Annotated in this window: 207 protein-coding genes and 1 pseudogene (2 of these 208 cut by a window edge); 99 read left to right on the top strand and 109 right to left on the bottom strand. The window is 65.3% G+C overall.

Annotated features, from left to right (window positions below; genetic code table 11):
• From C380_RS12505 to C380_RS12490, 4 genes are all read left to right on the top strand, one after another.
• Positions 1-500 carry the 3' portion of a LysR family transcriptional regulator gene (locus tag C380_RS12505; RefSeq protein WP_015014221.1) on the top strand. It extends 403 nt beyond the left edge of the window, so only the last 500 of its 903 coding nucleotides appear in the window; its start codon lies beyond the left edge, outside the window; its stop codon occupies positions 498-500.
• Positions 501-651: 151 nt separating this feature from the next.
• On the top strand, positions 652-1113 hold the full coding sequence (locus C380_RS12500; RefSeq protein ID WP_015014220.1) for an NUDIX hydrolase: 462 nt from the start codon (positions 652-654) through the stop codon (positions 1111-1113).
• Positions 1114-1220: 107 nt separating this feature from the next.
• The gene (locus C380_RS12495; RefSeq protein ID WP_015014219.1) at positions 1221-1673 is read left to right on the top strand and encodes a YiiD C-terminal domain-containing protein; all 453 of its coding nucleotides are present in this window, start codon (positions 1221-1223) and stop codon (positions 1671-1673) included.
• A gap of 176 nt (positions 1674-1849) precedes the next feature.
• Positions 1850-2422, top strand: coding sequence for an EF-hand domain-containing protein (locus tag C380_RS12490; protein ID WP_043566512.1), 573 nt, complete (start codon positions 1850-1852; stop codon positions 2420-2422).
• A 56-nt stretch (positions 2423-2478) separates the two neighbouring features.
• On the opposite strand, the gene C380_RS24035 is transcribed toward C380_RS12490, so the two are convergent.
• From C380_RS24035 to C380_RS12465, 6 genes are all read right to left on the bottom strand, one after another.
• The gene (locus C380_RS24035; protein WP_015014217.1) at positions 2479-4158 is read right to left on the bottom strand and encodes a PAS domain-containing sensor histidine kinase; all 1680 of its coding nucleotides are present in this window, start codon (positions 4156-4158) and stop codon (positions 2479-2481) included.
• Between the two features lie 257 nt (positions 4159-4415).
• Positions 4416-4574: a DUF3309 family protein gene (locus C380_RS24485; protein ID WP_015014216.1), complete on the bottom strand. Its 159-nt coding sequence runs from the start codon at positions 4572-4574 to the stop codon at positions 4416-4418.
• A gap of 261 nt (positions 4575-4835) precedes the next feature.
• Positions 4836-6479, bottom strand: coding sequence for a DHA2 family efflux MFS transporter permease subunit (locus C380_RS12480; protein ID WP_015014215.1), 1644 nt, complete (start codon positions 6477-6479; stop codon positions 4836-4838).
• 16 nt (positions 6480-6495) lie between these two features.
• The gene (locus C380_RS12475; RefSeq protein ID WP_015014214.1) at positions 6496-7839 is read right to left on the bottom strand and encodes an HlyD family efflux transporter periplasmic adaptor subunit; all 1344 of its coding nucleotides are present in this window, start codon (positions 7837-7839) and stop codon (positions 6496-6498) included.
• A gap of 67 nt (positions 7840-7906) precedes the next feature.
• Positions 7907-9385, bottom strand: a complete 1479-nt coding sequence (locus tag C380_RS12470) for an efflux transporter outer membrane subunit (RefSeq protein ID WP_015014213.1) — start codon at positions 9383-9385, stop codon at positions 7907-7909.
• Positions 9386-9419: 34 nt separating this feature from the next.
• Complete coding sequence (locus tag C380_RS12465) at positions 9420-9953, bottom strand: MarR family winged helix-turn-helix transcriptional regulator (protein ID WP_015014212.1); 534 nt, start codon at positions 9951-9953, stop codon at positions 9420-9422.
• A gap of 330 nt (positions 9954-10283) precedes the next feature.
• Between C380_RS12465 and C380_RS12460 the strand changes: the two genes are divergently transcribed.
• Positions 10284-11249, top strand: a complete 966-nt coding sequence (locus C380_RS12460; RefSeq protein WP_015014211.1) for a ketopantoate reductase family protein — start codon at positions 10284-10286, stop codon at positions 11247-11249.
• A gap of 13 nt (positions 11250-11262) precedes the next feature.
• Here C380_RS12460 and metE read toward each other — a convergent pair whose 3' ends face one another.
• A complete protein-coding gene (metE, locus tag C380_RS12455) occupies positions 11263-13656 on the bottom strand; it encodes a 5-methyltetrahydropteroyltriglutamate--homocysteine S-methyltransferase (RefSeq protein ID WP_015014210.1) in 2394 nt (797 codons plus the stop codon).
• Positions 13657-13764: 108 nt separating this feature from the next.
• Between metE and C380_RS12450 the strand changes: the two genes are divergently transcribed.
• Positions 13765-14703, top strand: coding sequence for a LysR family transcriptional regulator (locus tag C380_RS12450; RefSeq protein ID WP_015014209.1), 939 nt, complete (start codon positions 13765-13767; stop codon positions 14701-14703).
• A 1-nt stretch (position 14704) separates the two neighbouring features.
• Here C380_RS12450 and C380_RS12445 read toward each other — a convergent pair whose 3' ends face one another.
• Positions 14705-15112 carry a nuclear transport factor 2 family protein gene (locus tag C380_RS12445; RefSeq protein ID WP_015014208.1) on the bottom strand — a complete coding sequence of 136 codons (408 nt, stop codon included), beginning with the start codon at positions 15110-15112 and terminating at the stop codon, positions 14705-14707.
• A gap of 97 nt (positions 15113-15209) precedes the next feature.
• On the opposite strand from C380_RS12445, the gene C380_RS12440 reads away from it, so the two are divergent.
• Together C380_RS12440 and C380_RS12435 are read left to right on the top strand one after the other, a co-directional pair.
• Positions 15210-16076: a LysR family transcriptional regulator gene (locus tag C380_RS12440; RefSeq protein ID WP_015014207.1), complete on the top strand. Its 867-nt coding sequence runs from the start codon at positions 15210-15212 to the stop codon at positions 16074-16076.
• A gap of 111 nt (positions 16077-16187) precedes the next feature.
• On the top strand, positions 16188-17489 hold the full coding sequence (locus tag C380_RS12435) for a M20/M25/M40 family metallo-hydrolase (protein ID WP_043565382.1): 1302 nt from the start codon (positions 16188-16190) through the stop codon (positions 17487-17489).
• A 65-nt stretch (positions 17490-17554) separates the two neighbouring features.
• Here C380_RS12435 and C380_RS12430 read toward each other — a convergent pair whose 3' ends face one another.
• The 4 genes from C380_RS12430 to C380_RS12415 all read right to left on the bottom strand — a co-directional run bounded on the left by C380_RS12430 (position 17555) and on the right by C380_RS12415 (position 21144).
• Positions 17555-18523 carry a 2-hydroxyacid dehydrogenase gene (locus C380_RS12430; RefSeq protein WP_015014205.1) on the bottom strand — a complete coding sequence of 323 codons (969 nt, stop codon included), beginning with the start codon at positions 18521-18523 and terminating at the stop codon, positions 17555-17557.
• Between the two features lie 65 nt (positions 18524-18588).
• Positions 18589-19053, bottom strand: coding sequence for a nuclear transport factor 2 family protein (locus C380_RS12425; RefSeq protein ID WP_015014204.1), 465 nt, complete (start codon positions 19051-19053; stop codon positions 18589-18591).
• A gap of 158 nt (positions 19054-19211) precedes the next feature.
• Positions 19212-20123 (bottom strand): 5-dehydro-4-deoxyglucarate dehydratase, encoded by a 912-nt coding sequence (gene kdgD / locus C380_RS12420; protein WP_015014203.1) that lies wholly within the window; start codon positions 20121-20123, stop codon positions 19212-19214.
• Between the two features lie 49 nt (positions 20124-20172).
• On the bottom strand, positions 20173-21144 hold the full coding sequence (locus tag C380_RS12415) for a tripartite tricarboxylate transporter substrate binding protein (RefSeq protein WP_015014202.1): 972 nt from the start codon (positions 21142-21144) through the stop codon (positions 20173-20175).
• 375 nt (positions 21145-21519) lie between these two features.
• On the opposite strand from C380_RS12415, the gene C380_RS12410 reads away from it, so the two are divergent.
• Both C380_RS12410 and C380_RS12405 read left to right on the top strand, forming a co-directional pair.
• The gene (locus tag C380_RS12410; protein WP_015014201.1) at positions 21520-22617 is read left to right on the top strand and encodes a beta-propeller fold lactonase family protein; all 1098 of its coding nucleotides are present in this window, start codon (positions 21520-21522) and stop codon (positions 22615-22617) included.
• Between the two features lie 38 nt (positions 22618-22655).
• Positions 22656-23648 (top strand): tripartite tricarboxylate transporter substrate binding protein, encoded by a 993-nt coding sequence (locus tag C380_RS12405; RefSeq protein ID WP_015014200.1) that lies wholly within the window; start codon positions 22656-22658, stop codon positions 23646-23648.
• Between the two features lie 68 nt (positions 23649-23716).
• On the opposite strand, the gene C380_RS12400 is transcribed toward C380_RS12405, so the two are convergent.
• Positions 23717-24016, bottom strand: a complete 300-nt coding sequence (locus C380_RS12400; RefSeq protein ID WP_238544016.1) for a helix-turn-helix transcriptional regulator — start codon at positions 24014-24016, stop codon at positions 23717-23719.
• A 252-nt stretch (positions 24017-24268) separates the two neighbouring features.
• Here C380_RS12400 and C380_RS12395 point away from each other — a divergent pair, with 252 nt between their 5' ends.
• On the top strand, positions 24269-26323 hold the full coding sequence (locus tag C380_RS12395) for a tetratricopeptide repeat protein (protein WP_015014198.1): 2055 nt from the start codon (positions 24269-24271) through the stop codon (positions 26321-26323).
• 33 nt (positions 26324-26356) lie between these two features.
• On the opposite strand, the gene C380_RS12390 is transcribed toward C380_RS12395, so the two are convergent.
• The 10 genes from C380_RS12390 to C380_RS12345 form a co-directional block, all read right to left on the bottom strand.
• A complete protein-coding gene (locus C380_RS12390) occupies positions 26357-26683 on the bottom strand; it encodes an EthD family reductase (protein ID WP_015014197.1) in 327 nt (108 codons plus the stop codon).
• 119 nt (positions 26684-26802) lie between these two features.
• The gene (locus C380_RS12385) at positions 26803-28650 is read right to left on the bottom strand and encodes an ABC transporter ATP-binding protein (RefSeq protein WP_015014196.1); all 1848 of its coding nucleotides are present in this window, start codon (positions 28648-28650) and stop codon (positions 26803-26805) included.
• Positions 28651-28750: 100 nt separating this feature from the next.
• Positions 28751-29218 carry a CopD family protein gene (locus tag C380_RS12380; RefSeq protein ID WP_015014195.1) on the bottom strand — a complete coding sequence of 156 codons (468 nt, stop codon included), beginning with the start codon at positions 29216-29218 and terminating at the stop codon, positions 28751-28753.
• Between the two features lie 226 nt (positions 29219-29444).
• Entirely contained in the window at positions 29445-29774 is a 330-nt protein-coding gene (locus C380_RS12375) for a hypothetical protein (protein WP_015014194.1), read from the bottom strand.
• 35 nt (positions 29775-29809) lie between these two features.
• A complete protein-coding gene (locus tag C380_RS12370) occupies positions 29810-31159 on the bottom strand; it encodes a bifunctional diguanylate cyclase/phosphodiesterase (RefSeq protein WP_015014193.1) in 1350 nt (449 codons plus the stop codon).
• A gap of 132 nt (positions 31160-31291) precedes the next feature.
• The gene (locus C380_RS12365; RefSeq protein ID WP_015014192.1) at positions 31292-32164 is read right to left on the bottom strand and encodes an oxaloacetate decarboxylase; all 873 of its coding nucleotides are present in this window, start codon (positions 32162-32164) and stop codon (positions 31292-31294) included.
• A 64-nt stretch (positions 32165-32228) separates the two neighbouring features.
• Positions 32229-33431, bottom strand: a complete 1203-nt coding sequence (gene prpF, locus C380_RS12360) for a 2-methylaconitate cis-trans isomerase PrpF (protein WP_043566500.1) — start codon at positions 33429-33431, stop codon at positions 32229-32231.
• A 41-nt stretch (positions 33432-33472) separates the two neighbouring features.
• Entirely contained in the window at positions 33473-36109 is a 2637-nt protein-coding gene (gene acnD, locus C380_RS12355) for a Fe/S-dependent 2-methylisocitrate dehydratase AcnD (protein WP_015014190.1), read from the bottom strand.
• Between the two features lie 24 nt (positions 36110-36133).
• Positions 36134-37297 carry a 2-methylcitrate synthase gene (gene prpC, locus C380_RS12350; protein WP_015014189.1) on the bottom strand — a complete coding sequence of 388 codons (1164 nt, stop codon included), beginning with the start codon at positions 37295-37297 and terminating at the stop codon, positions 36134-36136.
• Positions 37294-37692 carry an acyl-CoA thioesterase gene (locus C380_RS12345; RefSeq protein WP_015014188.1) on the bottom strand — a complete coding sequence of 133 codons (399 nt, stop codon included), beginning with the start codon at positions 37690-37692 and terminating at the stop codon, positions 37294-37296. Before C380_RS12345 ends, prpC begins: the two co-directional genes overlap by 4 nt.
• A gap of 124 nt (positions 37693-37816) precedes the next feature.
• Between C380_RS12345 and C380_RS12340 the strand changes: the two genes are divergently transcribed.
• The 7 genes from C380_RS12340 to C380_RS12310 all read left to right on the top strand — a co-directional run bounded on the left by C380_RS12340 (position 37817) and on the right by C380_RS12310 (position 53282).
• Positions 37817-39268: a short-chain fatty acyl-CoA regulator family protein gene (locus C380_RS12340; RefSeq protein ID WP_015014187.1), complete on the top strand. Its 1452-nt coding sequence runs from the start codon at positions 37817-37819 to the stop codon at positions 39266-39268.
• 271 nt (positions 39269-39539) lie between these two features.
• Positions 39540-42644, top strand: a complete 3105-nt coding sequence (locus C380_RS12335; protein ID WP_238544120.1) for an EAL domain-containing protein — start codon at positions 39540-39542, stop codon at positions 42642-42644.
• A 131-nt stretch (positions 42645-42775) separates the two neighbouring features.
• The gene (locus C380_RS12330; protein ID WP_015014185.1) at positions 42776-43849 is read left to right on the top strand and encodes a diguanylate cyclase; all 1074 of its coding nucleotides are present in this window, start codon (positions 42776-42778) and stop codon (positions 43847-43849) included.
• 261 nt (positions 43850-44110) lie between these two features.
• Positions 44111-47635, top strand: a complete 3525-nt coding sequence (smc, locus tag C380_RS12325) for a chromosome segregation protein SMC (protein ID WP_015014184.1) — start codon at positions 44111-44113, stop codon at positions 47633-47635.
• A gap of 16 nt (positions 47636-47651) precedes the next feature.
• The gene (locus tag C380_RS12320) at positions 47652-48767 is read left to right on the top strand and encodes a cell division protein FtsZ (protein WP_015014183.1); all 1116 of its coding nucleotides are present in this window, start codon (positions 47652-47654) and stop codon (positions 48765-48767) included.
• A gap of 14 nt (positions 48768-48781) precedes the next feature.
• Positions 48782-50869: an NAD-dependent DNA ligase LigA gene (gene ligA / locus C380_RS12315; protein ID WP_015014182.1), complete on the top strand. Its 2088-nt coding sequence runs from the start codon at positions 48782-48784 to the stop codon at positions 50867-50869.
• Between the two features lie 118 nt (positions 50870-50987).
• The gene (locus C380_RS12310; protein ID WP_015014181.1) at positions 50988-53282 is read left to right on the top strand and encodes a penicillin-binding protein 1A; all 2295 of its coding nucleotides are present in this window, start codon (positions 50988-50990) and stop codon (positions 53280-53282) included.
• Positions 53283-53339: 57 nt separating this feature from the next.
• Here the strand turns inward: C380_RS12310 and C380_RS12305 are convergent, their stop codons facing one another.
• From C380_RS12305 to C380_RS12295, 3 genes are all read right to left on the bottom strand, one after another.
• Entirely contained in the window at positions 53340-53573 is a 234-nt protein-coding gene (locus C380_RS12305) for a DUF1737 domain-containing protein (protein ID WP_015014180.1), read from the bottom strand.
• 8 nt (positions 53574-53581) lie between these two features.
• Entirely contained in the window at positions 53582-54133 is a 552-nt protein-coding gene (locus C380_RS12300; RefSeq protein ID WP_015014179.1) for an NUDIX hydrolase, read from the bottom strand.
• Between the two features lie 113 nt (positions 54134-54246).
• Positions 54247-54942: a fumarylacetoacetate hydrolase family protein gene (locus C380_RS12295; protein ID WP_015014178.1), complete on the bottom strand. Its 696-nt coding sequence runs from the start codon at positions 54940-54942 to the stop codon at positions 54247-54249.
• A gap of 121 nt (positions 54943-55063) precedes the next feature.
• Between C380_RS12295 and C380_RS12290 the strand changes: the two genes are divergently transcribed.
• From C380_RS12290 to C380_RS12280, 3 genes are all read left to right on the top strand, one after another.
• Positions 55064-55519, top strand: coding sequence for a MarR family winged helix-turn-helix transcriptional regulator (locus C380_RS12290; protein WP_043566498.1), 456 nt, complete (start codon positions 55064-55066; stop codon positions 55517-55519).
• 103 nt (positions 55520-55622) lie between these two features.
• The gene (gene maiA / locus C380_RS12285) at positions 55623-56291 is read left to right on the top strand and encodes a maleylacetoacetate isomerase (RefSeq protein WP_015014176.1); all 669 of its coding nucleotides are present in this window, start codon (positions 55623-55625) and stop codon (positions 56289-56291) included.
• The gene (locus C380_RS12280; protein ID WP_238544015.1) at positions 56270-57193 is read left to right on the top strand and encodes a polyphenol oxidase family protein; all 924 of its coding nucleotides are present in this window, start codon (positions 56270-56272) and stop codon (positions 57191-57193) included. Before maiA ends, C380_RS12280 begins: the two co-directional genes overlap by 22 nt.
• Here C380_RS12280 and C380_RS12275 read toward each other — a convergent pair.
• A complete protein-coding gene (locus C380_RS12275; protein ID WP_015014174.1) occupies positions 57113-57454 on the bottom strand; it encodes a hypothetical protein in 342 nt (113 codons plus the stop codon). The genes C380_RS12280 and C380_RS12275 overlap by 81 nt on opposite strands.
• A 122-nt stretch (positions 57455-57576) precedes the next feature.
• On the opposite strand from C380_RS12275, the gene C380_RS12270 reads away from it, so the two are divergent.
• From C380_RS12270 to phbB, 5 genes are all read left to right on the top strand, one after another.
• Positions 57577-59277, top strand: a complete 1701-nt coding sequence (locus tag C380_RS12270) for an alpha/beta hydrolase (RefSeq protein WP_015014173.1) — start codon at positions 57577-57579, stop codon at positions 59275-59277.
• 70 nt (positions 59278-59347) lie between these two features.
• Positions 59348-60526, top strand: a complete 1179-nt coding sequence (locus tag C380_RS12265; protein ID WP_015014172.1) for an acetyl-CoA C-acetyltransferase — start codon at positions 59348-59350, stop codon at positions 60524-60526.
• 164 nt (positions 60527-60690) lie between these two features.
• A protein-coding gene (locus C380_RS12255; protein ID WP_369750442.1) for an IS3 family transposase occupies positions 60691-61919 on the top strand; the annotation gives its coding sequence in 2 pieces (ribosomal slippage) (positions 60691-61036 and positions 61036-61919; 1230 coding nt in all).
• A 215-nt stretch (positions 61920-62134) separates the two neighbouring features.
• Positions 62135-62917: an EAL domain-containing protein gene (locus tag C380_RS12250; protein ID WP_015014171.1), complete on the top strand. Its 783-nt coding sequence runs from the start codon at positions 62135-62137 to the stop codon at positions 62915-62917.
• Positions 62918-63164: 247 nt separating this feature from the next.
• Entirely contained in the window at positions 63165-63902 is a 738-nt protein-coding gene (gene phbB / locus C380_RS12245) for an acetoacetyl-CoA reductase (protein WP_015014170.1), read from the top strand.
• 491 nt (positions 63903-64393) lie between these two features.
• Here phbB and C380_RS12240 read toward each other — a convergent pair whose 3' ends face one another.
• The 6 genes from C380_RS12240 to dapC all read right to left on the bottom strand — a co-directional run bounded on the left by C380_RS12240 (position 64394) and on the right by dapC (position 72119).
• The gene (locus C380_RS12240; RefSeq protein WP_015014169.1) at positions 64394-66433 is read right to left on the bottom strand and encodes an ABC-F family ATP-binding cassette domain-containing protein; all 2040 of its coding nucleotides are present in this window, start codon (positions 66431-66433) and stop codon (positions 64394-64396) included.
• Positions 66434-66547: 114 nt separating this feature from the next.
• Complete coding sequence (gene prmB, locus C380_RS12235) at positions 66548-67477, bottom strand: 50S ribosomal protein L3 N(5)-glutamine methyltransferase (RefSeq protein ID WP_015014168.1); 930 nt, start codon at positions 67475-67477, stop codon at positions 66548-66550.
• Positions 67474-68667 (bottom strand): succinyl-diaminopimelate desuccinylase, encoded by a 1194-nt coding sequence (gene dapE / locus C380_RS12230; protein ID WP_015014167.1) that lies wholly within the window; start codon positions 68665-68667, stop codon positions 67474-67476. Before dapE ends, prmB begins: the two co-directional genes overlap by 4 nt.
• A gap of 164 nt (positions 68668-68831) precedes the next feature.
• Positions 68832-69995, bottom strand: a complete 1164-nt coding sequence (locus C380_RS12225; protein ID WP_015014166.1) for a PilT/PilU family type 4a pilus ATPase — start codon at positions 69993-69995, stop codon at positions 68832-68834.
• 68 nt (positions 69996-70063) lie between these two features.
• A complete protein-coding gene (dapD, locus tag C380_RS12220; protein ID WP_015014165.1) occupies positions 70064-70897 on the bottom strand; it encodes a 2,3,4,5-tetrahydropyridine-2,6-dicarboxylate N-succinyltransferase in 834 nt (277 codons plus the stop codon).
• Positions 70898-70913: 16 nt separating this feature from the next.
• The gene (gene dapC, locus C380_RS12215) at positions 70914-72119 is read right to left on the bottom strand and encodes a succinyldiaminopimelate transaminase (RefSeq protein ID WP_015014164.1); all 1206 of its coding nucleotides are present in this window, start codon (positions 72117-72119) and stop codon (positions 70914-70916) included.
• 180 nt (positions 72120-72299) lie between these two features.
• Here dapC and C380_RS12210 point away from each other — a divergent pair, with 180 nt between their 5' ends.
• Positions 72300-73787 (top strand): methyl-accepting chemotaxis protein, encoded by a 1488-nt coding sequence (locus tag C380_RS12210; RefSeq protein WP_015014163.1) that lies wholly within the window; start codon positions 72300-72302, stop codon positions 73785-73787.
• A 58-nt stretch (positions 73788-73845) separates the two neighbouring features.
• Here C380_RS12210 and rsxB read toward each other — a convergent pair whose 3' ends face one another.
• The 3 genes from rsxB to C380_RS12195 all read right to left on the bottom strand — a co-directional run bounded on the left by rsxB (position 73846) and on the right by C380_RS12195 (position 77425).
• Positions 73846-74553 carry an electron transport complex subunit RsxB gene (gene rsxB, locus C380_RS12205; RefSeq protein WP_015014162.1) on the bottom strand — a complete coding sequence of 236 codons (708 nt, stop codon included), beginning with the start codon at positions 74551-74553 and terminating at the stop codon, positions 73846-73848.
• Entirely contained in the window at positions 74550-76121 is a 1572-nt protein-coding gene (locus C380_RS12200) for a polyhydroxyalkanoate depolymerase (RefSeq protein WP_015014161.1), read from the bottom strand. Before C380_RS12200 ends, rsxB begins: the two co-directional genes overlap by 4 nt.
• A gap of 215 nt (positions 76122-76336) precedes the next feature.
• Positions 76337-77425, bottom strand: a complete 1089-nt coding sequence (locus C380_RS12195; RefSeq protein WP_015014160.1) for a GTP pyrophosphokinase family protein — start codon at positions 77423-77425, stop codon at positions 76337-76339.
• A 223-nt stretch (positions 77426-77648) separates the two neighbouring features.
• On the opposite strand from C380_RS12195, the gene C380_RS25735 reads away from it, so the two are divergent.
• Positions 77649-80492, top strand: a complete 2844-nt coding sequence (locus C380_RS25735) for an EAL domain-containing protein (protein ID WP_015014159.1) — start codon at positions 77649-77651, stop codon at positions 80490-80492.
• A 51-nt stretch (positions 80493-80543) separates the two neighbouring features.
• Here the strand turns inward: C380_RS25735 and C380_RS12185 are convergent, their stop codons facing one another.
• Positions 80544-81083, bottom strand: a complete 540-nt coding sequence (locus C380_RS12185; RefSeq protein ID WP_148279956.1) for a GNAT family N-acetyltransferase — start codon at positions 81081-81083, stop codon at positions 80544-80546.
• 40 nt (positions 81084-81123) lie between these two features.
• The gene (gene dusA, locus C380_RS12180; protein WP_043565373.1) at positions 81124-82125 is read right to left on the bottom strand and encodes a tRNA dihydrouridine(20/20a) synthase DusA; all 1002 of its coding nucleotides are present in this window, start codon (positions 82123-82125) and stop codon (positions 81124-81126) included.
• Between the two features lie 155 nt (positions 82126-82280).
• Between dusA and C380_RS12175 the strand changes: the two genes are divergently transcribed.
• From C380_RS12175 to C380_RS12110, 15 genes are all read left to right on the top strand, one after another.
• Positions 82281-83360: a site-specific integrase gene (locus tag C380_RS12175; protein ID WP_043565371.1), complete on the top strand. Its 1080-nt coding sequence runs from the start codon at positions 82281-82283 to the stop codon at positions 83358-83360.
• Positions 83361-83403: 43 nt separating this feature from the next.
• Entirely contained in the window at positions 83404-83682 is a 279-nt protein-coding gene (locus tag C380_RS12170) for a hypothetical protein (protein WP_015014155.1), read from the top strand.
• Positions 83683-83766: 84 nt separating this feature from the next.
• A complete protein-coding gene (locus C380_RS25420) occupies positions 83767-84333 on the top strand; it encodes a hypothetical protein (protein WP_202950187.1) in 567 nt (188 codons plus the stop codon).
• Positions 84334-84460: 127 nt separating this feature from the next.
• Positions 84461-84715: a hypothetical protein gene (locus C380_RS12165; RefSeq protein ID WP_015014154.1), complete on the top strand. Its 255-nt coding sequence runs from the start codon at positions 84461-84463 to the stop codon at positions 84713-84715.
• Complete coding sequence (locus C380_RS12160; RefSeq protein ID WP_015014153.1) at positions 84715-85176, top strand: CHC2 zinc finger domain-containing protein; 462 nt, start codon at positions 84715-84717, stop codon at positions 85174-85176. The genes C380_RS12165 and C380_RS12160 overlap by 1 nt, the downstream gene beginning before the upstream one ends.
• Complete coding sequence (locus tag C380_RS12155) at positions 85173-86405, top strand: AAA family ATPase (RefSeq protein WP_015014152.1); 1233 nt, start codon at positions 85173-85175, stop codon at positions 86403-86405. The genes C380_RS12160 and C380_RS12155 overlap by 4 nt, the downstream gene beginning before the upstream one ends.
• The gene (locus C380_RS12150; protein ID WP_015014151.1) at positions 86402-86722 is read left to right on the top strand and encodes a hypothetical protein; all 321 of its coding nucleotides are present in this window, start codon (positions 86402-86404) and stop codon (positions 86720-86722) included. Before C380_RS12155 ends, C380_RS12150 begins: the two co-directional genes overlap by 4 nt.
• Positions 86723-86857: 135 nt before the next feature.
• The gene (locus C380_RS12145) at positions 86858-88084 is read left to right on the top strand and encodes a phage major capsid protein (RefSeq protein ID WP_015014150.1); all 1227 of its coding nucleotides are present in this window, start codon (positions 86858-86860) and stop codon (positions 88082-88084) included.
• A 10-nt stretch (positions 88085-88094) separates the two neighbouring features.
• Positions 88095-88631: an HK97 family phage prohead protease gene (locus C380_RS12140; protein WP_043565369.1), complete on the top strand. Its 537-nt coding sequence runs from the start codon at positions 88095-88097 to the stop codon at positions 88629-88631.
• Positions 88628-89860, top strand: a complete 1233-nt coding sequence (locus tag C380_RS12135) for a phage portal protein (protein ID WP_015014148.1) — start codon at positions 88628-88630, stop codon at positions 89858-89860. Before C380_RS12140 ends, C380_RS12135 begins: the two co-directional genes overlap by 4 nt.
• Positions 89857-90387 carry an HNH endonuclease signature motif containing protein gene (locus C380_RS24480; protein WP_015014147.1) on the top strand — a complete coding sequence of 177 codons (531 nt, stop codon included), beginning with the start codon at positions 89857-89859 and terminating at the stop codon, positions 90385-90387. The genes C380_RS12135 and C380_RS24480 overlap by 4 nt, the downstream gene beginning before the upstream one ends.
• Complete coding sequence (locus C380_RS12125; RefSeq protein ID WP_015014146.1) at positions 90384-90797, top strand: hypothetical protein; 414 nt, start codon at positions 90384-90386, stop codon at positions 90795-90797. The genes C380_RS24480 and C380_RS12125 overlap by 4 nt, the downstream gene beginning before the upstream one ends.
• A 19-nt stretch (positions 90798-90816) precedes the next feature.
• Complete coding sequence (locus C380_RS12120) at positions 90817-92319, top strand: terminase large subunit (RefSeq protein WP_015014145.1); 1503 nt, start codon at positions 90817-90819, stop codon at positions 92317-92319.
• A 192-nt stretch (positions 92320-92511) separates the two neighbouring features.
• On the top strand, positions 92512-92796 hold the full coding sequence (locus C380_RS12115; RefSeq protein WP_015014144.1) for a head-tail connector protein: 285 nt from the start codon (positions 92512-92514) through the stop codon (positions 92794-92796).
• Positions 92793-93110 carry a phage head closure protein gene (locus tag C380_RS12110; RefSeq protein ID WP_015014143.1) on the top strand — a complete coding sequence of 106 codons (318 nt, stop codon included), beginning with the start codon at positions 92793-92795 and terminating at the stop codon, positions 93108-93110. The genes C380_RS12115 and C380_RS12110 overlap by 4 nt, the downstream gene beginning before the upstream one ends.
• Here C380_RS12110 and C380_RS12105 read toward each other — a convergent pair whose 3' ends face one another.
• Both C380_RS12105 and C380_RS12100 read right to left on the bottom strand, forming a co-directional pair.
• Positions 93111-93290, bottom strand: coding sequence for a hypothetical protein (locus C380_RS12105; protein WP_043565368.1), 180 nt, complete (start codon positions 93288-93290; stop codon positions 93111-93113). It abuts the gene before it with no gap.
• Between the two features lie 446 nt (positions 93291-93736).
• Complete coding sequence (locus tag C380_RS12100) at positions 93737-94906, bottom strand: alkane 1-monooxygenase (RefSeq protein ID WP_015014142.1); 1170 nt, start codon at positions 94904-94906, stop codon at positions 93737-93739.
• Positions 94907-95228: 322 nt separating this feature from the next.
• On the opposite strand from C380_RS12100, the gene C380_RS12095 reads away from it, so the two are divergent.
• Positions 95229-95816, top strand: coding sequence for a lysophospholipid acyltransferase family protein (locus tag C380_RS12095; protein WP_015014141.1), 588 nt, complete (start codon positions 95229-95231; stop codon positions 95814-95816).
• A 93-nt stretch (positions 95817-95909) separates the two neighbouring features.
• On the opposite strand, the gene C380_RS12090 is transcribed toward C380_RS12095, so the two are convergent.
• On the bottom strand, positions 95910-96362 hold the full coding sequence (locus C380_RS12090) for an Lrp/AsnC family transcriptional regulator (protein ID WP_015014140.1): 453 nt from the start codon (positions 96360-96362) through the stop codon (positions 95910-95912).
• Between the two features lie 169 nt (positions 96363-96531).
• Between C380_RS12090 and C380_RS12085 the strand changes: the two genes are divergently transcribed.
• Positions 96532-97653, top strand: a complete 1122-nt coding sequence (locus C380_RS12085) for a saccharopine dehydrogenase family protein (protein ID WP_015014139.1) — start codon at positions 96532-96534, stop codon at positions 97651-97653.
• 16 nt (positions 97654-97669) lie between these two features.
• Here C380_RS12085 and C380_RS12080 read toward each other — a convergent pair whose 3' ends face one another.
• Both C380_RS12080 and C380_RS12075 read right to left on the bottom strand, forming a co-directional pair.
• On the bottom strand, positions 97670-99526 hold the full coding sequence (locus C380_RS12080; RefSeq protein WP_015014138.1) for a long-chain fatty acid--CoA ligase: 1857 nt from the start codon (positions 99524-99526) through the stop codon (positions 97670-97672).
• 184 nt (positions 99527-99710) lie between these two features.
• Positions 99711-100346 carry a GntR family transcriptional regulator gene (locus tag C380_RS12075; protein WP_015014137.1) on the bottom strand — a complete coding sequence of 212 codons (636 nt, stop codon included), beginning with the start codon at positions 100344-100346 and terminating at the stop codon, positions 99711-99713.
• A gap of 143 nt (positions 100347-100489) precedes the next feature.
• Between C380_RS12075 and scpA the strand changes: the two genes are divergently transcribed.
• The 8 genes from scpA to bioB all read left to right on the top strand — a co-directional run bounded on the left by scpA (position 100490) and on the right by bioB (position 110179).
• Positions 100490-102658 (top strand): methylmalonyl-CoA mutase, encoded by a 2169-nt coding sequence (gene scpA / locus C380_RS12070; protein ID WP_015014136.1) that lies wholly within the window; start codon positions 100490-100492, stop codon positions 102656-102658.
• The gene (gene meaB, locus C380_RS12065) at positions 102655-103683 is read left to right on the top strand and encodes a methylmalonyl Co-A mutase-associated GTPase MeaB (RefSeq protein WP_015014135.1); all 1029 of its coding nucleotides are present in this window, start codon (positions 102655-102657) and stop codon (positions 103681-103683) included. Before scpA ends, meaB begins: the two co-directional genes overlap by 4 nt.
• Before the next feature lie 35 nt (positions 103684-103718).
• On the top strand, positions 103719-105251 hold the full coding sequence (locus C380_RS12060; protein ID WP_015014134.1) for an acyl-CoA carboxylase subunit beta: 1533 nt from the start codon (positions 103719-103721) through the stop codon (positions 105249-105251).
• Positions 105252-105272: 21 nt separating this feature from the next.
• Positions 105273-107321 (top strand): acetyl/propionyl/methylcrotonyl-CoA carboxylase subunit alpha, encoded by a 2049-nt coding sequence (locus tag C380_RS12055; RefSeq protein ID WP_015014133.1) that lies wholly within the window; start codon positions 105273-105275, stop codon positions 107319-107321.
• Positions 107322-107431: 110 nt separating this feature from the next.
• Positions 107432-107902 (top strand): VOC family protein, encoded by a 471-nt coding sequence (locus C380_RS12050; protein WP_015014132.1) that lies wholly within the window; start codon positions 107432-107434, stop codon positions 107900-107902.
• A 21-nt stretch (positions 107903-107923) separates the two neighbouring features.
• On the top strand, positions 107924-108301 hold the full coding sequence (locus C380_RS12045; RefSeq protein ID WP_015014131.1) for a hypothetical protein: 378 nt from the start codon (positions 107924-107926) through the stop codon (positions 108299-108301).
• Between the two features lie 90 nt (positions 108302-108391).
• Entirely contained in the window at positions 108392-108781 is a 390-nt protein-coding gene (locus C380_RS12040) for a hypothetical protein (RefSeq protein WP_015014130.1), read from the top strand.
• Between the two features lie 354 nt (positions 108782-109135).
• Positions 109136-110179, top strand: a complete 1044-nt coding sequence (gene bioB, locus C380_RS12035) for a biotin synthase BioB (RefSeq protein ID WP_015014129.1) — start codon at positions 109136-109138, stop codon at positions 110177-110179.
• A 102-nt stretch (positions 110180-110281) separates the two neighbouring features.
• Here the strand turns inward: bioB and C380_RS12030 are convergent, their stop codons facing one another.
• From C380_RS12030 to C380_RS12000, 7 genes are all read right to left on the bottom strand, one after another.
• Positions 110282-111472, bottom strand: coding sequence for a two-component system response regulator (locus tag C380_RS12030; RefSeq protein ID WP_015014128.1), 1191 nt, complete (start codon positions 111470-111472; stop codon positions 110282-110284).
• A complete protein-coding gene (locus C380_RS12025) occupies positions 111465-114551 on the bottom strand; it encodes a hybrid sensor histidine kinase/response regulator (protein WP_015014127.1) in 3087 nt (1028 codons plus the stop codon). The genes C380_RS12030 and C380_RS12025 overlap by 8 nt, the downstream gene beginning before the upstream one ends.
• A gap of 27 nt (positions 114552-114578) precedes the next feature.
• Complete coding sequence (locus C380_RS12020) at positions 114579-115115, bottom strand: molybdopterin-dependent oxidoreductase (RefSeq protein WP_015014126.1); 537 nt, start codon at positions 115113-115115, stop codon at positions 114579-114581.
• Positions 115116-115254: 139 nt separating this feature from the next.
• Positions 115255-115620, bottom strand: a complete 366-nt coding sequence (locus tag C380_RS12015) for a carboxymuconolactone decarboxylase family protein (RefSeq protein ID WP_015014125.1) — start codon at positions 115618-115620, stop codon at positions 115255-115257.
• Positions 115621-115685: 65 nt separating this feature from the next.
• Positions 115686-115877, bottom strand: a complete 192-nt coding sequence (locus C380_RS12010) for a DUF2892 domain-containing protein (protein ID WP_015014124.1) — start codon at positions 115875-115877, stop codon at positions 115686-115688.
• An 85-nt stretch (positions 115878-115962) separates the two neighbouring features.
• Positions 115963-116343: a rhodanese-like domain-containing protein gene (locus tag C380_RS12005; RefSeq protein ID WP_015014123.1), complete on the bottom strand. Its 381-nt coding sequence runs from the start codon at positions 116341-116343 to the stop codon at positions 115963-115965.
• 46 nt (positions 116344-116389) lie between these two features.
• The gene (locus C380_RS12000) at positions 116390-117250 is read right to left on the bottom strand and encodes an MBL fold metallo-hydrolase (RefSeq protein WP_015014122.1); all 861 of its coding nucleotides are present in this window, start codon (positions 117248-117250) and stop codon (positions 116390-116392) included.
• 100 nt (positions 117251-117350) lie between these two features.
• Here C380_RS12000 and C380_RS11995 point away from each other — a divergent pair, with 100 nt between their 5' ends.
• From C380_RS11995 to C380_RS11970, 6 genes are all read left to right on the top strand, one after another.
• Entirely contained in the window at positions 117351-117686 is a 336-nt protein-coding gene (locus C380_RS11995; protein ID WP_015014121.1) for a helix-turn-helix transcriptional regulator, read from the top strand.
• Positions 117680-118111 (top strand): YeeE/YedE family protein, encoded by a 432-nt coding sequence (locus tag C380_RS11990; protein WP_015014120.1) that lies wholly within the window; start codon positions 117680-117682, stop codon positions 118109-118111. The genes C380_RS11995 and C380_RS11990 overlap by 7 nt, the downstream gene beginning before the upstream one ends.
• 32 nt (positions 118112-118143) lie before the next feature.
• Positions 118144-118593 (top strand): YeeE/YedE family protein, encoded by a 450-nt coding sequence (locus C380_RS11985; RefSeq protein WP_015014119.1) that lies wholly within the window; start codon positions 118144-118146, stop codon positions 118591-118593.
• Between the two features lies 1 nt (position 118594).
• Positions 118595-118951 carry a TIGR01244 family sulfur transferase gene (locus C380_RS11980; RefSeq protein ID WP_015014118.1) on the top strand — a complete coding sequence of 119 codons (357 nt, stop codon included), beginning with the start codon at positions 118595-118597 and terminating at the stop codon, positions 118949-118951.
• A 16-nt stretch (positions 118952-118967) separates the two neighbouring features.
• Positions 118968-120707: a SulP family inorganic anion transporter gene (locus C380_RS11975; protein WP_015014117.1), complete on the top strand. Its 1740-nt coding sequence runs from the start codon at positions 118968-118970 to the stop codon at positions 120705-120707.
• Between the two features lie 177 nt (positions 120708-120884).
• Positions 120885-121682 (top strand): SDR family NAD(P)-dependent oxidoreductase, encoded by a 798-nt coding sequence (locus C380_RS11970; protein ID WP_015014116.1) that lies wholly within the window; start codon positions 120885-120887, stop codon positions 121680-121682.
• A gap of 75 nt (positions 121683-121757) precedes the next feature.
• Here the strand turns inward: C380_RS11970 and C380_RS11965 are convergent, their stop codons facing one another.
• From C380_RS11965 to C380_RS11950, 4 genes are read right to left on the bottom strand one after another with little or no spacing between them, the layout of a single operon-like run.
• Complete coding sequence (locus C380_RS11965) at positions 121758-123134, bottom strand: MATE family efflux transporter (RefSeq protein WP_051022698.1); 1377 nt, start codon at positions 123132-123134, stop codon at positions 121758-121760.
• 31 nt (positions 123135-123165) lie between these two features.
• Entirely contained in the window at positions 123166-123669 is a 504-nt protein-coding gene (locus tag C380_RS11960; protein ID WP_015014114.1) for a MaoC family dehydratase, read from the bottom strand.
• 36 nt (positions 123670-123705) lie between these two features.
• Entirely contained in the window at positions 123706-124965 is a 1260-nt protein-coding gene (locus tag C380_RS11955; protein WP_015014113.1) for an MFS transporter, read from the bottom strand.
• On the bottom strand, positions 124955-125434 hold the full coding sequence (locus tag C380_RS11950; protein ID WP_015014112.1) for a MarR family winged helix-turn-helix transcriptional regulator: 480 nt from the start codon (positions 125432-125434) through the stop codon (positions 124955-124957). Before C380_RS11950 ends, C380_RS11955 begins: the two co-directional genes overlap by 11 nt.
• A gap of 73 nt (positions 125435-125507) precedes the next feature.
• Here C380_RS11950 and C380_RS11945 point away from each other — a divergent pair, with 73 nt between their 5' ends.
• Together C380_RS11945 and gloA are read left to right on the top strand one after the other, a co-directional pair.
• The gene (locus C380_RS11945) at positions 125508-126059 is read left to right on the top strand and encodes a PaaI family thioesterase (RefSeq protein ID WP_015014111.1); all 552 of its coding nucleotides are present in this window, start codon (positions 125508-125510) and stop codon (positions 126057-126059) included.
• A complete protein-coding gene (gloA, locus tag C380_RS11940) occupies positions 126056-126469 on the top strand; it encodes a lactoylglutathione lyase (protein WP_015014110.1) in 414 nt (137 codons plus the stop codon). The genes C380_RS11945 and gloA overlap by 4 nt, the downstream gene beginning before the upstream one ends.
• A gap of 112 nt (positions 126470-126581) precedes the next feature.
• Here the strand turns inward: gloA and C380_RS11935 are convergent, their stop codons facing one another.
• The gene (locus C380_RS11935) at positions 126582-127103 is read right to left on the bottom strand and encodes an OmpA family protein (RefSeq protein WP_015014109.1); all 522 of its coding nucleotides are present in this window, start codon (positions 127101-127103) and stop codon (positions 126582-126584) included.
• Positions 127104-127209: 106 nt separating this feature from the next.
• On the opposite strand from C380_RS11935, the gene C380_RS11930 reads away from it, so the two are divergent.
• Positions 127210-127803, top strand: coding sequence for a gamma-glutamylcyclotransferase (locus tag C380_RS11930; RefSeq protein WP_015014108.1), 594 nt, complete (start codon positions 127210-127212; stop codon positions 127801-127803).
• 99 nt (positions 127804-127902) lie between these two features.
• Positions 127903-128427: a superoxide dismutase family protein gene (locus C380_RS11925; protein WP_015014107.1), complete on the top strand. Its 525-nt coding sequence runs from the start codon at positions 127903-127905 to the stop codon at positions 128425-128427.
• Between the two features lie 28 nt (positions 128428-128455).
• On the opposite strand, the gene C380_RS11920 is transcribed toward C380_RS11925, so the two are convergent.
• The gene (locus tag C380_RS11920; RefSeq protein WP_043566485.1) at positions 128456-129019 is read right to left on the bottom strand and encodes an NTP transferase domain-containing protein; all 564 of its coding nucleotides are present in this window, start codon (positions 129017-129019) and stop codon (positions 128456-128458) included.
• Positions 129020-129106: 87 nt separating this feature from the next.
• Positions 129107-130006, bottom strand: a complete 900-nt coding sequence (locus C380_RS11915; RefSeq protein ID WP_015014105.1) for a LysR family transcriptional regulator — start codon at positions 130004-130006, stop codon at positions 129107-129109.
• Positions 130007-130125: 119 nt separating this feature from the next.
• Here C380_RS11915 and C380_RS11910 point away from each other — a divergent pair, with 119 nt between their 5' ends.
• The 5 genes from C380_RS11910 (at position 130126) to C380_RS24990 (ending at position 134657) form a co-directional block, all read left to right on the top strand.
• Entirely contained in the window at positions 130126-131361 is a 1236-nt protein-coding gene (locus C380_RS11910; RefSeq protein ID WP_015014104.1) for an alpha-hydroxy acid oxidase, read from the top strand.
• A 451-nt stretch (positions 131362-131812) separates the two neighbouring features.
• The gene (locus C380_RS11905; RefSeq protein WP_015014103.1) at positions 131813-132232 is read left to right on the top strand and encodes a hypothetical protein; all 420 of its coding nucleotides are present in this window, start codon (positions 131813-131815) and stop codon (positions 132230-132232) included.
• Positions 132233-132258: 26 nt separating this feature from the next.
• The gene (locus C380_RS24475) at positions 132259-132468 is read left to right on the top strand and encodes a hypothetical protein (protein ID WP_083871610.1); all 210 of its coding nucleotides are present in this window, start codon (positions 132259-132261) and stop codon (positions 132466-132468) included.
• 555 nt (positions 132469-133023) lie between these two features.
• A complete protein-coding gene (locus tag C380_RS24470) occupies positions 133024-134166 on the top strand; it encodes an ATP/GTP-binding protein (protein WP_015014102.1) in 1143 nt (380 codons plus the stop codon).
• Positions 134157-134657: a hypothetical protein gene (locus C380_RS24990; protein WP_148279955.1), complete on the top strand. Its 501-nt coding sequence runs from the start codon at positions 134157-134159 to the stop codon at positions 134655-134657. Before C380_RS24470 ends, C380_RS24990 begins: the two co-directional genes overlap by 10 nt.
• A 167-nt stretch (positions 134658-134824) precedes the next feature.
• Here the strand turns inward: C380_RS24990 and C380_RS11900 are convergent, their stop codons facing one another.
• The 3 genes from C380_RS11900 to C380_RS11890 all read right to left on the bottom strand — a co-directional run bounded on the left by C380_RS11900 (position 134825) and on the right by C380_RS11890 (position 138303).
• Entirely contained in the window at positions 134825-137107 is a 2283-nt protein-coding gene (locus tag C380_RS11900) for a xanthine dehydrogenase family protein molybdopterin-binding subunit (RefSeq protein WP_015014101.1), read from the bottom strand.
• Positions 137108-137122: 15 nt separating this feature from the next.
• Complete coding sequence (locus C380_RS11895; protein WP_015014100.1) at positions 137123-137584, bottom strand: (2Fe-2S)-binding protein; 462 nt, start codon at positions 137582-137584, stop codon at positions 137123-137125.
• Between the two features lie 146 nt (positions 137585-137730).
• A complete protein-coding gene (locus tag C380_RS11890; protein ID WP_015014099.1) occupies positions 137731-138303 on the bottom strand; it encodes a TetR/AcrR family transcriptional regulator in 573 nt (190 codons plus the stop codon).
• 116 nt (positions 138304-138419) lie between these two features.
• On the opposite strand from C380_RS11890, the gene pdxH reads away from it, so the two are divergent.
• Positions 138420-139061, top strand: coding sequence for a pyridoxamine 5'-phosphate oxidase (gene pdxH / locus C380_RS11885; protein WP_043565363.1), 642 nt, complete (start codon positions 138420-138422; stop codon positions 139059-139061).
• 44 nt (positions 139062-139105) lie between these two features.
• A complete protein-coding gene (locus C380_RS11880) occupies positions 139106-139531 on the top strand; it encodes a hypothetical protein (RefSeq protein WP_148279954.1) in 426 nt (141 codons plus the stop codon).
• A gap of 48 nt (positions 139532-139579) precedes the next feature.
• Here C380_RS11880 and C380_RS11875 read toward each other — a convergent pair whose 3' ends face one another.
• From C380_RS11875 to C380_RS11855, 5 genes are all read right to left on the bottom strand, one after another.
• Entirely contained in the window at positions 139580-140536 is a 957-nt protein-coding gene (locus C380_RS11875) for an AEC family transporter (RefSeq protein WP_015014096.1), read from the bottom strand.
• Positions 140537-140689: 153 nt separating this feature from the next.
• Entirely contained in the window at positions 140690-141394 is a 705-nt protein-coding gene (locus C380_RS11870; protein ID WP_015014095.1) for an HAD family hydrolase, read from the bottom strand.
• Positions 141395-141466: 72 nt separating this feature from the next.
• Positions 141467-142567: an ABC transporter ATP-binding protein gene (locus C380_RS11865; protein ID WP_015014094.1), complete on the bottom strand. Its 1101-nt coding sequence runs from the start codon at positions 142565-142567 to the stop codon at positions 141467-141469.
• Between the two features lies 1 nt (position 142568).
• Positions 142569-143966, bottom strand: coding sequence for an ATP-binding protein (locus C380_RS11860; protein WP_015014093.1), 1398 nt, complete (start codon positions 143964-143966; stop codon positions 142569-142571).
• Complete coding sequence (locus tag C380_RS11855) at positions 143963-144697, bottom strand: response regulator transcription factor (protein WP_015014092.1); 735 nt, start codon at positions 144695-144697, stop codon at positions 143963-143965. The genes C380_RS11860 and C380_RS11855 overlap by 4 nt, the downstream gene beginning before the upstream one ends.
• 199 nt (positions 144698-144896) lie before the next feature.
• On the opposite strand from C380_RS11855, the gene C380_RS11850 reads away from it, so the two are divergent.
• Entirely contained in the window at positions 144897-145232 is a 336-nt protein-coding gene (locus C380_RS11850) for a DUF2845 domain-containing protein (RefSeq protein WP_238544098.1), read from the top strand.
• Between the two features lie 52 nt (positions 145233-145284).
• On the opposite strand, the gene C380_RS11845 is transcribed toward C380_RS11850, so the two are convergent.
• On the bottom strand, positions 145285-146037 hold the full coding sequence (locus C380_RS11845) for a TOBE domain-containing protein (RefSeq protein ID WP_015014090.1): 753 nt from the start codon (positions 146035-146037) through the stop codon (positions 145285-145287).
• A 95-nt stretch (positions 146038-146132) separates the two neighbouring features.
• Between C380_RS11845 and modA the strand changes: the two genes are divergently transcribed.
• Genes modA through modC form a run of 3 tightly spaced genes read left to right on the top strand, consistent with a single transcriptional unit; the run spans position 146133 to position 148707 of the window.
• Entirely contained in the window at positions 146133-146900 is a 768-nt protein-coding gene (gene modA, locus C380_RS11840; RefSeq protein ID WP_043565361.1) for a molybdate ABC transporter substrate-binding protein, read from the top strand.
• A gap of 38 nt (positions 146901-146938) precedes the next feature.
• The gene (gene modB, locus C380_RS11835; protein WP_015014088.1) at positions 146939-147622 is read left to right on the top strand and encodes a molybdate ABC transporter permease subunit; all 684 of its coding nucleotides are present in this window, start codon (positions 146939-146941) and stop codon (positions 147620-147622) included.
• Positions 147619-148707: a molybdenum ABC transporter ATP-binding protein gene (gene modC, locus C380_RS11830; protein WP_015014087.1), complete on the top strand. Its 1089-nt coding sequence runs from the start codon at positions 147619-147621 to the stop codon at positions 148705-148707. The genes modB and modC overlap by 4 nt, the downstream gene beginning before the upstream one ends.
• Positions 148708-148752: 45 nt before the next feature.
• Here the strand turns inward: modC and C380_RS11825 are convergent, their stop codons facing one another.
• The 23 genes from C380_RS11825 to C380_RS11715 form a co-directional block, all read right to left on the bottom strand.
• The gene (locus C380_RS11825) at positions 148753-150375 is read right to left on the bottom strand and encodes a sensor domain-containing diguanylate cyclase (RefSeq protein ID WP_015014086.1); all 1623 of its coding nucleotides are present in this window, start codon (positions 150373-150375) and stop codon (positions 148753-148755) included.
• A gap of 298 nt (positions 150376-150673) precedes the next feature.
• Positions 150674-152791, bottom strand: a complete 2118-nt coding sequence (locus C380_RS11820) for a TonB-dependent receptor domain-containing protein (RefSeq protein ID WP_015014085.1) — start codon at positions 152789-152791, stop codon at positions 150674-150676.
• A gap of 476 nt (positions 152792-153267) precedes the next feature.
• Positions 153268-153729, bottom strand: a complete 462-nt coding sequence (locus C380_RS11815; protein WP_015014084.1) for a hypothetical protein — start codon at positions 153727-153729, stop codon at positions 153268-153270.
• 65 nt (positions 153730-153794) lie between these two features.
• Entirely contained in the window at positions 153795-154424 is a 630-nt protein-coding gene (locus tag C380_RS11810) for a DUF3299 domain-containing protein (RefSeq protein ID WP_015014083.1), read from the bottom strand.
• Between the two features lie 42 nt (positions 154425-154466).
• Positions 154467-154718, bottom strand: a complete 252-nt coding sequence (locus C380_RS11805; protein ID WP_015014082.1) for a hypothetical protein — start codon at positions 154716-154718, stop codon at positions 154467-154469.
• Positions 154719-154783: 65 nt separating this feature from the next.
• Entirely contained in the window at positions 154784-156022 is a 1239-nt protein-coding gene (locus C380_RS11800; protein WP_015014081.1) for an FtsX-like permease family protein, read from the bottom strand.
• A complete protein-coding gene (locus C380_RS11795; protein ID WP_015014080.1) occupies positions 156019-156702 on the bottom strand; it encodes an ATP-binding cassette domain-containing protein in 684 nt (227 codons plus the stop codon). Before C380_RS11795 ends, C380_RS11800 begins: the two co-directional genes overlap by 4 nt.
• Positions 156699-157124: a transcriptional repressor gene (locus C380_RS11790; RefSeq protein WP_015014079.1), complete on the bottom strand. Its 426-nt coding sequence runs from the start codon at positions 157122-157124 to the stop codon at positions 156699-156701. The genes C380_RS11795 and C380_RS11790 overlap by 4 nt, the downstream gene beginning before the upstream one ends.
• 200 nt (positions 157125-157324) lie before the next feature.
• Entirely contained in the window at positions 157325-157867 is a 543-nt protein-coding gene (msrA, locus tag C380_RS11785; RefSeq protein WP_015014078.1) for a peptide-methionine (S)-S-oxide reductase MsrA, read from the bottom strand.
• 318 nt (positions 157868-158185) lie between these two features.
• Complete coding sequence (locus C380_RS11780; protein ID WP_015014077.1) at positions 158186-159049, bottom strand: oxaloacetate decarboxylase; 864 nt, start codon at positions 159047-159049, stop codon at positions 158186-158188.
• 4 nt (positions 159050-159053) lie between these two features.
• Positions 159054-160481, bottom strand: coding sequence for an FAD-dependent oxidoreductase (locus C380_RS11775; protein ID WP_015014076.1), 1428 nt, complete (start codon positions 160479-160481; stop codon positions 159054-159056).
• Between the two features lie 8 nt (positions 160482-160489).
• Positions 160490-161137 carry a cysteine hydrolase family protein gene (locus C380_RS11770; RefSeq protein ID WP_015014075.1) on the bottom strand — a complete coding sequence of 216 codons (648 nt, stop codon included), beginning with the start codon at positions 161135-161137 and terminating at the stop codon, positions 160490-160492.
• On the bottom strand, positions 161134-163218 hold the full coding sequence (locus C380_RS11765; RefSeq protein WP_015014074.1) for a hydantoinase/oxoprolinase family protein: 2085 nt from the start codon (positions 163216-163218) through the stop codon (positions 161134-161136). The genes C380_RS11770 and C380_RS11765 overlap by 4 nt, the downstream gene beginning before the upstream one ends.
• Positions 163215-164915 (bottom strand): hydantoinase B/oxoprolinase family protein, encoded by a 1701-nt coding sequence (locus C380_RS11760; protein ID WP_015014073.1) that lies wholly within the window; start codon positions 164913-164915, stop codon positions 163215-163217. The genes C380_RS11765 and C380_RS11760 overlap by 4 nt, the downstream gene beginning before the upstream one ends.
• Positions 164908-165408: a 3-isopropylmalate dehydratase small subunit gene (locus C380_RS11755; protein WP_015014072.1), complete on the bottom strand. Its 501-nt coding sequence runs from the start codon at positions 165406-165408 to the stop codon at positions 164908-164910. Before C380_RS11755 ends, C380_RS11760 begins: the two co-directional genes overlap by 8 nt.
• Positions 165405-166691 (bottom strand): 3-isopropylmalate dehydratase large subunit, encoded by a 1287-nt coding sequence (locus tag C380_RS11750; protein WP_015014071.1) that lies wholly within the window; start codon positions 166689-166691, stop codon positions 165405-165407. Before C380_RS11750 ends, C380_RS11755 begins: the two co-directional genes overlap by 4 nt.
• The gene (locus C380_RS11745) at positions 166688-167653 is read right to left on the bottom strand and encodes a tripartite tricarboxylate transporter substrate binding protein (protein WP_015014070.1); all 966 of its coding nucleotides are present in this window, start codon (positions 167651-167653) and stop codon (positions 166688-166690) included. Before C380_RS11745 ends, C380_RS11750 begins: the two co-directional genes overlap by 4 nt.
• Before the next feature lie 52 nt (positions 167654-167705).
• A complete protein-coding gene (locus C380_RS11740; RefSeq protein ID WP_015014069.1) occupies positions 167706-168422 on the bottom strand; it encodes an ABC transporter ATP-binding protein in 717 nt (238 codons plus the stop codon).
• On the bottom strand, positions 168419-169180 hold the full coding sequence (locus tag C380_RS11735; RefSeq protein WP_015014068.1) for an ABC transporter ATP-binding protein: 762 nt from the start codon (positions 169178-169180) through the stop codon (positions 168419-168421). The genes C380_RS11740 and C380_RS11735 overlap by 4 nt, the downstream gene beginning before the upstream one ends.
• Positions 169170-170141: a branched-chain amino acid ABC transporter permease gene (locus C380_RS11730; RefSeq protein WP_015014067.1), complete on the bottom strand. Its 972-nt coding sequence runs from the start codon at positions 170139-170141 to the stop codon at positions 169170-169172. Before C380_RS11730 ends, C380_RS11735 begins: the two co-directional genes overlap by 11 nt.
• On the bottom strand, positions 170138-171010 hold the full coding sequence (locus tag C380_RS11725) for a branched-chain amino acid ABC transporter permease (protein ID WP_015014066.1): 873 nt from the start codon (positions 171008-171010) through the stop codon (positions 170138-170140). Before C380_RS11725 ends, C380_RS11730 begins: the two co-directional genes overlap by 4 nt.
• Before the next feature lie 96 nt (positions 171011-171106).
• Positions 171107-172309: an ABC transporter substrate-binding protein gene (locus C380_RS11720; protein WP_015014065.1), complete on the bottom strand. Its 1203-nt coding sequence runs from the start codon at positions 172307-172309 to the stop codon at positions 171107-171109.
• A 46-nt stretch (positions 172310-172355) separates the two neighbouring features.
• Complete coding sequence (locus tag C380_RS11715; protein WP_015014064.1) at positions 172356-173168, bottom strand: GntR family transcriptional regulator; 813 nt, start codon at positions 173166-173168, stop codon at positions 172356-172358.
• 232 nt (positions 173169-173400) lie between these two features.
• Between C380_RS11715 and C380_RS11710 the strand changes: the two genes are divergently transcribed.
• The 3 genes and pseudogenes from C380_RS11710 to C380_RS11700 all read left to right on the top strand — a co-directional run.
• Entirely contained in the window at positions 173401-174159 is a 759-nt protein-coding gene (locus C380_RS11710; protein ID WP_015014063.1) for a TetR/AcrR family transcriptional regulator, read from the top strand.
• Positions 174160-174161: 2 nt separating this feature from the next.
• Complete coding sequence (locus C380_RS11705; RefSeq protein WP_015014062.1) at positions 174162-175355, top strand: efflux RND transporter periplasmic adaptor subunit; 1194 nt, start codon at positions 174162-174164, stop codon at positions 175353-175355.
• Between the two features lie 15 nt (positions 175356-175370).
• Positions 175371-178031 (top strand): annotated as a pseudogene (locus C380_RS11700) (efflux RND transporter permease subunit); the annotation flags it as partial.
• A gap of 8 nt (positions 178032-178039) precedes the next feature.
• On the opposite strand, the gene C380_RS24985 reads toward C380_RS11700, so the two are convergent.
• A protein-coding gene (locus C380_RS24985) for an IS5 family transposase (protein ID WP_128654794.1) occupies positions 178040-178803 on the bottom strand; the annotation gives its coding sequence in 2 pieces (ribosomal slippage) (positions 178040-178488 and positions 178488-178803; 765 coding nt in all).
• 39 nt (positions 178804-178842) lie between these two features.
• Between C380_RS24985 and C380_RS11685 the strand changes: the two genes are divergently transcribed.
• The 4 genes from C380_RS11685 (at position 178843) to C380_RS11670 (ending at position 181946) form a co-directional block, all read left to right on the top strand.
• Positions 178843-179379 carry an efflux RND transporter permease subunit gene (locus C380_RS11685; RefSeq protein ID WP_015014058.1) on the top strand — a complete coding sequence of 179 codons (537 nt, stop codon included), beginning with the start codon at positions 178843-178845 and terminating at the stop codon, positions 179377-179379.
• A 41-nt stretch (positions 179380-179420) separates the two neighbouring features.
• A complete protein-coding gene (locus tag C380_RS11680; protein ID WP_015014057.1) occupies positions 179421-180134 on the top strand; it encodes a protein-L-isoaspartate O-methyltransferase in 714 nt (237 codons plus the stop codon).
• Positions 180135-180167: 33 nt separating this feature from the next.
• Positions 180168-180509: a rhodanese-like domain-containing protein gene (locus tag C380_RS11675; protein WP_015014056.1), complete on the top strand. Its 342-nt coding sequence runs from the start codon at positions 180168-180170 to the stop codon at positions 180507-180509.
• A gap of 102 nt (positions 180510-180611) precedes the next feature.
• Positions 180612-181946, top strand: a complete 1335-nt coding sequence (locus tag C380_RS11670) for a TolC family outer membrane protein (RefSeq protein ID WP_015014055.1) — start codon at positions 180612-180614, stop codon at positions 181944-181946.
• 55 nt (positions 181947-182001) lie between these two features.
• Here the strand turns inward: C380_RS11670 and C380_RS11665 are convergent, their stop codons facing one another.
• The 3 genes from C380_RS11665 to C380_RS11655 are packed head-to-tail and all read right to left on the bottom strand — an operon-like array spanning position 182002 to position 185566.
• Positions 182002-183375 (bottom strand): 3-deoxy-D-manno-octulosonic acid transferase, encoded by a 1374-nt coding sequence (locus C380_RS11665; RefSeq protein ID WP_015014054.1) that lies wholly within the window; start codon positions 183373-183375, stop codon positions 182002-182004.
• Positions 183372-184157, bottom strand: a complete 786-nt coding sequence (locus C380_RS11660) for a carbon-nitrogen hydrolase family protein (RefSeq protein ID WP_015014053.1) — start codon at positions 184155-184157, stop codon at positions 183372-183374. Before C380_RS11660 ends, C380_RS11665 begins: the two co-directional genes overlap by 4 nt.
• Positions 184158-184177: 20 nt before the next feature.
• Positions 184178-185566 carry a phosphomannomutase/phosphoglucomutase gene (locus C380_RS11655; RefSeq protein ID WP_015014052.1) on the bottom strand — a complete coding sequence of 463 codons (1389 nt, stop codon included), beginning with the start codon at positions 185564-185566 and terminating at the stop codon, positions 184178-184180.
• 163 nt (positions 185567-185729) lie between these two features.
• Between C380_RS11655 and C380_RS11650 the strand changes: the two genes are divergently transcribed.
• From C380_RS11650 to C380_RS11630, 5 genes are all read left to right on the top strand, one after another.
• The gene (locus C380_RS11650) at positions 185730-187337 is read left to right on the top strand and encodes a DNA-3-methyladenine glycosylase 2 family protein (protein ID WP_015014051.1); all 1608 of its coding nucleotides are present in this window, start codon (positions 185730-185732) and stop codon (positions 187335-187337) included.
• Between the two features lie 80 nt (positions 187338-187417).
• Entirely contained in the window at positions 187418-187969 is a 552-nt protein-coding gene (locus C380_RS11645) for a methylated-DNA--[protein]-cysteine S-methyltransferase (RefSeq protein WP_015014050.1), read from the top strand.
• A complete protein-coding gene (locus C380_RS11640; protein WP_015014049.1) occupies positions 187966-188892 on the top strand; it encodes a DMT family transporter in 927 nt (308 codons plus the stop codon). Before C380_RS11645 ends, C380_RS11640 begins: the two co-directional genes overlap by 4 nt.
• Positions 188893-189061: 169 nt before the next feature.
• The gene (locus tag C380_RS11635) at positions 189062-192880 is read left to right on the top strand and encodes an EAL domain-containing protein (RefSeq protein WP_015014048.1); all 3819 of its coding nucleotides are present in this window, start codon (positions 189062-189064) and stop codon (positions 192878-192880) included.
• Between the two features lie 97 nt (positions 192881-192977).
• Positions 192978-193424, top strand: a complete 447-nt coding sequence (locus C380_RS11630; RefSeq protein ID WP_015014047.1) for a GNAT family N-acetyltransferase — start codon at positions 192978-192980, stop codon at positions 193422-193424.
• A gap of 51 nt (positions 193425-193475) precedes the next feature.
• Here C380_RS11630 and C380_RS11625 read toward each other — a convergent pair whose 3' ends face one another.
• A complete protein-coding gene (locus C380_RS11625; protein ID WP_015014046.1) occupies positions 193476-195377 on the bottom strand; it encodes a propionate--CoA ligase in 1902 nt (633 codons plus the stop codon).
• 186 nt (positions 195378-195563) lie between these two features.
• Between C380_RS11625 and chrA the strand changes: the two genes are divergently transcribed.
• A complete protein-coding gene (chrA, locus tag C380_RS11620) occupies positions 195564-196916 on the top strand; it encodes a chromate efflux transporter (protein WP_015014045.1) in 1353 nt (450 codons plus the stop codon).
• An 85-nt stretch (positions 196917-197001) separates the two neighbouring features.
• Here chrA and C380_RS11615 read toward each other — a convergent pair whose 3' ends face one another.
• The 4 genes from C380_RS11615 to C380_RS11600 form a co-directional block, all read right to left on the bottom strand.
• Positions 197002-197604: an isochorismatase family protein gene (locus C380_RS11615; protein WP_015014044.1), complete on the bottom strand. Its 603-nt coding sequence runs from the start codon at positions 197602-197604 to the stop codon at positions 197002-197004.
• Positions 197605-198076: 472 nt separating this feature from the next.
• Positions 198077-199003 carry a glutaminase gene (locus C380_RS11610; protein WP_015014042.1) on the bottom strand — a complete coding sequence of 309 codons (927 nt, stop codon included), beginning with the start codon at positions 199001-199003 and terminating at the stop codon, positions 198077-198079.
• Between the two features lie 3 nt (positions 199004-199006).
• On the bottom strand, positions 199007-200194 hold the full coding sequence (locus tag C380_RS11605; protein WP_015014041.1) for a M20 aminoacylase family protein: 1188 nt from the start codon (positions 200192-200194) through the stop codon (positions 199007-199009).
• 37 nt (positions 200195-200231) lie between these two features.
• Complete coding sequence (locus C380_RS11600; protein ID WP_042423661.1) at positions 200232-201572, bottom strand: MFS transporter; 1341 nt, start codon at positions 201570-201572, stop codon at positions 200232-200234.
• A gap of 126 nt (positions 201573-201698) precedes the next feature.
• On the opposite strand from C380_RS11600, the gene C380_RS11595 reads away from it, so the two are divergent.
• Entirely contained in the window at positions 201699-202601 is a 903-nt protein-coding gene (locus tag C380_RS11595; RefSeq protein ID WP_015014039.1) for a LysR family transcriptional regulator, read from the top strand.
• 283 nt (positions 202602-202884) lie between these two features.
• Here the strand turns inward: C380_RS11595 and C380_RS11590 are convergent, their stop codons facing one another.
• From C380_RS11590 to C380_RS11580, 3 genes are all read right to left on the bottom strand, one after another.
• Positions 202885-203820 carry a ribose-phosphate diphosphokinase gene (locus tag C380_RS11590; RefSeq protein ID WP_015014038.1) on the bottom strand — a complete coding sequence of 312 codons (936 nt, stop codon included), beginning with the start codon at positions 203818-203820 and terminating at the stop codon, positions 202885-202887.
• Positions 203821-203822: 2 nt separating this feature from the next.
• The gene (locus C380_RS11585) at positions 203823-205394 is read right to left on the bottom strand and encodes a thymidine phosphorylase family protein (RefSeq protein WP_015014037.1); all 1572 of its coding nucleotides are present in this window, start codon (positions 205392-205394) and stop codon (positions 203823-203825) included.
• 149 nt (positions 205395-205543) lie between these two features.
• The gene (locus C380_RS11580) at positions 205544-206707 is read right to left on the bottom strand and encodes a PQQ-dependent sugar dehydrogenase (RefSeq protein ID WP_148279953.1); all 1164 of its coding nucleotides are present in this window, start codon (positions 206705-206707) and stop codon (positions 205544-205546) included.
• A gap of 196 nt (positions 206708-206903) precedes the next feature.
• Between C380_RS11580 and C380_RS11575 the strand changes: the two genes are divergently transcribed.
• Complete coding sequence (locus C380_RS11575; RefSeq protein ID WP_015014035.1) at positions 206904-207491, top strand: C40 family peptidase; 588 nt, start codon at positions 206904-206906, stop codon at positions 207489-207491.
• 61 nt (positions 207492-207552) lie between these two features.
• On the opposite strand, the gene C380_RS11570 is transcribed toward C380_RS11575, so the two are convergent.
• Positions 207553-208002, bottom strand: a complete 450-nt coding sequence (locus C380_RS11570; RefSeq protein ID WP_238544097.1) for a hypothetical protein — start codon at positions 208000-208002, stop codon at positions 207553-207555.
• A gap of 159 nt (positions 208003-208161) precedes the next feature.
• Here C380_RS11570 and C380_RS11565 point away from each other — a divergent pair, with 159 nt between their 5' ends.
• From C380_RS11565 to C380_RS11555, 3 genes are all read left to right on the top strand, one after another.
• A complete protein-coding gene (locus C380_RS11565) occupies positions 208162-208869 on the top strand; it encodes an adenylate/guanylate cyclase domain-containing protein (protein WP_015014033.1) in 708 nt (235 codons plus the stop codon).
• A gap of 83 nt (positions 208870-208952) precedes the next feature.
• The gene (locus tag C380_RS11560) at positions 208953-209204 is read left to right on the top strand and encodes a GlsB/YeaQ/YmgE family stress response membrane protein (protein WP_015014032.1); all 252 of its coding nucleotides are present in this window, start codon (positions 208953-208955) and stop codon (positions 209202-209204) included.
• Positions 209205-209300: 96 nt separating this feature from the next.
• Entirely contained in the window at positions 209301-209816 is a 516-nt protein-coding gene (locus tag C380_RS11555; RefSeq protein ID WP_015014031.1) for a hypothetical protein, read from the top strand.
• A 78-nt stretch (positions 209817-209894) separates the two neighbouring features.
• Here C380_RS11555 and C380_RS11550 read toward each other — a convergent pair whose 3' ends face one another.
• From C380_RS11550 to C380_RS11540, 3 genes are all read right to left on the bottom strand, one after another.
• On the bottom strand, positions 209895-211574 hold the full coding sequence (locus tag C380_RS11550; RefSeq protein WP_015014030.1) for a DUF6351 family protein: 1680 nt from the start codon (positions 211572-211574) through the stop codon (positions 209895-209897).
• A 168-nt stretch (positions 211575-211742) separates the two neighbouring features.
• Positions 211743-212780 (bottom strand): tripartite tricarboxylate transporter substrate binding protein, encoded by a 1038-nt coding sequence (locus C380_RS11545; RefSeq protein ID WP_015014029.1) that lies wholly within the window; start codon positions 212778-212780, stop codon positions 211743-211745.
• Positions 212781-212850: 70 nt separating this feature from the next.
• Positions 212851-213327 carry a DUF3237 domain-containing protein gene (locus C380_RS11540; RefSeq protein ID WP_015014028.1) on the bottom strand — a complete coding sequence of 159 codons (477 nt, stop codon included), beginning with the start codon at positions 213325-213327 and terminating at the stop codon, positions 212851-212853.
• Between the two features lie 166 nt (positions 213328-213493).
• On the opposite strand from C380_RS11540, the gene C380_RS11535 reads away from it, so the two are divergent.
• The 5 genes from C380_RS11535 (at position 213494) to alkB (ending at position 220055) form a co-directional block, all read left to right on the top strand.
• On the top strand, positions 213494-214366 hold the full coding sequence (locus C380_RS11535) for a LuxR family transcriptional regulator (RefSeq protein WP_015014027.1): 873 nt from the start codon (positions 213494-213496) through the stop codon (positions 214364-214366).
• Between the two features lie 38 nt (positions 214367-214404).
• Positions 214405-217215, top strand: a complete 2811-nt coding sequence (locus C380_RS11530) for a DEAD/DEAH box helicase (RefSeq protein WP_015014026.1) — start codon at positions 214405-214407, stop codon at positions 217213-217215.
• A 188-nt stretch (positions 217216-217403) separates the two neighbouring features.
• Entirely contained in the window at positions 217404-218576 is a 1173-nt protein-coding gene (gene ada / locus C380_RS11525; RefSeq protein ID WP_015014025.1) for a bifunctional DNA-binding transcriptional regulator/O6-methylguanine-DNA methyltransferase Ada, read from the top strand.
• Positions 218573-219337, top strand: a complete 765-nt coding sequence (locus C380_RS11520; RefSeq protein WP_015014024.1) for a 2OG-Fe(II) oxygenase — start codon at positions 218573-218575, stop codon at positions 219335-219337. Before ada ends, C380_RS11520 begins: the two co-directional genes overlap by 4 nt.
• A gap of 64 nt (positions 219338-219401) precedes the next feature.
• The gene (alkB, locus tag C380_RS11515) at positions 219402-220055 is read left to right on the top strand and encodes a DNA oxidative demethylase AlkB (protein ID WP_015014023.1); all 654 of its coding nucleotides are present in this window, start codon (positions 219402-219404) and stop codon (positions 220053-220055) included.
• A 25-nt stretch (positions 220056-220080) separates the two neighbouring features.
• Here alkB and C380_RS11510 read toward each other — a convergent pair whose 3' ends face one another.
• Positions 220081-221193, bottom strand: a complete 1113-nt coding sequence (locus C380_RS11510; RefSeq protein WP_015014022.1) for a DUF3592 domain-containing protein — start codon at positions 221191-221193, stop codon at positions 220081-220083.
• 313 nt (positions 221194-221506) lie between these two features.
• Here C380_RS11510 and C380_RS11505 point away from each other — a divergent pair, with 313 nt between their 5' ends.
• Entirely contained in the window at positions 221507-222022 is a 516-nt protein-coding gene (locus tag C380_RS11505) for an EVE domain-containing protein (protein ID WP_015014021.1), read from the top strand.
• Positions 222023-222053: 31 nt separating this feature from the next.
• Here C380_RS11505 and C380_RS11500 read toward each other — a convergent pair whose 3' ends face one another.
• Entirely contained in the window at positions 222054-224858 is a 2805-nt protein-coding gene (locus C380_RS11500; protein ID WP_015014020.1) for a PAS domain S-box protein, read from the bottom strand.
• Positions 224859-224980: 122 nt separating this feature from the next.
• Between C380_RS11500 and C380_RS11495 the strand changes: the two genes are divergently transcribed.
• Entirely contained in the window at positions 224981-225484 is a 504-nt protein-coding gene (locus C380_RS11495) for a flavodoxin family protein (protein ID WP_043566440.1), read from the top strand.
• Positions 225485-225595: 111 nt separating this feature from the next.
• On the opposite strand, the gene C380_RS11490 is transcribed toward C380_RS11495, so the two are convergent.
• Both C380_RS11490 and C380_RS11485 read right to left on the bottom strand, forming a co-directional pair.
• Complete coding sequence (locus tag C380_RS11490; RefSeq protein ID WP_015014018.1) at positions 225596-226561, bottom strand: class I SAM-dependent methyltransferase; 966 nt, start codon at positions 226559-226561, stop codon at positions 225596-225598.
• A 158-nt stretch (positions 226562-226719) separates the two neighbouring features.
• A protein-coding gene (locus tag C380_RS11485) for a GlxA family transcriptional regulator (protein WP_148279952.1) crosses the window boundary here: on the bottom strand, positions 226720-227073 show its 3' portion. 744 nt of this gene lie beyond the right edge of the window; only the last 354 of its 1098 coding nucleotides appear in the window; its start codon lies off the right edge, out of view; its stop codon occupies positions 226720-226722.

The following is a 227073-nucleotide window of genomic DNA, read 5'->3' as shown; positions in this document are numbered from 1 at the left end:
GCCGCGAGGCGGACATCGTCATCTCGCTGGAACGCCCGGCGCGCGGTGCGGTGGTGGTCGTGAAGCTCACCGACTACGTGCTGCAACTGTATGGAGCGCGCAGCTACCTGCAGCGCCATGCCCCCATCCACACGCCAGACGACCTGCGGGGCCACACCTTCATCAGCTACGTGGACGATCTGCTGTTCAGCAAGGAACTGCAGATTCTGGACGAGCTGCACCGCCCCGCGCACTTCGCGCTGCGCAGCACCAGCATCCTCGCCCAGTACGAAGCCGCCCGCGTGGGGGCGGGGCTGGCAGTGCTGCCCGCCTTTGTGGCGGCGCAAGACCCGTCGCTGGTGCCCGTATTGCCAGGGGTGGCACGCTTTCAGCGCACCTTCTGGATGTCCATGCCGGGCGACAACAAACATGTGGCCCGCATGCAGGCTACCTGGGCGTTTTTGCGCGAAGCGGTGGCGGCGCAGCAAGGGTTGCTATTGCCGCCTGCGGATGGACAGTGAATTGCTTTTGCTACTGTATTAATAGCTGTTTGCGCTTTTGAGGTAAGCGCTAGAGGCCATTTTGGCTTGATATCGGAGGGCAAAGGATGGAAGTGAAGAATCAATCAGGATCTGAGTCTTGAACCCCTTGCCACATCCCAGACCGTTTCGAGTGCGCCAACGCGCAGCGGCGCTGATCCAGAGCGAAGGCCGCGTGCTGCTGCACCGGGTGGTGGGCGACGCTTTCTGGGCGTTGCCCGGCGGTGGCATCGATGCGGGGGAGACGGCGGCACAAGCCCTGGTCCGTGAACTGCAGGAAGAACTGGGCCAGCCCGTGGAGCCCGGCGCGCTGGCCTGTGTGGTGGAAAACTTCTTCACGTACGCAGGCACCGCGTACCACGAGATCGGGCTGTATCTGCACGCTACGCCGCTGCCCGGAAGCCTGTTGTTGTCGCGCCCGGGGCCCTATGCGGGCGTCGAAGGCTCGCGCGCGCTGGAGTTCGCGTGGTTCGGGCCGGACGAGCTGGAGGGCATTGATGTGCGGCCTGCATTTCTGGCGGCGCACCTGCGGCACTGGCTGGTGCACGGAAGGGCTGAGGTCGCGCACATCGTTCACCGTGACCCGGGCTTTTGAAACCGACCCGTTGCGGCGGTGGTAGCCAAGTGCTGCGCTGCACCACGTTGGACGCTGTGCGGCGTTTTGATAGGGTCAGCGCTTGGCACTTTTTAGTGGGAAATCCTGTGACTCCTTCAGAACTGCAAACCTACCTGCACCAACACATCCCCCTGTCCCAGGCCATGCAGATCACCGTGGTGGAGGCATCGTTGCAGCAAGTAGTGCTGACGGCGCCCCTGGCGCCCAACATCAACCACCGCGAGACGGTATTTGGGGGCAGCGCCTCGGCTGTGGCCATTCTGGCGGCGTGGTCGATGCTGCACCTGGGGCTCACCGCTGAGGGGCTGGGCAGCCGTCTGGTGATCCAGCGCAACACCATGGACTACCTCATGCCCATTGACGGCAGCTTCACGGCTGTAGCCCTGGCGCCATCGCGGCCGGCCTGGGAGTCGTTTACCCGCATGATCCGCCGCAAGGGGCTGGGCCGGATCACACAGGCCGCAGCGCTGCACTACCAGGGGCAGGTGGCGGGGGCGCTCGCTGGCGAGTTTGTGGCCTTTGGCCCAGGCTATGCGTGAAGCGTGAGCGGTGGGGCGCTCTTGCTCTTGCATGAGGGGCCAAACTCGCCCCTTTAGCCCCCGCTGATCCCGCCATTGCCTGGGCGGCAGGCGCGTAACCTTGTAGCCCTGGGCGATGCGGCGGACTCCGGATGGATGGGGTCGCCAAGGCGGTCGCCACACAGGAGTTCATGGCGATGTCCCCTCTCATTTCCGGCCTCGCATCGGTGGCGTCGATGATTTTCAATGCGGCCTCCAGCGGCGCGGGCAAGGCGTCTGCGCGGCGTGGGGGGGAGGCGGCGCCGCCCGAGCCCTCGGCCGTGGTCACGCTCAGCCCTGAGGCGCAGACGCTGGCGGGCATGGCGGGGCAGGGCGTGTTGGCTACTCAAGGGACATCTGCGGGCACGGTGAACGCCGTGGGTCGTTCATCGGGCCAGACCACCGCGGCACTGCCCGGTGGCCGTGCAGCAGGTGCCGTGTCCAAGGACGATTTCCAGGCGCTGCTTACGCGGTTTGGCGCTACCGAAGACCAGAAGCAGCAGATCACCGCAGGCTTTGACGCCGACAAGGACGGCGTCATCACCCACGATGAATTCCTCAAGGGACTGGCGCGCACCAAGGGCCAACAGGCAGCTACCGACCCTTTTGCACAAGCCGTGCTGCAGGTGATGGACCGTGCAGGCAACGCCGATGGCACCGTGGGCAAGGACGAGTTTGCTACCCTGTCGTCAGCGTTTGGCCTGGCCGAGCGGCGCACGCACACGGTTTGACCACCCCGTACTTGACACCCCTGTAGGGGCGCTGTGGACTGAAGGTTTCGGGTCACTCAGGTCACTTTGGGCAGCGGCAGCAACACCCAGAAGCTGCTGCCCTTGCCCGGCTCGCTCTCCACACCCAGGCGGCCGCCCATGCCCTCGACCAGGCGTTTGCACAGCGCCAACCCCAACCCGGCGCCCTCGAAGCTGCGGGTGGTCGATCCGTCCACCTGCTCGAACAGGGTGAAGATGCGATGCTGATCGCCCGCCGCAATCCCGATGCCCTCGTCGGTGATGCGCAGACGCCATACGGTGGACTCTGGCGTGTCTTGCTCGGTGTGCAGGGCCAGGCGGATAGCGCCTGAGGGGCTGAACTTCACGGCGTTGTCCAGCAGGCTGACCAGCACTTGCTGAATGCGCTCGGCATCGCCCACATGGCGGGCCGTGCTGCCCTCGCCGTCGATGGTCATGAACATTTGCAGCCCCTTTTGGCGCGCCTGCGGCTCCAGCAGCTGCAGGGCATCGGCTGCCAGCTCGGGCATCGACAGGGGGGCGAACTGAAACGCCACCTGGCGTGTTTCCAGCGCGGCCAGGTCGATGAGGTCGTTGAGCATGCGCGTGAGGCCCGTGGCCGCGTCCATCACGTTGTTCAGGATGGGCTTGAGGCGTTCGTCCTGCGTGCGGTTGCGCACCAGCTCGGTCATGCCCAGGATCAGGGTCATGGGCGTGCGCAACTCGTGCCCGATGTTCGCCAGAAAGATCCGCTTGGTATTGAGCGCGGCCTCGGCCGCCTCCTTGGCGACGGACAGCGCTGCCGTTCGCTCCTTGACCCGGGCCTCCAGGTGCTCGCGCTCGGCCTGCAATGCCTGCTCCAGCTCCCGCCGGGCGGTCACGTCGCGCCCGATGCTGTGGTAACCGGCGGGCTGGCCCGAGGCGTCGCGGTACAGGCGGCTGGACATCTCGAACCAGCGCACACTGCCATTGGCACAGCGCATGGGCAGTGTCAGCAGTTGCTGCCGCTCGCGCACAGCCTGTCTCAGTGCTTCGGCACCCTCGGGCGTCAGGGCTTTGAAGATGGACTTTCCGATGACGTCGCGGGCAGGCACGCCGCGCGCCCGTTCGTCGGCGGGGCTTACATACGCCACCGTCATGTCGGGGTTGATCCGCCAGATGACTTCTGCGGCGCCTTCGGTCAGCAAGGTGTACTGCTGGTCCCGCTCGGACAGGTGCTGGTACAGGCGCAGCGCCTCACTGACGAACAGGTAAAAACACAGGCTGCTCAGCGACAGGGCTAGCGTGAAGATGATGAGCGCGTGCAGCGAATACGGCGCGCTTTGCATGCCGTTGCTGCCCAGCACGATGGCCAAGGTCGCGGCGGTGTAGCCCACACCCGCCGCGCGCCCCAGCAGCAGGTAGGCCGCACCCACCCCGATCAGGAACCACACGGCGCGCAGCTCGTGCCCCAGGGGCTGCCACAGGGCGTAGGTAAAAAGTGCCATCCCGATCAGGGTCTGGATGAGTGCCACTGGAACATAGACCTGGGGCCAGCGGCGCAGGGCCCACCACAGCGCTGCCATGAATGCGGTACCAGCGCCCAGGGTGAGGCTCCACGACCCGGGTGTGGCGACCAGCCCGGCCGCACCCGCTGCCAGCAACAGCAGCTCAAAAGCCACATTGGCCAGCAGGATGCCCCGCAGCAGGCGGATCTGAAACTGCCGCATGTCGCCAATGGCGGAGGGGGAAAAGGGCATGGTGGGGGGGGTACGGCGATTCTTTGAATTTATCGTTTATATCAATTAAATGATTGAAATGCCAATATTGTCAATTTGATTGTATTTTTGCTGCAAATTGATCATTTAGGCGTTTCTGGCCGAGGCTGGGTAGCCCCAAGACCTCGCGCTCCCTACAAAGCGCCCAAAACAAAGGGCCCTCGAAAGGGCCCTGTGTGCATTTGAAAACTTCCCCTGGGCAGACGCTGTGTGGCCTGCACCGGGAGTTCAACTACCGGTCATATCCGTCCCATCAGCAGCAGGATCACCAGGATCAGCACCACCAGACCAATCCCGCCGCTGGGCCCGTAGCCCCACGAGCGGCTGTGGCCCCAAGTGGGCAGCGCGCCGATCAGGATGAGGATCAGAACGATCAGGAGAATCAGCGAGAGTGACATGGCAGTTCCTTGTTGGAGTGGTTTGCGGTGAGTGCATTGTTGGGTGCACCCCGCGAACTGCCCGCAGGTGCCGCGCCCGCCGCGCGGTCAGGGATTTCCGACATCGGCTGTGGGAGGCGCGGACTGCAGCGGGGCGGGGCCCCGCTGGCTCACTGCGCCGCCATGTCAAAAATGATAGCTACAAGCGCATGATCCACTAGCGCTTGCGGCCGTTTTGGCCTGAAGTGTCCGCCGCGAGGCCCTGCCACGCGGCGGACGGGCTCAGTGGGCGCCCGCAGCGTCTGCCGCGCCCGCGCCGCCGGTGCGTGCCGGGCGTTTGGTCAGCCAGATCAGCCCGATGAGAAGCAAGAACAAGCCTGCCGAGCCCAGGAAGATGTCGTTGGCCGCGCGGGTGAAGGCCTGCTGGTCGATCAGCCGGTTGATCTGGGCCAGTGCCTGCATTTGCGTGAGGCCAGAGGCCATCAAGCCATCCAGCGTCTGCGCAAACACGCCCTGGCCTTGCACCAGCCCCTCAGTCAGGTGCGCGTGGTGCATGGCGGCGCGGCTCTCCCACAGCGTGGTGGCAATCGACGTGCCCATGGCACCGGCGGTGATGCGCACGAAGTTCGACAACCCCGCCGCCGCCGGGATGCGGTCTGGCGACACACCGGCCAGCGTCAGCGTGGTCAGGGGGATGAAGAAGAACGCCATGGCCGCACCCTGCAGCAGCGTGGGGATCAGGATGTGGATGAAGTCCGTCTGCACCGTGAACTGCGAACGCATCCACAGCACCGTGCTGAACACGATGAACGCCCCCGTGGCCATGCGGCGCGGGTCCCACTGGCCGACCTTGCGGCCCACCAGCGGCGTGAGCAGGATGGCGAACACGCCCACCGGCGCCAGCGCCATGCCGGCCGAGGTGGCCGTGTAGCCCATCCACTGCTGCAGCCACAGCGGCAGCAGCACCACGTTGCCGAAGAACAGCGCGTAGGCTACCGACAGCGCCAGCGCACCAAAGGTGAAGTTGCGGCCCTTGAAGAGTTTCAGATCCACCACCGGATGCTTCTCGGTCAGCTCCCACACCAGGAATACGGCGAACGCCACCACGGCCACCACACACAGGGTGATGATTTCGCCCGAGGCAAACCAGTCCAGTTCCTTGCCCTTGTCGAGCATGAGCTGCAGCGCGCCCACCCACAGCACCAGCAGGCTCAGGCCCACGGTGTCAATCGGCAGCTTGCGGATGGGGGTCTCGCGCTTGCGGTAGATGCCCCAGGTCAGCACGCCGGCCAGCAGGCCCACGGGCACGTTGATGTAGAAGATCCACGGCCACGAGATGTTGTCGGTGATCCACCCGCCCAAGAGTGGCCCCACCACGGGCGCCACCAGCGTGGTCACGCCCCACAGCGCCAGCGCCGTGCCTGCCAAGGCGCGCGGGTAGCTGGCCAGCAGCAGGGTTTGCGACAGCGGAATCATCGGCCCGGCCACCAGGCCTTGCAGCACGCGGAAGAAGACCAGCATCTCCAGCGACGACGCAAAGCCGCACAGCCAGGAGGTCAGCACGAAAAGCAGAACGCTCATGGTGAACAGGCGCACTGCGCCAAAGCGCTGCGTGAGCCAGCCAGTGAGCGGCACCGAGATCGCGTTGGCCACGCCAAAGCTGGTGATGACCCAGGTGCCCTGGCCGGGGCTCACGCCCAGGTCCCCGGCAATGGCGGGGATGGAGACGTTGGCGATGGACGAGTCCAGCACGTTCATGAACGTGGCCAGCGACAACGACAGCGTGCCCAGCAGCAAGGCGGTGCCCTGCAGCGGCGGATAGGCAGCGGGCGGGCCGGGTGGCGCCGCAGGGGGCGACACCGCAGCAGGCGCCGCCGGAGCGGGGGCCTGGCCTGCGGCGTCAGCAGTGGGGTTGGCGGCAGTCATGCTCGGTCAACCCCGCTCACTGCACCACGGGGGCTTGCACTGCAGGTTGCACGGGGGCTGATGCGTGCTTCTGAGCTTGCACGGCCTGCACAGCCTGCACAGCCTGCTGGCTACCCACCTTGGGCGATGCCACCGCCACGGCGGACTTGCCACTGCGGCCCAGGTTGGCGGCAATGATGTGCGCCACTTCGTCGTCGGCGGCCTTGAACTGCTCGTCAAACACGGCGGTGGCGGCCACGGGGGTGGTGCGCTGGGTGTCGGCCAGGGTCTTGCCGCTCTGGTCGGCAGTGTCCACCTTCACTTCCATCGACAGGCCCACGCGCAGCGGGTGCTCGGCCACTTCCTTGGGGTCCAGCGCAATGCGCACCGGCACGCGTTGCACCACCTTGATCCAGTTGCCGGTGGCGTTCTGTGCGGGCAGCAGTGCAAAGGCCGCGCCGGTGCCGGCGCCCAGGCCGGTCACGGTGCCGTGGTAGACCACCTTGGTGCCGTACACATCGGCTTCCAGCTCGGCGGGCTGGCCGATGCGCAAGGTCTTGAGCTGGCTTTCCTTGAAGTTCGCGTCCACCCACAGGTCGTTCAGGGGCACCAGCGTCATCAGCGGGGCGCCCGCCTGCACGCGCTGGCCCACCTGCACGCCGCGCTTGGCCACATGGCCGTCCAGAGGGGCCACCAGTTGCGCGCGCTGCACGGCCAGGTAGGCCTCGCGCACGCGGGCCGAAGCACGCTGCACATTGGGGTGTTGTTCGATGGAGGTGCCTTCGGTCTGCGTCTGGCTGGCGGCCAGTTGTTCTTGTGCGGCCAGCACAGCCGACTGGGCAGCGGCCACGGTGCTCTTGGCGGCGGCCAGCTGCGCGGTGGCGTGTTGAAACTCTTCCTTGCCCACGGCGCCGCTGGCCATAAGCGGGGTGCGGCGGTTCACATCGTCTTGCGCGCGGGCAGCATCGGCCTGGGCGCGGGCCAGGTCAGCGCTGCGCAGGCTGACCTGCGCCTTCAGCGTGGAGTTGTTGGCGTACAGGGTGCGCACTTCGCGCACCGTCTGCGCCAGCTGGGCCTCGGCCTGTTCCAGCGCCACGCGGGCGTCAGCAGGGTCCAGCTTGACGAGCAACTGGCCGGCCTTCACAAAGTCGGTGTCGTCCGCGCCGATGGACACCACGGTGCCACCGATTTGCGGCGTGATCTGCACCACGTTCCCCGCCACGTAGGCGTTGTCGGTGGTCTCGACATGGCGGCCATTGGCCCAGTGCCAGCCGCCCCAGCCAATGGCCACCAGCGCGACGGCGGCAGCAATCAGGGTGAGGCCCCGGCGGCGGGCGGTGTTGGACTCGTTGGCGGTGAGGGGTTCGCTCTTAGCGGTCATGGCAATGGTCTTTCAGGAATGTGTTGTTATGTGTTTTTTAAGAGGGCGGTGTGGCGTTCTGGGCTGGTCAGTGCGCGGCGGCGGTGTGCAGCACGGCCGTGTCGTCGGTCCAGCCGCCACCCAGCGCCTTCATCAGCACCAGGCGGGTGTCGAGCTGGCGGGCGCGCAGGTCCACGGCCAGGCGGCGCTGGGCCAGCACCTGGCTTTCGGTGGACAGCACCACCAGGTAGTTGCCCAGGCCCGCGCGGTAGCGCTCCTGCGCAAAGCGGTAGGCCTTTTCAGCACTGGCCACAGCCTCGTCCTGCAAGGCCTGCTGCCGGGTGAGCGACTGGATGGAGGCGACGGCGTCGCCCGCTTCCTTCACGGCGTCGAGCACGGCGCCGTTGTACTGGGCGATGGCGGCATCCAGCTCGGCCGCGCGGCCGCCCAGCTGGGCGCGCAGGCGGCCGCCGTCAAAGATCGGCAGGCGCAACGCGGGCGTCACGCCCATCTGGCGTGAGCTGCCGTTGAACAGCCGGTCCAGACCCAGCGAGTTCAGGCCGATGAACGCGCCGATGTTGATGTTGGGATAGAACTCGCTGCGCGCGCTGTTCACGCCTTGCGTTGCCGCCTCCACGCGCCAGCGGGCGGCCACCACATCGGGGCGGCGGCCCAGCAGGTCGGCGCCCAGCACCTCGGGCACGGCGGTGGGCTGCAGGGCTGCAAGGCGGGGCGTGAGCTGGGGCAGGGCATCGGGCGCCTGGCCGGTCAGCACGGCCAGCTGGCGGCGGCCCAGGGTGATCTGTTCGTCCAGCGCTTCGATTTGTGTGCGGGCGTCGGGTACGGCGGCCTGGGCCTGGGTCAGCTCGACCTGGCTGTCCAGGCCTGCGGCGGTGCGTTCTTGCGTGAGCTTGCGTTGCTCTTCACGCTGTTCCAGCGCACGTTGGGCCACGTCGCGCTGGGCCACCAGCCGGGCCAGGGCCACATAGCTGCGGCCCACCTGGGCGGCCAGGGTGTTGGCGGCGGCGGCTGCATCGGCCTGGGCGGCGCGGGCCTGGCCCAGGGCGGCCTGCAGCTCGGCGGCGTGCTGGCCGAAGAAGTCGGGCGACCAGCTCAGTGTGGCTTGCACGGTGCCGCTGTTGTAGGTGTTGCCGGCGATGGGGGCGGGCACCAGCCCGTTGGCGGTGTAGCGCTGGCGGGTGGCGTCCACGCCCAGCGTGGCTTGCGGGCCGTTGGCAGCCTCACGCACCTGGCTCAGGGCCACGGCTTGTTCCAGGCGGGCGCGGCTCACGGCCAGGCTGGGGTTGCCTTGCAGGGCGGTGTCGATCAGGGTGTTGAGCTGCTCGTCACCCAGGGCTTTCCACCACTGGCTGGTGGCCACAACGTCGGTGGTGGCGGCGGTCAGACCAGCGGCGGCCGGGGTGGTTTGCGCGAGTGGCGTGTGGGCGGGGCCTGGGTTGGCGCAGCCCACCAGCAGCAGTGCGGCGGCCAGGGCCACGGCCGACACCGCCAGGTGGGCGGCGAGGGCAGAGCGGGTGGACAGGGGGGTTGGGGCAGTGGCGGTCACGGAAATCTCCAGGGGGCAGGGCAACAGGGCGGGATCAACCGGCTGCGGGTTCGGTGGGTGAGGGGGTCTGCTGGCGCAGCGCTTCGCCGTTGGCCAGCATGCGGCGCAGCATGGACAGCAGCAGCTGCCACTCGTCATGGCTGAAGTCGCTGAGGTGGCCGTTGAGCACGTCGGCCAGCACGGGGGGCACCAGGGCGGCAATGCGCTGGCCTTCGGCCGTGAGCTTGAGCTGCACGACGCGGCGGTCCACGGTGGAGCGCTCCCGCACCACCAGGCCCTTGGCTTCCATGCGGTCAAGCGACCGGGTCATGGAGGCGGGGTCGGTCTCCAGGTCCCGCGCCAGGGTGGCCACCGTGGCGGTCTCGCACAGCGACAACTTGAACAGCGGCAGCCACTGGGCGTAGGTCAGGTCGTGCAACGACAGCTGGGCATCGGCCTGCGTGCGGATGGACGACATCACCTTGCGCATCAGGTAGCCGACGCTGTTTTCGGGCACCAGCTTGCTGGGGTCGTAGTGCTCGGCGTTGTAGAACGCGGGGGCTTGGCTGGGTTTGGGGGGAGCTGACATGGGTGAGGAATTTAATTGACTAGACAATTATTGTCTTTGCATTGATTCAATTCCTGACACTGAAAAGGGGCCTTTGGTCTGGGGCGGGGCCCACGGACGGGGTGTAACGGATGGCGGTTTGCGGTGCCGGAATTCGCGCATGCGACCGAAGCGCGCCCCTGCGATCAATCTCACGCACAGTCAGTTTGCTACGTATTTGATAGCTTTCGAGGCATGTTCGACTAGCGCATCAATCCAAAAAGCCTTGATATTTGGAGCTCAGGCCGTCACCGATATAGTGGGGCGCCTCGCTGTTCGACCCTTCCGTACCTTGCCCACCGGGACACCGCCATGACCGCTGCTGCTGATTCCTCTACCTCCCAGCCCACCGCCTCGGACGTTTCCCCGCCCCTGCGTTTCGCCGTGATGGGCGCGGGTGCCGTGGGCTGCTACTTTGGCGCGTTACTTGCCCGGGCGGGCCATGCCGTCACGCTCATCGGGCGGCCCGCTCATGTGCTGGCCGTGCGAGACAACGGGCTGCGGCTGCAGACCGCAGCGATGGATGTGCAGGTGCCCCTGGCGGCCAGCACCGAGCCCAGTGCGGTGCACGGCGCAGACGTGGTGCTGTTCTGCGTGAAGTCGTCCGACTCGGAAGACGCTGCGCGGCAGATTCGCCCCCACCTCGCGCCCGGCGCGCTGGTGCTGACCTTGCAGAACGGCGTGGACAACGACGAGCGCGTGCGCGCGGTGCTGGACGCGAGCACCCCCGTGGCCGCTGCCGTGGTGTATGTCGCCACCGCCATGGGTGGCCCAGGGCATGTGGTGCATCATGGCCGGGGCGAGCTGGTGATTGCACCTTCGCCACGCAGCGACGAGGTGGCCCGCCAGCTCACGGCAGCGGGCATCCCGACCCACGTGTCAGACAACGTGCGCGGCGCGCTCTGGGCCAAGCTGGTGCTCAACAGCGCCTACAACGCGCTGTCGGCCCTGTCGCAGCAGCCCTACGGCCCGCTGGTGCAGGTGCCCGGCGTGACGCAGGTGATTGCCGACATCGTGGCTGAATGCCTGGCCGTGGCGGCTGCTGACGGTGTGACGATTCCGGGCGATGTGCAGGCGGCGGTGCGTGGCATTGCCAGCACCATGCCCAGCCAGTATTCGTCCACCGCGCAGGACCTGGCGCGGGGCAAACCCACCGAGATCGACCACCTGAACGGTTATGTGGTCAAGCGCGGCGCCGCATTGGGGGTGCCGACGCCGCTGAACCACGCGCTGCAGGTGCTGGTCAAGTTGGCCGAGATGAAGCGCGCTGCAGGCTGATTTTCGGACGCGGTCAGGCCAGAGCCGATTCTTCCAGCAACCGCTCACGCACGGCCTGCGCGGCCTGCACCATGTGGCGCAGGGCGGCTTCCGTCTCGGGCCAGCCCCGGGTCTTGAGGCCGCAGTCGGGGTTCACCCACAGGTGCTCCACGGGCACGACCTCGGCGGCTTTCTCTAGCAGCGCGGCCATCTCCTGCACGCCGGGCACGCGGGGCGAGTGGATGTCGTACACGCCGGGGCCGATCTCGTTGGGGTAGCGGAAATCACCAAACCCCTGCAGCAGCTCCATGTCCGAGCGGCTCGTTTCAATCGTGATCACATCGGCATCCATGGCCGCGATGGCGGGCAGGATGTCGTTGAACTCGCTGTAGCACATGTGGGTGTGGATCTGCGTGTCGTTGCGCACGCCGCTGGCACTGATGCGGAAGGCGCGGGTGGCGCGGTCGAGGTAGCTCTTCCACCCCGCGCGGCGCAGCGGCAGCCCCTCGCGGATGGCGGGCTCGTCGATCTGGATGATGGCGATGCCTGCGGCCTCCAGGTCGCACACCTCGTCGCGGATGGCCCAGGCGATCTGGTCGGCCGTGGTGGCGCGAGGCTGGTCGTCGCGCACAAAGCTCCATTGCAGGATGGTGATGGGGCCGGTGAGCATGCCCTTCATGGGCTTGGTGGTCAGGCTCTGCGCGTATTGCGTCCAGGCCACCGTCATGGGCGTGGGGCGGGCCACATCGCCGTAGATGATGGGCGGTTTCACGCAGCGCGAGCCATAGCTTTGCACCCAGCCGTTGGCGGTGAAGGCAAAGCCGTCAAGCTGCTCGCCAAAGTACTCGACCATGTCATTGCGCTCGGCCTCGCCGTGCACCAGGACGTCAATGCCCAGCGCTTCCTGCTTGCGCACGGCCAATTCGATTTCGGCTTCCATCTTTTGTTGGTAGTGGGCTGCATCGAGCGCACCGCGCTTGAAGGCGGCGCGCGCGGCGCGGATCTCTGCCGTCTGCGGAAACGAGCCGATGGTCGTGGTGGGCAGCAGCGGTAGCTTGAGCCGCGCGCGCTGGGCCTTTTGCCGCGCAGGGAAGGCGCTGGCACGCTGGTCGGCGCCCGGTGCGGCAGCGGCAATGCGTGCGGCCACGGTGGCGCGGTGCACGCGCGGGCTGGCGCGGCGGGCGGCCAGGGCGGTGCGGGCGGCTTGCAGTTCGTCGTCCACGGCCGCCTCGCCTTGCGACAAGGCGATGGACAGCACGCGCAGTTCATCCAGCTTTTCCACCGCAAACGCCAGCCAGGACTTCACCTCGGCATCGAGTTGCTTTTCGGCCTGTAGACTGAACGGCACATGCAGCAGCGAGCACGATGGCGCGAGCCACAGCTCGCCCTGGTGTTTGTCAGCCAAGGGGCGCAGCTTTTTCAGCGCCGCATCCAGGTCGGTGCGCCAGATGTTGCGGCCGTCCACAATGCCCACCGACAGCACCTTGTGCGAGGGCAGCCAGTCGGCCACGCCCACCAGCTCGTCGGGCGCACGCACGGCATCCACATGCAGGCCGGCCACGGGCAGCTGGCAGGCCAGGCGCAGGTTTTCGGCCAGGGGCGAGAAGTAGGTGGCCAGCAGCAGCTTGGGCGCGCTGCGGGCCGGTTGCCAGTAGCTGGGCTCAAACGCATGGCGCCAGGCGTCGGGCAGGTCCAGGCCCAGGATGGGTTCGTCGATCTGCACCCATTCCACGCCCTGGGCCTTCAGGCGCACCAGCACGGCTTCGTACACGGGCAGCAGTTGCTCCAGCAGGCTGAACCGGTCAAAACCTGCCGCCTTGGATTTGCCCAGCCACAAAAAGCTCAGCGGCCCCAGCAGCACGGCCTTGACGCGGTGGCCCAGCGCCTGGGCCTCGGCCACCTCGGCAAACAGGCGCTCACTGGCCAGGTGGAACTGGGTGTGGGCGCTGAACTCGGGTACGAGGTAGTGGTAGTTGGTGTCGAACCACTTGGTCATCTCCAGTGCGGGCTGGCCTGCGGTGTGGTGCGTAGCCTGGCAACCGGCGCTGCAACCCTGGTGGTCGTCGGCGGCCTTGGCCGATATGCCCCGCGCCATTGCAAAGTAGCGGGCCAGCTCGGGCGTGTGGGCATCAAAGCCAAAGCGCGCAGGCTCGCAGCCCAGCAGCTGAATGTGGTTGGCCACATGGTCGTACAGCGCAAAGTCGCCCACGTTCACAAATCCCAGGCCCGCATCGGCCTGCGCCTGCCAGTGTTGCTGGCGCAGTTGGGCGGCGGTGGCCTGCAGCTCGGCCTCGGTGCTGTCGCCGCGCCAGAAGGATTCGAGCGCGAATTTCAGCGCGCGCTGCGCCCCCATGCGCGGAAAGCCCAGGGTGTGCGTGAGAACGGGGCGGCGGGTGGCGGCGGTTACCGAAACTGCTGCGAGCGACATGGTGATTTCCTTCTTCTGAATGGAGCAATGCAATGAAGGCACCGATGGTCGCGCGGGCTCGTTTATTATTCAAACGAAAGTTTTAGTCGATCAACTTGAAAATTAATAATGAATCAGTCGATTCTGGAAGTGCGCCACCTGCGCACGCTGGTCGCCCTGCGCGACAGCGGCAGCCTGGTGCGGGCCGCGCAGTTGCTCAACCTCACGCAGTCGGCGCTGTCGCACCAGATCAAGCTGCTGGAAGAGCGCTACGGCCAGCCGCTGTTTGAGCGCAAATCGGTGCCACCGCAGTTCACCGCCGTGGGCGAACGCCTGCTGGCGCTGGCCGACGCCGTGCTGCCGCAGGTGGAAGGGGCCGAGCGCGACATCGCCCGCCTGGTGCTGGGGCAGGGCGGGCAGATGCGCATTGCGGTGGAATGCCACACCTGCTTTGACTGGCTGATGCCCGCCATGGACGCCTTCCGCACCCGCTGGCCCGAGGTGGAGTTGGACATCGTGAGCGGCTTCCATGCCGACCCCGTGGGCCTGCTGCACCAGGGCCGGGCCGATGTGGCCATCGTGTCAGAGGTGGATGCCGACGAGGCGGGCGTGGACTACCACGCGCTGTTTGGCTTCGAGATCCGCGCGCTGCTGGCCAACACGCACCCGCTGGCGGCCAAACCACACCTGGTGGCGCAGGACTTCGCCGACCAGACCATCATCACCTACCCCGTGCCCGACGAAATGCTGGACCTTATCCGCCAGGTGCTGGAGCCCGCCGGTGTACGCCCCCCGCGCCGCACCACCGAGCTGACAGTGGCCATGCTGCAGCTGGTGGCCAGCGGGCGCGGCGTGGCGGCGCTGCCGCTGTGGGCGGTGCAGAGTTACCTGGACCGGGGGTATGTGACGGCGCGGCCCATCGCGGCAGGGCTTGGTGACAAAGGTCTGCGCGGCGAGCTGCACGCCGCCTGCCTGCCCAGCCTGTCGGCCAAGCCGTACCTGCAGGACTTTGTGCAGGTGACGCGGGAGACGAGTTTTGTGACGCTCAAGGGCGTAGAACTTTTGTAGCCTAGTCCCGTGCGTACTTGTCGCCCACCTCTTCGCGCAGCGGGTGGGTGTCGTAGACGATGTTCATGTCGCGGATGCGGGTGCTGCCCGCGTCGAACGTGAACACATCCACGCAGGTGAAGGTTACCTCGCGGCCATCGTTCAAGGTCCAGTCGTAGCGGAAGTAGGCCGCCACGCGCACCGACCCGTTCTGGCTCGGTTGTGCAGAGGCAAACAAATCCAGCACCGTGATCACGCTGCCGCTGGAGGCCTGGGCGAGCTTTTGGAAAAAGTCGCTCGCACGCATGGTGCCCAGAAAGGGCGAATGCACCACGCCATCGTCTTCAAAGCAGGCGATCAGCCCCTCGGTATGGCTGGCGTGCAGGTGGGCGAGGTAGGTGCGGACGGTGTTGATGGGGGTAGGGCTCATACGCGGCGTTGCAAAGGTCGTGGAGTGGAGTGCGTAGCTTCGCCAAGTCCGCGCCGTGCGACAAGAGACAATGGAGGCTTATACATAAAAGGTGTTTATGTATCTGCGCTATCTGCAATACCTCCATGCGATCGTCGAAAAAGGCTCGTTTGCCTTGGCGGCAAATGCCTGCGGCGTGTCGCAGCCCGCGATCAGCCATGGCATGAAAGCACTGCAAGCCCACTTTACACAGCCCTTGCTGGTGCGTGAAGGGCGCCGCTATGTGGCCACCGACCTCGCCCGTGCCGTGGCCGCGCAGGCACTGCCGCTGGCACAGGGGGTGGAGGCGCTGCCCCGCGCTTCGGTGGCTACGCCAGACCGGCATAAGCTGCGGGTGGGGCTCACGTCTTCAGCAGCGCTGGTCTGCGGCCCGCTGCTGTATGCCAGCTGGTGTTTGCCCAACGCCCGGCGCTCCCTGGAGATGGCGACGGCCGATGAGGGCAGCCTGCTGGAAGGCCTGCTGCAGCGGCGCTTTGATGCGGTCATCGCCCCCAAGCCGCGCAAGTTTGCGCACCCCGACGTGGTGGAGCGGCCCCTGTACGAGCTGCATCCCCAGGTCTATGCGCGCAAAGGCCACCCTCTGGCCCGGGCCCAGTCGCTGGTGCAACTGCAGGGTGCTGCGTGGGCCTGTGTGGGGTCCAGCGTCAGCGGGCCGGTGGATGTGTTGACGGAAGCGCACCGCGTGCGCCGCATGCCCGCCCCCAAGATGTCCGTGCGCTGCCCCGACTTTGCCAGCCTGCTGCACCTGGTGGCGCAGTCCGATCTGCTGGCTGTTGTGCCGCACCCCGCGCTGCTGGGCGGCGCGTCTGCGCTCGTGGCTCCGCTGCGGCTGGCGGAATCGCTGCCGCTGTATGGCATGTGGCTGTTTGAACCCAGGGGCCGCAAGTCACGGCTGTGCCCCGAGGTGTTTGCGCCAGTGGGCTGAGGCTGACACTGCAAGCGCTGACTGGAATATTGCAAGAAAGCGGTGTGTTTGAAATCAGTGTTGCAAGACTCCATAATGACCTTCCTCATCCCTTCACCGAGCCTTTGCACCATGCACCACTCGCTGTGCCGTCCGCAATCAGTCCCTTCTTTTGTCCGCCCATTGATAGCCTCGCTGGCGCTGGCGTTTGCCGCCGCAGTGGCCCAGGCTGCGCCCGTGGCCGAAGTCCATGCGCTGGCCCAGAAGGAGCAGCAACCCCTGCTCGACACCCTGCGTGACCTGGTGCACATCGAGTCAGGCAGCAAGGACATCGAGGGCCTGAACCAGATCGCGGAGCGCATTGCTGGCCAGCTCAAGCAACTGGGCGGCACGGTGGACGTGCTCCAGACCAGCGATATCTATCGCCTGGACGACACCCCGGAGAAGGTGGGCCCCGCTGTACAGGCCGTGTTCAAAGGCACGGGCAGCAAGAGGATCATGCTCATCGCGCACATGGACACCGTGTACCTGAAGGGCATGCTCAAAGGCCAGCCGTTTCGCATCGATGGCGACAAGGCCTATGGCCTGGGCATCTCGGACGACAAGCAGGGCATCGCGCTCATCATCCACACCGTGGCCCTGCTGCAAAAGCTCAATTTCAAGGACTACGGCACGCTCACCGTGCTGATCAATGGCGACGAGGAAATCAGCTCGCCCGGCTGGCGCAGCACCATCACCCGCGTGGCGGCTGAGCAGGACGTAGTGCTCTCCTTCGAAGGTGGCGGCACCGACGGCACGCTGCGTCTGGCCACCAGCGGCATTGGAGCGGCCTACCTCACGGTGCAGGGAAAAGCGTCGCACGCCGGGGCCAAACCCGAAGACGGCGTGAATGCACTCTACGAACTGTCGCACCAGCTGCTGCAGATGAAGGACTTGTCCAAGACCGACGAAGGCCTCAAGCTGAACTGGACGGTGTCGAAGGCGGGCACCAACCGCAACGTGATCCCGGCCGAGGCCACCGCCCAGGCCGATGCGCGTGCGCTTCGTGTGGCGGACTTTGACGGGCTGGAGAAGAGCCTGCAAGAGAAGGTCAAGAGCAAACTGCTGCCTGCCTCCAAGGTGGATGTGAAGTTTGAAGTGCGCCGCCCGCCGCTGGAGGCCAGCGACGCATCCCGCCGCGTGGCGGGCTACGGCAAGGTCATCTACCAGGAGCTGGGCATGTCGCTCAACGTGGTGGAGAAAGCCACGGGCGGCGGCACCGATGCAGCGTTTGCCGCGCTCAAGACCAAGGGCGCGGTGGTGGAGGGCATGGGCCTGTCGGGCTACGGCGCGCACTCCAACGATGCGGAGTACGTGCAGATCAACACCATCGTGCCGCGCCTGTACCTGGCCACGCGCATGATCATGGACATCTCGCGCGACCGCGTGAAGTGACGCGCTGAGCCGCTCCACACCCTCCCTGTGAGGGCAGCTGCGTCACGCAGGGCGCCGTGGCGGGCTCAAGCGCCCGGCGTGCCCGGCACCGGCGTCCGCACGGCGCCCGTCGCAAAGAAGGATGCCAGGTTCTCCAGCACCAGGTCTCCCATGGCGCGGCGGGTTTCGTGGGTGGCGCTGGCGGTGTGCGGGGTCAGCACCACGTTGTCCAGCGCCATCAGCGCGGCGGGCACGCTGGGTTCGTTCTCAAACACGTCCAGCCCGGCGCCGGCAATGCGGCGCTCGGTCAGCGCATCGATCAGTGCCGCCTCGTCCACCACACTGCCACGCGCCACATTGATGAGAAATCCGTTGGGGCCCAACGCCTCCAGCACATCGCTGTTGACGAGGTGGCGCGTTGCAGTGCCGCCTGCAACGGTGAGGACGAGGTAGTCGGCCCATTGCGCCAGCGCGTTCACCGACTCGAAGTAGGGCAGTGCGCAACCCTGCGCCGGACGGCGGTTGTGGTAGCCCAGCTCCATGCGAAAGCCCGCCGCGCGTTCGGCCACCGCTTGGCCGATGCGGCCCATGCCCACAATGCCCAGGCGCTTGCCCGACACGCGGGTACCCAGCGCATACCGGGCCTTCGGCCATTCCCCGCGGCGCACAAAACGGTCGCTGGCGGCCACGTGGCGTGACACATCCAGCATCAGCGCAAACGCCATGTCGGCCACGCAGTCGTTGAGCACGCCGGGTGTGTAGCCCACCTGCACGCCGCGCGCCGTGGCTGCATCGATGTCCAGCGCATCAAAACCCACGCCAAAACTGCTGATGACCCGAAGGTGGGGCAGGGCTGCGATGACTTCGCCCTTGAGGCCAATGGCTGCGGTGGTCACCACCCCCGTGAACTCCGCACCGCGCGCCGCCAGAAAAGCCGCTGGATCGGGCTGGTCTGCCAGGCAGGTGACGTCGTACCGGGCCGCCATTTCGGCCTCCAGTGCGGGAAGGGGCATGCGGCCGATTTGCAGGATGCGGTGGCGGGTGGCTGTGGTCATGGTTTTGTGGGGCGGCGGTGTCAGAAATACGAAGGGCGGCACACGGCCGCCCCAATGTGTTTACATCAAGCCGCGACGCGCACGGCCTGGCGGGCCAGCAGCTTCCACTGGCCGCCTTGCAGTTGCCACACGCCCAGGATCTTGATCTGCACCTTGCCGGGCTTGCCCGAGTCGTTGGTGTCGGCCGTGAGGGTGTGGCGCACGATGGCGGTGTTGCCCACGACCTTGATGGTCTGGTCGGTGATGGCAATGGTCACGAAGTCGGACTTGCCGGCGATCAGGTCGCCGATGAAGCTGTCCTTGGTGTCCACGCGGCCGCCGGAGTGGCCGTAGCTCAGGTCGTCGGCCACCAAGGCCGTCAGCGCCGCAGGCGTGGGGTCGATCATGGCCACGCGCAGCTTTTCTGCGGCGGCTGCCACGGCTTGTTCGGCCGACGCCGAGGAGCCGGTGGCTGCCGCACCGGTGGCGCAACCTGCGAGCGAGGCAAGGGTGACGGCGGCGGCTGCGGCCAGAATGATTTGCTTGAACATCTTGTCTGTCTCCGTTGTTGTGTTGATAGTTGTGGAATGGGCGTGCCAGGACTGCCCCCGGACCTGTGCACGGCCGGGCCTGGGGTGTTGGTTTTCACTGGGGAAAAAACGAGGGCCTGGAAAACCAGGCCCTGAACAGGCCCCGAAGCAGCCGGTTCTTACTGCGGCCCGAGCTTGTCAATCAGCGCCTTGAGCTCTTCCATCTCGCTGGGCTTGAGGTCCACCAGCGGTGCCCGCACCGGTCCACCGTCATGGCCTACGATGCGCGCCCCCGCCTTGATGATCGACACCCCATAACCCTCCACCCGGTTGCGGATGGCCAGGTACGGCATGAAGAACGACTTGAGCAGCCGGTGCTGCGTGGCCGTGTCGTCCGTCGCCACCGCCTGGTAGAACTCCATCGCCGTCTTGGGGATGAAGTTGAACACCGCCGACGAATACACCGGCGTGCCCAGCGCCTTGTAGGCCGCCGCATACACCTCGGCCGTGGGCAGGCCGCCCAGGTACGAGAAGCGGTCCCCCAGCTTCATGTAGATGGAAGACATGGTCTCGATATTGCCCACACCATCCTTGAACCCCACCAGGTTCGGACAACGCTCGGCCAGGATGGCCAGGGACTCGGCCGTGAGCTTGGTGCGGTCACGGTTGTAGACGATCACACCGAACTTCACGCTCTTGCAGACCTGCTCCACATGGGCGATCAGACCTTCCTGCCCGGCTTCGGTCAGGTAATGCGGCAGCAGCAGGATGCCGTGGGCACCCAGACGCTCGGCCTCCTGCGCGTGGGCAATGGCCGTGCGGGTGGGGCCACCGGCGCCGGCAATGATCGGCACCTTGCCCCGGCAGGTCTCCACCGCCGTCTTGATCACCTCGCTGTACTCGGGGCCCGAGAGAGAGAAGTATTCACCCGTGCCACCGGCGGCAAACAGAGCGCTGGCACCGTAAGGGGCGAGCCACTCCAGGCGCTCGATGTAGGTCTTGGGGCGGAAGTTGCCTTGCTCGTCGAAGTCGGTGATGGGGAACGAGAGCAGGCCGGAGCCCATGATGGTTTTGAGTTCTTGCGGGGTCATGATCAGTGCAGCGGGAGAGAAATGTGAATGAAACGGGTGTGCTTGGCGCTCAGTCGAGTTTGATGTTGGCGGCCTTCACCACGCTGGCCCAGCGCGCGCGTTCCTTGGCGAAGAACTGGTCCTGTTCGGTAGAGGTCATGGTCACCACTTCGGCGCCTTGGCCGGCCAGGCGCGAGCGGATCTCGGGCGCGCGGATGGCGGTGATGAGTGCCTTGTTGAGCTTTTGCACCACGGCATCGGGAGTGCCGCGTGGCAGCAGGACGCCTTGCCAGGTGCCCGACTCGTAGCCGGCCACACCTTGCTCGGCAATCGTGGGCACGTCACCGATCAGCGGCATGCGGGTGGACTTGGAAACGCCCAGCACCTTGAGCTTGCCGTTCTGCACCTGGGGCAGGGTGGCCAGCATGCCGTTCATTAGCACCTGGGTCTGGCCTGCCACGGTGTCCTGGATGGCGGTGACGCCGCCCTTGTAGGGGATGTACTGCCAACGTGCACCGCTGGCGCGCTCCAGCGCAACGCCGGCCAGGTGCGGGGCGCTACCTGTGGCCGTCACGGCAAAGTTCAGCTCGTTCTTCTTGGAGTAGGCGATCAACTCCTTGAGGTTGTTCACCGGCACCGAAGGGTGCACCACCAGCAGGTGGGGCGAGTAGGCCAGCATGGTCACACCGCGCAGGCCTTTGGACGGGTCGAACGACAGCTTGGTGTAGACCGAGGGGCTGATGGCCAGTGCACCCACATCGCACAGCAGCATGGTGTAGCCATCGGGCTCGGCCTTGGCCACAAAGTCGGCGCCCAGATTGCCATTGGCGCCGGGTTTGTTCTCGACGATCACGCTTTGCTTGAGTGACTCGGACAGCGCCTGGCTGATGGAGCGCGCAATGATGTCCGAGCTGCCGCCTGGTGGGTAGGGCACCACGATGCGCAAGGTCTTGGTGGGCCAGTCAGCGGTTTGGGCCGTGGCGGATGCCGCAGCCAGAGCGGCGGTGCAGGCCAGAAGAATTGCGCGACGTTGCAGGCTCATGGAAGGTCTCCGTGTGTTTGTGTTGTTAGTCATCGTACAACTGGGCTCGAAAAAACACAATCCCTTGCTCGTGGGTTGTGGGCATATTCAACGGAATTTCAGGGTTTGTACTGAGATTTTTGGGCTGTAAATCTTCGGGAAAGGCCAATGGACGGGCGTTTTAGTTCATGCATCACTTCGGGTAATCCCTTTCTCCATCCCTGTCTGTCCTGGGTCAGAATGCCAACCTTGTTGTATGACGACATATCACAAATGAGCAATCCCCAGCGGTTTCGCCACGCTCCAAGTGGCCTCCAGCAAGGCAGCGAAACCCCAGCAACCACGATGGCCAGCGCGCTTGACAGCCGTTGTGCGGCCACTCTCAAAGGACATTGCATGACCCTCCCATTCCGCATCCATCGCCGGGCCGCGCCCGTGGCGCTGGCCGTCGCTGCCGTGTTGGGCGCCCAGGCGGCGCAGGCCGCCACGTGGGTGTACGTGGCCAACGCAGACAGCCAGGATGTCTCGGTGCTGGAGCTGGACCGCGCCGCCGGAACGCTCAAGCCCGTAGACACCACGGCAGTGGGGGGCACCGCCATGCCCATGGCTGTCAGCCCGGACAAACGCGTGCTCTATGTGGCGCTGCGCTCGCAGCCGTTTCGGGTGGTCAGCCTGGCCATTGACCCGGCCAGCGGCAAGCTGCGCAAGCTGGGCGAGGCGCCGTTGGCCGACAGCATGGCCAATATCGACACCGACGCCACCGGGCGCTGGCTGTTCGCAGCCTCCTACCCCGGACACAAGATCACGGTCAACAGCATTGGCAAGGACGGTGTCGTGGGAGCGGTGCAGCAGCTCATCCCCACCGCCCCCAACGCGCATGCCATCCACGCGGACGCCGCCAACCGCTATGTCTTGGCGACCAGCCTGGGTGGCGACCATCTGTCGGCCTGGAAGTTCGATGCCGAGACGGGCAAGCTCACCGCCCACGAGCCCGCGCTGACCTCCGTGGCGCCCGAAAAATCCGGCCCCCGCCACTTTGTCTGGAGCCGCGACCAGCGCCACCTGTACCTGCTGGACGAGCTGGATGCTGCCCTGCATGTGATGGCCTACGACAAAGAGCGCGGCACCCTGCGCCAGCTGCAGCGCACTACCACATTGCCAGCAGGTTTTACCGGCAAGCCCTGGGCCGCCGATATTCACCTGTCGCCCGACGGCCGCACGCTGTATGCGTCGGAGCGCACCTCCAGCACGCTGAGCGCATTTCGCGTCGATGCCGCCACGGGGCAGCTGCAACCGCTGGGGCAGGAGCCCACCGAAAAGACGCCGCGCGGTTTTGCGGTGGACGCATCGGGTCGCTTCCTGATTGCCGCGGGGCAGGATTCACACCACGTCGCCCTGCACCCGATCGACGCAGCCACGGGTCTGCCCGGCGCACCCACCCGCGTTCCAGTGGGCAAGAACCCCAACTGGATCGAGATCGTCGACATGCCCTGAGATCACCCCTTTTTTCATTACCCCAAGGAGACAAACACATGCAACGCAGAACCCTGGTCCAATCCGCCGCCCTGGCAGCCGCAGGCGCGCTGATGGCGCTGCCCGCCATGGCCCAGACCACCTGGCCCACCGGCAAACCCATCAGCTACGTGGTGCCCTTTGCCGCCGGTGGCACCACCGACACCCTGGCCCGCCTGATCGGCCAGCAACTGGGCACAGCCCTGGGCACCACGGTGGTGGTGGAGAACAAGGGTGGCGCCGCAGGCAGCATCGGTTCGGAGGCGGCCGCGCGCTCGGCCCCGGACGGTTACACACTGCTGGGCGGCACCGTCAGCTCGCATGCCATCAACATCAGCCTGTACCCCAAGCTGGGCTACGACCCCATCAAGTCGTTCAGCCCCGTCACGCTGATCGGCACCAACCCGGTGGTGCTGGTGGTGTCCGCCGCCAGTCCCTACAAAACCCTGAAGGACGTGCTGACGGCCGCCAAGGGCAAGCAGGGCGGCCTGTCGTCCGCGTCGGCCGGCACGGGCAGCTCACAGCATCTGGCGGTGGAACTGCTGGCCTACAAGTCGGGCGTGAAGTTCACGCACATTCCCTACAAGGGCAGCGGCCCCGCCATCCAGGACGTGATCAGCGGCCAGGTGGACATGATGTTTGACACCACGGTGGTGGCTGCACCGCACATTCAAAGCGGCAAGCTGCGCGCCATCGCCGTCACGTCGCCCAAGCGCCTGGCCTCCATGCCCGATGTGCCCACAGTGGCAGAGTCGGGTGTGGCCGAGCTCAAGGACTTCGAGGTGCAGTCCTGGCAGGCGATTTTTGTGCCGGCGGGTACGCCCACCCCGGTGGTGAGCCGCCTGCACGACGAGATTCGCAAAATCCTCGCCCAGCCCGACATGCAGACCCGACTCAAGGGGTTTGGCATGGAGCCCGCCGACATGAGCGTGGCCCAGATCGCCACGTTCCAGAAGGCCGAAGTGGACAAGTGGGCGCAGGTCATCAAGGCGGCCAACATCAAGGTGGACTGATCGCCCGCTGACCCCTTTTGCTCCCTGTAAAGACTTGGCGGAACAGCCTTCGGGCCGTTCCGCCCTTTTTATTGCGGGCCGGGCGCAGGTGCGTTTGCAGGGGCGTCCGCCGACGGAGAGCGTGGCGCGAGTATGAGATCGGGATGCTGTCCGGTGAGCAACAAAAACATCGCAAACACCGGCCCTTGCATGTTGCGCTCGTCGGTCATGCTCTCCAGCGCCTGCCAGGTGCGCGACTGCACGCCGCCCCGGCTGCCAGTCTGCAGCGGGTAGCCCATGAGTTCGGCGGCTTGCGCCTGGCTGAGCCCGGCCGCAACGCGCGCGGCCTTGAGCTGCTCGCCATTGGGCACAGGCATGTCAAGGGCCATGGCAGAAAGGGGTGGTGTGGACATGGTTTGCTATAAAAAGAAGAGCTAATTGGGCATGAAATACCAGCGCTACAGCCCATTTTTACCCAAAAACGGGAGCGTTATCCGGGTGTGGTGCTGGCACATCACTGGACAAAACAGAGAAGTGCCTGCGATGCAGGCGAGCGGGGTGCGCTTCTAGAATTCGCTCGCAATTGACGAACGTCAACACCCACAACAAGCCGCATCCGAGCGGCATCCGAGGAGGGATTCGTGAGCTACACCATCCAGATCTGGGAAAAGCCCGCCGATTGGCCGTGGCCCACGACCAAGGCCGAGGCGGACGCGCAGTACGAGCGCGTGGAGGCAGGCCCCCAGGTGCCGATGAACCCCAAGTACGCAGCGTGGGCCCAGGCCGTCGAGCCGCGCTTTCCCGGGTTCTGGGACATCTACTTGGGCGGCCCTGACATCACCGATCCGACCTTTGGCGTGGGCATCAACACTCGCTTTCCTGACTGGGGGCCACCGTTTGACGATGGCTGGGAGCAGGCGGCCCGCCTGGGCCTGAACCTGTATGACCCGCAAAGTGGCGTGCACTACCTGGCCAACGGCGATGCCCCGGAAGAGCCCGATCTGCAGGTGCGCCACGCGGCACGGGCGCGGCAGGCAGGCGATGACGCCAGGGCCTGGGCCGAGTACCGGCGCTGGGCCGCGCGGGGCAACCCGCATGCGCTGTATGCGTTGGGCCGGGCCTTGCGATTTGGCACCATGGGACAGCGCAGGCATTTCGATCTGGCTGCTGCGCTACAGCTCATGGGCGCGCATGATGCGGAGACCCGCAAGGACGCCCAAGCCTTCTACGAGCGCTTTCCGGACAAGGCCAAGGCCCGCATCCAGGCCCTGATGGCGCGGCTGAAGACCGCCCCGGGCGAGCCACTGCTGCAGATCGTGGACGAAGAGCGCAAGGCGGTGGATGACGCCGTGGCCCGCAGCGAGCAACTGGCCTTGTACTCGCGCAAGCGCATCGAAGCGGCAGACGCACTGGAGCCCGCAGCGGCCCAGGGCCACGAGGTGGCCGCGTTTCTGCAGGCGCTGGAGACCGTGATCGGCTGGGAGCAACCGAACTTTGAGAACGCACGCTCCTGGTGCCAGCGCGCGGCGGACTGGGACCATGAACCTGCCAAACGCCTTTTGGCCGTGATGTTCGAGCGCGGCTGGGGTGGACCGGCGGATGCGCAGCAAGCCGCCAAGTGGAACGCCGCTGCGCAAGAGCAGCGGCAGCGGGTGCAGCAAAAGAAACAGGCCCAGGAGGCCTCTGAATCGCCCGGCGGCCTCAGCCTGGCGCCCATGGCTGCGGCTTCTGCGGCTGCGTCCACGTCAGGTGCCGCAGCACCCCTGGTGTGGACTGGCAACCCCCTGCGCGACCTGCCTGCTTGGTACGCCCGCGAAGGGGACCCGCACGCGGCTTTTCACCTGGGCACCAGCGACGAGCACGGCCGCTATGGCGGCCCCGTGAATCTGGCCCAGGCCCGCGCCTGGTATGCCCAGGCGGCCGAGGCGGGCCACGCCGACGCCACCTACAACCTGGGCACCTTTATCGAAAGCGGTAAGGGCGGCCCCAAGGACGCGCTGGTGGCCAAGGCGCTGTTCATGCTGGCCAACACACGGGGCACCACCATGCAGGTGGCCGACCTGCGCATCAAGCCACAGGAGCAAGGTCCCGTGCGGGCGCTGGTGATGGCGCTGCGCGAGCCGGGGCGGCTGCGCGCTGTGCTGCAAGAGCGTGGACTCGCCCCGAGTCTTCAGTCTCCTGGTGGGGCCGCCGCGCGGGTGGTGGGCGCAGCGGCAGCGGCGGGTCTGTCCGCAGGCGAGTGGGGGCGGGGCGATGGCGCCCCGCCGTCCCCAGGTACAGCCAGGCCGCCAGAGCCACAAACTCCGCGTTCGCCGGTGCCCAGCCCATCGCGCAGCCGCACAGGCCCGAGGCATCGCAGCGAAGAGGACGACGAGGGCGACGAGGGCGATGCCCATGACGATGCCCGCTATGGGCGCTCCACCTCCACGTTTGCATGGCACCTGGGCCATGCGGCACTGTGCATTGGTGTGGCCAACGGGGCATTGCTGATGGCTTTCTTCAAACCCGGAGCCAGCTTCCGCATGGGCATGCTGGTGCTGGGCCTGATCGCCGCGCTGGGCGCGTGGCGCACGGCGCGCGACTTTGACTGGTCGCCCCTGGCGCGTGCCGTGGTGGCGGTGCTGGCGGCCATCCCCTTGCTGGGCATGGGCGTGTGCCTGGGCCTGCTGTTCAAGGCCTTGCGTGAACGTGGGTAGGGGTGGGCCGCCCACCGCAAACCCACGAGTTGGTCAGGCGGTGACAGGGTGCTCCAGCACCTGCGCAAAGTACGAATCGGGCTGGATGTTGGTGTAGTTGGGAATGTCTGCCGACAGTTCGGCCATCGTCGCTTTGGCGGCCGCCTGGGCCTGCGTGAGATCGCCGAAGAACGCGTTGGTCAACGCCACGATCTGGCCCGGGCGCGGTTCGCCGGGGTAGAGAACTCGGTCGCTTTCCAGCCGCACAAGGCCCAGTGGCTGCAGCGCCGCGCGGGCGATGCGCATGTGCTCGGAGTGGTAGTAGTCGTGGTTGAAGGTGGCACCTTCACGCCAGCGGTAGACGGCGGTGACTTTGATCATCGGTGCGATTCCATCCGGTGGTTGAAACCCGCCACCGTAGGGACAACACACCCGCGGCACAGCCGCGTGCGCGACAGCGTGTCGCCCATGCGGCTGGGCGCCTGTCTGTCTCTGCGGGCTCAATCCTCTTCGGATTCGCCCAGGAACCCACCGCTCTGGTGCCCCCACAGGCGGGCATACACGCCGCCTTGGCCCAGCAGCTGGGCGTGTGTGCCTTCTTCCACAATGCGGCCCCCGTCCATCACGATGAGGCGGTCCATGGCGGCGATGGTGGACAGGCGGTGGGCGATGGCGATCACGGTCTTGCCTTTCATCAGGCCGTCCAGGCTTTGCTGGATCGCCGCTTCCACTTCAGAGTCGAGCGCGCTGGTGGCTTCGTCCAGCAGCAGGATGGGCGCGTCTTTCAGCATCACGCGTGCAATGGCCACACGCTGGCGCTGGCCGCCCGAGAGCTTCACGCCGCGCTCGCCCACATGGGCGTCATAGCCGGTGCGGCCCTGCAAGTCAGTGAGGGTGGCGATGAAGTCGGCGGCTTCGGCACGCTCGGCCGCCTGGTGCAGGTCGGCCTCGCTGGCATCGGGGCGGCCGTACAGAATGTTGTCGCGCATGGACCGGTGCAGCAGCGAGGTGTCTTGCGTGACCATGCCGATGTAGCGGCGCAGGCTGTCCTGGGTGACCTGCGCAATGTCCTGCCCGTCAATGAGGATGCGGCCGGACTGCACATCATGAAAGCGCAGCAGCAGGTTGACCAGCGTGGACTTGCCTGCGCCCGAGCGGCCAATGAGGCCAATCTTTTCGCCGGGGCGGATCGTGAGGTTGAGGCGGTCGATGACCGGGCGCGCATCTGGGCCGCTGCCGTAGGCAAAGCTCATGTCCTCAAAGCGCACCTCGCCCCGGGTCACGACCAGGGGTTTGGCATCGGGGGCATCCACCACGGTGCGTGGTCGGGTCAGCGTGTTGATGCCGTCCTGGATGGTGCCCACGCTTTCAAACAGGGTGGTCATCTCCCACATCACCCAGTGCGCGTGGCCTGATACGCGCAGCGTCATCGCGGTGACGGCCGCCACGGCACCCGCACCCACCTCGCCGGCCGACCATAGCCACAGGGCCGTGCCGCACGCGCCGAGAATCATGGCCACCACCAGCAGCTGGTTGACGATCTCGAACAGGCTCACCAGGCGCATCTGCGCATAGCCGGTCAGCTTGAACGCGTCCATGGCGGCACGCGCGAATTCGGATTCGCGCCGCGTGTGCGAGAACAGCTTGACGGTGGCAATGTTGGTGTACGCGTCGGTGATCCGCCCGGTCATCACCGAGCGCGCGTCGGCCTGCGCCTTGCCCACCTGGCCCAGGCGCGGCACAAAGTACCAGCAGGCCAGGCCATAGGCCACCATCCACGCGGCAAACGGCAGCAGCAGCCGCGCGTCAAAACCGGCCAGCAGCACGAGGATGGTGACCAGGTAGATGCCCATGCCGATCACCACGTCGGTGGTCGTAAAGATCATGTCGCGCACGGCCAGCGCGGTCTGCATGATCTTGGTGGTGATGCGGCCCGCAAACTCGTCGGCATAGAACGCCATGCTCTGTCCCAGCATCAGGCGGTGGAAGTTCCAGCGCAGGCGCAGCGGAAAGTTGATGGCCAGCACCTGGTGCTTGATGCTGGTCTGCCAGGCGACCAGCACCACCGACGCCAGCAGCAGCGTGGTGATGCCGATCAGCGCCGCTTTGCGTTCGGCCCACAGCGTGCCCGGAGACGCGGAGGTGGAGATCCAGTCCACCACCACGCCCAGCACTGCAAACAACAAGGCTTCGTATATGGCAATGGCTGCAGACAGGCCTGCCATGGCGGCCACGTAGCCCCGCAGGCCCCGGGTGCAGTCCCACACAAAGGCCAAGAAGGCCTTGGGCGGCAAGTGCGGCTCGGCAGCCGGGTAGGGGGGAAGGCGGCTTTCGAAAAAACGGAACAACGTCAAAACTCCTGGGGCCACGCGGTATGCACTACCGCGCGGGGCGGCAGCCTGCGTGCCCATCCAATCAATACGAAATGCGAGCGAGGGCCAGGTGGGGCTAGACCAGCAGGGTGACCACAACGATCACCACACCCAGCGCCAGGTTCACGCCCACCCAGCTGCGGATGCTGCCCAGGGCCTTGGCGCCGCTGGGCCAGTCTGAGGCCGCTACGGCACGCTGCAGGCGCCGGAACAGTGCAAAGCGGATATGGCCAAAGATGGCGATCATCACCACGCCCAGCGTGGCCATGATGGTCCAGTCCAGCGGCATGGAGAACACGCCGCCCGTCTGTACGGCCTGCTTGGCCGCGCGGCCGATCATCCACAGGCCGCTGCCCAGCACCAGCACCACAGCGGCAGTGACGGCCGCAAAAAAGCGCTGCAGCACGTCATGCATCAGCCGCACGCGCTGCGGCGGCTCCAGCGACTGCGCGGCGGGGCGAAAAAAGAAATGGGCGAACACCATGCCCCCCACCCACACGATGATGGACAAGACATGGACAAGCTTCAGGGCGTTGTAGAGCATGGGTGTGCGGCGCTGCGCGCCGGGTGGGATGAAGGGGCCGGGAGAGGGGCCGGAGCATCCGGCCGAAGGGGCTGCGGATGCAAGGCCGCATTGTGCGACGATCCGCTGGGGGCGACCGGCCTGCGCCCAAGAACCCCTAAGGAGCTGGTGATTAAGTCTCTGCGTTCCAGGGATGCACAGAGACAGGGGCTGATTGGGTGTTGCCCTCAGCGCCTGCACATGGCGCTCAGTGCGGGGTGTTCGCGGGGCCTTCAACTCCACGCCAAAGTGCCAGCACCAGTCTCCACAGCGGAGGCAGAAGCAGGGCTGCAGCCATAGGCACCCAGACTGCCAAATAGCACCAACCGGCGGGCCCGCTGTGGCCCACGCTTTCGATGCCCGTGGTGCGCTCCAGCCATGACCACACCGGATAGAGCAGCAGCGTCACCGCGAGCGCCACTGGCACGGCCACGGCAGTCAGGCCCAAGCGCACGGCGAGCTGCAGCATGACGGCTTTGACACCTTGGGGCTGCCCGTTGAAAGAGGCGCTGCTCGCGGGCGTGGACGGCGGCTGCACGGTTCGGTCCCTGTGCGTCGGGAGCTTCAGGCGTATCAGGAGTACAGGGGCGCCAGCGCCACCCGCACCTGGTTGCCGCCGTTGCGCTTGGACAGGTACATGGCCTCGTCGGCATGGCCCAGCAGGCGGTGTTCTTCGCCGCCATGCTCGGGGTAGATGGCCACCCCGATGCTGGGCTGGATGTACAGGCGCTGGCCTTCCAGGTCAAAGTCCTGCCCAAAGGCCGCGAGGATCTTGTGGGCCGCTGCACTCGCATGCTCGCGGGCCTGGCCGCCTTCGAGCAGCACCACAAATTCATCGCCCCCCAACCGCGCCACGGTGTCTGACGCGCGCACGCATTCGAGCAGCCGCTGTGCCACCCGCTGCAGCAGCAGGTCGCCCATGGCGTGGCCCAGCGTGTCGTTCACTTCCTTGAAGCGGTCCAAGTCAATGAACAGCAGCGACAGCAGCGTCTGCTCGCGCCGCGCGCGCGCCAGGGCGGTCTTGAGCCGGTCCAGAAACAGCTGGCGGTTGGGCAGGTGCGTGAGCTGGTCGTACTGCGCCATGTGCTCCAGGCGCTCATACATCTGTTTGCGTTCAATGGCGGCCGCCACCTGGGTGGAGACGAACTGCAGCAGCTCTTTGTCCTTGTCGGTGTAGCGGCCTTGCTCGGTATAGCTTTGCAGCACCAGCGCGCCCAGCGGCCCGCGCTGCGTCTGCAGGGGTACGCCCAGCCAGTACAAGGGCTGGTGCTCGCCACCAAGGGCGTGTGCCATGGGCGCATCCGGCGTCAGCAGCAGGGTGGCACCGCCGCGGATCACCTCGGCATAGCGGGCGTCGTCGGCCAGGGCCATCGTCGCAGGTGCTGGCAAGTACTCGTTGACGTGGTACGGAAAGCTGAGCCGGTCGCTCAGCGCGTCATACAGAGCCACCGCAAAATTGGTGGCTGGCAACAGCCCGCCCACGATCTGATGAATGTGCTGGAACAGCGCCTGCAGGTTGTGCGTGGTGTGCGCGGCTTCGGAGATGGCGTAGATCACCGCCTGCATCGACTCTGCAGCCTTGCGCTCCGTGATGTCATGGGCCACGGCCAGCCGGACTTGCCTGTCGGGCAACCAGCGTGCTGTCCAGCGGATGTGGGCAATGGAGCCGTCCTTGCGCACATAGCGGTTTTCAAACTGCAGCTGCAGCTCGCCCTGGGTCACGCTCTGGGCCTGGCGTTGCGTGGCGGGCAGGTCGTCGGGGTGCACCATGTCCAGCATGCGCTTGCCAATGACTTCCTCGGGCTTGTATCCAAAGATGCGTTCGAACGCGGCACTGACAAACACGATCGTGCTGTCTGTTTGAACGACGCAGACGGCGTCCAGCAACAAGTTCGCCAGGTTCAGTGAAGAAATGCTTTGCATCAGGCGGCGTGCACGGTGTGGCGGATTCACCCATTGTGCTCCGCGCCAACCGCTTGTGCTGTCTCGAATGCAAAAACGAGACAGGTGTTTGCTTGGTTCAATCCGTCCAAGCCATTCGCACCGTTTGCGACGCTATGGCCTCCCGCTGGCGTACTTGGCCTCCAGCGAATCCCAGTCGGCCTTGCGCACCAACCGCTGGCGTTCGGCAAAAGGTGCCACGAGGGCGGGGTCTTCGTCGATGCGCTGGTGGTCGCGCAGCGCCGTCAGCGCCTTTTGCATGCCTGCCACCGCGCCCTGCAGCGCCGCGTTGGCGTACAGCACCAGGCCATAGCCCAGGGTGGCCAGTTCTTCGGCACTGGTGATGGGGGTCTTGCCGCCAATCACCATGTTCATCAGCTGCGGCGCGGCCAGCCGCTGGGGCAGGGCGCGGATCTCGTCGAGGGTGGTGACAGCTTCGACAAACAGGATGTCGGCGCCAGCCTCCTCAAACCGCCGGGCGCGCTCCACGGCGGCCTCGAAGCCCTGGGTGGCGCAGGCGTCGGTGCGAGCCAGGATGAGGGTGCCTGCGTCGCGGCGCGCGTCCACGGCGGCCTTGATCTTGCCCAGCATCTCGTCGGTGGCAATCACCTCCTTGCCGTTGAAATGCCCACAGCGCTTGGGGCTGACCTGGTCTTCGAGCTGGATGCAGTCGGCCCCCGCGCGCTCCAGCACCCTCACAGCGTGGTAGGTGTTGAGCGCGTTGCCAAAGCCGGTGTCGGCATCGACGATGAGCGGCAGCTCTACCGCGTCCCGGATGCGCGCCGTGTGGTCGGCAATGTCGGTGAGGCCCATGAAGGCCTGGTCGGGCAGGCCGAACCACATGTTGGTCACGCCTGCGCCGGTCACGTAAAGGGCTTCAAAGCCCAGGTCGGCCACCACGCGGGCCGAGAGGGCGTTGAAGGCGCCGGGCACGATGACGCCCCGGCGGGCCTGGGCCAGCGTCTTGAGTTGTTGTTTGGTATTCATGTTGTGGTTGGTGAATTGAGTAGCTATATATTTGATAGCTGCTGGCGCATGATTCGCTAGCGCTTCAGGCCATTTTTGCTTTAAAAGTGTCCGCAGGCACACGCACCCAGCCTTCCATCAGGATGCGGGCGCTGCGGCTCATGAGGGCCTTGGTCACGTTCCACTGGCCGTTGATTTGTGCTGCCTCGGCCCCCACGCGCAGGGTGCCCGAGGGGTGGCCAAACCGCACGCTGCTGCGCACGCCACCGCCCGCCGCCAGGTTGACCAGCGTGCCGGGGATGGCTGCTGCCGTGCCAATGGCCACAGCCGCCGTGCCCATCATGGCGTGGTGCAGTTGGCCCATGGAGAGCGCGCGCACCAGCAGGTCGATGTCTTTGGCATCGATGGGTTTGCCGCTGGCGGCGGTGTAGCTCGCAGGCGGCGCGACGAACGCGATCTTGGGCGTGTGCTGGCGGGTGGCGGCCGCGCTCAGTTGCTGGATCAGCCCCATGCGCAAGGCGCCATTGGCGCGGATGGCCTCGAAGCGTGCGAGTGCTACCGCATCGCCATTGATTGCGCCTTGCAGCTCGGTGCCGGTGTAGCCCAGCTCCTGGGCGTTGAGAAAAATGGTAGGGATGCCCGCGTTGATCAGCGTGGCGGCAAAGCTGCCGACGCCCGGCACTTCCAAGGTGTCCACCACATTGCCGGTGGGGAACATGGCGCCGCCTTCTTCCCCATCGTCCGCCGGGTCCATGAACTCCAGCGCCACCTCGGCCGCTGCAAAGGTCACGCCGTCCAGTTCAAAGTCGCCCGTCTCCTGCACCTGTCCGTGGGCCATGGGCACATGCGCCACGATGGTCTTGCCGATGTTGGCCTGCCAGATGCGAACCGGAAAGGTGCCGTCTTGCGGAAGGCGCGCCGCATCGATCAGCCCCATGTGGATGGCGCAGGGTCCCACCGCCGCCGAGAGGTTGCCGCAGTTGCCGCTCCAGTCCACGAAGGGCTGGTCGATGGACACCTGGCCAAACAGATAGTCCACGTCATGCCCCGGCCGCGTGCTGCGCGACAGGATCACTGCCTTGCTGGTGCTTGACGAGGCATTACCCATGCCGTCGATCTGCTTGCCATACGGGTCGGGGCTGCCCAGCACGCGCAGCAGCAGCGCGTCGCGCGCCGGGCCAGGTTGCTGGGCGGGGGCGGGCAGGTCGTCCAGGCAGAAGAACACGCCCTTGCTGGTGCCGCCGCGCAGGTAGATGGCGGGGATGCGGATCTGTGGTGCGGGGGAGATGCTCATGGAGAAATATCAAATTTGATAGCGTATGGCGCTTACTAGGCGTGCGCCAGAGCCTGTTTTTGTTCTGTATTCTTGGCAAGAAAGTCTTGCGCAAAGCGCTGCAGCACGCCGCCCGCCTGGTAGATAGAGACCTCTTCGGCCGTGTCGAGGCGGCATGTCATGGGCACCCGGGTGACCTCGCCATTTTTGCGGCGGATGACCAGGCTGAGTTCGGTGCGGGGTTGCATGCCTCCCTCCACGTCATACACCTCCGTCCCATCCAGCCCCAGCGTGGTGCGGTTGACCCCCGCCCCAAACTCCAGCGGCAGCACCCCCATGCCAATCAGGTTGGTGCGGTGGATGCGCTCAAAGCCCTCGGCCACCACCACCTCCACCCCCGCCAGCCGCACACCCTTGGCGGCCCAGTCGCGACTCGACCCCTGACCGTAGTCGGCGCCCGCAATGATGATGAGCGGCTGGCGGCGGTGCAGGTAGGTTTCGATGGCCTCCCACATGCGCATCACCTGGCCCTCGGGCTCCACGCGGGCCAGCGAGCCTTTTTGGACTTTGCCATCGATCACGGCCATCTCATTGACCAGTTGTGGGTTGGCAAAGGTGGCGCGCAGGGCGGTGAGGTGGTCGCCCCGGTGCGTGGCGTAAGAGTTGAAGTCCTCCTCGGGTACGCCCATGCGGGCCAGGTACTCGCCCGCCGCGCTGCCGGGCAGGATGGCGTTGGACGGTGAGAGGTGGTCGGTGGTGATGTTGTCGGGAAGGATGGCCAGCGGGCGCATGCCCTGCAGGGTGCGCGGGTGGGCGGCCAGTGCGCCAACGCCTTTGGTGTCCCAGTACGGCGGGCGGCGGATGTAGGTGGACTGCGGCCGCCAGTCGTATTGCGGCGACACGCGCGGGCCATCGTCGTGCCGGATGGCAAACATGGGCTCGTACACGGCGCGGTAGTGTGCGGGTTTCACGGCGGCCTTCACCACGGCGTCGATTTCTTCATCGCTGGGCCACAGGTCCTTGAGCCGGATAGGCTGGCCATCCACCACCGCCAGCACATCCTTTTCGATGTCAAACCGCACCGTGCCCGCAATCGCATAGGCCACGACCAGGGGCGGAGAGGCCAGGAACGCCTGCTTGGCATACGGGTGGATGCGCCCGTCGAAGTTGCGGTTGCCCGAGAGCACTGCCGTGGCGTACAGGTCGCGGTCGATGATCTCCTGCTGAATCGCAGGGTCCAGCGCACCGCTCATGCCGTTGCAGGTGGTGCAGGCAAAGGCGACGATGCCAAAGCCCAGCGCCTCCAGATCGGCCAGCAGACTGGCTTCTTTCAGGTAAAGCTCCACCGCCCGGGAGCCCGGCGCAAGCGAGGTCTTGACCCAGGGCTTGCGTGTGAGGCCCAGCCGGTGGGCGTTGCGCGCCAGCAGGGCGGCGGCGATCACGTTGCGCGGGTTGCTGGTGTTGGTGCAGCTGGTGATGGCAGCGATGACCACGGCGCCATCGGGCATCGTGCCTTCGCCCGGCGACGGCAGGGCCCAGGGGCCCGCAATGCCCCGGGCGGCCAGGTCAGACGTGGCCACGCGCGCATGCGGGTTGGAGGGGCCAGCCAGGCTGCGCACCACTGTAGACAGGTCAAAGCGCAGGGTGCGGTCGTACACAGCGCCCGCGAGCGCATCGGCCCACAAGCCAGCGGTTTTGGCATAGGTCTCGACCAGCTTGACTTGGCTGGCCTCGCGGCCGGTCAGCCGCAGGTAGTCCAGCGTCTGTTCGTCGATGCTGAACAGCGCCGCCGTTGCGCCATATTCCGGCGCCATGTTGGAGATGGTGGCGCGGTCGCCAATGGTCAGCTTGGCGGCGCCTTCGCCAAAGAACTCCAGGTAGGCACCGACCACCTTGGCCTTGCGCAAAAACTCGGTCAGCGCCAGCACCACGTCGGTGGCGGTGATTCCGTCCTGGCGCTGGCCGGTCAGCTCCACGCCCACCATCTCGGGCAGCCGCATCATCGATGCGCGGCCCAGCATCACGTTCTCGGCCTCCAGGCCGCCCACGCCGATGGCGATCACGCCCAGCGCATCCACATGCGGGGTGTGGCTGTCGGTGCCTACGCAGGTGTCGGGGTAGGCCACGCCCCGGTCGGCATGGACCCCGGGCGACATTTTTTCCAGATTGATCTGGTGCATGATCCCGTTCCCCGCCGGGATCACATCCACGTTGGCAAAGGCTTTTTTCGTCCACTCGATGAAGTGAAAGCGGTCTTCGTTGCGGCGGTCTTCGATGGCGCGGTTCTTGGCAAATGCATCGGGGTCGAAACCGCCACATTCCACGGCGAGCGAATGGTCCACGATGAGCTGCACTGGCACCACGGGGTTCACCTGGGCCGGGTCGCCGCCCTCCTTGGCAATCGCATCGCGCAGGCCCGCCAAATCCACCAGCGCCGTCTGGCCCAGGATGTCGTGGCACACCACGCGCGCCGGGTACCAGGGGAAGTCGCGGTCGCGCTTGCGCTCGATGAGCTGGCGTAGGCAGTCGTTGACGGTGGCCGGGTCGGCGCGGCGCACGATGTTTTCAGCGTGCACTCGGGCGGTGTAGGGCAGGGTGGCCCAGGCGCCGGGCTGCAGGGCTTCGACAGCGGCGCGGGCGTCGAAGTAGTCCAGCTGCGTGCCGGGCAGCGGCTTGCGATACAGGGTGTTCATGGGCGTGGGGCTGGGGGCGTTGTTTTACTTGCGGTCTTGGATCGGCACAAACGCCAGGTCTTCGGGCCCGGTGTAGTTAGCGCTCGGCCGGATGATCTTGTTGTCGATGCGCTGCTCAATGATGTGCGCTGCCCAGCCGCTGGTGCGTGCAATGACGAACAGCGGCGTGAACATGGCGGTGGGCACACCCATCATGTGGTAGCTCACGGCGCTGAACCAGTCGAGGTTGGGAAACATCTTTTTCACCTCCCACATCACCGATTCCAGCCGCTCGGCAATGTCGAACATCTTGGTGCTGCCCGCCTCGTGCGACAGGCTGCGAGCCACGCCCTTGATGACGACGTTGCGCGGGTCGCTCACGGTGTAGACCGGGTGGCCGAAGCCGATCACGACCTCCTTGGCCTCCACACGGCGGCGGATATCGGCCTCGGCCTCGTCGGGGCTGTCGTAGCGCTTCTGGATCTCGAAGGCCACCTCGTTCGCGCCGCCATGCTTGGGGCCGCGCAGCGCACCAATGGCGCCGGTGATGGCCGAATACATGTCGCTGCCCGTGCCTGCCACCACGCGGGCGGTGAAGGTGCTGGCATTGAACTCATGCTCGGCATACAGGTTCAGCGAGGTGTGCATGGCACGCTCCCAGGCCGCACTGGGTGCTGTGCCGTGCAGCAGGTGCAAAAAGTGCGCACCGATGGAGTCGTCATCCGTTTCCACCTCGATGCGGCGGCCCGAGCTGGCCCAGTGGTACCAGTAGAGCAGCATGGAACCCAGCGATGCCATCAACCGGTCTGCAATGTCGCGCGCGCCGGGCAGGTTGTGGTCGTCCTTTTCTGGCAGCGCACAGCCCAAGGCCGAGACCCCCGTGCGCATCACGTCCATGGGGTGGCTGGCGGCGGGCAGTTGTTCCAGCGCTTGCTTGACCGACAGCGGCAGGCCGCGCAGGGCCTTGAGCTTGGCCTTGTAGGCGCGCAGTTCGGCACGCGTGGGCAGCTTGCCGTGCACCAGCAGGTGGGCGATTTCTTCAAACTCGCAGACCTCGGCGATGTCCAGGATGTCGTAGCCCCGGTAGTGCAGGTCGTTGCCCGTGCGGCCCACGGTGCACAGGGCGGTGTTGCCCGCCGTCACGCCCGACAGGGCCACGGATTTCTTGGGCTTGAAGCCCAGGGTTTCAACGGTGGTGGGGGTGTTCATGGGGTCTCCTCCGGGTTCAGATAGGCGCTGGCGATGGGCGTGGGTCGGCCTTTGGCGTCCACGGCCACCATGTCGAAAACCCCTTGCAGCACGGCCTCCGGTGGCGAGCCCAGCGTGGCGGCCAGGCCGTGCACGCACACGGTGAGCGAGCTGCGGCCCATGCGGCTGACCCAGGCGCGCAGCGTGAGCACATGGCCCACGGGCACCGGTGCCAGAAAACGCACATCGGTCACGCCCGCCATCACCACGTCGCGCGCTGCGGCACCGCGTGCCGCCAGAAACGCCGCCTTGGCCATCAGCTGCAAGGCGTTGCCGCCAAACAGCGTGCCGTAGTGGTTGGCTTCGGCAGGGAAGACGATTTCCGTCAGCTCGACGGTGCCTTGAGGGGTTGTCATGCTTCGCAATTTACGCACAATGGCATCCCTCTGTAAGGGCTGAATTGGCGAATGATTGCGAAAGCAGCGTTTGCAATTTGCAAATTTTGCAAATGAATGACGCCACTCCACAGCGAAAGAAACGATGAAAAAAACCTTCATGGGCGTGCGCCTGCGCCGCCTGCGCGAAGAACGCGGCATGACCCAGGTGGCGCTGGCGCGTGCGCTGGACCTGTCGGCCAGCTACCTGAACCAGCTGGAGCAGAACCAGCGTCCGCTCACGGTGCCCGTGCTGCTCAAGATCAACGCCGTGTTTGGCGTGGATGTGCAGCGGTTCTCCGATGACGATGAGGCGCGCCTCATCACCGGCCTGCGCGAGGTGCTGGCCGACCTGCCCGCAGGTGTGGGCGGGGAGGGCGCGGGCGATGCTGTGTCGCTCGCCGAAATCCGCGAGCTGGCCGCCGGCATGCCCGCGGTGGCGCGCACGCTGCTCGCGCTGCACCGGCGGCACCGCCAGGCGCTCGAACGCCTGGCCGCCCTGGGCAACGACCGGGGCGGCGAGGGCGTCATGGCCCACCACCCGCCCATGGCCTATGAAGAAGTGCGCGACTTCTTCTTTGCGCGCCAGAACCACATCGCCGAGCTGGACGACGCCGCGGAGCGGTGCGCTGCCGACTGGGGCCTGCAGCCCGGCCGTGCGGACGAGGCGCTGGCCCAGCGCCTGCTGGCCGCCCACGGCGTGCGGGTGGTGGATGTGGCCGACCTGCCGGGGCAGGCGCAGCGGGTGTTCCAGTCCGAAACCGGCGTGCTGCAGCTCGCGGCCGGGCTGGAGCGGGGGCAGCGCGCGTTTCAGATGGCGACGCAGCTGGCGTTTCTGGAGCAGGGCGCCGAGCTGCAACGCCTGGCCGCTGGTGCGGGTTTATCGAGCGACCAGGCCCGGGCGCTGGCGCGCATTGGCCTGGCCAACTACTTTGCGGGGGCGCTGGTATTGCCCTACACCGCCTTTTCGCGGGCGGCCGAGGGGCACCACTACGACATCGACCGCCTGGGACAGCAGTTTGGCGTGGGCTTCGAGACCGTGTGCCACCGCCTGTCCACCCTGCAGCGGCCCAGTGCGCGGGGGGTGCCCTTCTTCTTCATCCGCGTGGACCGCGCGGGCAACATCAGCAAGCGGCAGTCAGCCACCCACTTTCACTTCAGCAAGATCGGCGGCACCTGCCCGCTGTGGAACGTGTACGAGGCCTTTGCACAGCCCGGGCGCATCGTGCCGCAGGTGGCGCGCATGCCGGATGGGCGGGCTTACCTGTGGGTGGCGCGCACCGTGTCGCGCAGCGGGGGCGGGTGGGGCGTGCCGGGCAAGGAGTTCTCGGTGGCGCTGGGCTGCGACATTCGCCACGCGCCGCAGCTGGTGTACTCGCGCGGGCTGGACTTGGCACGCCCCGAGGCCGCCGTACCGATCGGCATGGGCTGCAAGGTGTGCGAGCGCGACGCCTGCCCTCAGCGCGCGTTTCCGCCCATCGGGCGGGCGCTGGATGTGAACGAAAACCACAGCCGGTTTGCGCCGTACCCGGTGGCCACGGGCGCAGCCATCGGGTAAACCCGTGGGTGCGTGGACTATGAAATATGCTCATCAATTCATAGCTTGTCAGGCATGCCACTGTGGCGCTGGAGGCACTTTTTTCTTAAATTTTTCGCCGTAACCAAATGTTGGCTCTACGGGGGCTGGATTGCCGCTATCCTGCGCAACTTGCATGGCCTCCGGCCCCATTGGGGGCTGGTAACGCAAAGGTGCGTCTCTGACTTCTTTCCATCCCTCCCCGCTGGCTGCGCAGTCGCCCCAAAGCCGTTATCGGCATTGGGTGGCGGGCATTGGGGTGGCTGCCTTGGGCCTGGTGCTGAGCCTGTGGCTGGCGCAGCATCAGGCAGCGTCGATGGCCCAGATTGAGGAGGCCCGCTTCATACAGGAGACCAGGGCGTTCTCCGACGCACTGAGCCAGCGCATCGCAGGCCATACCGAGGTGGTCAATGGGCTGCGGGGCCTTTTCACCGCCAACCCGCGCCTGTCGCGCCTGGACTTTGAACGGGCTGCCAGCGAGATGGAGGTGGGCCAGCGGTACCCCGGCGTGCGCAACCTATCCTTCACGCGTTGGGTGCCCGGGCCCGAGCGCGAGGCCTACGAGGCCCGGGTGCGGGCCGACACCTCGCTGTCCCCCGAAGGCTTGCCCCAGTTCAAGATCCACCCGCCCGGTGACCGGCCCGAATACTTTGTGGCCGAGTACCTCTGGCCGATGTTTGGCAACGAGGGTGTGCTGGGGCTGGACATCAGCGCACAGCCCGCCAACTTGGCGGCCATGCGCTACAGCCGCGACAGCGGGCAGACCGTGGTGTCCGCCCCGTTCGACCTGCTGCAGGAATCCTCGCACCGCGCGGGCATCGTCATCCGCGTGCCGGTGTTCGACCCCACGGCTGGCACGGCCGAGCAGCGTTTTGTGGGTGCGGTGGCCTCCACGCTGCGGGTCTATGACCTGGTGCAGGGGCTGGGCAGCCAAGGGTATTTGAACGGGATCGCCGTTGCCATGGACGACCTGGGGCCCGTGCGCCCCAACTCGGGTGACAACGTCGTGCGGCCCTTGCTGGAGCAGACCGCCCCTGGCCTGCCCGGGGCCCGGCCCCTGGTGCGTGTGCTGGCGGTGCACGACCGGCGTTGGCAGCTCACCTTCTACCCCACCCGGTCGTTCCTCACCCCGTCTGAAACCCGCCTGCCATGGCTGGCGGGGCTGGCCGCAGCGCTGGTGTCGCTGTTGCTGGCGTCCACCGTGGCCTTGCTGGTGCGCCAGCGCACGCTGGCGCTGGTGCGTGCCCAACTGTCCGACGAGGCGCGGCGCGAGAGCGAGGAACGGTTTCGGGCACTGTTCAACCAGGCCACCGTGGGTGTGGCCCAAGTGGACTCGGCCACCGGCCAGTTCGTGCGCGTCAACCAGCGCTACGCCGACATCCTGGGTTACAGCCCGCAGGAACTGGTGGGCATGACCTTTCAGAGCCTCACCCACCCCGACGACCTGGCGGCGGACCTGGCCCATGTCCGGCGTTTACAGAGCGGCGATGTGCCCGAATACCGGCTGGAAAAACGCTACATCCACAAGGACGGGCACGAGGTCTGGGGCGACCTCACCGTGTCGTCGATGTGGGCCTCGGGCTCGGCGCCGGGCTACCACATTGCCGTGGTGCAGGACATCACAGCCCGCAAGCGCATGGAAGAAAACCTGCGCGCCAACGAACAACGCCTGCGCAGCATCCTGGAGCGCCTGCCCATGGGCCTGTGTTTGGTGCAGGACGACGGTCTCATCAGCTTTCGCAACGCGCGCTATGTGCAGATTTGTGGCTACACGCAGGAGGAAGTGCCCGACACCAACACCTGGTGGCAGCGCGCCTACCCCGACGCCACCGAGCGGGAGGCCATCCGCCAGCGGCTGCTGGATACCTCTCACCAGGGCATCATCCCGCTGGCCGAATACACGATCCGCTGCGCTGACGGCAAATACAAGCCGGTGGAGATCTCCGGCATCTTTGTCGAAGGCGGGCGCCTGATCACCATGCAGGACCTGAGCGAGCGCAAGGCTGCCGAGGAAGAGATCAACCAGCTGGCCTACTACGACCCGCTCACCCGCCTGCCCAACCGCCGCCTGCTGATGGACCGGCTGCAGCAGGCGCTGGCCACCAGCGCGCGCCACCACCGCAGCGGCGCCTTGCTGATGCTGGACCTGGACAACTTCAAGACGGTGAACGAAACCCGGGGCCACGACCGGGGCGATGCCTTGCTGCTGCAGGTGGCGCACCGCCTGCGCAGTTGTGTGCACGAGGACGACACCGTGGCCCGCCAGGGCGGCGACGAATTTGTGGTGGTGCTGGAAGACCTGGGCGACAGCCCCGAAGAGGCCGCCGCCCGCGCCGAAGACGTGGGCCAGCGCATCTTGGGCGTGCTGCGCGAGCCGTACCAGATCGACGGCGACGCGCACCACAGCTCGCTGAGTATGGGCGTCACCATCTACAGCGGCACACGCGAGACGGTGGATGAACTCCTCAAGCGCGCCGACCTGGCGCTGTATCAGGCCAAGAATGCGGGGCGCGACACCCTGCGCTTTTATGACCCCCAGATGCAGGCAGTGGTCAGCGCCCGCGCTACGCTAGAGCTGGACATGCGCGTGGGCCTGGCCCAGGGCCAGTTCGAGCTGTACTACCAGCCCCAGATCGACCACGGCCGCATCATCGGCGCCGAGGCCCTGCTGCGCTGGCGGCACCCGCGCGACGGCTTCATCTCGCCCGCGCATTTCATCCCGCTGGCCGAAGAAACCGGCCTGATCCTGCCGCTGGGCGAATGGGTGCTGCAGGCGGCCTGCCGCCGCCTGGCCGCGTGGGCCCAGCAGCCCGACCTGGCCACGCTAAGCCTGGCGGTCAACGTGAGTCCCCGGCAGTTCCACCAGACGGGCTTTGTGGCCCAGGTGCTCGCCGCACTCGCGGGGGCAGGGGTCGACGGCCACCAGCTCAAGCTGGAGATGACCGAAGGCCTGCTGCTGCAGGACGTGGAAGACACCATCGACAAGATGGGCCAGTTGCGAGGCTACGGTGTCGGCTTTTCGCTGGACGACTTTGGCACTGGTTATTCATCGCTCAGCTATCTCAAGCGCCTGCCGCTGGATCAGCTCAAGATCGACCAGAGCTTTGTGCGCGACGTGCTCACCGACCCCAACGACGCCGCCATTGCGCGCACGGTGGTGGCCCTGGGTACCAGCCTGGGCCTGCGCGTGATCGCGGAGGGCGTGGAAACCGAGGCGCAGCGCGAGTTTCTGGAGCGCCATCACTGCCACGCATGGCAGGGCTTTTTGCTCAGCCCGCCCGTGGCCGTGGCCGAGTTCGAGGCACTGGTTCGCCGCACGAACGGTGCACTGGATGGCACCCTGGATGGAGGCCATTGATGGCATCGGCCCTGCGCCGGGCGTGCGGGGCCAGGGAAGGGGTGCGGCCAGCAACGCGACGCCGTAGACCCTTTGCACCCGCAGGCTGGCCGCGCCACCTATGATGCGGGCGCTTGACCGCTGTCGTTTCCATGTTTTTCAAGAAGTCTCCGCCGTCCGCTTCTACACCACAGAGCCCTGCAGTCTCAGGGTTTGACGCGCAACGCGAGCGCTCGGTGATTGCCGAGATGTTGCTCAAGCGCTCTGCCAAGCTGATCCTGGGGCGCAGTGAACTGGAGATCATCCGCGGGGTGTGCCAGGCCATTGTGGATGTCACCAGTCACATCCGCCTGGCGTGGACCTGGTTCGGCCCCACCGACACGCAGACCATCCGCCCGCAGGTGTACGCAGGCCCGGCGGTCGCTTATGCCGAGTCGCTGACCATCGAGCGCAACCTGCTCACCCGCATCGGCCCCGCGTTCACCACGCTGGAGGGCAAGTCTGCGGGCCCTTTCACGGTGTCCCAGCTTTCCCCGTTTGGCCCCTGGCGCGAGGCGGCACGCCACCACGGCATCCACCATGTGCTGGCCTTGCCCATTGCCTCCACCTTCAATGGCTACAGCGGCATCTTTGTGCTGTATGCCGACCGTGATGGCTACTTTGACGAGGTCGGCGAGAGCCTGTTTGCGGGGCTGGCTGAACTGTTCGGCTCACTCATGACCGTGGCCGCCGAGCGCCAGGAGCTGCAGCGCGCCGCGTACCACGATGCGCTGACCGGGCTGCTCAACCGGCACGCGGTGGACCTGATCGACCGGCGTGTGTACCGGGCCTCCCTGTTCGAGCCCGCTTCGTCGATTCTGCTGATGGACCTGGACCGTTTCAAGAGCATCAACGACCGCTTTGGCCACGATGCGGGCGACAAGGCCCTGCAGGCAGTGGCCAGGGTGCTGACCGATGCCCTGCGGCGCGGCGACGAGATCATTCGCTGGGGCGGCGAGGAGTTTCTGGTCTGCCTGCCCCAGACCGCACTGCCCGACGCGCTGAAGGTGGCCGAAAAGCTGCGCCGCGCGGTGGAGGGCATCACCGAGCCCGAGCAGCTCACCGTGTCCATTGGCGCGTGCGAGATCTCCGCGCTGCAGCACCTGCCCCAGGCAGTGGCCCGCGCGGACGAAGCTCTGTTCAAGGCCAAGTCGGGCGGGCGTAACCAAGTGTGTGTGCTGCCTTGATGGTCGTCGCCTTTGGCTATCAAAATCGATAGCAATAAAACCATATTGCACTAGCGCATCAGGCCGATTTGGCTGGATTTTTGGTGCCAGCCGGCCTGCGGGCACCCCTGGCGGCCCTTGCGCCCCGGGGCCGGGCAGGCGGCGCGGTATCATTCCGGCCTTGCCCATACCCGGCCCTGCCGGTGTGTTGTACGCCGGGACTGCGCACCGGCGCCCTGGTTGACCGCCGCGTCTCTTCTGCATCTACCCGCCATCTGATCCGTGCGTCTTACCTCGATCAAGCTCTCCGGCTTCAAGTCGTTCGCTGAACCCACCAATTTCATGCTGCCCGGGCAACTGGTCGGCGTGGTGGGGCCTAACGGCTGCGGCAAGTCCAACATCATGGACGCGGTGCGCTGGGTGCTGGGCGAGAGCAAGGCCAGCGAGCTGCGCGGCGAGAGCATGCAGGACGTGATCTTCAGCGGCACCACCACCCGCAAGCAGGCCAGCCGCGCCAGTGTGGAGCTGGTGTTTGACAACTCCGACCACCGCGCAGGCGGCCAGTGGGGCCAGTTTGGCGAAATCGCGGTGCGCCGCGTGCTCACCCGCGATGGCACCAGCAGCTACTTTCTGAACAACCAGCCCGTGCGCCGCCGCGATGTGCAGGACGTGTTTCTGGGCACCGGCCTCGGCCCCCGCGCCTACGCCATCATCGGCCAGGGCACCATCAGCCGCATCATCGAATCGCGCCCCGAGGAACTGCGGCTGTTCCTGGAGGAAGCGGCGGGCGTCTCCAAATACAAAGAGCGCCGTCGCGAGACCGAAAACCGCCTGTCGGATACGCGCGAGAACCTCACGCGGGTCGAAGACATCTTGCGCGAGCTGAACGCCAACCTCGAAAAGCTCGAAAAGCAGGCCGAGGTGGCCGCCAAGTACAACACCCTGCATGCAGACGCGACGCTCAAGCAGCATCAGCTGTGGTTTTTGAAGCGGGCCGAGGCCGAAGAGCAGCAGAACAAGGTGCGCCTCGATGGCCTGCAGGCCGTGAACGACCTCGAATCGCGCATGGCCGACCTGCGCGCGGTCGAGTCCGACCTCGAAACCATCCGCCAGGCCCACTACGCTGCAGGCGACCAGGTCAACCAGGCCCAGGGCAAGCTCTACGAAGCCACGGCCGAGGTCGGCAAGCTCGAAGCCGAGATCCGCTACGTGGTTGAAGGCCGCCAGCGCGTGGAACAGCGCCTGGTGCAACTGGCCGAGCAGATCGCCCAGTGGCAGGCCCGCAAGGAAGACGCCGATGTGGAGCTGGAAAACCTGGCCGGTGCCGGTGTGGACGCCGAAGAGCGCGCCGAACTGCTCGCCGCCCAGGTCGAAGAGCAGGCCATGCAGCTGCCCGACCTGGAAGAAGCCTTGCGCCAGGCCCAGGCCCGCACGGCCGAGCAGCGCAGCAGCGTCGTGCAGGTACAGCAGCAGATTGGCGTGCTGGCCGCCGAGCAGCGCAGCTTTGACGAACAAAGCCGCCAGCTGGACGCCCGCTTTGAACGCCTGCGTACCGACCGCAACGCGCTGGCCGCGCCCGATGAAGCCCGCCTGAACAACCTGCGCGAGCAGCTCGAAGAAGCGCAGGAGATTGCCGAAACCACCGAGGCACGGTTGTACGAGCTGCAGGAGTCCGTGCCCCAGCTGGACGAAGACCGCCGCGCCCGCCAGCAGGCGGTGAACGCCGAAAGTGCGCGCCAGGCCGAGCTGTCGGCCCGCATGGAGGCCCTGAAGGCCCTGCAGGAAAAGGTCAAGACCGACGGCAAGCTGCGCCCCTGGCTCGCCAAGCACGGCCTCGATGGCCTGCAAGGTCTGTGGAGCCGCATCCACATCGAAAAGGGCTGGGAAAACGCCCTTGAAGCCGCGCTGCGCGAGCGTCTGGCGGCGCTGGAAGTGGGCCGCCTGGACATGGTGCGCGGTTTTCTGGGCTCCGGCGGCAACGATGCGCCCCCGGCGCGCCTGGCCTTTTACAGCGCGCCTGCAGCCGGCCAGCCCGAGGCGCCGTCCCAGCACCAGCGCCTGTCCGATCTGCTGCGCCTCAATGACGCGGGCCTGCGCGCCGTGCTCACCGACTGGCTACAGGGCTGCTATACGGCCCCCACGCTCGACGAAGCCCTGGCCCGCCGCAGCCAGCTGCAACCTGGGGAGACGGTGTTTGTGCCCACGGGCCATGCCGTCAGCGCCCACAGCGTGAGCTTTTATGCGCAGGACTCCGAGCAGTCCGGCATGTTGGCCCGCGCGCAAGAGATCGAACACCTTGAAAAGGAACTGCGCGCGCAGGCCCTGATCGCCGAAGAATCGCGCACCGCCCTGGTCCGCGCCGAGGCCGCCTATGCCGATGCCTCGCAGCGCCTGGTGTCCGCCCGCCGCGAAGCGACCGAGGCCCAGAGCCGTGCGCACGAGCTGCAGGTGGAGACCCTGCGCCTGACGCAACTGGCCGAGCAGACCCGCGCCCGCAGCGCACAGATCGACGGCGACCTGGCTGAGGTCGAGGCCCAGCTGGCCGACCTGCAGGAGCGCCGTGTGGCCGCGGAGGCGCGCTTTGAAGAGCTGGACATGCAACTGGCCGACAGCCAGGAGCGCGAGGCCCAGCTGGGCGACAAGGTGATCGAGGCGGAGCGCAAGCTGGCCGCCTGCCGTGAACAGCAGCGCACGCTGGAGCGCCAGGCGCAAGAGGCCACGTTCTCGCAGCGCAGCCTGGAGGCGCGCCGCGCCGAATTGAATCGCTCTATAGAAACCGCCACCCAGCAAGCCAAGGCCCTGGCCGACGAAGAGCAGCGTGCGCGCGATGAGCTTGCCCGCCTGTCGGATGCCGCAGCGCAAGGCGGCCTGCAGGCCGCGTTGGAACTCAAAATGGAGCGCGAGAAGGCTTTGGCCGCCCAGCGCAGCGAATACGACGACCTGACCACCAAGCTGCGCGCCAGCGACGAGCGCCGCATGCAGCTGGAGCGCGCCCTCGACCCGCTGCGCCAGCGCATCACCGAGTTCCAGCTCAAGGAACAGGCCGCGCGCCTGGGCCTGGAGCAGTACACCACCTTGCTGCAAGACGCCCAGGCCGACCTGGAGGCCGTGGCCCGCTCCATCGAGGAAGGCAATGTGCGCATCGGCGGCCTGCAGGGCGAAATCGACCGCCTGCACCGCGAGATCACGGCCCTGGGTGCCGTCAATCTGGCCGCGCTGGATGAGCTCAAGCTGGCCAGCGAGCGCAAGGTGTTCCTGGATGCGCAAACCGCCGACCTCACCGAGGCCATGAACACGCTGGAAGACGCGATCCGCAAGATCGACGGCGAAACGCGCCAGCTGCTCTCGGGCACCTTCGACACCGTCAACGCGCACTTTGGCCGCATGTTCCCGGAGTTGTTCGGCGGCGGCCAGGCCAAGCTCATCATCACCGGCGACGAAATTCTCGACTCCGGCGTGCAGGTGATGGCACAGCCGCCCGGCAAGAAGAACCAGACCATCCACCTGCTGTCAGGCGGTGAAAAGGCCCTCACGGCCATCGCGCTGGTGTTTGCCATCTTCCAGCTCAACCCAGCTCCGTTCTGCCTGCTGGACGAGGTGGACGCGCCGCTGGACGACGCCAACACCGAACGTTATGCCAAGCTGGTGTCCAGCATGAGCAAGGGCACACAGTTTCTGTTCATCAGCCACAACAAGATCGCGATGGAAATGGCCGAGCAACTGATCGGCGTGACCATGCAGGAGCAGGGCGTGTCGCGCATCGTGGCAGTGGACATGGAGTCGGCCCTATCGATGGTGGACGCTTGAACCCATTCATTCAAACATGAGCACATTGCAACTGAGTCTGGCCATCATCGGTGGCCTGGTGCTGGCCCTGATCGTGGCCTACAACGCCTGGACCTCGCGCCGCAACGCGCCCAAGCGCGCCTTGCCCACAGAGCACGACCCGGCGGCGGAGCCCGCGCAGCGCCTGGAACCCGGCTTTGACACTGGCGCGACCGGTGCCATGCCACCCAGCGAGTTCCACGGCCTGGACCGGGGGCCGGAGCCGTCTGAACACAATGTTGACGCAGGCGATGCCTTGCAATTGCCCGTACCACCGTTTTCGCCCGAGCGCCGCCCGGGGCTGGACCCGCTCATCGATGTGATCGCCTCGCTACAGCCCGAGCATGTGGTGTCCGGCGACGCGGCCCTGGCCGCGCTGCCGCCCACCCGCCGCGCAGGCAGCAAGCCCTTTGCCATCGAAGGCCTGAACGAAGCCACCCAGCAGTGGGAAACCCCGGCCCCCGGCCAACGCTACCAGTCCTTCCAGGCGGGCGTGCAACTGGCCAACCGCATGGGCGCGCTCAACGAGATCGAGTTTTCCGAGTTCGTGGTCAAGGCCCAGGCCTTTGCCGACGCCATTAACGCTGCCCCCGACTTCCCCGACATGCTGCAGGAAGTGGCCCGTGCTCGCGAGCTGGACCAGTTCGCCAGCGACCACGATGCCCAGCTGATGTTCATGCTGCGCGCCCGCCAGGCTGCCTGGAGCCCGGGCTACGTGCAGCAAAACGCTGCCCGCCTGGGCTTTGTGCCCGGCGCCATGCCCGGCCGCCTGGTGCTGCCTGCCAGCACCCAGGGCCTACCGCCCTTGCTCACGCTGGGCTACGACACCCAGGCTGCCCTGGCTGACGACCCGGACCAGTCCGCCATTCGCGACATCACTTTAAGTCTCGATGTCGCCCAGGTCCACCGCACCGAGCAACCCTTCGCCCGCCTGCGCGACGTGGCCGCCGCCCTGTGCCAGGCCATGGACGGTGTGCTCTGCGACCAGAACGGCACACCGCTGCCTGCGATGGCCATGGACCCGATCGCCGCCGACCTGGAGCTGCTGTACGACCAGCTCGATGGGCGGGACCTGTCGGCGGGGTCGGTGCTGGCGCGGCGCCTGTTCAGCTGAGCGCTGGTGCGGCCATGACCGAGAGTTTGGATCTTTTTTCGGCCCCAGCGCCCGTGGATCAAGCGCAGCCAGCTATCAAGATCAAAGCGCTGCGCGACCAGCTCAACCAGTGGGCACACCAGTACTACGTGCTGGACGAGCCCACCGTGCCCGACGCCGAATACGACCGCGTGTTCCGCGAGCTGCAGGCGCTGGAAGCCGCGCACCCTGATCTGGTCTCCCCCGATTCGCCCACGCAGCGCGTGATTGGTGCGGTGATGGAGGGCCTGGCCCCCGTGCGCCACACGGTGCCCATGCTCAGCATCCACACCGAAACCGACACCGAGGCCACAGGCGCCCAGGCGTTTGATGCCCGCGTGCGGCGCGAGCTGGGCTTGACCGATGCCGACCCTGCCATCGAATACGTGGCCGAGCCCAAGTTTGACGGCCTGGCCATGAGCCTGCGCTACGAAAACGGCCGCCTGGCGCAGGCTGCCACGCGCGGTGACGGTGAGGTGGGCGAGGAGGTGACGCACAACATCCGCACCATCCGCCAGATTCCGCTGACCTTGCCCGACGGCGTGCCTTCTGTGCTCGAAGTGCGTGGCGAGGTCTACATGCGCCGTGCCGACTTCGACGCACTCAACGAGCGTCAGCGGGAGCAGGGCGGCAAGACCTTTGTGAACCCGCGCAATGCTGCCGCTGGCGCAGTGCGCCAGCTGGACTCCAACATCACCGCCCAGCGGCCCTTGAGTTTTTTTGCCTACGGCCTGGGCGCGATCACGCCGCCTGCCGAGGGCGGGCCGGTGTTCCGCACGCACTACGAGATGCTGCAGACGCTGAAATCCTGGGGATTTCCGGTCGCAGCGCAGGTACAGATTGCGGTGGGTGCTACTGAATTAGTAGCGTTTCACCGGCAGGTGGGTGCCAGCCGCGATGCGCTGCCGTACGACATCGACGGCGTCGTCTACAAGGTCAACTCGTTGCAGCTGCAGCGTGACTTGGGCTTCAAGACCCGCGAACCGCGCTGGGCCGTGGCGCACAAGTACCCGGCGCAGGAGATGGCCACCAAGATCGAAGGCATCGACGTGCAGGTGGGGCGCACTGGCAAGATCACGCCTGTGGCGCGCCTGGCACCGGTGTTTGTGGGCGGGGTCACCGTGACCAATGCCACGCTGCACAACCTGTTCGAGATCCGCAAGAAGGGCGTGCGCGTGGGTGACACCGTCATCGTGCGCCGTGCGGGCGATGTGATCCCCGAGGTGGTGGGTGTGATGCCCGGGCAAAGGTTGGGCTATGTGCCCAACTTCCGCATGCCCACAGCCTGCCCTGTGTGCGGCAGCGCCGTGGTGCGCGAAAAGGGCGAGGCCAACCACCGCTGCACCGGCGGCCTGTTCTGCGCCGCGCAGCGCAAGGAGGCGATCCTGCACTTTGCCGCACGCCGCGCCATGGACATCGAGGGCCTGGGCGACAAGCTGGTGGACCAGCTGGTGGATGCCAACGTGATCCGCACACTGCCCGACCTGTACCGACTGGGCCTGACCTCGCTGATTGCGCTGGAGCGCATGGCCGAGAAATCGGCCCAGAACGTGCTGGCGGCGCTCGAAAAATCCAAGCAGACCACGCTGCCGCGCTTCTTGTTTGCCCTGGGCATCCGCCATGTGGGCGAGGCCACGGCCAAGGACCTGGCGCGGCATTTTGGAGTGCTCGACGCCATCATGGATGCGACGGAAGAGCAGCTGCTGGCCGTCAACGACGTGGGCCCCATCGTGGCCAAGGCCATCCGCACCTTCTTTGAACAGCCGCACAACCGCGAAGTGGTCGAGCAACTGCGCGCCTGCGGCGTGACCTGGCCCGAGGGGCCGGTGGCCGAGCGCGCTCCGCAGATCCTGGCGGGCAAGACGGTGGTGCTGACCGGTACCTTGCCCACCCTGAGCCGAGACGCCGCCAAAGACCTGCTGGAGGCGGCTGGCGCCAAGGTGGCGGGCTCCGTCAGCAAAAAGACCAGCTACGTGGTGGCGGGCGAAGAAGCAGGCAGCAAGCTGGCCAAGGCCCAGGAACTGGGTGTGCCCGTGCTCGACGAAGCCGGCATGCTGGAACTGTTGTCAGGCCAGGGTGTCTGACGGAGCACGGTGCACCATGCCCGACTCTCTTTTCGCGTTCTCATTCCCCTTTCTCCTTGCTGACCGGCCCCTGGTGGGGCGGTCCTGAAGCGCCCCCTTATTTCCCGGCGATTCATTGATGCACAACTGGCTGCTTTCTTTCCGGGCCCGCATGGCGGGCCTGTTGGCCTGGGTCCCCCGGCCCGTGCGGCGCCTGCTGCTGTGGACGGTGGTGGCGGTGCCCGCTGCGCTGCTGGTGTTCACGCTGGCGCTGGTGCCTTTTACTCCCGGCATCAGTGACATCCGCAAGGCCAAGAGCGAGCTGCCGGCGCAGCTCATGTCGGCCGACGGCAAGCTGCTGGCCGAATACCGCTGGGCCAACCGCGAATGGGTGGAGCTGAACCAGATTTCGCCCAACGTGGTGGACGCGCTGATAGCAACCGAGGACCACCGCTTCTACAAGCACTTCGGGCTGGACTGGCGGCGCACGGCGTCGTCGGTGGTGCTGACGCTGCGCGGGGACCCGCAGGGCGGCTCCACCATCACCCAGCAGCTGGCGCGCAACCTGTTCCCGGAGGAAATCGGGCGCTCGCGCACGCTCACGCGCAAGCTCAAGGAGGCGATCACCGCGCTCAAGATCGAGGCGTCGTATTCCAAGGACGAGATCCTGGAAACCTACCTCAACACCGTGCCGTTTCTGTACAACGCCTATGGCATCGAGATGGCCGCGCGCACCTATTTCGACAAGTCGGCCGACAAGCTCAATGTGCTGGAAAGCGCCACGCTGATTGGCATGCTCAAGGGCACGGCCTACTACAACCCGGTGCTCAACCCCGAGCGCGCGCAGGCCCGCCGCAACACGGTGCTGTCGCAGATGGTTAAGCGGGGCAAGCTCGATGCCAAGCAGTTCGAGACCCTGCAAAAACGCCCGCTGCGCATCAACTTCGAACGCCAGACGGAGGTGATGGGCCCGGCGCCGCACTTTGCGATCCAGCTGCGCAAGCAGCTCATCGACTGGGCCGACAGCAAGGGCTACAGCCTGTATTCGGACGGTCTGGTGATTCGCACCACCATCGATTCGCGCCTGCAGGCCTATGCCAACCAGGCCGTGGCGCGGCAGGGTCGGCAATTGCAAGGTGTGGCCGACACCGCCTGGTCGCAGCGCAATGGCTGGGGCCCCAAAAACGAGCTGGTGCAGACGCTGGTGCGCGAGAGCGCCGAGTACCGCGCGGCCGTGGACAAGGGCGACACTCCCGACGACGCGCTGAAGGCACTGCTGGACGACGCCGCCTTCATGGCCAAGCTGCGTGCCGAAAAGACGCGCGTTCAAGCGGGCTTTCTGGCGCAAGACCCGGTCACCGGCCATGTACTGGCCTGGGTGGGCAGTCGCGACTTTGCGCAAGACCCGTTTGACCACGTGCAGGCAGCGCGCCGCCAGCCGGGCTCTACCTTCAAGCCGTTTGTGTATGGCGCTGCGTTTGCCAACGGTGCCACGCCCGAAGACACGCTGATGGACACCGCCGTCGAAATCCCGCTGGGCGGCGGCCGCGTCTGGCGCCCCACCGATGGCGGCCCGCCCAGCGACCAGCCCATGACGCTGGCCGACGGCCTGGCGTTCTCCAAGAACACCATCACCGCCCAGGTGATGCAGCAGGTAGGACCGGCCCGCGTGGCCGAAGTGGCGCGCGCCCTGGGCGTGCGGCAGTCCAAGCTGGAAGAGGTGCCCTCCTTGGCGCTGGGCACGAGCCCGGTCACGCTCAAGGAAATGATTTCGGCCTACAGCAGCATCGTGAACCTGGGCCGTTATGTGGAGCCCGTGCTCATCACCAGCATCGAAGACCGCAATGGCAAGGTGCTGGAGACCTTTGCCAAGCCCGTGCCCGAAGAGGTCTTCCAGCCCCGGGCAGCGCAGACCCTGCGCAACACCATGCGCGGCGCCGTGGACCGGGGCACGGCCACGGCCATCCGCACGCGCTATGGCATCCAGGCCGACGTGGCGGGCAAGACCGGCACCACGCAAGACAACACCGATGGCTGGTTCATCCTGATGCACACCCGCGTGGTGGCGGGGGCTTGGGCTGGCTTCAACGACGGGCGCATCACGCTGCGCAGCGACTACTGGGGGCAGGGCGCGCGCAGTGCATTGCCCATGGTGGGCGAGTTCATGCAGCAGGCCATTCGCAACAAGGTGATTGACGGCAATGACCGGTTTGTGGACGAGTTCGACACCAGCCCACCGCCGCCGCCCGACAGCTCGCTGAGCACCATGCGTGACTGGATTCGTGGCCTGTTCCGCACCGACCCGCAGCAGGCGCCGGTGCCCGGCATGCCGCCCCGGCCTGCGGGTGCGGGCGGTTTGCCGCCGGTCACGACCGACCCACCGGGTTCGGTGTCGCCACCGGTGCCCGCAGAGGAGCGGGTGGGGGGCGAATGAGTGGGCGCGGCGCGGGGTTTGCGAGCCGCCGGATGATGCTCGGCGACGAGGATCGTGTCAGTCCACCACGCCCGGCCACACGATGGCCTGGGCGACGATCACTGTCTGCCCGTTGAAGGTGGCCGCCGGAGAGCCGTACAGCCGATAGCCCAGCGCCAGCGCGTCGCTCACGCGGCGGCAGAAGCTGGCGTCGTCGGGACCGGTGAGCAGGCGGTAGGCGGGCAGGCCATCCGGCGGCGCACTGGCCTGCGTGGTGTTTGCGGGTGATGCTGTGGAGGTGGCAACCGTCATGGCCGCGCCTATTCGATGTCGATGAAGTGCATGCCCATGGTGCCCGCCTTGCGGTCGGCAAAGTAGCACTCCAGCGTTTCCTTGACGGTGCGGAACGCCAGCTCGTCCCAGGGCACCTCGTCTTCGGCAAACAGCCGCGCCTCGATGGTTTCGTAACCCGGGTTGAACTGGTCGCTCAGCAGCGTGGCGCGGTAGAACAGGTGCACCTGGCCCACGCGGCGCACGTTCAGCAGGCTGAACAGGGGGCCGATCTCGATCTGCGCGCCAGCCTCTTCGTCGGTCTCACGCGCCGCCCCCTGGGCCGTGGTTTCGTCCAGCTCCATAAAGCCTGCAGGCAGCGTCCATTTGCCCCACCGGGGTTCGATGTTGCGTTTGCACAGCAGGATCCGGCCATCGGGCAACGCGGGCACCGTGCCCACCACATTGAGCGGGTTCTCGTAGTGCACCGTGTTGCACGCGGGGCAGACGGCACGCTGTTTGGTGTCGCCGTCGTCCGGCAGGCGGTACACCACGGCGGTGCCACAGGCGCGGCAATGTTTGATGGGGCTGCGGTAGGTCATGCAGGGGTTTGAGGGTCAAATGGGCTAGTAGCGCTAGTGCAATATGCGCTACCAGCTATGAAAATCGTAGCATTGCGTTCACCTGGCCGGGCGGCAGGGCCGCCCGGTGGCGCTCAGACCACGGTCAGGCGCAAAGGCGTGAGGCCGCCCACGCCGCCTTCGAGCGTATCGCCACGCACCACAGCGCCCACACCTTCGGGGGTGCCGGTGTAGATCAGGTCGCCGGGCTGCAGCTCCCACGCGGCCGACAGGTGCTCGATGGTCTCGGCAATATTCCAGATCAGCTGGGTCACAGTACTGCGCTGGCGGTCGGCGCCGTTGACCTGCAGCCAGATGGGCGCGTTGGCCACATCGCCTGCCTGCGCTGCCGGGCTGATGGGACCGATGGGCGCGCTGGCGTCAAAGCCCTTGCCGATGCACCAGGGGCGGCCCTGTTTCTTCATGTCGTTCTGCAGGTCGCGGCGGGTCATGTCGAGGCCCACGGCGTAGCCATAAATGTGGCTGAAAGCGTCGGCAGCCTGGATGTTCTTGCCGCCTTTGCCAATGGCCACCACCAGTTCGATCTCGTGGTGCAGGTTGGCCGTGAGGCTGGGGTAGGGCAGCTGCCCGGTTTCGCCTGGGTTGACGACCACGATGGCATCCGCAGGCTTGAGGAAGAAGAAGGGTGGCTCGCGGCCGGTGAAGCCCATCTCCTTGGCGTGTTCTTCGTAGTTGCGGCCCACGCAGTAAATGCGGTGTACCGGAAACCGTTCGCCGCTGCCCACCACGGGCACGCTGACCACGGGGGCTGGAGGAAACACGTAGCTCATGTCTGCCTTTCAATGGTTCTGGGAATGCTGTCAGAAAACCGGGCGCAGTACCGTGCGCGCCGCAGTGTGGCAGTGTGCCATGGGCGCAGGCCCTCTGCTGGGGGGCGCTACACTCGCGCCCATGGCAAAGAGCTTCGATTTCCACAACACGCCGGGCCACCTGGTGCGCCGCGCCCACCAGCGGACCGTGGCACTTTTTATGGAAGAGACGGCCGGATTTGACGTGACGCCGGTGCAGTTCGCCATCCTGCACGAACTGCTGGCCCAGCCGGGCGAAGACCAGGTGACCCTGGCGGCCCGCGTGGCGTTCGATGCAGCCACGTCCGGCTCGGTGATCGGGCGGCTGGAAAAGCGCGGCTGGATCCGCCGCGAGCCCGACACCCGCGACCGCCGCCGCAAGCTGCTGTGGATCACCCCCGAGGGCGAAGTGGCCGCCCTGCAGATGCGCGACGCCGCCCAACGCGTGCAGGAACGCCTCACGGCACCGCTCACCGCCCAGGAAAGCGCCGACCTCATGGTGCTGCTCTCCAAAGTCGTCTACAACCACCAGGACCCGGCGGGCACATCGGGCGCCTGACGGATATGCCCTTGGTCGCCGGGCGCACTCTTTCTCTGGCCTGTCGGCGCCATGCCGCACAGGCTTCATTCCTTGTTTGATCGACCCCAGGCACCGCTCCGCCATGCAGCTCTACAACTACTTCCGCTCCTCCGCCTCGTTCCGCGTGCGCATCGCGCTGCAGCTCAAGGGCCTGCCCTACGACTACATGCCTGTGCATCTGGTCAAGGGCGAGCACAAGGCGCCCGATTACGCGGGCCGTATTGGCGACGCGCTGGTGCCCACCCTGGTGACCGATGGCGGCACGGCGCTGTCGCAGTCCATGGCCATCATAGAGTACCTGGACGAAACCCATCCCACGCCTGCCTTGCTGCCCGCCACCCCGTTGGCACGGGCCCGGGTGCGCGCACTGGCCCAGATGGTGGCGTGCGAAATCCACCCCATCAACAACCTGCGTGTGCTCAAGTACCTGGTGCATGAACTGAAGGTGGACGAGGATGCCAAGAACGCCTGGTACCACCACTGGGTGCGCAGTGGGCTGGAGGCGTTCGAGCGGCAACTCGACCTGCTGGCGCAAGAACGCGCTGCGCAGGGCATGGCGCCCTCGGTGCTGTGCTGGGGCGACACGCCCACGTTGGCCGACTGCTGCCTGGTTCCGCAGATCTTCAATGCCCAGCGCTTCAAGGTCAGCCTGGATGGCCTGCCGCGCACCATGGGCGCGTTTGAGGCCTGCATGGCACTGCCCGCGTTCCAGCAGGCGCAGCCCTCGGCGTGCCCGGACAACGAAGCGTGACGGCTGCGTCTTCGTCGGTACAGGGCCAGCACGCAGACTGGCTGGTGCCCGACTGGCCTGCACCGCCCGGTGTGCATGCGCTGTGCACCACGCGAGCGGGTGGGGTGAGCCACGCACCGTACGACCACTTGAACCTGGGCGCCCATGTGGGCGACGATCCGCAGGCGGTGGCCGCCAACCGGCAGATCGTGCAGTCCGCCTTGCAATCCACCACCCCGGGCGCGCGTGCAGTGTTCTTGAACCAGGTGCATGGCGATGGCGTGGCGCTGCTCGATGCGGGCACGCCCGACGGGACAGAGGCCGACGCCTGCGTGGCCAGCGCACCCGGAGCCGTCTGCACCATCATGGTGGCCGACTGCTTGCCCGTGTTGCTGGCGCACCGCTCAGGCCTGGTGGTGGCTGCGGCCCACGCCGGCTGGCGCGGACTGGCCGGGCACGCGGGGCAGGGCGTGCTGGAATCGGTTTTCAAGCATTTTTATCATGAAGCGCTAGTGCGTCATGCCTCGGTAGCTATCAAAAACGGAGCGTCGGCGCCAGCCTCTCTGGTCACTTCAGAGCTTGCTGCCCACACGCTGGCCTGGTTGGGCCCCTGCATCGGCCCCACAGCTTTCGAGGTCGGGGCGGAGGTGCGTGCCGCGTTCTGCGACGCCCCGGGTGCCCTGGGCCCTGCGGCTGCTCGGTGCTTTGTAGCCCGGCCCGATGCTCCGGGCAAGTACCTGTGCGATCTGGCAGGGCTGGCCCGGTTGCGTCTGCAAGCCATGGGCATCACCGCCATCTACGGCAATGACAGCACCGCGCCGTGGTGTACCGTCACGCAGGTCTCACGGTTCTTTTCGCACCGCCGCGACAGCGCTGCCCTCGGCGGCAGCGGGCGTTTTGCCGCCTGCATCTGGCGCGGCTGACGTTGCGGGTTCGGCACCCGCATCGGCCATGAGGGCTGCGGCCTGTTCCGCGTCATACGCGGCCTGTTCGGCCGCCTCTCGCGCCTTGATCTTGCGCTTGCGCGACGGCGTGCCCAGGATGTAGACCAGAATGCCCATGGGCAGCAGGCCATACAACGCAAACGTGATGATGGCGCCCAGCACAGTGCCCTGTGGGCTGGTGGCCTCGGCCACCGCCATCATGAGCGTGACGTAGGTCCAGGCGATGACGATGAGGTACATTGATTTGTGTGTACTGAAAGCGTTGAATTCGTTGCCATGCCCCATGGGGTGGGCAACAATGAACCCGCGAAACAAAAATCAGGCCCCAGCCGCTACGAGCGACCAACCATTGAGGAATGAGCATGACTTCTGAATCACCCTGGGCCGAGAGCGCCCAGCAGTTCCAGCAGATTTTCGGGCAAAGCTGGTCGCAGGCGCTGCAATCGTTTCAGAAACTGGACCTCGGGGCGCAGGTACCTGCCGCAGCGCCCCTGAAGCTGTCGCAGACCAAACTGCAGGCGTTGCAGCAGCAATACCTCAAGGAAGCGCAGGAGCTGTGGGCCCAGGGCCTGCAGGGCACCCCGGAGGTCAAAGACAAGCGTTTTGCCGGCGAAGGCTGGGCCAGCAACCCCGTGGCGGCGTTTTCTGCGGCTGCCTACCTGCTCAACGCCCGCACGCTGATGGGCCTGGCCGAGGCGGTGGAGGCCGATGAAAAAACCAAGGCCCGCATTCGCTTTGGCGTGGAGCAGTGGATGGCCGCCATGGCGCCCAGCAACTTTCTGGCCTTCAATGCCGAAGCTCAGAAGAAGGCCATCGAGACCAAGGGCGAGAGCATTGCCAAGGGCATGCAGAACCTGCTGCACGACATCACGCAGGGCCATGTATCGATGACCGACGAAAGCCTGTTCGAAGTGGGCCGCAATGTGGCCACCACCGAAGGCGCGGTGGTGTACGAGAACGAACTGTTCCAGTTGCTCGAATACAAGCCTCTTACCGCCAAGGTGTACGAGCGGCCGTTTTTGCTGGTGCCGCCCTGCATCAACAAGTTCTACATCCTCGACCTGCAGCCCGAGAACTCGCTGATCCGCTACGCCGTCGAACAAGGCCACCGCACCTTTGTGGTGAGCTGGCGCAACCCTGATGACAGCCTGGCCCACAAGACTTGGGACGACTATGTGGAAGACGGCGCCATGGCCGCCATTGACGTGGTACAGAACATCACCGGTGCCGAGCAGATCAACGCGCTGGGTTTTTGCGTGGGGGGCACCATCCTCAGCAACGCGCTGGCGGTGCTGGCTGCGCGTGGCGACGAGCCCGTGGCCAGTGCCACCTTTCTTACCACGCTGATCGACTTCAGCGACACCGGCATCCTCGACGTGTTCATCGACGAGGCTTTCGTCAAGTTCCGCGAGATGCAGATGGGCCATGGCGGGCTGATGAAGGGACAGGACCTGGCGTCCACCTTCAGCTTCTTGCGCCCCAACGATCTGGTCTGGAACTACGTGGTGGGCAACTACCTCAAGGGCGAAACGCCGCCGCCGTTTGACCTGCTGTACTGGAACAGCGACAGCACCAACCTGCCCGGCCCGTTCTACGCCTGGTACCTGCGCAATTTTTACCTGGAGAACAACTTAGTCAAACCAGGCAAGCTCACGGTGTGCGGCGAAAAGCTGGACCTGGGCAATCTCGATTTGCCGGTCTACATCTATGGCTCGCGCGAAGACCACATCGTTCCCGCCACGGCCGCTTACGCATCCACCCAGGTGCTGCCAGGCAAGAAGCGTTTTGTGATGGGCGCGTCAGGCCACATCGCGGGCGTGATCAACCCACCCGCCAAGGGCAAGCGCAGCCACTGGATTCGCGCCGACGGCAAGTTCCCCGGCATGCTCGACCAATGGCTGGACGGTGCCACCGAGCACCCCGGCAGCTGGTGGACCGATTGGTCAGGCTGGCTCAAGAGCCATGCTGGCAAACAGATTGCAGCGCCCAAGGCCTATGGCAAAGGCACCAAATTCAAGGCCATCGAGCCCGCGCCCGGCCGCTACGTCAAGCAGAAAGCCTGATACGCAAAAGTCCTGACTTTTGTCGCTGCGAGAATCACTGAACCACCACTCACCACTACAAGGACATTCCATGGAAGACATCGTCATCGTTTCGGCCACCCGCACTGCTGTGGGCAAGTTTGGTGGCTCGCTGGCCAAGACGCCCGCGGCCGAACTCGGCGCCATCGTGATCCGCGAAGCCATCGCCCGCGCAGGCCTCTCGTCCGACCAGATCGGCGAAGTCATCATGGGCCAGGTGCTGGCAGCTGGCGTGGGTCAGAACCCGGCGCGCCAGGCTTCGATGAAAGCAGGCGTGGCCAAGGAAACCCCCGCACTCACCATCAACGCGGTGTGCGGCTCTGGCCTCAAGGCCGTGATGCTGGCTGCCCAGGCCGTGGCCTGGGGTGACAGCGAGATCGTGGTGGCCGGCGGCCAGGAGAGCATGAGCCTGGCACCGCACGTACTGCCCAACTCGCGCGACGGCCAGCGCATGGGCGACTGGAAGCTGGTGGACACCATGATCGTGGACGGCCTGTGGGACGTGTACAACCAGTACCACATGGGCATCACGGCTGAAAACGTGGCCAAGCAATACGGCATCACCCGCGACATGCAGGATGCCCTGGCCCTGGCCAGCCAGCAAAAGGCCGCTGCAGCGCAGGATGCCGGCAAGTTTGTCGATGAAATCGTCGGCGTGAGCCTGGCGCAAAAGAAGGGCGACCCCATCCTCTTCAACACCGATGAATACCTCAACCGCAAGACCAATGCCGAAGCCCTGGCCGGCCTGCGCCCCGCTTTCGACAAGGCGGGCAGCGTGACGGCGGGCAATGCCTCGGGCCTGAACGATGGCGCCGCCGCCGTGGTGGTGATGAGCGCCAAGAAGGCTGCGGCCCTGGGCCTCAAGCCTCTGGCCCGCATCGCCGCGTTTGGGACGAGCGGCTTGGACCCCGCCACCATGGGCATGGGCCCCGTGCCGGCCTCGCGCAAGGCCTTGCAGCGCGCAGGCTGGAATGCGGCCGATGTGGACCTGTTCGAGCTGAACGAGGCCTTCGCAGCCCAGGCCTGCGCGGTGAACAAGGAGCTGGCTATTGACCCTGCCAAGGTCAATGTGAACGGTGGCGCCATTGCCATCGGCCACCCCATTGGCGCGTCGGGTTGCCGCATTCTGGTCACGCTGCTGCACGAAATGCAGCGCCGTGACGCCAAGAAGGGCTTGGCGGCACTGTGTATTGGTGGCGGCATGGGCGTGTCGCTGGCAGTGGAGCGTTAAGCGTCAGCTTCAGCGTGGGATAGCTGAGTAGTTCCGACGATGCATTGATCGAAGGTGCTATCTACTCCCGCCTCAAAAGGCCGCATGGAGATGCGGCTTTTTTGTTGGTTGTGACCCGTCCTGCCTGGCGTTGACACGAGGACCTTTCAAAAAGGGTATGTGTCATGGAATCAAGTGTCAAACGCACGCAGCGCGACTACACACTGGCCTTTAAGTTGGCGGTGGTGGAGCAGGTGGAAAAAGGCGAGCTCACGTACAAACAGGCGCAGCAGCACTACGGCATCCAGGGTCGCTCGACGGTTCTGGTCTGGCTGCGCAAGCACGGTCGCCTGGGCTGGAGTCCTGCGGCATCATCTGCAGCCATGCCGATAGACAAGAAGAACACTGTTGCTCTCACGCCCGAGCAGCAGATCAAGGCGCTGCAGGTGCAGCTCGCACAGGCGCAGGAGAAGGCCAGGCTATTCGAAGCCGTCATCGACGTGCTGCGCAAGGACTATGGGGTGCGCATCGTAAAAAAGCCTTTGGGCAAGTCCTCGCGCAAAACCTCATCGCAGGGTTGAGCGTGAAGAGGGCTTGCCAGCATATGGGCCACAGCCGTCAGGCGTATTACCAGGGTAGGCGCCGCGAGGCCGATCGCTTGGCGAATGCGCAGACGGTGGTGGAGTTGGTGCGCGAGCAGCGCATGCGCCAACCACGCATAGGCACGCGCAAGCTGCACCACTTATTGCAGGAGCCGCTACAGCGCCGAGGCATCGACTTGGGCCGCGATGCAATGTTCGACGTCCTGCGCAATGCCAGGCTGCTGGTGGCACCCCGGCGGGCGTATCACAAGACAACAGACAGTCACCACCGCTTCAGGCACCATCCGAACCTTCTCAAGGTAGGGCCGCAACAGATCCACGCCAGCGGCAGCGAGCAGGTCTGGGTGGCTGACATCACCTACTTGCCCACACACGGCAAGTTCGTCTATCTGAGCCTGGTCACGGATGCGTATTCCAGGAAGATCGTCGGCTGGCACGTGCATGAGAGCCTGCAGACCGAAGAGGTGGCGCAGGCCATGAAGATGGCGCTCTCGGGGCGACAGAGCAGCCGACAGTTGGTGCACCACTCCGACAGGGGTATCCAGTACTGCGCGACGTACTACCAGGCCCTGCACAAGCGCCACGGCGTGATCTGCTCGATGACGGACGGCTACGACTGCTACCAGAACGCGCTGGCCGAGCGGGTCAATGGCATCTTGAAGAGTGAGTTCTTGCTGCAGCGCCCCGCCGATCTGGGGCAGGCCAGACGCATGGTCGAGCAGTCAGTCGACATCTATAACTGCGAGCGACCGCATCTGTCGCTGAAAATGCAAACGCCCGATGCAGTGCATCGGGCGTCATTGGCCGGATAGTCCGGCTGGAGTTTTTAACCGTCCTGGGTGTCAACGCTATTCAGGACGGGTCATTGTCTCTAGCAGCCAAGTACAGAGGGTGTTGTATCGCGTCTGAGAGAACCTTCTCTGAATCACACTCTCCGATCCAGATCGGCGCGCGCCTCGAGAAACGCTGTCCCGGCACCTGCACCATAAGACCGCAAGTTTGTAATGATGCGCTACCATCTTTGCCCATGACAGTGACCATTTTTGCCCAACCTTTCGAACCCGTGGGCTGCCAATCCTGTCGTGACAAGACGCAGCTTCCGTTCGACTTCACGATGGCGTTCCAGCCCATCATGGATCTGGAGTTGGATCGTCCGTTCGCCTACGAAGCACTGGTACGCGGTGTGGATGGCGAGTCGGCCGGGACGGTGCTGTCGTGGGTGGATGACACCAACCGCTACCGGTTTGACCAGGCCTGCCGCGTCAAGGCGATTGAACTCGCGTCGCGCCTCGGACTGGCCAGCTTGCCGGACTGCCGGCTCAGCATCAATTTTCTGCCCAACGCGGTGTACCGGGCGGAGACTTGTATCCGCGCCACCATGGAAGCGGCAGAGGAATTCGATTTTCCGCACAACCGCATCATGTTCGAGGTGACCGAGGGTGAACAGGTCACCAGCGGCGCCCACCTCAAGTCCATTTTCAATGAATACCGGCGTCAGGGCCTCATCACGGCCATCGACGACTTTGGTGCGGGCTATGCGGGACTCAACATGCTGGTTCAATTCCAGCCCCATGTGCTCAAGATCGACATGGAGCTGATTCGCAGCATCGACCAGGACCCGGTGCGTCAGGCGATTGTGTGCGGCATCGTGCTGGTATGCCAGCGTTTATCCATCGACATCGTGGCCGAGGGCATTGAGACCCCAGCAGAGTCTGCCTACCTGAGATCGCTGGGCGTCCGCTACCAGCAGGGCTATCTGTTCGCCAAACCGGGGTGGGAATCCTTGCCGCTGGCGCCACGGCACGCGTAGTTCCTAGCGGCCCCTCTAAGGGCCGTCTTTCTCCTGCACAACATTCAATATGCGCTCGGTGGCTGCCTGGTTTTGGTGCATCTGAAGGCACCATTCCTGTGACCCATCGCAAAGCTTGTCGTGCGTCAACGGTGTGACGCATGTGGATATATCAAAAAGGAAAGGGCTTCAGTGTTTTCCTTCACGGCAGCGTCCAATTTCTTCGGTAGAGTGGGTCCTGAGCCAATCACTAACAAGGAGAAATCACATGAGCCAGAAAGTCGCGTATGTCACCGGTGGCATGGGAGGTATCGGTACCGCCATTTGCCAGCGCCTGCACAAGGAAGGTTTCAAGGTCATCGCTGGTTGTGGCCCCACACGGAACCACGCCAAGTGGCTGGCCGAGCAAAAGGCCCTGGGCTACACGTTTTATGCGTCGGTCGGTAACGTGGGTGATTGGGATTCCACGGTGGAAGCTTTCGGCAAGACCAAGGCAGAGCACGGCACCATCGACGTGCTGGTGAACAACGCCGGCATCACGCGTGACCGCATGTTCCTCAAGATGTCCCGCGAAGACTGGGACGCCGTGATCGAAACCAATCTCAACAGCATGTTCAACGTCACCAAACAAGTGGTGTCGGACATGGTGGAAAAAGGCTGGGGTCGCATCATCAACATCAGTTCGGTCAACGGCGAAAAAGGCCAGGCAGGTCAAACCAACTATTCCGCAGCCAAGGCGGGCATGCACGGGTTCTCGATGGCCCTGGCGCAAGAGCTGGCCACCAAGGGTGTCACCGTCAACACCGTCAGCCCCGGCTACATCGGCACAGACATGGTCAAGGCGATCCGCCCGGATGTGCTGGAGAAGATCGTTGCCACCGTCCCGGTCAAGCGCCTGGGCGAACCGAGCGAAATTGCCTCGATCATCGCCTGGCTGGCCTCGGAAGAGGGCGGGTACGCCACGGGTGCAGACTTCTCGGTCAATGGTGGCCTGCACATGGGCTGAGAGTGGCACATCTCTGTTGAGCCAACAAAAAACCCCGCGAAAGCGGGGTTTTTTGTTGGGCTTTGCAAGGCCTGCAGATCGATGGATCTGGCCTTGCTAGGGCCGTCTGAAAAATGCGGGGTCTATGTAGGCACCTGCATTTTTCCTGTTCTGGTACGGTTTATGCCTATTGTGTGCTGCGCGGCGGCATCGTTATGCACAACAGAGGCTGGGCTGCAGCGCCTTCAGAAGCGGGCCGGAGCGCGCTTGCGGTCGCGTTCGTCTTCGGGCCAAGCGGACAAGATTGCGGTGGTATTCATGGTGGAAAACTCCTGTGATGTACCAACAACGCGGCCCGTCCATGGTTCGTTGACAGCCTTTCGCAAAAAAATGCAACCGCAATAGCCTGTAGACTGATCCAAAAAATAGCTACATTTTTTGTAGCTGCGAATTCATATCCAGCTTTGTGAAATTCTGAAAACTCCAGCGGAAATTTACAGGACTTTACATCTTCAGCCTACCGAAGTCGCTGAAATTTCTTCGAGCTCAGAAGAAATTTCGAGCCAGCGCTCCTCCAGTTTTTCCGTTTCGTCGTTTCCGGCTTTCAGGCGCCGGCCGCATTCGGCGATCTCTGCGGGAGGCAGGGTTTCCGTCAGTTTTTGCTCCAATGCGGTGCGTTCTGCACTCAAGGCCGCCAGGCGCTTGTCGATCTGCTCCAGCTCTTTTTTGAGCGGGCGGGTCTTTTCGGCCAGTTGTTGACGGGTCTGGGCATCCAGCTTGCGTTGCTCTCGTCCGTCGCGTGCGGGGGGGGAAGAGGGCGCAGGTGGGGGCACAGCCGCGGAAGGTGCCAACGTTGGCTGTGCGACGGCTGGGGCTACAGCAGGAGCCTGTGAGGCCTGTTGTTGTGCCTGCTCGGCAAGCCGCGCTTCTTCGCGCAGGCGCTTGGATTCTTCGAGCAGGTACCGCTGGTAGTCGTCGAGGTCTCCGTCGAACGGGCCGACCACGCCCCGGCCCACCATCCAGAAGTCCTCGCACACCGAGCGCAGCAGTGCACGGTCGTGGCTGACCAGCATGACGGTGCCGTCGAAGTCGTTGAGCGCCATGGCCAACGCCTCGCGGGTGGCCAAGTCCAGGTGGTTGGTGGGCTCGTCGAGCAGCAGCAGGTTGGGGCGTTGCCAGACAATCATGGCCAGGACCAGGCGCGCCTTTTCACCACCGCTCATGGTGCCCACGGCCTGTTTGACCATATCGCCGGTGAAGTTGAAGCTGCCCAGGTAGCTGCGCAGATCCTGCTCACGGCTCGGTTGCTTGGCATCCGGCCCTAGTTCCTTGGCCAGACGGATCATGTGCTCCAACGGGTTTTCACTGGGGCGCAGCACATCGAGCTCTTGCTGCGCAAAGTACCCGATGTTCAGCCCCTTGCCCTCCGTGATGCTGCCCGCGAGCGGCTTCATGGTGCGCGCAATGGTCTTGACCAGCGTGGACTTGCCCTGTCCGTTGGCGCCCAGGATACCGATGCGCTGCCCAGCCAGCACGGATCGGTTGACGCCCGTGAGAATGGTGGTGGGCGTACCTTCTTCGTCCACATAGCCAAACGACGCGTCGCTGATGGCAAGCATCGGATTGGGCAGGTTGGCTGGCTCCTTGAACTCGAAAGTGAATTCGGCCTCGGCCAGCACCGGTCCGATTTTCTCCATGCGTTCAAGTTGCTTGACCCGGCTTTGCGCCTGCTTGGCCTTGCTGGCCTTGGCCTTGAAGCGGTCGATGAACTTTTGCAGGTGCGCCATCTTCTCCTGCTGTTTGGCAAAGCTGGCTTGCTGCAGCTCCAGTTGCTGGGCGCGCAGTTCTTCAAACTTGCTGTAGTTACCGCCGTAGCGGTTCAATTCGCCCTGCTGGATTTGCAGGGTGACATTGGTGATCGCGTCCAAAAACTCGCGGTCGTGGCTGATCACGATCATGGTGCCTGCATAGCGCTTGAGCCAGGCTTCGAGCCAGACGAGTGCATCCAGATCCAAGTGGTTGGTGGGCTCGTCCAGCAGCAGCAAATCGCTGGGGCACATCAGCGCACGCGCCAATTGCAGGCGCATGCGCCAGCCGCCCGAAAAGCTGTTGACGGGCTGGTCGAGTTCGCTCACCCGAAAACCCAGCCCAAGGATAAGCGCCTGGGCGCGGGCCACGGCATCGTGGGCGCCAGCATCGTGCAGGTCGGAATACGCATGGGCAATGGCCATGCCATCGTCGCTGGCTTCGGCTTCGGCCAGCTGGCGCTGCACTTCGGCCAAGCGCGTGTCGCCTTCCAGCACAAAATCGGTGGCGGATTGATCGGTCTCGGGCATGTTCTGCGCGACCTCGGCCATGCGCCAGCTCGAGGGGATGTGAAAGTCTCCGCCGTCTTCATGCAGCTTGCCGCTGAGCAGTGCAAACAGGCTGGATTTGCCTGCGCCATTGCGCCCCACAAGCCCGACGTTTTCGCCGGGGTTGATGGTGGTGGACACGCTGTCAAGCACGACTTTCGTGCCTCGGCGCAGGGTAACGTTCTTGAGGGTGATCATCCGGGAATCAGAAAAAAGCACACCCGCGCGAGGCGGGTGGCATACAAAACTCTGGGGGCCAGCGCAGTTGTGAACGGCAGAGCCGTTGCAGCTGCCCAAGGTGGCGCAGGGGCTCTATTGTGCCGTGAGCTGGGTTTGGGCGGCCAGGGCCCGCCGGGTGACCAGCAAAACCTGGTCTTCTCCCGCACTGGTTTCCAGCCAAAAAACCGGCAGTTGCGGAAACGCCGCCTCGAAGTGCGCCCGCTCGTTGCCGATCTCCAGAATGATGACGGCGTCCTCAGTCATGCAGGCGGGAGCCGCGGCAAACAGCTGGCGCACAAAGTCCATGCCGTCAGCGCCACCGGCCAGGGCCAGTTCAGGCTCGGCACGGTACTCGCTGGGCAGCGCGGCCATGCTGTCGGCGTTGACGTAGGGCGGGTTGCAGAGGATCAAGTCCCAGGGGCCGGGCAGGGCGGCCAGGCCATCGGAGAGCTGCAGCCTGATGCGGTCCTGCAGGCCGTGTTTGTCCACGTTGATGTGGGCCACGGCCAGGGCGTCGGCCGAGATGTCAGCGCCGGTCACTTCGACTTCGGGCCAGGCCATGGCGGCCAGCACGGCCAGGCTGCCGTTGCCGGTGCACAGGTCCAGCATCTGGCGGGTGTTTTCGCTCAGAAATCCGTCTACGCTGCCATCGGCCAGCAGTTCTGCGATGAAGCTGCGCGGCACGATGGCGCGTTCGTCAATGTAGAAGGGCACGCCCTGCAGCCAGGCCTCTCGCGTGAGGTAGGCGGCGGGCTTGCGTGTGCGGATGCGTTCTTCAAAAAGTGTAGCTACCAGGGCAAGCTGATCGGGCGCTACGGCCTGATTCTTGATGGAATCTGGCGCGTCTGAGAGATCACTGTCCAGCGGCAGGCCCAGGCGCCACAGCACCAGCCAGGCGGCTTCGTCATGGGCGTTGGTGGTGCCGTGGCCAAAGAACACCCCGGCCGATGCCAGCCATTGGGCGCCAGATTCGACCAGCGCACCGACGGTGTTGCCGGTCAGGGGATGCGTAGAGCTGCTCATGCGGTCACCGCCTGGGCTGCCAGGGCCTGAGCGTGCAGGTTTTCCAGCGTGCGGCGGTAAATGTTCTTGAGCGGCTCGATGTCGGCCACCACCACATGCTCGTCGATCTTGTGGATCGTGGCGTTGGGGGGGCCCAGTTCGATCACCTGGGGGCAGATCTGCGCAATGAAACGGCCGTCGCTGGTGCCTCCGGTGGTGGACAGTTCGGTGGTGATACCTGTCTCGGACGCGATGGCCTGCTGCACGGCGCCCACCAGTTCACCGGGCGTCGTAAGGAAGGGCTGGCCGCCGAGCGTCCAGCGCAGGTCGTATTCCAGGCCATGTCGGTCGAGCACGGCGTGCACTCGCTGCTGCAAGCCCTCTGCCGTCGATTCGGTCGAAAAGCGGAAATTGAAGTCGATCACCACTTCCCCGGGGATCACGTTGGTTGCGCCCGTGCCGCCATGCATGTTGCTGATTTGCCAGCTGGTGGGCGGAAAGAAGGCATTGCCGTTGTCCCACACGGTGGAGGCTAGTTCTGCCAGCGCGGGCAGGGCCTGGTGGATGGGGTTGCGGGCCAGCTGCGGATAGGCAATGTGGCCTTGGATACCACGCACGCTGAGCTTGCCGCTCAGGGTGCCGCGCCGTCCGTTCTTGATCATGTCTCCGGTTTTCTCGACGGAGGTGGGTTCGCCCACGATGCAGTAATCGAGTTTTTCGCCGCGCGCCTTGAGCTGTTCAACCACGACCTTGGTGCCATCGACGGAGGGACCTTCCTCGTCGCTGGTCAGCAGAAATGCCAGCTCGATCAGCGGGGCCGGCGTGGCGGCCAGGAACTCCTCCACTGCAACCACGAAGGCGGCAATAGACGTCTTCATGTCGCTGGCACCCCGGCCATAGAGCTTGCCGTCCTTGTGGGTGGGCACGAACGGGTCGCTGCTCCATTGGGCCAATGGACCGGTGGGGACGACATCGGTGTGCCCCGCGAATACTACGGTTTTGATAGCTGCTGAGGCATGATTCACATGCGCTACTGGCCGCTTTGCCCACAAATTGCTGACGCGGAAGTCGGCGGGGCCACTGTCCAGGCGTTCGCACACAAACCCGAGCGGGGCGAGTCGCTCGGCCAGCAGGTCCAGGCAACCGGCGTCCTCCGGTGTGATGGAAGGCAGAGAGATGAGCTGTTCGGCCAGGTGCAGGGTTCGGGACATGGGATGAGAATCAGGAAATGGAGACACGCAGCCACGCTGCGATCATGGAGACGGGGAGCGACACGACGCAGCCCGGGCAAGGGCCGCCGTGCGAGAGACGCTCGGCACCGAGCACGGCGTCCCCTTGAGGAAGGGCTCCGCAGGCCGCTTCGTGCGGCGTCACATCATGCCGCCGGCTTAACGTCCAGCACGATCTCGGTGAACGACGGCGTATCGTCGGGGGCATCGCGTGCTTCTTTCTGGGCCTTGGCGGCATTGGCGGCCAGGGAAAAGTCGTTTTGCAGGCGCCACATCAGGTTGGTAGGCGAATCGGCATAAGCCATGCCTTCCTTGCGGTCGATCTGCGCGTCCATGATCAGGCGGGCCAGCGCTTCTTCGAAGGTCTGCGATCCTTCGGCCATGGATTTCTCCATGGCTTCGCGCACGCCCGAGAAGTCGCCTTTTTCGATGAGATCGGACACCAGCTTGGTGTTGAGCATGACCTCGACCGCAGGCACCCGGCCGCCGTCGGTCTTGCGCACCAGGCGCTGCGACACCACGGCCTTGAGGGCCGAGGCCAGGTCGCCCAGCATCGTAGGCCGTACTTCGACCGGGTAGAAGCTCAGGATGCGGTTGAGCGCGTGGTAGCTGTTGTTGCCGTGCAGCGTGGCCAGGCACAGGTGGCCCGACTGCGCATAGGCAATGGCGGCCGACATGGTTTCGCGATCGCGGATTTCGCCGATCAGGATCACGTCGGGCGCCTGGCGCAGCGCGTTCTTCAGGGCGGTTTGCAGGGACTGGGTGTCGCTGCCGATTTCGCGCTGGTTGACGATGGACTTCTTGTTCTTGAACTGGTACTCGACCGGGTCCTCGATGGTGAGGATGTGGCCTGTCAGCGCCTCGTTGCGGGTATCGATCATCGACGCCAGCGAAGTGCTCTTGCCCGAGCCCGTGGCGCCCACCATCAGGATGAGACCGCGCTTTTCCATGATGAGCTCGCGCATTACCGGGGGCAGGCCCAGAGTGTCGAATTCGGGGATCTGCTGCGTGATGAAGCGAATCACCACCGCATAGCTGCCACGCTGGCGCATGGCGCTGACACGGAAGCGGCCCACGCCGCTGAGCGGCACACCCATGTTGAGTTCGCCGGTTTCCTCCAGCTCTTCGATGCGGTCCGGGGGGACCACTTCAGACAGCAGGTTGCGCGGTGCGTCGGGCGGCAGGATCTGGTTGTTGATGGGCACGCACTCGCCGTTGATCTTGATCAGCGCGGGGGCGTTGGCCGACAGATAGACGTCGGAGGCCTTTTTCTCTGCCATCAGGCGAAGAATTCGTTCCATCGTGCTCATGGTGTTTCCCTCTTGTTGTCAGTCTCTGTCGGCAAGGCGGCCCATCAGGCCGCGCTCATGCAGCGCAATCAGTCGCGCAGCAGGTCGTTGATGCTGGTCTTGGAGCGGGTTTGCGCGTCCACCTGCTTGACGATGATGGCAGCGTACATGCTGTAAGGTGCGCCGTTGGCGGCGGTCTTGGGCAGGTTGCCGCTCACCACCACCGAGCCCGAAGGCACGCGGCCATAGCTGATTTCGCCGGTGGCACGGTTGAAGATCGGGGTGCTCTGGCCCAGGTACACGCCCATGCCCAGCACGGAGTTCTCTTCGACCACCACGCCTTCGACGACCTCGGAGCGGGCGCCGATGAAGCAGTTGTCTTCAATGATGGTGGGGCCGGCCTGCAGAGGCTCCAGCACGCCGCCAATGCCCACGCCGCCGGACAGGTGCACGCCCGCGCCGATCTGTGCGCACGAGCCCACGGTGGCCCAGGTGTCGACCATGGTGCCTTCGCCCACGTAGGCGCCGATGTTCACGTACGAGGGCATCAGGATCGCACCCTTGGCGATGAAGCTGCCACGGCGGGCCACAGCAGGTGGCACCACGCGCACGCCGGTGGCCTTCATTTCTTCTTCGGACAGGTGGGCAAACTTGGTCTGCACCTTGTCGTAAAAGCCCAGGTCACCAGCCTTGACGACTTCGTTGTCCTTCAGGCGGAAGGACAGCAGCACGGCCTTCTTGATCCACTGGTGCACGGTCCACTGGCCCACGCCTTCGCGGGTGGCCACACGCAGCTTGCCGTTGTTCAGCTCGGCAATCACGTGCTCGACGGCGTCCTGGATCTCCTTGGGGGCGGCGGCGGACGAGAGGCTGGCGCGTTTTTCCCAGGCGTTGTCGATGAGGGTTTGGAGTTGTTGGGTCATGTTGTTGTCGATCAGATCAGGCAGTACGGGATTGGATGAATTGCACGATGCGCAGCGCGGCTTCCACGCATTCTTCGGCTTCGGCCACCAGGGCCATGCGCACGCGCTGGGCGCCGGGGTTGCTCCCCTGGGCCTCGCGGGCCAGGTAGCTGCCGGGCAGCACCGTCACATTGTATTGAGCCAGCAGGGCGCGCGCGAACTCGGCATCGTCCATGCCAAGGGCTTCCGGCACCTTGGCCCACAGGTAGAAACCGGCGTCGGGCAGGGCGACTTCCATCACGCCAGCCAGCAGCGGCGTGACCTGGGCAAACTTTTTGCGGTACAGCGCCCGGTTTTCCACCACATGCTTTTCATCGCTCCAGGCGGCGATGCTGGCAGCCTGCACGATGGGGCTCATGGCGCTGCCGTGGTAGGTGCGGTAGAGCAAAAAGGACTTGATCAGCGCGGCGTCGCCAGCCACAAAGCCGCTGCGCATACCGGGCACGTTGCTGCGCTTGGAGAGGCTGGTGAAAGAGATCAGGTTCTTGAAGTGGCCACGCCCCAGTTGCGCTGCAGCCTGCAGGCCACCCAGCGGCGGTTCGTCGCGGAAATAGATCTCGCTGTAGCACTCGTCCGAGGCAATCACGAAGCCGTATCGGTCGCTCAGCTCAAACAGTTTCTTCCATTCGCTGAGCGGCATCACGGCGCCCGTGGGGTTGCCGGGCGAGCAGACGAAGAGCAACTGTGTGCGTTGCCACACAGCCTCGGGCACGGCGTCCCAGTTCACCGCAAAGTTGCGGCTGGGGTCGCTGGCCGCGTAGTACGGCTGGGCGCCCGCCAGCAGGGCGGCGCCTTCGTAGATTTGATAGAACGGATTGGGGCATACGACCAGCGGCTGGCCTTGCGAGGGGTCGATGATGGTCTGCGCGAACGCAAACAGTGCCTCGCGCGAGCCGTTGACCGGCAGCACCTGAGTGCCCGGGTCCAGGGTCAGCGCATAGCGCTGTTGTATCCATTGTGTGAAGGCCTCGCGCAGCTTGGGTTCGCCTGCGGTGGCTGGGTAACTGGCCAGTCCGCCCAGGTTGTTACTGAGTGCATCTTTGATGAACTGCGGTGTAGGATGGCGTGGCTCACCCATGCCCAGGCTGATAGGGCTGTAGGCCGCCGGGGGGGTGACTCCCGCGAAGAGTTGCCGCAGCCGCTCGAAGGGGTAGGGCTGGAGATGGGAGAGCAGGGGATTCATGGAGCGACATTATGGGCGAAGGGCGTGCGCCCAAGGCGTGGTGCCAGGTGTCGTCCACGCCATGGCAATGGGCAGGGCAACGCGCTGAGGCGGGCCCCCACGCGCCGGATGGGGTTGTCAATCCGACGTAAGAGCGGACACCTAGCATGGCTCCCTTTCAAAAACGATAACGGAGACAAGATGTCTGGATTCCTACCGCTGCGCCCCGGACTCTGGTGGATGCGCAGGTGGCACCTGCCGGGCAAACTGATCACGCTGGGTGTGTTGATGGCGGGCGCCCTGGCGATGGCCGCCATGGATGCCCCGTGGTGGGCTGTGGCGCTGGCCGGTGCCGTGGTGCTCTATCCCCTGTGTGCCTTGTATATGGGGCTGGCCTCCGACCTGCAGAGCGTGGCGCATGCGATGGAGCAGACCACGCGGGGCGACTTGTCGGCCCGTGCGGGTGTCAACGGACGGGACGAGGTCGGGTCCATGGCCCAGTCGCTCGACCGGATGGTGCTCACGCTCTCATCCATGGTGGCGGATATTCGCAGCAACGCGGCACTGGTGGCCCATGCGGGGCAAAGCCTGGCGCAAGGCAACCGCTCCCTGGCTGAACGCACTGAACAACAAGCCGCCAATCTGGAGCAGACGGCTGCCAGCGTGGAGCAGCTTTCGTCGGCCGTGCAGAACAACGCACAGACCGCGCGCAGCGCCGATGCCCGTGCCGCCGAGGTGCGCAAGGCTGCCGACAGCGGGGCCGAGGCCATGGCGCGAGCCGTGCAGTCGGTGGAGGCCATCCAGCAAAGCGCACGCCGCATGACCGAAATCATCGGTGTCATCGACAGCATTGCGTTTCAGACCAACATCCTGGCCCTGAACGCGGCGGTGGAGGCCGCCCGCGCCGGTGAGCAGGGCCGAGGCTTTGCCGTGGTGGCGGGTGAGGTGCGTACGCTGGCCAAGCGCTCGGGCGACGCGGCGCGCGAGATTCGTGAACTGATCGGCGCCTCGGTCAACCAGGTGGAGGCCAGCGCGGGGCTGATCCGGTCGGCTGGCGAGGGCATTGCCAACATGGCCAGCGGCATTCGCAGCGTGGCGGCCAGCATGACCGAGATCTCCGGCTCCAGCGCTGAGCAAAGCACGGGCTTGAGCGAGGTCAGTTCTTCCGTGCAGCATCTCGACCAGATCACGCAGCACAACGCCCAGATGGTGGGCCACGCCGTTTCGCAGGCTGAGGCGCTGGAGCACCGCGCCTCCACCCTGTCCCAGGCGGTGGCGGCGTTCCGGCTGCAGCAGGGCACGGCCGATGAGGCGGTGGCCCTGGTGAACAAGGCCGTGGCGCTGCACAAGACCACCTCGCGCGACCAGTTTCTGTGCAGCATCACCGACAAGACGCAGCCCTACCATGATCGCGACATGTATGTGTTTGTGCTGGATGCTGGCGGCACCTATCTGGCCTTTGGCGGCAACCAGGCCAAGGTGGGTACCCGCGTGCAGGACATCCCCGGCATTGCAGGCGACCGGCTTGTGAGCGACATCGTGACCCAGGCCGACCGCGCTCCAGGTTGGGTGGAGTACGACATCACCAACCCAGCCACCGGCGCGGTGCAAACCAAGATGTCTTACGTGAGCCGCGTGGGCGATTGGTACGTGGGCTGCGGCGTGTACAAGTCACTGGCCGCGCGGTAATCCGCAGACCAGCAGTTTCTCGTCCAGAGACCTGGGCGTCGCTTTTGGGGTGCCGCTTTCAGCGCGACCCTTTTTCACGCAGCTGGCGCGCGCGCTCCATGGCGGCGGCAATGGCCGCCTTGCGTGCTTCCATGCCCTCAGCAGCCACTGCATTGGCCGCCGGGCGCGATAGGGCGGTTGTTGTGGAATCGGCCTGCGCACCGAATCCATCGTCCTTGACGTCTTCCAGCGGCACCCGCTGGCGGTGTTGCTGGTAGCGCTGCTTGGCTTGAAGTGCCAACGCATCAGACCATGCGGCCCACCCGGTCGCGCCACCGCTGGCATTGTCGAGCTGGATGCAGTCCACCGGGCAAACGGGGATGCACAGCTCGCACCCTGTGCAGTACGGCTCGATGACGGTGTGCATTTTCTTGTTGGAGCCCACGATGGCATCGGTGGGGCAGGCCTTGATGCACAAGGTGCAGCCAATGCACCACGCTTCGTCAATGAAGGCCACCGTGCGTGGGCCCTCCACGCCGTGGTCGGCACTCAAAGGCACCACGGCGTGGCCCGTGATGGCAGCGAGGCGCGCGACACCTTCAGCGCCCCCGGGGGGGCACTGGTTGATGGCGGCCTCGCCCTGGGCGATGGCCTGCGCATAGCTTGCACAGTCGGGATAGCCGCAGCGTGTGCACTGCGTCTGGGGCAGGGCGGCGTCGATCCGCGCTGCGAGTTCAGCTAAGCCAGCGTGGGCCGGTGCGGTGCTGGCAGAAGCGGGGTGGCTCAAGCCTTGCGCGCCTTGCTCTTGCCGCTACTGCGGGTGGACGGCGCCGCCGTAGCGCTGGTCTGCGCCGTGCTCAGGTCGGCGGTGGGCTCCTGGGCGGCACCCGTGGGGGTGGCTGCGGGTTGCACCCAGCGTGTGGCCACTGCGGTGGCACCGGCGGGCTTGGCCGCAGGACGGGCTGGCGCAGGCTTTGCAGCTGCCTTGGGCGCTTTGGCCGTGGTGGTTTTGGCTACCGGTGCCGCCTTGGCGGGGGCGGGCGAGGCGCTAGCGAGCTTGGGCGCTGCAGCCGAAGCCACGGGCTTGGCGGGCAGTTCATGTTCCAGGATGAAGGCGCGCACCTTGGGGTACACGATGTCGCGCCAGCGGCGGCCGCTGAAGATGCCGTAGTGGCCTGCGCCCTTGGCCTCCAGGTGGCGCTGCTCCTTGCGCACGATGCCGCTGCACAGGTCGTGGGCAGCTTCGGTCTGGCCCGAGCCGGAGATATCGTCCAGCTCGCCTTCCACCGTGAACAGGGCGGTGGTCTTGATGTCCTGGGGGCGCACGCGTTCCAGCTTGCCGGCGGGGGAGCGCACGTCCCAGGTGCCATTCACCAGCTTGTAGTCCTGGAACACGGTCTGGATGGTTTCGAGATAGTAGTCCGCATCCATGTCCAGCACGGCGTTGTACTCGTCATAGAACTTGCGGTGGGCCTCGGCGCTGGCGTCGTCGCCCTTGATCAGGTTCTTGAAGTAATCGTAGTGGCTGGACGCATGGCGGTCCGGGTTCATGGCCACAAAGCCGGTGTACTGCAAAAAGCCAGGGTACACGCGGCGGCCGGCGCCAGGGAATTTCTCCGGCACGCGGTAGATCACGTTGTTCTCAAACCATTCGTAGCTGCGGTTGGTGGCCAGGTTGTTCACCGCCGTGGGCGACTTGCGGGCGTCGATGGGGCCACCCATCATGGTCATGGTCAGGGGCGTCTTCTCGCCGCGGCTGGCCATCAGCGACACAGCAGCCAGCACCGGCACCGTGGGCTGGCAGACGCTGATCACGTGGCAGTTGCCGTAGATGCCTTGCAGATGGCGGATGAAGTCCTGCACATAGTTGACGTAGTCGTCGAGGTGGAACTCACCCTCCGACAGCGGCACCAGGCGAGCGTTTTTCCAGTCGGTGATGTAGACCTTGTGGTCCTTGAGCATGGTGCGTACGGTGTCGCGCAGCAGCGTGGCGTAGTGGCCCGACAGCGGCGCCACGATGAGCACCACGGGCTGGCCCTTGAGCTTGGTCAGCGTGGCGGGGTCGTCCGAAAAGCGCTTGAAGCGGCGCAGTTCGCAAAACGGCTTGTCCACCTCGATCCGCTCATGGATGGCAACACCGATGCCGTCCACATCGACCGTATGGATGTCGAATGCAGGCTTTTCGTAGTCCTTGCCCAGGCGGTAGAGCAGGTCGTAGCCGGCGGCCATGCGTTGGGCCACCGAAGTCTGGCTCAGCGGCGAGACCGGGTTGCTGAACAACTTGGAAGCCGCCTGCGCAAAATCTGTGAAGGGCTCCATCAGGGAGCGCTGGGTTTCGTAGAGGTGGTACAGCATGGGGCGAAACTCCGTTTTGTTGCAGTGCAATATAGCAGCACTTGGTAACAAGCGCATGGAGTAAAACCACCAATGTCCAGTCGCCTTTGCGACAAACCAACTTCGGCCCAGCTGCAGCGCAGTGGTGCCTTAGGAGACTGTCATGCCCCGGTCTGAAATCATCAAAATGATAGCATCTGGCGCAATGCACACTAGCGCTTGAGCCCATTTTGGCTTTATCCCTGCAGCTTGGGCTCCGCGTTGTCGTTCAGCCACGCCTCGAACGACTCGCGGGCCGAATTGCGCAGCGCGGGGCGGAAAGCGGTCTTGTTACTCAGGTACAGACAGTGCCGGATCACCGTGTAGGGGTTGAAGCTGGCCTGGGGGTTCTGGTCTTCAAAGTGCTGCTTGTAGCGCTTGACCACGCCAATCGTCTCCCGCATCAGGCTGTTGAAACGGGCGCGTGTCATGCCTGCCGACCAGGCCTGGATGTCGTCCACAAAACCATCAACCTTGGACGGTTCAAACTCGAAGTCCTTGAAGAAATGCGTGGCGATCTTGAGGAAGGTGAAGGCGTTGAGCTCGCTGCTGGGGGCTGCGGCGCGGGCTGGGGCCTGCAAATCCGCGGCCGCGTCGGGTGCGGGTTCGGCAGTTTCGTCCGGGGCCTGCAGCAGTTCTGCCGCTGTGGCATCGCGGATCTGGCGGAACTCCCGGTCGGCCAGTTCAAACAGGGCCGACAGCACGTTGATGCGCCGCTTGAGCTGCCCCGGGATGGATTTTTTGTACTTGATCTTGTGGTCCAACACGCTCCACGAGTCCTGGATGATGGTGCGCACCTGCAGCTCGAAGGGCCACTGGGCATACGCCGCATGCTCCGGCAGGTCGCGTTCGGCCACGCTCAGCCGCAGGTCCAGGTGCAGCCCCTTGTAGCCAAACGACGCCTCGGTGCTCTCCACGGCCGACACCTTGTCGGTCACATCAATGACCGCGAAATGGGCACGCACGATCTGGGCGATCTTTTCCAGCTCGTCTTCATACAGGCACACCACCCGCACGCCGATCAGGTCGGTGATGTAGGCCTGGATGTCATAGGGCGTGTTGCTCTCTTCCAGCGCCGGTCGGTATTTGCGCACGAACTTGCGCACGCATTCATCCACATCTTTCACCCGGCCCTCGACCTTGGTGATGTCCACGCCGCCCGCCTGGGTCACCACGGTCGCCACGCGCGCCGTGAGCGCTGCGCAGGCGTCTTCCAGCGCCACGGCTTGCGCCGCATACCAGCTGCGAAATTGGGATTCCTCCAGATCGAAATCAAGCGATGCCATGCCAGGCCTTTGGGTTGAGTGTTGCCGGGTTGATTGGTGAGAGCTGGTGCGCAGGCACGGGACTGCGTACAGCGGGTGCGAGCATAGCCGTGCAGCGTTCGCAAGCAGTGTGCAGTTTGCGCGCAAATGCCCCTTTTCGGCGCAGGACAGATGCTCATAATGGTGCAGCCCCTCGGGTCCACAGCCTGTGTACCGCCGACGCGCTTCCATCACCCAGGATGCCATGACTCCAGAACCCGCTCCGCACACCGATGCGCCTGCACCGCAGGGGCCGGTGGCGTGGGCGCCCGAAGGGGTGGCGGGCACCAGCAACCACCGCTGGTTGCCCGTGGTGCTGCCCCCGCTGATTGCGCTGCTCACCCTGGGCCTGACTTTCTTGTACTGGCAGAGCGAAGAAAAGAACACGCGGGCCAAACGAGAGCAGAACTTTGAGGTGGCGGCCGACCAGATCGCCTACAACCTCAAGGACCGCATGGCGACCTACGAGGTGGTGCTGCGCGGCGTCAAAGGCTACTTTGAAGGCTCGGAGCGCATCGACCGGGCTGAGTTCCAGGCCTACGTGAGTGCGCTGCAGTTGCAGGCGACCCGGCCCGGGCTGCAGGGGGTGTCGCTGATCCTCCAGTTCCCCGGCAATGCGCTGACGGCCCACCTGGAGGACATGCGCCAGCGGGGCTTCGACCAATATGCGGTGCGCCCACCCGGCGAGCGCGCACTGATGGCCCCCATCACCCACATCGAACCGCTGGAGGGCCCCAATCTCAAGGCCCTGGGCTTTGATGTGCTGACCCTTCCACCCGCCAAGGAAGCGCTGGACCGGGCCCGCGACACCGGAGCGCTGGCGCTGTCCGGGCGGCTGACCCTGATGCAAAACGCGGCTCCGGGGCTGGTGATGTACATGCCCCTGTACCGCGCCGACGCCGACAACGGCACGGTGGAGGGCAGGCGGCAAGGGCTGGCGGGCTGGGTGTCGGCGCCGTTTCTGATGGAGGACGTGATCAACGGCATGTCCCGTGAATTTGACGCCGACATTGGCTTGCAGATCACCGACAGCACTCCAGGCACGGGTGCGACATTTCCCGGCGCCGTAGCCGGAGATGCCGGTGCCGCCGCAGGTGTGCAGCTGTTCAGCAACCTGAAGGCGTCTGCCCAGGGGACGGGCGCACAGCCTTTGCAGGCGCGTCGCGAGCTGGAGCTGGGAGGGCGGCGCTGGACCTTGCAGATGGCGCCCCAGCCTGGCTTTGTGCAGCGCTTTCAGGACGATGGACACCACCCGGTGGCGCTGCTGGGCACGGTGCTGAGCCTGATCCTGGCCTGGTTCACCTGGCTGCTGGCCACGGGGCGCGAGCGTGCCGTGGCCTTGGCGCGGGACATGACGGCCGAACTGCGCGCCACCCGCGACGACCTCGAAAGCACGCTCAGCGCCATTCCTGATCTGCTGTTCGAGCTGGGGCTGGATGGCTGCATCCACCACTACCGTTCTGCCCGATCAGGAGAGCTGGCGGTGCCGCCCGAGATGTTTCTGGGCCGCCTGCTGCGCGATGTAGTGCCGCCCGAGGCCGTTGCTGGCTGCCATGCGTCCCTGCAAGCGGCGCACCACACCGGGTATTCGTCAGGCCACCAGTTCCGGCTGGAGCTGGGTGGGGTGACCCACTGGTTTGAGTTGTCGATTGCGCGCAAGGAGAGTGCTGCGCCTGGCGACGAACCCCGGTTCATCGCGCTGTCGCGCGACATCACCGAGCGCAAGCAGGCCGAGGCGCGGTCGCACCAGCTGGCCTACTTTGATGCGCTCACCGGCCTGCCCAACCGGCGCATGCTGCTGGACCGCATGGAACACGCGCTGGCCAACGCGCAAAAGGCCGCCCAGGTGGGGGCTGTGCTCTACATCGACCTGGACAATTTCAAGCAGATCAACGACGCGCGGGGGCACACGGTGGGCGACATGCTGCTGATGCAAGTGGCCCAGCGGCTCACGCAATTGCAACGCCCGGGCGACACCGTGGCCCGCCTGGGAGGGGACGAGTTTGTGGTGCTGGTGCACAACGTGGCGTCGGACATGGAGTCCGCCGGGCGCGCCGCGCTGCTGGTGGCCGAAGAAATGCGTACCGCGCTGGAGGCGCCGTACACCATCGACACCCACCTCTACAGCACCACCGGCAGCATCGGCATCACGCTTTTCCCCAAACGAGGCGAAGGCGTGGAAGACCTGCTGCGCGAGGCCGACACGGCCATGTACCGTGGTAAGGACCTGGGCCGCAACCGCATCCGCTTTTACGAGGCTGCCATGCAGGCCGACGTGCAGGAGCGCTTGGCGCTGGAGCAGGACTTGAAAAAAGCGCAGGCGCTGGGCCAACTGGCGGCCTTTGTGCAAAACCAGGTGGATGCGGCCGGCAACGTGGTGGGCGGCGAGTTGCTGATGCGCTGGGACCACCCCGTGCGCGGCAACGTCCCGCCCAGCCGCTTCATCCCCATTGCCGAGGCCTCGGGCCTGATCCTGCGCATGGGTGACTGGATGATCCAGCAGGCCTGCGAGACCCTGGCGCGCCTGCAGGGGGCAGGGCACGCGCTGTCGCTCTCGGTCAACGTGAGCGAGCGGCAGTTTCGCCAGGACGACTTTGTCGAGCGCGTGCGCCACATCCTGGCCCACACCGGCGCCAACCCGGCCCTGCTGATCCTGGAGGTGACCGAAAGCCTGCTGATCGAAGACCTGGACGACACCATCGCCCGCATGACCGAGATCGTGCAGCTGGGTGTGCGCTTTTCCATCGACGACTTTGGCACCGGCTATTCGAGCCTGGCCTACCTCAAGCGGCTCCCGCTCTACGAGCTGAAGATCGACAAGAGCTTTGTGGACGACACGCCCGACGACCCCAACGACACGGCCATCGTGCAGTCCATCATCTCGGTGGCCCGCCACCTCAACCTGCGCGTGGTGGCCGAAGGGGTGGAGACACGCGCCCAGGCCGATTTTCTCGTTGAGAGCCAGTGCGAGTGCCTGCAGGGCTACCTGTTCGGCCGGCCGGAGCCGCTGGCGGCGTGGGTGGGGCGGCTGGAGTCCCGGTCATCTTGATCGTAGACGCCGTGTACAAGCGCTCTGGCGAGCGCAGACAACTTCTCTGACTCAATCGGCCACGATGGCCCAGCGCTCATGGTCGCGCCAGCGACCATTGATCTTGAGGTAGCGGGGCGAAAACCCTTCTTGCTGAAATCCGCAGCTGCGCACCAGTGCGATCGAAGCATCATTACCGGGCTGGATGTTGGCTTCCAGCCGGTGCAACTTCAGTGTGCCAAAGGCATAGCGCAACAGATGCCGCAAGCCCACGCCCATCAGCCCCCGGCGTTCAAACCCAGCAAAGACGTAATAGCCCAGATAGGCGCTGCAAAAATCGCCCATCACGATCTGGGAAAGGTTGAAGACCCCTGCGATCTGTTCACTGCCATCATGCTGGTCCGGTGTACACACCAACATCGCCCGGTGCGTGGGCAGGTTCATTTGTACGAGATAGCTGGCAAACGCTTCCGGGGTTGAAGGGGCTGAAGTCCAGGGCGCGTGCAGCGTGCTGCTGTGCTGGGCCAGTGCAACAAGCCGTGCGCCATCAGCCGCGACGGGCGGGCGCAAACACACCTGCACTGTGGACGGACTATTCGCACGTTTGCTCATCACCGCCTGCGTTACAGCTCCGACCAGTCGATGATTCAGTTCAGACCGACAACGCCGGTTGCGCGTGAGCGGCTTCTGGCTCGGCCGTTCCACTTGCATAGGCCTGCATCGCTAACGCATGCACCTCCCGCGCGGGACGGTCCTTGAGCAGATGGTTACTCCACACCTGGCGCCAGATGCGGGCTCCGGGCAAGCTGTGGCGCAGGCCCAGCATGTGGCGGGCGATGTGGGGCCATGGGGTGCCATGCTGCGCGGCCTCGCGCTCCATGTATTCGACCATCGCCAGTTCCACTTCCTCGCGGGTCAGGGGGCAGGGGGCGCCGCCGTAGTAAAGCTGGTCCCAGCGCGCCAGCCACCAGGGGTTGTGGTACGCCTCACGGCCGATCATCACGCCGTCCAGGTGTTGCAACTGCTCCTGCACCACGTCATCGGTGGTGATGCCGCCGTTGATGGCGATGGTGAACTGCGGAAACTCAGCCTTCAGGCGGTGCACCACCTCGTAGCGCAGGGGAGGGATGTCGCGGTTTTCCTTGGGGGAGAGACCCTGCAGCCACGCGTTGCGCGCATGCACGATGAACACGGTGCACCCGGCCTCGGCCACAGTGCCGACGAAGTCGCGCACAAAGCCGTAGTCCTCCACCTTGTCGATGCCGATGCGGTGCTTGACGGTGACGGGCACGCTAACCACGTCCTTCATGGCCTTGATGCCGTCGGCCACCAGCTGGGGGGCTTTCATCAGGCTGGCGCCAAAGGCACCGCGCTGCACGCGGTCGCTGGGGCAACCGCAGTTCAGGTTGATTTCGTCGTAGCCCCATTCCTCACCCAGCCTGGCGGCCTGGGCGAGCTTGTCGGGCTCGTTGCCGCCCAGCTGCAGGGCTACGGGGTGCTCTTCGGCGTTGAAGCGCAGGTGGCGCTCGGTGCCGCCATACAGGATGCCGCCCGCGTTCACCATCTCGGTGTACAGCAGGGTCTGGCGCGTCAGCAGCCGGTGAAAGTAACGGCAGTGGCGGTCAGTCCAGTCCATCATCGGCGCAACCGACATTCTCCACGGGCTAAGTGATTGATTTATAACGGTATTTTCCAAGAGACAAACCGATGATTTCTATCGTGTGCAAGATAAAGTGCACACGATGTGCACACGAAGGGCCTTAAAAGTGCAGAATCTGAGCATCAACCGATGCACACGACTGCACACACATGGCGACATTTTCTCAGTTACCGTCCGGCAAGTGGCGCGCCCAGATAAGAAGGGCGGGCATGTACCGCGCTGCCACCTTCGCCACCAAGCGCGAAGCGAAGGATTGGGCAACCCAGATTGAGGCGCAGGCAAGCCATATCGCCGCTGGTGGATATGCGCCTGTACCCAAGGGCGCCACGCTGGCCGACCTGATCGAAAAGTACATCGAGAGCAGCACCAAGTTACCCGGCAAGACGAAGGAGGCCACGCTCGCCATGCTCAAGCGCGAGCTGGGCAAGGTGAGGCTATCCAACCTGAATGCCGTGGTGCTGCGCGACTTCATCGACCGCCGCCAGGACGACGGGGCAGGGGGCGTGACCATCGCCGCTGACTTGTCCTATTTGTCGGCGGTGCTCAAGTGGGGCCGACATGCCCGCCAACTGGACTTGCCCGAGCGCCTGGCATTGGAGGCCCGCGCCAGCCTCACGCATCGGGGACTGAGCACCCGAGGTAAGGAGCGCGAGCGGGAGCCTACCGACGACGAGCTGGCCCGAATCTATGCCCATTGGGCGACCAAGGCCCGCCAGAAAATCCCCATGCAGACGGTGTGCCAGTTCGCATTGGCCACGGGGATGCGCCAGGGCGAAATCACCCGCCTGGAAATCGAGGATGTGGACCGCCAAGCCAAAACGGTGGTGATCCGCGACCGCAAAGACCCACGCAACAAGACCGGCAACAACCAGACGGTGCCGCTACTGCCCGACGCCTGGGCCATCGTGGAACCCATCATCAAGGAGCGGGAAACCGGGTTCCTGTTCCCCTATGACGAACGCAGCATATCGGCATCGTTCACGCGGGCCTGCACAGCCCTGGGGATTGAAGATTTGCACTTTCACGACCTGCGCCACCGCGCCGCCGCCCAGTTCTTCCGCATGGGCCTGGGCATCCCGCAGGTAGCCTTGCTGACGGGGCACAAGACCTGGGCCATGCTGCGCCGGTACACGGCCATCAAGCCCGAGGACGTACACGACGCTATCAAGAAACCGGCAAGCCCTGCACCGGACAAAGCAGGGCAACAAGACGGCGAACGGGAAGCCTGAGAACAACCCGCCCGCCTGACCATCACCAAAATGAGGTTTGAAAATGGCTACTGAAACTGTAAACCAACGACGCGACGACGACACCGAGGACCGGGCAAACGAGGCGGCAGCACTGGGTGATCTGGTGCTCTGGATAAGCCAGGCGCGTGACCTTCTAGACGAGATCCGCAATGCCGCTGGATATGAGGGTTCGTCGCTGGACGTGGCGCTGAAGCGCTTCGATATTCGCTATCACACAGCCGACTGGAATGCTGGGGACGCTGGCGACGGACTGGCTTATGTTCTCCACCGTCAAAACTATCTGATCAAGTCGCTGGCCTGACCCAATTCGCCAGCCCTAGCGCGACGGCGCGAAAACCCGTTTCCCCTGACGGGCTGGGCTGTAAATTTCACTTAAGGAGTAAATGTGAAATCGAAAAAACATAATGTGCCGTTGATAGCCTTTTGGATATTTGAGGTGATCTTAATTTTGGGTGGCCTTTATATATTCTATAAAGGCTTCGATATGCGCTTAATTGCTCTTGAACAAAATAAAGCAGATCCCAATGCTACCCTTCTTCAGGCGTGGAAAGGCATGAGTATTGCATATATGGCTGCGGGCTCTGTAATAATGATTTCAGTATGGCTCGGCCATAATATCGAGAATGGTCGAATGATCCAGCAGCAAACTATTGATCGCCTAAACTGGACTATCGAGAGAATTGCGGAAGTTGAGGCATCGAAGCATTCACAAAGACAGGAGGGAGAGGGTAAGTGGCCCTGGGGCTCCCACCATACCGATGCATTGGGACATTTAGAGGCCGCTGCGAATCGGTTTTGGACGCTGTACGACCCTATGGACCCATCTACAGCACCAACGAATGAAATGGTAGCTGGGTGGTTGCGCGATGAGCGCCGCGTCTCCAGAGAGAAGGCGAATGCCATCGCGTCGATTCTTCGTGCTGATGGCCTGAAGACTGGTCCACGTCGCTAGTTCTCCCGGTCCACCCGAACCACCCCCACCACCCAACTGGAGATATTCGACACTATTCATAGTGTCATCAAAGCTCGAAATTCGACCCATCGCAACAACTGGCGCATAAGCCGGAAAGGATGGGTTAATGACCGCTACAGCCATTCAAGAGACAGAGCGCGTTCGCCACATGGCGGAGCGCCTAGACTGTTTCATCGAGGAAGATTTCCAAGCACTTGCAGCCGCCACGCCAAAAACAGTTGAAGCATGGCGCAAGCGTGGCATGGGGCCTGCATATATCCTGCTGGGTAATCGCTACCTGTACCCGCGCAAGGCGGTGGCGAAATACTTGGAGGGCATTACCCGCGAGCGCAACAGCGTGGCCGCAAAGGAGGCGCTGTAATGGGGTTCGACCGCCGCAATCTCCCCGACGCGGTGGGTTACTACGAGTCCGAAGGCTTGAAGCTGACCGGGCGCGGTAAATGGCGCACCACCGAGTGCAAATTCCACGGCGGCAGTGATTCCATGCGGATCAATACCGACAGCGGTGCATTCGCCTGCATGGCTGGCTGTGGTGCCCGTGGTGGCGATGTGCTGGCCTATCACATGGCGCAGCATGGCCTGGAGTTCGTAGAAGCCGCCAAGGCCCTGGGCGCATGGATTGATGACGGACGCCCCGCCACCCAGCACAAGCCTACCCCGCTTTCTCCGCGCCAGGCGCTGGAGGTGCTGGCAGTGGAAGCCAACCTTGTAGCCATCGCCGCCGCCAACGTGGCGCACGGTGTGGTGCTGTCTCAAGTGGACTTGTCCCGCGTGCTGACTGCATCGGGCCGCATCACTCGCTTGGTGGAGGTGTTCGCATGAAGCGCAGCATTGCAGAGCACAACGCCATGGCATCGGTGCTGGACGACCGCGAGCGCGGGCCAATCTTTCCCGAACTGCCAGATTCGCCGGACATATCGGGCCTGGGGCCGCGCGACAAGGTGATCCTGACATGCGGCACCGACCTGACGCCCGAGCCATACCGCTGGCTGTGGCAATACTGGCTGGCCATGGGGAAGCTGCATATCCTCGCTGGCGCACCTGGGCAGGGCAAAACCACCATCGCGCTGGCAATGGCGGCAACCATCACCATCGGCGGACGCTGGCCAGATGGTTCTCGCTGCGCACCTGGCAACGTGCTGATCTGGAGCGGTGAAGATGACCCCGCCGATACGCTGGTGCCGCGCCTCATGGCGGCTGGTGCGGATCGTGCCCGGTGTTATTTCATCGAGGGCGCACGCCGGGACGGCGAAGTGGTGCCATTCGACCCGGCCCGCGACCTGGGGCAACTGCTGGAGGCCATCGAGAAAATCGGCGGCATCAGTCTGCTGGTGATTGATCCTGTGGTGAGCGCCGTCACTGGCGACAGCCACAAGAACACCGAGGTTCGACGCGCATTGCAACCCCTGGTTGATCTGGCTGCAAAGTGCGACTGCGCGGTGCTGGGCATCACCCACTTTGCCAAAGGTGGCCAGGGAACCGACCCGGCGCAGCGCGTGGTGGGCAGCGTGGCATTTACTGCTGTGGCCCGCGTGGTAATGGTGGCAGCGAAGGTGAAGGGCGACGAAGAAGGCCAGGACACGCGCATCCTAGCCCGCAGCAAAAGCAACATCGGCCCGGACGATGGCGGGTTTCAGTACCACCTTGAACAGTCCGAACCTATACCCGGCATTCATGCGTCACACATCGCATGGGGTAAGGCGGTGCAAGGCACGGCACGCGAGCTGCTGACAGACCCGGACGAGCCGCAGCAGGAGCAGTCGGACGCCAGCGCCAAAGATGCCGCCATTGATTTCCTGGTGGAGATCCTGAAAGACGGTTCCGCACCATCCAAGTATGTGGAGACAGAGGCCAGGGCGGCAGGCGTTTCATGGGCGACAGTGCGCCGCGCAGCGGACACCATCGGCGTGACGAAGCGCAAGATGAATGACGCTTGGTACTGGTTCCGACCCAAGTTGCTCAATCAAGTTGCTCAAGATGCTCAACCTTTAAACGATGAGCAAGTTGAGCAAGTTGATGAGCAAGTTGCCCAAAGCACGGAGGTTCTATGACGCCCGAAGCCATCCTTGCCGACCTGATCCAGTGCGGCATTGAACCCAGCGTGACGCCGGACAAAACCGGCATCGTGGTGCCAGCCGGGAAGCTGACGGAAGCGCAGCGCGCCGCCGTCCTGGGCCACAAGCCCGCGCTGATCGCCTGCATCCTGGAGTCGGCACGCATCACCTCCGAACTGATCGACGCCGCCATGCGAGCCGCTGCCCACTGGAAAGACGATCCCGAGGAATGGCGCAGGCAGTGCCTGGAGGTGCCACCGCACCAACGGGCCGACCTGCTGGACCATCTGCAGAGCCAGTACCCAAAGCCCTGACCACCGACCCGCCCCGAGCGGGTTTTTTCTTGACATGACGATTGATAACAGCTATATATCACGCCTAATTGATAGTTAATAACTATCGCAACCCGCCCGGCGATTGCATGGGCACTTTTTCAAGAAAGCCCACAAATGCAACTGCATCAAATCCGCGAAGCCCGCGCCGCGAAAGTCTCCGAAGCCCGCTCCCTGCTGGCCAGCACTCCCCAGCTCAACGCCGAAGGCCAGGCGAAGTTCGACCGGCTCAAGATCGAGATTCAGAATCTGGAAGCCGACGAGCAACGCGCTCAGTTCATCGAGGACGCCGAGCGCCGTTCGCTGGGTGCCCCGGTGGACAAGGCCCGCAACGAGCTGGAAGGCCAGGTCAACGTGCTGGACGCCATCGCCGCGCAGATTGAAAACCGCAGCGTCACCGGCGCACTGGCCGAGTTCCAAGCCGAAGCCAAGCGCCAGGGCCTGACCGCCCGCAATGGTGGCATCCTGGTGCCCACGAGCATCTTTGAAAAGCGCACCACCATGACCACGACTGGCGCGGCTGCTGTGGTGCCCGACGACTACCGTGCGGATCAATTCATCGGCCTGCTGCGCAACAGCCTGATCGTGCGCAGCCTGGGCGCCCGCGTGCTGACCGGCCTGCGTGGCGATACCGTCCTGCCCAAGGCCACCGGCGCAGCCACCGCCTACTGGGTGGCCGAAGGCGACAGCCTGACCGAGAGCAACACCACGTACAGCTCCATCAAGCTGGAACCCAAGACCGTGGGCGCACTGACGGCGTTCTCCCGCCAGCTCGCATTGCAGAGCAATCCCTCGATTGAAGCCCTGCTCCGGGACGACATCAGCGCCGTGGTGGGCCTGGCAGTGGACAAGGCCCTGATCCATGGAACCGCCTTGGCAAAGCAGCCGGTGGGCATCCTGAACGTGAGCGGCATTCAGACGGCAAACCTTGCCACCCTGAGCTGGGCCACCATCGTGGCGATGCTGGAGAAACTGGGCCTGGAGAACATCACGCCCAATGCCGTGCTGACCCATGCCAAGGCTGCGACCAAGCTGCAAACCACCCTGAAGGACGCCAGCGCCGGTAGCGTGTATTTGATGGACGGTGGCCGCGTGGCTGGCCTGCCCGCCTACGTCACCAACCAACTGGACGCCAAGAGCGGCACCCCGGACAAGGGCCGCGTGATCGCTGGCGACTTCTCGCAAATCGTGATCGGTGAATGGGGCGTGACCGAGGTGCTGGCCAACCCCTACGCCGCTGGCTACTACGAAAAGGGCGACGTTCAACTGCGGATCATGCACACCATGGATGCCGTGGTTCGCCATCCCAAGGCGTTCGTGGTGGCAGACGACATGACCATCTAAGGGGCAGACGATGACGCTTGAAATTCGTACTGGCGAGCTTCGGGCGTCATCGCCCGGACGGCTGACAGGATATGTTGCGCGCTTCAACTCGGAGACACGGATTGCCGACTTCCACGAGGTGATCCGCGCCGGGGCCTTCAAACACTCGCTATCCGATGGCCGCAACATCGTGGCACTGGCTGACCACGACCGCCGCGCCCTGCTGGGAAGCACCGCATCCGGCACCCTGCAACTTCGGGAGGACGCCCATGGATTGGCTTTTGAGCTTCGCTTGCCTGATACCTCAGTGGCCCGCGATATTGCCGTTTTGGTGGAGAGCCGGGTTATCCAAGGTGCCTCGTTTGGCTTCATCGTTCCGCCTGGTGGCGACACCTGGCTAGACCGTGGCGACGGCTCCATGCTGCGCGAGCTGCGCAACGTGGAATTGGCCGAAATCACTGTGACGGCGACGCCCGCCTACCCGGACACCGAAGTGGCGAAGCGCAGCCGCCCGCCTGAGCGCTCTTTCTGGGACTGCAACCGCGTGTGGCTGGAGACTTGCCGATGAGCATCATCACCCGCATCAAAAGCGCCATCGGCCTGGAGGCGCGCAGCACCATCGGGGTCAATGGCTGGCCTGTGCCCATCAGTGCATCGGCTGTCACGCCTGCCACCGCTCAGGGTGTATCGGCTGTCTATGCCTGCGTCCAAGCCATCGCAGAGACAACGGCATCCCTGCCGCTGATCCTGTTCAAGCGCAACGGCGACGACCGCGAGCGCGCATCAGACCACCCGCTCTATCGGGTGCTGCACGACCAAGCCAACCCCGAGCAGACCGCCCTGGAGGCCCGCGAGTACATGCAGGCATGTGTGCTACTCCGAGGCAACGCCTTCGCCCGCATTGTGCGCGGCTGGGATGGCCAGGTGCGGGAGCTGTGGCCACTCAACCCGGACAACGTGCAAGTGCAGCGCACGGCATCCGGCCTGGTGTACGACTACACGAAGGACGGGGTTCTAACCCGCCTGCTGGCCCATGAAGTTCTTCACCTTCGCCACCGCCTGGGTGATGACGGGGTTATGGGCGTGTCGCCTATCACTGCCGCGCGTGGAGTGGTGGAGCTGGCCCAAGCCGAGAACGAGCATGGCCGAAACACCTTCACCAATGGGGCGAAGTTGTTGGGCGTGTTGAAGTTCCCCGGACGCCTGAAGCCCGAGCAGCGCCAGGCCATCGCCACATCGTGGGCAAGCCAGCACGCAGGTGGAGGTAACGCAGGCCGCACCGCGATTCTGGAGGAAGGCGTGGACTTTCAGGCCCTATCCATGACGCTGGAGGATGCCGAGTGGATCGCCGCCCGACAGTTCAGCGTGGAGGAAGTGGCCCGCCTGTTCCGCGTACCGCCCACGGTCATCGGTGATCTGAGGAATGGCAACTACTCCAACAGCGTGGAGATGGCCCGCCAGTTCGTGACCCAGACCCTACGCCGCCACCTGGTGGCATGGGAGCAAGGCATTGCAGCCAAGTGCCTGACAGACGCAGGGCGCCGCATGTACTTTGCCGAGCATCAGGTGGAGGGTTTGTTGCGTGGCGACAGTGCCAACCGAGCCGCGTTCTACAGCTCCGGCATCAGCGACGGATGGATGCTCAAGTCTGAGGCCCGCAAGCTGGAGAACCTGCCCGCCATCGAGGGCCTGGACGACAAAGAGACTTCCGCACCTGACGTGCCGAAGGGTGCAACCTCAAATGCCACCCCTGCGCCGCTGCCATACCCGAGCAAGCAACAGGAGGCCGCGGCATGAAGATGCTGGACCCCTGGAAGGCCCGAGGCTTGAAGATGGCGGACGAGCTGCCGCGCAAGCCCTTGACGCTAGCCGACATCAAGACCAAGCGCTACACCACGGCGAAGAACGGACGGCTGCTACCGCTCAACTCCGACGCCTGGGCAAAGCTGCGCCGCATGGTGCTGGCAGAACAGCCGCTGTGCCCCGAGTGCGAAGCGCGTGGACTGATCGAACCGGCGACACAAGTGCATCACATCAACGACAACGCCATGGACAACAGCCGCTCCAACCTCGTCGGCTTGTGTGCTCCGTGCCATAGCCGACACACCGCCCACGACATGGGCAAGCGGGTGAACCATGGATGCGATGTGAGCGGCTGGCCTGCCAACCCCTCAAGCCATTGGAACAAATCGACTGTGGAGGCCGCTACGGGCCTTGCCGGGGACGTTGTAGGCGACTCTCAGAAATCACCAGCGGCTGACAGCTCAGAACCGACCTGTTCCCCTTCTTTTAATGCTGACTGCTTAAAAAATAGGCAATCATGAAGCTGACCCCCAAGCGCAAGCGCTCCGACAGCGCCGCCGCAGCCATCGCCGCCACCCAAGCCGCAGCCCTGCCGCCCTTGGAGCCGCCCGCGCATGTGCTGGTGCCACCCGAGGCCCGCCCGTTTTGGGACGCCATCGTGCAGGCCAGGCCCCGCGATACGTGGAACCCGGTGGACATGGCATCGGCTGCGAACCTTGCCCGCGTGCAATGCGCCCTGGAGGCCGCGCCCGTAGGCTCAGACGACCACATCAAGCTGACCCGCCTTGCCCTTGCCCTCACTCGCGCCATTGCCGTCAACACGGTGGCCACGGTCGGACGGTCGGCAGACATTGCCAAGGGTGCCGAGCTGGAACGTCACGCACGCCAGGACGACGCGGACGACCTGATCCCCCGCCTGCGCGCTGTCTAAGTCAGATTTCAAATCCAACATGACCCGCGCCGCCCGCATCATCGAATTTGTGGAACGCTATCTGCGCGTGCCCGAAGGGAAGGACGTGGGCCAGCCCATGGTGCTGGCTGATTTCCAAAAGCAGTTCATTGTTGACGTTTTCGACAACCCCCACGGCACCCGCCGCGCCATCCTCAGCCAAGGCACACAGGGGGGCAAGACCGCGCTGATAGCCGCCATCCTCGCCGCCTTCATCGTGGGGCCTGAAGCGCGTCAGAACGCCACCGCAGTTTCTGGCGCCTTGTCGCGTGAACAGGCATCGCTGGTGTTCCGGCTGTGCTGTCTCATGATCCAACAGTCCCCGAAGCTGGCCCCGCTGGTGCGCGTCATACCGAGCGGGAAACGCATCATCGGCCTGCCCATGAATGTGGAATATCGCGCCATGAGTGCCGAGGCCAAGACAGCGATGGGAGCGAGTCCCCTGCTGATTATTGGTGACGAATGGGGCCAGGTGCGTGGCCCGCAAGACGACTTTATCGACAGTCTGCTGACCTCCCAAGGGGCACACGAAAACCCGCTGCAAATCATCATCAGCACGCAGGCTGCATCGGATGCGGATTGGCTCAGCGTGCAGATTGACGACGCCTTGAAGTCTGGTGATCCGAAGATTGTCTGCCACCTATACGCCGCGCCCGAAGGCTGCGACCTCATGGACGAGAGCGCATGGCGTGCGGCAAATCCAGCCCTGGGCCTGTTCCGCAGCCTGGACGACCTGCGCGAACAGATGACGCAGGCCCAGCGTATGCCGAGCATGGAGAACACCGCCCGCAATCTGCTGCTCAATCAGCGGGTTTCGACTGTCTCCCCATTCATATCGCCGGACGTGTGGAAGGCTTGTGCAACGCCGACGCAAATTTGCGCTGACGTTCCGGTGTTCGCTGGCCTGGACTTGTCCGCCCGCACCGACCTGACAGCCCTGGTGATCGTGGGCCAGGTGGATGGCGTGTGGCATGTGCAACCGCACTTCTGGGCCCCTGAAATCGGCCTTGCTGATCGTGCCCGCCGTGATCGTGCCCCCTATGACGTGTGGCACCGGCAAGGCGTGCTACGGACGACGCCAGGCGCATCGGTTGACCTCGAACACGTTGCAGCGGACATGCTGGAAATCTTCGCTGAAATGGATGTGCAGGCCATCGCCTTCGACCGCTGGCGTATCGACCAACTGCGCCGGGAGCTGGATCGCATGGGTGCCGAGCTGCCGCTGGTGGAGTTCGGCCAAGGGTTCCAAAGTTTCTCGCCTGCCCTTGATGTGCTGGAGGCCGAGCTGCTGAATGGGCGCATTGCGCACGGCGGCAATCCGCTGCTGACCTGGTGCGCAGCCAATGCCGTGACGGCGAAAGACCCCGCAGGCAATCGCAAGCTCGACAAGCAAAAAGCAACAGGCCGCATTGATGGCCTGGTGGCGCTGGCCATGGCCATGGGTGTGGCGTCCAAGGCCGAGGAAGCCATGGGCGTGACCCTGGAGGGCTTCACGTTCGTTTGATTCACCCTAGCCTGGGGGGCCGAAAGGAAAGCCAGGACGCGGATTAGTCGGGCAGTGCCGCGTTTCAGGAAAAACCCCGACAGCCAGCGAGTGGGCTTCACGGAATGGACGCAAAGGAGAGTGATTCCCCGATGCGGGCATGGCCCTGACCTTTCACCACGGCGCTGGCACCCCTACAACTGAGGAACCGACATGGCCGCACTATTGACCCTGGACGAAGCGAAGCTGCATTGCCGCATTGACCACGACGACGAAGATTCTCTGCTGGGCGCAATGATTGACGCCGCCGCCGCATCGGTGGGCGACTTCATCAACGCGCCCGCGCCGCTGGACGACACGGCACCCGCCCCGGTGAAGGCCGCCGCGCTGCTGCTGGTGGGCGATCTGTACGCCAACCGGGAAGCCCTGGTGGAGCGCCCGCTGTCCAAGAACCCGACATTTGAGCGCCTGCTGAACCCATATCGGGTGTACGCATGAGGGCGGGCGACCTTGACCAGCGCGTGACGGTGGAGCGGTTCACGACGACCTATGACGAGCTGGGCCAGCCCATCGAGACCTGGGCGCCCCTGTTCACCTGCTGGGCCGCTGTGGAGCCGCTGACGGGCCGGGAGTACCTGGCCGCGCAAGCTGCTGTGTCCGAGGTGACGGCCAGAATCAGGATGCGGTTTCGCCCATGGATGACTGCCGAGGATCGCGTGGTCCATAACGGCACCACCTACGGCATCGAGAGCCTGGTGGACGTGCGCTCAGGCAATCGGGAGCTGGTGTTAATGTGCAAGGCTGTGGGCTGACTAAGAGCCCTGTTCCATGAGCTTCACGATCAGCCGTCGGCGGAATGCTGCAAGCGCCTCTGCGGTCTGTTCAGCGTTGGAAAGATCCGTCATCGTGCCTTTGTAGAGCACCTCTTGTTGATTTGTGAGAATGGCCAAGAGCATGGCGTCTGCTTTGGAGGCGGCAAGTGCTTCGTTCATCTGAGATCCTGGTAAGTCGAACGAACATTGTGCAAGGAAGCAAACCCACTGTCACACGTTTCTTGCGCACCGCCAAGACTGCACACGCACTGCACACGAAACCCTTGAAAACCGCATGAATGTTGGTTAATCGCAACTATCCATCATGGGGGCGACGGACATGCGCCAGGGGCTCAGGGTGGTTTCCACAGGCAAACAGCGAAGGCGGGGAGGGGAATGTTCTGCAGCAGAACGCCCCTCTGGTCGGGGGCGCTGCGGGGCTGCAGGTGCGAAATCTGCATTATCCCACTGGCTGCGTGAGGGGCGCCAGCGGAGGGTTTTGGGTCAGAACGGGCGCAGGTGCTAGTGCCGATTGTTCTGGGTGCTATCAATAGAGGAGTGCTGGAGGTGGCGGTTGTCGGCCCGCAGGGGGCTCGTGCCCGGTCGCCAGCGCATCCACACTCGTTCTATCCCAGGTCCTGCAACCCGTATTTCCGCACGATCGCGGCCCGCTGGCGCGGGTCGATGTTGATGTGGGCGGCGTCGCGCCCCACCTGGGCCAGCAGGCGCGGGTCCATCACGCGGCGCCACAGGGGCGGCACATAGGCCAGCGTGAACATGCCGAAGTAGCCGATGGGCAGCTGCGGCACATCGTCAAAGTGCCGCAGAGATTGGTAGCGGCGCAGCGGGTGCGCGTGGTGGTCGGAGTGCCGCTGCAGATGGAACAGGGCCCAGTTGGAGAATACGTGGTTGCTGTTCCATGAATGCTGGGGGCGGCAAGGTTCGTAGCGGCCGCTGGCGTCCTTGCGGCGCAGCAGCCCGTAGTGCTCGACATAGTTGGCCGAGGTCAGCTGAAAGTTGGCCCAGAACGACGCCGCGAGCAAAAACGGCAGGATCGCCACACCCAGCCACAGCGCCAGCCCGGCCCACAGCAGCGCCGTGACGAGCGCGGGCTGCAGGATCTCGTTGTGCCATGTAAGCAGCGGCAGGTGCTGGCGGGCCAGGCGGTCTTTCTCCAGCGCCCAGGCGCGGCGTGCGGCGCCGGGCATCTCGCGCAGCACAAAGCGGTAGATGGACTCGCCCATGCGCGACGAAGCCGGGTCGGCCGGGGTGGCCACGTCGCGGTGGTGGCCCCGGTTGTGTTCGATAAAGAAGTGTCCATAGGCCGTGGGCGCCAGCACCAGCTTGGCCAGCCAGCGCTCCAGCGCCGTGTTCTTGTGGCCCAGCTCATGCCCCAGGTTGATGCAGAACCCGCCCACTGTGCCGGTGGTCAAGACCATCGCCAGCACGCCGTGCCAGGGCAGGGGCTGCGTGGCCACCCACCAGGCGCTGAAGAGGAAGGCCGCCCACAGCACCGGCACCAGCAAAAAGGTGATGCGGCGGTAGTACCGGTCGTTTTCCAATGCAGGCACGGCGGATTCGGGCGGGTTGCTCTGGTCCACGCCCAGCACCCAGTCCAGCAACGGGGCGACGAGGTAGAAAAACGCCACCGGCGCCCACAGCGACAGCGGATTGCCCGTCCAGGCCATCAACGCCGGGCCTACGCCCACGGTGCAGGGCACCACCAGCGACAGCAGCCATGCATACCGCTTGCGGTCGCGGTAGTGCGGGGTGGTGGGGCGCTGGGCTTGCAGCATGCGGCGGCAGTGAGAACACGGGCCTGCTGGAGGCGAATTCTGGACCTGTGGGGTGCAAACGCCAGCTTTATTTGGCATGGCAGTCGCTGCGACCGAAAACTTAGCGGAAACACCCGGTAGCGCCTATTTTTATTGCCCTAACAGATATCACAACAATAGCGCCTTGCATGGGATTCAAGGATGTGGCGGCAACGGCCATTTGCCTTGCGTCAAGGCGGGGCATTGCCCTGATCAGCGATACTCGCGGCGCTTTCGATGCCTGCAAAGCCCGGGTTTTTCACCCGCTCCAGCGCTCCAGGCCCCGTTCTGTCACCCGTTTCCCATGCACCACACCATTTTTGACACGCCGGTTGTCAACACGCTCCTGCGCGCTTTTTCCCGCTTCACCCTGCGCATCACCGGCTGGAAGGTGGAAGGCGCCTTGCCTGCCCACGCCGCCAAAAGCGTGCTAATCGCCGCGCCGCACACCAGCAACTGGGACTTGCCGTACACGCTGATGCTGGCGTTTTCGCTGCGGCTGCGGGTGTACTGGATGGGCAAACACAGCCTGTTCAAGGCGCCGTTTGGCGGGGTGATGCGCTGGCTGGGCGGCATCCCGGTGGATCGCAGCCAGGCCAACAACCTGGTCGCCAGCTCGGCCCAGGCCATGCGCGATGCCGACGGCCCCATGCAGCTCATCGTGCCGCCCGAAGGCACGCGGGGCAAGACGCGGCACTGGAAGACGGGCTTCTACTTCATTGCCCAGCAGGCGGGCGTGCCCATCGTGCTGGCGTTTGTGGACTACGGCCGCAAGGTCGGCGGGCTGGGCCCGTTGTTTGAGCCCACGGGCGATGTGGAGCGGGACATGGCGAGCATCAAGGCATTTTATGCGCCCATCCGGGGTAAGAACCCGACGCAGTTCGAGGCCTGAGTTTATAGGTTTTTTGAGTGAAATCGGCTTCTGGCGCTTATGTAGAAAGCGCTGAAAGCTATCAAAAAAGTAGTATGGGCGGTGGGGCAGTATTCAGGCTCCAACGCTGCGTCGGTCGATCTTGCGGCTGAGCACGATGCTGGTCTGCGTCTGGTGCACGCCGTCCAGTTGGCCCACCTTGTCGAGCAGGGTATCGAGCTGCTCGTGGCTGGTGCAACGCAAGAACACCAGATAGTCAAACGGCCCGCTCACGGCCGACACCTCTTCGACCTCGGCCATGGCCTCCAGCGCGCGCAGTACGGCGGGCGCTGTCTTGGGCAGCACGCTGATGCTGCACCAGGCCCGCACGGTGGTGGCGTCAAGCCGCTGACCCAGCCGCACCCCGTAGCCAGCCACCACGCCCAATCGCTCCAGCCGCGCAATGCGCGCCACCACGGTGGTGCGGGCCAGCCCCAGCTTGCGGGCGAGCTGGGCCGTGCCCTCGCGCGCGTTGGCCTGCAACAGGCTGAGCAGTTGCCGGTCGGTGTCGTCCAGGGGCTGGGTCATGGGTGCTCCGTCCAAAAAGTTATAACGACTATCATATTCGCCGTTATGGCAAAACAAATAGCTGTTTTCGACGTTTTGAGAGCTACACATTGACAGTGCTGCTGCCTAGCATCAAGGCATCACCAACACCTCGCCGCTGCATGTGGCGAGCACTACCGGGAGCGCTGCCATGACCACCTTTGCCACCACCTGGAACTCCACCCCCCGCCGCGCCATCACCGTCCTGGGGGCGGGCCACATCGGCTTTGCGATGGCGCTCTTGCTGCAGCAGTCCGGCGACTACGACATCCTGGTGGCGGACCGTGATCCGGCCCGCCTGGCCGAAGTGGCGGCGCTGGGGATCTCCACCCGGTTGACCGTGGACGACGCCAGTCTGCAAGCCGCCATCGATGGCCGCTTTGCCGTGCTGAACGCATTGCCCTTCCACCGCGCTGTGCCCGTAGCCACGTTGTGCGCCAGCGCAGGCGTGCACTACTTTGACCTGACCGAAGACGTGGCCAGCACCCAGGCCATCCGCGCGCTGGCCGCTAATGCCCGCAGCGTGCTCATGCCCCAGTGCGGCCTGGCGCCGGGCTTCATCGGCATCGTGGGCAACGACCTGGCCCGCCGGTTTGACACCCTGCACACCCTGCGCATGCGCGTGGGGGCGTTGCCACGCTACCCGCAGGGCGCACTGCGCTACAACCTGACCTGGAGCACCGAAGGCCTCATCAACGAGTACTGCAACCCCTGCGAGGCCATTGTGGACGGCGTGCGCACCACCGTTCCGGCGCTGGAAGGGCTGGAAACCTTTGCGCTCGATGGCGTGGAGTACGAGGCCTTCAACACCTCGGGTGGTCTGGGCACGCTCACCGAGACACTGGCGGGCAAGGCACGGCAGGTGGACTATCAGTCCATCCGCTACCCGGGCCACAACGCCATCCTCAAACTGCTGCTCAATGACCTGCGCCTGCGCGACCGGCGCGATCTGCTCAAGGACATTCTCGAAACCGCCATCCCCACCACCGACCAGGACGTGATCGTGGTGTTTGCCACCGCATCAGGCCTCAAGGGCGGGCGGCTGGTGCAGGATTCGTATTCCGCCCACATCGTGGGCACCGAGGTGGCGGGGCACCGGCTCAGCGCCATCCAGCTCACTACGGCGGCAGGCATCTGCACGGCGCTGGACCTGGTGGCGCAGGGGCGGCTGCCGCAGCAGGGCTTTGTGGGGCAGGAGGCTGTCGCGCTTGACGACTTTTTGGCCAACCGCTTTGGCTCGGCCTACGCGCGGGAAGGCGAGCTGGTGCACTGAGCCCGTCTTGACTGGCTCAGCGCCCCGGCTTTTGGTACATGCCCTCAATCGCCTCGGCAAAGTGCGCCATCAGGTTGTTGCGCTTGAGCTTGAGCGTGGGGGTCATGAAGGTGTTTTCAATCGTCCACGGCTCCAGCGTCAGGTGCACCGTGCGCGGCACGGCATAGCGGGCAAAGCTGGCGGTGTTCTTTTCGATGCGCGCCAGCACGGCGCGGTGCACGCTGGGGTGGTTCAGGCTGTCCGCCGCCTGGGGGTTCAGGCCCAGGTCGGCGGCCAGGCGCGGCCACTCGCCTGCGTTCAGCACGGCCACGCAGGCGATGAAGGGGCGGTTTTCACCCACCACAAAGGCCTGCTCCAGCAACGGGTCGGCCAGCAGTGCCAGTTCCAGGTCGCCGGGGGGCACCTTCTCGCCGGTCGAGGTGACGATGATTTCCTTGATGCGGCCCTTGATGTAAATGCGGCCGTTCACGATGTCGGCCTGGTCGCCGGTGCCCAGCCAGCCGTCGGGGCTCAGGATCTTGGCCGTGTCTTCGGGCCGCTTCCAGTAGCCCTTCATCACGATGGGGCCACGCACCTGCAGCTCGTGGTTGTCGCCAATGCGCACCTCCACACCGGGCAGGGCCTTGCCCACGCAGGCGGGGTCGTTGTCGTCCAGTGCGTTGACCGACACCACCGGCGCGGTCTCGGTCATGCCGTAGCCCTGAATCAGCGGCAGCCCCAGGCCCAGAAAACACTTGGCAATGGTGGGCGACAGCGGGGCGCCGCCACTCACCGCCACGCGCACGCGGCCGCCAAACTGGGCCAGCAAAGGCTTGGCCACCAGGGCGTGCAGCACTGGCCAGGGCAGGGCGGCCATCCAGCCTGCAGCCTGGCTGCTGGCGTCCGGCGTGGGGGCGGGCAGGCGCTGTGCGGCACAAAACCGGGCCCAGCCCTTGTTCTGCGCGGCTTCGTAGAGCTGCATCTTCCACGGGGTGGGCGAGAGCTTTTCGATCAGCTTGGCGTGGATGCGCTCGTAAATGCGCGGCACCGACACCAGCACGGTAGGGCGTATGGTTTTCAGGTCTTCCGCCAGCTGGGCCACCGACCTGGCATAGGCCACACAACTGCCCGCCGCAATCGGCAGGTAGTAGCCGCCCGTGCGTTCAAAGGTGTGCGACAGCGGCAGGAACGACAGGAACACGTCGTCCACCGTGGGAGCAATGCGCTCCAGCACGGCTTTCACGTCGCTGACCACGTTGCGGTGCGTCAGCATCACGCCCTTGGGTTTGCCGGTGGTGCCTGAGGTGTAGACGATGGCGGCCAGGTCATCGGCCTGCGGGCCCATGCGGGTTGTAGGTGCGCCCGTTTGCCCCGCCCCCGTCAGCCACTGCGCGAGCGAGCCCACTGCCGGGCTGTCGATAGACGCCGGGGTGGGCTTGAAAGCGTCGTCGTCATCGGTAATCACCACTGCGCGCAGGGCTGGGAACGGCGTGCCCACGGCGCGGATCTTTTCCCACTGCTCGGCCTGGCTCACGATGAGCATCGAGGCCTCGCAGTCGGCCAGGATGTAGGCGATGCTGCCCGGGTTGTCGATGGCGTGCAGCGGCACGGGCACGCCACCAGTGGCCAGCGTGGCCTGGTCGGCGCACATGGCATGCAGGCCGTTGGGCAGCAAGATGGCCACGCGCGCGGCCGGTGGCAGCTGCATGGCGGCGAGGGCTTGGGCCCAGGTGTTCACGCGCTCTGCGGTCTGCGCCCAGGTGAGGCTGGCCCAGGCTTGGCGGGAGGAGTCAAACGCACGGTAGGCCTCGGCCTGGGGAGTACGGGCGGCGCGGTAGGCCAGGAGCTGGGGCAGCGTTTGCACGCTGGCGATATCGGCGGGGGTAGAGGTCATCAAACTCGGCGGTGGAGGCTGCTGTGGCGTGCGGCGCCACGGCCTCGGTGGAAACCCGGGGGATGATAACGAGCGCAACCTGGGCCGGGCCGTGTGCGATCACCCCATGTGTTGCAAATGGTGCGTTCCTGTTTGCGGAATGATCGTGGACGCGTGGGTACGGGTCAGCACGGCCCGCAGCACCTCAGGTCGCTGCTTCCAGCCCCTGCGCAAAGTGCGCCTGCATGGCCTTGACCGTGGCCTTGGCGTCGCGCGCCACCATGGCGGCCAGGATGGCGCGGTGCTCACCCAGCGAGTCTTCAATGCGCCCTTGTTTGAACAGCGAGTTGTGGCGGTTGAGCTTCATCACCTTGCGCAGGTCAGCCACCATCTGGCTGCGCCAGCGGTTGTCGGCCATCTCCAGCAGGTGCATGTGAAAGCGTTCGTTGATGGCAAAGAACTTCTCGCGGTCGGCCACGGCGGCTTCCAGCTCGGCGTGCAAGTCTTGCAGCGTTTTCAGCTGGGCGTCGGTGGCGCGCTCGGCCACCACGCCTGCGGCGTCGCTTTCCAGCAGGCTGAGCAGGTGGTACACGTCGCGCAGGTCTTTTTCACTCATCTCCGTCACATAGGCGCCACGGCGCACCTTCATCGTGACCAGGCCTTCAGCGGCCAGCACCTTGAGCGCTTCGCGCAGCGGTGTGCGGCTGATGCCGAATTCCTCGGCAATCTTGAGCTCGTCGATCCAGCTGCCGGGCTCAAGCTCGCGGCGGAAGATGCGCTGGCGCAATTGCTCGGCCACTTCTTCATAGAGCGCGCGGGGAGTGAGGGTGAGGGCAGACATGGGGTGGATTGTAAGCTGCGAAGAATATTTTGAATCAATAATTATGAATGATGTAAACTTGCCGCCACACCACAGCACCTGTGCGGTCACCGCCTGTGCGCCGTGTTGGACGCCCCCATGCCATCTTCGGAGTAGCTTTTGCCATGAGTGACAAACCCACCAACAACGCCCCAGAGTTCGCCGCGTCTTCGCTGGAAGCCTGGGCCAAGGCCGCAGCCAAGTCGGCACCGGGGGGCGATGTCAGCGCCCTCAACTGGGTCACGCCCGATGGCATCACCGTCAAGCCGCTGTACACCGCCGAAGACACGGCCAGCCTGCCGTATGCCAACACACTGCCCGGTTTTGAACCCTACCTGCGCGGTCCCCAGGCCACCATGTATGCCGTACGGCCGTGGACCATTCGCCAATACGCAGGCTTTTCCACCGCCGAAGAATCCAACGCGTTCTACCGCAAGGCGCTGGCCGCAGGCGGGCAGGGCGTGTCGGTGGCGTTTGATCTGGCCACCCACCGGGGCTACGACAGCGACCACCCCCGCGTGACGGGCGATGTGGGCAAGGCCGGGGTGGCGATCGATTCGGTCGAGGACATGAAGATCCTGTTCAACCAGATCCCGCTCGACAAGGTGTCTGTGTCGATGACCATGAACGGCGCGGTGCTGCCCGTGCTGGCGGGCTACGTGGTGGCGGCAGAAGAGCAGGGCGTGTCGCAAGACAAGCTCAGCGGAACCATTCAGAACGACATTCTGAAAGAGTTCATGGTGCGCAACACCTACATCTACCCGCCCAAGCCGTCGATGAAGATCATTGGCGACATCATCGAGTACACGGCCAAGAACATGCCGAAGTTCAACTCGATCTCGATCAGCGGCTACCACATGCAGGAAGCCGGGGCCAACCAAGCACTGGAACTGGCCTTCACACTGGCCGACGGCAAGGAATACGTGAAGACCGCCATCGCCAAGGGCATGGACGTGGACGAATTCGCCGGGCGCCTGAGCTTCTTCTGGGCGATTGGCATGAACTTCTACCTCGAAGTCGCCAAGATGCGCGCCGCTCGCCTGCTGTGGTGCCGCATCATGAAGGCCACAGGTGCCAAGAACCCCAAGAGCCTGATGCTGCGCACCCACTGCCAAACCAGCGGCTGGAGCCTGACCGAGCAAGACCCCTACAACAACGTGGTGCGCACCACCATCGAGGCCATGGCCGCCGTGTTTGGCGGCACGCAAAGCCTGCACACCAACAGCTTTGACGAAGCCATTGCGCTGCCCACCGAGTTTTCTGCCCGCATCGCGCGCAACACGCAGCTCATCATCCAGGAAGAGACCCACATCACCAACGTGATCGACCCCTGGGCCGGCAGCTACATGATGGAGAAGCTGACCCAGGACATGGCCGATGCCGCCTGGAAGATCATCGAAGAGGTTGAAGCCATGGGCGGCATGACCCAGGCCGTGGACAGCGGCTGGGCCAAGCTCAAGATCGAAGCTGCAGCCGCCGAGAAGCAGGCGCGCATCGACAGCGGCAAGGACGTGATCGTCGGGGTGAACAAATACAAGCTGGCCAAGGAAGACCCGGTCGATATCCTGCAGATCGACAACATGAAGGTGCGCGACGGCCAGATCGCTCGCCTGCAAAAGATCAAGGCCACCCGCGACGCTGCCAAGGTGCAGGCTGCGCTGGACGCCCTGACTGCAGCAGCGGAGAGCGGCGAAGGCAACCTGCTCGACTTGTCCATCCAGGCTGTGCGCCTGCGCGCGACGGTGGGCGAGGTGAGCGATGCCCTGGAAAAGGTTTACGGGCGCCACCGCGCCGACACACAAAAGGTGACCGGCGTGTACGCAGCTGCTTATGACTCGGCCGAGGGCTGGGACAAACTCAAGACCGAAATCAACGCTTTTGCCGAAGAGCAGGGGCGCCGCCCACGGGTCATGATCGCAAAATTAGGCCAGGACGGCCACGACCGGGGCGCCAAGGTGGTGGCCACTGCGTTTGCCGATTTGGGCTTTGACGTGGACATGGGCCCGCTGTTCCAGACCCCCGAAGAATGCGCCCGCCAGGCCATCGAAAACGACGTGCACGCCGTGGGCGTGAGTACGCTGGCTGCGGGCCACAAGACGCTGGTGCCCGCCATCATCCAGTCGCTCAAGGACCAGGGCGCGGACGACATCATCGTGTTTGTGGGTGGTGTGATTCCGGCGCAGGACTATGAGCACTTGTACGAAGCTGGCGTGAAGGGCATCTACGGCCCTGGCACCCCCATCCCGGCCAGCGCGAAGGATGTGCTGGAGCAGATTCGCAAGGCGGTGGCGTGACCCCTGCGGCGCTTTTGGAGGGGGTGGTGCATGGCACGGCGGCGGTGCAACGCCGCGCCATGTCCAAAGCCATCACCCTGCTCGAATCGACGCGGGTGGACCACCGCGCGCAGGCCGATGAGCTGCTGACCCAGCTGCTCCCGCACACGGGCAAGGCGTTCCGCCTCGGCATCAGCGGCGTGCCCGGTGTCGGCAAATCCACCTTCATCGAGGCCCTGGGCCTGTACCTCATCGGCCAGGGACACCGCGTGGCCGTGCTCACCATCGACCCCTCCAGCACCGTCTCGGGCGGCTCCATCCTGGGTGACAAAACGCGCATGGAACACCTGTCGGTGCACGAAAAGGCCTACATCCGCCCCAGCCCCAGCAGCGGCACGCTGGGCGGAGTCGCAGAGAAGACGCGCGAGGCCATGCTGGTCTGCGAGGCCGCAGGCTACGACGTGGTCATCGTCGAGACCGTGGGCGTGGGCCAGAGCGAGATTGCGGTGGCGGGCATGACGGACATGTTTGTGCTGATGCAGCTGCCCAATGCGGGCGACGATCTGCAGGCCATCAAGAAGGGCGTGATGGAGATTGCCGACCTGGTGGTCATCAACAAGGCCGACATCGACAAGAACGCCGCCACGCGGGCCGAGGCGCAGATCACGTCGAGCCTGCGCCTGCTCAGCCAACACGGCAACCCCGAGAACGCACACCACGACGAGACGCTGTGGCACTCCAAGGTCGTGCAGATCAGCGCGCTGCTGGGGCAGGGCGTGGATGCTTTCTGGGCCGCCGTCACGCAGTTCCGCCAGCTGCAAACCGCCAACGGCCGCCTGGCCACGCGGCGCGAGAAGCAGGCGCTGGCCTGGATGTGGGAACGCATCGACGCGGGCCTCAAGCTCGCGTTTCGCCAGCACCCGCAGGTCAAAGAGCTGCTGCCCCAGATGCAGGCCGATGTGGCCGCGGGGCGCATTGCGGCATCCACTGCAGCACGAAATCTGCTCCAAGCGCAATCAAATCATGCGCTGGCAGCTATCAAATAAATAGTAGACACCAACCCATTCACCAAAGGACGACCATGCAAGACATCCTGGATCAACTGGAGAAAAAGCGTGCGCTGGCACGCCTGGGCGGCGGGCAAAAGCGCATTGATGCGCAGCACGCCAAGGGCAAGCTCACCGCGCGCGAGCGCATCGAGCTGCTGCTGGACGACGGCACGTTCGAGGAATGGGACATGTTCGTCGAACACCGCTGCACCGACTTCGGCATGGAGGACAACAAGATCCCCGGCGACGGTGTGGTGACGGGCTACGGCATGATCAACGGCCGCTTGGTGTTCGTTTTCAGCCAGGACTTCACCGTGTTCGGCGGCGCGCTCAGCGAAACGCATGCCGAAAAAATCTGCAAGGTGATGGACCAGGCCATGAAGGTCGGCGCGCCGGTCATTGGCCTCAACGACTCGGGCGGTGCGCGCATCCAGGAAGGCGTGGCGTCCCTCGGCGGCTATGCCGACGTATTCCAGAAGAACGTGCTGGCCAGCGGCGTGATTCCGCAGATCAGCATGATCATGGGCCCCAGCGCCGGTGGCGCCGTGTACTCGCCCGCCATGACGGACTTCATCTTCATGGTCAAGGATTCGAGCTACATGTTCGTGACCGGACCCGAAGTCGTGAAGACCGTGACGCACGAAGAAGTCACAGCCGAAGAACTGGGCGGCGCCGTGACACACACCACCAAGAGTGGTGTGGCCGACATGGCGTTTGAGAACGACGTGGAAGCGCTGATGATGCTGCGCCGCCTGTACAACTACCTGCCGCTCAACAACCGCGAAAAAGCCCCGGTGCGCCCCAGCAACGACCCGGCCGACCGCATGGACCTGAGCCTGGACACCCTGGTGCCCGAGAACCCCAACAAGCCCTACGACATGAAGGAGCTGATCCTCAAGACGGTGGACGATGGGGACTTCTTCGAGCTGCAGCCCGAGTACGCCAAGAACATCATCATCGGCTTTGCCCGCATGGAAGGCCAGACCGTGGGCATCGTGGCCAACCAGCCGCTGGTGCTGGCCGGCTGCCTGGACATCAAGAGCTCCATCAAGGCTGCGCGCTTTGTGCGCTTCTGCGATGCGTTCAACATCCCCGTGGTCACCTTTGTGGACGTGCCCGGCTTCATGCCCGGCACCAGCCAGGAGTACGGCGGCATCATCAAGCACGGCGCCAAGCTGCTGTACGCATACGCCGAGTGCACCGTGCCCAAGATCACCGTCATCACCCGCAAGGCCTACGGCGGCGCGTACGACGTGATGAGCAGCAAGCACCTGCGCGGCGACGTGAACCTGGCCTGGCCCAACGCCGAAATCGCGGTGATGGGCGCCAAGGGCGCGGTGGAAATCATTTTCCGCGAAGACAAGAACGACCCGGTGAAGCTGGCCGCGCGTGAAGCGGAATACAAGCAGCGCTTTGCCAACCCGTTTGTGGCCGGTGCGCGTGGCTTTATTGACGACGTGATCCTGCCGCACGAGACGCGCAAGCGCATCTGCCGGTCGCTGGTGATGCTGCGCGACAAGAAGCTGGAAAACCCATGGCGCAAGCACGGCAACATCCCACTGTGAGCGGACAAGGAGCATAAGAACATGTTTACAAAAATCCTGATCGCCAACCGTGGCGAAATCGCCTGCCGCGTCATCGCGACTGCCCGCAAGATGGGCATCAAGACAGTGGCCGTCTATTCCGACGCCGACAAGGAAGCCCGCCACGTCAAGCTGGCCGACGAGGCCGTGCACATTGGCGCTGCGCCCTCGCGCGAGTCCTACCTGCTGGCCGACAAGATCATTGCCGCCTGCAAGCAGACCGGCGCGCAAGCCGTGCACCCCGGCTACGGCTTCCTGTCTGAGAACGAAGCCTTTGCCAAGCGCTGCGAGGACGAAGGCATTGCCTTCATCGGCCCCAAGGCGCATTCGATTGCGGCCATGGGCGACAAGATCGCGTCCAAGAAGCTGGCCAACGAGGCCAAGGTCAACACGATTCCTGGCTACAACGATGCCATAGCGGGCCCCGAGCAGGCGGTGGAGATTGCCAAGGGCATTGGCTACCCCGTGATGATCAAGGCCTCGGCCGGCGGCGGCGGCAAGGGTCTGCGCGTGGCGTTCAACGACAAGGAAGCGTTTGAAGGCTTTGCCAGCTGCCAGAACGAAGCCCGCAACAGCTTTGGCGACGACCGCATCTTCATTGAGAAGTTTGTGCAGGAGCCACGCCACATTGAGATCCAGGTGCTGGGCGATTCGCACGGCAACGTGATCTACCTGAACGAGCGCGAGTGCTCCATCCAGCGCCGCCACCAGAAGGTGATTGAAGAGGCGCCATCGCCCTTCATCAGCGACGCCACCCGCAAGGCCATGGGCGAGCAGGCGGTGCAACTGGCCAAGGCCGTGAAGTACCAGAGCGCGGGCACGGTGGAGTTCGTGGTTGGCAAGGACCAGGACTTCTACTTCCTGGAAATGAACACCCGCCTGCAGGTGGAGCACCCGGTGACGGAGTGCATCACCGGCCTGGACCTGGTGGAGCTGATGATTCGTGTGGCCGCAGGCGAGAAGCTGCCGCTGACGCAGGCTGATGTGAAGCGCGACGGCTGGGCCATCGAGTGCCGCATCAACGCCGAAGACCCCTTCCGCAACTTCCTGCCGTCCACCGGCCGCCTGGTGCGCTTTCAGCCGCCGGAGGAAACCATGTTCCAGTCCGACACCAGCAAGAAGCTGGGCGTGCGGGTGGACACAGGCGTGTACGAGGGCGGCGAGATCCCGATGTACTACGACTCGATGATCGCCAAGCTCATCGTGCACGGCACGGACCGCAATGACGCGATTGCCAAGATGCGCGCAGCGCTCAACGGCTTTGTGATCCGTGGCATCAGCAGCAACATCCCGTTCCAGGCCGCGCTGCTGGCGCACCCCAAGTTTGTGACGGGCGACTTCAACACCGGCTTCATTGCCGAGAACTACGGCAAGGGCTTCCACGCCGAAGACGTGCCGCACAGCGACCCGCTGTTCCTGGTGGCGCTGGCCGCCTACATGAACCGCCGCTACCGCGCACGCGCCTCGGGCATCAGCGGTCAGCTGGCCGGCCACGAGGTGAAGGTGGGCGAGCAGTTTGTGGTGGTGACGCTGGGCGTCGAAGGGCAGAACCAGCACCACGAAGTTACGGTCTCTGACTTTGAAGACAAATCGGGCTCTAGCTCAGTCTCTGTGGGCGGTAACAGCTATCAGATCAGTAGTAACGCCACGCTGGGTCAGATCCGGGTGCAGGGCGCATGCAACGGCCAGGGCTTCACCGCCCAGGTGGAGCGCGGTGTGGGCAAGAACCCGCTGGCGCTGCGCATTGCGCACAACGGCACGCAGATCGACGCGCTGGTGCTGTCGCCGCTGGGCGCCCGGCTGCACAAGCTGATGCCCTTCAAGGCGCCGCCAGACCTGTCCAAATTCCTGCTCTCGCCCATGCCCGGTTTGCTGGTGGATGTGGCGGTGCAGCCCGGCCAGAAGGTGCAGGCGGGTGAGAAGCTGGCTGTGATCGAAGCCATGAAGATGGAGAACATCCTCTTCGCCGCGCAGGACGGTGTGGTGGGCAAGATCGTGGCGGGCAAGGGCGAGTCGTTGGCGGTCGATCAGGTGATCCTGGAATTCCAGTGATCCCAAGGGCCCGACAGCCCATCTGGAGGGGCCTTGCGCCCCTTTTTTAGTTTTTTTGGCCGATAGCGCTAGAGGAATATGCGCTGGCGGCTATCAAATCAGGAGTAATCATGAGCATGACCCCACGCCCCTTCAAGGTCCTGGGCATCCAGCAGGTCGCCATTGGAGGCACCGACAAGCAGCGGATGAAGACGCTGTGGGTCGACATGCTGGGCCTGGAGCAGACCGGCACTTTCCAGAGCGAGCGCGAGAACGTGGACGAAGACATCCTGGCCATGGGCAAGGGTGCCTTCAAGGTGGAGGTGGACATCATGCAGCCGCTGGACATCGAGAAAAAGCCAGCCGTGCACACCACGCCGCTCAACCACATTGGCCTGTGGATCGACGACCTGCCCAAGGCGGTGGAATGGCTCACTGCCAAGGGCGTGCGCTTTGCCCCTGGTGGCATCCGCAAGGGCGCTGCGGGCTACGACATCACGTTTTTGCACCCCAAGAGCAATGACGAGTTTCCGATTGCCGGTGAGGGCGTGCTGATCGAGCTGGTGCAGGCCCCGGCGGATGTGATTGCGGTGCTGGGCTGAACGGCGCGATCACCAACTCCCGTGCATTCCGTGTTTTCTCTGCAGCGTGCGCTTCGGGTCGGCACCAGGGTGTGTGCCGCGCTCGTGTTGGCGCTGGCAGGGCAAGGGGCCGGAGCCGCAGGCGGCACTGGCGCCTATCCGCTCGATTGGGGCAGGGCGGGGGAAACCTTGCAGTACCGGTCCTGCGGCTGCGCAGACCGCTGCTGGGTGGCGGAAGTGAAACACCAGCGGTCTCGCAAGACGCTGGCCACGCTGCGTTGCGACTGCGAACGCCTGTTCGCCCGGGTCGGCACCAGCGGCCCGGAGGTAGAGCGCAGCCCCACATGCTCTGCAATGGATGATGGGGGCAACAAGCCCCGCGCCATCCGCGAGGCGCTGGAGCAGATGCTGGGGCGCTGAACCGCGCGGCGTCCATGACCGGGCACGTCATGGTCGCCAACCCCGACGGGGGCTACAACAGCGGCACCTTGTCTTTGGTGTCGCCTGCCCATGAAAAAGATTGCTTCTCTGGCCCTGCTGGTCGCAGGTGCCATCCACCTGATTCCGTTGCTCGGCGTGTTCGGCGCTGCGCCACTGGCCAGCCTCTACGGCACGACCCCTTCTGAGCCGAACACCCTCATCCTGTTGCGCCACCGTGCCGTGCTGTTTGGCATTGTGGGTGGCATCTGCATGGGGGCGGCGTTCAAGCCTGCCTACCAGTGGCTGGGGCTGACTGTGGGCGCGGTCAGTGTTCTCTCGTTCCTGCTGCTGGCGTGGTCCACCGGCGGCTTCAACACACATTTGCAGCGCGTTGTGGTGGCTGACGGGCTGGCGTTGGTGTGCCTGGTTGCGGGCGCTGTGGCCAGAGCGCGGTCCGAGCGGGGCCTGGCCTGCATCTAACTTGGTCTAACTTCGGGCCGCGCAAGCGGGCCCCGGCTGCAAGATGCAAGCCAAAGCCGCCCGTTGGGAGCATGTTGTGCGGGCGGGTTTTGCCGCCGTTTGAACGTGCTCTCTACAGCGGCCAACGGCCGCCTTTTTCTGCGTTTTTGTCCGGAAAGATCGGGGCAGTTACGGGCCTAGAAACAGTGGCACCTTTTGTGACCATGTTGAGGGCAATTGCACCAAAATCTCCTTCAAAATCATGGCGATAGCGACGCAGGGCGGCTCTTTGGAATACCGTGATGTGGCGCTTTGTGTGATCACTGATGCAATCCCTGGTGCTTGCAGTAGCAGGCTCTCGAAAGGAATCCACCCATGGCCAATGCAACCCTCTCCGCCCCCCAGCCCATCCAGATCCATCGCCCCGTCCCTGCGCCGGCCGTGCAGGGTGAGTGGTCGGTCGAGGCCATCCAGGCGCTGCTCGACAAGCCCCTGATGGACCTGCTGTTTGAAGCGCAAACCGTGCACCGCCAGCACTGGCCTGCGGGCGACATCGAGCTGGCCACGCTGCTGTCGGTCAAGACCGGCGGCTGCCCTGAAAACTGTGGCTACTGCCCGCAGGCGGCCGAGTTCGACACGGGCGTGAAAGCCGAAAAACTCATGGAAGTGGAGGAGGTGGTGCGTGCCGCCCAGGCCGCCAAGGACGCGGGCGCCACGCGCTTTTGCATGGGCGCCGCGTGGCGTGCGCCCAAGGACCGCGACATTGAAAAAGTCAGCGCCCTGATCGGTGCGGTGAAAGGCCTGGGCCTGCAGACCTGCGCCACGCTGGGCATGCTCGAGTCGCACCAGGCGCAGGCGCTCAGGGACGCCGGGCTGGACTACTACAACCACAACCTGGACACCGCCCCCGAGTACTACACCGACGTGGTGAGCACACGCGCTTACCAGGACCGGCTGGACACGCTGCAGAACGTGCGCAACGCGGGCATCAGCGTGTGCTGCGGTGGCATTGTGGGCATGGGCGAGGCGCCGGTGCACCGTGCGGGCCTGATTGCGCAGCTGGCCAACCTGCAGCCGTACCCCGAGTCGGTGCCCATCAACAGCCTGGTGCGGGTGCCCGGTACGCCGCTGGCTGACAGCAAACCCATCGACCCGCTGGACTTTGTGCGCATGATTGCCGTGGCCCGCATTACCATGCCCAAGGCCCGGGTACGCCTCTCTGCCGGGCGCCAGCAAATGGGTGAAGCGGTGCAGGCGCTGTGCTTCATGGCAGGGGCCAATTCCATCTTTTATGGTGACAAGCTGCTGGTGACTGGCAACCCCGATGTGGATGCCGACGTGCAACTGCTGGCCAAGCTGGGGCTGAACGGCCATCGCACAACGACCACCACCCTGGACGGGCACAGCCACAGCGCTTGATGCCCCCCCGACGCGGCGGCGTGCTTCTGCTGGAGCCCGCTGCGACGTCACCGAATGCCGTGCCTCCGTGCTGCGCTACGGTAAGGCGCGGGACACTGCCATTCAGAGCGGCTCTTCGCGCGAGGTCAGTTCGATGCGCTCCATGGGCAGATCGGCGGCCAGGCGGTCTACCTGGGCCAGCCGTGCTGGCTCGGCATCGGCAAACTGCTGGGCAATGCGCCGGAACTCCTCGGACAGGGTCAGGAAGGCATCGACCATGTCTGGGTCGAAGTGGCTGCCCCGGCCGTCGCGAATGATCTCTACCGCCTGCTCGTGGGAGTAGGCGGGCTTGTAGACGCGTTCGGAAATCAGTGCGTCGTACACGTCGGCCACGGCCATCAGCCGCGCTGACAGTGGAATGGTGTTGCCCACCAGGCCTTCGGGGTAGCCCGAGCCGTCCCATTTCTCCTGGTGGCTGTAGGCGATCTCCTTGGCATACCGGAAAAACGGGTTGTCCTGTGTGGTCCCCGTCTCGGCCGCGATGATGGCGTCGCGCCCCAGCGTGGTATGCGTCTTCATGATCTCGAACTCTTCCGGCGTGAGCTTGCCGGGCTTGAGCAGGATGCGGTCGGGAATGCCCACCTTGCCGATGTCGTGCAGCGGGGCGGACTTGAAGATGGTCTCGATGGCGGCGTCGGTCAGCTCGTCCTTGAAGCGCGGGTGGTTTTGCAGGTGGCGGGCCAGCGCTTCCATGTAGTGCTGCGTGCGCCGGATGTGGTTGCCCGTTTCGTTGTCGCGCGTTTCGGCCAGCGAGGCCATGGCGCGGATGGTGGCGTCCTGCAGCTCGGCCATCGCCCGGGTGCGGTTGGCGACCTCCTGCTCCAGAAAGTGGTTGTGCTGGGCCAGGAAGTCGCGCGCGCGCTTGAGTTGCAGGTGGTTGCGCACACGGGCCATCACGATGGCCGGGTTGATGGGCTTGGTGATGTAGTCCACCGCGCCCAGCTCCAGGCCAATGCTCTCGTCCTCGGCCGCGCTCATGGCGGTGAGGAAGATCACGGGGATGTCTTCGGTGTCGGGGTTGAACTGCAGGCGGCGCAGTACCTCGTAGCCGTCCATGTCCGGCATCATGATGTCCAGCAGGATCAGATCGGGCTTGCTGTCGCCTGCCACGATCTGCAGCGCACGTTCGCCACTGGGCGCGAGTTTGACCTTGTAGTCAGTGCGCAGGAGGTCGCTCATCAGCGAGAGGTTGTCGGGCGTGTCGTCTACGACCAGCACCGTGCATTTGCCGCTGGGTGCGAATGGGCTATTCATGAACCGGGTCCTCCTTGTAATCATGGTGTGCGATGGGGGTCTGCCGCAGTATGGCCAGTGCCTCCACAAAGTCGTAGCTATTCAGCGACCGTTTCATCTGGCCATACGCGGGCCCGAGCAAGGCTTGCAGCGCGGGCGCGGAGTCCTTGAAGATTTCGATGGCGTTGGAATCGTCGTCGGACAGCAGGGCGTCGAGCTGCGCTACCAGCGCACGCGCAGCCGGTGCGTCGATCTGCAGGCCAGGACCAGTGTCCGCGTCAGCAACTTCGTCTGCGGGCAGGGCTTGCTGCAGCGCTGTGACCAGTGCCCGGCATGCTGCTTCCACGGGCTCCAGCAATGGCTCTATCAGTTCGGGTGAGGTCTTCTGGGCGATGGCTTCTTCTACCCGTTGCGCCAGAGCGGCCAGGGCACTGGCGCCAATCGTGCCGGCCGTGCCTTTGAGTGTGTGCATGGCGCGCTGGGCTTCGTCGTGCCGCCCGGCGGCCAGGGCCGTGCGTGTGGCCTGTACGGCATGTGCTTGCCCCGCCACAAACTTGCGCAGCAGGCCCTCGTAGGCGGGGCGTTTGTCCAGCACGCGCCGCAGGCCGGCAGTCACATCCAGCCCTGGGATGTGGCGCAATGCGTCATCGGCAGAAGGCGCGGGGGCAGGGTGGGGCGGTGCTTGCGGGTTATCTGCGTTACCCGCTGGCTGCCCTTGAAGTTCGGCGTTGAGGCGGTCTGCCGCAGCCGCGCCGGTGGCCCTTGGGGCAATCCATTGCAGCAGCGCGGCAAACAGTTCGTCCGGGTCGATGGGTTTGGCCAGGTGGCCGTTCATGCCTGCCTCCAGGCACAGGTCACGGTCGCGGCTCATGGCGTTGGCCGTCATGGCCAGCACGGGCAACTGGGCCCAGGCGGGGTTCTGACGCAAGTGCCGGGTTGCGGTCAGGCCGTCCATCTCGGGCATTTGCATGTCCATCAGCACCAGGTCGTAAGGGGTCTGGGCGAGCATGTCCAGTGCCACCTGCCCGTTCTGGGCCACATCCACGACCAAGCCCGCGCCGCTCAGCAGCTCGGCACCCACCTGCTGGTTCAGGTCGTTGTCGTCCACCAGCAGCACCCGTGCGCCCGCAATGGCAGAAAGGTGTGCAGCGCGCCGAGGTGCCTGTGCGGCACGCCCGTCGGACGACCGGGCCTGCCCGCCCAGTGCCTGCATGGCGGCATCAAAGAGTTGCGAGGGGCTGACGGGCTTGGACAGCATCAGTTGCAGCCCGGCGCATTCCAGCTCGCTTTGCACGTCGTCGCGGCCTGCAGCGGTCACGATGACCGTGTGGGGTGGGTGCTGCAACTGGGCGAGTGCGCGGTGGGTGTCAAACCCGTCCATGCCGGGCATCTTCCAGTCCACGAATGCAATCTCACAAGGGCGACCGGCCTGTTCGGCAACGCGGGCCTGGGCCACGGCCTCCTCTCCGGAAGAGGCCGTGGTGACCGTAAAGCTCATGCGGGCCAGCATCTCGCCCAGGATGTGCCGGGCCTGCTCGCTGTCGTCCACCACCAGCACATGCCGCCCGCGCAGGTCGGGGGTGGGCAGCAGGGGGGCATGGCTTGGGTTGCCCAGCCCCAGACGGGCGGTAAACCAGAAGGTGCTGCCCACCCCGGGCTGGCTTTGCACGCCCACTTCGCCCCCCATCAGCCCGGCCAGCTTCTTGGAGATAGCCAACCCCAGGCCGGTGCCGCCGTATTTGCGCGTGGTGGAGGTGTCCGCCTGCTCGAACGACCGGAACAGCCGCGACTGCTGCTCGGTCGTCAGCCCGATGCCGGTGTCCTGCACCTCAAATCGCAGCAACACGCCGGTGTCGTCGCGCTCTGTTTCGGTGACGCGCACGATGATTTCCCCGGTGTCGGTGAACTTGACCGCGTTGTTGGCGTAGTTCACCAGGATCTGCCCCAGGCGCAGCGGATCGCCGCGCAGGTCATCGGGCAGGGCAGGGTCCACATCGAACAGCAGCTCCAGGCCCTTGTGGGCGCATTTGTCGCTCACCAGGTTGGCCACGTTGTCCAGCACGCCGCGCAGGTCAAAGTCCACGACCTCCACTTCGAGCTTGCCGGCTTCGATCTTGCTGAAGTCCAGGATGTCGTTGATCAGGCCCAGCAAGTGCTGGCCAGAGCGCTGGATCTTTTCCACATAGTCGCGCTGGCGCGGCGTGAGGTCGGTGCCCAGGGCCAGGTGGCTCATCCCGATCACCGCGTTCATGGGGGTGCGGATCTCGTGGCTCATGTTGGCCAGAAAGTCCGACTTCATCTGCGATGCGTCCTCCGCGCGGGCGCGGGCAATCTCCAGCTCGTCCTCGTGTTCGCGCAGGGCCGCGTTGACCTTTTGCAGCTCCACCGTGCGCTCCGCCACACGCGCCTCCAGCACCTCTTCATTGCGCTTGAGGGCCTCGACCAGCTCGCTCTGCGCTGCCATGGCCTGGGCCGTGGCCTTTTCGCGCTGCAAGAACTGCCGTGCCATCGCAAAGGCGAGCAAGAACGTCAGCAGAGCCTGGAAGGCGGTGAGCCCGGTGGTCAACAAGGTCTGGTGCTTGACCTCGGCGTTGCGCGAGTCGCCCAGCAGGGCCGACACGCGCGAAGCGCTGAGCGACAGCTCTTGCACCGTCTCGCGCAAGCCATCCAGTTCGATGCGCAGGCGCCGCATGTTGGTCTGGCTGGAGGTGGCGTCCACACTGGCGCCAAAGTAGCTGTCGCCTGCTGCCACAAACCGCTGCAGGGCGGCCAGCGCAGTGCTGTAGATGGGCTCGTCCTGCATCAGCGTGCGCGAGGTGCCGCTTTCCAGCGCGCTGAACCGGCTCAGGAACAGGTCGTAGCGCAGCTCCAGCTTGTCCATGGTGATGCTGGTGGGGTCCAGCTCGAACTGGTGCAGCGCGTGGTCCAGTTTTTCGTACTCCACATTGAGCTGCAAGAACGACCACAGCGCATTCACATCACCGCGCCGCATGACGGCTTCCACACTGCGGTACTGGCTGTATTGCACCGCCGCTATGGCCACGTAGGCCAACACCAGCCCCGCAATGATGAGCCGCAGGATGTGTTGGCTGCGCAGCATACGGGTGGGCCGGGGCGCGGAGGGCGACTACCGGATGTGCAGTGCGTTGAGCTGCCAGGCTGCCCGGTTGTAATACAGCTCGCTGCGCAACTCGGCCTTGGTATCAAACGGGTAAACGATGAACAGCGGGCCTTTTTCGCGGATGGGCATGGGCCGGTTGTTCATCAGGCGCGCCACGATCACGTCGTGTTTGGTGGCGTCGTCTGCCGGGATCTCGGTCTTGTAGTCATTGAGGGCCACTGCCGTGATCTTGGTGCCCTTGGCACCCACTGCTGCCAGCACATCGCGGAGCAGGGGGCCTGTGAAAGTGACGGCGCTGGGGTACCAAGGGGTCTGGGTGGAGAAGCTGTGCTGCGGCAGCTTCTCCAGCATCTTCATGTCGAACTGCGCCTGCGGGCCCCGGTTGGTCTGCGTGATGGCGCCGTCGATGGTGAGGATGACAGGGCCGGTGGGTGGCTCCAGTGCCTGCACGTTGCTCGCGGCCAGCAATGCCGCGCAGATGACCCCTGCGGCCCATGCCTTGGACAACACCCGTTCCAACCCATAACGACGATGAGATTGCATGGACACCCCCTCCTGTTTTGGTAACAGTCTCGCGGATAGATGCCCAAAATGTAAACCGATTTATCACCATCGGTTTGGCGGATGACCCGCCGGGGTGTCGAGCGTGCGACGGCAGCGGACGGGTGGCGGGGCTGCTGCGTCAGGCTGCGGCGGGCGCGCTGGCGGCAGCCATGGTGTCCCAGGCCTTCAGGGCCTCAGCCGTGTACATGAGTGCCGGGCCACCGCCCATGTAAACGCACACGGCCAACATTTCTTCCAGCTCTGCGCGGGTGGCACCGAGCTTTTGCAGTGCCTTGACATGAAAACCAATGCACCCGGAGCAGCGCTGGGTGACCCCAATGGCCAGGGCAATCAGCTCCTTGTGCTTGCTGGTCAACGCACCTTCCGCCATGGAAGCCTGCGCAAGCTGCGCGAAGCCCCGCATGGCGTCTGGCTGGGCCTTGCGGAAGGTGGCCAGGCTTTCGTTGATGCCCTGGATCAGGCTGGTGTGGTCGAACGTACTCATGAAATGGTTCCTTGCTGGGGCCTTGAGGGCGCCGGACTCTGCGCGTGCCGGCGCCTGCCGGCGGTTTATTTCTTCATGGGACAGGTGTTGATGCCAAGCAGCGTGTAAGCCGGGCAGAAGCGAAACAGGCCGGTGGCCAGTGGCACCACGCCCAGCCATCCCCACCAGCCCACCGTGCCGGTGGCGGCCAGTGCGATCAGGACCAGGCCTGCCAAGACGCGCAGCACGCGGTCCACGGTTCCTACGTTGATGTTCATGATGATTTCCTTGCTCTGAGGTTGTGGCCCGGGATGGGCCCTGCTTGCACAAGCGCAGCGAACGCGGAATGCGCTCGCTGCCCGGTCAGTCGAATGAGGGGGACGCAGGCGCCGCGACAGGCTTGCCTGCAGCCACCCAGGCGTCAAAGCCGCCAGCAATGGACTGCACCTGCAGATAGCCCATGTCGTGCATGGCGCGCGCGGCCAGAGCGGCACGGCCGCTGGTCTTGCAATACAGCACCACCTTGAGGTCGCGCGCGCTGAGTTCGGGTGTGCTGCTGAGGCGGAACTCCAGCACCCCGCGCGATGCGTGAATCGCGCCTGGGATATGTCCTGCCTGGTATTCGTCCGCCTCTCGCACATCGATCAGCACGTCGGCGGTGCGGATGGCTTCGTCTGCCTGGTCCAGTGGGACCTCCTGCACCAGGGCCTTGGCGACGGTGACGAGATCGTGGGCTGTTTTCATGTCGGCGTTCCTGCGGTGGGTAGGGTGGTGCGGATGCGGCAGCGTGTCACAGCGCGTTGACGGGAATCTTGAGATAGGTCACGCCATTGGCTTCCGGCGGCGGCATTTCCCCCGCGCGGATGTTGACCTGCACCGAGGGCAGGATCAGCACGGGCATCTCCAGCGTGGCGTCGCGCTGGGTGCGCAGCGCTACAAAGGCCTCTTCGCTCACTCCGTCGTGCACATGGATGTTCTTGGCCCGCTGGTCGGCAACGGTGGTTTGCCACGCCACGGCGCGCCCTGCCGGGGGGTAGTCGTGGCACATGAACAGGCGGGTTTCCGCCGGCAGACTGAGCAATTTGCGCACCGATTGGTACAGCGTGTGGGCATTGCCGCCGGGGAAGTCGCAGCGCGCTGTGCCCACGTCGGGCATGAACAGGGTGTCGCCCACAAACACGGCGTCACTGACCTGATAGGCCATGCAGGCGGGGGTATGGCCGGGCACTGCCAGCGCCTGGGCCTCCAGTTGGCCGATGTGGAACACCTCGTTGTCGTGCAGCAGCTGGTCGAACTGGCTGCCATCCGGACGGAACTCGGGCTCCAGATGAAAGACCTTCTTGAACACGTCCTGCACTTGCGTGATGGACGCGCCAATGGCGATCTTTCCGCCCAGCTTGTCGCGAAGGTAGTGCGCAGCCGACAAATGGTCTGCATGGGCATGGGTTTCCAGAATCCATTGCACCTTCAATCCCTGACCTTGCACAAACGCGATGATCTTGTCGGCAGACCGTGTGCGGGTGCGGCCCGACTTCGGGTCGTAGTCCAGCACCGAATCCACCACCGCGCAGTGGCCGCCAGGCTGATCGAACACCACATAGCTCACCGTCCAGGTGGCGTCATCAAAGAAGGCTTCTATCTGGGGCTTCATCGAAGGGCTCCGTATTTAATTTCGATGTTGATAGTTTATTGACAGATAGATTGTTAGTCAATAGAATATCAACATCGAATTTGAAAAGGAGCGCGCCACCATGCACGCAGAAGCACAAATGGACCTGGAAGCCTTGCGCAGGTCCGCCGACAGCGCTTGCCGCTTGATGAAGGTTTTGTCCAACCCCGACCGACTGCTGCTGCTGTGCCAGTTGACGCAGGGCGAAAAACGTGTGGGCGAGCTGGAGGAGTTGGTGGGCATCTTCCAGCCCACCTTGTCGCAGCAGCTGGGCGTTTTGCGCGAGGAGGGTCTCGTCAACACCCGCCGCGAAGGCAAAAACATCTATTACGAGATCGCCAGCCCCCAGGCCCTGGCGGTGATGAATGTGCTGTTTGAACAATTTTGTGGCCCCGCCCAGGAGAGCAAACCATGCTGATCGACTGGACCCATTTCACCCCTTGGGCTGCCCTGGCTGGCGGCGTTTTGCTGGGCCTTGCTTCGGCGCTTTTTGTGCTTCTCAACGGGCGCATCCTGGGCATCAGCGGCATTGTGGGAGGGCTGCTGCGCCCCCGCGCGGGCGACATGGGCTGGCGCCTGGCTTTTTTGCTGGGCATGTTGGTGGCGCCTGGCCTTTACTGGCTGGTGGTCGGCCCCACGCAGCCGCGCATTGATGCGAACTGGGGCATGGTGGTGATCGCCGGCCTGCTGGTGGGTGTCGGCACCCGTTACGGATCGGGCTGCACCAGCGGCCACGGCGTGTGCGGACTCTCGCGCATGTCGCCCCGGTCCCTGGTGGCCACCCTGGCCTTCATGGGGGCAGGGTTCGTCACCGTCTTCCTCATCCGGCACGCGCTGGCCTGAGTGCATCCCTATTCATCGGAGCATTGATCGCTATGAAAAATCGTATTTCGGAGTTTGTGGTGGGCCTGATCTTTGGCCTAGGCTTGATCGTCTCAGGCATGACCGACCCTGGCAAGGTGCTGGGCTTTCTGGATCTGGCTGGCTTGTGGGACCCATCGCTGGCGTTTGTGATGGGCGGAGCCATTGCGGTGGGCGTGTTTGCCTTCGCCGTGGCCAAGAAGCGGACCACCAGTTTCCTTGGCGGCGCCATGCACTTGCCCACGTCGCGCGACATTGATCGCCGTCTGGTCGTCGGAAGCCTCATCTTTGGCGCGGGCTGGGGTATAGCCGGGTTTTGCCCGGGGCCAGCCATCGTTTCGGCGGGTGCAGGCCAGCCCAAAGCCATCGTGTTTGTGATCGCCATGCTGGCGGGCATGTGGCTGTTTGAACTGGCCGAACGCATGTCTCACGGTACCCCAACCACCCAGACCGGAGGCCGCTGATATGCCTCTGCAAATCATTGCCCTGACCCCTGACTTTGCTGTGTCGCCGCAGCTGGCCACCACGGACTTTGCCGCTTTGGCCCAGCAGGGCTTCAAGACCATCATCAACAACCGGCCCGACGGGGAGGGCGGTGGCGCACAGCCCACCAGCCCTGAAATGGAGCGCGCTGCCACAGTGGCCGGGCTGCACTATGTGTACCTGCCCGTGGTCAGTGGCTCCATCACGCCGGAACAGGTGCAGGCCATGCACAAGGTCTTGATCACTGCCCCCAAGCCCACGTTGGCGTTTTGCCGTTCGGGCGCCCGGTCTGCACAGCTGTTTGGGCTGGCGCAGGACCTGGACGCCGAAGCGTCCTGATCACCCGGAAACCCTCATGAACTTCATTCCCGGCTGGGTCCGTAACTACCAGAAGGCCTGGCTCTCCGGCGACATGGTTGCCGGCGTGATCGTGACGGTGATGCTGATCCCGCAGAGCCTGGCCTACGCGCTGCTGGCGGGCTTGCCACCCGAGGTGGGCTTGTACGCCAGCATCCTGCCGATCATTGCGTATGCCGCGCTGGGGTCCAGCATGACGCTGGCCGTGGGCCCGGTGGCGGTGGCTTCGCTCATGACGGCGAGCGCCCTGCAGCCCCTGGCCGCCGCTGGCTCTCCCGACTACGTGGCGCTGGCCATGTTGCTGTCGCTGCTCTCCGGCGGTATGTTGCTGCTGTTTGGGGGGTTGCGGCTGGGTTTTTTGGCCCATTTTCTGAGCCACCCGGTGATCAGCGGTTTTATCTCTGGCTCGGCTGTGCTCATTGCTGTGGGGCAGGTCAAGCACCTGCTGGGCGTGAAGGCGGGCGGCAACGATGTCTTTGATACCGTGGTTCAACTGATCCACGCCGCGCCTGGCACCAACCTCGTCACGCTTGGGATTGGTGCAGGCAGCGTGTTGTTTCTGATGCTGGCGCGCAAGTCCTTGTCCCCATGGCTGGTTCGCCTGGGCGCCAGTCCGCGCCTGGCGGATATCGCATCCAAGCTGGCGCCGATGCTGGCCGTGATGGTGTCCACCACCTTGGTCGCCGCCATGCGCTGGGACCAGACGGCGGGGGTCAGCATCGTGGGCACGGTGCCCCAAGGCCTGCCGCAGCTCGGGTTGCCGGCGGTTTCGATGGCGTCTGTGGGCTCGCTGTGGTTGCCTGCGCTGTTGATCTCGCTCGTGGGCTTTGTGGAAAGCGTGTCGGTGGCGCAATCGCTGGCGCTCAAGCGGCAGCAGCGCATTCAGCCCAACCGGGAACTGCTGGGCCTGGGGGCGGCCAACGTTGCCAGCGCGCTGTCGGGTGGTTTCCCCGTCACGGGCGGCTTTGCGCGGTCGGTCGTCAATTTTGCGGCCGGGGCCAACACCCCCCTGGCAGGTGTCATTTCTGCCGTGCTGATGGGTGTGGTGATTGCCGCGCTGACGGGGCTGTTTCACTATTTGCCTCACGCGGTGCTGGCAGCCACCATCATCGTGGCAGTCGTGTCCCTGATCGATGTGGAGACACTGCGTGAAGCTTGGCACTACGACAAGGCCGACGCGATGGCGCTGGTGGCCACAGCGGCGGGCGTGATCGCTTTTGGCGTGGAAGTCGGCATCCTGATGGGGGTGGCGTTGTCGCTCGGCACATTGGTGTGGCGCAGCAGCCATCCGCACATTGCGGTGGTGGGGCGCGTGCCAGGCACGGAGCACTTTCGCAATGTGACCCGCCACACGGTGACCACAGAGCCCGGCCTGATTGCCGTGCGGGTGGATGAAAGCCTGTATTTCGCCAATTCGGACGCATTGCTGGACCGCGTGGAGGAACTGGTGGCCGCAAAACCGGATACGCGCCACGTGCTTCTGGTGTGCTCAGCCATCAACCAGATCGACACGACCGCATTGGGCGTACTGACCGATCTGGAGCGAAGCCTGGCCCAGCGAGGGGCGGCGCTACTGCTGTCCGAGGTGAAAGGCCCCGTGCTCGACCGGTTGCAGGGCACAGAACTAGGCCAGCGACTGGAGGGACGGATCTTTTTGAGCACCCATGCTGCGTTTGAGTACGCAAGGCGGACTGGCAGCATGGTGGGGCGGTACGGGGATCCGGCGGCGGCTATCTAGTCAGCTTGAGATGAAGGGTGCGTCCTAGGGACGCACTGATCCATGCTAGAGCTTTGAAACCCAAATTTTATATTTAACATAATATACATCGTATCTAGTACTTAGTAAATCAGACGACTGTATCGCATCGGTCGATCTGGACTCTGTTATCTGCCCGTACCGCTACCATCATCGCCCATGACACTTCCCACCCAAGCCCCTTCCACATCCCACATCCACTTCGGCCTTCGTGATCGCGTTTGCATCGTCACCGGGGGCGCCCAAGGCATTGGCGAGGCCTGTGTCCGCCGTTTTGCGGCCGAAGGCGCCAAACCGGTGATCGTGGATGTGGACGATGCGCGCGGCCGGGCGCTGGCGCAGGAGCTGGGTGCGCTGTACGTCAGCTGCGATGTGGGCGATAAATCGCAAGTAGATGCGCTGGTGTCCCAGACCCTGGCGGCCCATGGTCGCATCGACGTGCTGGTGAACAACGCCGGCATCTTCCGCTCGGCAGATTTTCTGGACGTGACCGAGGCCGACTTTGACGCCGTGTTGAGGGTCAATCTCAAGGGCTCGTTCCTGGTCGGTCAGGCGGTAGCGCGGGCCATGGTCGCGTCGGGTGGTGGATCTATCGTCAACATGAGTTCGGTCAACGGTGTGCTGACCATTCCCAACATCTCCAGCTACAACGTGAGCAAAGGCGGCGTGAACCAGCTCACGCGCGTGATGGCGCTGGCGCTGGCCGACAAGAACATCCGAGTGAACGCCGTGGCGCCGGGCACCATTGCCACCGAACTGGCCGCCAAGGCCGTGCTGACCAGCGATGAGGCCAAGAACAAGATCATGAGCCGCACGCCCATGAAGCGGCTGGGCGAGCCGTCGGAGATTGCCGATGTGGTGGCCTGGCTGGCGAGCGACGCGGCGAGCTATGTGACCGGAGAGATCGTGACCGTGGACGGCGGGCGCATGACGCTCAACTACACCGTGCCGGTCTGACGCACTCCTGGTCACTCCTGTTTTGATAGCTGCTAGCGCATGATCCACTAGCGCTAGGGGCTATTTTTATGACTTTCAGACCTGTGGCATACGCTGCAGCAGCCCTGAGGTGCTGCGCGGCCAGCCCACCGGGCCGAACCAGGCGCCGCCAGCAATCGCCCAGGCGTTGACCAGGCCGTACAGCACCAGCGCCGCCCCCTGCGCAGCAAACACGGCAGCCAGTCCACCGCCCCAGCGCAGGGCCAGCCAGCCGCCGGTGACGGCCACCGCCAGGCGCACGATGTTGCCGATCACGGGCCAGAGCAGGCGCCCTGCCCCTTGCGAGGCAAAGTACAGCACCAGTCCCAGGCCGAAAAAACCGTACACCGGACCGACGGTGCGCAGATACAGCGCACCCGCCTCCAGCATGGCGGGGTCGCTGTTGAACAGTGACAGCCACGCACTGGGAAAAGCCGCCGCCCACAGGCCAATCGCCTCCGCCATCACAAACGCCATGGCCGCGCCGATCCAGGTGGCGCGCAAAGCGCGCTCGCGCTGGCCGGCGCCGATGCAGGTGCCCACCATGGCCACCAGCGGTGCGCCCAAGCCAAACACCAGCGGAACCAGCAGGTACTCCAGCCGCGACGCGGTGCCGTATCCCGCAATGGCCGCCGTGCCAAAGCCGCCCACCAGTGCGGTGGTCACGCCAATCGCCAGGTTGGTGGCAACGGTAGAGACCGTGCCCACCAGGCCCACCCGCAGGATGTCCTTGAACAACACCCAGCGAAACTGGATGTGCGCCAGCGATGGCCGCAGCAGGCTGCGCGGTGACCACAGATAGGCGGCCAGCACCACGCTGCCGATCAGGTAATAGGCCATGAGCGCAATGGCGCCCCCAGCAATCCCCAGGCCGGGCATAGGGCCCCAGCCAAAGATGAACAGCGGCGAAAGCGGCACCAGCACAAACGCACCCAGCACTGTGACATACGCCGGCACAGCCATGTTGCCCGTGCCCCGGATCACGGCCGACAGCGTGTTGAACAGCCAGACCAGAAACGCGCCCGCAAACACCCAGTTGGAATAGACCAGCGCCGCATCCAGCGCGCCGCCGGTGCCGCCCATGCGGGTGTAGAGCCAGCGCCCTCCTCCCACCACGCCCACGGTAAACACGAGCGAAAACACTGCCGCAATGGCAAGCGCATGCAGCACCAGAGCATCGGCATCCTGGCGCCGCCGCGCGCCCAAGGCTCGGGCAATGGCCGATGCAATGCCGCCCCCCATGGCGCCTGCCGAAGTCATCTGCATCAACATGACCACGGGGAACACCAGCGCCATGCCCGCCAGCGCATCCGTGCCCAGCTTGCCGACAAAGTAGGTCTCGATGAGTCCGACACCCGCCTGCGCCAGCATCACCAGCACATTGGGCGCGGCCAGCCGCAGCAAGGTGGGGGCGATGGGCGCCTCCAGCAGCATGCGGGTGCGCGGATTCAGGGCCTCGGTCACATCAAGCCCCTGCCCCACCGGCCGCAGGCCTGCGTGGCACCACGATGCGCACAGTAGACAGCTGCAGCACATCGCCGTGCTGATTGCGCGTCTCGCTGCGCACGGTGACCATGCCACGGTCGGGCTTGGATTTGGAGGGCTGGATCTGCACCACCTCGCTCACCACATGCAGCACATCGGTGGCGCGCGTGGGCCGGGGCCAGGTCAGCTCGCCGCCTGCGCCGATGATGCCGCCCGCAATGGGCAGACCGCTCGTCACCTGCAAGCGCATGGTCACGGCCGCCGTGTGCCAGCCGCTGGCAGCCAAGCCCCCAAACAAAGTGTCACGGGCTGCGGCGTCGTCCAGGTGAAAGGGCTGCGGGTCGAACTGCGCGGCAAACGCGGTGATCTGCGCCTCGTCCATGGCGTGTTCGCCGCTGGTGAACTGGTCGCCCACCGCCAGGTCTTCCAGGTAGATCGGGGACTTTGTAGTTGTCGAGGCGTGGCTGGCCGGGGACTGCGTCATGTGGATGGCTTTCTTGAAGAGGGGGTGTTGGTTCGTTCAGGCGGCCGTGGCGGCGGGCCGGGCCAGGCGTGCTTCACGGATCGGTAGGTTGACCAGCGCTGCGCCCAGGGCCAGCACGATGTCGATGTACCAGACCCAGTCATAGCTGCCGGTGGCCTGGAACACGCTGCCGCCCAGGTAGGCACCCAGGAAGCCACCCACCTGGTGCGACAGCATGACGATGCCGAACAACATGGCCATGTTGGCCGTGCCAAACATCTTGGCGACCAGTCCGGCCGTAGGGGGTACCGTGGACAGGAACGTGATGCCCATGACGGCGGCAAAGATCAGCACCACGGCGGGTGTCTTGGGGGCAAACAGGAAGATCAGCACCGCCAGGCCACGCACCGCATACAGCAGCGACAGCAGCGACTTCATGCGCCAGCGCCCCACCGCCCAGCCCATGGCCAGGCTGCCCACGATGTTGAACAACCCGATCACTGCCAGCGACCAGCCGCCTACTTCGGGCGACAGCCCGCAGGCCGCAATCACGCCGGGTAAGTGCGTGGCCAAAAAAGCCACGTGAAATCCGCACACCAAAAAGCCCGCCGCCAGGTACCGGTAGCTTGGGGTTGCCAGCGCCTGGGCGATGGCCTCGCGCGCGGTCAGCGCCTTCTGTCCGGACGCCGCAGCCGCCTGCGCCGCCAGGGCGTTGGAGTTGCCCTTGAGCACCCACACCGCCGGCAGCGCCAGCAGCACCAGCACGCCCAGCCACTGCATGGCACTGGCCCAGCCCACGGCGGCCGTCAGGCTGATGGCGATGGGCGCCATCACAAACTGTCCGAACGAGCCGCCCGCGTTGACGATGCCGCTGGCCAGTCCGCGCTTTTGCAGCGGCACCAACCGCGCAGTGGCCGCCATCAGCACCGACGGCCCGGCCATACCCGCGCCACCCGCGGCCAGCACGCCAATCGCAAAGATCAGCCCGGCCGTGGTGGTCATGTACGGCGTGATGAACGTGCCCAGCGCCACCAGCGCCACGCCCAGCAAGATCACACGGCCCGTGCCGATGCGGTCGGCCACCGCACCTGCAAACGGCTGCGTCAGGCCCCACCACAGCTGCCCAAACGCAAACGCCAGACTGATGCTGCCAATGCCCAATCCGGTGGAGGTGTTGAGCGCGGACAGGAACAGGCCCATGGTCTGGCGTGTGCCCATCGTCATCGCAAAGGTGCCTGCTGCGGCCAGTAGCACCAGCCACAGGGCCTGTGGCGCGGCAGACCTGGCTGCGGCTTGAGGGGTCGTGTTATTCGTCATGCCCTGCCTCCGGCGCTGGCAGCGCTGCCAGCAAATCGAGTGAATCGTCCACCAGCGCATGCAGCGCCATCACGCGTTCCACACCCAGCGTTTCATTCAGCGCCAGTTGCGCGGCTTTCCAGTGGCGCTGGGCCTCGGCGCGTTTGTCACGGCCCGCCTCGGTGATGTGGACCAGGCGGCTGCGTGCGTCCGTGCCTGCCTTCAGCGTCACCCAGCCGGCATCGACCAGCGGGCGGAGGTTGCGTGTGAGCGTGGAGGCATCCATCTTCATCTCGGTGGCGAGGTCACCTGGGCGGATCGGGCCCAGCTTGAGCACATGGGACAGCAGCGAGTACTGCGTGGTCTTGAGCCCGCACTTCGCCATTTCGGCGTCGTAGTGGTTGGCGACGCGGCGCATCAGCTGGCGCAGCTTGAAGTTGGTGCAGCCCTGCGGCAGCACGGGGGCCAGGGTGGGCGGTTCGGCTTGCATGCATTTAATTGTATCTGCAATAATTGCATATGCAATCTAAAAGTTTCGCCCCCATCAACAACCCGGACACACCATGACCTCCAACAATCACCTCGAACACTGGCTGGCGCAGGAGCGCGACATTCTGGCCACGCTGGATGCGGGCCCCGGCCCGGGCGTGGCCACCCGCGACCAGATTGCCCACCTGAACGGCCTGCAGCAAATGCAGGCCATGCTGCGCGGCGAGCTGCCCTACGCGGCCATTGCCAAGACGCTGGACTTCTTGATCGTCGAAGTGGGCGAAGGCATCGCCATCTTCCAGGGCACGCCCCGTGCAGAGCACTTGAACCCCATGGGCACGGTACACGGCGGCTGGTTTGCCACCCTGCTCGACTCCGCCCTGGGCTGCTCCATCCACACCCGCATGGAGCCCGGGCGCGGCTACACCACGGCCGAGCTGGGCATCAACCTGGTCAAGGCCATCACGCCCAAGGTGCAGCGGGTGCGTGCCGAGGGACGCGTGATCCACTGCGGGCGCCAGCTGGCCACCGCTGAGGCGCGCCTGGTGGGGCCGGACGGGACGCTGTACGCGCACGCCACCACCACCTGCCTGGTTTTTGACTTGCCTGCACAATCGAAGGGATGAAATTCCTCCACACGATGCTGCGCGTTGGCAACCTTCAACGCTCGATTGATTTCTACACCAAGGTACTGGGCATGCAGCTGCTGCGCCAGTCCGAGAACCCCGAATACAAATACTCGCTGGCCTTTTTGGGCTTTGAGGGCGGCAACCCCGGCCAGGCCGAGATCGAGCTGACCTACAACTGGGGTGTGGAAAGCTACGACATGGGCACGGCCTACGGCCACATTGCCCTGGGTGTGCCCGATGCGTATGCAGCGTGCGAGAAGATCAAGGCGGCGGGCGGCAACGTGACGCGCGAACCCGGCCCGGTCAAGGGCGGCACCACGGTGATCGCGTTTGTGACCGACCCCGACGGCTACAAAATCGAGTTGATCCAGCGCGCCGAAGGCGCAGGCGGCCAGGGGCTGCGGTAATTTCTACTATCAAATAGATAGCTGCTTGCGCATGTTCCACTAGCGCAAGCGGCCATTTAGACAACAAAAAACCCGGCACTGCCGGGTTTTTTGTTGGGGACACAGGCAGCGCTTACAGGGCGCTCAGCGTCACTTCCACACGGCGTGCTTCGGCGTTGCTGCCGGTTGCGGTGGTTTCTTCGGGCTTTTTCAGCTCCACCTTGTCTTCAGTCACGCCCAAGGCCTTGAGCGCTTCGGCCACGGCCACTGCGCGTTGCTTGGCCAGCTCCGCGTTCAGGGCGGCGTCGCCCGTCGCGTCGTGGAAGCCCGAAACAACGGCCTTCTTGCCTTCGGCCACACCCTTGACCACATCGGCCAGGGCTTCGTTGGCGCCGGCGGCCAGTTCGGCCTTGGCGGTGGCAAAGTAGAACTTCACCACACCGTTTTCAACGCGCACGCTGGCCACGTCTTCTTCGACGGCAACCGGCGCGGCCGGAGCAGCGTCCACAACCACCGCTGCGGGCTGTGCCGGGGCCTTGGCACCCAGACGCTTGACCACCACGGTGCCCACCACCACGGAGATCACCAACGCAATCAGTGCAAAGAGAAAACCGAGGGCAAAACGTTCTTGGCTATCGTCGTCAGAGCTGGACATGAAGGATCCCTGTAGTGATGAAAAAAGTGGTTGGCCGGCCCTGCAGAGAGTGCGAAAACAAGGCCCTGGCCGATTGCAGCAAAGCTTTCGATTGTAGAGTGAAGCCATGACGAATCTGCCCGCCCCACTGCGAGACCCGGCGCCCATGCTGGAGCGTGCCCTCCAGGAATGGGGCGGCCATCAGGACCTGTGGATCTTTGGCTACGGCTCGCTCATCTGGCGGCCGGATTTTGACTATGCCGAGCGCCGCCCCGCCAAGGTCCACGGCTGGCACCGGGCGCTGAAGATGTGGAGCCGCATCAACCGGGGCACGCCCGAGTGCCCGGGCCTGGTGTTCGGCATGCTGTCGGGCGGCAGCTGCCGGGGCATGGTGTTCCGCATAGACAAGGCCCATGCGCGGCAGGTGATGATCAACCTGTGGCAGCGCGAGATGCCTACCGGCGTGTATGACCCGCGCTGGCTCACCTGCCAGACACCACAGGGGCCGGTGAGTGCGCTGGCGTTCACCCTGTCCCGCAAAAGCCCCAACCACACCGGCGAGCTGCCTGACCATGAATACCGCCGCATCTTTGATGAGGCCTGCGGGCGCTACGGCACCACGCGGGACTACGCCCAGGCCACTTATGACGAGTTGCGAAAGCACGGCATCCATGACCGGGCTCTGGCCCGGTTGATCGCACTGGCCCAAAAAGAGTCATAGTGCACATTTTTCTGGACTCGCGGGCAGTGGCTTGCGAGACTGCGCCTTTGTATCGGGTTCAATCCCGCGTTCATTCATTCGCACCGAGGAGTTTGAGTCATGAAGATTCGTTTTGCTTTTGCACTGTGTTCCCTGGCTGCTGTGGCGCTGGTGGGTTGCGCCTCCCATCTGTCCGGCAACCGCGCCACCGCCAAGCTGGAGCCCACCCGTGGCAATACCGCCAACGGCACGGTCACGTTCGTGCAGACGGGTGATGGCGTTCAGGTGTCTGGCGAGGTGCGTGGCCTCAAGCCGGGCGCAGAGCATGGCTTTCACGTCCACGAAAAGGGTGACTGCAGCAGCGGCGACGGCATGAGCACCGGCGGACATTTCAACCCCACCGCCAAACCCCACGGTGCCCACGGCGCTGCCGAGCACCACACCGGCGACCTGCCCAGCCTCAAGGCCGACAAGTACGGCGTGGCCGCCTTCAGCTTTGTGTCGAAATCCATCAGTGTGGGCGGTCCGACCACCGACATCGTCGGCAAGGGGCTGATCGTCCACCGTGACCCTGACGACTACAAGACCCAGCCCACCGGCAACGCAGGCCCGCGCCTGGCCTGTGCGGTGATCGCGTCCAAGTGAAGGAAAGGGAAAGCGGCCTTCGCCGCCGCTACCCGCGCGCCGCCAGCAACTGTGCGGCGCGCTCCAGGTCTTGCACGGTGTCTATGTCGGTCACCGTGCCTGCGTCATCCACCTCCACCTGCCGTACCCTGCCCTGCTGCGCTTGCGCACGCACCACGCTAGCGGCGCCCTGCTCGCCAGTCAGCGCCAGCAGGCTCGGCAAACATGCAGCCGCAAACCCCACGGGGTGACCGCGCTCGCCCTGGTACACCGGCATGGCGACGGCGCAGTCCGGGTCTGCCAGCGCGGCGGCCATGGCACGCAAGGTGTCGGGGCGGATCAGTGGCAAATCCCCCGGCAAAACCAGCCAGCCGGGCGCCTGGGCCGTGGCGCGCACAGCCGCAGCGATCGAATCTCCCATGCCGGGGTGGCCTGCATCTTCCAGGTGCCAAGGCAAACCGCTAGCGCGCACGGCATCCAGGGTGTGCTCCAGCACGGTTTTTGCCCCCAGGGGCGCGCGGAGCTTGTACACCGCACCGCCGGATGCGGCAAAACGCGCTCCCCGGCCCGAGGCCAGCACCAGAACGACGGGGAGCGAGGTGGGTTGGAGCATGGGGTTGCGCTTGAACAGGTTCCGGGGACCGGCGGCTGCGGCTTGCAGTCGGCGCGATTCTAGGGCCGCCATCCGCGCATCAAGTCGTCAGAAAGCGCCACTCCCTACCGTGAAATCCGCGTGCTGCGCCGCCATGCCGTGCAGCATACCCACCAGGGGCCGCAGGTCGTCCCGCCGGCTATGGAGCGCGTAGCCGAGCGAGCCCAGGGGCACCGGGCTGGTCAGCAGCTGCAGAACGCCCCGTTCGCACAGGGCTTGCGCCCAGCCCTCGGGCAGCAAGCCAATGCCGCTGCCCTGTGCCAGCAAGCCCACAATCGCGCCCCAGTGGTTGCACACCAGTCGGCGCGCGGGGCGGGCATCAGCCTGTCGCAGCCAGTCGTCGATGATGTGCGTTACCCCCGAGCCCTGAGGCAGCGTCACCAGCGCGTGCGACTGCACGGCCTCGGCATCCATCTGGTGCAAGTCGCGTGCCACGCCAGGGCCTGCGCACCAAGCAAAGCGCGCATGCGCCAACGGCACTGACGTCAGCGCGCTGCGGCTTGCGGGGCCTGCAATCACGGCCACATCCAGCTCGCCTTTGTCCAGCCGCTCCGCCAGGGCCGCGCCTACATCCACATGCACAGACACTTCCAGCGCCGGGTGCGCAGCCGCCAGGGCCGCGACCAAACGAGGCAGCCAGGTGATTGCCGTCAGTTCGCCCACCCCCAGCCGGCAGGGACCGCGCAGGCCGTTGGTACTGCCCATCTCCTGCTGCAGACGGTCTGCCTGTTGCAGCAACCCACCCGCCAGCGGCAGCAACCGCGTGCCCGCCTCCGTCAACGCCGCGCGGTGCCCTGTGCGGTCAAACAGCACCTGACCCAGCGAGGCCTCCAGCTCGGCAATCCGCTTGGACAGGGACGACACCGACAAGTGCACCCGCTCGGCCGCCATGCCAAAGCTGCTGCAGGTGGCGGCCCAGTAGAAAGCTTCGAGCTGTTTGAGGGTCATGTCGTAGATATATTTTTAATTTAGCGAACAAATCATTCGCAATAAATTCGCTTTCTTGATTATTGCGGTTTCAGGACACTGCTTTCCAGCCCCCGTTTGCTCTTGCCAGAAACCACGCCATGTCCACCCCCTCCCCCACGCCCCGCCAACCCGCCAACAATGCCTGGAGCGCCTTCAACGGCACGCGCCGCAGCGGCCGCACGGCTGATCTGCTCGCGCTGGACGACTTCGAAGCCGCCGCCCGCCGCGTGCTGCCCCGCCCCATCTTTGGCTACGTGGCCGGCGCGGCCGAGGACAACGTGGCACTGGACAACAACCGCCAGGCGTTCCGCGAGATCGCCCTCGTTCCCCGCGTACTGCGCAACGTGGCCGAGCGCGACCAGAGCGTGACCCTGTTCGGCCAGCGCTACGCCAGCCCCTTCGGCATCGCCCCGATGGGCATAGCGGCCCTGTCGGCCTACCGGGGCGACATCGTGCTGGCCCGTGCGGCGGCAGCGGCGGGCATACCGGCCGTGCAGAGCGGCAGCTCCCTCATCCGATTGGAAGAAGTGATGGCCGCCGCCCCCGGCACCTGGTTCCAGGCCTATCTGCCCGGCACCACCGAACGCATCGACGCCCTGTTGCAGCGTGTGATTGCCGCAGGCGTGCAGACGCTGGTGGTGACGGTGGATATCCCTGTGGCGGGCAACCGCGAGAACAACATCCGCGCGGGCTTCTCCACCCCGCTGCGCCCCAGCCTGCGCCTGGCGTGGGACGGCCTGGTGCGCCCGCGTTGGCTGGCGGGCACGCTGTTGCGCACGCTGGCACGCCACGGCATGCCGCATTTTGAGAACTCGTTTGCCGAGCGCGGCGCGCCCATCCTGTCGTCGCGCGTGCAGCGCGACTTTGCCGCACGCGACCACTTTGACTGGAGCCACATCGCCCACATCCGCCGCCAGTGGCGCGGCCCACTGGTGGTCAAGGGCATCCTCAGCCCGCAGGACGCCGCCTTGGCCCGCCAGCATGGGGTGGACGGCATCATCGTCAGCAACCACGGCGGCCGCCAGCTTGACGGTGCCGTGGCCCCGCTGCGCGTGCTGCCCGCGATTGTCGAGCAGGCGGGCAGCGCCATGACGGTGATGCTGGATGGCGGCATCCGCCGGGGCACCGATGTGATCAAGGCCCTGGCGCTGGGCGCGCAGGCGGTGTTTATAGGGCGGCCCTTCAACTACGCCGCCGCAGTGGATGGCGAGGCAGGCGTTACAGCGGCCATCGATCTATTGCGCGCCGAGGTGGACCGCAACCTGGCCATGCTGGGCGCCACCAACTGTGCAGCGCTGGGGCCAGAGCATCTCATGGACCGCCGAGCACCGTAGAGGACTACGGCGTACGCTTCTCGGCGGGTGCCGGATCAAGCTGGGGAGCAAAGTGCAATCAGCGCAGTTTGAATGGAAGTGATGGCAGCGCCGCCAACGCTCCTCAGTCGATCACTTCAATATTGATAGCTGTCAGCGCTTATCCACAAAGCGCTAGTAGCACTTTTCATCCAATAGGGTTGGTCTGCAGCGCCACGGGCGGCCTTACGCTGATTTAAAACCTACACTCGACCACAACTGGCAGGCAATTTTTGACCCGAACCGTTCCGTTTGCCATGCACTCTGGAACTGAAATGGGCGGCCCTTCGGTTAAAGTCCCCGCCCCGCGGGCGATTTTTGACCGCATCGTGGGCCTCGGTGACGGGGTTTGAAAACAAAATCTGCGACTTTGGGTGAGGCTCAGCCAGCTGACGTGGCAGTGCAAACCGCAACTCGCGGAGATAGAAAAAATATGCTGCTAACCGATATAGCCGTCGAGCACACTTTGGTGTCCAAAAAGGATGGCGTTCGCCAGACTTTCTTGCTGCACCCGTTTACCGATACCCAGCGCGATTCATTGGGTAAATTCGAACTCGTTCGTGACGTCAGCCAGCCAGGATTCAAAGACGTGAAACGGTCAACCTTCGTGACGTTTCATCAATTAGCGGAGTTGTATGCCAAAGGCCTGCTCGAAGAATTCGGGTTTTCCGTTCGCATGTGTCCGGGCAAAGGCGCCTACCCCGCCAAGCTTCCAGCCAAAAAGATACTGCCCACCAGCATCAAGCCCGGCTCTTCGTTCGATCTGGCGGTGCAAAAGGTGGATATTGCCAAACCTGCCACGCGCGAATTGAAAACGGCCTTGCTTCGCGCCAACGTCCAAATTGAGGCGTGACAGCACTGATCGATACAGGAGCCGATGTGAATCCAACCATCGCGCATGCTGGACTCATTGCTACATTCAAGCGGGCCGAGGCAGATGCCGCTCATAAGTTTGGGCTAATCCAAGCGGCTGCCCATAAAGGGCCCAAGGCCATACAAGCTGCTACTGAAGCTGCGGCAAAAGCGGCAAAGCGCAGGGATTCGTTTGCGAAAAAGCTGGGCGATCTGGGAGTGCCCCTCAAGTATTGAATGCCGCCAACCCTACAGCGTGAAACCCACTTACTATTGGTGGCTGCGCACAAAAGGCACTGATTGGACAGCGCAACAGCATCTTGAGCTGCGCCTATCAGGACGCCATCGAGGTTTTGCAGGATTTCCCTACCGAATCTGCAGGCTGCGGCAGTGCTAATGGCTGCGAACCAGCGAGACTACAGCTAGCACCCAAACGCCCGTCAAGCAAGACCAACTTCGCAATGCCCGAACACGAAGGCGCTGGCACGTGAGGGCGATGGCGAGCAAAGTGCCATCGGCACCGTTTGAAACGAAGTGATAGCAGCGCAACCAACACGCCCAACACACGCACTCGCACGAATCTACCAGCACGTGGGGGTTGCAGACTGAAATGTGCTGCAAGGTGCAAGATGCAACAGAAGCTGTGGCTATGGCGAGTAGCCGAAGCAGCAGCCTACCGGAGGCCGCAGATGCACGTGGCGCTGTGATTCGTTAAGAGAGTCCCTCGAGACGAAGGTTGTGCTACCCTACAACTTCCGTCAAATTTGACGGAATCAATGAATTGGAGAAAAAGTGCTGCTCGAATTTGGTTTTCGAAATTTCTACTCCTTCCGAGAGGGCGCATCTATTTCATTTAGATTGGATGCGAACTGCCCACACTCGATCTCTCTTGGAAAGCCGTTCTCAACGGTTGTAGGCATTAAAGGTGCTAACGGATCAGGGAAAACTCAAATTTTGAAGGCTCTGGCTTTTATATCGAGCTTTGCGCATCAATCATTCTCTCAAGAAATCGATGCACCGATTCCAATTTTTCCATTTTTTAATTCTAAAGATCCATCTGAATTCTATGTGGAGTTCATGCTCCAAGGCGTGATTTATAACTACGAACTTTCCTGCACGCAAGAAAAAGTGTTGAGTGAGGTTTTGTACAGCAAAATCTCCAAGCGAGTTAAAATTATTGAGCGAATTAATAATGAAATTATTTACGCCTCAAAAAAATATTCAGCAATAAAAGGCGTTAGACTAAGATCTAACGCCTCATTGATATCGACCGCAAGGCAGTATGAAATAAAAGAAATACTAAACATAGCCGAGTACTTTAGCGATTTTCCATCCAATGTAAACACATCCGGATACCGAGAGCGACAAGTAAGCATAGCTACGATTTCAGAGCTTTTGGCAAAAAGTGTAGATATGCTATCTCGTGTCAACAGATTTCTGCAAGAATGTGACGTGGGTCTTTCTGCAGTTAAAATTATTGAAACTCAAAACCCAACAACTGGGAAGAAAGAATTTAGTCCGATATTTATTCACAAGCATGATGAATCGGAGCATCCGGTGGCTCAACATTTTGAATCCAGCGGCACAAAACTACTATTCAGATATCTCCCAATGTACATTGCCACATTGGAGCTGGGGGGGGTTGCCGTGGTTGATGAATTTGATGTGCATTTGCATCCTCAAATTTTGCCAAAAATTCTTGAGCTGTTTACAGATCCGGAGAAAAACCCAAACCATGCGCAACTACTTTTCACAACGCACGATACTGAAATACTAAACAATCTTGGTAAATACAGATCTTATTTGGTAAACAAAGTAAACAACGAAAGCTTTGCATACCGATTGGACGAAATTGCAGGAGACCTTATTCGAAATGACCGCCCAATATCACCTCTTTATAGAGATAAAAAAATTGGGGGGGTTCCTTGCGTATGAAGAAATATAGAAATTATGCAAAGGAATCTTTTTTAAGCCAAATTCCGACGACCAGTCTAGAGTCGGCAGGTAATTCGCTGGCAGAAAAGTGTAAATTTAATTTTGCATATTTCGATATCCAGCCTGCTGGTCAAGATTTTTGTGATTGGACTTCGGATCAGCAAACAAAGCTATTCAACAAGTTAAAATATTACACAAAAGAATCTCTAGATCATTGGAGAAAATCTCCCGTTGGCGCTTCTGGGAGCGTGCTGGCAACCTACGGAAGCTTCCCCGCTTCTAGTGATTTTAAGCATCCTCCCCACGTTCCCCACGAGGTTGAGTGGGGGCGTTTTAGGCTGGAACAGGCTATGCGCCTAGTAGGGTTTACATTGCCTGCTAACCTGCATGGCAAAGAGCAAAATAGCTGTGGATACGCCTTCGATTCAAATACTTTTTATGTCGTTTTTCTTGATCCGAGTCATCGGTTCTACAAAATCGAAAAAAGGTAACGAATTTGGTAGTTTTGTCCAGCATGCGAAATCGATTTTGCGCGAGAGGCAATGCTGATTTTTTATTTAAAATTATTGAGCCGATTTATTTTCTGATTAATTTGGCGCATTGATAAAAATTTTGCTTGAATGGGAAGAAGGCTGCATAGCCGACTTCCACTACAGAGTCAGCCCAACTTAAACGGCAACTCCCTCGGCGTCTTCCCCGTCAACCGCGCTACCGCATTCGCAAACGCCGGTGCCAGCGGAGGCAGGCCGGGTTCACCCATGCCCTTCGGCGGATCGGCGCTGGGCACGATGTGCACGGTCACCTGAGGCATGTCGGTGATGCGGGGCACGGCGTAGTCGCCGAAGTTACTCTGCTCCACAACACCGTCCTTGAGCGTGATGGCGGCACCGGGCAGGCAGGTGCCCAGCCCCATCAATGCGGCGCCTTGCACCTGGGCTTCCACGCTCTTGGGGTTGACCACCAGGTTGCAATGCACGCCGGCGGTGATGCTGTGCAGCTTGGGCGTGCCGTCTTTGACGGACGCCTCGACCACATAGGCCACCACCGACTCGAACGATTCGTGCACCGCCACGCCCCAGGCGCGACCAGCGGCCAGCTTCTTCTTGCCGTAGCCCGACTGGGCGACGGCAAGTTGCAGCGCCGCCTTGTGGCGCGGGTGCTTGTCGCCCATCAAGGCCAGGCGGTAGGCCACCGGGTCCTGCTTGGTGGTGCGGGCCACTTCGTCGATCAATGTCTCCATGGCGTAGGCCGTGTGGGTGGAGCCCACGCTGCGCCACCACAGCACCGGCACGTTCACGTCCGGGTGGTGCACCGACAGCTTCATGGGCACGTCGTAGGGCTCTTTCATGCCTTCGATGGCCGTGGCGTCAATGCCGTTCTTGATCATGAAGGCCTCGAACGGTGAGCCCTTGGTGATGGACTGGCCGACGATGGTGTGGTCCCACGCCAGGATCTTGCCCTTGGCGTCAAAGCCGATCTCGGCGCGGTGCACGTGCATGGGGCGGTAGTAGCCGCCCTTGATGTCGTCCTCGCGGCTCCACAGCGTGCGCACGGGCGCGGTGATGCCTGCGGTGCGCGCGGCCTTGGCCACGCCGCAGGCTTCCACCACGTAGTCGCTGGTAGGGATGGCACGGCGGCCAAAGCCGCCACCGGCCATCTGGGTGTTCACCTTCACGTTTTGCGGCTGCAGACCCAGCGTTTTGGCGGCGGCCATCGCGTCCAGGCCGGGCATTTGCGTGCCCATCCAGAGTTCGGCTTTGTCGCCGTCCAGTTTCACGGTGCAGTTGAGCGGCTCCATGGGCGCGTGCGCCAGGTAGGGGAAGACGAATTCGGCGCTGATCTTGTGCGCTGCGCCTGCCAACGGCGCCATGTCGGCCTGCATGGCCACGTTGCCGGGCTTGGCGGCCAGTTCGCGGTATTGCGCCAGCAGCGCAGTGGTGTCGGGCTTGGTCACCGCGCTAGTGTCCCATTCCACCTTCAGCGCATCGCGCCCCTGCTTGGCAGGCCAGTAGCCGTCGGCCACGATGGCAATACCCTCCCCGCCCCGGTCGGTGGGCACGCGCAGCACGGCCTTCACGCCTTTGATGGCTTTGGCGGCGCTGTCGTCCAGCGACTTCACCTTGGCGCCAAACACGGGCGGGCGGGCCACCACGGCCGTCAGCATGCCGGGCAGGCGTACGTCAATGCCGTAGTCCTGCTGGCCGCTCGACTTGGCCTTGGCATCCAGGCGCCCGGTGGGCTTGCCGATCAGGCGGAACTGCTTGGGGTCCTTCAAGGTGACTTTTTCAGGCACGGGCTGCTTCATGGCGGCTTCGGCCAACTGGCCGTAGCCCAGCTTCTTGCCGCCGGGGCCCACGACGAAGCCGTTGCTGGTGCGAAGGGCCGACGCGTCCACACCCCATTGCGCGGCAGCCGCCCCGACCAGCATGGCCCGGGTGCGTGCGCCCAGTTCGCGGTACTGGGTGTACGAGTTTTTGATGGAGTTGGAGCCGCCCGTGAGGTGCATGCCGAACGCGGGGTCGGCATAAGCCGGGTTGGCGTCGCCGTGCACGCTGCGCACCTTGCTCCAGTCGGCATCCAGTTCCTCGGCCAGGATCATGGGCAGGCCGGTTTGCACGCCCTGGCCAAAGTCCAGCCGGTTGATGGTGACGGTGACGGTGCCATCGGCATCAATGCGCACAAAGGCCGAGGGCTGCTCGTGCGGCTTGAGGCCTGTGGGTGCCGCAGCCGCCGCGCCCTGCACAGCAGACACCAGCGGAAACGCGCCCAGCGCAAAGCCCGAGGCCGCAGACACCTTGAGGAAGGTACGGCGTGCCACGCCGTCCGACGCATTCAATGCTTCCGAATTGATAGCGCCTTGCGCTTTATCCACTATCGCTTGGAGGTGTTTTGGCATGAAATGCTGTGCCTGGCCCTGCAGGGCATGGGGTTCGAAGTGCATGGTGATCTCCTTCAATCAGGCCAGGGTCTTGGCAGCGTCGTGGATGGCGGCGCGGATGCGCACGTAGGTGCCGCAGCGGCACACGTTGCCGGCCATGGCAGCGTCGATGTCGGCATCGGTGGGCTTTTTCTTGCCCTTGAGCAGCGCGGTGGCGCTCATGATCTGGCCGCTCTGGCAGTAGCCGCACTGGGCCACGTCGTGCTTGACCCAGGCAGCGTGCACGGCCTTGCCCACCTTGTCGTCGGCGGCAATGGCTTCAATGGTGGTGATCTTCTGTCCCGCTGCCGCCGAGATGGGCGTGATGCAGGACCGCACCGGCGCGCCGTTCAGGTGCACGGTGCACGCGCCGCACAACGCCTGGCCGCAGCCAAACTTGGTGCCGGTCATGCCCAGCGTGTCGCGCAGGGCCCAGAGGATGGGGGTGGATTCGTCGGCATCCACGGCCGTGTCTTTGCCGTTGATATTGAGGGTGGGCATCGTGGAACTCCTTGGGGTGAAGGTCAGCGCTCAAAAGCACAGCGCAATCGGTAGGGCGGCGTGGGCAGAGGTCGAGCCGCTTCGTTGTTTTAAGAGAATAACTATTCGATTAAACCGCAAAAGCCAAGTTTTTGCAGCGACCCGATTTACGCCTTGATGGCATCCCAGCACAGCCCAAACGCCATTTGGTGCACGGCCTCGTCATCGGGCAGCACCTGGGTGCGGATCAGGTTGCCGGTCTCCCGCACCGAGCCCACCAGGCTGGCCGTGAGCAGCGGAATGGGCACGGCTTTGAGGATCTCCTGCTGCTGGCCTTCCTCCATCAGCGCAAAAAAGCCTGCCATCAGCCGGGTCGAAAATTCGCGGTTGCCCTGGGTGAACCAGGGCGAGTTGTAGTACTGCTCCTGGAACACCACCTCGGCATACTGGTCCAGCCGGTGCCGCAGCAGGTTGCCCCAGGCGCGGCGCACCCGTGCGCGGTAGGGCATGCCAGGTTCTATGCCGTCCATGATGCGAGCGGCGGTGACGGTCTTGGCGTCCTGGTACAGCTGGCTGATGAGTTCGTCCTTGGACGGGTAGTACACGTACAGCGTGCTGGTGGCCACGCCCGCTGCCCGGGCAATGTCGGCCAGGGTCAGGCCGCTCAGGCCCCGCTGGGCCACCAGTTCAAAGGTGGCCTGGGCAATGGCGCGCTGTTTTTCGTCGTCTTTGGGTTTCATCGGAATCAGGAATATAAGCGAACACAAATTCGACCACTACCAAAGCCCGTGCGCATGACTACGGCGCCCTGCCCTAACGCAAAGAGCCATGGTACGAGGGATGCACAATCGTGGCCATGACCACGAACTCCATCGCCGACCTCCGCAAGAGCTACGAGCGCGCCGAACTCAACGAAGACGCCTCGCACGCTGCCCCCCTGCAGCAGTTTGACCAATGGCTCAAGGAAGCCATCAGCGCCGAAGTGCCCGAGCCCAACGCCATGACACTGGCCACCGTGGGCAGCGACCTGCGCCCCAGCACGCGCATCGTGCTCATCAAGGGCTATGACGAGCGCGGCATCGTCTGGTTTACCAACTACGACAGCCGCAAGGGCCGCCAGATTGCCGGCAACCCTTATGCCGCCCTGCAGTTCCACTGGGTGGAGTTGGAGCGTGTAGTGCGCATCGAAGGCGTGGTGGAGAAGGTCAGCGACGAGGAAAGCGACGAATACTTCCACAGCCGCCCGCTCGACTCCCGCATCGGCGCCTGGGCCAGTCCGCAAAGCCAGGTCATTTCAGGCCGCAGCGTGCTGGTGGCCAATGCGGCCAAGTACGGTGCGCAATTCATGCTGAAACCGCCCCGCCCGCCGCACTGGGGCGGCTACCGCCTCAAGCCAGACCAGTGGGAGTTCTGGCAGGGGCGCAAGAGCCGGCTGCATGACCGGCTGCGCTACCGGCTGGACTCGGGCGAATGGGTGCGGGAGCGGCTGGCGCCCTGAACACTGCTGGCCGCCCTGCGTGAGCCTTACCAATGGGTAACCAAGTGGATTCCACATCCGAAGTCGTTTACCTTTGTCTCAACCCGGAGTCTGAGCTGCCCCAGCTTTCTCTGGGGAGCTTTCGCGCCATCGTCGTGATTGAGTTGGAAGTGTCTGCGCTCTGGCAGAACACTGTGAGCGACTGGCTGGTAAGTTCAGGATGTCTACAAATGATGGCCTGGGGTCTTGGCAGCAGTTCCTGGGACGACTCTGTGGACTGGGCCAATATCAGCCAGTTTGATCATGGAGATATACCGGACGAGAGCTTTGTGCTGACCTCATGGCATGAGGATCAGTCCTTGCAAGAGGTCATGCATTTCTGCAAACACTTCGCAGACCATCCGTTTGCAGATCTACGTTCAACGCTGCTTTTGCATATCGCGCACGAGCCGCGCGAAGAAGGAATTTGCAGGTTGTACAGCGATGCCTAGCCGATCAAACAGGCTGCTGAACGAAAGACTTGCGCACCGCTGCGGATATCACCCCACCACCCACCGCGTGACCGCCAAAATCACCACTGGCATGGTCACCAACCCCATGGCGGTGGACACCGCCACGCTGGCCGTCACCTCTTCCTCTGCCACGCGGTAGCGCTGCGAGAACAAAAACACGTTGGCCCCCACGGGCAGCGATGCTGCGACGATCATCACGGCCAGCGGCATGCCCGACAGGCCCAGCGCCCAGCCCATGCTGGCTAGCACCAGCGGGTGCACCACACATTTCACCAGCGCAATGCGCAGCGCGGCCTTGAACTGGTGGCCGACCTTGGTGAATGCCAGCGTCACCCCCACCAGCAACAGCGCAATCGGCCCAAGCGCCTGGCCCAGCAGTTGCAGGGGCTTGCCCACCACCTCGGGCACCACCAGCCCGGTCTGCGCAAACAGCAGGCCCGCGATGATGGGCAGCGGCACGGGGTGCACGATGCCGTTGCGGATGGCCTGCAGCACGGTGCGCCACATGGGCTGCTGCACCCCGCCCGGGCGCCCGGCATGTTCGCGCGCGGCCGCCAGCTCGAACACCACGGTGGCAGCCGTCAGCAGGATGAGCGAGTGCACCGAGATCAGCGTGAACAGCGTGACCAGCCCTGCCTCGCCAAACACCAGGCCCACCAGCGGCACGCCGATCATCAGCGTGTTGCTGAAGGTGTTGGCCAGCGCCCGCGCGGCGCCCAGCGTGTTGAAGCCCTGCACCGCCAGCGTGGCGGCATAGACCACACCAAACGCCACAAAGTAGATGCCCACGGGGCCGAAGTTGAGGTCTTCCAGGTGTACCGTGCTCATGGTGCGGAACAGCAGCGCGGGCGTGAGCACCATGAACACGAGGTTGGCCAGGTCCTTGACGGACTCGGCACGTATCCAGCCGCGCCGCCCCACATAAAAGCCGATGGCAATGAACAGGATAACGGGGATCAGCGAGGTGAAGACAGGAGAGTTCACGGAGAAAAGCGCGCCAGGTCGGCAAGGGTGGGCGCCGATTGTCTCCCATGATCTCTGCCGACTCTGCGTGGTGCGTCTGGTGCACCCCGATAATTTGCTATATTTTGAATAGCTATCAGCGCATATTCCACTAGCACTTGGCGCCGATTCCTTTCAAGTCCTCTGGCCTGCACCCGCTGGGGGCGTATCCGCTGCGGCGCGCGGTGCGTCCGCCGGGAGCAGAGCCAGCAGCCCTTGCAGCCCCTCCACCCGGTGGTCTGCCAGAGGCCAGGGCTCGACACCCGGCCGCACGGTCTGGACGGTGGTGGCCCCCAGCGCGCGCCCGGCCGCCAGCTCGGACAAGGGGTTGTCGCCCACCACCAGCATCTGGCGGGGCGTGCAACCTTCGCTGGTCAGGATCTGTTCAAAGAGGGCCTGCTTGCCGTGCCCGGCACCAGTGGGTGGTGCGTCAATCGCGTCGATGAGGACTTGCTCGAACCAGGGGCGTATTCCCAGTGCATCGATCTTGCTGTTCTGCAGGCGCCGAAAGCCGCTGGTGACCAGGTAGCGCCGCAACGGAATGCGAGGCAGCAGGCCGATGTCGGCATAGCCCTGCAGCGGCGGCCTGGCCTTCATCTGGCTGAACTGCCGCCACCCGGCCGCACGCATCGCGGGAGTGAAATGGTGGCGCTGGGCCACCAGGTCGAACGCAGTGAACCAGCAAGCCTGCAGCGCCTGGTCCAGGGCCTGCGGGCTCAGCGCGCCCTGGTTGGCCTGCCGCACAGCCTCGAACGCGGGCTCGAACAAGGGGCCCACCGCCCGCGCATCCATCAGGCAGTTGTCCAGGTCAAAAACAGCGACGGTGTAGTCCAGAGGCATGGCTCATCAAAAAGGGGGTTAACAAAGCGGTGTGGTGCATGCAGTGCGCATACCAAGCAAATGCCGCGCGCCTTATCCAGCCACCACGGATACGCCATGGTCTGCCAGCGTCAGGCTGACCGGGGCACCCACATCCAGCGGCAACTCCACCAGGGGCGACACCACAAAAATGGCGCCCAGGGCGCTGGCAAACGTGTATTCCATGACGCTGCCCAGGTAGGTGCAGCGGATGACCCGCGCGGCAAGGCCTGCCGATGTGGCCGGGCCAATCACCCAGGCCTCCGGGCGCACGGCGATCTTGACCGGGCCTGTAGGCAGTGCGGCGGGTGACGGTACGCGCAGCGGGCCCAGCTGCGCATACCCGGTGTCTGCGGTGCTGCCCGGGCTGGGCGCGTGGTTCTGGGCTGCGAACAGCATGGCCTCGCCCATGAAACCGGCCACAAACTCGGAGGTCGGTTGCTCGTACAGCGCGCTGGGCGCGCCGCTTTGGGCGATGGCGCCCCGGTCCATCACCACGATCTGGTCGCTGACGGCGAGCGCTTCGGACTGGTCGTGGGTGACATAGGCCACAGTGAGCTTCAGGCGCTGCTGCAGGGCGCGAATCTCCTCGCGCATGGCGCGGCGCAGGCGGGCATCCAGGTTGGACAGGGGTTCGTCGAACAGCAGCACGGCGGGCTCCAGCGCCAGCGCGCGGGCCAGCGCCACGCGCTGCTGCTGCCCGCCCGACAGCTCGTGCGGCCTGCGCTGGTCCAGGCCATGCAGGCCCACGGTGTTGAGCATGGCACGCGCCTTGTCGCGCACCTGCTGCCTGCCCAGTCCCGACAAATGCAGGCCGTAGACCACGTTATCGATGACATTCATGTGCGGAAACAGCGCGTAGTTCTGGAACACCAGGCTCACATTGCGCTGCGCAGGGCCGAGGGGGGTCACATCCTGCCCGTCGATAAAGATACGGCCCGATGTGGGTGATTCGAGCCCGGCAATCAGGCGCAGCGTGGTCGTCTTGCCGCAGCCCGATGGCCCGAGGATGGTGGTAAGCGTGCCGCGCGGCACGCTGAAGCTGATGTGGTCCACCACCAGCGGAGCGTCGGGCGATGAGCCGTACCGCTTGCTGACATCCCGGAACTCGATGCCATGCGCGGCAGGTGTCTCGGAGGGGGGCGTCACGGGCATCTCATTCTTCCCAGGCCACGACGGCATCCACGCCGATGACCTGCCCCGCGTCCATGCGGTTGAACAGCGTGACCTGCGCGCCCATCGCCTCTGCAATCTGCCGGCAGATGGATAACCCCAGCCCCACCCCACCCTGCCCGGCCGAAAACGGCTGGAACAATCGCTGCCGCACAGCGTCATCGATGCCGGGGCCCTCGTCCCACACCAGCACCTCTCGCCGCCCCGTGCTGTCGCGCAGCAGCACCCCCAGCCGCCCGTGGACGGGCGTGTGGTGGATGGCGTTGGCCAGCAGGTTGCGCATCAGCTCGCCCAGCAGCGCCGCGTCGCCGGGTGCCCACAGCGTGTCGGGGCCCTCCAGCGCAAAGTCAAGCCGCTTGGCCGCAATCAGCGGGGCCAGCTCCATCACGGCCTCGCGGGCAATCGCGTTCAGGTCCACGCTGGGCAGCTCGCCCATGCGCTTGAGCTGCTCCACCTTGCTCAGGCTGAGCAACTGGTTGGCCAGGCCCGAGGCGCGGTCCACGGTGTGCAGCATCTGCTGCAGCGCATCGCCTACCAGCATGTCGCCTGCCATGGCGGCCTGCAGCTGGGTGCGCAGCACGGCCATAGGGGTACGCAGCTGGTGGGTGGCATCGGCCAGAAAGCGCCGCTGCTCCTCGATCCAGCGGCTCTGGCTGCGTTGCAGCTCGGCAAAATGCTGCACGGCGGGCGCGAGTTCTGACGGGCCTTCGTAGATGCGCTCTGCCGTGACCGCAGCGTCGGTGCTCAGCGGCCGCATCAGCGACACATCGGCATGCTGCAGCCATCCCGACGCCGCCCGCGCCAGCAGCACCGCCACGGCGGTCATCGCCAGTGCCAGCAGAAGCACCCACCACAGGCCCGAGCCACCGCCCAGCAGGCTGCGCGCACCCGGCAGGCGCTCGCCCAACGGGCGTGCCACCTGTCGCACCACGGGCGCAGCTGCGGATTGCCCGCCATTCGCCACGGTGGGCTGGTACAGGGTCACAGCCACCCGCACCAGCCGGTCGCCCACTTGCGCCAGGTAAAAGTGCACGGCACCCGGGTCACGTACTGCCTCGGTGGGGGGCACACGCGGAAGGTCAGCGCTGCCCGCCAGGCGTTCGCCGTCCAGATTGCTCTCGCGGTACCAGACGCCGGGCGCTGGCTGGGCAGGCAACGATGTGGCCGGGTCTACTGATAGATCTGCAGGCCAATGCGCCAGCGCCTGGCGCAGGGCCTCGTCCTGGGCAGCGGCGTCCTGCTGCGCCTGGTAGGCCCATTGCACCGCGCAGATCACGGCCACCAGCGCCCACAGCGGCACCAGCCAGCCCACCAGCAGCAACCGCTGCAACGAGCCGCCACGCGGCCGCCAGGGCCTGCGCTGCCACCAGCGCAGCGTCACCGGGCCACCCCGCCTTTTTCGGATTTCTCGGATTTTTCGGCTTTGTCCGTCTTGTAGGCGGCCATGCTGTCGGCGTCGCACAGCAGGTAGCCCACGCCGCGCAAGGTCACGATCTCAGCGTTGGTGCCCACCAGCTTTTTGCGCAGCCGGTGCACCACCACTTCCACCGCATCGGCTTGCACCTGCTCATCGGTGTTGGCAAACACCTGGGTGCGCAGCTCTTCCTTGCTGACCACCCGATCCACGCGTGACATCAGCAGCCGCAGCAATTCGGACTCCCGCTGCGACAGCTCCAGCGGCAAGGCATCGTTGTAGAACACGCCGCTGCCCGGCTCGCGGTACAGCGCCCCGCAGCGCAACTGCCCGTCGCGGCCCACGCGGCGCGTGAGGGCCCGCAGCCGCGCCACCAGTTCGTCCAGGTCAAAAGGCTTGGCCAGGTAGTCATCGGCCCCGGCCTCCAGCCCGGCCACTCGGTCTGTGACGGCAGCGCGGGCCGTCAATGCCAGTACCGGCGTGGTGCTGCCGCCATCGCGCAGGCGCCGCAGCACCTCCAGCCCGTCCAGGCCCGGCAGCGACAGGTCGAGCGTGATTACGTCAAACGCGGTGCGCCGCGCTGCCGCCAGTGCCTCCTTGCCATCGGCACAGCACAACACCTCGAACCCACGCGCCACCAGGCTGCGGCTCAGGGCGCCAGCCAGATCAAAATCGTCCTCGACCAACAGCAGTTTCATCCCCCGATCATGCCGCCTGTGGCGGGCTGGGGCCACTGTGCTTCTACGGACAGGCGATGAAAGCGAAGCGAAAGGCGGTGCACACCCCTCCACGGCTGTGCGCTGTACAGTAATGCGCAGTATTTTCGAAACCGCCTCAATGAGATACCTCCGGAACCAGACAGCGCTGCCAGGCCTTTATCGAAGGAACTTGCAGTTGGTGGCAACCGCACTGGCCATGTGCACGGTGCTGCCGGCCCAGGCATCGCAGTCCCTGCGCTGCAATGGATCACTGGTGGGCAAAGGCGACTCTCCCGTGACGCTGCTGCAGAAATGTGGTGACCCCATCTACCGCCAGGGCGTGTGCGTTTCCATGCTGCAGCTGGGCTGGGTGGTGACCCCCTATCGCCCCGGCAGCCCCGCAGCGGTGCTGGCCAACCAGTGTGTGCCCATGGAAGAGTGGACGTACGACCGGGGGCCTGGCACCTTTCTGGGGGTGGTTCGCATCTACAACGGCGCCATCGAATCTGTGCGCGACGGCGACCGCAGCCGGTAGCGGGGGCCGCTGGCCCTCCTGCCTGTCATATTTCCAGGAAGCCGCTCAACCCTCAAGAAGTCGCGGCGATGACGATGCTGGATTCGTCAAAAACCGCCGTGGCTTGTTGGCCCGCTCGAGCCTTGGTGCCTGCGGCGGCAAAGCCCACCAGCTGGATGCCACTGGGCAGTTGCAGCACCACCTCGGGGGCGGCGCCCCGCGCCACGCTCCGCACCACCCCGGCCATGGCATTGCCTGCGGGACTGGCCCGGTCCGGTGCCACCTGAACCGCTGTTGCCTTGCACAGCGCCAGCACACCCAGCCCGGCCTTCAAACCCAACAACTGTGCGCTGACCCGGGTGATGGATGCGTGCAGCGCCTGCCCATCCGCCAGCAGCAGCTGCACACGCACCTGCCCGCCCACGGCCCGCAACTTGCCCACGGTGCAAGGAAACTGGTTGCGCATGCTGGTGCGCAGCGCCAGTGCGGCGCGGCCCGTCGCCGCATCGTCGTCGCTGTGCAGTCGGCTCAGCACCTGCTGGCGCGCAGCGGCCAGCGCATGGGCGGCCTGCAGCACCCGCTGGCCTGCCGGGGTCAGCGCGGCCCCTCCGCCGCCGGTGCCGCCCACCACCTTCTCGACCAGTGGCACCCCGGCCAGGTTGGTCAGCGTCTCCAGCGCCTGCCAGGCGGCCTTGTAGCTCACGCCCGCACCCCGCGCAGCCTCGGAAATGGAGCCCACCTCGACGATGCGGCGCAGGATGTCGATGCGTTTGTCCGTGGCCTCGTGGCCCAGCACATCGGCCAGGGGCAGGGAAGAATTGCTCATGCGGGCATGTTAACTGCACGATGCCGGCGTTTGCAGTACCGCTGTTCATCAGTGGAATAACGCAGCGGCGGCTATGCTACAGTCTCGCTATTCCAATGAAGAATAGCGAGGTTACCGTGAAACGTTTTCTGTTGTCCCTGGCCACCTCCTTGGCGATGGCGTTTTCAGCCCATGCGGGCGAGGTGTGGGTGGCCGTGGCGGCCAACTTCACGGCCCCCATGCAAAAGATTGCCAGCCTGTTCGAGCAGGACACCGGCCACAAGGCCACGCTGGCTTTTGGCTCTACAGGGCGGTTCTATGCGCAGATCAAGAACGGCGCGCCGTTTGACCTGCTGCTGTCCGCCGACGATGAAACCCCGGCCAAGCTCGCTAAGGAAGGCCTGGCGGTCGATGCCAGCCGCTTTACCTACGCCATTGGCAAGCTGGCGCTGTGGAGCAAGCAGCCCGGCCTGGTGGATGCACAGGGCCAGGTGCTCAAATCCGGCACCTTCGACAAGATCGCAGTGGCCGACCCCAAGCTCGCCCCCTATGGAGCTGCCGCGGTGGAAGTGATGACCCAACTGGGCGTGCTGAACACCCTGCGACCCAAGTTTGTGCAGGGTGAGAACATTGCCCAGACCCATCAGTTTGTCGCGACCCAGAATGCCCAGCTCGGTTTTGTCGCCCTGTCGCAGGTGATGGCCGATGGCCGCCTGGTGGAGGGCTCGGTGTGGGCTGTCCCTGCAACGCTCTACTCCCCTCTGCGCCAGGACGCCGTGCTGCTGAACAAGGGCCAGGGCAACGCCGCGGCGGCCGCGTTGCTGCAATACCTCAAGGGTGACAAGGCGCGGGCGGTGATCCGTGGCTTTGGCTACGAGCACTGAGATACTCACACCCATCCCCGCCACCGCCGTTTTCCTCCATGCCCCTGGGCCCTGAAGCACTGCAAGCCGTCTGGCTGACCCTGCAGCTCGCCACCCTCACCACCCTCGTGCTGCTGCTGATCGCCACGCCGCTGGCCTGGTGGCTGTCGCAAACGCAGTCCTGGTGGAAGGGGCCGGTGGGCGCCTTCGTGACCCTGCCGCTGGTGCTGCCTCCCTCGGTGCTTGGCTTTTACTTGCTGGTGGCCATGGGGCCCGCCGGGCCGCTGGGGCAGTTCACGCAGGCCATGGGCTGGGGTCTGCTGTCGTTCACTTTTACCGGGTTGGTGATTGGCTCGGTGGTGTTTTCGATGCCGTTTGCGGTGCAGCCGCTGCAGCACGCTTTCGAGTCCATGGGCCGCCGCCCGATGGAAGTGGCCGCCACCCTGCGAGCCAGCCCGGTGGATGCGTTTTTCACGGTGGCTTTGCCGCAGGCCCGCACCGGCCTGCTCACCGCAGCCATCCTGAGTTTTGCCCACACGGTGGGGGAGTTTGGCGTGGTGCTGATGATTGGCGGCAACATCCCGGGCAAGACACGGGTGGTCTCCACCCAGATCTACGGCCATGTGGAGGCCATGGAATACGCCCAGGCGCACTGGCTGGCGGGCGGCATGGTGCTGTTCTCGTTCGTGGTGCTGCTGTGTCTGGCGCTGCTCAAGAACCGTGGCTCGCGGGTGCTGCCATGAGTGCGCCCGGCGACCTGCGCATCCGGCTCGCGCTGCCGCGTGCCGACTTTGAACTGGACGTGGACCTGCACCTGCCCGGCAGCGGCATCACGGTGCTGTTCGGCGCATCGGGCTCGGGCAAGACCAGCGTTCTGCGGTGTGTGGCGGGGCTGGAGCGCGCACGCCCTGGCCTGGTGGCCGTGGCCGGCGAGGTGTGGCAAGACGATGCCGCCCAGGTGTTTCTGCCCACGCACCAGCGGGCGCTGGGCTATGTGTTCCAGGAGGCCAGCCTGTTCGAGCACCTCAACGTGCTGGGCAACCTGCGGTATGGCCTGAAACGCGCCCGGTCTGCGCAGGCTGCGGCCACGCTGCAGGCCGCCATCGAGCTGCTCGGCATCAGTCGCCTGCTGCAACGCCGGCCGGGTCAGCTCTCGGGCGGCGAACGCCAGCGGGTGGCCATTGCCCGTGCCCTGGCAACCTCCCCCCGCCTGCTGCTGCTGGACGAACCCATGGCCGCTCTCGACCTGGCGCGGCGCCAGGAGATCATGCCCTGGCTGGAGCGCCTGCGCGATGAGCTGCACATCCCCATGCTGTATGTCACGCACTCCGCCGACGAGCTGGCGCGGCTGGCCGACCACCTGGTGGTGCTGGAGGGTGGCCAGGTGAAGGCCGCCGGGCCGGTGGACCAGGTGCTGTCGTCCGTGCAACTGCCGGTGGTGCTGGGCGACGACGCGGGCGCGCTGCTGCGCGGCCAGGTGCTGGAGCGAGACACAGCCTGGCATCTGGCGCGTGTGGGCTTTGCAGGTGGCGCCATGTGGTTGCGCGACAGCGGCCTGCCTGTGGGTCAGACAGTGCGGCTGCGGGTGCTGGCCCGCGACGTGAGCCTGACGGTGCAGGAGCCCATGCAGACCAGCATCCAGAACCACCTGCCCTGCGTGATCGACTCCATAGCACCCGACGCACACCCTTCGCAAGCGCTGGTGCGGCTGCGCTGTGGCGAGTCATTTTTGCTGGCGCGGGTCACCCACCGGTCCTTGCACGCGCTGGGCGTGGCGCCCGGCAGCGCGGTGTGGGCCCAGGTCAAATCGGTGGCGATTGTTCCCTGATCCAGCCACTAGCAGCCCGCCGCAGCTGCACCTGGCTAAGGCGCCTTACTGAAAAACGCACACGCCCAGTGACTGACTTTTGGCCCGGTACATGGCAGTGTCTGCCGCGCGCAGGTAGTCGTCCACCGTCGCCAGCCTGGACGCGCTGCTGACCAACCCGATACTCGCGCCACTGATCACGGTGTGTTCGCCAATCACATAGGGCGCTGCAAGCGCGGCGGCAATCTGCTGGGCGCGCTGGCTGGCTTCGGCGGGGTCAATGGACTCCAACAGCACATTGAACTCATCGCCGCTCATGCGGGCGACCAGATCCACCGACCGCACGCAGGATTCGAGCCTCCGCGCCACCTGCTGCAAGAGCTGGTCGCCTACATGGTGTCCGTAGCAATCGTTGACGGCCTTGAACCCGTTGAGGTCCAGCAGGAGCACGGCGAACATCGTGGCCCCACCCCGCGTGGGCACTCCATCCGCGTTCGCCCCCTCGCCCTGGTGCAGCGTGATCAGTTGTGCAAGGCGGTCGCGGAACAACGGCCGACCAGGCAAGTTGGTCAGCGCATCGTAGGAGCTGCCACGCTCGGCCAGATCGCTCAACGAGCCCGCCATGCGCACCGCAACGCCGTCTTCGAATTCGGCAAGCCCGCGCCAATTGACCCATACCAGCCGCCCCGCTCCGTGGAACGCGCGGAAGTCCACCGAAAATTTCGTGCTGTTTCCGGACAGGTGCCTGCTGTAGGCCTCCTGCACACGAGCGCGATCCTCGCGGTCGATGAGTTGCTCCAGAAAGCGCCAGCCGCCCTCGTACACATGATCGCGGCTCCCCAGCCCGACGATCTGGAGAAAGCGCCCCGACACGTGCAGGGTGTCCGTGCGCAAGTCCCAATACCAGATGCCGTCATTGGAGCCGCGCGTCGCCAGCGAATAGCGGTTTTCGGAGCGCACCAAATCGATTTCGGTGTTCTTCTGCTGGGTGACGTCGATCATCAGGCCGATCATGCGGTTTGGCCGGCCCGGCTCGACCACCGCGCGGCACAGGTCACGCACCCATACGACCTTGCCCGACTTGGCAATGAGCCGGTAGCTCATCTCGTAGGCATGGCTGTGCGTGGCGTTGTAGGCCGCATCGTCGATGCGCAGGGCCTCCTCCAGATCATCGGGATGCACATGCGCCCGCCAGAAGCCCGGGTCGGCCCGCCACTCCTCGACGGAGTAGCCGAACAAGCGTTCGACCTGCGGGCTCAGAAAGGTGTTGCCCACGCCGATTTCAGCCTCCCACACCACACCGTCAATGGTTTCCAGCAAGCGCAGAAAGCGCTGGCGCACCTCCACCAGCACCTGCTCGGTGACCTCGGTGATCTCGATCAGGACACCCTGGCGGCTGATCACCCGCTCTGCCGCATCCGTCTCCGGGTGGAACTGCAGACGCACCCAGCGGTAGTCCCCGTCGGCAAAGCGCAGGCGGAACACCGGCATGCCCGAACGCATGGTGCCGATGTCGTCGGGATGCACGAACTCCAGCAAAGACTTGCCCAGAGCGGCTTCCACCGAATGGCCGGTGAGCTTGTGCCACGCAGGGTTCAGATAGGTGATCTCCCACAGCGCATCGGTCTGCACCACTGCCTCAGGGAGCAGTTGCAACAGGTTTGCGGACGGCGTGGGAGTGGTGGGCATGCAGGGATATCGCAAAACAGGTCAGATACATGCAGGGCCGCGTTGAGCAAGTCCTTGGTGTGTCGCGCAGCCGGCTTTGGGCGGCCTGCCGGGGAGCCAATCCCGTTCCAGAATCGGGCCTGCGCGATCACGGGGACTCAGGCGACGGCGCCTTCACGGATCAAAAAATCAACCATGTGAACCAAGTATGGCATGCATCCAAGTCCTCCCTGGTCTGGCTGATTCGGAGCCTGAAGGTTCGCGAGCCAGCAACGCCCTCCCCCGCGCTGGCTCACGCACGCCACGACGGCATCAACCGTCAGAACGCCACCTTCACCCCCAGCGTGATGTTGCGGCCCATCAGCGGCGCAGCGGTCTTGATGAACGAGGTGTGTGCATAGGCCAGGCGGTCCGTCAGGTTGTTGGCCTTCAGGTACACCTGCCAGGGGGTACCGCTGCTGAACTGGCCGTTGTAGCTTACGCCAAGGTTCAGCATGCCGTAGCCGGGCGTGGCGGTTTCAAAGTCGGCCACGCGGTTCTGGCGGGCCACCTGCACCCATTCAACCTGCCCTTCCCACGCCTGCCAGTTGGCATCTAGGCGGATACCTGCGCGAGTGGCCGGGATGCGCGGCAGCAGGCCACCGCCGTCCAGCTTGGCGCGCACGGTGTCGCCAAACAGCGTGATGCCCAGATTGCGCGTGAGGCGCTGGCGCACCTGGCCTTCGATGCCGGTGAAGGTGGCGTCGGCTTGGCTGTATTGCAGCAGCTGCAAGCCGTCCAGTTCATCCAGGGTGCGGCCATAGATGTAGTTGTTGATGCGGTTGCGGAACACGCTCACGCCAAAGGTGGTGTCGCCACTGGTCTTCTTCAGGCTGACATCGATGTTCTGCGAGATTTCGGAGCGCAGGTCGGCATTGCCGCGTTCGTAGGTGCTGGTGGCCATGTGCAGGCCTTGGGCGTACAGCTCTTCGGCCGACGGGGCACGGCTGGCGCGGGTGAACGAGGTGCCCACCTGGTAGCCCGGCGTGAACTTCCACACCGCGCCCAGCGATGCCGACGTGCCGTTGTGGCTGCGCTCGATGCCGCTGGTCTGGGCTTCGGCCGTCTGGCGGTCGTGACGCAGGGCGGCTTCAAAGCGCCAGTCATTCCAGCGGTACTCCTCCAGCACGAAGAGGCCTGTCTTGCGGGTCACGGTGGGCTGCACATAGGCCTCCTCGCCCTCGGCGCTGAACTTGCGCTGCGAGGTCTGCAGGCCGATCACGCCCTTGAAGCCGCCGATGGGCTCGTGTTGCAGCTCCACGCGTGTGTCGTAGGCCTTGTTCTTGAAGGTCGTGCTGATGGCGCCGTCTTCGACTTCGTCGTGTTTGTAGTCGGTGACACCCGCCCGCAGCCGCAGTGCCGAGAAGCCCGCAAACGGGTTGCGCAGCTCGCCCCGCACGTCAAAGCGTTCGCTACGCAGGTCCACCACCGGCACATCGCCTGCCGCAGCGTCATGGTCGTGGTCATGGCCGTCGGTTTCGTCGTCCGCATGGGCGCCGCAGTGCAGGTGGTCGCCATGGGTGTGGCAGCCGTCAAAGCTGTGGTTGTGACCAGGCAGGCCGTATTTGGCGGTCTGGCGGGTGTAGGCCGCACCCAGGTAGCCCTGGTCGCCCACCCACGACAGGCCCACGCTGCCGGTGTCCGTGCGGTTGAAGCTGCCCAGCACTTTGCTGCCGCCCGACCAGCCCTTGCCCACGCGGTAGTCGCCCGCATCCCGCGCCACGCCCTCTACGTGCACAGCCAGGTTGCCCGCACCGCCGGTCAGTGAGAAGGCTCCAGCGCCCTCTCCCGCCCCCGAGTTGGCGCGCAGCTCGGCGCTGCCTTCGTAGCCCTTTTGCGGGATGGCGGTGGGCACCTTGCCGTCCAGCACGTTGACCACGCCGCCCACGGCGCCGTTGCCATAGACCAGGGCCGAGGGGCCGCGCAGCACCTCGATCTGCGTGGCCAGCAGCGGCTCGGACACCACGGCGTGGTCGGGGCTGATGGTGGAGGCGTCGTGCAGCTCGGCGCCATCGCTCAGCACCTTGACGCGCGGGCCGTCCATGCCGCGGATGATGGGGCGGCTGGCACCGGCGCCAAAGTGGCTGCTGGTGATGCCGGGCTCGCTGTTCAGCGTTTCGCCCAGCGTGGCCTCGCGCCGGCGCACCAGTTCATCGCCTTCCAGCACGGTGGCGGGGGTGGTCATGTCGCTGGCGCCCAATTGCAGGCCGCTGGCCGACACGGTGACAGCGGGCAGGCTGGGTGCGGCGTCCGCCGCGGCAGCGGGCACGGGCGCAGTCTGCGCCTGGGTGGCAACGCTGGTGCCCGACAGCGCCAGCAGGGTTGCCAGGGCCACGGGGTGGAGGGCCGGACGGGCGCGGCGAGAAACAAAGCGGTGGGTAGAAAAGGTGTGGGTCATGGTGGTGGCCTGCAACAAGGCATGCGCGGCGCTGGCGGTGCCAACGCGCCTGCGCATGCCGACCCGCGCCCTGGGCGCGAGTTGATGAATAAAAACCGCTGCAAGCGCCAGTGAAATATGCGCAAGCAGCTATGAAAAAAGGAGTAATGATGGGCGCACCGTGGTGCGGCCGCTGGCAGCCGCCAGCCAAGCCTGCGTATTGCGGCCTGCAGACCGCACCCCTCGCCAGCAGGCACAACACCGCCGCGTTGCCCTGCAAGGCACACAGGGGTAAGCCGACTGAGAAGGTGGGGCTAGGGACCCTCTGCACAAGTCAGCGCGCCGTGTGCATCAGCGGGCTCGGGCGGTCTGCCGCGTTGCAAATACTCGCAATAGCTACCGCTATTGCCGCGTTTTGCGCCTTGCAGCCCTTCCCGATCCGCTGCGCCCACTTGCAGCTTGATTCGTGTAGAGGGTTCCTAGAGGTGCGCTGCGCGTCAGGCGACCGGCGGGCCGCGCGCGTGGAACAGCGCAATGTGGGGTGTGCTCGCCCGCCCTGCCACGTGCACGGTGGGCGGCAGTGGCGCATCGGCCGCAGGCAGCGCCAGCGGGGCAGCATGCAATGCGTCGCCCAGCGCCAGCTGGTCGAGCAACAGGCAGTCCACCGGCGCGTGGTGGGCCAGCAGATACGGAAGCCACAGACTGTGGCCCGATGCGGCAGCGGGCTGCGCAGTGGGGGCTGGGTTCCACGCCGGCTGTCCGGGCAGCGACGATGGCGCGGCCAGCAGCCCGGCATGGGCCTGGTCCAGCGCGCCCCCGTGCACCACCTGGTGCAGCCGCCCCAGCGTGGGCACGACCACCAGGGCCAGCAGCAGCCACGCCAACGACACGCGCCGCACCACCGCGCTGCGCAGGGCGGCGGACGGCAGGTACGGGGGGCGAAGGAGCGCGCGGGCCACGTCAGGAACGAAAGGGAAAAGGATTGCGGCAGAGGCTGTAGCGCTGCAGCGCTAAAAGCCGTGGATTATTTCACCGGCACCGCGTCCACCACGCGGTAGTACAGGCCATATTGGTCATTGGGGAGCACGGTGAACTTGCCTTCCACCACCACGGGCTCCAGCGAATAGCGCACGGGCGTCTTGGCCTTGACTTCGACCATGCTCTCGGGCCCGCCCGGCGTGCAGAACGAGCAGGTCAGCGGCACGGAGGTGAGGATGAAGTGCGTCTGCGTCGGCTTGGCATCCAGCGGCACCATGAAGCCCTGGATGCGCTGCGTGGTCTTGTCCATGTCCTTCTGGGCATCGTTGAACACGGGCAGGATGCCGTCCTTGGTGGTTTTCTTGCTCAGGTCGGTCAGCACCGACCAGGGCACCACGTCGTTGCGTTGGGGCAGCGGCGCAATCGGGCTGTTGGGGCTGTGGTAGCCCGCACCCGACCCCGCTGGCACGGCGGTGCCCGCGCCCGCAGGCAGGGGTGACGACAACACCGGCGCCGCCGCCGCGCCTTCCTTGGCGCGCTCAAAAGCGCCTGGCGCGGGCTTGGTGGCGGCGCCTTGCTGCGCATGTGCACCGCCTGCCAGAGCCAGCGCGGCGGCAATACAAGCCAGGCGAGCCATTTGGCCGGTGACGGACAAGGGGTTCAAGGTGCGGGGCATGGCGGGGACTCCGGGCGAACAAGCTTCAAGACAAACAGGCGCTCAGTGCGCGTGCTTCATGCCGCAGTATTTTCCGATGGCCAGGTTCCGGCACGCGGCCTGCAGGTCTTTTTGGCACTGGTCATGGCCCTTGCCGGATTCCAGGCACTTGGCAGCCGCCTCGTGCGCCGCGGCCATCGCACGGTGGCGGGCGATGTCTTCCTGAGTGTCCTTGTCGTTGTGGACTTGCGCGTGGGCCAGCGCACCAACGAGGAGCATGGGGGCCAGGGCGAGCGCGGAGATGAGGTGCTTCATGAAGGGTCCTTCCAGGTGATTCAGAGAATTGGGTCAAACAAAAACGGGGTTGTTCAACGGGGCGGTCATGGCTGGCTGAGCAAGTCGGCCACATCGGTCCGGTAGGCCTGCATGGCCGGCAGCAGCGCGGCCAAAGCCGCCACGCCTGCGGCCAGCAGCGGCACCCCGGCTTCGGCGGGTAGCCAGATCCAGCCCGTCACGGGCAGCAAACCTTGCGCCTGCAAGGCCCAACCCAAGACCTGCGCCAGCCCGTGGCCCAGCAGCAGCCCCAGCATGGAGGCGAGCGCGGCCAGCCACAGCGCCTCCCACAGCACCAGCCCAGCCACGCGGCCCGGGGGCGCGCCCAGCATGCGCAGCATGGCCAAGTCGGCGCGGCGCTCGCGCACGGCATTCCACAAGGCGATGAACACACTGAGCGCGGCCACGGCCAGCAGCACGCCGCCAAAGGCGCGCAACACGTCGGCGCCCACGCCCAGCAAGCGCAGCAAGCGTGTGACCTCGATGGCGGGCGCCGCCGCCTGCATCGATGTGCCACCGTTGATCAGGCGCGGCAACGTGATGGCCGCCATGGGCGTGCGGTAGCGCACCAGCGCCACAGTCACCTCGCGCTCTTCCTTCAGAATTTCCAGGTCTTCGGCATCGTTGGCTGTGGCGGTCTCGTGCACCATCCAGACGGATTCGGTGCTGGTCAGGATCAGCCGGTCCAGCACACAGCCGCAGGGCGCGAGCACGCCGCTCACGCGATAGGGGTGGTCGCCGTGCGCATGCCCTCCTCCACCCAGGCCATGGCTGCCGATGAAGGTGGCGCCGACCAGCGGCGCGCCTTGGTGGCTGGCTTTCACAATGCCACGCGCCACGCTGGCGCCCAGCACCGCGTCCATGGGCTGCTGCCACAGCGCGCCTTCGGCCAGCGTGGCCGCGTAGTGCGTGATGTAGTCCGGCGTGGTGCCCACGATGCGGAAGCCCTGGTAGCTGTCACCCAGGCTGAGCGGGATGACCTGCGCCACCAGTGGATTCTTCTGCAGCGTCTGCACCTCTTGCAGCGGGATGTTGCCCGTGGGCACGTCGATGTGGAACACGCCCGCCAGGATGAGCTGCAGCGGGCTTCCCTTGGCGCCCACCACCAGGTCGATGCCGCTCAGGTCGCGCTCGAACGCCTTGTCGAGCTGCGTGGCCACCAGCAGCACCAGCGTGATGGCGGCCAGGCCCAGCGTGAGCACCAGCAGGTTGAGCACGGCCGCCAGCGGGCGGGACCAGAGGTAGTGCCAGGACAGGCGGGCGAGCTTGAATACTCCTGAATTCATAGCTGCTCAGGCATATTCAACCGGCGCTTAGTGCCGATTTCATTCAAATCGAGGGTCTGGACACCCGCCAGGGCGGACACCACACGCTGGTCATGCGTGGCTATCACCAGGCTGGCGTCGCAGGCCGTAGCACTCTGCTGCAGCAACGCCAGCGCATCCGCAGCTGCCTCGTCGTCCAGGCTGGCCGTGGGCTCATCGGCCAGCAGCACCTGCGGCGCCAGCAGCACGGCCCGCGCCAGCGCCACGCGCTGCGCCTGCCCGCCCGAAAGCTGATGCGGCTCGCGCGCGGCCAACTCGGAGACCCCCACCTGCGCCAGGGCGCGCTGGATCGCCGCATCGTCGCGCGGCAGCCCGGCCGCAAAGTAAGCCAGCGCCAGGTTGTCCTCCACGGTGAGTGCGCTGCTGAGATACAGCTTCTGCGGCAAAAAGCCAATCGTGCGGGCACGCCAGGCATCGATCTCCGCCCCGCGCTGCGTGCCCAGCTGGGTGCCCGCCACAAACAGGTCGCCCCCGCTGGCACCGCGCAGCCCCGCCATCAGCGCCAGCCAGGTGGATTTGCCGGTGCCCGAGCGCCCGCGCAGCAGCAGCGTGCCGCCCTGGCGCAGGTCCACATCCGGAAAGCGCAGCGGCGCGGCGCCACCCGTGGCATAGGTGTAGGAAAGCCCCCGGGTGCGGATCATGCGGCAGCGCCCTCTGCCGGGTGCGCGCAGTCGGCACAGCGCCCGTGCACTGCAATGTCCACCGCCAGGCTCTCGTGTCCTGCGGTGGCCAGCGCCTGCAGCACCTGCTTGAGGGCGGTCTGCACCTTGGCCGAACCCTGCGACAGGCGGAACTGGCGGTGGCAGTCGTCGCATTCAAACCGCGGTGCAGCGCCTTCTTCCCCCTGCGGCGCCAGCGCGTAGCGCGTTACACGGCCGGCATCCACCTGCTTGTGCAGCAGCCCAGCGGCAGCAAAACGGTCGAGCATGCGGTAGACGGTGACTTTGTTGACGGCAACACCTGCTTGGGCCAGGGCCGTCTCAACCTCGGGCTCTGACAGGGCTGCGTCCGGCCGGGCTTGGTACACCGCCGCCAACGCCCTGGTGGCGCGGGTGGCGCGCATACCGGAAGGAAGCGACCAGGACTGGAGACGTTGAGGGGACGGTAAGGGCATGGGTGGTGCGGATGAACTGCGCATAACGCAATCGGGTTGCATTATGCCCGCACGAAGCGTCCACCCCGAGGAATTTGCTCACCCACCCATCGGTGAACCCACAGATCAAGATCCAGATGCCGCCCCTGGTGGTCTTCTGCGTCGCAGCGTCAGCCCTTCAAATACCGCGCAAACGTCTTCCTGAACTTCTCCACCTTCGGCCCCACCACAAACGCGCAGTAGCCCGCATGGGGGTGGTTGGCAAAGTAGTCCTGGTGGTAGGCCTCGGCCGTGCTGTAGTTTTGCAGTGGCTTCACCTCGGTGGTGATGGCAGCGCCAAACAGCTTGTCTTGTGACATCTGGCGGATCATGGCGTTGGCGATCTCGCCGTGTTCGGGGTTGTCGTAGTAGATGCCGCTGCGGTACTGCGTGCCCACGTCGTTCCCCTGGCGGTTGAGCGTGGTCGGGTCGTGGGTATGGAAGAAGATTTCCAGAATCTCCTCCAGGCTGATTTCGTCGGCGTCGAACGTCAGGCGCACCACCTCGGCGTGGCCGGTGTCGCCCTCACAGATCTGCTCGTAAGTGGGGTTGACGGTGTGGCCGTTGGTGTAGCCGCTTTCCACGTCGGTGATGCCGCGCACGCGGTCGAACACGGCTTCGGTGCACCAGAAGCAGCCGCCGCCGAGGGTGATGGTTTGTGGGTTGTGGGCCATGTGGGTCTCCATGCAGTTCGGGGGAAGAACGTTGGCGGCATGGTACGCGCCCTCACCCGCCGCAGTGCGGACGGGGGCATTGGCTCTGTACGGCTTGGCGGTTGTTCCGTTTCCAAATCATTCGTGTCTAGGCGCGAAGCCGCAGACAGTGCTGTAGCACGGCAAGGCGAAGCAACAACGACACGGATGATTTAGAGCGGCTAACAAAACTCTTCTGGCGTCGTTGCTGTGTCTTGTCGTACTGCTCATACTGCCTGCGACACAGCGCCTAGCCAAAACCGCTTCGCTGAGTTTTGTTAGCCGCTCTTAGAAGCGGAATTACTCGTACTGGCGCCCTTGCGCCATCAGCTCGGGCGTGCCGATCAGCGCATTCAGGCCGTCAAAGTCCATCATCCGGTCCTTAAATGGCGCCGTGGTCTGGTGCGTGTGCAGGCTGCCGTAGTAGCCCTGCAGCGTGTGCGCCACGGCGCGGGCCGTGCCGCCGGGAAAGATCACGATGCGAAAGCCGCGCTGCTGCAGCTCGGCCGCGCTCTGGATGGGTGTCTTGCCGCCTTCGACCATGTTGGCCAGCAGCGGAATGCGGTGGGCAAAGCGCTGGCAGGCTGCGTCCATCTGCTCGGGGGTGCGCAGGGCCTCGATGAAAAGCGCGTCCACGCCACATTCCAGGTACGCCTCGGCGCGGTCGAAGGCGGCGTCGATGCCCTCGACGGCCAGCGCGTCGGTGCGCGCCAGGATCAGGGTGTGGGCGCTGCGGCGCGCATCCAGCGCGGCCTTGAGCTTGCCGCACATCTCGGCCACGGGCACTACTGTCTTGCCGTCCAGGTGGCCGCAGCGCTTGGGGAAGCCCTGGTCCTCAATCTGGATCATGGCCGCGCCCGCGCGCTCAAAGCCGCGCACGGTGCGCTGGGTGTTGAGCGCGTTGCCGAAGCCAGTGTCGGCATCGACGATGACGGGCGTGCGCACTCGCTCGGTGATGCGCGCCAGGGTGTCTTCCACCTCGGTGTAGGTGGTCAGGCCCACGTCGGACCTACCCAGGCGCGTGTAGGCAATCGATGCGCCTGAGAGGTACAGCGCCTCGAAGCCCGTTTGCTCGGCCACCAGGGCGCTCAGGGCGTCGTACACGCCGGGGGCCAGGATGGCGCGGGGTTCGTGCAGGCGTTCTTTCAACGATGAGATGGTCATGTCTTCAGACTTTCTGGCGGGTCAGATCGGCCGCCGTGTGCGCTGCGATGTAGCCACCAGCCACGGCGCTGAGCAGGCCGTTGCCGGAAAGATAACCCCACACCGCGTCGCCCGACACGCCCCGCGCGGCGCCGCCTGCGGCCAGCAGATTGGGCAATGGCTGGCCGTGCTGGCTGAGCACGCGGCACTGGGCGTCGATGTCCAGCCCGCCCTGGGTATGGAACAGCGCGCCGGTCACCTTGACGGCGCAGAACGGTGCCTGCAGTGGACGGGTAAAAGTGCGGTGATTTGCCTCATTTTGGTCACCACCGCCCGTCAGGCTTGCGAGAGTAGCTATCAATTTTGATTCTTCGCAGCTAATGGTGGCCGCCAGTGCCTGCACGCTGTCGCAGTGCTTGACGGCACCGGCCGCCTCGGCATCGACAAAGTCCGGAAAGCTGCGCGCCAATGCGAGGATGGGCGCATCGAACACATTCCACGCCACGCCGCCCGGTTGCGCCAGCACATGCACCGAGGCTTCGGAGTAGCCCTGTGTCTCGTCGTGAAAGCGCTCGCCCAGCGCATTGACCTGGATGCCGCCTTCCATCATCAGCGCCCACGAGATCAACGCGCCCTGCGGAATGGCCCAGGAGCCGTGGCCCTGGTAGCCGCCCAGGTCGGCCAGCCGTGCGCCCAGCGCCTGGCCCCAGGCGATGGCGCTGCCGTCATTGCCGGTGTGGCCAGCGAACAGCGCATCGCGCATCTCGGGCAGCAGCTCGCGCACCATGGCCGGGTTGCCGCCAAAGCCGTTGCAGGCCAGGATGAGAGCGTCGCAGGCCAGGTGCTCCAGCGTGCCGTCGGGCCGCTCGTAGCCCACGCCGATCACGCGCTGCTGGGCGTTGACCCAAAGCTCGCGCACCGTGGCTTCGGTAATGAGGGGAATGTCCGCCGCTGTCACCGCGTTGGCAAGGCGGCCCATCAGGCCGACGCCGGTTTTCTCGGGCGTGGCGTGCATGCGGCGCACGCTGTGGCCGGGGTACAGAAATCCGTCCAGCACCTGCCACTGCAGGCCGTGGCGTGCTTGCAGTGCATCCAGCGCCGGGCCAATCGCCTGGGCGTAGGCCTTCACCAGGTGCGGCGCCGCCCTGCCTTTGGCCTTGGCGCTGATGTCGGCGGCAAACCGCTCCGGGCTGTCGTCGTCAATGCCCGCCGCGCGCTGCGCCTGCGTGCCGGGCGCGGGGATAAAGCCGGATGAGAGGGCCGAAGAGCCCAGCGGGGTGGCATCGCGCTCCAGCACCGCGCAGTCCACACCGGCGTCGTGCAGCATCAGCGCCGCCGTGAGGCCACAGGCGCCGCCGCCCACGATGAGCACCGGCACATGGGCGTCTTGCGTCACGGTGCGGGGTAGGTGCTCGGCGTGGCAGATGCGGGGCGTGGTCGTAGGCGTGCTCATGGGCGCATTCATGCGGAAGGGGCCGCAACAGCGGCAGTCACGGCGGCCGCAAAGTCGGCGCAGGTCAGCACCTGGGCCACGTTGGCCATGTCGGCCAGCGAGGTGTCGTGCACCTCTTGCTTGAAGGCCGCGCAACCGTCGGACAGCACCAGCGTCTGGTAGTCGCGCATGTGCGCATCGCGCACCGTGCTGGCCACGCCCCCGTTGGTGACGATGCCGCACACGGCCACGGTGGTGATGCCCGCGCGGCGCAGCACCCAGTCGAGCTGGGTATTGAAGAAGGCCGAATACGCCACCTTGCACACCGACACGTCCACCCAAGGCGCGATTTCGGCCACATGGGCCTGGCCCGTGCTGCCGGGCGCAAAGTCGCCGCGCCGCAGAAATGGGCGCAAGGCCTTGAGGTGCGGCGACACCATGGGTTCGCCCTGCGCATCGGGCCACAGGGTGAACTGGCTGCCCACCACCATGCCGCCCGCCGCCTTGAGTGCCTTGGCCACCGCTGCCACCCGGGGTGGCAAGGCCTGGGCGGCAGCGCTCACCGCGCCACCGCGCGCGTAGGCGCCGTCCGGGGCCAGAAAGTCGTTTTGCAGGTCGATGATGACCAGCGCGGCGTGGTGCGGGTTGATGCTCGGGTTAGGTGCGCCGTGGCTCATGCTGCGCCCTCCCCGTCGGACCGCACCAGCAGATTGCCCAGCGGGTCCACCGTGGCGCTGAAGCCAGGCTCCAGCCACACCGTGGTGTCGGGCTGCTCCAGGATGGCCGGGCCGTCGATGCGGGTGCCAACGGGCAGGTCCAGCCGTGCGTGGCGCGCGGCGTCCCACCAGCGGCCGGCGTGGAACACACGCTGCACGCCCAGCGACGGGTTCACGGTAGTGGTCTGCGGGGCGAGTACCGTCAGGTCGAACTTGGGGCGCACGCCCACGCGGGCGTAGCGCAGGTTCATCACCCGCACGGCAATGCCGTCAAGCACACGGCCAAAGGCGGCGCGGTAGGCGGCCTCGAACGCTGCGCGGATGCCTTCGTGGCTCAGCGCATCAGCCGCCACGGGCACCTGCACGGTGTGGGTCTGCCCGGCGTAGAGCATGTCGAGCGCAATGATTTCCTGCACTTCCACAAACTTCACGCCCGCTGAATCGAGCCGTTGCTGGCAGGTGGCGGCCAGTGTGGCCACGCGCTGGCGCAGGTCGGCCACGTCCAGGTCGGCCAGGGGTTTGTTCAGCGTCTGCACCGCGTCGTGGCGCATGTCAGCCATCACGCAGCCCAGGGCGGAGGTGACGCCGGGGTAGCGCGGCACGATGCCCGTGCCCACGCCCACCTCGCGCATCATGGCGCACACATGCAGTGCGCCGCCGCCGCCAAAGGGCATGTAGGCAAACTGGCGCGGGTCGTGCCCGCGCTCGATGGACACCACGCGCACAGCGCCCGCCATCTTGGCGTTGGCCACCGTGAGGATGGCTTCGGCGGCTGCCATCACATCCAGGCCCAGGGGCTTGGCCACGTGGGTCTCGATGGCGTCGCGCGACTTTTGCGCGTCCATGGCGGCCAGCAGGCCACCGCCCAGGGGCCGGTCGGCGGCGATACGGCCCAGCAGCACGTTGGCATCGGTGACCGTGGGCCGGGTGTTGCCCCGGCCATAGCAGGCCGGGCCGGGGATGCTACCGGCCGACTCGGGGCCCACCTGCAGCATGCCGCTGGCGTCCACCGAGGCAATCGAGCCACCACCCGCGCCAATGGTCTCGATCTGGATCATGGGCGAGCGCACGACCATGCCAAATTCAATGGCCGTCTGTGCGGCCAACGCCGCCTCGCCCTTGGCCACCAGCGACACGTCGAACGAGGTGCCGCCCATGTCGCCGGTAATCACATCGGGGAAGCCTGCCGCACGCGCAATGGCCGCGCAGGCAATCACGCCCGCCGCCGGGCCCGAGAGCGCGGTGCGCACCGGCACATCGCACGCCGTCTGGCGCGACATCACGCCGCCATTGCTTTGCACGATGAGCAGTTCGCCGCCAAAGCCCTGCGTGCGCAGGTCGCCTTCGAGCCGCTCCAGGTAGCTGCCCACCACAGGCTGCAGCGCAGCGTTGAGCGTGGCGGTGGAGCAGCGCTCGAACTCGCGGATCTCGGGCAGCACCTCGCTGGCGGCCGTCACATGCGGGTTGGGCCACACGCTGCGCACGGCGGCCGCGGCGGCCTGTTCGTTGGCCGGGTTGGCGTAGGTGTTGATGAAGAACACGCAGACAGCCTCGCAGCCCGCCTCCAGCAGCGCGCGCGCCTGGGCCTTGACCTGCTCGATGTCTACCGGGGTGTGCACCGTGCCATCGGACAATACGCGCTCGTCCACCTCCAGCCGCAGGTTGCGTGGCACGATGGGCTCGAAGCTGCCGCGCAGGCCCCAGGTCTGCGGCCGGTCGCGGCGGCGCATCTCCAGCACATCGCGAAAGCCGCGTGTGGTGATGATGCCGGTGCGCGCCACCTTGCGCTCCAGCAGCGCATTGGTACCCACGGTCGTGCCGTGCACGATGGTGGCGATCTGCGCGGCCGAGTCGGCCACGCGCGCCACGCCGTTCATGAAACCGCGCGCCTCCTCGCCCCGGGTGCTGGGCACCTTGACGATGCGGGCGCTGCCATCGCGCTCGTCCAATACGAACAGGTCGGTGAACGTGCCGCCCACGTCCACGCCCACCACATAGGACGCCTCGTTCAAAGCCTTGTCCGAAACCTTGCCGCTGCTCATGCCTTGCCTTTCGCTGTGGCGGGGGCAGTGACGTAGCCCATCGCCAAATCCTTCTCACGCGCTGCCGCATCCCGCGCGGCTGGGGCACCGTAGCCACCGCCACCGGGGGTCTCCAAGCGCACGCGCTCGCCCTGCTTCAGGCGGATGCCAATCATCTTGGAGCGCATGGGTGGCTGCTTCCATTCACTATTGTTTTCATAGCTGAAGACGTTTATGGAACCGGCGCTACCGCCCGAAATGCCTTGGGGTGCGGCCTTGCCACGCTCGCCAAAGATGAACACCTCGGCATCCTGCTCCAGCAGCTCAATCTCATAGATGGCGCCCAGGCCACCCCGGTGCTGGCCGTCGCCACCCGAATCGGGCCGCAGCGCCCACTGCGTGAAGCGCACGGGGTACGCCGCCTCCAGGATTTCGAGCGGCGGGATAGTGGCGGTGGAAATCGGCGCGTTGCCGTGGCTCAGGCCATCGCCATCGCTGTGCCCACCGTGGCCGCCGCCGAAGAAGCTGAACATGACCCAGCGTTGGCCCTTGCGCGCGGCATCGGTGCGCAGCCCGGCGATGGACAGCGCGTTGATGGTGCCGTAGGCCTGGGCCATGGCGCGCTTCGGGTCAGCCTGCGCGGTGGCGCTGAAGATCACATCGATCATGCGCAGGATGGTCTCGGTGTAGCCACCCACGGGCCGCGGGCGCGCGGCGCTGATCACCAGGCCCTCGGGCAGCACAAAGTCCACCGCGTCCAGCACGCCCGCATTGGCAGGCACATCAGGGAACAAGTGCTTGAGCGCTACATAGCACGCCGCAATGGCCGTGGCGCGTGAGATATTGACCGGTCCCGCGCACTGCGCCGAGGTGCGCGAGAAGTCGAGCGTCAGGCGGTCGCCCTGCACCGTCATGTCGAGCGCGATGGTCAGCGGTTCGTCCTTCACGCCGTCGTTGTCCAGGATGTCGCTGAAGCTATAGCGCCCGTCGGGCAGCGCCGCGATGTGCGATTGCATGAGCTTGACGGCGCGCGTGCGCAGCTCGCCCATGGCCTGCTGCACCAGGGCGTCACCGTATTGGTCCAACAGGTCGTGCAGGCGACGTTCGCCCAGGTCCAGCGCGGCCAGCTGACCGTTCAGGTCGCCCCACAGGCTGTCGGGCAGGCGGGTGTTGGCCTTGAGGATGGCGAGCACGTCGTCGTCGAACACGCCGCCGCGCACGATGCGCACGGGCGGGATCTGCACGGCCTCCTGCCAGCATTCGGTGGCGGCCGGGTTGTAGTTGCCCGGCACGTTGCCGCCCACATCGTGCCAGTGCGCGGCAGATGCCAAGAAGCAGAACAGCTGCCCGTTGCGGAAGAACGGGCGCACCAGCTTGAAGTCGTTGGCGTGGGTGCCACCCTCGTAGGGGTCGTTGAACAGCCAGGTATCCCCCGCCGTGATGCCGCCGCGCTCGCCCGCCGCCCGCATGGCTGCGCGCACGGCAAAGGCCATCGCCCCCACAAACACGGGCAGGCCAGACTTGCCCTGCACCAGCGTGTCGCCTGTGGTGGCGTCGTACAGGCCGTGGCACGCGTCGTGCGCCTCGGCAATGATGGGATTGAATGCGCTGCGGTACAGCGTGGCGTCCATCTCGTCAGCGATTTGTTCCAGCCGCCCGCGCAGCACGGCCAAGGTAACTGGGTCCATGGGCGGCGGGGTGGGGGTATGTTCAGCCATGCAGGGGCTCCTTGCCAAAGCGGGCGCGCAGCTGGTTCATCAGCCCACCGGCGCGCACCATGTCCAAAAGAAACGGAGGAATCGGGTCGCAGGCCAGCACACGCCCCTGGGCGGTGGTGACCGACGGTGTTTGTTCGTTCAAGGTGATGCGCTCCCCCTCTCCGATGGTCTCGGCCTCGGGGCAGGTCAGCAGCAGCAGGCCCAGGTTGAACGCGTTGCGAAAGTAGAGGCCACTGAACGACGGCGCAATCACCGCCGCCACACCCAGGCGCACCAGCACGGCAGCCGCCTGCTCGCGCGATGAGCCAATGCCAAAGTTGGGCCCAGCCACGATCACATCGCCCGTGCGCACGCCCGCCACAAAGTCGGGGCGCACGGATTCAAGGCAGTGGCGTGCCAGCACGTCGATGCCGTGCTTCATGGCGTGGCCGGGTGCCAGCACGTCGGTGTCGATGTCGGCACCCAACTTCCAGACGCGGTGGATACTCGTCATGCCAGCACCTCTCGGGGGTCAGTAATGCAGCCACGCAGCGCCGACGCCGCAACGGTGTACGGCGAGGCCAAGTACACCTGCGCTGTGGGCGAGCCCATGCGGCCCTTGAAATTGCGCGCCGTGCTGGAGATAACGTTGGTGGCGTCGCCCACCGTGTCGCCATAGCCCGCGCAGGCCCCACAGGTGGTGGGAAACAGCTCGGCCCCTGCGTCCTGCAGCACCTGCAGCACGCCTTCGGCCTGGGCGGCGGCCTGGTCGCGCTGGCTGGCGGGCGCCACCATCAGGCGCACGCCGGCGGCCACTCGCTGGCCACGCAAGACGCTGGCGGCGGCGCGCAGGTCGTCCAGCTTGGCGCCGGTGCAGGCGCCGATGTAGGCCACGTCAATGCCCTGCCCTGCATGCTGCGCCACGGGCGCGGCGTTGGCGGGGCTGTGCGGGGCAGCGACCTGGGGCGTGAGGGTGGCGGCGTCGAAGGTGTGGCGTGTCAGGTCAGCGCCTTCGTCCGTGTGCCAGGCATCCAGGCCCTGCAGGTCTGCATCGGGCACGCCCGCAGCCCGCAGCCAGTCGCGGGTGGTGTTGTCGGGGGCAATCAGCCCGGCCTGTGCGCCCAGCTCGGCGCTCATGTTGGAAAGGGTCATGCGCTCTTGCATGCCCAGCGCCTGCACAGCGGGGCCGGCAAATTCCACGGCCTGGTACTGGCCGCCGTTCATGCCAAAGCGGCCGATCATGTGCAGCATCACGTCCTTGGCTGTCACGCCCGCAGCCAGCTGGCCGCTCCAGTGCATCTGCAGGGTGTGGGGCACGCGCAGCCAGATTTCTCCGGTGACCACCACACCCAGCATCTCGGTGCTGCCGATGCCAAACATGTAGGCGCCAAACGCGCCGCCCGTGGGCGAATGCGAGTCGCCGCCCACACAGAACATGCCGGGGCGGATGTGCCCGTGCTGGGGCACCACCACATGGCAGATGCCCTGGCCGTCGTACACATGGGGCAAATCCTGCTCGCGCGCCCAGTCGCGGGCGATGCGCACGATGCGGCGGGATTCGTCGTCACGCTCGGGCAGGTAGTGGTCCATGACCAGGACCACGCGGCGCTTGTCCCAGATCTGGGCGCCCAGCTCTTCCAGCATGGGCTTGAGCCGACGCGGACCGGACGAGTCGTGGAACATGGCCAGATCGACACGGCAATTGACGATCTCGCCGGGCGTGACGCGGTCGCGGCCACTGGCGCGGGCCACGAGCTTCTGCGCCAGCGTGCTCGGGGGGCTGAGTGGGAGGCTCATTCGGGCTTGGCTCCAGAAAACTGCACCACCTTGGCCCAGCGCGGAATCTCGGCCTGCACAAAGCGCGCAAACTCCTCGGGGCTGTTGCCCACGGGCACGGCACCTTCGTGCTCCAGGCGCCGCTTTACATCGGGCGACGCAATGGCCTGGCGCGCGGCGTCGCTGATGCGCTTGGCCAGCTCCGGATTCATCTGCCCCGGGCCGAACAGCCCGAACCACGCGCTGGACTCATAGCCGGGTAGCACCTCGGCAATCGCGGGCACATCGGGGAACGCAGGCAGGCGCTGCGCACTGGTCACCCCCAGCGCCTTGAGCTTGCCTGCGCGGATCTGCGCCTGGGCGTTGCCCACGGCGGCAAACATCAGCTCCACCTGCCCGGCCAGCACATCCTGCAGCGCGGGCGCGGTGCCCCGGTACGGAATGTTGACGATATAAGCACCCGACTGCATCTTGAACGCGTCCCCCGCCAGGTGCAGGGACGAGCCCACGGCGCCGATGGCAAAGTTGAGCTTGCCGGGCTTGGCCTTGGCAAGGGCGATCAGTTCGCGCACATCCTTGGCGGGCACGGCGGGGTTGGCCACCAGCACCGAGGGCGAGGTCGCCACACAGGTCAGCGGCGTGAAGTCCTTGATGGGGTCGAACGGCAGCGTCTTGTACAGGCTGGCGTTGATGGCATGGCTGGTGAAGCTCATCAGCAGGGTATTGCCATCGGGCGCGGCCTTGGCCACCGCGTCGGCCGCGATGTTGCCGCCCGCGCCAGGCCGGTTCTCGACAATGACGGTGCGGCCCAGCAGACGACCCATTTCGGTCGCGAGGGTGCGCGCGAGGGTGTCGGTGGAGCCACCGGCCGGGGCGCCCACCAGGATGCGGATGGGGGAGTTGCTTTGGGCGAGCGCCAGCGGGCCCTGCCACAGGGCGGGCGCGGTGCCCAGTGCAACCAAGAGGTGACGGCGTGATGTCATGGCGTGTGTCTCCAATCCTGTAGTGCGTTGTCTTGTGGGGTGGGCGAAGGCATCACAGCCCTAGGTATGCCCTGCGCAGGTCGTCGCTGCGCAGCAAGTCGGCCGGGGCGCCCGAGAAGCGGATGCTTCCGTTCTCCATCACGTAGGCGCGGTCGGCGATTTCGAGGGACTGGCCCACGTTCTGCTCCACCAGCATCACCGCCAGCCCGGTGGAGCGCAGCTGCCGGATCAAGCCAAACATCTCTTCGACCAGCAGGGGCGACAGGCCCAGCGAAGGCTCGTCGAGGATGAGCAGGCGCGGCTCGGCCATCATTCCGCGGCCGATGGCCAGCATCTGTTGCTCGCCACCGCTCATGGTGCCGGCGAGCTGCAGGGTGCGCTCCTTCAAGCGCGGGAAGGTGGCGAATACCTTGTCGATGTTCTCTGCGCGGCGCTCGCGTGCCCGGGTGAAGCTGCCGAGCGCCAGGTTTTCCATCACGCTCAGGTTGGGGAAGATCTTGCGGCCTTCGGGCACCTGGATCAGACCCGCCTTGACGACGTCGGTGTAGTGGGCGCCGCTGAGGTCGGTCCCATCAAACGCCACCTTGCCCGCCCAGGCCTTGTAGATGCCGCAGACCACGTTGTTGAGCGTGGACTTGCCCGCACCATTACTGCCCAGCAGCGCCACGGTCTCGCCGGGCTGCACCTGCAGGTCCACACCCCGTAGCACTTCCACCCGGCCGTAGCCGCCGCGCAGGCCGGTGATTTCCAGCAAGGGAGAGGTGCTCATGCAGCCTCCTGCGGTGCGGCGGCGCGCAAACGGGCGGCGGTGCCGTGGCCCAGATAGGCCTCGATCACCCGCTCGTCCGAGGTGACCTGCGCCGGATTGCCCTGCGCAATGAGCTGGCCCTGTGCCAGCACCCACACATGCTCGGCCAGGTTCATCACGGCCTGCATGACGTGTTCGATCATCAACACGGTCACGCCACCATCGGCAATGCCGCGCACCACGGGAATCATCTCGGCAATCTCCTGGGGGTTGAGGCCGGCCAGCACTTCATCGAGCAGCAGCAGGCGCGGCCGGGTGGCCAGGGCGCGCGCCAGCTCCAGGCGCTTGCGGCCGGCTACCGTGAGGTCGGCCGCGGGTTTGTCCAGCTGCGGGGCCAGGCCTACACGGGCTGCGACTTCGCTGGCCAACTCCAGGGCGGCACGGCGATTGGGCTCCTTGAGGTGGGCGCCCACGGCAATGTTTTCACGCACGGTCTGCGCTGCGAATGGCTGCACGATCTGGAAGGTGCGCGTCATGCCCAGTCGGGCGTTGAGGTGCGGGGCCTGGCCGGTAATGTCCTGGCCCGCAAAGCGCACGGTGCCTGTGTCGGGCCGCACAAAGCCCGACATCAGCGCGAACAGCGTGGTCTTGCCCGCGCCGTTGGGGCCGATCAGCGCGGTCAGCGAACCTTCTGGCACTGCCAGGCTCACGTTTTGCACGGCTTTCAGGCCGCCGAAGGATTTGCTCAGCCCGTTGAGCTGCAACAGGTCATTGGCCATGGCGGCCTCCCGAACGTTTCCACACCGCCACCACCGACTGACCGATGCCCGCAATGCCCCGGGGCAGGAACATCACGATAAGCACCAGCACCACGCCATAGATCACCATGTTGATACCCGGCAGCTGGCCAAACAGGTTGCGCGTGAGGTCGGCCAGGATGTGCAGCACCAGCGCCCCCAGCACAGGGCCCCAGACGGTGCCAATGCCACCCACAATCGCGGCCACCAGCGCCTCGACCGAAGTGGCCGCGCCGTAGGCGATACCCGGGTCGATGTACTGGAACACCTGCACATAGAACGCCCCGGCTGCCCCCATGAAACCGCCCGAGATGGCAATGGCACCCATCTTCACGCCAAAGGGGTTGACGCCGATGGCGCGCGCCGCGTCTTCGTTGTCGCGCACGGCCTGCAGCCAGGCACCAAAGCGCGAGTTTTTGAGCCACCAGCTGACCAGTAGCGCCAGCGTGACCAGCGCCAGGACCAGGAAGACAAAGCCCTTGCGCGAGCCGAACTGCATGTTCGCGAACGACTCCTTGAGCGGCAGCATCAACCCCACGCCCGCGCCGGTGAACGGCACCGACAGCGCTAGAATGCGAAACACCTCGGCAAACGCCAGCGTGACCAGCGCGAAGTACGAGCCCTTGAGACCGTAGCGGAACGACAGCCCGCCCACAAACAGCCCCACCAGCGCGCTGCCAGCCACTGCCATGGGCAACGCCACCCAGGGGTTGATGCCCCCTTGCATCTGGACAATGGCCTGTATGTAGGCGCCCGTTCCGAAGAACAGTGCGTGCCCGAACGAAAACTGCCCGCCAAAGCCCCCGAGGATGTTCCACGCCTGCGCCAACAGCGCTGCGTAGAGCGACATCATCACGAAGTTGAGCAACACGCCGGAGTCGGAAAACGCCGCGATGGCCGCCACGACGACGGCAAACAATCCAATGCTTGCAAGCTGCTTCATGCCTTGCCTCCAAACAAGCCCTGCGGGCGGAACAGCAACACGGCGATGAAGATGGCAAAGATGCCGATCTGGCCCAGCGACTCACCCAGGTACAGACCGCCCAGCGACTCCACCACCCCGATCAGCAAACCGCCCACCAGCGCACCGGCGAAGCTGCCCATGCCGCCCAGCACCACGATGGTGAACGCCACCAGCACAAAGCCGCTGCCCACCTGGGGGTTCACGTAATACGCTGGCAGCAGAAAGCAAGCGGCAGCACCCAGGCAGGCCAGGCCGATGCCAAAGCTCATGGCATACACATGGTCCACGTTGATGCCCATGAGCTTGGCGCCGTGCTTCTCCTTGGCCACGGCGCGGATGGCGCGGCCCAGGTCGGTGCGGCCCACGATCCACAGCAGCACGGCCGACACCACCAGCGCACCAGCAAAGGCGACCAGCTTTGGCAAGGCGATCATGGCGGGCCCCACCGCCACGGTGGTGAGGGTGTAGGCCGTGTCGATGGTGCGTGTGTCGGATTTGAAGAACAACAGCGCGAGGTTTTCCATCACGATGGAAATGCCCAGCGTGACGAGCAGGATGTTTTCGTCCTTGCCATGGCTGGCGCGGTTGATGACCAGGCGCTGCAGCGCATAACCCAGGGCGAACATACCCGGCACCAGGATGGGCAGCGCCAGGTAAGGGTCCAGCCCGAAGTGCTGCTTGAGCAGGTACACCGCGTACAGCGCCAGCATCAGCGACGCGCCATGCGCGAAGTTGATGATGTGCAGCACGCCATAAATCAGCGTGAGCCCGAGCGCGATGAGGGCATACACCGCGCCCGTGGTCAGGCCGTTGAGGACCGACGGAAAGAGGATGCTGAGGTCGAACATGGAGGGAATGGACGCCATTCAGGCAAAGGCGCGGCCTGGCGCCTCGGTATGAGGCGCCCCGCAGCCCCTGCGATCAGGGCTGAAAAGTGGTGGGTGTCAGGCCTTCAGCGGGAACAGCGGGTCCGCTTCGCGGTAGTCGCGCGGGATGATGACCTTGATGTCCTTGTTCAGCACCTGGGTCATCAGTGGCTGCGCGCCCTGGTTCTGCCCGGCCACGAACTTGGTGGGCCCGTACGGCATGATGTGATCGGCAAAGGTGCTCTTCTCCAGTGCATCGATGAGGGCTGCGCGGTCTGCCGACTTGGCACGCTCCAGCGCGTCGGCCAGCAGCCACATCGAGGTGTAGGTCATGAACAGCTCGTAGCTGAAGAACAGGCCCTTGGCTTCGACGCGCTTCTTCAGGTCTTGCGCGCGCTTGTCCTTGGGGTTGAACCAGTGGTTGCAGTCGATGATGCCGTTGGCTGCGTCCGGAAACTCCTTGACAAACTTGTAGCTCGATGCCGCGCCGCCCAGCACCGAATAGATGGCCTTGGGCGTGACCTTTTGCTGCTGCATGGTGCGCACCAGCAGCGCGTATTCGTTGTAGTAATTGGCGGGGATGACGATGTCTGGGTTGACCGCCTTCATGCGCAGCACGATGTTGTTGAAATCGCGCGTGGGATTGGCGTGCTTGATGACTTCCTTGACTTCGTAGCCGTAGCCCGGCAGTTCACGCGACAGCAGCTGCGCGGTGCCCGAGCCAAACAGCGATTCCTCGTGGATGATCATCACCGTCTTGGCAGGCTTGCCGGCTGCGGTGTTCAGCACATGCAGGTTGGCCATGGCGGTTTCAGTGCACTTCTTGTAGCCCGGGCCAAAACGGAAGGTGTTCTTCAGGCCCCGTTCCACGATCTGGTCGGCCACACCCACGTCCACGATGTGCGGCAGGTTGTATTTGGCGGCGGCCTGCGTGGTGGCCAGGCAGATGGCCGAGGCAAACGCCCCCACCACGGCTGAAACGCCCGCTTCATTCATCTTCTCGACCTCGGCGGCGCCAGCCTGGGGTTGCGACTGCGCATCGCCCAGCAGGGCTTCGAGCTTGGCGCCGCCCAGGGCCTTGATGCCACCCGCCTTGTTAATGTCCTCGATGGCCATCATCGCGCCTTCACGGCATTGCTGGCCCGAATAGGCCAGTGCCCCGGTCACGGGGTGCAGCACCCCCACCTTGACGGACTTGGCCTGGGCACCGCCCACCAGCGGGAAGGCCAGTGCCGACGCGGCGGCAGCCGACTGGGTCATGAAATGGCGGCGAGTACTCATGGGCATTCTCCTGGCAGGTAGGTAGGGTTGAGGTGGGGGATGGAATTCAGTGAAACTGGGCCGACAGCTCTTTGCTGACCCAGACCTTGGCATCGATGCTGCCCACGCGGGACAGCTGCATTTCGTATTCGTAGCGGTCTGGCCGGTACAACCCGTGCAGCCATTGCACCGGGCGCTCCTGGTCGTCGTAAATGAGGCGGCGCACGGCCAGCAGCGCCGATCCCACCGAGACATCCAGGTGCCTGGCCACCACGGCATCGGCCAGCTTGGCCGAAATGGTCTGGTGCGCGCGGCCTACCTTGACGCCGGATTCTTCAAGCAGCACCAGAATGGGTTTGCGTGCCAGCTCACGCCGCCCAAACTGGCGCGCTATGTCGGCAGGGACATAGGTGGTGATATGCGACAGCGGCCCCTCTTTGGTGCTACGAACGCGCACCGCTTTTTGCACGGCATCGCCGACTGCGATGTTCAGCGCCCCGGCCACCGCGCGGGACGCGGTAACGGTATCCACATCCAGCACCTTGACGGAGGTGCGCAGGCCCATGCTGACCAGGTTCTCCAGCAGGCCGGTCAGGTGCGCCCGGCTGTTTTCGCCGTCGCCACCTGCGTCGTTGGCGTGGGTCGCAGCGGGGGGGACCGGCCGGGTGCCCCGGCCGGGCTCGCGGGAGATCATGCCCTCGCCCTCCAGCAACTCCAGCGCGCGGCGCACCGTGACACGCGCCACAGCGAACTGCCGCATCAGCGCCAGCTCACCCGGCAAGCCATCGGCAAACCGGCCCTCCTGCAACTGCTCGCGCAGCACCAGATAGATCTGGTGGTACTTGGGGAGTGGCAGGTTGTTGGACGGCATGGAAGTCATATTAGGAATAGTTCTAATGTCCTGTCAATAAGACATTTGGGAGCGAAATATGCCATGCTGAGGACATTTGCGTTGCCGGTGCACAGCACCGAATGCACGCAACCGCCGTGCCAGCCAGCGGCGCTTCGACACCCAACACGCGCCTTTTTTGGCGGCACAGGGCACGGCCGCATTGACGCTCCTACAGGCATTGGCTACATTACTAACCAGTCAGTCATTAAAAATAGCCGGTTTGACCACTCCCCCCCCAACCTCCACTGCCACGACCAGCACCAAACGCGAGCGCCGCAAAGAAGCCCGCCCGGGAGAGCTGCTGGAGGCCGCACTCGACCTGTTTGTCGAGAAGGGGTTTGCCGCCACACGGGTGGACGAGGTGGCGGCGCGCGCCGGAGTGTCCAAAGGCACGCTGTTTCTGTACTTCCCCAGCAAGGAAGAACTCTTCAAGGCCGTGGTGCGCGAGAACATCGCCGGGCGCTTTGCCGAATGGAACAACGAGCTGGAAAGCTTCGTGGGCACCACCAGCGAGGTGCTGCGGTATTGCTATCAGGTCTGGTGGGAGCGCATCGGCGCCACCAAGGCATCCGGCATCACCAAGCTGATGCTGAGCGAAGCACAAAACTTCCCCGAAATCGCCCAGTTCTATCAGCAAGAGGTCATCCTTCCCGGCCAGGCGCTGGTCCGCCGCATCCTGGAGCGGGGCATTGCCCGGGGCGAGTTCCGCCCGGTGAACCTGGACTACGCGGTGTACCTGGTGCTGGCGCCCATGATCTTTTTGACGCTGTGGAAACACTCGCTGGGCGCCTGCGTGCCCGACTCGATGGAGATGACGCCCGAGCAGTACATCGAGACCCAGGCGGACAACATCCTCCACGGCCTGTGTGTGCGCCCTGAGGCATCCGCCGGCACAAGCGCCAGTCACGATCCGTCGGCTGGCGCACAGCCCTCCCCCTCTTCTCTCACCCCCTCCTCCAAGCGCTCGCGCACCTCCTGACCATGAAACGCTGGATTCCCTGGATGGCTGCGGCCATCGTTGTCGTGCTGCTCGGTGGTGGCGTGTGGCGGGCCATGGCGGCGCGGCAGGCGCAGCAAAAGGCGTTGGCCGAGGCCTCTACCCAGCGCGCAGAAGCCCCGCTGCAGCTGGCGGCCGAAGAGGTGCTCACTGTGCAGTCGTCCCAGCTCTCGTTGGGGGTGCCGGTGTCGGGCTCTTTGCGGGCGGTGGACTCGGCCATGGTGAAGGCCCGTGTGGCGGGCGAACTGCAGGGCCTGACCTTGCGCGAGGGCGATACCGTCAAGGCGGGCCAGGAAGTGGCACGAATCGACCCCACTGAAGCCCGCGCGCGACTGCGCCAGGCCCAGCAGCAAGCCGATGCCGCCAAGTCGCAGGTGGACATCAACCAGCGGCAGTACAACAACAACCGCGCGCTGGTGGACCAGGGCTTTATCTCCGCCACCGCGCTGGTCACTTCGCAGGCCAGCCTGGAGGCCGCCCAGTCCAGCTACCAGGCCGCTGTGTCGGCTGCTGACGTGGCCCGCAAGGCGCTGGAGGACACCGTGCTCAAGAGCCCGATCAGCGGCCTGGTCGCGCAGCGCCTTGCCCAGCCGGGCGAGCGGGTGCCTGTAGACGCCCGCATCATTGAAGTGGTGGACCTGTCCCGCCTGGAACTCGAAGCCCTGCTCACCCCCGCCGATTCGCTGGCCGTGCGCGTGGGCCAGAAGGCCCAACTGACGGTGGAAGGCGCGACAACCCCGGTGCAAGCGACGGTGGTGCGCATCAACCCCAGCGCCCAGGCGGGCAGCCGCACGGTGCCGGTCTATCTGCGGGTAGACCAGCCATCCCAAACCGCTAGCCTGCGCCAGGGCCTGTTTGTGCAAGGCCTGCTGACCACCGGCAGCGCCCAGGTGTTGACCGTGCCTCTGGACGCTGTGCGCACCGACAAGTCCGCCCCTTACCTGCAGACCATCAAGGACGGCCGTGTGGCCTATGCACCGGTGCAGACCGGCGCCCGCGCCGTGGTCAACGGACAGACCCTGGTGGCGGTGGATGGCGTGACCGTGGGCACCACCGTCATTGCGGGCCGCATGGGCTCGCTGCGCGAAGGCACGCCCGTGACCGCAGCGCAGGCCGCTGTCGTGCCCCAGGCCTCCGCGCCTGCACCCGCTCCCGCTGCCTCGCGCACGACACCCTGAGCGGGCTGACGCGCCATGTGGTTCACCAAAGTCAGCCTCAAAAACCCCGTGTTCGCCACGATGGTGATGCTCGCCATCGTCGTGCTGGGCCTGTTCTCGTACCAGCGCCTCAAGGTCGATCAGTTTCCCAACATCGACATCCCCGTCGTAGTGGTTACTGTGGACTACCCCGGCGCGTCGCCTGAAATCGTCGAGAGCGAGGTCACCAAGAAGATCGAGGAAGGCGTCAACTCGATTGCGGGCATCAACGCCCTCACCTCCCGCAGCTACGAGGGCACGGCGGTTGTCATCATCGAGTTCCAGCTCCACATCGACGGCCGCAAGGCCGCTGAAGACGTGCGTGAAAAGGTGGCCACCGTGCGCCCCCTGCTGCGCACCGAGGTGAAGGAGCCGCGCGTGCTGCGCTTTGACCCCGCCAGCCGCGCCGTGTGGTCCCTGGCCGTGTTGCCTGACGAAAAGTCGAACCGCAGCGCGGTGGAACTGACCACCTGGGCCGAGCAGATCCTGAAAAAGCGCCTGGAGAACGTGCGTGGCGTGGGCGCGGTGAACCTGGTGGGCGCCACCAAGCGCGAAATCAACATTTACCTGAACCCGCAGGCGCTGGAGGCCTTTGGCGTGACGCCCGACCAGGTGGCCAATGCCGTGCGCAACGAGAACCAGGACCTGCCCGTGGGCGCGATCCGGTCGCTGGCGCAGGAACGCGTGGTGCAGATCGACGCGCGCATGGAGCGGCCCGAGGACTTCGGCAAGATCATCGTCGCCCGCAAGAACGGAGCGCCGGTGCGCCTGGACCAGGTCGCCCGCGTGAACGACGGCGCGCAGGAGGTGGAAAGCCTGGCGCTTTACAACGGCCAGCGCACGCTGCTGCTGTCGGTGCAAAAGTCGCAGGGCGAGAACACCATCGAGGTGGTCGATGGCCTGAACGCCGCCGTGGTGGAACTGAAGAACCAGCTGCCGCCCGGCGTGCGGCTCGAAACCATTGGCGATAGTGCCCGCCCCATCCGCGTGGCGGTGAACAACGTGCGCCAGACGCTGATCGAGGGGGCCATCCTCACGGTGCTCATCGTGTTTTTGTTCCTGAACTCCTGGCGTTCCACTGTCATCACGGGGCTGACCCTGCCCATCGCGCTGATCGGCACGTTCCTGTTCATGAACATGTTCGGCTTCACCATCAACATGATCACGCTGATGGCCTTGAGCCTGTGCGTGGGCCTTTTGATCGACGACGCCATCGTGGTGCGCGAGAACATCGTGCGCCATGTGCAGATGGGCAAAGGCGCTTACGCGGCCGCCATGGACGGCACGCAGGAGATTGGCCTGGCGGTGCTGGCCACCACGCTGTCCATTGTGGCGGTGTTCATGCCCATCGGGTTCATGGGCGGCATCATCGGCAAGTTCTTCCACGAGTTCGGCATCACCATCGTCGCGGCGGTGATGATCTCGATGTTCGTCAGCTTCACGCTCGACCCCATGCTGTCGAGCGTGTGGCACGACCCGAGCATCCATGCGCACGGCCACAAGACGGCGCCCGTCACCTTCTACGACAAAACCATTGGCCGCGTCACGGGCTGGTTTGACCGCGCCACCGATGCGCTGGCCGAGGGCTACCAGCACATCCTGCGCTGGTCGCTGGTGCACAAGCTGGCCACCATGGTGATCGCGCTGGCGGTGTTTGTGCTGAGCGTGGTCATGGTGCCGCTGCTGGGCACCGAGTTCGTGCCCAAGGCCGACTTTTCGGAAACCACGCTGAACTTCTACACCCCTGTGGGTTCTTCGCTCGAAGCCACCGAAGCCAAGGCCAAACAGGTGGAGGCCATCCTGCGCGAGATGCCCGAGGTGCGCTACACGCTGTCCACCATCAACACCGGCAACGCCCAGGGCAAGATGTACGCCAGCATCTATGTGCGGCTGGTGGACCGCAAGGACCGCAGCCGCAGTGTGGACCAGATGTCCGACGTGCTGCGCGAACGCCTCAAGACCGTACCCGGCATCACCGTGACCCATGTGGGGCTGCTGGATGCAGTGGGCGGACAGAAGCAGGTGGAGTTCTCGCTGCAGGGGCCTGACCTGCGCGAGCTGGAGCGCCTGACCAAAATCGTTACCGAGAAGATCCGCGGCATCCCGGGCCTGGTGGACCTGGACACCAGTGCCAAGCCCGACAAGCCCGTGATTGCGCTGGATGTGAAGCGCGAAGTGGCGTCGGACCTGGGGCTGTCGGTAGCGCCCATGGCGGCGTCGCTGCGCACGCTGGTGGCAGGCACCACCGTGGGTAACTGGCGCGCACCCGACGACCAGACCTATGACGTGAACGTGCGCCTGGCGCCGGAGGCCCGCACCACCCCGGCCGACCTGGAACGCCTGCCCTTTGCCCTGGCCGCCGCCGACGGCACGACCCGCATCGTGCGCCTGAACCAGGTCGCCAGCGTCACCGAATCCACCGGCGCCAACCAGATCAACCGGCGCGACCTGACACGCGAAGTGGCGGTGAACGCCAACGTGTCCCAGCGCTCGGCCGGTGAAGTGTCGAACGACATCAAGAAGGCGCTGGAGACCGTGACCTTCCCGCCGGGCTATCGCTACCAGTTTGGTGGCTCCACGAAGAACATGGCCGAATCGTTCGGCTACGCCATCTCGGCGCTGGCCATGGCCATCATCTTCATCTACATGATCCTGGCTAGGGCCTGTTAACACATCCGAAGTCCATCAGCGACAAGGACGAAGCTGATGAAGCCCAGGAACATGAGGTCGAGTTTCTCGAACCGCGAGAAGATGCGGCGATAGCCCTTGAGCCGACGGAACAAGCGCTCGACCTCGTTGCGACGCTTGTACATCTCGCGGTCGTACTCCCAAGGTTCGATCCGAGTCCTCATGGGTGGCACAACCGGAATGAAGCCCAGATCAAGTGCCAGCTGCCGCGTCTCGTTGCCTTCGTAGGCACGGTCCATCAACAAGTGCACTGGTCTGCTGGTCGGCCCAAGACTGCTGAGCAGGCGCCGGCCTTCAGGCGCGTCGTGCGCCTGACCAGGCGAGAGGCAGAACGTCACGGCCGTTCGAGCATCCGCGGCAACCATATGAATCTTGGTGTTCCATCCGCCTCGGGACTTTCCGATGGCTTGTGGGCCGTTTTTTTTAGTGCCCCCGTGCCGTCGGGATGGACCTTGATGCTTGTGGAGTCCAGCGAGACCGCCTCGATCTTGATGCGCACGACCTGCGCGCGCTGTAACTCCTCGAACATGCGATCCAGGACGCCTGCTTTGGTCCAGCGGTTCATACGCGTGTAAATCGTGTGCCAGTTGCCGAAGCGCTTGGGCAGTCCGCGCCACTTGCAGCCATGCTCGGCCACATAGAGGATCGCATTGACCACCTGCAGGTTACTCAGGCTGACGTTGCCACGCTGCTTGGGCAGGCAGTGCTCAATAGTGGCGAATTGTGCGGGCGTGATCTCCATGCCCGAGATTGTCCGATGCAATCGCCACGATCGCCATTAGTGTTAACACGCCCTAGCCAGTTCAAGAGCTTCCTGCAGCCGCTGGCGCTCATGACGTCGTTGCCGCTCACGCTGATCGGTGTGGTGCTGGCGCTGCTGATGTTCCGCTCCACGCTGTCGATGTTCTCCATCATTGGCGTAGTGATGCTGATGGGCCTGGTGACCAAGAACGCCATCTTGCTGGTGGACTTTGCGATCCGCGCTCGCGAGGAGCATGTGAACGACCAGGGCCAGACCGTGCCCGGACTGCCCCGCGCCGATGCCCTGCTGCTGGCCGCGCGCGTGCGGCTGCGCCCCATCCTCATGACCACGCTGGCCATGATCTTCGGCATGGTGCCCCTGGCGTTCGCGTTGTCCGAAGGCTCGGAACAGCGCGCGCCCATGGGCCAGGCGGTGATTGGCGGCGTCATTACCTCTTCCCTGTTGACCCTGGTGGTGGTGCCGGTGGTGTATTGCTACATGGACGACTTGGCCCAGTGGGCCCTTCGCAAGATGGGACGCGCTCCGGCAGCGCCTAAAATCGAAGGTTTGTCCTGATCGTCCCGATCGGCCTTGCATCTGCCCCACGGAGAAATCCCATGAACCTGCCCCTGAACACGTCCGCCAACATCAGCGACCCCGTCGCCCAGGCCCGCTACAACATGATCGAGCAGCAGATCCGCCCCTGGAACGTGCTCGATGCCGACGTGCTGGACCTGCTGGCCGTGGTGCGCCGCGAAGACTTTGTGCCCCCTGCCTACCGCAGCATGGCCTTCATGGACATTGAAGTCCCGCTGCTGGGCAATGACGCCGAAGAGGCCGTCCGCAAGGGCCACAGCATGCTGCAGCCCCGCGTGGAAGCGCGCATCCTGCAAGACCTGCGGATTTTGCCCACCGACCGCGTGCTCGAAATCGGCGCCGGCTCGGGCTACATGGCCGCCTTGCTGGCCGCGCGCGCAGAGCGCGTGGTGTCGCTCGAAATCAACGCAGAACTGGCCGAAATGGCCCGTGAGAACCTGCGCGATGCCGGCGTGCAAAACGCCGACGTGCGCCAGGGCGACGGTGCCCGCGATGCGATCCCGGACGGCCCGTTCGACGTGATCGTGCTCAGCGGCTCCGTGGCCGAAGTGCCCAGCCACCTGCTGGCCCTTCTGCGCGACGGTGGCCGCCTGGGCGCCATCGTGGGCAGCGAGCCCGTGATGCGTTTCACCGTTACCCGCCGCACCGGCGACCGCTTTGAGACCACGTCGCCGTGGGACACCATCGCGCCGCGCCTGGTGAACTTCCCCGAGCCCTCTGGCTTCACGTTCTGACCCCCCGCCCTTCGGTTGTCTTCGGAGTTTTGCATGATCGATCACGTCCGCCCCGCCCAGCTGTCTGCCTGGTTTGCCTCCGCGCCGGAAGGCAGCCGGCCTCTGGTGCTGGACGTGCGTGAGCCCTGGGAGCTGCAGACCGCCAGTGTGCGCGCCGACGGGTTTGAGCTGGTGGCCATCCCCATGGGCGAGTTGCCCGCGCGCCTGGCGGAGCTGGACCCCGCGCGTCCCATCGCCTGCCTGTGCCACCACGGCGCCCGCAGCCTGCGCGTGGCCTCGTTCTTGCAGCACCACGGGTTCGAGCATCTGGCCAATATCACCGGTGGCATCGACGCCTGGTCGCACGAAAGCGACCCGGCCGTGCCGCGCTACTGATGCCATGGGGTTGTATGGACCGCACTTTTCAGCTTGTGGCCCCATGCTGCCCGCCGTTGCCCGCCCTGATTCGATTCGCAGACTCTTCCGAAGGACCCCCCGATGACACCGTTTAGGCCCCTGTCCCTGTCCATCCTGTCCCTGGCGCTGGGCGCAGCGCTGTGTGCGCCCGCCCAGGCGCAGAGCCTGCTGGAGCTGGTGGAATCCGCCCGTATCTATGACACGGCCTGGCAATCGGCGCGTGCGCAGCTGGATGCCGCGGCCCGCAAGGCCGACCAGGCCCGCGCCGGCCTGCTGCCTTCGGCAGCACTGACCGGGGGTCTTACCCGCTCCAACGTGGAGCTGAGCAAACCCAAGATCGAGAACACCGGTACGGCGCAGACGGTGGGCATCAACGCCTCGCAGCCGCTGTACCGCCCCGCCAACCGCATCACGCTGGAGCAAGGCCAGCGCGGCGTGGACGTGGCCCAGGCGCAGCTGGACGCAGCCACGCAAGACCTGCTGGTGCGGGTGAGCCAAGCCTACTTTGATGTACTGGCGGCGCAAGACACCCTCACCTTTGTGCAGGCCCAAAAGGCCGCCGTGTCCGAGCAACTGGCCGCTGCCAAGCGCAATTTTGAAGTCGGCACCACCACGGTGACCGACTCGCGTGAGGCCCAGGCCCGCTACGACCTGGTGATTGCCCAGGAGATCGCTGCCGAAAACGACCTGCGCGTGAAACGCCTGGCGCTGGACCAGCTGGTCGGCATCACCGGCACCAAGCCCCTGCCCCTGGCCCTGCCCGTGCAACTGCCCAGCGTGGTGCCTGACAACCTCACCACCTGGGTGGATACCGCCCGCGACCAGCAGCCCGGCGTGCGCCAGGCTGCCATTGCCCTGGATATTGCGCGACTGGAAACCAAAAAGGCCGAAACCGGCCACCTGCCCACGGTGGACCTGCAGGCGGGCTACAACGTCACGCGCAACCTGCACGGCACCATCACCTCGCCCGGCGTCACGGCCCGCAGCAATGCCGCCAGCGTGGGCGTGGCGCTAAACCTGCCCCTGTTTGCCGGCTTTGCCGTGCAAAACCGCGTGAAGGAAACCCTGGCGCTGGAAACCAAGGCCGAAGCCGACCTGGAGACCACCCGCCGCAACGTGGCCCAGGCCACGCGCGCCGCGTTCTACGGCGTGCAGTCCGGCCAGGGCCAGGTGCAGGCCCTGGAAGCAGCCGAAGCCTCCAGCCAGAGCGCGCTGGACGCCAACAAGCTGGGCTACCAGGTGGGTGTGCGGATCAACATCGACGTGCTCAACGCCCAAAGCCAGCTCTATCAGACCAAGCGTGACCTGGCCCAGGCCCGCTACAACGTGCTGCTGGGCGGCCTCAAGCTGCGCCAGGCGGCGGGCACGCTGTCGCAGCAGGACATCGAAGCGGTCAACGCACTGCTGGCCAAGTAACAGAGCCTTGCACCCCGCGCCGGGGTGCATCCGGTGTGTGAACTGCTGCTGAAGCCTAGTGCAGGCCCCCCTCGGGCTGCACCATCGCCACAATGGCGCGGGCCGTGGCTTGCGCGGCCCCGCGATGCGTGGCGGCAAAGCGTGTGGCCCGCTCGCTGGCCTCTTCATGCGCGCGGGCATCCTCTGCCAGCGCTGTAGCCTGGGCCATCCCTTGCGCAAGGTCAGGCACCCGCTGGGCAGCCCCCGCCGCGCACGCCAGTTCGGCCGCCTCGGCAAAGTTGAAGGTGTGCGGGCCCAGCACCACAGGGCAACCGCAGGCGGCCGCCTCGATCAGGTTCTGGCCGCCCAGCGGTGCAAAACTCCCACCCAGCAAGGCCACATCGGCCAAGCCATAATACAGCGCCATTTCGCCGATCGAGTCTCCCAGCCACACGTCAGCCGCTCCAGGCGCTGCGGCCCAGGTGCTGCGGCGCGACACCGACAGGCCTGCGCGCTGCAGCAACTGGTGCACCTCGTCAAACCGCTGCGGGTGGCGCGGCACGATGAGCCATTGCACGGGCGGCAGACCATCGCCAGACGCTTCACTATTGATAGCTGCAGGGGCATGATCCACTAGCGCTTGGGGCGATTTTTGTCGTATTTTCTGGATCTGCTCCAGCCACATGGTCTCTTCGCCCTCGCGGCTGCTGGCCAGCAACACCACGGGGCGGCCGGTGCGGGTGCGCCACTCGCGGCCCCGCTCCAGCAGTTGTGCGTCGGGCACCACGTCGAACTTGAGGTTGCCCAGCACGCCACGCACCGGCGCACCGATGGCTGCGAGCCGCGTGGCGTCCTCCTGGGTCTGGGCCCAGACGGCCGTGAGCCCTGCGTAGGCGGGTCGCGCCAGGGCCGACAGGCGCTGCGCCTTGCGCAGCGATGTTTCGTTGAAGCGTGCATTCGCCAGCACCAGCGGAATGCGCCGCTGCCGGCAGCCCGCCACCAGGTTGGGCCACACCTCGGTTTCCATCAGGATGCCGATGGCCGGGCGGAACTTGCGCAGGAAGCGCCCCACCGCACCCGGTGTGTCCCAGGGCTGCCACACCTGCACGTCACCGGGCAGCAGCAGCTTTTCGCCCTCGGCCCGCCCCGTGGCGGTGCCGTGGGTGAGCAGCAGGCGCATGCCCGGCAGCTGTTCGCGCAATTGAGCCAGCAAGATGGCGGCGGCCCGGGTTTCGCCCAGCGACACCGCATGCACCCACACAAACCGGCCCAGCGGGTCGGTGCTGCTGTGGGGCATCAGGCTGTCGATGGGGGCCGGGTAGCGACCAAAGCGCTCGCCCACCGCGTGGGCGTACCCTGGCTCGGCCACCGCACGGCGGCGCAGCTTGCGGCGCAGCAGCGGCTGCGCGCTCCAGGTCAGCAGCGAATACAGGGCCCGCGCGACGTTCATGCAGGCACAGACACGCTGAGCACACCACCCGCCCAGCCGCTGTCGCTGTCGCTGCGCGCAGCCCAGACGATGCAGGGCGCGTCATCCGGCGCAGCCACCACACAGCGGCCACCGGGCGCCCAAAAGGCGCTGCGCCCCGCACTCACGTAGCCACCGGACGTGCCGCTGTAGTTGGCCGCGAGTACGGCCATGTCGTGGTCGCGCGCGTAGCCTTCCAGCATGGCCGATTCCGCTGCGTAGGCCTTCTCAGAAATCAGCACGCCCGCTGCATACAGCGCTGCGCCAGCGCCACGGGCGGCCTGGGCATGCTCGGGGTGGGTGATGTCGGCGCACACGGCCAGTGCCGTGGGCTCGCCCGCCACCAGCTGCACCTGTGCGTCGTCCGAGCCCGCGCTGGCAAATTGTTCTTCGCTGTCGTGCAGATGGCGCTTGCGGTACAGCGCCACGCTGCCATCCGGCCCCAGCAGCCAGGCTCCAATGGCGGGTAGTGCGCCTGCCTCCACCGGCGCTGCCGGAGCACCCACCACCAGCGCCATGCCATGGCTCTGGGCCGCCTGGCGCAAGGCTGCCAGCACGGGGTGGTCGGCCGTCAGCACATGGTCGGCCATGAGCGAAGGCTCGTAGCCGATGAGCGACAGCTCCGGGAACTGCAGCAGTTGCACGCCCTGATGGGCAGCGGCCCGCACGCAGGTCAGGTGCGTTTGCAGGTTGCGCTGGAGATCGCCGGGCACCGACGGCGTCTGGGCGGCGGCGACACACAGGGGGGTGGAGAGCGAGAGCATCGGGCGTGCGGCAGGCAATGTCAGTGGCTGGCTGCGCCCACATGGGCGTCGGGTTTGACCCGGTGCAGCAGAGCCAGCATGGCAGCCTCGATGCGGGCCAGGGCTTCGGGGGTGTGGCCCTCAAAGCGCAGCACCAGCACGGGGGTGGTGTTGCTGGCGCGGATCAGGCCAAAGCCATCGGGCCAGTCCACGCGCAAGCCGTCGATGCTGCTGATGGCGGCGGGCGCGGCAAAGGTCTCTGCGGCCAGGGACTGCAGCTCGGCCGTCAGGCGGTGTGGCTCGCCTTCTGCACAGGCCACGTTCAACTCGGGGGTCGAAAAACTGGTGGGCAGCGCGTTCAGCACGGCGCTCGGGTCGCTGCTGCGGCTCAGGATCTCCAGCAGGCGGCAGCCGGCATAGGTGCCGTCGTCAAAGCCGTACCAGCGCTCCTTGAAGAAGATGTGGCCGCTCATCTCGCCGCCCAGGGGAGAGTTCGTCTCCTTCATGCGCGCTTTGATCAGCGAGTGGCCGGTCTTGAACATCACCGGCACGCCACCGGCCGCCGCAATCGCGGGGGCCAGGCGCTGGGTGCACTTTACGTCGAAGATGATTTCGCCGCCCGGCACGCGCGAGAGCACGTCTTGCGCAAACAGCATCATCTGGCGGTCGGGGAAGATGTTGGTGCCGTCCTTGGTGACGATGCCCAGGCGGTCGCCGTCGCCGTCAAAGGCCAGGCCCAGTTCGGCGTCGCTGGTCTTCAGGGCCTCGATCAGGTCGCGCAGGTTTTCGGGCTTGCTCGGATCAGGGTGGTGGTTGGGGAAGTTGCCGTCCACCTCGGAGTACAGCTCGGTTACCTCGCAGCCCAGCGCCCGGAAGATGGCGGGCGCCGAGGCGCCGGCAATGCCGTTGCCGCAGTCCACCACGATCTTGAGGGGGCGGGCCAGCTTCACATCGCCCACAATGCGCTCGCGGTACGCAGGCAGCACATCCACATGGCGCACCGCGCCGCCGGGCACCAGCTGCCAGCTTTCCTGCTCCATGGTGCGGCGCAGGGCCTGGATTTCGTCGCCATAGATGGCGCGGCCGTTCAGGACCATCTTGAAGCCGTTGTAGTCCTTGGGGTTGTGGCTGCCCGTGACCTGGATGCCACTGCTGCACAGCGTGCTGGCCGCAAAGTAGAGCAACGGCGTGGTGACCAGGCCCACGTCGATCACCTCGATGCCCGCCTCCACCAGCCCCTGGATCAGCGCCGCCGACATGGCGGGGCCTGACAGGCGGCCATCCCGCCCCACCGCCACGGTGGTCTGCCCTTCTGCACGGGCTGCCGTGCCAAAGGCCCGGCCCAGGCCCAGGGCCACGTCTTCGTTCAGGGTGGACGGCACGATGCCGCGGATGTCATAGGCTTTGAAGATGGCGGGGGTCGGTTGCACGCAGGGGGGCCTTTCGCGGAGGGGTTGAAAAGTCCGCTGCATTGTAGGCGGCGGCCTCGCCGGTGTTTGTCAGTCGATGCCGCAGGCGCCAGCCCCACACCCGCCCAAGGCACAGGTCCGAAAACGGCCAGTGGCCGGGCGCCAGGCTCCTATGATCTGGCCCATGACCTCCACCGCCCTGCCCTCCAACCCTACCGCCGACACGGCAGCCGACGAAGGCCGCTACCTGGCGCTGCAGGCGCGCGATGCGCGGTTTGACGGGCATTTTTTCACCGGGGTGACGTCCACCGGCATCTACTGCCGCCCTGTCTGCGCCGTGCGCACACCCCGGCGCGAAAACTGCCGGTTTTTTGCGCTGGCAGCGCAGGCCGAAAGCGCCGGGTTTCGCCCCTGCCTGCGCTGCCGGCCCGAGCTGGCCCCCCAGGCGATGGCGTGGTCGGTGCAAGCCGCCAGCGGCATCCTGGTGCAGCAGGCCGTGCGCCTGCTGGATGCCCCCGACCTCTGGCCCACACCGGCCGCACCCGGCGAGGGGAGCGCCACCGTGGCCCGCCTGGCCGAGCGGCTGGGCGTGAGCGACCGGCATCTGCGCCGCATTTTTGAATCCGCCCTGGGCGTATCGCCGCTGCAATACCTGCAGACGCGGCGGCTGCTCACGGCCAAGCAACTGCTCACCGACACCGCGATGCCCGTGACGCAGGTGGCGCTGGCCAGCGGGTTCGCCAGCGTGCGGCGGTTCAACGCAGCCTTTGTGGGCCACTATGGCCTCAACCCCACCCAGCTGCGCCGCCGTGGAGCGGCGCCCGTCCACGCAGACGGGCCTGGAGCCAGCAGCACGCTGCGCCTGGCGTGGCGGCCACCATTCGATGTGGCAGCGCTGCTGGCGTTTTTTGAGCGGCGCCAGTTCCACGGGGTGGAATGGGTGCTGCCCCAGGAGGCCACCTTGCGCCGCACAGTGCGCCTGCATCATCCGGCCTCGGGCAGCGCAGGCCAGCCCACGGAATCCACGGGCTGGTTCAGCGCCCGCTTTGACGTGACGCGCCACCAAGTGCTGCTGCAGACCAGCGACAGCCTGTACCCGGTGCTGCCGCTGGTCATCCGCCGCGTGCGTGCCATGCTGGACCTGGACGCCGACCCGGCGGCCATCAACGCCGTGCTGCATCCGCATTTCCCGGATGGCGACGGCCTGCGTGTGCCCGGCGCGTTTGACGGCTTTGAGCTGGCCGTGCGCGCCGTGCTGGGCCAGCAGATCACCGTGGCAGCCGCGCGCACGCTGGGCCAGCGGCTGGTGGAGCGGCTGGGCGAGCCCATCGCCACGCCCTGGCCCGAGCTGCACCGGCTGTTCCCCACCGCAGCCACCCTGGCCCGCGCCGATGGCGACACGCTGGGCCAGTTGGGCATCGTGCGCCAGCGGCAGGCGGCCATCGTGGCGCTGGCCCGCGCAGTGGACAGCGGCGCCCTGGCCCTGCATGCGGGCGCCGACGTGCCCAGCACCACTGCTGCCCTGTGCGCCCTGCCCGGTATTGGCGACTGGACGGCGCAGTACATCGCCATGCGGGTGCTGCGCTGGCCCGACGCCTTTCCGGCCGGTGACGTGGCGCTGCACAAAGCGCTGGGGGTACAGCAGCACAAAAACCCGGCACGCGCGGCGCAAGAAGCCTCGCAAGCCTGGCGCCCCTGGCGCAGCTATGCCGTGTTGCGCGCCTGGGCCGCTGGCAGCAGCGGTGCCGGCACGCCTGCACCTGCAGACGCCCAGAAACTATCAAAACCATAGCACCTCAGGCAATAGGCACTAGCGCATGGTGCCGATTTCGCCCCAAAACGTCCCCCATCACCCTCTAGCGACCGCTCCATATGCAGTTTCACCCCCTCACCGTGCAGGCACGGGCAGACACCCCGCTGGGGCCCGTCCGGCTGGCCGCCTCCCCCACCGGCTTGTCGGGCGTCTGGTTTGAAGGTCAGCGCCACGAGCCCACCGCCCACCTGCACGGCACTAGCGCCTGGGCTTTGGTGCTAGGCAATCACCCCGTGCTGCAAGAGGCCGCGCACCAGCTGCAGCAGTACCTGGCCGGAGAGCGCCAGCACTTCGACCTGCCGCTGGATCTGTCGGGCGGCACGGTATTCCAGCAATCCGTGTGGCGCGCGCTGCTGCAGATTGGCCGGGGCCAGACGACCAGCTACGGAGCGCTGGGCCGCCAGCTGGGCAACCCCAGCGCCGTGCGGGCCGTGGGCGCGGCGGTGGGCCGCAACCCGCTGAGCGTGGTGGTGCCCTGCCACCGCGTGCTGGGTGCCGATGGCAGCCTGACCGGCTACGCGGGCGGCCTCGATCGCAAGAGGGCTTTGCTGACACTGGAGAATGCACCCCTTTTTGCCGCCGCCACCCCTCCCATGAAAGCCATTGCATGAACAGCCCCGCCACCCGGCCCGTCTCCACCTGGATCGGTGAATTCATCCTGCTGGCCGCACTGTGGGGCGCGTCGTTCCTGTTCATGCGCCTGGGCGCGTCCGACTTTGGCCCGCTGCCCACTGCCGGCCTGCGGGTGGCGCTGGCCACGGTGTTCCTGTGGCCCATCATGCTGCGCCAGGGCCACTGGCCTGCGCTGCGCGCGCACTGGCGGCCCATTTTGTTTGCGGGCGTCATCAATTCGGCGATTCCGTTCTCGCTGTTCTCGTGGGCGGTGTTGCACATTGCCACGGGCCTGACCTCGATCCTCAATGCCACCGTGCCGCTGTTTGGCGCGTTGATTGCCTGGATGTGGCTGGGCGACCGCATCAACCGCCTGCGCTGGGTGGGGCTGGCGCTGGGTTTTGTGGGCGTGGCCCTGCTGGCCTGGCGCGCCCCCGCTGGTGCCGGGTTCAAGACCGACCATGCTCACTGGGCCATTGCGGCCTGCCTGCTGGCGTCGGCGTTCTACGGCGTGTCGGCCAGTTTTGCGCGGCGCCACCTCACGGGCCTGCCGCCGCTGGCCACGGCCGCCGGCAGCCAGCTGGGCGCGGCGCTCGGCCTGGCCCTGCCCACCTTGTGGCTGTGGCCGGCCCAGATGCCCGGCGTACGTGCCTGGGCGGCCATCCTGGCCATTGCCGTGCTGTGCACCGGCATTGCCTACATCCTTTACTTTCGCCTGATTGAGCACGCAGGCCCCAGCCGGGCGCTGGCCGTCACGTTCATCACACCCGTGTTTGCCGTGCTGTATGGCACGCTGTTCCTGGGCGAGAGCATCACGCCATGGATGGTGGGCTGCGCACTGGTGATCGTGTGTGGCACCCTGTTGTCAACCGGACTTATCAGGACGCTGCGTCCCGCCCGGGCCGCCTCAGAACAGGCCTAAACTTGACACATGGTTTTTTTATCGGGTGCATGCTTTCTGAGGAAAGCCCCATGCGACACGGGTCGCGACATGCCCCCGCTCCTCCCGCAGGGTCGCCCGCCCGTCGTTAGCGCCCCTCCAGCCCCCTCTAAGGCGTATTCGCGGCACCAGGCCGCCCAAGGAAAACGCCATGGGTAACAACACGCTGCTGGCAGGCACGGCCCTCATGCTGCTGCTGTTGGTGCCGGTCTGGCTGTCACCACAAGAGTCGCTGCACCCCTCCCGGCGCACGCTGATCCTGCTCGGCGTGGCGGGCGGGCTGGTCTCCATCGCCGCCTTTGAGGCCCTGCGCTGGAACGCGCCAGAGCTGCACATCGTGGCCTACCCCACTGCCACGGCATTCATGGCGCTGTTCTTTGGCGTGCCGGCGGCGGCCATTACCGCCCTGCTGGCCTTGCAGGCCGCCCTCTGGACCGACACCTCGGCCGCCTGGCCCGCCACGTCCGTTCTGGGGGGCGCACTGGCCACTGGCTGGGGTTGGCGCAGCCTGGGCAGGCGCTGGGCCTGGCCCGACTGGGCACCGCTGGCCGGCCTGACCCTCACGCTGCCGCTGGTGGTTTCGCTGGCCATGATTGCCACAACGGACGCCGGATTGGGCACCCAGACCCTGCACTGGCATCACGGCGCTGGTGTGCTGATGCTGGGGATTGGCTGGCTGGTGATCGCAGCCAGGGCTCGCGCCGAGCTGGCGCGCAGCGAGATTCAGCAGACGTTGGGCCAGCAAGAGCACCAGCTGCGCCTGGCGCTGGACGCCCTGGGGGGCGGCCGCTGGCAGTGGGATGTGGTCGAACGCCGGTTTTCTTGTGACGGCCGGTTTTACGAGGCCTATGGCATCACCAGTGCCGACATGCAGTCGCCCGACCTCTGGCAACGCTGGTACGCCCGGCGCCACCCGCTGGACGCCGAACGCAATGCCGCCAAGCTGGCGCGCGCCATGGACGGGCTGGAGGAAAGCTACGAGGCCGAGTTCCGCGTGATGGACGCAAAGGGCCAATGGCGCTGGCTGATGTCGCGCGGCACTGTTGCCAAGCGCGACGCCCAGGGCCGCCCGGCCAGCCTGATCGGCATGGACGTGGACATCACCGCCCACCGCGAGGCCGAGGAGGCGCTGCAGTCTGCCGAGGCCAAATACACCACCTTCTACCAAACGCTGCCCGACCCGGCGGGCATCACCCGCATTGCCGACGGGTGCTACATCGACGTGAACCCCGCGTTCTGCGAGCTGTTGGGCTTCACGCGCGAGGAGGTTCTGGGCCGCACCTCGTCAGAGCTGCACATCTGGGCCAACGAGCACGAGCGCAAGCGGCTGCTGGAGACCTACCAGCGCGAGGGCAAGGTGGACCGTCTGCCCCTGGTCGCGCAAAGCAAAGGGGTGCAGGTGCCGGGCCTGATGTCGGCACGCTCTGTGCTTGTGAATGGCGAAAACTGCTTTGTTTTCGTTTTCCACGACATGACCGAAGCCCAACGCACCAGCGACGAACTTCGGGCGCTGTACCACCAGTTGCAGCAAGCCGGCCGCCTGGCCCGGCTGGGCGCGTGGGAGGACGAGCGCGGGCGCGGACTGGTGTACTGGTCGGACGTGTGTTTTGACATCCACGGCCTGTCCCCCAACCAGCCGCCGCCCAGCGACTACATCGACCGCCATGTGGCCCCGCAGTACCGCGAGGCGCTGCGCGAAAAATTCCGCCAGAGCATCCGTTCGCGCACCGAGTGGAGCATGGAGATGGAGGTCTATCACGCCGACGGCCATCTGCTGTGGGTGCGCGCAAGCGGCGAACCGGTGATCGAGAACGGCCGCGTGGTCAAGGTGCGCGGCGTGATGCAGGACATCGACGAGGCCAAGCGCGCCGACCAGCGCCTGCGCCAGTCTGAGGAGCGCTTCTCCCGCATCTTCCACCTCATGCCCTACCCCATGGGCCTGTCGCACCGCAGCGACGGCCGCTATATGGACATCAACCCTGCCTGGGTCGATATGCTGGGCATTCCCCGCGAGGAAGCCATTGGCCGCACCGCCGTGGAGCTGGGCATCTTCACGGCCGAAGACCGCCAACGCCTGATGGAGCAAGTCAGCCAGACCGGCCACCTTAGCGACTACGAAGTGACGCTGAACGTGCGCAATGGCCCCCGGCGTACCGTGCTGCAATCGATGCGCGCCACCGAGTTCGACGGCGAGCCCTGCTGGCTGTTCTCGGTGCACGACATCACCGACCGCAAGCGCAACGAGGTACAGGTGCGTGAACGCGAGGCCCTGCTGTCGCTCACCATCTCCGCCGCATCGCTGGGCCTGTGGGACTGGGACCTGCAGACCGGCCTGGTCACAGGCGACCGCCGCTGGCGCGCCAAGCGCGGGCTTGCGGCGACCGGCGACACCACGGCGGCCGTGCAATGGACCACGGCCATCGCCCCAGACGACATCGACCGCATCACTGCGGAATTGGCGCGCCACACCGCCCACCTGGGCACCCCGTTTGACGCCACCTGGCGGCTGAACCAGCCGAGCGAACCGGTGCGCTGGGTGCGCAACCTGGGCAAGATCGTCGGCTTTGACGAGCAAGGCCGGCCAGCCCGCATGCTGGGTGTGGCCATCGACGTGACCCCACAGCGCGAGCAAGAGGTCATGCTGCAGCGCCTGGCGCTGTACGACGCCCTCACCGGCCTGCCCAACCGCGTGCTGCTGGCGCGCAAGCTGCAGGAATGCATGGCCCAGGCCCGTGACACCGGCAAGCAGCTGGGCGTGGCCTACCTGGACCTGGACGGTTTCAAGCCCGTGAACGACCGCCTGGGCCACGGCGCGGGCGACCGCCTGCTGGTGGTGGTGGGCGGCCGGCTCACGCGCGCACTGCAGCCGGCGGACACGGTGGCCCGGCTGGGGGGCGACGAGTTCGTGATCCTGATGCCCGGGCTGGAGTCGGTGGCCGACTGCGAGCGCATTCTGGGCCGCGTGATGGAAAGCGTCTCGGCCCCTTACACGCTGGACACCGAGCGCGTGGTCGTCACGGCCAGCATTGGCTACACCATCTTCCCGCAGGACGACGCCGACGCCGACACCCTGCTGCGCCATGCCGACCAGGCCATGTATGCCGCCAAGCAGGCCGGGCGCAACCGTTTTCACCAGTTCGACGCCGCCCAGGAGCGCGCCGTGCAACTGCTGCGCGCCCAGGGGCACTACCTGCGCGAGGCGCTGGCGCAAGCCCAGTTCACCCTGTACCTGCAACCCAAGGTGGACATGCGCAGCGGCACCGTGGTGGGCGCCGAAGTGCTCTCGCGCTGGCTACACCCCGAGCGGGGCCTGGTGCCACCGGGCGAATTCTTGCCGCTGCTGGAGGGCACCGATCTGGAGATCGGCTTTGGCGAATGGGTGGCCGAGGCGGCACTCACGGTGCTGGAGCAGTTGCAGGATCGGGGCATGCCCATGCCGCTGAGCATCAACATTGCCGCCCAGCACCTGCAGCAGCCGGGCTTTGCCGACTGGGTTGCCGGTTGCCTGGCGCGGCACCCCCGCGTGCCCGCGCACCTGGTCGAGATCGAGATCACCGAAAGCGCTGCCCTGTACGACCTGAGCGCCGTGGCCGACACCCTGAACGCCCTGCGCGCCATGGGCGTGACGGTGGCACTGGACGACTTTGGCACCGGCTACTCGTCGCTGACCTACCTGCGCCGCCTGCCCATGGACACGCTCAAGATCGACCAGAGCTTTGTGCACGGCATGATGGGTGACCCCGGCGACCTGGCCATCGTTCAGGGCGTGATCGGCCTGGCCCGCTCGTTCGGCTACCGGGTGATTGCCGAGGGGGTGGAAACCGTCGAACAGGGGCAGATGCTGCTGCAGCTGGGCTGTTTGCAGGCGCAGGGCTACTGCATCGCCCGGCCCATGCCGCTGGAGGACTTCATCGGCTGGACACCCCATTGGCAGCCCCCTGCAGGGTGGCAGCGCAACCGGCCCATTTAAAAACACTGAAATCGTTGCCAAGCGCTAGTGCCATATGCGCTAACAGCTATGGTTTTGGTAGTAACCAAGCATTCTCGTCGTCCCCTGGAGGCTGGCCTTGAACATCCGCGAACTCCGCGCCGAAGACCTTGCCCCTCTGCTTGGCCTGTACACCCATCTGCACGAGCATGACGACCCGCTGCCCTCTGGACCCGAGGTGCAAGCCGTATGGACTGAGGCGCTCGCCAACCCGCGCATTCGGTACTTTGGAGGGTGGGATGAGGGCCTGTTGGTCGCGTCCTGCACTCTGACCATCATCCCCAACCTCACGCGCGCCTGCCGCCCCTATGGCGTCATCGAGAACGTGGTGACGCACTCGGCCCATCGCAATCAGGGCTGGGGGCACGCGCTGCTGCAGCACACCCTGGCCCATGCCTGGCGGGAGCGCTGCTACAAGGTCATGCTGATGACGGGCCGCAAGGACGAACACACCCAGCGTTTTTACGAGCAGGCGGGGTTTGACCGGCACGGCAAGCAGGCGTTTGTGGCCAAGCCACCGCAGTGACTCGGCAGGACCAGCACGGCGCCCACCCTGCTGGTCGGCGGTGAGATGAAATCAGCCCACCAGGTCCTTCACCTGCTGCAGCGCAGCCGGGTCTTCCATCGTCGTGAGGTCGCCCGGGTCGCGCCGCTCGGCCACGGCCTGCAGGGCGCGGCGCAGCAGCTTGCCGCTGCGGGTCTTGGGCAGCACGGTCACAAAGTACACGCGCGACGGTCGCGCCACGGCGCCCAGCTGGTGATCCACCTGCTTCATCACCTCGCCTTCGAGCTTGAGGCGTGCGGCGTCATCGGTCAGGCCCGAGGCGTCGCGCACCACGGCAAACGCCATGGCCACCTGGCCCTTGAGGCTGTCGGCCACGCCCACCACCGCCACTTCGGCGATATTGGGGTGGGAGGCAATGCTTTCCTCGATTTCGCGCGTGCCCAGGCGATGGCCCGCCACGTTGATCACGTCGTCGGTGCGGCCCAGGATGAAGTGGTAGCCGTCCGCATCGCGGATGCCCCAGTCGAACGTGCTGTAGATCAGCCGGCCGGGAATGCTCTTCCAGTACGTGTTCACAAAGCGCGCGTCGTCGCGCCACACGGTCTGCATGCAGCCGGGAGGCAGCGGGCCTTCGATGGCCACCACGCCCTTCTGGTTCGGGCCGGTCAGCTCCTGCCCCGTGGCCTCGTCGATCAGCTTGACGTCGTAGCCATACATGGCCTTGCCCGGGCTGCCGAAGCGCGCGGTCTGCGGCTCCACGCCATTGGCCAGCGTGAGGATGGGCCAGCCGGTCTCGGTCTGCCAGTAGTTGTCGATGATGGGCACCGAGAGCGCGTCGCTGATCCACTGCGCCGTCGGTTCATCGAGCGGCTCACCGGCCAGCCACAAGGCCTTGAGGCTCTTCACGTTGTACTTCGCCAGGTAAGCCGGGTCCTGCTTCTTGAGCACGCGCACCGCCGTGGGGGCCGAGAACATGTGCGTAACCCGGTACTTCTCGACGATGCTCCACCACACGCCTGCATCGGGCCGCGTGGGCAGGCCTTCATACATGATGGTCGTCATGCCGGCGATCAGCGGGCCATAGATGATGTAGCTGTGCCCCACCACCCAGCCGATGTCGCTCGTTGCGAAGTACGTTTCGCCAGGTTTGGCGTCGAAGATGTGCTTCATGCTCGCGGCCAGCGCCACGGTGTAGCCGCCCGTGTCGCGCTGCACGCCCTTGGGCTTGCCGGTGGTGCCGCTGGTGTACAGCGTGTAGCTGGGGTGGGTCGATTCCACCCACTCGCAAGCCACCACGGTGTGCAGGTGCTGCTCGCGCAAAGGTGCCCACTCATGGTCGCGGCCAGCCTGCAGGTGCATGGGCGCCAGGCCCCGGTTCACCATCAGCACGGCGGTGGGCTTGTGTTTGGACAACGCAATCGCCTCGTCCAGCAGCGGCTTGTAGGGCACCACCTTGCCGCCGCGCGACCCTGCATCGGCGCTGACCACCGCCACGGGCTCTGCGTCTTCGATGCGCGAGGCCAGCGAGCCCGAAGCAAAGCCGCCAAACACCACCGAGTGCAGCGCGCCAATGCGCACGCAGGCCAGCATGGCAAACGCGGCCTCGGCAATCATGGGCATGTAGATGAGCACGCGGTCGCCCTTCTTCACGCCCAGCGACAGCAGCACGGCCGCCATGCGCTGCACCTCGGCGTGCAGCTCGGCAAAGCTGTAGCTGCGCTCGGTGTCGGTTTCGGTGGAGATCGCCACCAGCGCCGCCTGGCTGGCTCGCGTGGCCAGGTGCCGGTCTACCGCGTTATGGCACAGGTTGGTGGTGCCGCCCACAAACCATTTGGCAAACGGCGGATTGCTGTAGTCGCACACCTGCTGGGGCGGCGTCTTCCAGTCGATCAGCTTCGCCTGCTCGCTCCAGAAGGTGTCGCGGTGGTCGATGGACTGGCGGTAGAAGTCGGCGTAGGTGCTGTGTGCGGTCATTGTGGGTGTCTCCTCGGCATCTCTCTCGCCCTGCCAAGACAGCAGGTTTTGAATTCATAATTATTCATGACGGGCTTGCGGCAAACTGACGCAGCAAACCCTCTGCCTCGTCATCCATGGCTCCAGATGCAGCAGGCATATTGATATGTCGGCAAACGTCATACCGGCCTGTCACACTCCCGGACCATGCACCCAGCACCGTCGCCTGCCCCCACGTCCGTCCCGTTCCGCGACGCCTTTCTGTTCTGGCTGAAGCTCGGGTTCATCAGCTTCGGCGGGCCTGCAGGCCAGATCGCCATCATGCACGCCGAATTGGTGGAACGCCGCCGCTGGATCAGCGAAAACCGCTTTTTGCACGCCCTCAACTACTGCATGCTGCTGCCTGGCCCCGAGGCGCAGCAGCTGGCCACCTACATCGGCTGGCTCATGCACCGCACCTGGGGCGGCATCGTGGCGGGGGCGCTGTTTGTGCTGCCCTCGCTGTTCATCCTGATCGGGCTGTCGTGGGTGTATCTGCGTTTTGGCGATGTGCCCGTGGTGGCAGGCATCTTCTATGGCATCAAGCCTGCCGTGACGGCACTGGTGTTGCATGCCGCGCACCGCATCGGCACCCGCGCGCTCAAGAACGGCTGGATGTGGGGCATTGCTGCCGCGTCGTTTGTGGCCATCTTTGCGTTCGACACGCCCTTCCCGGCCATCGTGCTGGCGGCCGGGCTGATCGGCTACTTTGGCGCGCAGCGCTGGCCCGCCGTGTTTGCGCTGGGGGGCGGCCATGCCAACGCGCACAAGGGCTATGGCCCGGCGCTGATCGATGACGACACGCCAACGCCCACCCATGCGCGCTTCTCCCGCGTCCACCTGGTCAAGGTATTGTTGGCAGGGCTGGGGCTGTGGCTGGCGGCCATGGGCCTGCTGGTGGCTACGCAGGGCTGGCAAGGCACGCTCACGCAGATGGGCTGGTTCTTCACCAAGGCGGCCATGCTCACCTTTGGGGGCGCGTACGCCGTGCTGCCGTATGTGTACCAGGGCGCGGTAGAGCACTACCAGTGGCTCAGCGGCCCGCAGATGATTGACGGACTGGCCCTGGGTGAGACCACGCCCGGCCCGCTGATCATGGTGGTGGCGTTTGTGGGTTTTGTGGGCGGCTGGCTGCAGCAGGTGTGGGGGCCGGACGCCCTCTTTGCAGGCGCCGTGGCGGCGGCCACGATCGTGACCTTTGTGACCTTTTTGCCCTCGTTCATCTTTATCCTGGCGGGCGGCCCGCTGGTGGAGGCCACGCACGGCAAGCTGGGATTCACAGCGCCGCTGTCGGCCATCACGGCTGCTGTGGTGGGCGTGATCCTGAACCTGGCGCTGTTTTTTGCCTACCACCTGCTGTGGCCGCAGGGCTTTGGCGGCCGCTTTGACGCCGTATCGGCCGTCATCGCCGTGGGGGCGCTGGTGGCGCTGTTCCGCTTCAAGCTAGGCGTCATGCCGCTGCTGGGCGGCTGTGCGGTGGTGGGGTTGCTGGTCAAAGTGGCCGTGCCCTACTTCGCCTGACCGAAACTCACTCCAATCACTATGATTTTGATAGCTGCCAGCGCTTGAATATCAAGCGCTAGCAGCCAATTTGGCTCAAAACTGATTATTTGATCAGCCCCAGCACGTCCTTGAACGCCGGGTGCTCGCAGCTGCCGAGCCATTCAAACGCCACCATCTCGGTGGTCACCAGCTCGGCGCCTGCGCCGGCCAGGCGGTCGAAGGCGGCGTCGCGGTTGCGTTCGGTCCGCGAGCCACAAGCGTCTGTCACCACCCACACCTCAAACTCATCCTCCAGCAAATCGAGCGCGGTCTGCAGCAGGCAGACATGGGCTTCGCACCCGGCAATGACGATGGTGCCGCGCTCTGCCGCCAGCGGTGCGGGCTTTTGCAAGTGTTTGGGCAGGCTGCGTGCGTTGCCACCCTGGGGCTTGGCCGGGGGGCGAAGCCATTCGCCCAGGCCTTCTTCGGCGGCGCTGAAGTGCATCTTGGCCAGGGTCTTCTGGCACAGGGCGCGCAGCGCGGCGTCGTTGGCGCCCAGGCGAGAGGGGTTTTGCTCGGTGCCCCACACGGGCACGTCCAGCATGCGGGCGATCTCGGCCAGGCGGCGGGCGTTCGCCAGCACGGCGGGGCCCTCAAAGATGGCGGGCATCAGGCGCTCCTGGTAGTCGACCAGGACGAGTTGGGATTCGGCGGCGTCAAGCAGCATGGCAGGGTCTTTCTCTCTGGTGGGTGCAAGGGCCGGATTGTCGCAGCCGTGGCGCAGCGCCGGGGGCTTTGCACCAGCAGGCGTATCTTGAACTTTGCGGGCAGGCCCCAGCGCGCTTGCCTGGCAGGAGCATGGGAGGTCGCTTCATGCAACCCTTGGCTCTGAACAAGGCTCTTACCCGCTGGAATCCGGGCCGGCGGTCGTCATGACCACCCGGGATGACGCAAACGGCAACATCATGGGCCGGTCTTGCCGGGCCTCCCTTGATTCAGGAGTGCCTTGCCAAGGTGGAGTGCAACGTCATCGCAGAGTCGCTGGGATTGCCTTGCTCAGGCTGGCCGATCATGCCGGCGCTCCAAGCCGTCTGGCGGCAATCGGCGGGCGAGGCAGTCTCACCGACCTTCATTCAAACCAACCAGCCTGCTCAAAATCCGGGGCTGTTCATGTCGAGGTAAACGATAAAGTCTGCACCTCAGAACACCGACCAGCCAGTGAACTCTGACAACTCTTGCAGCGCGCGCGTGCCGAGCAGTGAATTGCCAAACGCATTCAGGCCAGGAGACCAGACAGCGATCGATGCATGTCCCGGAACGACGGCAAGAATGCCGCCTCCGACGCCACTCTTGCCGGGGAAGCCGACCGAATAGGCGAAGTCGCCTGAACCATCATAGTGCCCCGCGACCAGCATCAAGGCGTTGACACTGCGTGCCTGAGCTGGGCTCAGCAGGTGGGCTGCGGAGTCGAAGCCGGCCAGGAACCGGCCGACGCTGGCCAATTGCTGGCAGTTCATCGCGATCGCGCATTGGCGACAGTAAATCTGCAGAAGCCGTTCGCATTCCGTGTGCAGATTGCCGCACGAGCGTAGAAAGTACGCCAGGGAGAAATTGCGGTAGGCCGTGCGGTATTCCGAGGCGGCAACCTGTTCATCAATCGAGATCCGGTCATCTCCAGCCGCCGTGCGAACGAAATCCATCAGTTCGTCGAGTCCGCCGCACGCGTCGGGCGCATCAAGCATGGCGTCGGTGGTGACCAGTGCACCCGCATTGACGAAAGGATTGCGCGGTTTGCCGCCTTCCTGCTCAAGCTCAATGACCGAGTTGAAGGTGTAGTTAGATGGTTCCTTGCCCACCCGCTTCCAGAGCCGGTCGCCGTGACGGCCCAATGCGATCGCCAGTGAGAAGACCTTTGAGATGCTCTGGATCGAAAACGGTGTCGCAGCGTCGCCCGCGCTCAGCTGCTCACCACTGGCCAGGCACACACTGATCCCGAACTGATGCACATCAACGCTGGCCAGTTGCGGAATGTAGTGCGCCACCTGGCCGCGTTTGTGTGCGCGCTTCATGCGCGCGTCGAGCCCTACCAGAAAGCTCTGGAGCGTTTCCAAAGCGGCACGGTCCATCGTTCAAACCAGATAACGCCGCGCCAGCAGCGCCCAGTATGCAGCGCCAATGGCCAGGTTGGCGTCGTTGAAGTCGTAACCCGGGTTGTGCACCATGCAGGCGCCCAGCTTGTCGCCATCCCCGTTTCCGATCAACAGGTAGCTGCCGGGGCACTTCTCCAGCATGAAAGCGAAGTCTTCGCTGCCGGTGAGCGGCGGGGCCTGCAGCACGACGCGCTCGGCACCAACCAATTCGCTGCCAATCTGGCGGGCGAAGTCGGTTTCGTCCTTGCTGTTGACCAGTGCCGCGTAGCCGCGCCGGTAGTCGATTTCAGCCTTGACGCCAAAGCTCTGCGCCTGAGCGTGGGTGATTTCGGTAATGCGCTGCTGCAGCAGACTGCGCACCTCAGAATCGAGCGCGCGCACGCTCAGCTCGAGATATGCGCTGTCGGGAATGACGTTATTGACGCGCCCGGATTGCAGCACCCCCACGGTCACCACCGCTGTTTGCAGTGGATCGACATTGCGCGAGACTACTGTCTGCAACGCCATCACCAGGCTGGCTGCTGCCACCACCGGATCGGCTGTCTTGTGCGGCACAGCGCCGTGACCACCATGACCTACCAGCGTAATGTAGACCTTGTCAGAGGAGGCCATCATTGGGCCTTCGCGAAAGATCAAGTGCCCCTGTGGCCAGCCGGGCATGTTGTGCATGCTGAAGACAGCGTCACATGGGTATTTGTCGAACAGGCCGTCGTTGATCATGCGTACGGCGCCACAGTCGCTGGTGCCGTATTCCTCCGCAGGCTGGAAAATCAGGTTGAGTGTCCCTGAGAAGTCACCCTGCTCTGCCAGCACCCTGGCTGCCGCCAACAGCATGGCCGTATGTCCGTCGTGGCCGCAGGCGTGCATGACGCCCTGGTTGCGACTTGCGTACTGCAGCCCCGTGGCCTCCTGGATCGGCAGTGCATCCATGTCCGCGCGCAGGCCCAGCGTGCGCTTGCCGTCGCCACGCTGGAGTTGCCCGACCACACCGGTTCCGCCCAGGCCGCGCTCAACGTGGTAACCCCAGTCCCGCAGTCGTGCAGCCACCAAATCACTGGTGCGCAGCTCTTCGAATGGCAGCTCGGGGTGCTGATGGATATCACGGCGCAAAGCGATGAACTCGTCTTCGTGTGCGCGTACCGCCTGCAAGGTGTCTTGAACAGTCATGCTATGAACTCACAGTCCGGAAAAATTCGCCTGGTGATCATTTCTGTAGTTCCTTATCACCGCCGGTTTCGCGCATGAGCAGAATGCCGACGATGGCGATCAAGCTGGTGATAAGTACGTAGAGCGCTGGCGCCGCCGGGTTGTTGGTCACCTTGATCAGCCAGGTGATCACCAGTTGCGCGGTGCCGCCAAACAGCGCCACACCAAAGGCATAGGCAATCGACAGCCCGAGCGCGCGTACATGACCAGGGAACAGCTCCGGGATGGCCACCAGCGTTGGCGCGCCACCAATGCCCGTGAGCAATGCCAGCAGCGCAGTCGCCAGTGCCAGAGTGGCAACGCTGGTATGGTCGATGAGCAGCATATAAGCCGGATAGACCAGAACAAACAATGCCACGCGAGCCCAGAGCATCACAGGTTTGCGCCCATACAGATCTGACAGCCAGCCCCCCAGCAGCGCACCCGCCCAGGTCGCCACGCCGAATACGATGGTCGCCGACATGGCGATCGTCGCGGAGAGCTTGAGCGTGGTCACGGCATAAGTGGTCATGTAGATCGCCGCATAGGTCGAGATCGTCACACCCAGGATCACCATGAGCGCCAGCATGATCGGGCGCAGATGGTGCCGGATATCGGCCAGCGGGCTCTTGATGGGTCCGCTATGCGTGGGATGCTCGAGGCTCTCAGGCATGTGGCGGCGCAGAAAGAAAGCAATGGGGATCAATGCCAGACCGAGCAAAAAAGGGATACGCCAACCCCACGCCAGCATCTGCTCCTTGCTTAGCGCCAGCGTGAGCACAATGCCGACGACGCCAGCCGCCAGCGACGCTATGCCCTGGCTGGCAAGCTGCCAGCTGCCATACAGGCCACGCCGGCCCGGGGGGGCGATCTCGATCAGATACGTCGTAGACGGCCCGACCTCGCCGCCCAGGGCCAGCCCCTGCACCAGCCGACAGGCAATGACGATGATGGGTGCCGCCAATCCGATGCTTGCGTACGAGGGTGTGAGCGCCATGCCGATCGTGCCGATCGTGATGAGCGCAATGGTCAACAGCATGGCCGGCTTGCGTCCGACACGATCAGCAAAAGAGCCGATCAGCAGCCCGCCCAAAGGGCGCGTGATGAAGCCAACGCCAAAGACCGCTACCGACAGCATCACCGTGACCAGCGGCTCGTCAGCAGGAAAGAAGGTCTGGCCGATATATACCGCGAAGAACGCGTAGGTGGTGAAATCAAAGAACTCCAGCGCGTTGCCCGCCACTGTTGCAGCCACGACGCGGGGCTGCACCTTGCTCGTCGCGGCAGTTAAATTGTTCGATACGCCCTGGGATGTGGGCGGCAACGCGACGTCGCCCATACTGGAATTTTGAACGCCCATGAATTTGTCTCCGGATGATTGCTGCTGCCCTGGACGACAGCGTGCGAAATCATATGAATCATGATCAAATGCGTCTAATGCATAATTTATTCGGAATGCATTCAAAAAACTCATGCGACTAAGGAAATGAACCTGCGCCATCTGGAGTACCTGCTGGCTGTGGCGGACACCGGTTCGTTCAGCCGCGCCGCAGAACGTTGCCACATCACCCAGTCCGCCCTGAGTCGCAGCATTCAGACCCTCGAAGACGACCTCGGAGCACGTCTGATCGACCGAATGGGCAAGCGCAACGAGTTGACGCCGTTCGGCCAGACCGTTGCAAGCCGGGCGCGCCGCATGGTGCTGGATGCCGTTGAGCTAAAACGCAGCGCACAGCTATTGCAAGAGGGCTACTTGGGGGTCATCCGCATTGGGCTCGGCGCGGGGCCTACTGCACTGCTGATGCAGCCTTTTCTGCGTTACATGGCCTGCATGCATCCGAGAGTGCAGGTCAGCCTCGAATCCGGCCCCCCGGAGTTGCAGACCAACCGCTTGCGCGAACGTGGATTCGACGCACTGGTTGTGGATCTACGCAGCGTCACGCCAGCTGATGACCTGTTGATCGAAGATTTGGGTCAAATGCGCGGTGGTTTCATCTGTCGCGCGGGTCACCCCCTTGCCAAGCTCAACACCCCCATTACATTTGCACACCTCCAACGCTATCCGTTAGCGTCGACTTCACTTAATCCGGAGTTGGCACGTCTTCTGATCACCCGCTATGGACCCGCAGCGGATCCCCAGGTCGCGGTGACCCTGCGCTGCAACGATGTCAACAGTTTGCTACACGCGGTACAAGGCAGTGACGCGGTGTTCCTCGGCCTCGTCAGCCCCGCGCGTGAAGCCATCGCCAACGGTAGCTTGGTGGAGTTGCCTATCACTCCGGCGTTGAACGAGGGCGCACACTTTGCGTTCGTTACCCTGGCCGACCGTACTGAAGCGCCTGCCATGGGAATTTTTCGCCAGTTTGTAGCCGAGCATCTGCATGACTGAGATCCCCTTGTGGGCCACGCTAAATCTTCCAAGAGCCTTGGTTCAAAGTCTGCGAGCACCGGGGGCATCCACTCATCCCGATTGCACTTGAATGCAATCTCGTAAAAGATTTGGAACAGCCTTGAAGGATCGCAATCGCTGCCAAGCGGGCGCTCGCAAAAAATTGACGAGCGGTTGGAACGAGTCGATTGCTGCAAACCGTCGTGTCACAGAAGCCGGCCACCAGAAACCCAGCTGCTGGACCATGGCCGACAGTGCTACATATCCAGGCGGGCAAACACATTCAACCGGGAATATCAGCCCCCGAGCCCCACAACTGCCCCACCCCCCGCGCCAGCTCCACCGCCATCGCCACCGCGTTTGTAGGGTGCGCTACGCAATCCGTGCTCCAGAACTCTCCCACCCCTGCCGCGTGCAGCGCGGCCAGGGCCTCTGCGTCGATCAGCGCGTGCGTCACCGCCACGTCCACCGAGGCAGCGCCCGCCTGCAGCAGCAGCCGCGCCGCCTGGGCCAGGGTGTGGCCGGTGCTGGCCATGTCGTCGAGCAGCACCACCGCCCTGCCCTGCACGGCCACGGGTGGCAGGTGGATGGTGACGCTGCGGTCGCCGTGGCGTTCCTTGGTGCAGACGGCGTGCTCCAGGCCGTGGCGCGCGGCGGCCTGGGCCACCCATTGGGCGGATTCGCCGTCGGGGCCCACCAGCAGCGCGCCGGGGCGCTGCTGCACGATCCAGTCGGCCAGCAGCGGCGCGCCGCTCAGGGCCACGGTGCGCGCGGCGGGCACGGCATCGTCAAGCGTGGCGACGCGGTGCAGGTGCGGGTCCACGGTGACCACGGAGTCGAACAGGCTGGCCAGGAAGGGGCCGACGATTCGCTGGCTCACGGCCTCGCCAAGGTGGAAGGCGATGTCCTGGCGCATATAAGCCAGGTACGGCGCCACCAGCGTAAGCTGGCGCACGCCCAGGCTGCGCGCACTGCGCGCGGCGAGCAGCAGCTCGATGAGTTTTTCGTTGGGCTGGTCCAGGCTGCGCAGCAGCACGGCGCGTGCCGGCAGTTGGCCCGCAGCGTCTACGGGCAGGGTGAGCTTGAGCTCGCCATCTGGGAAGCGGTGGCGCGCGATCTCCAGCGCGGGAAGGCCGCAGGCGGCGGCCAGGCGGGCGGCGGCGGCGCGTTCGCCGTCGAAGTGCAGCAGGCAGGCCGCGGGGGCGTCGGGCGCGGCCATGCTCAGAACTCCACGAACACGTGGGGCACATCGTCGGCGCTGCCGATGCGGTAGCCACTGGCGCGATGGCTGGCCTGGCGGGCAAACTCCAGGTCGGCCGGGAAGCCCGCATGCACGCGGTACATGGGCTGGCCTGGGGTCACGGCGTCGCCGAGCTTGCACAGCAGGTCCACGCCCGCGCCCTGCACCTTGGGTGCGCCGGCCAGGCGGGCAATGCGGGCGATCTGCTGGTTGTCTATGCCCGCCACCACGCCGGCGGCGGGTGCGCAGATCTCGAATTGCAGCGCGCCAAGGTTGGGGCTGTTGTGGTCGAACTCCTTGGCGCCCTGCGCGGCGATGATGTCGCGCATGCGCGTCAGTGCGCGGCCGGAGTCGAGGATGTCGCGCGCGATGCCGTAGCCGTCGCCGCCGCGCACGTCGGGGTCGCACTCGATCAGGCGGCCCGCCAGGCGCAGGGCCTTCTGGCGCAGGTCGTTGGGTGCGCGCGGGTCGTTCTCCAGCACGCGCATCACGTCGCGCGCCTCCAGCATGGGGCCTATGCCGTTGCCTATGGGCTGGCGTCCGTCGGTGATGACCACGTCCAGTGACAGGCCCATGCGCTGCGCCACATATTCGAAAAGGCGACGCAGGCGCTGCGCGTCGGGCATAGACCGCACTTTGGCCGTAGGGCCGATGGGGATGTCTAGCACTAGGTGGGTAGAGCCCGCGGCGATCTTCTTGGACAGAATGGACGCCACCATCTGCCCAGCGGAGTCGATGGACAGCGGCCGCTCCACGGAGATGAGCACGTCGTCGGCGGGCGAGAGCTGAGCCGTGCCGCCCCAGGCCAGGCAGCCGTGGTGGTCGCGCACGATGGCCTGCAACTGCTCCAGCGGCAGTTCCACGTGGGCCAGCACCTCCATGGTGTCGGCCGTGCCGGCGGGCGAGGTGATGGCGCGTGAGGAGGTCTTGGGGCACAGCATGCCGTGCGCAGCGACGATGGGAACCACCAGCATGGAGGTGCGGTTGCCCGGGATGCCGCCGATGCAGTGCTTGTCCACCACCTGCGGGGCGTGCCAGTCCAGCCGCTGGCCGGTCTGGACCATGGCGTCGGAGAGGAAGTACACCTCCTCGCGGTCGAGTTCGTCGCGGTTGCAGGCGACGACAAAGGCTGTGAGCTCGATCTTGGAATATCGGTGGTCGGCAATGTCGCGCACGATGGCGCGGAAATCCGCGCGCCCCAGGCGCTCGCCCGCGATCTTGCGGAACAGCGCCCCCATGGATTCGGGCGGCTCGGCCTGGGCCACGGCCACCTTGTAGCCGGGCTCCACGCCCAACTGGGCAAAGGCGTCCTCCGACAGGCCCAGCTCGTGGCAGCCGACGATGGCGGAGTCGTCCACCACGTTCACCGTGGCCAGGATGCGCAGCCCGTTGGCGCGCACCTCGATCTTGGACAGCGCCTGGAAGCCCTCGGCCCGGTACACGGCGCAGTCGCGGTGCAGGTAGGCCACGTTTTCGCGCCAGGTGTCGATGGCCACTCGGCGAAGGGCCAGCTGGGAGCGCGGCGGCGCGTCGTCGGCCGGGGCCGCGGGCATGGCAGATGCGGGTAAGGAAGATGTCGCGGAAGGCATCACGCCAGCCTAACGCCAAAGTGCCCGCTCAGCCCCCGGGAGCTTCCCGCCCTGGCGCGATTGTGCTGCATATCTTCCCGCTCACATGATCTGCATCAAGATTCTGAGCCCGCTCACCGGGGACGCAGGCGCAACAACCGCCCTTGCGGGCTGTCGGTCAGCAGGTACAGCAGGCCGTCGGGCCCCTGGCGCACGTCGCGAATGCGCTCACCGTTGCCTTGCAACAGCCGTTCTTCCTTCTGCACCTTGCCACCCGCCACCTCCAGCCGGTGCAGGGTGCCAAACTTGAGCGACCCGACAAACAGGCTGCCTTGCCACGCCGTGCCGTAGCGCGTGCTGGTCAGGAACGCCATGCCCGAGGGGGCGATGGACGGTGTCCACTGGTGCAGCGGCTGGTCCATGCCTGCGCGCGCTGTGCCTTCGCCCATCTTGCCGCCGCCATAGTTCTCACCGTAGGTGATCACCGGCCAGCCGTAGTTGCGCCCAGGCTGGGGCAGATTGATTTCGTCGCCGCCCTGCGGGCCATGCTCGTGCATCCACAATTTTCCGTCGGGACCTATCGTGGCGCCCTGGGGATTGCGGTGGCCGTAGCTCCAGATCTCGGGCAAGGCGCCGGGCTGCTTCACGTAGGGGTTGTCGGGCGGCGCTGCCCCGTCCGGGGTGATGCGGATGACCTTGCCGTGGTGGTTGTCGAGCTTTTGGGCGTCGTCCTTGCGGTGGTAGCGCTCGCCCAACGCCACAAACAGGTTGCCATCACTGGCCTGGGCAATGCGGCAGCCAAAGTGCAGCGCGCTCTCGACCTTGGGCCGCTGGCTGAAGATGATGCGCACGTCCTGCAGGCTGCTGGCATCTGCCGACAGGGTGGCGCGCGCCACCGCCGTGCTGTTGCCCGCCGTGCCACCAGCGGCGGGCTCGGCAAAACAGAAGTAGATACGGCGGGTGCGGGCAAAGTCGTTGTCGGTCACCACGTCCAGCAGGCCGCCCTGCCCGCCCGCTGCCACCGGCGGGACCCCTGCCAGCGCAGGCCCCACCTGTCCCGTGGCACTGACCACGCGCAGGCGCCCCGGGCGCTCAGTCACCAAAAACTGCCCGCCGGGCAAAAAGGCCACCGCCCAGGGATGCACCAGACCGGTGGCAACGGGCACCAGCGACACCGCTGGCGCAGGGGCGGGTGCGTTTTGGGCATGGGTGACGGTCTGCGTGCCCGTCACTATCAAAAACAGAGCTAGCTGCGCTTTGTACAACGGCGCTACCGGCCGATTTGGTGTCCAACCCATGCCTTCAACCTCCTTGTATTCCCGGGCCATGCTTTACGTCCTGCACCAGCGCGGTACAGCCCCCATCTGGCGCACATCTTGCAAGCTGCAGTTGCCTGTGAAAAGGCTGGAACCACCGATTTATCTGAATGAAATCAACAGCTTGTAAAAACGATTATTTTTTATAAATAACCATATCGTGTTACCCTTCGCCCCCATGTCCAGATGGTTATGCACCCTCATCCTTGCTTGCGCCACCGCAGCGCATGCTGCGCCCCAGGGCACCAATTCTGACGATATGGACCGCTTGCTCGCGGACAAAGGGCTTCTCACTCGACTTGAAGACGTGAGCCACAAGGTGGCAGACAAAGCCCAGACCGTTGCCGGCCATGCGGGTGACCTGGTGGTCAACGCCATGGGCTTTTTGGGCGTCCCCTACAAGCGCGGCGGCAACAGTGCCGAAACCGGGTTTGACTGCAGCGGCTTTGTGCGCGCCATCTACGAACAGACTGTGGGCCTGCTATTGCCCCGCCGTGCCGATCAGCAGGCGGCTGCCACCCAGGTCATCGACAAGAAAGAACTCCAACCCGGCGACCTGGTGTTTTTCAACACCATGCGCCGCAACTTCAGCCACGTGGGCATCTACGTGGGGGACGGCAAGTTCATCCACTCGCCCCGCAGCGGCTCAGAGATTCGGGTGGAAGACATGAGCATCGCCTACTGGGCGCGCCGCTTCAACGGTGCTCGCCGCGTGACCCCCGGCGAGGGTATCGAGAGCGCTCAGACACCCCAAGCGCAGAAGTAGCCCCTAAAACGCTCCCGACTTGCCCGACTTGCCCGACTTGCCCCATTGCCAGCCGAGGGGATCAGGGCTTGACCACGTACACCGTCTCGGTGCTGCGGATCGGGCCACCAGTCACATTGACGGGCCCAGCAGATGGATCGCCTCGCAGCAGTGCCTTGGCAGCGGCCATATCGGCCTGGTAGCGCGCCCGGGCTTCGGATTCACACCCCTTGCGTTCAGCCGTCGGCATGGCGCGGCATTCCTCCAGGCTCACCTTGAGCCCGCCACCCGCTTCGCGAATCGCAGACTGGTAGCGCTGCTGTGGGGTGGTGTCAGGCACTGCACCCCGCGCCAGCGAGGCCTCGTCGCTTTGGGACTGCGCAGCGGCCGGTAACGACAGCGCACCGCCCAAGGCCAGGGCCGACAACAGTACTGCAGCCGGTCGCGCCACCCAAAGGTTCCATGACCGGCGCTGGGCCCCGGCCGATGCCACGGAGCCAGAAGTGAGGAGAGTGGAGGACGAAGTGAACATGGTCGGTACACCTTTCTGTCTTGATAAAGTTTGCGGCGATTGCAACTGCGAGATGCACCCAACCGCCCTTTGCATGCCCCACTGTAGCCCCGTGCGTGACCTGCTCAGCGCCAGCACCAGCCGCGCTACCATGTCGGACACGACCCACAGGGCATTGCCATGAACCACTCTCCCGCACTGCCAACCGACGCAGCGGCTGCACATGACAAGGGCTATCTAAGGCGCCTGCTGTCCGAGCGCAACCAAATGCCTGCCGGCGGCACCGGCGTGATTGATGCCGCGATTGAACAGGCGTTTGTGCGCAGCGTGGCCATTCTGGTGCTGGACATGTGCGGCTTCTCGCGCATCACCCAGAGCCACGGCATCATCCATTTCCTGGCGATGATCCACCAGATGGAGCAGGCGGCGCGGCCGGCCATCGAAGGCAATGGCGGCGAGGTCATCAAGCAGGAGGCCGACAACCTGTTTGCAGTCTTCGCCACGCCCGAGCAAGCGCTCGAGGCCGCCCTGGACACCTTGCGCGCCCTGAGCGCCATGAACACCGTGCTACCCCCCGAGCGGGCGCTGAACGTGAGCGCAGGCATTGGCTTTGGCCCCACCCTGGTGATTGCGCGCGAAGACCTGTTTGGTCCCGAAATGAATTGCGCCTGCAAACTGGGCGAAGACATTGCCATGGCCAACGAGATCCTGCTCACCGAGGCGGCCTGGACCAGCCTGCCCACTGGGCGCTACGTGTGCTCACGCACCGACCACCAGATATCGGGGATGGAATTGCACGCTTACCGCTTTGATCGCTGCCTTTTTGACCGCCCCTTGCATCCCTCGGCCGCCCCATCTCCCACCACATCCCTGCCTGCGGGACGCTGACAGGGGGCATTGTCCGACAGCATTTGGACTGCCCGATCTGTAAAGTGACTCCATCGTCTGAACCAACTATCAAGGGGGAAAACATGCTGTCATTGCTGGGGATGTTGCTGATTGGTTTGGTGGTGGGCCTGATCGCCCGGGCCGTCAAACCCGGGGACGACAAGCTGGGCTGGATCATGACGGCGCTGCTGGGTATTGCAGGCTCTTTTCTTGCCAGCTACGTCGGTATGGCCCTGGGTTGGTATGCGCAAGGGGACAGCGCTGGCTGGATTGCCTCGGTGCTTGGAGCCGTCGCCCTGCTGGTGGTGTATGGCCTGGTCAAGGGCAAGTCTTGAGACTTGATAAAACGCGCTGAGCTGCCCACATTTACGCTTAGAACCTGTTCTTAGACACCCACATTCGTCCACCCACCTTCTTTCAAATTGCCACCCATGCCCACCTCACTGCAAATGGCTGCCGGAGACCCTGAACTGGCTGCGGCCGTGCGCCGCGCGCGCAAGCTGCTGCACCGCCGCGCGGTGGTGGCAGCAGCCGCCAGTGTGGTGCCTGTGCCGGGGCTGGACTGGGCGGTGGATGCCGCCCTGCTCTCCCGCCTGATCCCCCAGATCAACGCTGAGTTCGGCCTCACAGCCGAGCAGATCGACCAGCTGGACCCCAAAAAGCGGGAGCAGGTGCAAAAGGCGGTGGGCTTGGTGGGGTCGGTGCTCATCGGCAAGCTGATCACCCGCGAGCTGGTCTTGCGGGCCACCCAGACTGTGGGGCTGCGGCTCAGCACCAAACAGGTCGCCAAATACGTGCCCCTGGCCGGCCAAGCGGTGGCGGCGACCATCGGCTACGCCACCCTGCGCTACCTGGGGGAGCAGCACTTGCGGGACTGCATCCGTGTGGTACAGCAGGCCCAGCTGCACTTGCCGCCGCCGACGTCAGCCTCTGCGGTGAAACACTGACTCCCGAGCCCGATGGCAACAAGAAAAAAGGGCCCTGGGGCCCTTTATTCTTCGTAGCGACGCCGTACCGGCTGCGCGTCAACTCGCCGAGCAGACAAAGCTGCTGGCATCCTCCACACTGCCCGAGCCCTTGTACTTGGCAAACTGCGGGTAGGGGCACAGCGGACGCGTGCGGTTGGGGAAGTCGGTGTTGGTGGGCAGCGCCTTGGCCGCAATGCTTTGCGGTGCGATGCCCTTCTCCACCCAGTCCACCATGGTCTGGATCGAGTCAAAGTTGTCGGTAGCCGGACCGCCCGAGCAGTGGTTCATGCCCGGCACCAGGAAGGTCCGCGCAAAGTTCTGCGTGGCCGCCATGCCGCCGTTGTTCGCGGCCAGGCGTTCGTAGTAGTCCACCGTGTCAAACGCCGAGAAGATCGGGTCAGACATGCCGTGGATGAACAGCAGCTTGCCGCCGCGCTGCTTGTAGGCCGCCAGTTTGTCGTCGGCATAGGTGTCGTAGACGGCAGAGTACGCGGCCAGGCGTGCGGGGTCGGTATCAAAGTTGAAGGCCAGCGGGTTGAACGAGAGATCCGGCGGTGTGAAGAACTCGTTGACCAGGGCATCCACCATCAGTGTGATGTAGCGTGCGTCGGGCGTGGCCGTGGTCGAGTTACCCAGCGTCCAGGACCGCCAGCCGGGAGCCGCCAGCCCGGCATCCCACGGTTGGCCGGTGTACAGCGCCTTGCCCACGGAGTTGCGGGGCCCGGCAAACACGCTCTTGAGCGCACCCACCTGGGCGGACGACAGGCAGCTGTCGGTCTTGCCGCCCGTGCATTGCAGCACGGCGGGGTCAAACGCCTTGCAGGCATTGACGTTTTGGGCCAGGCCGTCCACCACGCCGTCGGCCGCGTCGCAGGTGGCATTGACTGCAGTGGCCACCAGTTTGAGGTCGCTGTTGCTGAAGGCCTTGGAGAGGATGCGGTTGCCACTGGCGTCCTGCGGCGCAATGGCGTTGAACTGGATGGTGTTCCACATGGCGGCCACCGTGGCACCGCTGGACACGCGCATAGCGGGCGCTCCGGCGGTGATGCCGTCAAAGTAGTCCGGGAACCGCTGCGAGAACATCATGCCCTGGCGCCCGCCGCCGGAGCAGCCAGAGAAATAAGAGTAGTCGGGCTTGCGGCCGTAGCGCGTGCTGATGAGCGACTTGGAGGCCACAGCCGTCTTGTCGTAAGAGTTGTAGGCATGGTCGGTGCGCGCCTGCGGGTCGGCGCCAAAGCTGGCGCTGGTGCCGGTATGGCCCGCATCGGTGGACACCACCGCAAAGCCCTGCCCCAGTGGCGATGGCGTGCCGCTCGAAATGCTGGAGCTGAGCGAGGTGTCGCGCAGGATGCCGTCGTTGCCGCCCCCGCCGATGAACAGAAAGCGTCCGTTCCAGCGGTCGGGCAGGCTCAACTGAAAACCGATTGCATAGTTCTTGCCATCCACACCCACACGCGGATTGATGGCACCCGTGACCACACAGTGCCCGGGCAAAAAGTCGCCCGTGGCAGCGCCGCCGGGGCGGCGCGTGCCCGGCGGCACATAGCTGGTGGACAAGCTGGTGTTGCTGAGCTGCGCGTTGGTGCTCAATGCGGCGCAAGCGGCGGCCGGGTTGGCGCTCTCGGTCACCAGCACGGCGTTACCGCCGCCGCAGGCACTGAGCAATAACGGCAGCAGCATGGCGGCGGGCAGCGCAACGCGTTGCGCGATGGGGGTGTCCAATGACAGGGATGGCATGGTGGTCTCCTCGGTGAATCGGTCTTGTGGGGTTGAACCATCGGCGCAGGAATGCCCGGCGACGGCCGTCAGGGCGTCGCAGAAGAAGGTGCGCAGATTTTTTGGAGGGCGAAGGGCCTTGCTGCTATCGCAGGGCTTTGCGCCCTGTGATAACGGACCCGTACCGACTCAGTCGGCCTTGAAGCCCGTGGCGGCCACGGCCTTGCCCCAAGTGACCGTGTCGGCCGCGATGATGCGGGCGAACTCCTCGCGACTGGTCCCCGTCACGCGGAAACCGGCCTCTTCCATCTTGGCCTTGCCCTCGGGGGACTGCACGGCCTTGATGATGTCGGCGCTCAGCTTGGCGACGATCTCGGGGGGCGTCTTGGAAGGGGCCACGACGCCGAACCACGAGTTGAACTCCAGGCTGGGGTACCCCTGCTCCTTGATGGTCGGCACATCGGGCAGTGCGTTGGACCGGGTACCGCCTGTGGTGCCCAGCGCCACCAGCTTGCCGGCCTTCACGTTAGGGGCGGCCAGGCCCACGCTGGCAAACACGCCCTGCACGTCACCGCTGAACAGACCGCCCAGCGCATCGGTGGTGTTCTTGTAGTGCACCGGTTCGGGCTTGAGCTTGACTGCCTCGCCAAACATGAAGGCGCCGAAGTGACCCGGCGTGCCCGCGCCAAAGGTGGCCAGGAACAGGCCCTTTTGTTGCTGGGTCCAGGCCACAAAGTCCTTCACATTGCGCGACGGCACCTTTTGCGGGTTGACCAGCAACGCAAAGTCGGCGGTGACCACCTGGCTCACGGGGGCAAAGTCCTTTTGCGGGTCGTACGGCAGCTTGTTGTAGCTGCTGGGCGCAATGCTGAGCTGGCCGGTTTCGCCCAGCATCAGTGTGTAGCCATCGGGGGTGGCGCGGGCGGCCTCGGTCGCAGCGATCAGGCCACCGGCGCCGGGCTTGTTGTCCACGATCACGCCCAGGTTGCCCCAGCCTTCCGACAGCTTCTGCGCCAGCAGCCGCGCCACGATGTCCGGCCCCGTGCCCGCCGGAAAGCCCACGATGATGCGCACCGGCTTGTTGGGGTAACTTGCCGTCTGCGCCAGGGCGCCGGTGGCAGGGGCCAGGGCCGCCACCACCGTGGCTGCCAGGCAGACGCTGCGCAGGGCATGGCGGCGGGAGAGTCCACGAGACAGGGTGCGGGTGAGCGTGGAAAAAGAGGTCATGGCAAGGTCTCCAGGGTGTTGTTGTGTGCTGTCGGTCATCAAAAAAAGGAATAGCAGGACTGCGGTGCGGCTACATCAGCTCCCAGAACCGCATGGCCACGGCGTCCGGGAACCGCGCCCCGGTGCCGGTGAACATGCGCTCCCCGATCCAGCGCAGCGCGGGAGACGCTGTCTCGAACTGGGGGCTGCAGCGAAAGTAGATCTGCGCCGGGTCCACCACCTCGCCACGCACCAGGCGGGCCATCAGCTCCGGCGGGCCGGACCGCACAGCGCGGTTTTGCACATAGATCAGGTCGCCGCCATCCGCCTCCAGCGTGTAGCGCGCGTCCAGCTCGGCCAGGGTGTCGCTCACGATGAGCTGAAAATCCGCCCCGCCAGGCATCACCCGGGCCTGCCAGCCATCGCCCAGGGCTTTCCCGCCCAGGATGGGGATGAGCCGGCGAAGGCCGTGCACGGTGCGGCCCACCTCCTGGGGCACGCCCACCTCCACGCGCAGGTCGGCAAAAAATCGCAAACGGGGTTCCACAAAGGGCACGGGTTCGGTCATGGGCTCCATCTTTCGGGTGTCTGGCAAGGGGATGGCGCATGCTGGACGGCTTGCACCCAGCCTGCTTGCGGGGTTGCACCTAGCGTAAATCCCGTGGTGCTTGACCCCTGTCATCCCTGAAGATGACAGCCATGACAACGCCCACCCGGCACACCCCGCGCGATTCATGAGGCACTGGCTCCCTGCAAGCACCTCGGGCAGCGGCATTGCCCCCACGCCCAACCTCACGGGCTCGGCCCTGGGCGCCATGGTTCACCAGCTGGGCGACGACGGGTTTGCCTGCGGCATGCTGCAAGAGCTGGCCCCCGTGCTGCCCGCAGCGTCGTGGTCGGTGTACCGCACCGGGCGCCATTGCAAACCCACCTTGTTCATGTCTGCCAGTTACGGCATTCCCGACACCACACAGGACTGCTGGTGGGCGTACCTCTCGGGCCCCTACCGCACCGACCGCACCTGGGGCCGCTCGCTGGACGAAGCCGCCCCGGCCGAAGCGCCCACCCAGTTGTGCCACCTGACGGCGCCCGAGGTGGACGCAGAACACCGCGCCCGCGTATACGAAGCCCATGGCGTGGCCGAGCGGGTGTCGGTGGTGGAACACGAGAGCGACGGCTCGGTCTTTGCCGTCAACTTCTACCGCCACCAGCACCAAAAGCCCTTCCAGGACCGGCAGATCAGCGACTTTGAGGGCATGGCCCCGGTGCTGCTGGCGCTGACCCGCAAGCACATCGCCCTGGCCCAGCGCCCCGGCGTGCTGCAACCCGCACTGCAGCCCCCGGCGCAGGCCACGGTGCCCGCGCTGTCCCACAGCCTGCCTGCGCTGCGCGAACGCCTGCTGCGCGCCCACCCAGGGCTGACCGAGCGCGAGCTGGACGTGTGCGCCCGCCTGCTGCAAGGCATGACGCAGGAAGGCATTGCCTGCGACCTGGGCCTGAGCCTGCCCACCGTCAAAACCTACCGCAACCGCGCGTTCAGCCGCCTGGGCATCCACTTTCGCAACGAGCTGTTTGCGCTGGCGCTGGGCACCCAACGCAGCGTTTAGACGAAAGGGCACGCCACGCATGGGCACAATGCCAGCCCATGCCTAGCCTGCCGCAGTCACCCGCTCCACCCACGCCCCCTGCAGGTCGGGCCCATGTGGTCGCGCAATGGGCCCAGGCCCTGCGCAACCGTGCTGACAGTGCCGCCCTGCAGCAGCTGCCCCCGCTGACCGATGCCGAGGCCGCGCAGGTCATGGCCCAGCTGCGGGGCGATGGCAGCCACCCCCCGGGTCACGGCCCGGTGCCCAACACACCCGATGGCGTCGTCCCCGGCCACTTTCGCCCGCGCATCACCCTCATGACGCTGGGTCGGGGCGATGGTCTGCTGGGCATGGCGCCTCAGGGCAAGCTGGGCCCGCGCGGTGACAGCGTGACGCTGGTGCAGATCGACTGGACCTACCGCACCGACAGCGGCGCCACCTGGCAGACGCCCGCGCCCACCTCCATCCTCAACGCGCGCCCGGCCCCCGTGCAAGACCTGTTCGACACCGGTGGCCCGGTGGTGCGCATGCAGCGCAACCTGGCCGCCGAGGCCGATGCCATGGACCGTGTGTGGGACCTGGGCCTCACCCCCGTAGACGCCAAAAACCTGCAGTGGCGCCACCGCGCAGCCGCTGCCACGCTGGGCCCGGTGTGGACCCTGGCGCAAGAGGCGCACTTTGGCGACTTCTGGGCCGATGTGGTTCCCCAGTTGCGCACCGAAGGCTGGACCGTGGTGGTGCACCCCGGCTTTGCGCACGAAAGCGTGCCCGTGCAGCGCTGGAAGCTGCTGATCGCCCCCGACACCGGCGAGTTGCTGGGCAAGGAAGTGGACGGCCCGCTGGCCCCGCGAGAGCGCCCCGTGCAAAAGCTCATGCTGCCCGAGCGCGAGGGCGCCTGGCTGCTCAGCCTGGGCATCGAGATCGATGGGCAAACGCTGGACCTGGCCCCCATGCTGGCCGACCTGCTGCGGCGCGACGCCCGCTGGCTCAACGCGCGGCAGATGGCGGCCATCGATGACATCGCCATCATTTCGCTGCGTGCGCCCGGCGGCAAGCGCATCGAGGCGCCCGCCGGGCCGCTCAAAGCCATCGTGGGGGCCATGGTGGACCTGCTGACCGACCCCACCCGAAAGCAACTCAAGGATGGCGACCCGCTGCGCCTGGGCGCCTGGGAGGCCCGCCGCATCGAGGCCCTGCGCGACGGGCTGGTGTTGGCGCACCGCGTGGGCACGGTGAACGGCTGGAACAACGATTGGCAGTTGCAGGGCGATGCGGGCCTGGCACAGCTCGCCAAGCGCCTGCGCTCTATCGGCACGCCCCAGCCGGTGGCCGCGCCGCAGGGGCTGCAGGTACAACTGCGCCCGTACCAGCTCGAAGGGCTGGCCTGGCTGCAATACCTGCGCGCCCAGGGCCTGGGAGGCATCTTGGCCGACGACATGGGCCTGGGAAAAACCGCACAGGCGCTGGCCCACGTGCTGACCGAAAAGGAGGCCGGGCGTTTGACCCGCCCGGCGCTGGTGGTGCTACCCACCTCGCTGCTCTTCAACTGGCAGGCCGAGGCCGCGCGCATGGCGCCCAGCCTGCGCGTGCTGGCCCTGCATGGCGCGGACCGGGGCAAACGCTACCTGCACATCGCCGACCACGACTTGGTGCTGACCACCTACCCCCTGCTCTGGCGCGATGTGGACGCACTGGCCGCGCAGCCCTTTCACCTGCTGATCCTGGACGAAGCCCAGATGGTGAAGAACGCCGGCAGCCGCAGCGCCCGCGCACTGCGCAAGCTGCAGGCATCGCACCTGCTGTGCCTGACGGGCACGCCGCTGGAGAACCACCTGGGCGAGCTGTGGGCGCAGTTTGACTTTTTGATGCCCGGCTTTCTGGGCGATGTGCGCAGCTTCAACGCCCGCTGGCGCAAGCCCATCGAGGAAAACGGTGAAACCCTGCGCGCCCAGCTGCTGTCGCAGCGCGTGCGCCCCTTCATCCTGCGCCGCCGCAAGCAGGACGTGGCCACCGAGCTGCCACCACGCACCGAAACCACCTTGCTCGTGCAGCTGCAAGGCAAGCAGCGTGAGCTGTACGAGGCCGTGCGCACCATGGCCGACAAACAGGTGCGCCGCGCCCTGGAACGGCAGGGCTTTGAGGGTTCACAAATCGCCATCCTCGATGCCCTGCTGAAACTGCGCCAGGTCTGCTGCGATCCACGCCTCGTCAAAGGCACCACGAAAACATCGCACTCGATGGAGCGCGCCAAGCTCGAACTGCTGGCCGACCTGCTGCCCGCCCTGGTCGATGAAGGCCGCCGCGTTCTGGTGTTCTCGCAGTTCACCGAAATGCTGGCGCTGGCGGCTGAGCTGCTCGACACCCTGGCCCTGCCCTACCTCACCCTCACAGGCCAGACGCCGCCCCGCCAGCGCGGCGCGGTGGTGCGGCAGTTCCAGGCGCAGGGCGACGCAAGCGCCGCCATCCTGCTGGTAAGCCTCAAGGCCGGTGGCCTGGGCCTGAACCTCACCGCCGCCGACACCGTGATCCACCTGGACCCGTGGTGGAACCCTGCCGTCGAAGAACAGGCTACCGCGCGCGCCCATCGCATCGGGCAGGACCAGCCGGTGTTCGTCTACAAGCTGGTGGTGGAAGGCAGCATTGAGGAGCGCATGCTCGAGCTGCAAGCCCGTAAGGCCGCGCTGGCCCAGGGCGTGCTGGGGCACGATGCCGAAGGCGCAGTCAAGTTCAGCGAGGCTGATCTGCATGCGCTGCTCGCACCCCTTACCGAACCGGCCAACAACCCGCTGGGCATACCCGGCGAAGACGCGCTGCGCTGGGGCGGCACAGGTAAACGGCGGCCCCGGCCGCTGCAGCCACCGGAAACCTGATTTTTGGGCGTTTTTGCCCTGTAGCGCTGGTAATTCATGCGCTGACAGCTATCAATAGATGAGCACTCTCATCCGTGCGGTGAGCCTTGCGCAAAAGCGCAGAATTCAAAAGCAAGCTTCGGAGTGCGCCTCACAGCCTCCGTCCCTAGAGTGCATGGCATTGCAACCCACCTCGTGAGCCGTGCACCATGATGAACGTGTCCACCCTTCTGCCCCACAGCGCCCCCATGCCCACCCGCCACCGCCCCAACACCAAAGCCGCGCAGGCCGCCGCCACCCAGGCCGACCCGCGCTGGGCGGCGGTGGTAGAGCGCAGCACTGGGGCCGATGGAACGTTCTGGTACTCGGTGCAGACCACGGGCGTGTACTGCCGCCCCAGCTGCGCGTCGCGCACGCCCCGGCCGGAGAACGTGCTGTTCCATGCCAGTTGCGATGAAGCAGAGCGCGCCGGGTTCCGCCCCTGCCAGCGCTGCAAGCCGCGCCAGGCCACTGCGCTGTCACACCACGCGGCCCTTGTGACGGAGGCCTGCCGCATCATCGAAAGCGCCGCACCCGGAGACGCCCCCACGCTCGATGCACTGGCAGCGCGCGTGGGCCTGAGCGCCTCACACCTGCACCGCATCTTCAAGCAGGCCACGGGCCTCACCCCCAAGGCCTATGCGGTGGCCCAGCGCGCACAGCGGCTGCGCAGTGCGCTCGACAGCCCAACCACGGACTCGGTGACGGACGCGATCTATGGCGCGGGCTATCAGTCCAGCAGCCGGTTTTACGAACAGTCGGCCCAGGTGCTGGGCATGCGGCCCAGCCAGTACCGTGCGCGGGGTGCGTCGCAAGACATCCGCTTTGCCATCGGCCAGTGCTCGCTGGGCGCCATTTTGGTAGCGCAGAGCGACCGGGGCATCTGCGCGATCTTGCTGGGCGACGACCCCGACGCGCTGCTGTGCGAGCTGCAGGACCGGTTTGCGCAGGCCCGCCTGATCGGCGGCGACGCCGCGTTTGAAGCCCTGGTGGCGCAGGTGGTGGCGTTTGTCGAGGCGCCCGGCCTGGGGCTGAACCTGCCGCTGGATGTGCGCGGCACCGCGTTCCAGCAGCGGGTATGGCGGGTGCTGCAGGCCATCCCGGCCGGACAGACGGCCAGCTATGCCGAGGTGGCTCAGCGCATTGGCAGCCCCAAGGCCGTGCGGGCCGTGGCCCAGGCCTGCGCGGCCAATGGGCTGGCCGTGGCCATTCCCTGCCACCGGGTGGTGAAGAGCGATGGCGCGCTGTCGGGCTACCGCTGGGGCGTGGAGCGCAAACGTGCCCTGCTGGCGCGCGAGTCCGACGTAGAGGCGGCCCCGCTGCCGGCGGAGAAGGTGGCATGAGCTTGGCGGCTCTTTCAACTCTTTCAACATCCGGCACGCCAGCGGACGGCCTGTGGCACCAACGCGCGGCCGCTATCGATTGGCAAAGCACCACCGACGCCGTGCACCAGCAGGGCAATGCCGTGCTGCCCCAACTGCTGGACGCCACCGAATGCGCCGTGCTGACCCGGCTGTACGGGCACGCGCCAGAGGGCACGTTTCGCAGCCGCGTGGTGATGCAGCGCCACGGCTTTGGCCAGGGTGAATACCGGTACTTCTGCTACCCGTTGCCCGACCTTGTGGCAGGTCTGCGCGAGGCGCTGTACCCGCATCTGGCCCCCATCGCAAACCAATGGAACACCGCGATGGGCATCGACGTGCGCTACCCCGCGCAGCATGCCGACTTCATCGCCCGTTGCCACGCCGCCGGCCAGGTGCGTCCCACCCCGCTGCTGCTGCAGTACGGGCCGGGCGACTACAACTGCCTGCACCAGGACCTGTACGGCGAGCATGTGTTTCCGCTGCAGGTGGCCATCCTGCTGTCGGAGCCGGGGCGAGACTTCACCGGCGGCGAGTTCGTGCTGACCGAGCAGCGCCCGCGCATGCAGTCGCGTGCCGAGGTGGTGCCGCTCTCGCGCGGCGACGCCAAGGTGTTTGCCGTGCACCACCGCCCCGTGCAGGGCACGCGCGGGCCGTACCGCGTGCAGATGCGCCATGGCGTGAGCCGCCTGCGCAGCGGGCAGCGGAACACGCTGGGCATCATCTTTCATGATGCTGAGTGACGCTGCGCCCACAGTGACCGCAGTGCCCTTGCAGGCAGCACACTCACCCACAACGACCCATGCCATGACCGCCAGCCTGTTCGACGACCCACCCCAGCCTGCCGGGCCACCCGAGGTGCTGGAGCCCGGCGCCGTGGTGCTGCGCGGCTTTGCGCTGGCCCAGGCGACGGACTTACTGACTGCGGTGCAGCAGATCACCGCCCAGGCGCCCTTCAGACATCTGGTGACCCCCGGAGGCCTGACCATGTCGGTAGCCATGACCAACTGCGGCGCGTTGGGCTGGGTAAGTGACCGCAGCGGCTACCGCTATGACCCCATCGACCCGCAGACCGGCCAGAGCTGGCCGACCATGCCGCTGCTGTTTCGCCAACTCGCGCGCGAAGCAGCTGAAACGGCTGGCTTCGCCGGTTTTGCGCCCGACGCCTGCCTCATCAACCGCTATGCCCCCGGCGCGCGCCTGTCACTGCACCAGGACCGTGACGAAGGCAACTACGCCCATCCCATCGTGTCCGTGTCGCTGGGCGTTCCGGCGATGTTTCTGTGGGGCGGCGCGCAGCGGGCGGACAAGACCCGCCGCATCGCGCTGCTGCACGGCGATGTGGTGGTGTGGGGCGGACCGGCGCGCTTGCGCTTTCATGGCGTGCTGCCCCTGCCCGAGGCGCACCACCCGTTGACGGGTGCGCACCGCATCAACCTCACCTTCAGAAAGGCCGGTTGAGGTCGTCTCGGCGACTCTGCTCGACTCAACGCGTGGCGTAGCCTGTCCAGCCGCCAATCGATGCCAACAGTTTGTCGGCCTGGGCGCGCCCTTTCAGGTCCTGGGCGATGGTGAGCTGCCGCCCGCCCCGCAGCTCGGCTGTGATGCGGTAGTAAACGTCGCGTTTGCTGTTGCTCTCCACCGTGTAGCTCTCCACCACCCGCAGTCGGGCAATGTCGTGCGGGGGCACCTGGTGCCAGCGCAGCATCAGGCCCAGCAGACGCCGCTCGGTGCGCAGGCCGTTGTGGTCCAACTGCACCCGCAGGCTGTTGGCCAGGGCGTAGAAGCTGCCCAGCAGCACCAAACCGCCCACACCGCCAAACAGCAGGCGGAACAGCCACGGCCCGACCTCGCCCGAGGACTCCTGCTCCCAGGGCACCAGCGCCCCGACCGTCAAAAACACGGCCCCCATCACTGCCAGCGCCAGCTTGAGTCCCCACCACCGGCCGGCCGGAAAGTACATGGCCACCCCGCCGGGTATGCGCTCCACCCGCCCGGGCATGCCCGCCGTTAGCGGCTGGCCGCTGCTGCCCGCACTGCCCTGCGCGGCGCGGGTGGGGCGCAGCACATGCACCAGCAGACCCACGCCCACGCCGCCAAACACCACCACAAACACCATCTTCAGGGCCAGCAGGCCGGGCCGCAGGCTGCGGTCAATGACGGCCTCCGACGGGTCGGACGGACTGACCCACACCTGGACCGGCGCGCCATCGCGCAACGCCTGCTCCAGCCGCGCACCCAGCGCTTCCTGAAAATCGCCCACGTTGTCGCCCCCGCCACTGATCGCGACACGGTCACCCTGGTACTCACGCCCCGCCACCTGGTAGCGGTAGCTGGCCTTGACGGTGTAGGAGCTGGATTTGCTACTGCGGCTGCTCTCCAGGCGCGCCGCCACCAGCGTGGCAGGCAAGGGCTGCCACCACTGCATGCGTGCCCAGTCGTACAGCGTGGGCAGCACGCTGAGCAGCAGCATGCCCACGCCCACGGCTGCAAATGGCAGGGCAAACAGGCCCAGCAGCCAGCCGCCGGCGCGCTGGGTCTTGCCTGCAACCGAGCTGGGCGTGCGTTGCGCGGCGGGTGTGGATGAGTGTCTGGCCATGAATCAACGGGGAAAAAGACGCTGCCCACTGGCGGGCTGAGAATGCCGGGGGATTGGCTGCCTGCCGGCCGATGGAGACCACGAACCTTGCCATGCCAGATTCTGCGGCGCGCTCCAGCACAGCGCAATCACCTGTGCGGGTGGCTGGCCCCATACGATCCGCTTACGGGTCTTTTGTGGTGTTTGGGGCCACAAGCGCTAGTCGAACATACCCCAATAGCTATCGCTTGTATAGCAAACACCATACGTCAGCAGCGCCTCCAGATCCGCCGCCATCTGCCATCACCCCCTCCATCTTTGACAGAATGCGTGCATGGTCAACGCCCCTCCCCCCTCCAGCATCGCCCCCAGCGCTCGGCCCGCCCAGTTCTGGCTCATGAAGTCCGAGCCGGACGAGTGCTCCATCGACGACGCTCTGGCCGCGCCCGGCGCGACTGTGCCCTGGACCGGCGTGCGCAACTACCAGGCCCGCAACTTCATGCGCGATGCGATGCAGGTGGGTGACGGCGTGCTGTTCTATCACTCCAGCTGCCCCGAGCCCGGCATTGCCGGTCTGGCCCGCGTGGCCAGCGGCACCCGCGCCGACCCCACCCAGTTCGACCCCGCATCGCCTTACCACGATCCCAAGTCCCCGGCAGACAACCCTCGCTGGCTGTTGCTGGACGTGCAGGCCGTTCGCAAGACGCGACTGATCAGCCTGGCCGAGCTGCGCGCCCACCCGGCACTGGCGGACATGCGGGTGCTGCAAAAGGGCAGCCGCCTTTCGATCACGCCGGTGGAGGCGTCTGAGTGGGACTACATCACTGGGGTGCTGATGCAGGGCGACTGATAGGTATTGGTGCAGTGGGGCCCAGGAAAGGTCACAAGCTGCGCTCGGCCGACACATGCCCCTTGTCGGCGTACATGGCCTGGTCCGCCGCACGCAGCAGCTCGAAGCTCGTGGTGCCGTCGCGGGGGTAAAGCGCCGTCCCCACGGCTGCTGACACACGGACCACGCGGCCCCCGCCCAGGTCAATGGGTTGTTCAATGGCCGCCATCACCCGGCACAGCGCCTGGTCCACCTCGGCCGGGTCCTTCACGGCGGTGAGCACCAGAACAAACTCATCCCCCCCGATGCGGGCGGCCGTGTCGTTGCCCCGCACCTGCTCCAGCAGGCGGCGGCCGGTGATCTTGAGGACCTCGTCGCCCATGTCGTGCCCATAGCGGTCGTTGATGGGCTTGAAGCCGTTGAGGTCGAAATAACACACTGCTGCCTGGGTCTGGGTGCGGTCGCTCAGCGCAAAGGCCTGGGTCATGCGGTCGGCCAGCAGCAGCCGATTGGGCAAGTGGGTGAGCGCATCATGGAACGCGATGTGCTCCACCTGCTCCTGGTACTGCTTCATGGCCGTGATGTCCTGCATGAGCCACAGCGACTCGCCCTGCCCCTCCAGCAACACCCCGTTGACGTCGATCCACACGATCTCGCCCGTCACCTTGCGCATGCGGCGCTGCTGCCGGTAGTGCTGGCCGGAGGCCAGCACCGCATAAGCGTCGCGGCCAAAGGCCAGAAAGTCTTCCTGGTCCACGTACATCTCTTCGGTTGTGCGCCCCTGCAGCGTGCCGGGCGCATAGCCAAAGATGCGTTCCAGCGCAGGGTTGCGCCAGACGATGACGCGGTCCTTGACCTTGGCAATGCCGATCAGGTCGTTGTCCAGCATCGCCTGCTGCTCCAGGTTCAGCGTGTGCAGTTGCTGGCGCGCGGCATGCAGCTCGCTCACGTCGTACATGATGGAGCGGCTCATCACGTAGTCGCCCTGCGCATTGAGGATGGCGGTGGACGACACGCTCACCCGGCGCTGCTCGCCACCCCGGCCGCACAGGTTGAACTCCAGCGGCCCGATCTTGCCGTTCTGCAAGAACACCGGGAAACACGCGTTAAACAGTGCCTTGCCTTCGTCGTCGAAAAAGTCGGCCGGCCCCAGCTTGCCAATCACCTCCTCGCGCGGCAGACCCAGCCATTGCAGGGTCAGCAGGTTCAGGTGCACGTACTTGCCTTGGCGGTCGAGCGCGTAGTACCCGCAGGGCGCGTTGTCGTACAGGTCCTGGAACCGCTCGGAGGCCTGCGCCAGTTCGGCTTCGAGCTGGCGGCGCTCGGTCACGTCGCGCCCTACCGACTGCCACTCCACCAACTGGCCGTCGTCGTCATAGAGCGCCCGGTTGCTGAACTGACACCAGCGGATGGCGCCATCGCCCGCCACCACGCGGTTTTCCACCACCACCAGGGGCTGCGCGGGGCTGACACCCTGCAGCGCCCGCGTGACCATGGGCAGGTCGTCCGGGTGCACGATAGGCGCCCACACCTGGCCCACGACCTCGTCGCGGCGCAGGTGGAAGAGACGGCAGAACGCCTCGTTCACAAAGGTCATGCGGTTGCTGGCGTCAAACCGGCAAATCATCTCGGTCTGGTCCTCCAGGATGGAGAGGTACCGCTGCTCGCTCTGGTGCAGGGCCTGCGTGCGCTCGGCCACACGGTGCTCCAGCTCGGCATTGGCGCTTTGCAGCGCGGCACGCCCCTCCAGCAGGCCTTGCGCCATGTTCTCCAGGGCCGAACGCAGGTGCTGAAACTCCAGCGTCTTCACATCCACATGGAGTGCGGCAACCTCTCCCGTGGCTTGCACTTCTTGTGCGGCGTCGGCCAGGCGCTCCACCGGCTGGCTGAATCGCCGTGCCACCCAGTAGGCCAGCCCGGCGAGCAAGGCCGCCATCAGCCCCAGCAACAGCGCCAGCAGGGTGTGCAGACGGCTGATGGGCTGCAGGGCCATCTCCAGCGGCTGCCGCGTGACCAGCAGCCAGCCCAGGTCGGTGGCGGTCTGCGCACGCACCGACACCACCGCAGTCAGGTACGGCTGCGGGGATGCACCGCCCCACGACATCACGCGGAAAGCGCCGGGCTCCGGCAGGATGGGCAAAGACGCACGGGGCTGATCCACCGCACCTTCGGTGTTGATCACGCCATCCTTGTTGACCAGCATGACCTCCAGCCCACTCGCCAAGGGCGAGGCCGGGCTGGCGCGCTGGATGATGTCCTGCACCCAGGCCCAGTTCACATGGGCCGCAATGACGCCCTTGAAGGCCGAGTCCTGACCACGCACCGGCGAGGCATAGTCCATGAAGCGCAATGGCACCTGGCTGCCCGGCGCGCGCAGCAGCTTGTCCAGCAGCACCGCGTCGTGCGCATCGCCCACGTAGGGGCCCTGGCTGCCCGCGCCAAACCAGGGCCGCTGGGACACATCCTGGCCCTGCAGCAGGTTGCCCGTCGCCACCTGTACCACGCCCTGGGTGTCGGTCACACCGATCCATGAATAGAACGGATAGGACTGCCGGATCTGCTCCAGGTGGGCCTGCAGTTGCGGGCTGTAGCCTGAGCCCTGGGTCAACATGGGCAGGTGGCTCAGCAGCGAAATCTCGCGCTCCCGCTCTTGCATGCCCTGGGCCAGTGCCAGCGCAATGGGCTGGCTGGAGTTCATGAGCGACTGCCCGCTGAGGTCCGTGAGCTGGCGCGTCAACAACTCGTCGGCCAGCAAGCCCACCGCCAGGCCGGTGGCCACTGCAGTGCCGCCAAACAGCAGGGTCAGGCGCGCTCGCGTGGTGTGCAGCCAGCGGGACACGGAGGAAGTCAGACGCATGGAATCGGAAAATGCAGGGTGCAGAACGCCTCCATTCTGTCAGCGAACCCTGCGCCGCATACGCAGTGTGGCGCAAAGCAGCGCGGGGAGAAACCCGCATGCATGTCCTCTATGCTGGCGCCATGCACGCCACCAAAACCCTGCTGATCGTCTACCACTCCCACACCGGCGGCACCCGCCAGATGGTGGAGGCCGCCTTTGCTGGCGCCCAGGCGGCTGACAGCGGGGTGGCAGTAAGGCTCTTGCCTGCACCCGAGGCCCAGGTAGCCGATGTATTGGCTGCCGATGGCTACCTGTTTGCCACGCCTGAAAACCTGGCGGCTGTGAGCGGGCTGCTCAAGGACTTTTTTGACCGCACCTACTACGGCGCACTCGACCGGATCAATGGCCGCCCCTATGCCAGCCTGGTCTGCGCTGGCAGCGACGGCACCAACGCAGCCCGCCAGATCGCACGGATTGCCACCGGCTGGCGCCTGCGGCCTGTGGCAGACCCACTGATCGTCTGCACCCACGCGCAAACGCCCGAGGCCATCCTGGCCCCCAAGCAGATTGGCCCGGCCGACCTGGAGCGCTGCCGCGCGCTGGGAGAGGCCATGGCGGCGGGACTGGGGATGGGGGTGTTTTAGAGCGGCTGACAAGACTCGTCTGGCGTCGTTGCTGTGTCTTGTCGTACTGCTCGTACTGCCTGCGACACAGCGCCTAGCCAGAACCGCTTCGCTGAGTTTTGTCAGCCGCTCTTAGGCTGCCGCCGCCAGTTCAGGCGCTTGGTACACCAGCACCTTCAGCGCGCGCTGCGGATCCACATCGGCAAACACGGGTGGATTGGCCACACGCTCCACAAACCGCAGATCAGGCGCCAGCTCCTGCATCTGGTCCTGCAAGAAGGCCAGACCCAGCTCCGGCGCATTGAGGCACAGCAGTGCATGGCCGCCAGGGGCCAGCAGGTCGGGCAGGCGGCGCATCAGGCGGGCGTAGTCCTTGGTGGCGACAAAGCTGCCCTTCTGGTAGCTGGGCGGGTCCACGATGACCAGGCCATACGGGCCGCTCCGGTTAATCTTGCCCCAGCTGCTGAAGATGTCGTGCGGCAGGAAGGTGGCGCCCGAGGTGATGCCGTTGAGCTGGTGGTTCTGCTGCCCGATGCCGATGGCGCCATGGCTCATGTCCACATTGACCACCTGCTTGGCGCCCGCCTGAAGCGCCACCACCGAAAACGCACAGGTGTACGCAAACAGGTTCAGCACCTTGAGGCCATAGCGGTCCTGGCTGCGCGCGGCGGCGTAGTCGTGCACCCACCGGCGGCCTGCGGCCATGTCCAGGAACAGGCCATGGTTCTGGCCGCGCAGCACATGCACGCGGTAGCGCACGCCCGCTTCGGTGACCACATGGGGGTCGGGCACGGCACCGGCCATCAGGCGCGTTTCGCTGCGCCCTTCAATGCGCAGGGCCTCGCCCCGATGCTGGAACACCCAGTTCAGCGGCTCGCCCGCAGGTGCAATTTGAGACCAGCGCACCTGCAGCGCAGCGCCAATGGTCTCCAGTTCGGCGTCGCTGGCTGGGGCAAAGCTGGTCAGCACCAGCACCGGCGGGTACGCGTCCAGCACCCACTGCTCGCAGCCCGGAAACGCCCCACCCCGGCCGTGGAAGACGCGCTGGGCGTCGGTGGGCAGGGGCATGGCGGCAATGGCGTCGAGCAGGGCTTGCATGGAGAAGAATGGCGGCAAAAAGACAGTTTGAGAATCAAAACGGCACCAAGCGCTAGTCCATCATGCCTGAGCAGCTATTGATTCAATAGCAATGCAGCATTATCGCTGCCAGCGCTGGCGCAAACACCCGCCAGCGACAGCGAATGCCATCGGCCTGCCTACACCGGCCCATCGTCGCCAGACAGCCCCTGCCGCCCCAGCCACTGCTTGCGCGAAGTGCGCAGCTTGAAGCGCTGGCGGTAGGCCCCTGGCGTCACCCCCGCCACGCGGGTGAACACCTTGCGAAAACTGCCCGTGTCGTTGTAGCCGCATTGCTGCGCCACGTCGTCCACCGTGAGGTAGGTGGTCTGCAGCAGCGCCTGGGCCTGGGCCATGCGCAGCCGGTGCAGGTAGTCCTGCGGTGTTTCCCCATGCACCTGGGCAAACCAGCGCAGCAAGGTGCGTGGGCTGGTGGCGGCGGCGCGGGCCGTGGCCTGCAGGCTGTAGGGCTCGTTGCGGTGGTCCTGCAGCCA

The sequence above is a fragment of the Acidovorax sp. KKS102 genome, assembly GCF_000302535.1.
In the GTDB taxonomy this organism is placed as follows: domain Bacteria; phylum Pseudomonadota; class Gammaproteobacteria; order Burkholderiales; family Burkholderiaceae_C; genus Acidovorax.
Note: the sequence above shows the minus strand (reverse complement) of the source record. Positions and strands in the feature narration are given on the sequence as shown.

Coding starts and splice junctions, on each gene's coding strand:
- C380_RS12490 (WP_043566512.1), top strand. CDS start 1,850: ATGTCCCCTCTCATTTCCGGCCTCGCATCGGTGGCGTCGATGATTTTC.
- C380_RS24035 (WP_015014217.1), bottom strand. CDS start 4,158: ATGCCCTTTTCCCCCTCCGCCATTGGCGACATGCGGCAGTTTCAGATC.
- C380_RS24485 (WP_015014216.1), bottom strand. CDS start 4,574: ATGTCACTCTCGCTGATTCTCCTGATCGTTCTGATCCTCATCCTGATC.
- C380_RS12480 (WP_015014215.1), bottom strand. CDS start 6,479: ATGACTGCCGCCAACCCCACTGCTGACGCCGCAGGCCAGGCCCCCGCT.
- C380_RS12475 (WP_015014214.1), bottom strand. CDS start 7,839: ATGACCGCTAAGAGCGAACCCCTCACCGCCAACGAGTCCAACACCGCC.
- C380_RS12465 (WP_015014212.1), bottom strand. CDS start 9,953: ATGTCAGCTCCCCCCAAACCCAGCCAAGCCCCCGCGTTCTACAACGCC.
- C380_RS12460 (WP_015014211.1), top strand. CDS start 10,284: ATGACCGCTGCTGCTGATTCCTCTACCTCCCAGCCCACCGCCTCGGAC.
- metE (WP_015014210.1), bottom strand. CDS start 13,656: ATGTCGCTCGCAGCAGTTTCGGTAACCGCCGCCACCCGCCGCCCCGTT.
- C380_RS12450 (WP_015014209.1), top strand. CDS start 13,765: ATGAATCAGTCGATTCTGGAAGTGCGCCACCTGCGCACGCTGGTCGCC.
- C380_RS12445 (WP_015014208.1), bottom strand. CDS start 15,112: ATGAGCCCTACCCCCATCAACACCGTCCGCACCTACCTCGCCCACCTG.
- C380_RS12440 (WP_015014207.1), top strand. CDS start 15,210: ATGTATCTGCGCTATCTGCAATACCTCCATGCGATCGTCGAAAAAGGC.
- C380_RS12435 (WP_043565382.1), top strand. CDS start 16,188: ATGCACCACTCGCTGTGCCGTCCGCAATCAGTCCCTTCTTTTGTCCGC.
- C380_RS12430 (WP_015014205.1), bottom strand. CDS start 18,523: ATGACCACAGCCACCCGCCACCGCATCCTGCAAATCGGCCGCATGCCC.
- C380_RS12425 (WP_015014204.1), bottom strand. CDS start 19,053: ATGTTCAAGCAAATCATTCTGGCCGCAGCCGCCGCCGTCACCCTTGCC.
- kdgD (WP_015014203.1), bottom strand. CDS start 20,123: ATGACCCCGCAAGAACTCAAAACCATCATGGGCTCCGGCCTGCTCTCG.
- C380_RS12415 (WP_015014202.1), bottom strand. CDS start 21,144: ATGAGCCTGCAACGTCGCGCAATTCTTCTGGCCTGCACCGCCGCTCTG.
- C380_RS12410 (WP_015014201.1), top strand. CDS start 21,520: ATGACCCTCCCATTCCGCATCCATCGCCGGGCCGCGCCCGTGGCGCTG.
- C380_RS12405 (WP_015014200.1), top strand. CDS start 22,656: ATGCAACGCAGAACCCTGGTCCAATCCGCCGCCCTGGCAGCCGCAGGC.
- C380_RS12400 (WP_238544016.1), bottom strand. CDS start 24,016: ATGGCCCTTGACATGCCTGTGCCCAATGGCGAGCAGCTCAAGGCCGCG.
- C380_RS12390 (WP_015014197.1), bottom strand. CDS start 26,683: ATGATCAAAGTCACCGCCGTCTACCGCTGGCGTGAAGGTGCCACCTTC.
- C380_RS12380 (WP_015014195.1), bottom strand. CDS start 29,218: ATGCTCTACAACGCCCTGAAGCTTGTCCATGTCTTGTCCATCATCGTG.
- C380_RS12370 (WP_015014193.1), bottom strand. CDS start 31,159: ATGCAAAGCATTTCTTCACTGAACCTGGCGAACTTGTTGCTGGACGCC.
- C380_RS12365 (WP_015014192.1), bottom strand. CDS start 32,164: ATGAATACCAAACAACAACTCAAGACGCTGGCCCAGGCCCGCCGGGGC.
- acnD (WP_015014190.1), bottom strand. CDS start 36,109: ATGAACACCCTGTATCGCAAGCCGCTGCCCGGCACGCAGCTGGACTAC.
- prpC (WP_015014189.1), bottom strand. CDS start 37,297: ATGAACACCCCCACCACCGTTGAAACCCTGGGCTTCAAGCCCAAGAAA.
- C380_RS12345 (WP_015014188.1), bottom strand. CDS start 37,692: ATGACAACCCCTCAAGGCACCGTCGAGCTGACGGAAATCGTCTTCCCT.
- C380_RS12340 (WP_015014187.1), top strand. CDS start 37,817: ATGAAAAAAACCTTCATGGGCGTGCGCCTGCGCCGCCTGCGCGAAGAA.
- C380_RS12330 (WP_015014185.1), top strand. CDS start 42,776: ATGTTTTTCAAGAAGTCTCCGCCGTCCGCTTCTACACCACAGAGCCCT.
- C380_RS12320 (WP_015014183.1), top strand. CDS start 47,652: ATGAGCACATTGCAACTGAGTCTGGCCATCATCGGTGGCCTGGTGCTG.
- ligA (WP_015014182.1), top strand. CDS start 48,782: ATGACCGAGAGTTTGGATCTTTTTTCGGCCCCAGCGCCCGTGGATCAA.
- C380_RS12310 (WP_015014181.1), top strand. CDS start 50,988: ATGCACAACTGGCTGCTTTCTTTCCGGGCCCGCATGGCGGGCCTGTTG.
- C380_RS12305 (WP_015014180.1), bottom strand. CDS start 53,573: ATGACGGTTGCCACCTCCACAGCATCACCCGCAAACACCACGCAGGCC.
- C380_RS12300 (WP_015014179.1), bottom strand. CDS start 54,133: ATGACCTACCGCAGCCCCATCAAACATTGCCGCGCCTGTGGCACCGCC.
- C380_RS12295 (WP_015014178.1), bottom strand. CDS start 54,942: ATGAGCTACGTGTTTCCTCCAGCCCCCGTGGTCAGCGTGCCCGTGGTG.
- C380_RS12290 (WP_043566498.1), top strand. CDS start 55,064: ATGGCAAAGAGCTTCGATTTCCACAACACGCCGGGCCACCTGGTGCGC.
- maiA (WP_015014176.1), top strand. CDS start 55,623: ATGCAGCTCTACAACTACTTCCGCTCCTCCGCCTCGTTCCGCGTGCGC.
- C380_RS12275 (WP_015014174.1), bottom strand. CDS start 57,454: ATGTACCTCATCGTCATCGCCTGGACCTACGTCACGCTCATGATGGCG.
- C380_RS12270 (WP_015014173.1), top strand. CDS start 57,577: ATGACTTCTGAATCACCCTGGGCCGAGAGCGCCCAGCAGTTCCAGCAG.
- C380_RS12265 (WP_015014172.1), top strand. CDS start 59,348: ATGGAAGACATCGTCATCGTTTCGGCCACCCGCACTGCTGTGGGCAAG.
- C380_RS12250 (WP_015014171.1), top strand. CDS start 62,135: ATGACAGTGACCATTTTTGCCCAACCTTTCGAACCCGTGGGCTGCCAA.
- phbB (WP_015014170.1), top strand. CDS start 63,165: ATGAGCCAGAAAGTCGCGTATGTCACCGGTGGCATGGGAGGTATCGGT.
- C380_RS12240 (WP_015014169.1), bottom strand. CDS start 66,433: ATGATCACCCTCAAGAACGTTACCCTGCGCCGAGGCACGAAAGTCGTG.
- prmB (WP_015014168.1), bottom strand. CDS start 67,477: ATGAGCAGCTCTACGCATCCCCTGACCGGCAACACCGTCGGTGCGCTG.
- dapE (WP_015014167.1), bottom strand. CDS start 68,667: ATGTCCCGAACCCTGCACCTGGCCGAACAGCTCATCTCTCTGCCTTCC.
- C380_RS12225 (WP_015014166.1), bottom strand. CDS start 69,995: ATGAGCACGATGGAACGAATTCTTCGCCTGATGGCAGAGAAAAAGGCC.
- dapD (WP_015014165.1), bottom strand. CDS start 70,897: ATGACCCAACAACTCCAAACCCTCATCGACAACGCCTGGGAAAAACGC.
- dapC (WP_015014164.1), bottom strand. CDS start 72,119: ATGAATCCCCTGCTCTCCCATCTCCAGCCCTACCCCTTCGAGCGGCTG.
- C380_RS12210 (WP_015014163.1), top strand. CDS start 72,300: ATGTCTGGATTCCTACCGCTGCGCCCCGGACTCTGGTGGATGCGCAGG.
- C380_RS12200 (WP_015014161.1), bottom strand. CDS start 76,121: ATGCTGTACCACCTCTACGAAACCCAGCGCTCCCTGATGGAGCCCTTC.
- C380_RS12195 (WP_015014160.1), bottom strand. CDS start 77,425: ATGGCATCGCTTGATTTCGATCTGGAGGAATCCCAATTTCGCAGCTGG.
- C380_RS25735 (WP_015014159.1), top strand. CDS start 77,649: ATGACTCCAGAACCCGCTCCGCACACCGATGCGCCTGCACCGCAGGGG.
- C380_RS12185 (WP_148279956.1), bottom strand. CDS start 81,083: ATGAGCAAACGTGCGAATAGTCCGTCCACAGTGCAGGTGTGTTTGCGC.
- dusA (WP_043565373.1), bottom strand. CDS start 82,125: ATGTCGGTTGCGCCGATGATGGACTGGACTGACCGCCACTGCCGTTAC.
- C380_RS12175 (WP_043565371.1), top strand. CDS start 82,281: ATGGCGACATTTTCTCAGTTACCGTCCGGCAAGTGGCGCGCCCAGATA.
- C380_RS12170 (WP_015014155.1), top strand. CDS start 83,404: ATGGCTACTGAAACTGTAAACCAACGACGCGACGACGACACCGAGGAC.
- C380_RS12165 (WP_015014154.1), top strand. CDS start 84,461: ATGACCGCTACAGCCATTCAAGAGACAGAGCGCGTTCGCCACATGGCG.
- C380_RS12160 (WP_015014153.1), top strand. CDS start 84,715: ATGGGGTTCGACCGCCGCAATCTCCCCGACGCGGTGGGTTACTACGAG.
- C380_RS12155 (WP_015014152.1), top strand. CDS start 85,173: ATGAAGCGCAGCATTGCAGAGCACAACGCCATGGCATCGGTGCTGGAC.
- C380_RS12150 (WP_015014151.1), top strand. CDS start 86,402: ATGACGCCCGAAGCCATCCTTGCCGACCTGATCCAGTGCGGCATTGAA.
- C380_RS12145 (WP_015014150.1), top strand. CDS start 86,858: ATGCAACTGCATCAAATCCGCGAAGCCCGCGCCGCGAAAGTCTCCGAA.
- C380_RS12140 (WP_043565369.1), top strand. CDS start 88,095: ATGACGCTTGAAATTCGTACTGGCGAGCTTCGGGCGTCATCGCCCGGA.
- C380_RS12135 (WP_015014148.1), top strand. CDS start 88,628: ATGAGCATCATCACCCGCATCAAAAGCGCCATCGGCCTGGAGGCGCGC.
- C380_RS24480 (WP_015014147.1), top strand. CDS start 89,857: ATGAAGATGCTGGACCCCTGGAAGGCCCGAGGCTTGAAGATGGCGGAC.
- C380_RS12125 (WP_015014146.1), top strand. CDS start 90,384: ATGAAGCTGACCCCCAAGCGCAAGCGCTCCGACAGCGCCGCCGCAGCC.
- C380_RS12120 (WP_015014145.1), top strand. CDS start 90,817: ATGACCCGCGCCGCCCGCATCATCGAATTTGTGGAACGCTATCTGCGC.
- C380_RS12115 (WP_015014144.1), top strand. CDS start 92,512: ATGGCCGCACTATTGACCCTGGACGAAGCGAAGCTGCATTGCCGCATT.
- C380_RS12110 (WP_015014143.1), top strand. CDS start 92,793: ATGAGGGCGGGCGACCTTGACCAGCGCGTGACGGTGGAGCGGTTCACG.
- C380_RS12105 (WP_043565368.1), bottom strand. CDS start 93,290: ATGAACGAAGCACTTGCCGCCTCCAAAGCAGACGCCATGCTCTTGGCC.
- C380_RS12100 (WP_015014142.1), bottom strand. CDS start 94,906: ATGCTGCAAGCCCAGCGCCCCACCACCCCGCACTACCGCGACCGCAAG.
- C380_RS12095 (WP_015014141.1), top strand. CDS start 95,229: ATGCACCACACCATTTTTGACACGCCGGTTGTCAACACGCTCCTGCGC.
- C380_RS12090 (WP_015014140.1), bottom strand. CDS start 96,362: ATGACCCAGCCCCTGGACGACACCGACCGGCAACTGCTCAGCCTGTTG.
- C380_RS12085 (WP_015014139.1), top strand. CDS start 96,532: ATGACCACCTTTGCCACCACCTGGAACTCCACCCCCCGCCGCGCCATC.
- C380_RS12080 (WP_015014138.1), bottom strand. CDS start 99,526: ATGACCTCTACCCCCGCCGATATCGCCAGCGTGCAAACGCTGCCCCAG.
- C380_RS12075 (WP_015014137.1), bottom strand. CDS start 100,346: ATGTCTGCCCTCACCCTCACTCCCCGCGCGCTCTATGAAGAAGTGGCC.
- scpA (WP_015014136.1), top strand. CDS start 100,490: ATGAGTGACAAACCCACCAACAACGCCCCAGAGTTCGCCGCGTCTTCG.
- C380_RS12060 (WP_015014134.1), top strand. CDS start 103,719: ATGCAAGACATCCTGGATCAACTGGAGAAAAAGCGTGCGCTGGCACGC.
- C380_RS12055 (WP_015014133.1), top strand. CDS start 105,273: ATGTTTACAAAAATCCTGATCGCCAACCGTGGCGAAATCGCCTGCCGC.
- C380_RS12050 (WP_015014132.1), top strand. CDS start 107,432: ATGAGCATGACCCCACGCCCCTTCAAGGTCCTGGGCATCCAGCAGGTC.
- C380_RS12040 (WP_015014130.1), top strand. CDS start 108,392: ATGAAAAAGATTGCTTCTCTGGCCCTGCTGGTCGCAGGTGCCATCCAC.
- bioB (WP_015014129.1), top strand. CDS start 109,136: ATGGCCAATGCAACCCTCTCCGCCCCCCAGCCCATCCAGATCCATCGC.
- C380_RS12030 (WP_015014128.1), bottom strand. CDS start 111,472: ATGAATAGCCCATTCGCACCCAGCGGCAAATGCACGGTGCTGGTCGTA.
- C380_RS12025 (WP_015014127.1), bottom strand. CDS start 114,551: ATGCTGCGCAGCCAACACATCCTGCGGCTCATCATTGCGGGGCTGGTG.
- C380_RS12020 (WP_015014126.1), bottom strand. CDS start 115,115: ATGCAATCTCATCGTCGTTATGGGTTGGAACGGGTGTTGTCCAAGGCA.
- C380_RS12015 (WP_015014125.1), bottom strand. CDS start 115,620: ATGAGTACGTTCGACCACACCAGCCTGATCCAGGGCATCAACGAAAGC.
- C380_RS12010 (WP_015014124.1), bottom strand. CDS start 115,877: ATGAACATCAACGTAGGAACCGTGGACCGCGTGCTGCGCGTCTTGGCA.
- C380_RS12005 (WP_015014123.1), bottom strand. CDS start 116,343: ATGAAAACAGCCCACGATCTCGTCACCGTCGCCAAGGCCCTGGTGCAG.
- C380_RS12000 (WP_015014122.1), bottom strand. CDS start 117,250: ATGAAGCCCCAGATAGAAGCCTTCTTTGATGACGCCACCTGGACGGTG.
- C380_RS11995 (WP_015014121.1), top strand. CDS start 117,351: ATGCACGCAGAAGCACAAATGGACCTGGAAGCCTTGCGCAGGTCCGCC.
- C380_RS11990 (WP_015014120.1), top strand. CDS start 117,680: ATGCTGATCGACTGGACCCATTTCACCCCTTGGGCTGCCCTGGCTGGC.
- C380_RS11985 (WP_015014119.1), top strand. CDS start 118,144: ATGAAAAATCGTATTTCGGAGTTTGTGGTGGGCCTGATCTTTGGCCTA.
- C380_RS11980 (WP_015014118.1), top strand. CDS start 118,595: ATGCCTCTGCAAATCATTGCCCTGACCCCTGACTTTGCTGTGTCGCCG.
- C380_RS11975 (WP_015014117.1), top strand. CDS start 118,968: ATGAACTTCATTCCCGGCTGGGTCCGTAACTACCAGAAGGCCTGGCTC.
- C380_RS11970 (WP_015014116.1), top strand. CDS start 120,885: ATGACACTTCCCACCCAAGCCCCTTCCACATCCCACATCCACTTCGGC.
- C380_RS11965 (WP_051022698.1), bottom strand. CDS start 123,134: ATGCTGCTGGAGGCGCCCATCGCCCCCACCTTGCTGCGGCTGGCCGCG.
- C380_RS11960 (WP_015014114.1), bottom strand. CDS start 123,669: ATGACGCAGTCCCCGGCCAGCCACGCCTCGACAACTACAAAGTCCCCG.
- C380_RS11955 (WP_015014113.1), bottom strand. CDS start 124,965: ATGACGAATAACACGACCCCTCAAGCCGCAGCCAGGTCTGCCGCGCCA.
- C380_RS11950 (WP_015014112.1), bottom strand. CDS start 125,434: ATGCAAGCCGAACCGCCCACCCTGGCCCCCGTGCTGCCGCAGGGCTGC.
- C380_RS11945 (WP_015014111.1), top strand. CDS start 125,508: ATGACCTCCAACAATCACCTCGAACACTGGCTGGCGCAGGAGCGCGAC.
- gloA (WP_015014110.1), top strand. CDS start 126,056: ATGAAATTCCTCCACACGATGCTGCGCGTTGGCAACCTTCAACGCTCG.
- C380_RS11935 (WP_015014109.1), bottom strand. CDS start 127,103: ATGTCCAGCTCTGACGACGATAGCCAAGAACGTTTTGCCCTCGGTTTT.
- C380_RS11930 (WP_015014108.1), top strand. CDS start 127,210: ATGACGAATCTGCCCGCCCCACTGCGAGACCCGGCGCCCATGCTGGAG.
- C380_RS11925 (WP_015014107.1), top strand. CDS start 127,903: ATGAAGATTCGTTTTGCTTTTGCACTGTGTTCCCTGGCTGCTGTGGCG.
- C380_RS11920 (WP_043566485.1), bottom strand. CDS start 129,019: ATGCTCCAACCCACCTCGCTCCCCGTCGTTCTGGTGCTGGCCTCGGGC.
- C380_RS11915 (WP_015014105.1), bottom strand. CDS start 130,006: ATGACCCTCAAACAGCTCGAAGCTTTCTACTGGGCCGCCACCTGCAGC.
- C380_RS11910 (WP_015014104.1), top strand. CDS start 130,126: ATGTCCACCCCCTCCCCCACGCCCCGCCAACCCGCCAACAATGCCTGG.
- C380_RS11905 (WP_015014103.1), top strand. CDS start 131,813: ATGCTGCTAACCGATATAGCCGTCGAGCACACTTTGGTGTCCAAAAAG.
- C380_RS11900 (WP_015014101.1), bottom strand. CDS start 137,107: ATGCACTTCGAACCCCATGCCCTGCAGGGCCAGGCACAGCATTTCATG.
- C380_RS11895 (WP_015014100.1), bottom strand. CDS start 137,584: ATGCCCACCCTCAATATCAACGGCAAAGACACGGCCGTGGATGCCGAC.
- C380_RS11890 (WP_015014099.1), bottom strand. CDS start 138,303: ATGAAACCCAAAGACGACGAAAAACAGCGCGCCATTGCCCAGGCCACC.
- pdxH (WP_043565363.1), top strand. CDS start 138,420: ATGACCACGAACTCCATCGCCGACCTCCGCAAGAGCTACGAGCGCGCC.
- C380_RS11870 (WP_015014095.1), bottom strand. CDS start 141,394: ATGCCTCTGGACTACACCGTCGCTGTTTTTGACCTGGACAACTGCCTG.
- C380_RS11865 (WP_015014094.1), bottom strand. CDS start 142,567: ATGCCCGTGACGCCCCCCTCCGAGACACCTGCCGCGCATGGCATCGAG.
- C380_RS11855 (WP_015014092.1), bottom strand. CDS start 144,697: ATGAAACTGCTGTTGGTCGAGGACGATTTTGATCTGGCTGGCGCCCTG.
- C380_RS11845 (WP_015014090.1), bottom strand. CDS start 146,037: ATGAGCAATTCTTCCCTGCCCCTGGCCGATGTGCTGGGCCACGAGGCC.
- modA (WP_043565361.1), top strand. CDS start 146,133: ATGAAGAATAGCGAGGTTACCGTGAAACGTTTTCTGTTGTCCCTGGCC.
- modB (WP_015014088.1), top strand. CDS start 146,939: ATGCCCCTGGGCCCTGAAGCACTGCAAGCCGTCTGGCTGACCCTGCAG.
- modC (WP_015014087.1), top strand. CDS start 147,619: ATGAGTGCGCCCGGCGACCTGCGCATCCGGCTCGCGCTGCCGCGTGCC.
- C380_RS11825 (WP_015014086.1), bottom strand. CDS start 150,375: ATGCCCACCACTCCCACGCCGTCCGCAAACCTGTTGCAACTGCTCCCT.
- C380_RS11820 (WP_015014085.1), bottom strand. CDS start 152,791: ATGACCCACACCTTTTCTACCCACCGCTTTGTTTCTCGCCGCGCCCGT.
- C380_RS11810 (WP_015014083.1), bottom strand. CDS start 154,424: ATGCCCCGCACCTTGAACCCCTTGTCCGTCACCGGCCAAATGGCTCGC.
- C380_RS11805 (WP_015014082.1), bottom strand. CDS start 154,718: ATGAAGCACCTCATCTCCGCGCTCGCCCTGGCCCCCATGCTCCTCGTT.
- C380_RS11800 (WP_015014081.1), bottom strand. CDS start 156,022: ATGAATTCAGGAGTATTCAAGCTCGCCCGCCTGTCCTGGCACTACCTC.
- C380_RS11795 (WP_015014080.1), bottom strand. CDS start 156,702: ATGATCCGCACCCGGGGGCTTTCCTACACCTATGCCACGGGTGGCGCC.
- C380_RS11790 (WP_015014079.1), bottom strand. CDS start 157,124: ATGCGCGCCACCCGCGCCACCAGGGCGTTGGCGGCGGTGTACCAAGCC.
- msrA (WP_015014078.1), bottom strand. CDS start 157,867: ATGGCCCACAACCCACAAACCATCACCCTCGGCGGCGGCTGCTTCTGG.
- C380_RS11780 (WP_015014077.1), bottom strand. CDS start 159,049: ATGACCATCTCATCGTTGAAAGAACGCCTGCACGAACCCCGCGCCATC.
- C380_RS11775 (WP_015014076.1), bottom strand. CDS start 160,481: ATGAGCACGCCTACGACCACGCCCCGCATCTGCCACGCCGAGCACCTA.
- C380_RS11770 (WP_015014075.1), bottom strand. CDS start 161,137: ATGAGCCACGGCGCACCTAACCCGAGCATCAACCCGCACCACGCCGCG.
- C380_RS11765 (WP_015014074.1), bottom strand. CDS start 163,218: ATGAGCAGCGGCAAGGTTTCGGACAAGGCTTTGAACGAGGCGTCCTAT.
- C380_RS11760 (WP_015014073.1), bottom strand. CDS start 164,915: ATGGCTGAACATACCCCCACCCCGCCGCCCATGGACCCAGTTACCTTG.
- C380_RS11755 (WP_015014072.1), bottom strand. CDS start 165,408: ATGACGAGTATCCACCGCGTCTGGAAGTTGGGTGCCGACATCGACACC.
- C380_RS11750 (WP_015014071.1), bottom strand. CDS start 166,691: ATGAGCCTCCCACTCAGCCCCCCGAGCACGCTGGCGCAGAAGCTCGTG.
- C380_RS11745 (WP_015014070.1), bottom strand. CDS start 167,653: ATGACATCACGCCGTCACCTCTTGGTTGCACTGGGCACCGCGCCCGCC.
- C380_RS11740 (WP_015014069.1), bottom strand. CDS start 168,422: ATGAGCACCTCTCCCTTGCTGGAAATCACCGGCCTGCGCGGCGGCTAC.
- C380_RS11735 (WP_015014068.1), bottom strand. CDS start 169,180: ATGGCCAATGACCTGTTGCAGCTCAACGGGCTGAGCAAATCCTTCGGC.
- C380_RS11730 (WP_015014067.1), bottom strand. CDS start 170,141: ATGAAGCAGCTTGCAAGCATTGGATTGTTTGCCGTCGTCGTGGCGGCC.
- C380_RS11725 (WP_015014066.1), bottom strand. CDS start 171,010: ATGTTCGACCTCAGCATCCTCTTTCCGTCGGTCCTCAACGGCCTGACC.
- C380_RS11720 (WP_015014065.1), bottom strand. CDS start 172,309: ATGAGTACTCGCCGCCATTTCATGACCCAGTCGGCTGCCGCCGCGTCG.
- C380_RS11715 (WP_015014064.1), bottom strand. CDS start 173,168: ATGACTTCCATGCCGTCCAACAACCTGCCACTCCCCAAGTACCACCAG.
- C380_RS11705 (WP_015014062.1), top strand. CDS start 174,162: ATGAAACGCTGGATTCCCTGGATGGCTGCGGCCATCGTTGTCGTGCTG.
- C380_RS11680 (WP_015014057.1), top strand. CDS start 179,421: ATGAACCTGCCCCTGAACACGTCCGCCAACATCAGCGACCCCGTCGCC.
- C380_RS11675 (WP_015014056.1), top strand. CDS start 180,168: ATGATCGATCACGTCCGCCCCGCCCAGCTGTCTGCCTGGTTTGCCTCC.
- C380_RS11670 (WP_015014055.1), top strand. CDS start 180,612: ATGACACCGTTTAGGCCCCTGTCCCTGTCCATCCTGTCCCTGGCGCTG.
- C380_RS11665 (WP_015014054.1), bottom strand. CDS start 183,375: ATGAACGTCGCGCGGGCCCTGTATTCGCTGCTGACCTGGAGCGCGCAG.
- C380_RS11660 (WP_015014053.1), bottom strand. CDS start 184,157: ATGCTCTCGCTCTCCACCCCCCTGTGTGTCGCCGCCGCCCAGACGCCG.
- C380_RS11650 (WP_015014051.1), top strand. CDS start 185,730: ATGACCTCCACCGCCCTGCCCTCCAACCCTACCGCCGACACGGCAGCC.
- C380_RS11645 (WP_015014050.1), top strand. CDS start 187,418: ATGCAGTTTCACCCCCTCACCGTGCAGGCACGGGCAGACACCCCGCTG.
- C380_RS11640 (WP_015014049.1), top strand. CDS start 187,966: ATGAACAGCCCCGCCACCCGGCCCGTCTCCACCTGGATCGGTGAATTC.
- C380_RS11635 (WP_015014048.1), top strand. CDS start 189,062: ATGGGTAACAACACGCTGCTGGCAGGCACGGCCCTCATGCTGCTGCTG.
- C380_RS11625 (WP_015014046.1), bottom strand. CDS start 195,377: ATGACCGCACACAGCACCTACGCCGACTTCTACCGCCAGTCCATCGAC.
- chrA (WP_015014045.1), top strand. CDS start 195,564: ATGCACCCAGCACCGTCGCCTGCCCCCACGTCCGTCCCGTTCCGCGAC.
- C380_RS11615 (WP_015014044.1), bottom strand. CDS start 197,604: ATGCTGCTTGACGCCGCCGAATCCCAACTCGTCCTGGTCGACTACCAG.
- C380_RS11610 (WP_015014042.1), bottom strand. CDS start 199,003: ATGGACCGTGCCGCTTTGGAAACGCTCCAGAGCTTTCTGGTAGGGCTC.
- C380_RS11605 (WP_015014041.1), bottom strand. CDS start 200,194: ATGACTGTTCAAGACACCTTGCAGGCGGTACGCGCACACGAAGACGAG.
- C380_RS11600 (WP_042423661.1), bottom strand. CDS start 201,572: ATGGGCGTTCAAAATTCCAGTATGGGCGACGTCGCGTTGCCGCCCACA.
- C380_RS11595 (WP_015014039.1), top strand. CDS start 201,699: ATGAACCTGCGCCATCTGGAGTACCTGCTGGCTGTGGCGGACACCGGT.
- C380_RS11590 (WP_015014038.1), bottom strand. CDS start 203,820: ATGGCCGCGCCCGACGCCCCCGCGGCCTGCCTGCTGCACTTCGACGGC.
- C380_RS11585 (WP_015014037.1), bottom strand. CDS start 205,394: ATGCCCGCGGCCCCGGCCGACGACGCGCCGCCGCGCTCCCAGCTGGCC.
- C380_RS11580 (WP_148279953.1), bottom strand. CDS start 206,707: ATGGGTTGGACACCAAATCGGCCGGTAGCGCCGTTGTACAAAGCGCAG.
- C380_RS11575 (WP_015014035.1), top strand. CDS start 206,904: ATGTCCAGATGGTTATGCACCCTCATCCTTGCTTGCGCCACCGCAGCG.
- C380_RS11570 (WP_238544097.1), bottom strand. CDS start 208,002: ATGTTCACTTCGTCCTCCACTCTCCTCACTTCTGGCTCCGTGGCATCG.
- C380_RS11565 (WP_015014033.1), top strand. CDS start 208,162: ATGAACCACTCTCCCGCACTGCCAACCGACGCAGCGGCTGCACATGAC.
- C380_RS11560 (WP_015014032.1), top strand. CDS start 208,953: ATGCTGTCATTGCTGGGGATGTTGCTGATTGGTTTGGTGGTGGGCCTG.
- C380_RS11555 (WP_015014031.1), top strand. CDS start 209,301: ATGCCCACCTCACTGCAAATGGCTGCCGGAGACCCTGAACTGGCTGCG.
- C380_RS11550 (WP_015014030.1), bottom strand. CDS start 211,574: ATGCCATCCCTGTCATTGGACACCCCCATCGCGCAACGCGTTGCGCTG.
- C380_RS11545 (WP_015014029.1), bottom strand. CDS start 212,780: ATGACCTCTTTTTCCACGCTCACCCGCACCCTGTCTCGTGGACTCTCC.
- C380_RS11540 (WP_015014028.1), bottom strand. CDS start 213,327: ATGACCGAACCCGTGCCCTTTGTGGAACCCCGTTTGCGATTTTTTGCC.
- C380_RS11535 (WP_015014027.1), top strand. CDS start 213,494: ATGAGGCACTGGCTCCCTGCAAGCACCTCGGGCAGCGGCATTGCCCCC.
- C380_RS11530 (WP_015014026.1), top strand. CDS start 214,405: ATGCCTAGCCTGCCGCAGTCACCCGCTCCACCCACGCCCCCTGCAGGT.
- ada (WP_015014025.1), top strand. CDS start 217,404: ATGATGAACGTGTCCACCCTTCTGCCCCACAGCGCCCCCATGCCCACC.
- C380_RS11520 (WP_015014024.1), top strand. CDS start 218,573: ATGAGCTTGGCGGCTCTTTCAACTCTTTCAACATCCGGCACGCCAGCG.
- alkB (WP_015014023.1), top strand. CDS start 219,402: ATGACCGCCAGCCTGTTCGACGACCCACCCCAGCCTGCCGGGCCACCC.
- C380_RS11510 (WP_015014022.1), bottom strand. CDS start 221,193: ATGGCCAGACACTCATCCACACCCGCCGCGCAACGCACGCCCAGCTCG.
- C380_RS11505 (WP_015014021.1), top strand. CDS start 221,507: ATGGTCAACGCCCCTCCCCCCTCCAGCATCGCCCCCAGCGCTCGGCCC.
- C380_RS11500 (WP_015014020.1), bottom strand. CDS start 224,858: ATGCGTCTGACTTCCTCCGTGTCCCGCTGGCTGCACACCACGCGAGCG.
- C380_RS11495 (WP_043566440.1), top strand. CDS start 224,981: ATGCACGCCACCAAAACCCTGCTGATCGTCTACCACTCCCACACCGGC.
- C380_RS11490 (WP_015014018.1), bottom strand. CDS start 226,561: ATGCAAGCCCTGCTCGACGCCATTGCCGCCATGCCCCTGCCCACCGAC.